This window comes from Streptomyces sp. NPDC048650, from assembly GCF_043199095.1.
GTDB lineage: Bacteria > Actinomycetota > Actinomycetes > Streptomycetales > Streptomycetaceae > Streptomyces.
In genome coordinates this window covers 1-162,576 of the sequence record NZ_JBICVM010000010.1, presented here as the reverse complement: position 1 = coordinate 162,576, position 162,576 = coordinate 1, and the positions used below count along the sequence as shown (strand labels likewise).

Below are 162,576 nucleotides of genomic sequence, written 5' to 3'. Positions count from 1 at the left end.
CGACGTTCGGGCTGTCACCGGACTGGCTGCTGGCGGATGGCGAACCGTTCGTGGATGGGCTCGTGCTGTCGCATCCGGAACAGTGGGAGCGGTTGCGCCGCACATGCCCTGAAGCGGAGAAGGCGGCCGTACTCGCCGGCGACCCCTGTTTCGACCGCATGCTGGCCGCCCGCCCGTACCGGGAGCGGTTCCAACGCGCTCTGGGGCTGCGCCGCGGACAGCGACTCATCGTGCTGAACTCCACCTGGAACCCGGAAGGTCTGTTCGGGAGCGGCGGTGACCAGGACGTCCTGCCAAGCTTGTTGCCTCGGCTCGCGGCCGAGCTGCCGGCCGACGATTACCGCCTCGCAGCCGTACTGCACCCGAACATTTGGTACGGACACGGCCCGGGCCAAATCCGCGTGTGGCTGGACCGAGCCCGCCGCAGTGGGCTCACCCTGATCGATCCTGTGCACGCCTGGCGCCAGGCCGTCCTGGCCGCGGACGTCGTCCTGGGAGATTTCGGGGCGGTCACCTACTACGCCGCGGCACTGGGCCGCCCCGTCCTCCTGGCGGCCACCGGGGAGGGGCGGCTCGACCCTGACGCACCGCTCACGGCGTTCGTCCGAGACGCTCCGCGGCTCGACCCGCAGGGCCCGTTGCGCGAACAGCTCGAAGGACTGCTGGCACGACACCGACCGCTCGCCGGGCCTGCCGAGTTCACCACCTCGGCCCCCGAAGCCTCGGCGAAGCTGCTGCGACGTCACTTCTACACGCTGATGGACCTTCCCGAGCCCGCGGCTCCCGCGCTGCTGGAGCCGCTGCCCTTGCCGCAGTACGACCCTCCGCGGCGTACCCATCCGCTGGATGTACGTGCCCGTGTTCGCGGCATCGACGTCGTGATCGAACGGTCCACGGGGCATCCGTACGACGCCGACGGTGAGGCGCACCGCGCTGTGCACGAGGACACCCGCGATCCGGGCGACCTGGCGACGGCGGACGTGATCTGGCGTGACGGCCCGCCGGATGATCCCCGCTTGGGTGGCCCGGCCGCGTGGACAGCGGAAACGCTCCAACGTCACCCGCACTGTTCCCTCGCCGCGTATGTCAGCGGGCCGGACCGGTGCACTGTGGCCGCCCGTGGCCACGGCGTCCTCCAGCTGTCGGCGGGCCCGGCGGCGGACGCCGACCCGGCGGTGTATGCGTCGGCACTGCACGCATGGTTGACGCACGGCGGCGCGGTACCGCCGGGCGGGACGACGCTCCGGGTGCACCTGGCCGGCAACGTGCACCCCATGGTGTGCACCAGGTGAATGGCTGCTACTCCACGCCTTCGCATCGCTGCCGGAGGCGAGCGAGGTACCCCAGGTGCGGAGTCGCTCCCTCGGGCACGAGCAGACGTTCGGCCTCGGCGATCCTGGCCAGCGCCGCGGCATCGTGGCCGGCGTCGTGCAGCGCCTCGGCGAGGTCGGTGAGGACGCGACCCTGGTTGTACGCCTCGCCCCGTTCCACGAAGAAGTCCAACGCCCTCTCCAGATGGACGAGGGATTCCTCCGATCGCTCCAGGCCACGAAGGGCGCGTCCCTGGTGGCGCTCGGCAAGGGCCAGGGCTCGTGGCAGGTCCGCCGCGCCGTCCTGCCCGGAGGAGATCCGCCGGTACAGGTGTTCCGCCTCGACGAACCGCTCGTAGGCCGCTCCGTACCGCCACTGGCTCAACAGCAGCAGCCCCAGCAGTTCCACAGACGACGCTTCGCCCCTCAGATGGCCCGCCGCCCGCTCGCCGGCGACGGCGAGGTGTGCCTCCTGGTCGGCTTCCTCCCAACGCCGCAGTTCGCCGAGGCAGTGACCGAGCTGGAAGTGGAGTGCGGCCGCCGTAGGGGACTCCGGGTCATGCTCATCGGCGCACCGGGCCGCGATCTGCAGAGCGGGCAGCACCTCGTCCCAGTACCCGGCCTTCAGCTGAAGCGGCCACAGTGCCCGGGCCAGCTTCGGCGCCGTACCGAGATGTCCGTACTCGTGGGCGACGGAGACCGCCCGGATCACATTCGCCGCGTCGGCCCGCAGGGCCCTCATGCCCGCAGCCTCATCGCGGTACGGCCGGTCGGCCGTCGGGGCGGGTTCGACCCGCCAGCTCAGCGGCAGGGCGGCATGTGCGGCGTGCAGTGCTCGGTTCAGCACACGGTCAAGTACTCGGGACACGGCCGCGGCGCACTCCGCGACTCCGTGCTCGGCACCCGCGGCGTCTGCCAGAAGGCGCCGTACCTCGGGGCGGAAGCGATATCGGCCGTCGTGCAGAGGCTCCACCAGCTCCGTGCGCGCCGCGTCAGCCAGCATGCGGTCGGCTTCCTCGGGCGCGACGCCGGCGGCGGCAGCGGCCAGGTCCGCATCGAACGCGGGCCAGCCGCCCACCGCGGTCAGCCGGCACAGCCTCGCCGTCTCCGGTCCGAGCCCACGGCACACAACCTGGGCCATGCCGTGCACCGGAGAGCGACCAGGAGGGTGATCCGCCGGATCCGGGAGTGCCGGTTCCTCGGTCAGCAGGCGCATCGCCGCCACCTTCAGGGCGAAGGCGTTGCCCGCGCAGTGGCCCAGGAGTGCCGACAGCTGCGGCTTGGCAAGAGTCACGTTCTCCGGCCCGGCGACCTTCCTCAGCATCTTCACCGCGTCCCGGTCCTTCAGCCGCGGTACGGCGATGCGCTCCGCCTCCACCGCAAAGGCCGGTCCGGACGCGATGACCAGGAGGAAGACCTCTGGGGTGGCGGGGATGAGATTGCGGACCTGTGCGACGGACGAGGCATGGTCAATCACCACCAGTGCCCTTCGGCCGGCTGTCAGCCGCCGGTACAGCGCTTCCCGCCCGGCCTCCGTGGGCGGGATCTTCTCCCGCTCGACCCCCATTTCCAGCAACAGGCGCAGCAGAACGGCCGACGGCCCGGGGCCGTTCTCGCCGGCTGCGTCGCGGAGATCGACGTAGAACTGTCCGTCCGGGTACCGGGCGAGCCGGCCGGCACCCCAGTACAGACCCACCGCAGTGGTTCCGATTCCGGGCGGCCCGTAGAGGAGGGCAACCCTTGGCCGTCCCTCTGCTGACCGGGCCGCCTCTCGTGTCAGCCGCTTCAGCACCTGTTGGCGATCGGTGAAGTTTCTGGTGGCAGGCGGTAGTCCCGACCCCAGGGGCAGCAGTACGGGTTCCGGCATGCTCCGCAGCAGCCGGACCCACTCGTCATTCTGCTGCCGGTCCTGGCCCAGCCGCGCATGCAGCTCCCGCGCCAGCACCTCCCACCCCATCGGGCCGGCCGGCGACGGAGTCTCACGTCCCAGTGTCCGCCGCACCAGAGCGCCCGTGGAGACAAGCACCTGCTTGCCCATCTCCCCCGCGGCACCATTTCCCACCGCGGTCAGGAATGCGGTGAGCGCCCCCACCGTCACGATCTCGAACACGCCGGCCCCTCCCCTGGTCCCGTGCTGCGGTCCCTGGCCGGACTGTATCCCCGCTGAAGAATCCCGGGAAAACAGTTCCTGACTTCGCTCGCGTTCCTGATGGCAATTCAGAAACCCGCTGTCGCCGGTTGGCAGTCCCGCCACGGAACCGAGGACCTCGTCATCACGCAGCCTGCATCGTGCGCACGCTGCTCTCTCTCGACGTGATGCGCGACCTGCTCGATGCCACCGACCGCATCGCCTCCGGCACCGATCTGCCCGCGAGCGAGCGGGAAACACTTCTGGAGCGGGTGCGCGGCTTCGAGGATGCGGTGCAGGAACGGGTGGCGGACCTGCGCACCCAGCTCGCACGGGGCGAGGAGTTCGCCGACACCGGCCAAGCGACTCACGCCACCCGCGGGCTCACTTCGCGCCCATGAGTTCGAGGACCTTGTTGGTGGCCTCGATGATCGGTGTGCCGAGCGTGCCTATGGTCGCGGCGATGCCCGCGACGGCGAGCAGGGCGCGGTGCCGCTCCTGCGGGGGGACGTCCGACTCGGCGCGGAGGGCCGGCAGCGCGCCGTCGAGGGCGTCGGCGCCGGCCGGCGGGACCTGGGCGCGCAGCTCCTGGGCCAGGGCGAGGAGCTCACGGAGAGCCTCCTGGACGGCCGGGGGCACCTCTTGGGCCGGAGTGACTCGCTTGTCGATGCCGACGTTGCCCGAGCCGCCGTGCATGGCGACGTGGTCGCCACTGCCGAAGTAGTAGTGCTGGTCTCCGCCGCTCATCAGCTCGCCATCCCTACGTTGCCGGTGCCGCCGTACATGTTGACGTTGTCCCCGAAGTAATAGTGCTTGGGGCTGATCGCGATGGTGTCCACCCGCACCTCGAACTCCGCCTTCGGGTTCTCGATCGCGTCGGCGATCTGCTGGGCGAGGCGCCTGAGTTGGTCCCGGTCGGGGCTGGTCACCACGGCGGTGGAGGGTCCGGACGTCTCGACGGCCAGGACGTAGTGCGACGGCGCGCCGAGTACTTTCAGCATCTCCACGAGGCAGTAGAGCAGCGCCGCAGCCGCGACGATCACGACGAGAGCGGTGAGCCCGGGGGAACCGCCGCTGTCGCTGCTTCCGAATCCGCCGGACGAATCGATCAGGCCGGCGAGCAGGCCGAGGAGCATCGTCGTCGCCCCGATGGTCAACAGCCGCTTCGCGAAGAGCAGGACGGCGTCCTTGCGCCGGGGGTGGATGGTGAGCGTGTACACCCGGGCGATGTTCTGGAGCGGGTAGTAGGCGTCACCGACCCAGAGCAGCCGTCTGCCGACCCGCAGGCTGACCCCGATGACCGGCTCCGCCGAGGCCGCCGGTGACACATCGGGATACGGGTCGGCGGTGGGTGGCGGGGCGGCCGGTGGCTGCGGCGGGGCGGCCGGTGGCTGCGGCGGGACGGCGGGCGGCGCGCCCTCGGGTGGGGATGAGGCGTCGTCGGACGTGTTCCACGCCTGTCCCGCCGGGTCTGCTGACGTCACGCGAGGTCCCCCTTGGTCGACCTTGTCGAGTGAACTCCATTCACCCGGTCGCGGACCCCTGGCGCAACCGCTTCTGTCAGGAAAGGCGTTACCGCAACCGGACGTTGAGGCTCCGTGGCAGGTGCTCCGCGGCAGGTACTCCGTGGGCGGTGCTCCATGGCAGGTGCTCCGCGGCATGGTGTCGCGCGACCGCGCACCCGGCACCGGGCCTTGCGGCGTCGGCCCGGCGCGCTGCCCTGCCGTTTTGTCACCGTTCCGCAACAGGCGTGAACCGCCCCGGCAGATGTCCCGTACAGCCCGGTGTGTGCGGCCCACCGGCCGCGGCGTTACGCAGCGAGGGAAGGAATCGACATGGCCGGCGGCAACATCCAGATCAGCCCGGACGAGATGCGGGAGGCGTCGACCTGGCTGCAGAACCAGAAGGAACTGATGCAGCAGAGCCTCCACGAGGCCAACACCAAGATGGACGAGATGGTCGAGGCCGCCTACGCCACCCCCGGCTCCGAGTCCAAGTTCCGCCCGTACTGGGAGGAGTACAAGAACGGGACCGAGAAGGCGATCGAGGGCCTGCAGGGCGTCAGCGAGTTCATCAAGCAGGTCGCCGACGCGTTCGTCGACACCGACGACCAGACGTCCGGCTCCATCGGCTGACGTGCCCCGCACCGTCCGGCCCCGCTCCTCCTGTGAGGGCGGGGCCGGACGCCGGAGCAGGAGAGGAGACGCCGATGGGCCGCATCAGCGTTCCTGTGCAGGACCTGAAGGACACGGTCAAGGAGCTCCAGAACATCGGGGATCTGATCGGGGACTCCGCAACGCTCTTCCATGCCGCGGGCGACCGGAAGGACTTCAAGAGCTTCGCCGGCGACAGCAAACTCGCGCACGCCCTCGACGAGTTCGACAAGGCGTGGGTGGCAGGTCACGAGCGGGTCCACGACAACGTGAAGAAATTCTCCGAGAACGTGGACGCGATCGCCGAGAACTTCACGAAGACGGACGAGGACAGCGTCAACGCGCTGGAGAAATCGAAGAAGGACGCGTGACAGGACACGTCGCGCGGAAGGGAAAGGCGTCATGACGCAACCGGTCACGGAGCGGCCCGGGGCCGCGCCCGCGGGCTACACGCTGAGGTTCCCCGACTCCTGGTGGCATCTCGACCTCGACCCGAGCACCCGGGACGCGTCGATCCGCCGCCGTGTCGAGGACCAGGTGAAGAAGGCCCCGCAGCTCTCCCGCGAGCAGGTGGACGGGCTGATCCGCAGTGCCCGGCGCACCGCCCGCGAGGCGCACGCGCAGGGCGCGCTGCGGGCGGCGGGGATGCTCAGGATCCTCCCCGCGGGCAGCGGCCCCCTGGTGCTCAGCGCCACGATGGTCGTGCTCCGGATCTCCGTTCCCGAGGATCAGTCGGAGGATCTGGCGGACCTCGTCGTCGCGGCCGCCATGCAGCTCGGCACCGAGGCGGAAGGCAGCGGACTGCCGCCCGGCGAGGTGGAGGTGGTGGAACTGCCCCAGGCCGGAGCGGCCGGGCGGATCACCAGGATCGAGGACGTGGACTACGGGGGCACGCGCGTCCCCACCGCGGTGCGGCACACCCTGATCCCGGTGCCGAACAGCCGCGACTATCTGGTGCTGGCCGGTTCCACTCCCAACGTCGATCTGGCGGACCAGTTCTACGAGGTCTTCGACGCGATCGCGGAGTCGTTGCGCTTCGATGACCCGCCCAGGCCGTCCGGCACAGCGGATCCGGCTGCGGGAGCGGCCGCCGAAGGCCCCATGGGCGAAGCAGACAAGGGAAAGTGAGGTCGCGGCCATGGCGCGTCCAGCGGTGTCCGACTGGGAATCGGTCTTCGGGTTCGAGGACGACCCGACTCCGGGCGATCCGGAAGTGCTCGGCGATCTCGCGCGCAGCTACCGTTCCGTAGCCGATAACGCGGGCGACGCCCTGCCCCTCGTCTCCGGCCTGGAGAACAAGCAGGTGGGCGAGGGCAAGACCATGGAGAAGCTCCGGGACAAGCTCGGCGACCTGGCCAATCAGGTGCGCAAGCTGCACAGCTCCTACGACCAGGCGGCCGGCGCCCTGGACACGTACGTGCACTCATTGCGTGATCAGCAGCGCAATGCCGACCACGCGCTGGAGAAGGGGCGCGAGGCCAAGGAACGGCTGGCGTCGGCCACCGAGGTGGTGCGCGCGGCCGGTGCCGACATCGGCCGGCTGGACGCGGTCACCCACCCGCCGGACGATCACGAGGCGCGGGCGAGCACCCGGCGCGCGCTGGACGAGGCCCACAGCAAGCAGTCCACGGCGCAGACACATGCCGATGACGCACAGGCGGATCTGGATGCGGCCCGGCTGCTCGCCGAGGATGCGCGGCAGGTGCGGGAGGAGGACGCCTCCACGGCGGCGCAGAAGCTCGACGATGCGCGGAGCGAGTCGGTCGAGGGCTACAGCCTGTGGGACAAGATCAAGAAGGCGTTGAGCACGGCCTTCGGCATCATCAGCGCGGTGCTGGGCGTCCTGGCGATGCTGGTGCCCGGCCTCCAGGGTCTGGGAATCGCCCTGATGATCGGCAGCATCGTGGCCGGCGCGGTGTCGCTGGGGATCAACCTGTCCATCATGGCGGAGACGGGCGAGTGGAACATACTCGACATCGTGCTCGGCGTCGTGGGCCTGGTCGGCGGCGGAGCCGCGGCCCTCAAGGGCCTCGGGGGAATCGGCTCGGTCCTCAAGGGGGTCAAGCCCACCTCGGTCAAGCCCACCTCGGTCAAGCCCGGCGACGGCCGCGTCGTCGCCCGGGATCCGAAAGAGCGTATCTGCGAGACCGACCCGGTCGACGTGGCCAGCGGTGAGATGCTGATGACGGAGACCGATCTGGCGCTGCCAGGCGTCCTGCCGCTGGCCCTCAGCCGCACGCACCTCTCCACCTACCGCTACGGCCAGTTCTTCGGCCCGTCCTGGGCCTCCCTCCTGGACGAGCGCCTCGAAATCGACGGCCGGGAGCGGGTGTGGTGGGCCCGCGAGGACGGCTCGATCCTGACCTACCCGCGCCTTCCCGCCGCCGGGTCCGACGAGGCGGTGTGGCCCGAGGAAGGCCCCCGCCTGCCGCTGACCTGCGCGGAAACCGGTACCGCTGGCGAGGTCGCCTACCTCGTCTCCGACCCTCGCACGGGCCTGGTCCGCGCCTTCACGGACCACCCCGACGACGACAGCGGCCTGTACTGGCTGAGCCGGTGGCACGACCGCAACGGCAACGAGGTCGGCGTCTCCCGGCTGGCGGACGGCACCCCGACCGAGCTGGTCCACTCCGGCGGCTACCGCGTCGGGGTCCACTGCACCGCCGGCCTGCTGACCCGGCTGACGCTCTCCACGCCCGAGGGCCCGGTCGAGGTCATGTCCTACAGCCATGACGCGGACGGCAACCTCACCCATGTGGTGAACTCGTCCGGCAAGGCGATGGTGCTCGGCTACGACGACCGGTCCCGCATCACCGCCTGGACGGACCGGAACGACTCCACCTACCGCTACGTCTACGACGACGACAACCGCGTCACGCAGACCATCGGCCCCGACGGCTACCTCTCCTCACACTGGACCTACGACCCCGAGGCGCGCCGGACCCACTACACCGACGCCTGCGGCGCCACGACCGTCTACCATCTCAACGAGCTGTACCAGGTCGTCGGCGTGACCGACCCCCTGGGCCACACCACCACCTCCGAGTGGGACCGCTACGACCACCTCCTGTCCCGCACCGACGCCCTCGGCCACACCACCCGCTTCGAGTACGACGAGCACCACAACCCCACCGTCGTGCACCTCCCGGACGGCAGCCGCACCACCACGGCGTACAACGGGCTGAACCTGCCGACCGAGGAGACGGGGCCCGACGGCAGCGTCTGGCGGCAGGAGTTCGACGAGAGGGGCAACCTGACCTGCCTCACCGCGGCCGACGGCACCACGCACCACCTGACCCGCCACCCCACCGGCGCGGTCGCCTCGGTCACCGACCCGGTGGGCGGAGTGGTCAGCTACGAGGCCGACGACGCGGGGCTGACCGTGGGCTTCGACAGCGGGCCCGGCGGCAGGGTGACGGCCGCGCGCGACGCGTTCGGCCGCCTCGTCACCCTCACCGATCCGCTGGGAGCGGTCGTCCGCGCCGAGTGGAGCGTCGAAGGCCGGCTGGTCAAGCACGTCGCGCCCGACGGGCGCAGCGCGGCGAGGACCTGGGACGGGGAGGGCAACTGCCTGACCGCCGTCGACCCTTCGGGCGCCGTCACCCGCTACGAGTACACCCACTTCGACCTGCTCAAGGCCCGTACCGGGCCCGACGGCGTGCGCTACGCCTTCGCCTACGACACCGAGCGGCGCGTCACCCAGGTCCGCAACCCGCAGGGTCTGACCTGGGACTACACCTACGACGCGGCGGGGCGCCTGACGAGCGAGTGCGACTTCGACGGCCGGGAGGTCACCTACACCCACGACGCGACGGGCCGGGTGGTCGCCCGCACCACGCCCCTGGGCGAGGAGATCACCTTCCGGTACGACTCCATGGGCGCGCTCCTGGCCAAGGACGCGGCGGGGACGCTCACGTCCTACGCCTACGACCCGTCCGGGGTGCTCGCCCGCATGACCTGCGGGGACTCGACGCTGGAGTTCGAGCGGGACGCCATGGGGCGGATTCTGGCCGAGACCGTGGACGGCCGCCGCACCGGCTTCACCTATGACGCCCTCGGCCGCCGCACCTCCCGCACCACCCCCACCGGCGCCGTCACCGAACTCACCTACGACGACCAGGGAAACCGCGACAGCCTCTCCGTGGACGGGCACCGGGTGACCTTCACCCACGACGTCCTCGGCCGCGAGCTGGCCCGCGCCTGGGGTGCCGAAGCCGCGCCAGTGGAGGCGACGACCGCCTGGGACCTGACCGGACGCCCCGTCACCCACGGTCTCGCCGCCGCGGGCCGGAGCCTGCGCGAGCGCACCTACACCTATCGTGCGGACGACCACCTCACGGCCGTCACGGACGCGGTGACGGGACTGAGCCGGCGGATGGAACTCGACCCGGCCGGGCGCCCGCTGACCGTCACCGCCGACGGCTGGACCGAGTCCTATGCCTACGACCAGGCGGGCAACCAGACGTCGGCGAGCTGGCCGGAGCAGGCCGGCCGCTCGGAGGCCCGCGGCGAGCGCACCTACGCGGGAACCCGCATCCAGGCCGCGGGCGCGGTGCGCTACGAGTACGACGCCGCGGGCCGCATGGTGCTCCGCCAGAAGCGCCGGCTGTCGCGCAAGCCCGACACCTGGCGCTACGCATGGGACGCCGAGGACCGCCTCACCTCCTGTGTGACGCCCGACGGCACCGTCTGGCGCTACACCTACGACCCGAGGAGCCGCCGCACCGCCAAGTCCCGTATGGCGCAGGACGGTTCGGTTGCCGAGGAGATCCGCTTCACCTGGGACGAGACCTGCCTCGCCGAACAGACCGACACCACCACCGGCGTCACCCTCACCTGGGAGTACGAGGACCACCGGCCCCTGACGCAGCTGGAGCGCAGGCCGCGGACGCAGGAGGAGTTCGACTCCCGCTTCTTCTCGATCGTCACCGACCTGGTCGGCACCCCCACCGAACTCGTCGACGAACAGGGCGGCATCGCGTGGCGCTCGCGCACCACCGTCTGGGGCACCACCAGCCGCAACCGCGACGCCACCGCCACCACCCCGCTCCGCTTCCCCGGCCAGTACCAGGACCCCGAAACCGGCCTCCACTACAACTACTTCCGCCATTACGACCCCGAGACCGGCCGCTACGTCTCGGCGGACCCGCTGGGTCTGGAACCGGCGCCGAACCCGGCCGCCTATGTCGACAATCCCCACAGTGCGTACGACCCGCTCGGCCTGGCGCCGAAGGACTGCGGGCACGAGGCGGAGGCGTACCTCCTCCGTTCCGACGGATCGATCAGGGATTACTACACCGTCAAGAGCCCAAACGCGGGTGAGGCGTCGACTCCCGAGGAACTCAGTGTCAACGGCTGGAACAAGCAGGCCGTCGTCCACACGGAAAACCGCATATCCCGCCGTTCCGGCGCCAGTACGGGCCCGAAATTCCAAATACCGAACGACCCGTATTTCAACACGCATCCGGTCACCCGGGGCGAAGCCGTTTTCATTCAAGGCACTTTGCCCCCGTGCAGCCGCTGTAAGGGCGCTATGAACCGCATGGTAAATGAGCTCGGAGTCAACGTCCGGTACGCTTGGCCGGAAGGGCAGACGACCAGGACCTGGGACGCTGGAAAGGGTGGATTGAAATCGAGGTAATTGCGCGCGCTGCAGGCGGTGTGGCCGACGAGGACTACGACACCCTCGAGGCGGGATTCTCCGAAGGAGCCGACGGTTCGGGGCTGGCGGTGATGTTCCAGCGCGAACTCTCCGCAGTGGCACCGTGGGAGGGCGATCCGGAAACCGATGATTACTTCTCCAACAGCTACTGCGTGACCCTCGGCTCCGGCGAGACGGTGTACGGAGAACTGGAGAAGGTCTCCTTCTCGGGAAATCGGGCGACTTTCCAATTCGCCGGCCATGCCGCCGAAATCCTCCGCACCGGGCGGCAGCTCGTCGTCGATTTCGAGGTGCCGGAAGCGGATCTGCGGCTGTTCAGGGAGGTACTCGAAGAGGTGGTGACATGGGGGGTTCCCAGCCAGGTCCCCCAACTGGACGTCATCGGGTGATCCCCCGATGACGTGAGGACACGCGTGAGGGCCCCGCCGAAACGTTCGGCGGGGCCCTCTGCGGTGTCCGGACGGCGAATCCGGTACGGGTGTCAGGCCCTCACGCCGGGGTGCCCGGCCCCGCAAGCACCGTCTCCGGGACCTGCACGGTACGCAGCACGCCGTCGCCCAGGTGCAGGATCGCCCGGCCCGGTCGGGTCGCGCCCAGCCGGCTGCGGGGCACCTTCACGCCGATCAGCTCACCGTCGCTCATGTTCTGCGGCTTCAGCAGCAGACCGCACCGGTTGCGGCGGGCCTCGGTGTGCCAGCCGGAGAAGCCGGAGGAGAGCCGGTCGGTCTGCCCGGCGATCACCAGGCCCCGGCCGGTCTCGGCACCGGACTTCGCGATCGGCGTGAGGACGGACTCGGCCTTCGACTTCAGCAGCAGGTCGGCGTCGTCCAGAATCACCACGGCCCCCTGCGGCGCGGCCGCCAGCGCCTGCTCCAGCGCGGCGGGGTCGATGTCGGACTCGTCGAAGACCGCGAGCACGCCGGGCCGTCCGGCGAGGTGGCGCAGCGGTGAGCGGGCGGGAGCTCCGACCACGACCGAAGTGCCGCCCGCGAGCAGCGCCACCGCCAGCGTCGACAGGACGGTGCTGCGTCCCGAGCGGGCGGGCCCGGCGACGAGGAACGTCGGGGTGACGGTGAAGTCCGGCCCCAGTGCGGTGAGTTCGTCACCGCCGACGCCGGCCAGCGCCCAGCGCGAGGAGCGCCTGCTCGGCACGAACCGGGCCGCCTCCTCGAAGGTGAGCCGGTCCGGCAGGGTGTCGACGCGGAACGGCCGGGTGGCGGCCGGCAGGTGAGCCGCCCGTTCACGGCAGTGCTCGGCGATCTGCTGGAGCGCCACGGCCTGCGCCTGGCCCTCCGGGTTGTCCGTGAGGAGCGCGATCTGCACCTCGGCCTTGTCGGCGGCGCGGAACGCGCGGCCCGGCGGGATCTCGTCGGGCACGTTCCGCTGGGTGATGCCGATCATGCCGTACTCGGACTTCTCGTTGAGCTTCAGCACGAGCTTGTCCTCGGTGGAGCCGTTGACGCGGCTGGAGAACAGCGCCCGGTCGCCGGTCATCACCAGGTGGATGCCGGCGCTCGCGCCGTCCCGCAGCAGGGTCAGCACGGAGTTCAGCAGGTTCCCGGAGTCGTACTCGCCGAGCTGCTTGTCGAAGACCTCCCACCGGTCGATGAACAGCAGGATGTGCGGCGGCCGTTCGGCCTCCGGCAGGGCGCGGCGGAGTTCGGGCAGGTCGGCGCTGCCGCGGGCGGCGAGCATCTCCTGCCGTCGGGTCAGCTCCTCCGTCAGGCGGGCGAGCAGCCGGGCCACACGGTCGGGCTGGGTGCGCTGGGTGACGGCACCGCAGTGCGGCAGCCCCTCCATGGCCAGCAGGGCGCCGTTGCCGCAGTCGATGCCGTACATGTGCAGCCGGTCCGGGGAATGGCTGTAGGCCAGCGTGCCGGCGAGCGTGCGCAGCGTCTGCGAACGGCCCTGCCGGGACGAGCCGATGATGTGCAGGTGGCTGAGGGTCGCCGGGTCGATCACCAGCGGGAGCCGGGCCTGCTGCGCGGGCAGGTCCACCACGCCGTACGCGACGGGCGGGAGGTCGTAGTCCGAGGCCGGGACCGGGGGCAGTTCGCCGGTGACCAGCCTTTCGGGCAGCGGCGGCAGCCAGGGGCTGTGCTGCGCGGGAATGCCCATCTCCCGGTCCGCACCGCGGATCGCCTCGACGAGCCCGGTGAGGTCCGTCTCCACCTCGGCGGGCGCGGCCGCGCGCCGCGGCCGCGCCAGCAGCGGCTCGCCGAGCCGCTCCCAGCCGACCGCCACCGCCCAGGGTGCCGGCAGCGAGGTCACCGCGGCGCCCGGCCGGCGGCCGCCGACCCGGCCGGACTGGAACGGCACGAGGGAGTTCTGGCCGAGGCGCACATAGGCGCGGCCGGGCGTGCCCTGCGAGATTCCGGCGGCCTCGGAGGAGTTGATGACGTCCTGGCTCTCGCCGGCGTCCGTCACCCGGAGCGCGATGCGCAGGTTGGTGTTGGCGCGGATCTCCGAGGAGACCACGCCGCTGGGGCGCTGCGTCGCCAGGATCAGGTGGATGCCGAGGCTGCGGCCCCGCTGCGCGATGTTGACCAGGCCCTTCACGAAGTCCGGCAGGTCGCGCACCATCGAGGCGAACTCGTCGATGACGATGAGCAGCCGGGGCATCGGGGTGTGGCCCGCGGGGTTCCGCTCCAGCAGGTCGACGTAGTCCTCGATGTCCTTGGCGCCGGCCGCGGCGAGGATGTGCTCGCGGCGGGTGAGCTCGGCAGTCAGCGACACCAGGGCCCGTTCGACGAGGTGGGCGTCGAGGTCGGTGACCATGCCGACGGTGTGCGGCAGGTTCACGCAGTCCTTGAACGCGGAGCCGCCCTTGTAGTCGACGAGGACGAACGTCATCGCGTCCGGACGGTTCGCCACCGCGAGCGAGGCGACCAGCGTCTGGAGGAGTTCGGACTTGCCGGAGCCGGTGGTGCCGGCGACCAGCCCGTGCGGGCCGTCGCGCTTCAGGTCCAGGAAGAACGGGCCGTCCAGGGAGACGCCGACGGCCGCCCGGGTCGAGCGGCCCCCGGCCGTCCAGCGCGCCCGGATGCCGGCGGCCTGCGGCGGGTCGAGGGCGAGGACGTCGAGCAGCCGCGCGGAGCCGGGGAGCACCGCGGCCTCCTCGTCGGCCCCGCCCGGGTCCCGCAGCGGGCCCATCGCGCGGGCCAGCGAGCGGCACCAGTCCGGGGACACCGCGTCGGGTCGGATGCCCCCGAGGGTGCCCCTCCCGGAGCGTCCCACCCGCACGGTTCCGCCGGGCTCCTCGGCGACGACCGCGTGGCACTCCTCGGGCAGCAGCCGCTCCTCGGCGTCCAGGCAGACGGCGCGGACGCCGACGGCCGGTCCGTCGCGCAGGATCTGGGCCACGCCGGGCAGCGAACGCAGCCTGCGGGCTCCGTCGAGGACGACGAGAACGTCGGGTCCGGCGGGCCGGCTCCGCCGGTCCTCCTGCCCGGCACGCTCGGCGATCAGCGCGGTCAGTTCGGCGACGCGGCGGGCGCAGGTCTCCGTGCCGTAGCCGATGCTGGCCGGGGTGTCGCCGGACTTCTTGCGCACGTGCGGCAGCCAGCGCAGCCAGGACCAGCCGTCCCGGCCCGGTTCGCCGGTCGTCAGCAGGTGGATCTGGAGGTCGCGGGGGCTGTGCAGGACGGCGGCCTGGGCGACCGCCCACCGTGCCACGGCACGTGCGGTCGGGCCCTCGCCGGCGATGCCCAGGACGTCGTGCTCGCGCAGCGGAACGGTCACCGGGACGTCGTACGCGGTCCACGGGTCCTGGCGGCGGTGTTCGTCCTTGGTCGGGTCGTGGAGCACCACGTCGGAGGGCAGGTCGGCGGTTCCGATGCGCAGTTCCAGGAAGTCGGCGTCCGAGGTGCGGCGTTCCCAGAGGCGGTGCCGGGGGCCGACGGCGGTCAGGACGACCTCGGCCGGGTCCGGGAAGCCACGGCGCCGGGCGGTGCGTTCGGCCGCCAGGGCCTCCCTCGCCTCGCCCTCGATGCGCCCCTTCTTCTCCTCGTAGGCGGCGACGGCGCCGGAGTGGGACTGGCGTCCGGTGCGCCGGCTCATCAGGTAGTTGCCGAGGACCGCGACCGGGGAGAGCAGCCCGAACAGCAGCATCGTCGGGCGGTGGAAGATCAGCGCCCCGGTCACTGCCATCACCAGCGGGACGGCCGCGGCGATCCACGGGAGCGGCCGGGCGGCGGGCGCCGCGGGCGGGGAGGGCAGGGTGAAGCGGGTGGCGTTCTCGGCCGGCCGCAGCCGCGGCGGCCTGTTGTAGTCCCAGCCGGTGCCGTCCTCCGACGGCTGCACGGCCGCGTCCGCCCGCTGCGGAAGGGCGAGTTCGAGCAGGACGCCGCCAGACCCGGGAAGAGCGAGCTGCGCGCCGGCCGGCCAGGCGGTGGCCTCGGCGAGGTCCTCGCGGTCCAGTTGCACGGTGCCGCCGTCCGGCGCGGACGCGTCGGGCGCCACACGGCAGCGCCCTCCGGGGCCCACCGTCAGGACGGCGAACGGACGGGCCGGTACGGCGCGCAGCACCTGCGCGGTCCCGTCGTGTGCCAGTCCGATCCGGTACTCGCCGATGTCGAGCCGGTGCACCGCGCCCGCCCCGGCCCCACCGACCGCACGGACCTCCACCAGCCCGTCCGGTTCGGCCGACGAGGTGGCCGCCGGGCGGCCCAGGCCCACGATGGCCGCGTGGTGCAGCGGCGAGTCCCGCAGCCGCATGTCCGCGGGCAGCAGACGGTCGCCGGTGTACAGGCCGAGGCCCTCCGGGGGCCGGTGGACCCCACCCGCCCCGGCCAACGCCTCCGCGACGGCGCCCAGGGGCGTGTCGGGGTCGGTGTCGAGGTGGACGTCGAACGCGTCACCGTTCCCCTCGACCACGGTCAACATCAACGACACGAAAACGTCCTCCAGCCGGCGTGAATACGGGGGCGCGGGAGCCGTACTCGGAGGCTTCCGTACCACTGACGGGACCTACGGAGCCCGCCCGCGGATGGTTCACCGACGGTTCGCGGACAGGCCGGTGAACCGTCCGCGGCCGCGCCCCGTACTGGCCTTCGGGAGCACGGCGTCGCGACAGTGCCGCGGTGCCGCCCCCGCTTTCGACCGTCCCGGCTCCGCCGCCGGGGCGTCCCGACAAGGAGTCAGAAGATGATCTGGTACGTCCTGGCCGCGGTGCTGGGGCTGGCGCTGATCGGGGCGGTGGCCGCGCTGATCGTCACCGAGCGGCGGCCCCGCCCGCCGAAGCCCGCCACCGCCTCGGCCGCCGTCGTGGGGCGGGAGGCGCTGGACGTGGTCAACGCGGGCCTGCGCCGGCTGACGGGCGAGTGCCTGCGCTCCGGCCGGTCGCTGCCCGACCTGTACGCCGTCGTCTACTCCGAGGAGCGGCTGGCACTGCTGCTGGCCGGCGCGGAGGAGACCGCCCCCGCGCCCTGGACCGCCGAGGCGGACGGCGAGCGCTGGACGGTCTCGCCCGACGACCTGCACCGCCCCGGTCCGGAGGGCGAACCGGCCCTGCCGTACGCGCTGACGGTGACGGTGGGGCTGGACGGCGCCGACCGGGTGCTGGTCGACCTCTCCCGGGCGGCGGGGCCCATCTCCGTGGCGGGCCCGGACGAGCAGGTGCGCAGCCTGGCGCGGGCCGTCGTCAGCGAGGCGCTCTCCAGCCCGGTGGGGGCGCTCGCCGAGGTCACCCTGGTGGGATCCCTGGCCGGCGACGGGCTCGTTGCCGGCGACATGCCGCGGACCTCGCGTCTGCACACCGCGGCCAGCCTGGAGGAGGCCTTCGCCAGGGCGGCTTCGGCGGGCTCGGGACAGCCGGAGCCCGGATCGTCCGACGTCACCCAGATCTTCCGGCTGATCGAGGGCAGCAGCCGGATCGCCGTTCAGGGCGAGGCGCCGCACCTGTTCCTCGTGGACGCCTCACAGCTCCCTCGGCGGGAAGGCGCGTTGGACGGTCTGCGGCGCGGGGACGCGCTGCTGGTGCTCGGCGACGCACCCGCGGGGTGGCGGTGGCGGGCCGGTGCGGACGGATCGCTCGACACCGGGCCCCTCGGCCTGGCGGTCACCCGGCACCTGGGGCGTTTCGCGTGAGGCTCATCCGGCCTCGCGGTCACGGCCGCCCGCCTGCAGCCCGCGGCTGTGCAGCGCCTCCCGCAGGGCGCGGGCGGCGTAGTACGTCCGCGACTTGACCGTGCCCGGCGGCACGCCCAGGACCCTGGCCGTCTGGTTGACGCTGCGTCCCAGGTAGTGCACGTGCAGCAGGACCTCCCGCTGCGGCGGCCGCAGGTCCCGCAGCGCCTCGATGAGCACCTGGGAGGTGAGGATGTGGTCCACGCCGTCGGACACCGGCAGGTGGGCGAGTTCCGGGTCGCCGGTCTCCGGTGGTCTGGCCTGGCGGGCCCGGTGACCGTCGATGACGAGGTTGCGCAGCACGGTGAACAGCCACGGCCGCACCGAATCCGCGGTCGGGTCGAGCTCCCCGGCGTGGCGCCAGGCGCGGATCGCGACCTCCTGGAGGACGTCCTCGGCGCGGTGCCAGTCGCCCTCCAGTCGCCGTGCGGCGAACTGCAGCAACGCGCTGCCGTGGAACTGGTAGAGGGCTCTGAGGAACTCCTCGGGGCGGGGTTCCTCGGCGTGGGGGCGGGATTCCTCGGCGTGGGGGCCAGGTTCCTCGATGTGGAGGCGAGGTTCCTCGATGTGCGGGCGGGGTATTCGGTCTTCGGTCGAAGCGCTGGCCGTCAAGGGCCTGTTCCTCTCCGGTCGTCTGTGGGGGAGACGGGTTCAACCGGCTGCGGGAGAGCCGGCGGACGCCGCCACGGGCGGTCGTACGCTCCGTGCGGCGTGTCCGCCCTGCTCGCGGCGGCGTTCGACAACGCGCCCCGGTACCACCGTCCTTCCGGCGGCCGCGGCGCATCGTCCGGGGGCGCCTTCCGGCAGGGCACGAAGTGCGGCCGGACCGTGCCCCGTTGCACGTCCCGGCCCGCTCGGTGCGCGGCCCCGCCGGCGGCGGCCGGCGCCCATCGTGGCGGGCGCCGGCGTCCGCCGTCACTCCGGTTCGTGGGAGGAGAGCGACTCCACCTCGCCGGGCGTCAGTTCCCGGTCGTAGACGTGCACATCGGCGATGTCGCCCTTCCAGTGGTCGGCCGCCTTCCCGCCGAACTTGCCGCGTCCGACCATCACAGCGCCGGTGGGCTTCACATTGCTGGCGGCCGCCCTGCTTCCCGCGAGCCGGCCGTCCACGTAGATCCGCATCCGGTGGTCCTTCTGGCGGTACGTGCCGGTGAGGTGGTACCAGCGGCCGGCCTGCGGCTGCACGGTCTTCTCCGCGACGGTACGGGCGCCGGTGAAACTGAACGCGAAGTTCTGGTCCTGGCCGGAGTACTGGAGGAAGAACGTGCTGGCCTGGTCGCCGTCCTGGGACAGGGCGGTGTGGAAGCCGTCCAGGTCCTCGGCGGTGAGTTGCACCCGTGCGGCGACCGAATAGTCCTCGCCGGCGGTGTCGATCCGGGTGCCGGTGTCCGCGAATCCGTTGGTGCCGTCCAGCCGCAGGGCACCGCCCTCGGGGCCGTCGGTCCACTGCGTGCCACCGTTGACGACGGCGTCGTGCTCACCGGCCTTCGCGGTACCGGACCGATGCAGGGGCCACCACCCGACGCCGCGCAGCGACTCGGCGCCGGCGCCCTGGCTCGGCGAGGCCGGTTTCGCCCCGTCCTGCCGCTCCCCGGACCCACCCGGCCCCTGGCCGCGCACCAGCTGGGTGACGACGAAGGCCAGTGCGACGGCCAGTACAGCGATAGCAGTGATGAGTGACCATCTGCGGGTCATGAAGCTCCCCGGGACGTGCGAGATAAACGTGTCACTGTAGATCACGTGTCCGATGCGACATTGGTTCGACCTACAACGGAATTGTGACAGGCCGGTGGGACAACGGGCGTGGGCGCCCCCCGAATGTCCGCCGTGCGCACGACCTGTGGCGACGCCCCGGTATGGGCGGTGGGACATTGGGACACCGGGGCGTTGGGATGTTTCGGCGCCGGCCGCAGCCGTCCGGGAACGCCGCGACAACCTGCCGGCACGAGGCCGCCGGGCACGACGCGCCGACTGCCGCGCCCAGTTGGCGGCCGCACGCCCTCACGTCGCCGTCCGGCGTGCCGTCACCTCACCTCGCGAGCAGCGGATTTCCGCGCCGTGACACACCGCGGGCGAGGGGGTACCGGTGCGCCATCGCTCCGCCGCCCCGGCCCGCCGCCGCCCTCCGTGCCGGAACGGCCGGGGTCGGCCGGTAGCGGCCGGGGTCGGCCGGGGTCGGTCGGTAGCGGCCGGGGTGCCGAGACCGGCACGCGATCACCGCCGCGCCCGGGGACGCGCTCACGACCCCGGCATGCCCGTCCGTGCCGTCGGCGCGCGGCACGATGCGACGGTCATGGCCGGCGTCGCGGGGTGACGCCTCCGAGCGGCGCACGGCCCGCCTCCACGAGCGCCTGGCCTCGTACGGGTTCGGTGGACCGGCGGCCGGAGTACCGTGAACACATCGCCTCAGCTACGCGGCTGCGACAGGGTCCGCCCCTCGACCGGCGTCCCGGCACTCCGTCGCCGCGATGAGCGCGACGCGGTTCTCCCCAGAGGTGGCAGTCATGGCATCACTGACCGAGCGGAAGGCGTACCGCGAGAAGATCATGCAGGCTCTGTACGACGCCACCGAAGGCAACCGCCTGCTGGGCGTCACGGGGGCCAGGTTGGCCCGGGATCTCGCGATCCCCGACGAGGACCTGGCGGCCGCCTGCACGTACCTGGTGGGCGAGGGCTTGATCACGGTCGACTGGACCGCGGGCAATACGCCGGCCATGGTCACGCTGACGCACCAAGGCATCCGGCGCATGGAGGCCGAGGAGGAAGCGGACGGTTGACGCCGTGCGTGGGACCGGGAGAGCGAGGAAGCCGCGCTCCGGGACCCGCCTTCGAGACGGCAGGTGGGAGCTGTTCACCGGTACGGAAGCACCGGCCCCCACCGACGGAGGCCGGCGGAACAACCCGTCCGGCCGTCAGTGCTTATCCTCCGCGACGGGTACCGGTGAACCATGGCCGGCACCTTCACCACCCGCACCGTCACCCTCACCACCGGCGCCACCGAGACCCTGCACGACCTGACGAACGCGTGCTCCGTGTTCCTCAGGGAGGCCGCTCATGGACGAAACGGACTGCTGAACGTCTTCACCCCCCACGCGACGTCCGGCCTGGCCATCATCGAGACCGGTGCGGGCAGTGACGACGACCTGCTGGCAGCCCTCCGCGACATTCTTCCCGCGGACGGCCGCCGGCAGGAGCGCCACGGTGGTCCGGGCCTCGGCGGTGCCCACCTGCTCCCGGCTCTCGTACCGCCGCACGCCACCTTGCCCGTGGTCGACGGCGAGCTGGAGCTGGGGACCTCGCAGTCCGTTGTGCTGGTGAACAGCAACCGCGACGGCTCCGAATGCCAAGTCCGGCTGACCTTCCTCGCCTGATCGTCGCCCGACCGTACGACCCACGCCTGTGCCGTGCACCCGCGTCGCTCCGGATCGGCCCGGCGGTCCTTACCAAGAGTAAGCTGGAGACACCGAGGGCACTCCGTACACAGCCTCCACGCTCGTGTCGCGTTCGGCGATTCACGACACCGGACCGGTTGTCGTCGGCCCGGGGCAAGGTCCGCGTCATGACCACGACCCTTCCGTACACGCCGGCGGTCGAGGACCGGACCTCGTCGCTGCCCCTGCGACTCCTGCTGGCGCCGGCCGGCTCCGCTCCGGCCCTGCTCGACGGGGCGTGGTGGCCCCGCTCCCGTGACCTCGCGGCGGAACTTCCCGCACTGACGGCCGTCCTCGACCCGCTGTGGGGGCGGATCACCCACGTCACGGTGAACCCCACACTCTGGCCGGTCATCCCACGAAAGGTGCCCGTCGAGGGGCATGTGGTGGGCGTCGGCTGGTTCGAGGGCGAGCAGGATCCCCACAAGTTGCTGCTGCTCTCCTACACCGTCGGCCGCTGGGATCTGCTGGTCATTCCCCCGGAGACCAGCCCGGCCACCGCCGCCCGACTCATGACCGAGGCCGCCGATCCGCTGGGCACCCTCACCGCGAGCGCCCTGATGGCCGCAGCGGAACAACGCCGGATCGCGGAGGAGATGGAATTCGCCCTGGTTTCGGTATGGGACTCCGAAGGCGGTCATGGAGCAGGCCCGCCGACCTCGCGTTTCCCCGTCCACGCGTAGGAAAGCCAGGCACCAGCGCGGGCCTCGCCACCTTCTCCCGGAACACGACACATCAGGTGAACCCGAAATCCCGCCACACAATCCCATGGTTCCGAGACTCGATAACCCTGCGCATTCTCTGCGCAGAAAGGGCACGCACTCGCCGCCGAGGCTCGCCGCAGAGCGCCGGCACCCCCCCTCGAGAGGCGAAATGTCCTTCGGGTGGGGCGATGGGCGGTCCCCGCACGCCGTGGCCACCGAAAGGCGTGTGAAGGAGTTGTCACCATCCGGTCGAACATTCCTCCTGCCGACATCACGCGATACCGGAACGTCTGCAGAAATTCCCGATGGGTCGGGGTGGCCGGGCCGCCCGCCGACATGGTTTGATCTCGCGTCAATCGGAGGTTGCACATCCGGTTCCGGCCGTCAGAGGATCGTCAAACCGGCAGGGTCAGCTTTCCGGCGGGTCGGCCGAGACCGCTCAGGATCACCACGAACGACGAAGGGAAGGGCCAGTCATGCGCAAGGACTCCATGCCCCGGAACGAGACTCTCGAGATCTCCGACGGCGACCTGGACAACGTCTCCGGCGGAATCCTCGGGACCGAGAACCTGGTGGGCGGAGCAGAATCCGCCCTGCCCACCCTGCCCGCTCTGGGCGGCTCGTTTGCGGGTGGCGTGAGCGCTCAGATAGGCCCCGTCTCCGGCCAGGCGGGCCTTTCCGGCGGCATCGGAAACTGACCCGGTATTCACCAGGGACACCCCTGGTCTGCATTCCTTGATTCTCACCCTACCGGTCCATCCGAATTCCCCTGGGGTGAGCGAACCGTGGGCCCCGGAGCTGCTGTCTCCGGGGCCCACGGCATTCCGCCGGCCGCGGTCGGAAAACCCGTGCAAGGAATGGCCACAGCCCGAGCGAGGCGCTGCGGCCGCTGCCGGACCCCGCTACCGCCCGTCGACTGCCGGTGGGCGCGCGACTCCAATGATCGACGGGGAAGCCGGGTGGGGCCGCCCGTTCGGCAGGAACGCGAAACGCCGTACGCGCGTCACAGCGAACCCGGCTTCCGTGACCGCGCGCTCCGTGTCCCGCGTGAGGTCGCAACCGCCGCCCAGCAGCCGCCACAGCGGGTTCAGCAACCGCTGCCGCCGGAAGGCACGGGGCTGCTGCGAGCGGACATGCTCGTAGAAGCGCAGCTCGCCGGTCGGCCTCAGCACCCGCGCGGCCTCCGCGAGCGCCCCGGGGACGTCGGCGATCGTGCACAGGACGAGGGACATCACGACCACATCGACGCCGGCGTCCTCGACCGGCAGCCGCTCGGCGCGGGCGGCCACCACCTCGACGGGTACGGCGACTTCGGCGGCCGCTCGTTCGGCGAGGGCGCGCAGCCTGGGCTCGGGTTCCGCCGCGAGGACCCGCTCCGCCTCCGGCGGATAGTGCCGGAAGTTCGCGCCCGTGCCCGCGCCGATCTCCACCACGCGGCCGCGGATCCCCCCGAGCAGCTCCCGCCGGTGCTCGAGCGAACCGTGCGCCTCCGCATAGGCGTTGATCCTCGGGTAGATGCGCGCGAACAGCGGATGCGAAACCGGCTTGGCCATGCCGTACTCCTCCAGAGCAAGCGTCCGTTACGGGACCGGTGCAGCATGTCCCGAGACACCGATCACCAACAGGACGGTGTCGCCGGAGCATTGCAGAAGAGACAGGCGGAAGGGCCTCCCTTCGGTGCCGCTCCGCCTCAAGGGGCCGCCGTCCCGGCGAGCCGTTCCGTGGGCAGGTTGCGGGTGAAGGCGAAGCTGACGAGGGTGATACCGGCGGCTGCGAGAATCGCGGCCTTGAGGCTGTTGAGCTGGGCCTGGGCGTAGGCGTCCACGACCTCGTCGGCCTCGGCCGGCGGCAGCGAGGCGCGCTTGGTCGCGGCGCGGATCTCGTCGGTGCTCACGAAGCTGACCCCCGCTTCCACGGCGATACCGGCCTGCTCGCGCACCTGGTCGGAGATCTTCGGGTTGTCGGCGATCTGGGTGTTGAACGCGGCGACCAGGGCGCCGATCAGGATGGATCCGATGAGGGCGGTGCCGAGGGAGGACCCGAGGTTCTGGGCGGTGTACTGCAGGCCGCCCACCTCGCTGCGTTCGGACTCCCCGACGCTGGACTGCGCGACGTTGCCCAGTTGCGAGGCGAGCAGCCCCATGCCGAGTCCCAGCACGGCCATCGCCAGGGCGAAGGACAGGTCGTCGATGCGGGGCTCGATGGTGGCGAGCAGCCACACGACGGCGACGAACAGCACCAGCAGGCCGGTCCGTACGACCGTGCGCGGACTCGCGAACCGGCCGAGGAAGGGGCCGCTCATGGCGGACACCAGCATGGTGATCGACACCGGCAGCAGCCGCAGACCGGTCTGGAACGCGTTGAAGCCCTGCACCACCTGGAGATAGAGGGGGATGGTGAAGAACAGGCCGAGCAGGATGAGGTTCTGGCTGAGCAGCATGCTCAGGCCGGAGCGCAGCGTTGGGATCGCGAACACGGAGAACCGCACCAGGGGATCCCGCCGCCGGCTCTCCTGATGGTGCTCCCAGGCCCGGAACAACCAGAGGACGACGGCACCCGCCGCGATGACGAACAGGGTGAGGGAGAAGCCGAAGACGGTGACGGGGGAGTTGCGGGGCTTCACCCATCCCCAGGAGCTGCTCTGCAGAACGCCCAGGACCACGATGGCCAGGCCGGCGGCGGAGAGCACGGCGCCCCAGGTGTCGAGCCGCGGCCGCGGCTCCGGCGGCGGGTGGTCCTCGACCCAGCGGATGAGGCAGAGCATGGCCGCCACCAGGACGACTTCGCCGGCGAAGACCAGCCGCCACGTCAGATACGTCGTCACCCAGCCGCCGAGCAGCGGGCCCACCGCGATGCCCGCCCCCGCCAGGCCGCCGATGACCCCGTAGGCCACGGCCCGGTCCCGGCCGGTGTAGGCGCAGGCGACGAGTGCGGCCAGGGCCGGGAGGACCAGCGCCGCGCCGAGTCCCTCGATCACCGACCAGCCGAGCGCCAGTGTCCACAGGGCGGGGGCCACGGCGGTGAGCGCGGACCCCGTGCCGTACACGACCAGTCCGATGGCGAACATGCGCCGGCGGCCGAACATGTCGCCGAGCTTTCCGCCGGTGATCATGAACGCGGCCATGACGAGGGTGTAGAGGGTGATGACGGCCTGGATCGCGGTCACCTCGGTGTCGAAGTCCTCGACCAGCTGACTGATCGAGACGTTCATCACCGAGGTGTCCAGCACCATCAGGAACTGAGCCGTGCCGAGGATGGCCAGAGGCCGCCAGCGCCCCACCGCGTGCACCTCCACAGGTTCCGACGGGCCGCACGGTGTGTGATCGGCCGTTACGCCGGCTCAGCATAGGCACGCAAAAGGTGCATTCATCCTCTTGTCCGCTGACACGTCGCACGTCACCCGGTCGGACGTGGACGCCCGGCTCCGGCGCCGGTCGGTCAGTGGAGTGCGGCCTTGAGGGCCACGATGATCAGGCCGAGGAGGAGGTTGACCGCGCCGGCGACCAGCACCAGATGACGCGGAGCACCGGCCCGGACGACCGCGGCACTCGCCCACCCCACCTGCTCGGCCGCGGCCACGCCGAGCCCCAGCCACGCCGCACCGTCCGACCCGAGCCCCAGCAGCGGACTCACCGCCACGGCCACGGCCGGCGGGACGGCCGCCTCCACGATCGGCCACTCGTCCCGACAGACCTGGCGGATCCCCTGCCGGCTCAGGGCCAGATGCACCAGCCGGTCCCCGACGAGACGGGCATAGACGTGCGCGGCCCAGAACACCACACCGGTGCCGAGCAGGAGCACCACGAGCTTGAGGATCGGGAAGGAACCGAGGGTGCCGGCCCCGGCCACCACGGAAGCGGCCAGCAACGATCCGTAGACGGCGCCGGCGTAGTTGGTCCTCCGGGCCGCGGTCGACGTGTGCCCCGTGGTGTCGTCGTGCTCGGGGTGCTGCTCTCCCACCGCTCCAGGATCGCCGGGATCGGCGGAGCGCGCAGGGCGACCCGGACGGGCCGAGCCCGCGGAGCAGGGGGCCGGACGGTCTACGACCGGGGCGGGAGCCGTTCCCCGGCGCCGGACGGGCCCGGGTGGGGCCGCGGCGTCAGGGCCGCGGGTCACGGTCCTTCCGGTCCGTTCGGCGGTCCTCGGCGACCGGGTGGGCCCGGCCGGTGCCGGTGTCGATGAGGATCTGCCCGACCCGGTCAGGGGTGCCCGCGCGGACGGCCCGGGACATCGCCTCCCGTGCCGCTCCGGGTGCCTCGTGCGGCGGGACCACCAGCAGGGCGAAGTGGTCCTGGTCGCCGCGGGTGATCAAAACGGTGTCGTCGCCCACCGGGAAGGAGTCGATGGGCACCGCCCGGCCGTCGACGACCACCCGGGCCGGCAGCTCGTCCCACGCCTCGGCGTCCAGCCCGAGGCGCGTGACCGGGCCGAGGAATTCGGTCAACGCACTGACCAGGCCGGGCAGTTCGGCGCCGATGTCACGAGAGCGCGGCCACCACGCTCCGTCGAGGACTCCGTCGAGGGACCGTGTCGTCTCCACCCTGAGGAGCGCCGTCCCGGCGTTCACGGACCGGTGCTGGTCCGCGTCGGGCGGCTCGGCGCCGAAGGGGATGTCGGATTCGGCCATGGTCTGTGCCGCCCGTCTGCGGGAGGCCCGATGCGCCGATCGTCTCGATGACCCGGCGGGCGGAAGCTGGCCGCCGGCCTCGTTCTCACCGTACTCCGCGGGCCCGTACCCACGGGCCCGTCCGCGTTCTCGCACCGCTTCGGAGGCCGTGTCCGGAGTAGGGTGAAAACACCGGGAGCACTTCGTACACCGGCTCTGGGCGGGTGTCGTTCCCGGCGAGTCACCACACCGGGACGCGCGCAGCGGCGCCCGGGGACGGGTCCTCGCGATGACCGAGACCGCCGGCGTTGTCACCGGCCGGGAGTGCGTCCGGACACCGGCCGCGCGCGGGGCGTGAGGATGGCGACCGCCCTCACCGTGGCCGCCCTCCTGGTGCTGATCACCGTGGTCGCGTATCTGATCGGTCTGCGCAACGCGCAGCATGCCGAGCGGGCCGCAGGGCCCCGACGCGAGGGGGCCGGGCCGGGAGAGGAGCGCCGGAGCGACGCAGGCCCGCCACCGCCCACGGGGCGCGCCCACGCCGGTCCGACCGCGTCACCGCCGGAGAGCCCCCGATGACCACCACGGGATCACCCGGAATCCGAGGCTCCGGCCGTCGCCGGAGCGGGCGCCGCGCGAGGCGCGCCGCCGCCCCCGACCGAGGAACGAACGGCAGTCATGGCGACACTGCACCAGCGGAAGCGCTACCGCGCAGAGATCATGAAATTGCTGTACGCCGCCGCCGAGGACACCCGGCCGGGTGCCACCGGGGCCCAACTGCGTGACGACCTCCACCTGCCTGAGCAGGATCTGGCTGCCGCCTGCACCTATCTGGTGGGTGAGGGACTGGTCGAGGTCGACTGGACGACACACCGCACGCCCGCCATGGTCACGCTGACGCACGAGGGCATCCGGCACATGGAGTCGGCCGAGGAGGCGGCGGAGGAACGGGAGCGGAACGGCTGACGCGCCGCCCCCCCGGGCGGCGCGACCGTGACCGTCCGGCCCGCGCGGTCGGCCGGAAACGCGAGCGTCAGAAGCGCAGGCCCGGCAGCTCGGTGGATTCCGGCGGGGTTTCGGCGGCGGTGACGCAGGTGAACCCCAGGCGGGTCAGCGCCCGGGTCATCTCGCCGGCCGTGAAGTCCCGGCGGTCCTGGCGTGTGATCACCGCGCCGACCTGCTTGACGGGGTAGGTGCGGCGGCCGATGGTCACACAGGGGCCGACGGCAGGCTCCGGCTTGACGCCCGACATCAGCTGCTCCACCTCACTCTTTTCGAAGTTGAAGGGGAAATGGGCGATAACGCATCGCATGGTGCCTCAACAGGGTCGAAGGGAGGACCGGCGCCTCCGGCCGGCGTCCGGAACAGTGCGGGAGTACGGGAACTCCCAGGGTGTACCAGGGGGCGTGCGGCACGCCAGACGCGTGCGGAGTAAGGCCGCCCGCGGGGTGCGCGGCGCGAACGGGCGGGACGTCATACGGCCGTGCCGCCGGGCGAACGGCCCGGGGACGAGTCGCCCCGCCGATGCGCCGTGGTGGCGGAGCCGCGGGCCCGGCCGGCTCCACCCCGCCGGCGGCGCGTGCCGGTGGCGCCCGGGGCGGCCTGCTGCGCGACGGGGGCGACGGGGATGCCCGACGGTGCGCGGGCCCCGGTGATGCGGCTCAGCTCCGCCTCGCCGGAGCGCACCGCGGTGGTCCGCGGGGTGATCCCGGCGTCCGCCATCAGACCGTCGACGGCGCGGCGCTGGTGCGAGAGCACGAGGGTGACGACGCTGCCGGACTCGCCGGCGCGTGCGGTGCGTCCGCCGCGGTGCAGATAGTCCTTGTGGTCGCCGGGCGGGTCCACGTTGACGACGAGATCGAGGTCGTCGATGTGAATGCCGCGGGCCGCCACGTTGGTGGCCACCAGGGCCGTGACGTGGCCTTCCTTGAACTGGGCCAGGGTGCGGTTGCGCTGCGGCTGGCTCTTCCCACCGTGCAGCGCGGCGGCGCACACCCCGCTCTTCAGCAGGTGGCGGGTGAGCCGGTCCACGGCGTGCTTGGTGTCCAGGAACATGATGACGCGGCCGTCGCGGGCGGCGATCGCGGTCGCCGTGGCCCGCTTGTCGGTGTCCGCGACGTGCAGGACGTGATGCTCCATCGTGGTCACCGCGCCCGCGGAGGGATCGACGGAGTGCACGACCGGATCGTGCAGATAGCGGCGGACCAGGACGTCGACGTTGCGGTCCAGCGTGGCCGAGAAGAGAAGTCGCTGGCCGTCGGCCGGTACCTGGTCGAGGAGTGCGGTGATCTGCGGCAGGAACCCCATGCCGGTCATCTGGTCGGCCTCGTCCAGGACGGTGATGCCGACGCCGTCCAGCCGGCAGTCGCCCCGGTCGATGAGGTCCTTCAGCCGGCCGGGGGTGGCCACCACGACCTCGGCCCCGGCACGCAGGGCGCCGGCCTGGCGACCGATCGGCAGACCGCCGACGACGGTGGCCAGCCGCAGCTCCAGGGCGCGGGCGTAGGGGGCGAGGGCGTCCGTCACCTGCTGGGCGAGCTCCCGGGTGGGGACGAGCACGACGGCCAGGGGCCGACGCGGCTCGGCACGCAGTCCGGCGGTACGGGCGAGCATGGCGAGTCCGAAGGCCAGGGTCTTGCCGGAGCCGGTGCGGCCCCGCCCCAGAACGTCCCGACCGGCCAGCGAGTTCGGCAGCGTCACCGCCTGGATCGGGAAGGGCACGGTCACGCCCTCGGCGACGAGCGCCGTCAGGAGCGGCCGGGGCATGGCCAGGTCGGCGAAGTCGACGACGGCAGGCAGCGACGGGGCCAGCGGCGCCGGTACGGTGCACTCCCCCTGGAGCGCGGCGGGGCGGGCCTTGCGGCCGGTCGCGGCGCGGGACGGCTGGGTGCGGTTCGCCGTCTTCGCACGGTCCCGGGCAGGCGTGCCGCCCTTGCCCCCGCGGAGCGGGCGGCCGTTCGTACGGGCTGCGCGACTCATGCCGCACCTTCCTCGGGAGCGACACACACGAGGAATCCTCGGCCCACCGGAGCGCACGGAGAACCGCCGGTACGGGTCGAACGAAATGTCACAAGTCCGGGTGCGGCAGGGTTTCCGGGGGGTGTACGTCGGAAATTCGCCGCACATTGAGCAGCCAGACGCATAGTGAACTCCGAAAGGCAAGCCTCGAAGCGGAAATCGAACGGCGGGATCCGAAATCCGCGAAGACGAATAACGATCACTGCGTGCGTGATCGCCGCCGCGGACGCCGGTTCTCCCGGCCACGCCCGGTGCGGCACTGCCGCGCGGGCGCACACACGAGCGCTGGGGCCCGCGCCCACGGCGCGGGCCCCAGCGTTGCGCGTTCAGCGTCAGGCGGGAACGATGTTCTCCGCCTGCGGGCCCTTCTGGCCCTGGGTGACGTCGAAGTTCACCTTCTGGCCCTCCTGCAGCTCACGGAAACCCTGGGCGGCGATGTTCGAGTAGTGGGCGAAGACGTCAGCGCCGCCACCGTCCTGCTCGATGAAGCCGAAACCCTTTTCCGAGTTGAACCACTTCACGGTGCCAGTAGCCATAATCAGATTCTCCTTCTGGGACTTCTTTTGGACCCGCACGGCGCGAGTCTCGCGTCGCCGCGATGATTGCCCCATCCGGAAAGATCCGGCCACACAAAACGCTCCCGCCGACGCTGGGCCGACCGAAGCGTTGAAGATTTTGGGAACCAAAACTGCAACTGAGATCGACAGTAACACGGCTCACACAACCCCGCACAGATTTTTTCCCGGCCGCCGGGCGGCGAGGAAACATCGTTGCCCCTGGAACCGAAATTTCTTCGATCACCGCGGTGGAATATTGATCGAAATCATCCGGCCGGGTGAACGCGGCCCGCCGGGAAATCGCCGGAGCCGGATGCGGACCGGTCCGCACCGCACATCCGGCGCGGGCGTCAGCCGGGCCCGCGCCGCCGCCGGGCGGGTGCCGTCATGGCCCAACTGCGGTTGCCGGGGCGCCACTTCGCCGTACCGGAGGTCACCGCAGGGAGCAGATCCCCGACGCCTGGAGCACGGCCTCCCGGCGCTCCTCACGGAGCCGGCCGTGGCCCGCTCCGGTCGGCGCCGGGCATCCGGAGCGGGCGCCGCCCCGGTCGTGCGCACCCTTCGCCGTCCGTGATCAACGGCACACGTACTGCCCGGTAACGTCGGCGCGCCGCACCCCTAGAGTGTGGGCCGGATGGCCGCCGCGGGATGCCCGCCGAAGGCCGCACCCCTCGATCCGACCAGGGAGACTGCATGCGCTCTCCGAAGGACTTCTTCCGCCCCTTGGCCGTCGGCGCGCCGACGCCGGTGCGGGAAGTACCGTTCCTGCCGTCCCGGATGATCCACTTCTTCGATCCGGGAAACGCGAAGATGGCGGCCAAGGTGCCGTCCATCGCCCCCACCGTCGACGTACTGCTGGGCAACCTGGAGGACGCGGTCGCCGCGGACCGCAAGGAAGCCGCCCGGTCCGGTCTGGTGGAGATCGCCAAGGCCACCGACTTCGGCGCCACCCAGCTGTGGACGCGGATCAACAGCCTCGACTCGCCGTGGGCGCTGGACGACCTGTTGACGCTGGTCACCGAGATCGGCGACAAGCTGGACGTGATCATGGTGCCGAAGGTGGAGGGCGCCGAGGACATCCACTACGTCGACCGGCTGCTCGCCCAGCTCGAGGCGAAGGCCGGCATCGGGCGCCCGATCCTGGTGCACGCCATCTTGGAGACCGCCTCCGGCGTCGCCAATGTGGAGGAGATCGCCGGTGCCGGCCCCCGGATGCAGGGCATCTCGCTCGGGCCCGCCGACCTGGCGGCGAGCCGCCGGATGAAGACCACCCGGGTCGGCGGCGGCCACCCCGGATATCTCGTCCGCGAGGACCCGCACGGCCCGGACGGCGGCGCGCCCCGGGCCACCTTCCAGCAGGACCTGTGGCACTACACGATCGCGCGCATGGTCGACGCCTGCGCGGCGCACGGGATCCTGCCGTACTACGGACCGTTCGGCGACATCAAGGACACCACCGCCTGCGAGGACCAGTTCCGCAACGCCTTCCTGCTCGGCTGTGTCGGCGCGTGGAGCCTGCACCCCGTACAGATCGGCATCGCCAAGAAGGTCTTCTCGCCCGCGCCCGACGATGTCGCCTGGGCCCGCCGGGTCATCGCGGCGATGGGCGACGGCACCGGTGCGGTGATGATCGACGGCAAGATGCAGGACGACGCCACCTACAAGCAGTGCCAGGTGGTCGCCGAGCTCGCGGACGCCCTCGCCGCCCGCGACACCGAACTGCGCGACGCCTACGCGGCGGCCGAACCCCGGCAGAACGAGGAGTAGATCCCATGTCCGACGCGACCCTGCGGCCGCGCCGCTCCGTGCTCTACATGCCCGGCGCCAACGAACGCGCCCTGGAGAAGGCCAAGTCGCTGCCCGCCGACGCGCTCATCCTCGACCTGGAGGACGCGGTCGCCCCCGACGCCAAGGCGGACGCCCGTGAGCGGGTCGCCGCCGCGGCGGCCTCGGGAGCGTACGGCTACCGGGAGCTGGCGATCCGGGTCAACGGGCCCGGCACCGCCTGGCACGACGACGACCTACGGGCCGCCGCCGCGGCCGGCCCGGACGCGATCGTCGTGCCCAAGGTGGAGTCCGCCGCGACCGTCCGGGAGGTCGAGCGGGCGCTGGAGGCGGCCGGCGCCCCGGACCGTACGGCGATCTGGGCGATGGTCGAGACACCGCGCGCGATGCTGGACGCCCGCGCGGTGGCCGGCGCGAGCGAGCGGCTCACCGTGCTGGTGATGGGCACCAACGACCTGGCGAAGGAGCTGCACGCCGAACACGTCCCCGGCCGGGCTCCGTTGCTGACCGGGCTGTCGCTGGCGCTGCTCGCGGCGCGCGAGTCCGGGAAGGCGATCCTGGACGGCGTCTACAACGACGTACGGGACGCGGCGGGCTTCGAGGCCGAGTGCGTGCAGGGGCGGCAGTTCGGCTTCGACGGCAAGACGCTCATCCACCCGTCGCAGGTCGCGCCGTGCAACGAGGTGTTCGCCCCCTCGGAGGCGGAGGTCGAGCGCGCCCGCAGGATCATCGACGCCTTCGATCTCGCCACCCGTGAGGGGCGCGGCGTCGTCACCGTCGACGGCCGGCTGATCGAGAACCTGCACGTCGAGGACGCCCGCCGGATCCTCGCCCTGTCCGCCGCGGTCGCCGGGCGCTGAGCCCGACCGCCGCATCCCGCCCGCTGAGCCGTGGTCCCGCGGGGCCACGGCTCAGCGGATCGCGCGGCCCGGGCCCCGCTCCGCGGGCCGGATGCGGGTCTTGAGCACCTGGGCGCCGACCGCGAGTGCGACGCCCAGGAACAGGACGTAGAAGACGCCGATCTTGTTCAGATCGTCGAGGAAGAACCAGACGCAGGCCAGGGCGGTGAACCAGAACGCCACCAGGGCGAATCCGCCCGCGCGTTCGTCGCGGTAGCCGGCGGCCAGGCACAGAGCGGCGACGATGCCCAGCAGCAGGGCGATGATGACGTACGGGGTGTCCCAGCCGACGTAGCCCCGGGCGAGTTCGGACCATGCCGCCACGGCCTCCGCCACCGGGCCCCAGGCCACCGCGCAGGCGAGCCGCGCCGACCACAGCAGGAGCACCGCACCGGCGGCGCCGGCGAGCAGCGCCACCCGGGTGAACTGGCCGACCTCGATCATGTCGGTACGGGAGATCACCAGGGACAGGAGGCAGCCGAGCAGCGCGACCGCCCCCTCGGCCGTCGGCTGGAACACCACCCGGCCCGGCCGCCGGCGCGCGGGTCGGGGCGCCTCGTCCGCCGCGGCGGGCGCCGCCGCGGCGGACGCACCGGGCACGGGATCGACGGTGGTGGGCGTCCGGACGGGGGTGGCCGGTGCGGCCGGCGCGGTCGGTGCGGTCCGGGAGGCGCCGTCGAGTGCCGCCTTCATCGCGGAGGCGTCCGCGAAGCGCTCCGTCCGGTCCTTGTGCAGCGCCGTGACGATCACCGCGTCCAAGGCGGGCGGCAGCTCGGGGCGGAGCTGCGAGGGCGGCACCGGCTGCCCGGCCAGATGCTGGTGCATGACGGAGAAGGGCGAGTCGCCGGTGTACGGCGGGCGGCCCGTCAGCAGCTCGTAGAGCAGACAGCCCACGGCGTAGAGGTCGGTGCGGTGGTCGGTCTCGTGTCCGTTGATCTGCTCGGGCGCCAGATAGGCGGGGGTGCCGACCGCCACGCCCGTCCCGGTGAGCCGGGTGGCCGCCTCGCTGAGCGCCTTGGCGATGCCGAAGTCGACGACCTTGACCTCGCCTGTGGCGGTGAGCATGACGTTGCCGGGCTTGATGTCGCGGTGCACGATCGCGTGCCGGTGGCTGTGCTCCAGCGCCGCCAGCACCTGGCCCGCGATGTCGACCGCCTGCGCCACCGGCAGGGCACCCTCGCGCAGTACCTGGCTGAGGGTCCGGCCCGCCACGAACTCCATCACCAGATAGGGCTCGGTGACGCCGCCCCCGTCGTCCTCCCCCACGTCGTGCACGGTGGCCACGCCGGGGTGGTTGAGCGCGGCGGCGGCGTGCGCCTCGCGCTGGAAGCGGGTGCGGAACTCGGGCTGGAGGGCCAGCTCGGCGGAGAGGGTCTTCACGGCGACGGTACGGCGCAGCCGGTGATCGACGGCCCGGTGGACCGTGCCCATACCGCCCTGCCCGAGCTGCTCCACCAGCTCGTAGCGCTCCCCCAATATTCTGTGCTCCACCGGATTCCTCCACGGACCGTCAACGCCAACACGCCGGAAGACGTACGGGAGCGCGGGCGGGTTCCGTCCTGCCCTGCCTGGTGGCGGGTGTGCGGCGAAGCGGGGCGGGGTGTGCGGCGGGGCATACGGGCGGGCGCGGTGCGCCGGCCCCGCGCAACGGGGCGGAAAAAAGTTCGCCGGCGCCCGCATCCATCGGCCCGTCTCGAGCGTCTCAACAGCAAGCGGCATTCTCATGTGCCTGCTCCGCTGGGGTATTTGGAGTATTCGATTGAATATCGGCATTAAGGGCATTCGTCGCGCTTCCGCGGTAGCCCTCACCGCAGGCGCCGTCCTCTCGGCCGGGGCATTCGCCGCTCCGGCGCAGGCCGCCACAGTCGCGGCCCCCACGATCACCGCCAAGGGCGGCTTCGTGATGAACAACGGGACCGGCAAGAGCCTTTTCACCAAGGCTGCGGACACCCGCCGTTCCACCGGCTCCACCACGAAGATCATGACGGCTCGGGTGGTGCTCGCGAAGAAGGGCCTCGACCTGGATTCCAAGGTCACTGTCCAGAAGGCGTACAGCGACTACATCGTCAACAACGACTGGGCCTCGTCGGCCAAGCTGATCGTCGGCGACAAGGTCACCGTCCGCCAGCTGCTGTACGGGCTGATGCTCCCGTCCGGCTGCGACGCGGCCTACGCGCTGGCCGACAAGTTCGGCAGCGGCTCCACCCGGGACGCACGCGTGAAGTCGTTCATCGGCCAGATGAACTCCACCGCCAAGAGCCTGGGCCTGAGCAACACGCACTTCGACTCGTTCGACGGCATCGGGAAGGGCTCGAACTACTCGACGCCGCGCGACCTGACGAAGCTCGCGAGCAGCGCGATGAAGTACTCCACGTTCCGTACGGTCGTGAAGACGAAATCGACGAAGCAGAAGGTCACCACCAAGAGCGGCGGATACCGCTACATGGAGTGGTCCAACACCAACAACCTGCTCAGCAGCTACTCCGGCACCATCGGCGTCAAGACCGGCTCGGGTCCGGAGGCCAAGTACTGCCTGGTCTTCGCGGCCACCCGTAGCGGCAAGACGGTCATCGGCACGGTCCTCGCCGACTCGTCGGTGGCCGCCCGCACGACGTCCGCGAAGAAGCTCATGGATTACGGGTTCAAGAAGTAACCCGGAGCGGTCTGGAACACACGAGGGGCCTGCCGGCGACCGTGGTCGCCGGCAGGCCCTTTCCCTTGCCGCGGAGTTCCGTCTGCGCCGCTCGGTCCGGATTCCGATCGGTGCACCATTCCGATCGGTCCGGATTCCGCTCAGTCCGCATTCCTCTCTGACGGTGGCAGGTGGGGGGCGGCCGTGGCGACACAGCCGAACGCGAAAGCGGCGACGGCACCGCCGATCCCCGTCCCCCAGCGCCAGACGCCCGAGAGGTCATAGGTCAGGAGTGCGGCGCAGGCGAGGAACAGCGCGGCGAGTGCGAAGCCGGCCGGGTGCACAAAAAGCGGCCAGGCGGAACGCGGATCCCACAGGCGGAGGGGACCGGAATCCCCCTTCCCCTCCCCGCCGGCCCTCTCCACGGAGACGCCCTCGGCCGCCAGCGGTTTCGCGTCGTCGACCTTGAGCATCCCGTGCATCACCCAGCCGTCGTCGGACACCAGCGCCGCCGACGTGCTGCTCGGGGAGAACAGGCGTCCGCCGGTGCCTCGCGGGGCGCCCCAGCAGAGCCACAGCCGCTGGTCGTTCAGGGAGTCGGGGAGCTGCCGCTCCGTGACGCCGATCAGGAAATGCGCGGTCCGGGAGGACTCGGTGACAAAGAGCAGGCACCGTTCCTTGGCCGAGTCTCGGCGCCAATAGCCGGGCCCCGTGCACCTGCCGCGTACGGCCATGTCGGCGCCGCCCAGCCGGGAGAAGGAGCGGAATCCATGGCGCAGGGAAAGGCCGGCCACGGAGAGGACGATTCCGCAGATCCAGGCAAAGGTGGTGATCCAGCGGCCGAAAGCCCCCATCGTGTCGCCCGCCAGGTCGTCGCCGAGGCTGCTCTCGTCCCCGGCGATGGCGCCCAGGTCGGGCCTCGTGGGGGCGTACAGGACGGCGACCTCGTCGCCGGGGCGCGGCCGGTCGGGGGAGGTCGGGTGCACGGTCGCGGTGACCGGCCCGCCCTTCCCTGGGGCGAGCCGCACGACCGCGGTCGAGGTGTAGTAGTCCTTGCCCTTGCTCGGATCGTGGAGCCGGACGTCGCTGACCTTCTCGACCCGGACGTGCGCGAACTCCGCTCCGGCGTCGGCGATCCGCTGCATGAGTTCCGGACGCTGGGGCTGCCCCATCACCAGCGCGGCGAGGGTCACCAGCGCCGTGCAGCAGCCGACGTACCACCCGAGGGTGCGCCACTGCAGCGCCCGGCGGGAGGGGAGCACGCGGGGCGGCGCGGCCGGATCCGGGGCGGGCGAACCTCCCCCCTCCGCGCCCCCGGAGAATTCGGCGATCGAGATCGTGCGGTACGGCCGCCGGCCCCCCGCCGCGCGCTGATACACGGCGATCACCGCGACGCAGGCCAGGGCGCACGCCAGGGCGATGAGCACGCCTCTCCGGCGCAGGTCCGGGTCTGAGCTGAAGAGCCACAGCGGGAGTACGGGCAGACCGGCCACCAGCCCCAGGGTCGCGCACCACGCCCCGGCCCGGCGGGGCCCCGCGCCCCCCCGCTGCCGGGTGGGCGCGGGGCTCGTCGCCGTAGGGTCAACCGAAGACATCGCGGACCTCGTCGGTCGCGGTCTCGTTGTGCCCCTTGCTGCCGCCCTTGGCGGCCGACTGCCCTTCCTTGGTGCTCTTGTCCACGTCTTCCCAGCCGTCCTTGCCTTCGTTGCCCGCAACACCTCCGGCAATGGGGACGACGGTGCCCCACGCGGTGTCCATGTTGGCTTCATGGTGCTCCGGCGTGTGCGGCTTCATCTTGATGTCCTGCACCAGCCTGGTCATTTCCCTGTCGAATCCCCGGGCCGCGCCGCCGACGCCGCCGGCCGCACCTCCGGTGACGGCAGTGATCGCGGTCTGGCGGAAGTCCATGGGCTTGTTCTTCACCTTGGCATCCAAGGCGTCTCCGCCGACTCCGCCGACCGCACCGCCGACCGCACCGCTGACGAAGTCCCCGGCGCCCAGGCGCGTGGCCAGCTTGCCCGCTCCCGCGCCGAGGGTCGCGCCGGCAACCCCACCCGCGAGGTTGGTCTCCCACTCCGGCCCCTTGCCGCTGAGGAGGCTGGTGGCCACTCCGCCGGCGGTACCGGTGGCCGTGTTCACGGCGAACCCCGATATGGCCTTCATGACCACCTCGACGACCTTGTGGAGGTCCTTGACCTGCCGGTAGAGGCGCGCGATCGTCTTCAGGAGCCGTCCCAGCTTGCCGGCCGCCTCGAGAGCCCTCTCCACCAACATCGCGACGCGTGCCGTGCCGGCCGCAGCAGAGACCCCCAGAGTGAGGAACGACATCCCGACGGAGACGCCGATGGAAATGCCGATCTCCAGATAGATGTCGTGGATCTCGGAATTTACCTCGCGAATGGCTTTCGCTGCCTTTTCGAGACCGTCGGCGGCTTCGTCGAAGTGCTCGGTCGTCTTTTCGGCGGCCGTTTTGCACTTGTGCCAGTGGTCCTGGAACGCCTCGGCGGCCGGGCCCCGCCAGGTGTGCCCCACCGTGCCCGTGACCTGCTTGTCCAACGCGCCGAAGAGGTGGTCCATTTCGGATTTGAGGTTACGCCACGCCTTGGCGGCCTCTTCCAGCTCGTCCGGACGGCCGCCCGGGTTGATGAGCTCGACCCCGAGTTCGACGATCTCCTCGGCCGCGGACTCGCCGCCGCTCATCACTTGCCCCCGTGAGTGTTGCCGAAGAGCGCGCCGACGCCCTCGTCATTGGTCTCCGTATTTTTGGTGACCTGCTTCAACGCCGCGCCGATGGCGTCGAGATGGGTGTAGATGGCCTTCATCGCGCTGGCGATGTCGGCGGAGTAGTCGATATACGCCGAGGTCACCTCCTCGGATTCGGTCAGGACACCGAAACCGTCGGTTATTGCCTCTTCCCCGGTTTCTGCCGTGAATTTCTTGAGATGCGACTCCAGATCATAGGAGTGCTGCTCAAAGCTCTTTGCCAGCTTCATCAGTTCGGCGTGATCTACATATGACTCTGCGTCAGCCACCTTGCGGTCCCTCCGTGTTGGCTATCGGCTTCGGTGTAACACCTCCACCACCCCTCACTCTAATCCCAGGACACGCCGACTTGCGCTTCTCATCAAGACGGTTCAACTCTCCTTCGGTCGGTTGCTCCTGACCGCCGGCCATCCATTCCACCGGGGCCCACCAATATCGGGCCGCAGTACATCTTCACGGTCAAAGAAGGGCATAGTGTAGGTAATGTTCGGCAAAGCGCAGTGGCCGTCGGAAGATGCTTCCCCTATGGCGGAAGCCCAGACGTCTACTCCCCGACCTCGATCAACGCCAGCGTGATGTTGTCCGGTCCGCCCGCTTCGATGGCCGCCTTCCACAGGCCGAACGCGGTCCTGCTGTTGTTGCCGTCGTGCTCCTGGAGAAGACCGTCGAGAACGTCCTCGGGCACCGCGTCGGTCAGGCCGTCGGTACAGGCCAGATAGCGGCCGGACGGGGACAGGGGAGTGGTGGTGATGTGCGGGATGACAGGGGTGAAGCGGGCGGCTCCGCCGAGGGACTGGGTGATCAGGGAGTTGGTGCGCCGGCCGGGTGGGAGCGGCGGGCTGTCGTCGACGCTCAGCTGGTGCAGACCGGCCCGGGTGACGTCGAAGACCCTGCTGTCGCCGACGTTGAAGCTGAGCAGGGAGTCCGGGAGGACGACGACGCCGGCGACGGTGGTGCCCATGGTGGTGAGGGCCGGGTCGCGGCCGGCGGCGGCATAGACCGCGTGGTTGCAGACGTTCAGGGCGTCCCGCAGCGCTTCCTCGGATTCCAGGGCCGCGCCGACGGTGGCGAGTTGCCGGACGGTGAGTTCGCTGGCCACCTCGCCGCCGGGCTGGCCGCCGATGCCGTCGGCGACCGCGACGACGAGCGGATGGCCGAGCGGGAAGACCAGGGTCTGCGGGTTCTCGGTGACCGTGCCGCACAGCGTCCAGGGGCCCGCCACCAGGCTGTCCTCGTTGTGGTCGCGGACCAGCCCGGTGTGGCTGAGGGCAGTCACCGTCGCGTACCGCATCACGGGGTCCCGCCGGCGAGCGTGTGCCGTCGCATCATCCGGGAGATGTCCTTGCCGGTGACGATGCCCACCAGATGCCCCGCGTCGACGACGAGAATGCGCATGCCGGTGCGCAGGCTGACCCGGTCCAGCGCCTCGGTCAGCAGATCGCCCGGCTCGGCGACGGCGCACTGGGAGAGCGGGACGGCCAGCTCGCGGACGCGCAGCGTGTCGCGGCTGGGCACCGGGACCGACGCCAGCCGGCGGATCTGCACGATGCCGCTGGGGCGCCCCTCGAAGTCGAGCAGCGGCAGCACGGAATGACCGGAGTGCACGGCGACCTCGTCGATGAAGTGCTGGGCGGTGAGCCAGTCGGCGCCGGTGGCGACGGGCGTCGTCATGGCGTCGGACACCCGTATGCCGCGCAGCGCGGTGTGCAGGGCGGCCTGCCAGCGCTCCGCACCGGCCACGACCATGACGAAGAGGCCGATGAAGACGAGCCAGAGGCCGACCGGCGCGCCGCGCAGGAGGACGACCCAGCCGCCGCCCGCCAGGAGCACTCCGGTCACCTGCCCGGCGCGGGTGGCGGCCAGATCGGCGCGCTCCCGGTCCCCGGTGCGCCACCACAGCAGCGCCTGCATCACCCGCCCGCCGTCCAGCGGCACGGCGGGCAGGAGGTTGAACAGTCCGAGGAAGAGGTTGGCCCAGCCGAGCCAGAGCAGGACGACGGCGGGGACGGCCGCCCAGCCGGAGACCGCGTGCAGCCCGATGCCCGCCCCCAGGGCGACGCCGCCGACGACCAGGCTGGTGAGCGGGCCGCCGGCCGCCACCAGGAAGGCCGCAGCGGCGGTCCCGGGACGCCCCATGCGGGTCACGCCGCCCAGCGCCCACAGCGTCACGTCCTCGACCGGGATCTTCCTCCGCCGGGCGATCGCGGCGTGGGCCGTCTCGTGCAGCACCAGGCTGCCCATGAAGAGCGCGGCCCCGACCACACCGGCGAGCGCGTAGACGGCGGACGAGCGTCCCGGGGTCCATACGGGCAGGGTCCGGCTGCCGAGTCCGTACGCGAAGAGGATCACCAGCAGCGGCACGCTCCAGTGCATCCGCAGCGGTATCCCGGCCACCCGTCCGAGACGGATCGAACCCTTCATCGGCGTCTCCCAGCACGCGCCCCGCACCACAATTGTCCCTCGCGAACCGTCCGACAGATACGCATATGCCCGTTTTGCCGGGACGGCTTTACGCTGGACGTACGTGCGGCGACGCGGGAGGTAGACCAATGAGCCGAAGCCACCACTTCCACCTCGACCAGGGAAGCCACTCGATCACCGTCAACGTCGGACCCAGCCGGGAGGGCGAGATAGAGCTGCTGGTCAACGGCAAGGTCGTCGCCTACCGAAAGGTGCACGGCCGGGGCATGAACGTGCTGAGCGGAGAACTGCCGGGCGAGCCGGTCCACCCGTTCCGGGTCCTGGTGCGCGAACCGCACCTCGTACCGTCCACTCCGCGGTGCACGCTGGAGCTGGACGGGGTGGAGCAGCCCATGCCGGAGCGCCTGGTGCTCTGAGCCGGGCGGGCCCCTCGGCGGTGCGGGCCCCTCGGCGGTGCGGGCTGCTCCAGGGGTGTCCGGTGGCCCGGTGGCCGGTGTCCGGTGGCCGGTGGCTCGATGTCCGGTGGCCCGGTGTCCGCCTAGAGCGGCTCCCCCGGTACCGCCGCGAAGGAATCCCGCAGCGCGGCGAGGACGGGGTCGCCGGTGTCGAGCCGGGTGTCGTCGACAGCCCCGATGGCCCGCACCCCGATGGTGGTGTTGGTCGCGAACGCCGCACGCATCTCCGGCAGTTCGGCGGCGGCGACGGGCGCGACGGTGTGGCCGTGCAGCTCCTGGAGCAGGCCCATGGTGACACCCGGCAGCACCTCGGCCCGGGGCCAGAGCACCTCACCGTCCGCGCGGACGAACCCCACGTTCCAGGTGGGCCCCTCGGAGACCGTCCCGTCCGGCCCCACGAACAGCGCATCGTCGAACCCGGCCAGCTGCGCCACCCGCCGCTGGTGCAGGGACCCGAACAGCCCGGTGTGCTTCACCCGCGCCACCTCCCGCTGATGGCGCACGGTGCGGACCCGCAGCGGGGGCGGTGGCAGGGCGCCCGCCGGCCGGACGGTCACCAGCACATGGGGATCGGCCCCGGCGGCCGGCCGGGCGATGTCCAGCCCGGGGTCGAGGACGGTGACCCGTACGACGCACGCCCCGGGCCGGTCGCCGACGGCCTCGCGCAGGTACCGGCGCACCAGGTCCGGGTCGAGCTCGGCACCGAACACCGTCCGGCAGTCGCCCACCAGCCGTGCCAGGTGCCGGGACAGACCGCGCGCCGTCCGGCCGTCCACGCGCATCGAAGTGAAGTGGCCGTAGTTGGTGAGCGCGAGGGCGCGCAGGGCGTCGGGGTCCGCGGGGTGTCCGTTCAAGAGCGCCATGGGGCGAGTCTGACACCCGGGCACGTCCGTCGACCCGGCCGGCGCTCCCTGACGCGCGGGCCGCCGTCGCCGCCGGCCGGTACCGGATCGTCGTACACAGAAAGTGGCAGGAGCAGAAGGGGAATTGCGTACCTGCGGACGATCCTGGGGCGCCGGGCCGGCGGGAGGCTGGTGTGCATCACCATCTCCGGCGCGACCACAGGGACGAGGAAATCATGAAGGGTATGGCGATCGGTGTTCTCCTGGCGATCATCGGCGTGATCGTCTGGCTGACGACGAAAGAGGTGGAAACACCGGTCGTCTCGCTCCACAAGGCCGGTCTGATCCTGGCGGTCGTGGGCGGCGCGGAGGCTCTCTTCGCCCTGGTGGGACTGGGAAGGAAGGCGCGCAGATAGCCGCTCCGGTGCGCCGGTCTCCCTCCCGCCCCTCTCCCCCTTCCTGCGCCCCGCGCCGGAGTCAGCAAAGGCCAGTGATGACATCGCCCCAACACCCCGATCTGCAGAAGAAGTTCATGTCCGAAGCGGTCCACCCGCCCGCCACGGACCGTTCTCGGCACACGGGTTCGGTGCGGGCCTCGGACGCCGAGCGCGAGGACATGGTGGAACGGCTCAGACAGGCCACCGCGGAAGGCCGGCTGACCCTGGAGGAGCTGTCCGAGCGCTGCGAGGTGGCCTATCTGGCCGGCACCCGGGCGGAGTTGGCGGAGGTGGGCGAGGGCCTGCCGGAACCGCCGGTGGCCCCCGCGCCCGACGGCTCGTCCGGCCGGCCCGTCTTCCGGGCACTGTTCGGCGACGTCACCCACCACGGGCCCGGGCTGGAGGACGGTCTGGAGGCGGTCGCGGTCTTCGGGGATGTGACCCTCGACCTGTGCACCTCGCCCGCGCCGTCGTCCGGCGAGCTCACCATCGTGGCCCGCGCACTCCTCGGCGATGTGCGTCTGCTGCTGCCCCAGGGCGTACGGGTCGAGGTCGACGGCAGCAGCGTCTTCGGCGACATCCGCGATCTGACCCGCCCACGCTCCGGCCCGGACACCGCCGCCGTCCGCATCCGTGTGACGGGCTCCGCCCTCATCGGCGACATCGTCCTCGCACACCCCGGCAGCGACCGCCGCTCGTACTGGCGCAAGTGGCTGGACGAACGCCGTGGGCCATCCGCCGAGGACGTCATCGGCCTGCCCTGATTCCGGCCCCGGGGCGGAGCCGTCCCACGCCGAAAAGCCGCCCACGCAACGGGGCGGCTGCAACAGCTGCTTCCACTTCGACTTCCTCGTCCACTGCGACCACAGCGACGGGTTCGACAACGGCAACGGGGTTCGACAACGGCAACGGCAACGGCAACGGCGACAGGAACGGCAGCAGGAACGAGGCGGGAGCGGCAACGGGCGGACCCGGGCTCCTTCGTCGTGTCCCTGCGCCACACGGACGTCGGCGTCTTCGCGCGGCGCGATGGTCACCGTCCCCTCGGCGCGGAGTCCTCACGCGCCCGTCCCGCCACAACGGCGGTGGGGTATCCCCTGCTCCTGGGGAGCGCGGGGGCTGACCGGTGCGCGCCGGTCAGACGGTGCAGGCGACGCGTTCCCGTCGGCGGGCCGCCGGGATGGCGGGGACCTCGGCGGTGTGAGCGGAGTGCAGTGCGGCCCCGGCGGCGACCATGGGCAGCGGCTCGGCACTGGCGGCGAGGCGGCTGCGGGAGGTGGGGGAGGCGCCGTGGGCCTCGGCACGGATGCGCTGCTTGATGGTCGGCGGCAGCAGCGGGCGGGCGAACGTCCGCTGGGCGTGGCCGCGTTGACCGTAGAGCGGCAGTGCCGGCGTGGCGGGCGTGGGTGGCAGCGAGGGCTCGGTACGCGGCCGGGCGATGGTGGGGGCCGCGGGGCGCGGGGTGCGGGCGTGCAGCACGGCCTCGCGGCGGGCCGCCGAGGCGTGGGCGGAGACGCCCAGGGAGGCGAGCAGCTTGCCGAGAACGGCGAGGCATACCGCCCAGAACTTCATGACCTTGGTCGCAGCCATGGCCCCTCACTTTCGGTCGGGATCCCCGGAGAGGTGTGGGTGGTCCACAGCCGTCGGAGATCTGTTGCGTTTTCTTATGATGAGTACGCAATGCGAGGATCCGAGGAGCGACGCCCGCGAGTCGGCGTTCTTCCGATGAACACCATCCGGATGGCGTAGCCGCTCCGACGGGCGAGGCCGGACGAAAGGCGGGCGAAGGGCCATAGGGCCTGGTCAACCGGCCGATTGCGGCCGCTTCCGGCGTGCCGGAGGGCACTGTCGGGATGCGGAGCGCGGTTCCTGGGCGTACGGCGATCGTCGAGGGCGGCACGCCGCACCAGGGGCCGGGAAGGGGTCAGCCGGGGAGCTCGTCCCCCGGGGCTTCCTGCGGGGCTTCCTGCAGGGCTTCCTGCGCCAGGGTGGTCATGGCGGCCACCGCCTCCGCCTCCGGTGTCTCCGGCGGGACGATCAGCAGGTCCCAGCGGCCGTGGCCGGCCGCGACCAGGCAGACGGTGTCCGGTCCCGGCCGGGTCGTCCTGGTCCGGCGCAGGCGGACGACGTGGCCCTCGACGAGGATCCGGGTGGGCAGGGCGGACCAGCGGGAGCCGTTCACCGTGGCGTGGGTGATGCGGGGCCAGTCGAAGGGCAACGCCTTGAGCAGCTCGGGGAGTTCGGCCAGCAGGTCGGTCGAATGGGGCCACCAGGCGCCGTCGACCCGGCGCAGGACGGGGCCGGGTGGCGCGATGGCCAACCGGGACACGGGCGGGGGCTGCGGATGCGCGTGGGAAGGAGGGGGCGCCGGGGGCGCGGAAGGGCGGGATGTCGGGTGCTCGTGTATGGGCCCGAGGGGGGCGGTGGTCATGGTGTGCTCCTGGCGGTGCACAGGGGGTGTGGTCCAGGTGGGACCCGGTCTCAGCCCGCGTCCAGGCGGCGGGCCGCGACCCGGTCGGGATCCGGCCAGCGCACGTCCCGCACCCAGCCGGCGCGTTCGAAGAGCCGGATGAGGGCGGCGGACAGGTCGACCTGTCCGCGGTCGACGCCGTGCCGGGCGCAGGTCGGGTCGGCGTGGTGCAGGTTGTGCCAGCTCTCGCCGAAGGAGAGCAGGGCCAGCGGCCAGAGGTTCGTCGCCCGGTCGTGGCGGCGGGTGCGGAACGGCCGCTCACCGATGAGATGGCACAGGGAGTTGACGCTCCAGGTGACGTGGTGCAGCAGCGCGATACGGATGAACCCCGCCCACAGCAGCGCGGTCAGGCCGGTGACCCAGGAGCCGCCGATGGCCCAGCCCAGCGCGAACGGCAGGCCGAGGGTGACCAGGCACAGGACGGGGAACGCCCGGTCGACGGCGCGGACGCCGCGGTCGGCCAGCAGGTCGGGCGCGTAGCGCTCGTGCGAGGTCGGGTCGTTGCCGAACAGCCAGCCGATGTGGGAGTGGACCAGGCCGCGCAGCTGTCCGCGCACGCTGGTGCCGTAGCGGTACGGCGAGTGCGGATCGCCGGGGCGGTCGGTGTAGGCGTGGTGGCGGCGGTGGGTGGCCACCCAGTCGATGACATCTCCCTGGAAGCTCAGCGAGCCGGCGATGGCCAGCGCGACGCGCAGTGCGGGCGTCGCGGTGTAGCTGCCGTGGGTGAGGCCGCGGTGGAAGCCGACGGTCACGCCCAGGCCGGAGACCGCGTAGAAGACGGCCAGGAGGACGAGGTCGAGGGGGCCCACCACTGCGCCCCACAGAAGGGGGACGGCGAGCGCGAGGCCGACGAAGGGGGCGACGACGATGATGCCGGTGATGGTGACGTACATCCGGCGGCCGTTGCCCGGCGGGGCGTCGGTGCCGCCGGTGGGGAACGGCGACTTCCCGTCGTACTCGGAGGGCGGCGGCGGGGTGGGGGGACGGGGCGTTGACGTCACCGACTGTCGCTCCTCCAGGGCGGGTCCCCGCGGCTGGGCGGCGGGGGCTCCGGTGGCGCGACGAGGGCCTCGTCCTGCGGCCGCTTCGGCATGCGGTGCAGGAACGGCGGGTGCAGGTCCGCGTGATGGTGGGTGGCCATCCGCCCCGCCTGCTGGGCATTGACCCGGGCGATCAGCAGCACGCCCAGCGCTATCAGCGCCAGCAGGACGACCACGGTCAACACAATCTGCATCGGTGCTCACCTCACTGGGGCAGTGGGGCCGGACACCCGCGCCGTGGCGCGATGGCCCCGTCGTCCCGTCGGTGGTTCCACGGTACCTGCACCACTCGCCTAAATCGCCCCATAACAGATATTTGCCTGCTTACGCGACAAGGGCCCCCTCACCCTTACTTCTACAACACTGTAGATTTTACTTCCGCATGACCGAATCCGCATGACCGAAGGAGCGAGAGATATGGCCCTGTGGGACCGCATCAAGGATTCCGCCCAGACGATGCAGACCCAGCTCGTCGCCAAGAAGAACGACCTCAAGAGCGGCGCCTTCCGGGACGCGAGCATGGCGATGTGCGCCCTGGTGGCGGCCGCGGACGGGACCGTCGACCCGTCGGAGCGCCGGCGCGTGGCCCAGCTCATCGCCACCAACGAGGTGCTGCAGAACTTCGCCGCGGACGACCTCCAGCGCCGCTTCGACGGCTACCTGGACAAGCTCACCGCCGACTTCGACTTCGGCAAGGTCGCGGTGATGCAGGAGATCGGCAAGGTGAAGAAGAAGCCCGTAGAGGCGCGGGCGGTCGTCCAGATCGGCATCGTCATCGGCGGTGCGGACGGCGACTTCGACAAGACCGAGCAGGGCGTGGTGCGCGAGGTGTGCTTCGCGCTGGACATCGCACCGGCGGAGTTCGATCTCTGAGCACCGCACGGGACGGGCGAGCGCGATGCCGCGCCCTCCCGTCCCGCGACCGGTGGCCGGTGGCCGATGGCCGATGGCCGATGGCCGATGGCCGTCAGCCGGTGACCGTCGGTCGTCGGCCGTCGCCTCAGACGTTCACACCGAAGTCGGCCGCGATGCCCGCCAGGCCGGAGGCGTACCCCTGGCCGACCGCGCGGAACTTCCACTCGGCGCCGTTGCGGTAGAGCTCGCCGAAGACCATCGCGGTCTCGGTCGAGGCGTCCTCGCTCAGGTCGTAGCGGGCCAGCTCGACACCGTCCGCCTGGTTGACGACGCGGATGAACGCGTTGCGGACCTGGCCGAAGCTCTGGCCGCGGCTCTCGGCGTCGTGGATGGAGACCGGGAAGACGATCTTCGTGATCTCGGCGGGCACGCCGGAGAGTGTGACGTTGACGGCCTCGTCGTCCCCCTCGCCCTCGCCGGTCAGGTTGTCGCCGGTGTGCTGCACCGAGCCCTCGGGGCTGGTGAGGTTGTTGTAGAAGACGAAGTGCGCGTCCGAGGCGACCTTGCCGGCCCCGGTGCACAGCAGGGCGCTGGCATCCAGGTCGTAGTCGGTGCCCGTCGTCGTCCGCACGTCCCAGCCGAGCCCGACCGTGACCGCGGTCAGTCCGGGCGCTTCCTTCGACAAAGAGACGTTGCCGCCCTTGGCCAGCGAGACTCCCATGTTTCCTCCAGGTGTTGCCTGCGTTCCGGGATCAGCAAAAAATCTACAGGAGTGTAGAAGTTCGACGCCGGGATCCGCGGCGCCGGACAACGGACCGGCGTGCGGCCACCCGGATGCGGCCACTCAGTAAGATGCCTCGACGTCCCGGCGGGCGGGACGACTGGCGCGAGGGAGGCGGCGGCATGGGCGGCGAGCCCTTCGGCAGGGCGCCGGACGACGACGGCGCCCCCGGCCGGGCGGCACCGGGGTCGGCAGACCTCGGCGGCTCCGGCCACGAGCGCGCCGGCCGCCGCGGTCAGGGGCAGCTGGAGGCCCAGGTGCTGGCGGCACTGCACCACGCGCCCGGGCCCGCCACCGCCGCCTGGGTCCAGGAGCGGCTCGGCGGCGACCTCGCGTACACGACCGTGATGACGATCCTGTCCCGGCTGCACGTCAAGGGCGCCGTCACCCGCGAGCGGGCCGGCCGCGCATACGCCTGGACCCCGGACGCCGACGAGGCCGGCCTCGCCGCGCTGCGGATGCGCCGCGTCCTGGACGGCGAACCGAACCGCGACGCCGTCCTCACCAGCTTCGTCTCGGCACTCTCCACGCACGACGAGCAGCTGCTGCGCGCCCTGCTCGACCGCGCCGAGGGCCCGGACCCGGCCGACGACCGGGGCGACGGCCCCTCGGACGAACCGCGCGGAGGCTGACCGGTGGGCGTCTTCGTGTTCCTGCCGCTCGTCCTTCCGCTCACCGCGCTGCCGATCGCCCGGCTCGCGGAGCAACACCTCCACCCGCGCAGCAGCACCCGCCTGCTCACCCTGCTCGCCGCCGTCCTCGGCCTGTGCAGCACCCTGTGCCTGGGGCTCCTGATGGTCGTCGGCACCGCCCAACTGCCCGGCAATCCGCTGCCCGACGGCTGGTCCGACCCGGAGGTGCGGGACGCGGTGCCCTGTGTCGAGGTGGCCGGCGCCGCCGCGATCCTGGCGTTGGCCGCCGCGCTCACCGCGGGCGGCGCCGCGCTGCGCCGGCACCGCCGGATCCGCGCCCGTACCCATCGAGCCCTGGACGTCCTGCCGGGCGGCTCGGACACCGCGGTCCTGCCGGACGATGAGCCCTACGCCTACGCCGTGCCCGGCACCCCCGGGCGACCGGGCCGACCCGGCAGGCCGGGCCGGATCGCGGTCTCCCGGGGCATGCTGCGCTGCCTGGACGACGACGAGCGGCGGGCCCTCTTCGCCCACGAGCGGGCGCATCTGAACTGCCGTCACCACCGCTACCTGCTCGCCGTACGACTGGCCGGCTGCGTCAACCCGCTGCTGCTCCCGCTGCGTTCGGCCGTCACCTTCAGCACCGAGCGCTGGGCGGACGAGGAGGCCGCGCAGGTGGTCGGCGACCGGCGGCTGACCGCCCGCGCGGTGGGCAAGGCGGCGCTGCTCTCACGCCCCGCGCCGGCACCGGAGCTGGCGCACTTCGCGGGGCCCGAACCGGGGCCGGTGCCGCGTCGGGTGGCGGCGCTGCTGGCGCCCGTGCCACCGGCCCGCAGCTGGCCGCCCGCGCTGACCCCGGCGGGCCTGGCCGCCCTCGTCGCGGCCGCGGGCACCGCCGCCTCCGCGCTCTCCGCGCTGAACGCCGCGGTAGCCCTGTTCGTCGTTCTCAAGGCGGCAACACCGCTGTGAGGGCACACTTGGCGCTGGCACCCCCCGGCCGGCCGCCCCGTGCTGTGATCCACCGCACACCGGCAGACTTCTCGATCATCTTCTACAGCCTTGTAGATACGGTCGGTAGGCTTGCGTCCCACGCAGACGCAACAGGCGCGGCCGGAGGGGGAGATGGCGACGAGGTGCGGACTCCTGACCTGGGACTACCCGCCTCCGGACGGGGAGGTGCGATGGGTCTATCAGCCCGTGGAGGTCCATCACCCCGACGGCAACTGGGAGTTGGGCCGTATCAGCGCCTGGTGGACGGACGGCGCGGGCCAGGTGTGGTGCCGGCTGCGCACCGTGCCCGGCAGCACGCCCCCTCGGTGGCTGCACTACGACCCGGAAGCCATCCGGCTGCTCCCCAGCGCCGGAATCTGACGGCCCGCGGCGCCCTGCCGCGCGCGGCCGTCCACGCCGTCCCCTCCTCCCGTACGAAGCATCTGAAGGACCAGAAGGGCCACCGGCGTGGATGACAGGCAGACCCAACAGCTGACGGGGATCCGACGGCCCGACGGCAGATCCGGCGCGACCGGATCCGACGACGCGGCCGCGCCCCGCCGCGCCGCGGGATCCCGGCGGAGCGGCAAGGGCGCCGGGCCCGCGGGCGGATCCGGCCGGTCGCCGCGCCGGCCCGGCAAGGTCCGGATGACCCGCCGCGGCCGGATCCTCAGCTGGACCGGCGGCGTGCTCGGCCTGCTGCTGCTCGGTACGGCCGGCGCCGGCGTCTGGATCTACGCCGATCTGGACGGCAACATCCACGGCGCGGACATCGGCATCGACGGCAAACGCCCCGTCAACCTCAGTCCCGGCTCCAAGAACATCCTGGTCGTCGGCTCCGACAGCCGCGCGGGCGCCAACGCCAAGTACGGCAAGGGCCTGACCACCATGCAGTCGGACACGCTGATGGTGCTGCACATCGCCGCCAACCGTAAATGGGCCACCGCGGTGTCCTTCCCCCGCGACTCCTGGGTGCAGATCCCCGCCTGCACCCGCGGCAACGGCACGAAGTCGGCCCCGCACCACTTCAAGATCAACGAAGCGTTCTCCATCGGCGGCGACAGCGGCGACATCAACAAGGCCGCCGCCTGCACCATCAAGACCGTCGAGCAGAACACCGGGCTGCGGATCGACAACTTCACCTCGGTCGACTTCCAGGGCTTCAAGGGCATGGTCAACGCCCTGGACGGCATAGAGGTCTGCCCCAAGCACGCCATCCATGACAAGAAGGCCCACCTCGACATGGAGGCCGGCTGCCAGACCGTACGGGACGAGAAGGCGCTCGGTTACGTCCGTACCCGCTACAGCGTCGGCGACGGCTCCGACCTCGGGCGGATCGGCCGACAGCAGGAGTTCATGAAGGCACTGGGCGAGAAGGCCCAGGAAAAGCTCACCAGTCCCGGCGCCCTCTACGACTTCCTGACCTCGGCCACCAAGTCCATCACCGCGGACAGGGAACTGGCGGGCCTCAAGCCCCTCTACAGCCTCGCCTCGACGGTCAAGGACATCCCCAGCGACCGGCTCACGTTCGTGACCGTCCCCAACTACTACCGCGAGGCCGACGTCCCCACCGACCACGCCAACGTGGTGTGGCAGTACCCGCAGGCGGCCGGCCTGTTCAGCGACATCGCCCACGACCGCGAGATCGGCGTCGCCGGGAAGAAGAAGCTCGCCGAGGCGGCCAAGAACCCGGTGACCGCGCACTCCGTACGCGTCCGCGTCCTCAACGGCACGGGCGTCTCCGGCCGGGCCGCCGCCGCCGCCGAACAGCTGCGCAAGCTCGGCTTCACGGTCACCGCGACCGGCAACGCACCCGCCGCCGACCGGACCACCGTCGGCTACCCGGCCGGCCTGCGCACCCAGGCCGAGGTCCTGGCCACCCGCCTGCCCGGCACCAAGGCGACGGAATCGTCCGGGGCAACGCCGGGCGAAGTGACGCTGACGGTGGGACCGGACTTCTCGCAGGTGCCCTAGGCGCAGATGATCGCCCCCGAGGAGGTCCTCAAGCGGGCGGGTGCCGTCGAGCAAGCCCTGAACACGTCTACGGGCAGGTGAAACGCCTCGCACGAGGCGCCCCCCGGCCGGGCGAGTCGGTGGAGACCGCAGCCCGGGCCCAGCACGAGGTCCGGGACATGCTCCGGGCCATGCGGACGGCCATGCGTCACGACCTCGGGGTGACGCCTGAAGCACCTCCGCAAGAGCCGTCCTGAGCCGCACCACCACCGACCGGACCGGCCGCCCGGCGCCGGTGGCCGGCCGGCCACCCCGCCAGCGCGCCCACCGCGATGCCCAGGGTGTTGTTCGCCCAGTCGGCCGGCTGGCACGACCGCACCGGATCGAGGGTCTGCACCAGCTCGACCAGCAGCCAGGTGCCCGACCCCGCGAGTGCCACCGCAACCGGCCGGCGCGAGACCAGCGTGCCCAGCAGGCCCAGCGGAATCCACAGCACCACTGTGGCACGTCATGCCATACAGGCACGAGATGCCGGAAGGAAAACTCCGTGAAGGCTCAGCTCCCGGCACCCGCTGCAGGCGCGCGCCCGTCAGGGACGCAGCCGCTCCACCGGCGCATCCGTGTGCACCTCGATGTCGTGCGCGGCCCGCTGCAGCAGCTGCCGGCCGAGGTCCGACAGCGCCCGCGCCGCCGACAGTTCGTCCCCGATGGCGGGCACGTCCTCGTCCGCGGGGTTGCGCCGGGCCTCCCCCTGGCCGACCATCTGCCCGCCTTCCTTGCCGTGCAGCCGGGCCTCGGCCCTGACCTCACTGCCGGATTCGGTGATGTTGATCTCCGCGTCCCACATCTTCTTCTCGGTCACCGGAAGCCTCCTCGTACGCGGGGCATCAGCGGGCGTGGCAGTTGTGGCTCCAGTGGCCCTTGACCCACACCTTCACCCAGTGGCCGTTGCCGTGATGGCCGTTGCCGTGATGGTCATTGCCGTGGTGGCCCCCGACCCAGTGCCGATCCCAGTGCCCCCCGATCCAGGTGCAGTGGGGGCGGTGGACCGTCGAGACGGTCGTGGCCGTGGTCGAGGGTGCGGGGGCGGCCGCGGCCGCGCCCGCCGTGCCGATCGCCGCGCCGCCGGCCAGCATGACGCCCGCTGCGGCCACGGCGAAGGAGCGCCTTACGCGTTGCGCTTGCATGGGCTCCACCTCATTCTGCCCGCGCGCCCCCGAGGAGGGTTCCCGCCGACCGAGGAGACCGGCCGCAGCGGCACCGTCTTCGCGTTGCCTGCCCTTCCAGGGTGAAACATTCCCTCGAATGGAGCAACGGGAGGAAGTTCCTCCCGCGGACCGGCCCCGGAACCGCCCCGGGCGCCGGCGGCCGACGCCCGGCGCCGACCCGATCCCCTCAGTCCTCGCCCTCCAGATCCCCCTCGGTCTCCAGGAACGCGTCCCGCAGCGCCGCCAGCGTCTCCGCGTCCGGCTTCTCCCACATACCGCGGGATTCGGCCTCCAGGAGCCGCTCGGCGATGCCGTGCAGGGCCCAGGGGTTGGCCTCCTGGAGGAAGGCGCGGTTCTCGGGGTCGAGGACGTAGGTCTGGGCGAGCTTGTCGTACATCCAGTCGGCGACCACGCCGGTGGTGGCGTCGTAGCCGAAGAGGTAGTCGACGGTGGCGGCCAGTTCGAAGGCGCCCTTGTAGCCGTGGCGGCGCATCGCCTCGATCCAGCGGGGATTGACCACGCGGGCGCGGAAGACCCGCGAGGTCTCCTCGACGAGGGAGCGGGTGCGTACCGTCTCGGGGCGGGTGGAGTCCCCGATGTACGCCTCGGGGGCCTTGCCCTTCAGCGCCTTGACGGTGGCGACCATGCCGCCGTGGTACTGGAAGTAGTCGTCCGAGTCGGCGATGTCGTGTTCGCGGGTGTCGGTGTTCTTGGCGGCCACCGCGATGCGCTTGTAGGCGGTCTCCATCTCGTCGCGGGCCGGGCGGCCCTCGAGGCCGCGGCCGTAGGCGTAGCCGCCCCAGACCGTGTAGACCTCCGCCAGGTCGGCGTCGGTGCGCCAGTCGCGGGAGTCGATCAGCTGGAGCAGACCCGCGCCGTACGTTCCCGGGCGGGAGCCGAAGATCCGGGTGGTGGCGCGGCGCTCGTCCCCGTGGGCGGCGAGGTCGGCCTGGGCGTGCGCCCGGACGAAGTTGTCGGCCGCGGGCTCGTCCAGGGCGGCGGCGAGCCGTACCGCATCGTCCAGGAGGCCGATGACGTGCGGGAACGCGTCACGGAAGAAACCGGAGATGCGCAGGGTGACGTCGATGCGGGGGCGGCCCAGCTCGTCGAGCGGGATGGGCTCCAGTCCGTTCACGCGGCGGGAGGCGTCGTCCCAGACCGGGCGGACGCCCAGGAGGGCCAGCGCTTCCGCGACGTCGTCGCCGCTGGTGCGCATCGCGCTCGTGCCCCACAGGGACAGGCCCACCGACTGCGGCCAGTCGCCGTTGTCGCCGCGGTAGCGCTCCAGGAGCGAGTCGGCAAGGGCCTGGCCGGTCTCCCAGGCGAGGCGGGAGGGGACGGCCTTGGGGTCGACGGAGTAGAAGTTGCGGCCCGTCGGCAGGACGTTGACCAGGCCGCGGAGCGGGGAGCCGGAAGGTCCGGCCGGGACGAAGCCGCCGTTCAGGGCGTGGACGGCATGGTCGATCTCGTCGGTGGTGGCGGACAGCCGGGGGACGACCTGCTGGGCGGCGAAGGTGAGGATGTCGGCGACCTGCCGGGAGTGGCCGGCGGCCACGGACGCCACCGCCGCCTCGTCCCAGTCGGCGTCCTCCATCGCCTGGACCAGAGCGCGCGCCGTCTCCTCGGCCTCGTCGGCCGTCGTACGGGTGGCCGCGGACTCGTCCAGGCCCAGCGCCTCGCGCAGACCGGGCAGGGCGGACGTGCCGCCCCAGATCTGGCGGGCGCGGAGGATGGCGAGCACGAGGTTGACCCGCGCCGCACCGGTCGGGGCACCGCCCAGGACGTGCAGACCGTCGCGGATCTGGGCGTCCTTGACCTCGCACAGCCAGCCGTCGACGTGCAGCAGGAAGTCGTCGAAGCCGTCGTCGTCCGGGCGGGCCTCCAGGCCCAGGTCGTGGTCGAGCTTCGCGGCCTGGATCAGGGTCCAGATCTGGGCGCGGATGGCGGGCAGCTTGGCCGGGTCCATGGCGGAGATCGCGGCGTACTCGTCCAGGAGCTGTTCCAGGCGCGCGATGTCGCCGTAGGACTCGGCGCGGGCCATCGGCGGGACGAGGTGGTCGACGAGCGTGGCGTGCACCCGGCGCTTGGCCTGGGTGCCCTCGCCGGGGTCGTTGACCAGGAACGGGTAGACGAGGGGAAGGTCCCCGAGGGCGGCGTCGGGGCCGCAGGCGGCGGAGAGTCCGGCGTTCTTGCCGGGCAGCCACTCCAGGTTGCCGTGCTTGCCCAGATGGACCATGGCGTCGGCCCCGAAGCCGCCGTCCTCCGCGGACGCCGCGATCCAGCGGTAGGCCGCCAAGTAGTGGTGCGAGGGCGGCAGATCGGGGTCGTGGTAGATCGCGATCGGGTTCTCGCCGAAGCCGCGCGGCGGCTGGATGAGGATGAGGAGGTTGCCGCGGCGCAGGGCGGCGAGGACGATGTCGCCCTCGGGGTTGCGGCTGCGGTCGACGAACATCTCGCCGGGCGGCGGGCCCCAGTGCTCCTCGACGGAGTCGCGCAGTTCCTGCGGCAGCGTGGCGTACCAGCGCCGGTAGTCGGCGGCCGGGATGCGGACCGGGTTGCGGGCCAGCTGCTCCTCGGTGAGCCACTCCTGGTCGTGGCCGCCGGCCTCGATGAGGGCGTAGATCAGCTCGTCGCCGTCGCCGGACACCAGGCCGGGGACCTCGTCGCTGCCGAAGTCGTAGCCGTCCGCCTGGAGGCGGCGCAGGAGGGCGACGGCGCTGGCCGGGGTGTCCAGGCCGACGGCGTTGCCGATCCGGGAGTGCTTGGTGGGGTACGCGGACAGGACCAGCGCCAGGCGCTTCTCGGCGGCCGGGATGTGGCGCAGCCGGGCATGGCGGACGGCGATACCGGCGACCCGGGCGGCGCGTTCGGGGTCGGCGACGTACACCGGCAGACCGTCCTCGTCGACCTCCTTGAAGGAGAACGGGACGGTGATCAGGCGCCCGTCGAACTCGGGGACCGCGATCTGCGAGGCGGCGTCCAGCGGGGACAGACCCTCGTCGTTCTCCTCCCAGGCGGCGCGGGAGCCGGTCAGGCACAGCGCCTGGAGGATCGGGACGTCCAGGGCGGCGAGGGCGCCGGCGTCCCACGACTCGTCGTCGCCGCCGGCCGATGCCTCGGCGGGCTTGGTGCCGCCCGCGGCGAGGACGGTGGTGACGATGGCGTCGGCGGAGCTCAGCGCGTCGATCAGCTCGGGCTCGGGGGCCCGGAGCGAGGCGACGAAGAGCGGCACGGGGCGCCCGCCCGCTTCCTCGATCTGCTCGCACAGAGCCCGTACGAAGCCGGTGTTGCCGCTCATGTGATGGGCGCGGTAGTAGAGCACGGCGACCGTCGGGCCGGTCACGTCCGTGCGCGCCTCGCGCTCCAGCGGGCCCCAGGAGGGGGCGGGGGCGGGCGGCTCGAAGCCGTGGCCGGTGAGCAGCACGGTGTCGGAGAGGAAGCGGGCCAGCTGGTCGAGGTTGGCCGGGCCGCCGTGCGCGAGGTAGGCGTGCGCCTCGGCCGCGATGCCGACCGGGACCGTGGACTGCTCCATGAGCTGGGCGTCGGGCGCCTGTTCACCGGTGAGGACGACCACCGGCCGGTGCTGGTCCTCGGCGAGCAGCAGGTCCAGGCCCTCCTGCCAGGCGCGGATGCCGCCCAGCAGGCGGACGACGACCAGGTCGGTGCCCTCCAGGAGCGCGGGCAGCTCCGCGAGGTCGAGGCGGGCGGGGTTGGCGAGCCGGTACGGCACCGGCCCGGTGGCAGCGCGGGCGCTGAGGAGGTCGGTGTCGGAGGTCGACAGCAGCAGAAGCATGCGAGCGCAGGCCTTCCTCGGGGTGTCCGCGCCCCGGGTGGTCGTAAGGACGGCGGGAGTTCCTGGCTCGCCCGGCGGTGGCCGGGTTCACAGTGGCGGGACCGCGCCGGATTCTCACCGGGCTTCCTCCCTCGGGCCCTGGGGCCCGGCGCCGTCGCTGGCGTCCGGTGGGTCAGCCGACCCACCGACCTGCATAGTAAAGGCTGATTCGCGGGCGGGGGAGAGCGCCTCCGCCACCGCCGCCGGCCGCGCCCGCCGCCCCGGATCCGGGGCGGTCCGACGTGGGTATGCTCGCCGCCATGCCGCCCTCCCCCTCGCCGCGCCCCCATGCGGCCGAACCCGCCGTACGGGACCGCGGTGACGCCTGCCCGGGCGCGCTGCGGCTGCACGTCGCGGCGGACGGCCGGCTGGCACGAGTACGGCTGCCCGCGGGCGATGTGACGGTACGTCAGGCAACGGCACTGGGCGACGCCGCCGACCGGCTCGGCGACGGCCACCTCTCCCTGACGTCCCGCGGGAACGTCGAGCTGCGCGGGCTGCCGGACGACTGCGGCACCCGGCTCGGCGACCTGCTCCGCGACGCCGGACTGCTCCCCTCCGAACGCCATGAGCGCATCCGCAACATCATCGCCTCCCCGCTCGCCGGACTCGACCTTCGGACCCCTCCTGACGTGCGGTTGTGGGCCCGGCAGCTGGATCGGCTGCTGTGCGCGAGCGCGTCGGCGACGGCGCTGTCCGGCCGGTTCCTGTTCGTCCTGGACGGCGGACGGGGCGATGTGGCCGGACTCGGCGGAGATGTGAGCTTGGTCGCAGCTGCGGACGCCGACGGTACGTCCGGGGCGCTGCTGCGCGTCGGGCAGGACCCGGCGGCGGTACGGGTCGCCGGGGCGGACGCGCCGCGGGCCGCACTGGCCGTGGCGGAGGCGTTCCTCGCGGCGGCCGAGGCGAGCGGGACGGGCGCCTGGCGGGTACGCGAACTGCCGGCCGGGCACGCGCTGACGGCGCGCGGGACGGTGGAGCACCTGCGGGCCGCCGGGATCGGGGCGACCTGTGTGGCCGCGCCGGACGGCACCGGGGCGACCCCGCACACGGAGCCCGACGCACCCGGGATCGTGCAGGGCCCCGACGGCCGGCACGCCCTCTCCGTCCTCGCCCCGCTCGGCCGCCTCACCGTCGCCCAGTGGCGCCTGCTGACCGCCACGGCCGCCGACGACGGCCGGGGCGAGCTCCGCCTCACCCCCTGGCGCGGCGTGATCGTCCCCGGTCTTGCGGCCGCGACCGCCGCCGAGCGGCTGCCCGCGCTGGCCGCCGCCGGGCTGGTCACCGACCCCGACTCCCCCTGGTACCGGATCGGCGCCTGCACCGGACTGCCCGGCTGCGCCAAGTCCCGTACCGATGTCCGGGCCGACGCCGTGTACGCCGTGACCGGCGGCACCGTCCCGCTGCCCGCCGAGGGCGGCACCGGCCTGCCCGTGTACTGGTCGGGGTGCGAGCGCCGCTGCGGCCATCCACAGGGCGGCCCCTGGATCGACGTCCTGGCCGACGCCACCGCCGAAGGCGGCTACCGGACCACGACCGTGCACCCCGCCACCACCCCACCGACCCCCGCAACTCCCACCACCCCGAGGGCGCAGTGACAGTGTTCGACTACGAGAAGGACGGCGCGGCGATCTACCGCCAGTCCTTTGCCACCATCCGCGCCGAGGCGGACCTCGCGGGCCTGCCCGCCGACGTCAGCCAGGTCGCGGTCCGGATGATCCACGCCTGCGGCATGGTCGACCTCGTACGCGATCTCGCCTTCACCCCCGACGTGGTGGCGCAGGCCCGCCGGGCGCTCCGGGCCGGCGCGCCGATCCTGTGCGACGCCAACATGGTGGCCAGCGGCGTGACCCGCAAGCGGCTGCCCGCCGACAACGACGTGCTGTGCACCCTCACCGACCCGTCCGTCCCGGACATGGCCGCCCGCCTGGGCACCACCCGCAGCGCGGCGGCCATGGAACTGTGGCGGGACCGTATGGAAGGCTCGGTCGTGGCGATCGGCAACGCGCCCACCTCCCTCTTCCGTCTCCTGGAGATGATCGAGGAAGGCGCCCCCAGGCCCGCCGCCGTCATCGGGATACCCGTCGGCTTCATCGGCGCGGCCGAGTCCAAGGACGCGCTGATCGCCCACCCGTCGAAGCTGGACCACATCGTGGTGCGCGGCCGGCGCGGCGGCAGCGCCATGACCGCGGCCGCGATCAACGCCCTGGCAAGCGAGGAAGAGTGAGCGTGAGCGAGCAGCAACTGCCCGGGACCACGGGCCGCCTGTACGGCGTGGGACTGGGCCCCGGCGACCCGTCGCTGATGACCGTACGAGCGGTACAGATCATCGCCGAGGCCGATGTGGTGGCGTACCACAGCGCCCGCCACGGACGGTCCATCGCCCGTGGCATCGCGGCCGAGCACCTCCGCCCCGACCACATCGAAGAGGCGCTGGTCTACCCGGTCACCACCGAGTCGACCGACCACCCCGGCGGCTACCGGGGCGCCCTGGACGAGTTCTACGAGGAGGCCGCGGCCCGGCTCGCCGTCCACCTGGACGCCGGCCGCACCGTCGCCGTCATCTCCGAGGGCGACCCGCTCTTCTACGGCTCCTACCAGCACATGCACAAGCGGCTGGCGCACCGCTACCCGACCGAGGTCATCCCCGGAGTCACCTCCGTCAGCGCCGCCGCGGCCCGGCTGGGCAAGCCCCTCGCCGAGGCCGACGAGGTCCTGACGATCCTGCCCGGCACCCTGCCGGAGGAGGAGCTGACCGCCCGCCTCGCCGCCACCGACGCCGCCGTCGTCATGAAGCTCGGCCGCACCTTCCCCACCGTCCGCCGTGCCATGGAGCGCTCGGGCCGGCTGCCGGAGGCGTGCTACGTCGAACGCGCCACCATGCCCGGCGAACGCACCGAGCGCCTGGACGCCATCGACTCCGACACCGTCCCGTACTTCTCGGTCGCCGTCGTGCCGAGCCGCATCGCCAACCCGCCCACGGCGGACGACCGGGCGCCGGGCACCGGTGACGCGGTGGCCGGTGACGCGGTGGCCGGTGACGTGGTCGTCGTCGGCACCGGCCCGGCGGGCCCCCTCTGGCTCACCCCCGAGTCCCGCGGCGCCCTCACCGCCGCCGACGACCTCGTCGGCTACACCACCTACCTCGACCGCGTCCCGCTGCGCCCCGGCCAACGCCGCCACGGCTCCGACAACAAGGTCGAGTCCGAACGCGCCGAACTCGCCCTGGACCTGGCCCGGCGCGGCCGGAAGGTGGCCGTGGTCTCCGGCGGCGACCCCGGCGTCTTCGCCATGGCCACCGCCGTCCTGGAGGTCGCCTCCCAGGACCCGTACCGCTCCGTCCCCGTACGCGTCCTGCCGGGCGTCACCGCCGCCAACGCCGCCGCCGCCCGCGCCGGCGCCCCGCTCGGCCACGACTACGCGGTCATCTCCCTCTCCGACCGCCTCAAGCCCTGGGAGGTCATCGCCGAACGCCTGCGCTCCGCGGTGGCCGCCGACCTCGTCCTCGCCCTCTACAACCCCGGCTCCCGCAGCCGCACCTGGCAGGTCGCCAAGGCCCGCGAACTCCTCCTGGAGCACCGCGCCCCCGACACCCCGGTCGTCCTCGGCCGCGACGTGGGCGGCCCCGAGGAATCCGTCCGCACCGTCCGCCTCGCCGACCTCGACCCGCTCCAGGTCGATATGCGCACCATCCTGCTCGTGGGCTCGTCCCAGACACAGGCGGTACGACGCGACGACGGGACCGACCGGGACGTGGTGTGGACGCCTCGGAGGTATCCGGAGGGGTGAGTTACGGGCGCGGCCCCTGCCCAAACGAGGCAGGGGCCGTCGGGCAGTTTTGCGGGCGCTACTTGGACCAGTAGGGATCGCGGACATTCGGTGTGGGCCCGACATCGCCGAGGCCATTAGGGAAATCCCCGTCGTCGATGTCACCGTGCCCCGGATACTCGACATCCGAAACTGTGGCACCAATGGTTATCAGGTCGCCATTCACATCGAACGTGAGGGACACACCTTCGGGTGTGCTGTATTCAAACGTTGGCACCTTGCGGCTCGCATTTTCAAGCTCATACCCCTTCGCCTTCCAATGCTTTTCGACAGCCTTGGCGAGCACTACGACCCTCGCCTTCGAAACCTTGGTCCGCACGTAACCGGTCCTGGCAACCACCCCCTCCCCGTTTGGCTCATTCGTAAACGAGTTGGCCCCTTCAGTGATGCGAGCCGGCCCATCGCTCTTCTTCAGGGGAGGGCCTACAGAAGCGAAGGTACCGGCCAGCTTGGCATCAATCTTCCGGACTGCTTCATTCACACCCATAGACGGTGCGGAGCAGCCGGTAAGAACGCCTGATGAGGTAAAGAGAGATGCAGTGGCGATCGTGAGGAACGCCCGCTTACTCTTCATCCTCAACGCTCCTCCTGGGCAGTAACCTGGTCCGCCCGGCCAGAAATAATCCTGCCCATGTTACGCAGCGATTCACTACGTTCATCGACCACTTTGCAGGACACGCAATACAGGCCCATCGGTGGACAAGGAGCGGTCCGCCGACGAGCCTGTGCGGGTACAGGGGCCGGCCTGTTCAGGCCGAGCGGGCGGAGTTGGGGTCTGCAACCAAGGCCGCTGGTCAAGCTCCGCTGACGAGCTCCGCCCGGCACAGCACGCAGCGGTCCTTGCCGTCCCACTCCTCCCACCCGAAGACCTCGGGCGCGAAGTGGCCGCCCTCCAGCTCCTGGCGGACGGCGACGCGGTAGGCCCAGACCGCTTCGAGGTAGGGGTGGTAGACGTCGTGGAAAGCGGGCGACGTCTGCCGGGCCCCCGCCGCGACGGCGCGCTGGAGCGCGCGCAGCCGCTCGAACATCTTCTGTCCAGCGCGGGCGATCTCGGGTGTCGCGTCGATGAAGAGGCGTTCGCGCACCTCGTGGAGGGCGGCCTCACCCAGGGCCGCACCGGCGGCGGCTCCGAGGTCCGCCTCGGCGTCCGGGTCCTGGGCGATCCGACGCAGCTTGGCGTGGCACACCCCGGCCGCGCCGATGAACTCGATGTACACCGCCCGCCGCCGCGCCTCGCTGCTGCGGTCGCTCTCCCGACGGTGCCGCAGGCGCTCGGCGAGCACCGTGCCGGAGATCGCGACGAACCCGCCGCTCACCGTCGCGAGGAGGGTCCCCCAGTCCATGCGTCCCCCTCAGCGGGTGGCTTTGACGGTGGCCGTGAACGCCGACCACGAGGCGGCCGGGATCCGCAGCGCCGGACCGGACGGGTTCTTGCTGTCACGGACGGGGACAACACCCGCCATGTCGTCGGCGACCTCGACGCAGTTGTTGTCTCCGCCATCGCTGTAGCTGCTCCTGCGCGACGCGGCTCCGGACAGGCTCGAGTGAGTCGTCATGGCCTGCGCTCCTCCGTCAACTGCCGCACGAACACCGTTGATTCACGCGGCGAGAGCGCCGCATCTCGAAGCCGATCGTAAGCCAGGCGATAACGCGCCACCTCCTCCGGCTCCTCCAGCAGGTCGCCTGATTTGTTGCCTCCAGGTGGGCGACAACACTCCCGTTCGCCATCCAAAGCAGTGACAGCGAGCCCTCGCTGATCCTCGGTACGTACTGATCACACGCACGGCCCGTCCGCTGTCGACCGCAGCGGGCGGGCCGTTCCGCATGCCGTCACAGCACGGTGGCCCGCAGCCAGTCGACCGCCGCCGCCGGATCCGCCACCTCTGCCACGCCCACCGGCACCGGCGGCCGGGTCACGACCACCACCGGCACCCCCGCCTCCCGCGCCGCCGTCAGCTTGGCGGCGGTGGCGGCCGCGCCGCTGTCCTTCGTCACCAGGACGTCGATGCGGTGCGTACGCAGCAGTTCCCGTTCGCCGTCCAGGGTGAACGGGCCGCGGTCGAGCAGGGCCTGCATCCGGGGCGGGTGCGGGGGCTCGGGAGCGTCGACCGAGCGGACGAGGAACCAGAGGTCGGTGAGGTGGGCGAAGTGGGCGAGGCCCATGCGGCCGGTGGTGAGGAAGATCCGGGAGCCGGGGAGAGTGGGGAGGACGGCGGCCGCTTCTTCGAGGGAGGCGACCGGGTGCCAGTCGTCGCCCGGACCGGGTACCCAGCCGGGCCGGCGGACGGCCAGCAGGGGAACATGGGCGGTGGCGGCCGCCTGGGCCGCGTGGTGACTGATCGTGCCGGCGAAAGGATGGGTGGCGTCGATGAGCGCGTCCACCTCGTGTTCGCACAGCCAGCGGGCGAGGCCCTCGGGGCCGCCGAACCCGCCGATGCGCACCTCCCCGGCCGGCAGCCGGGGCGCCGCGACCCGTCCGGCGAGCGAGGTCGTCACGTGCAACCCCGGCTCCGCCACCAGGGCGGACGCCAGGCGGCGGGCTTCCGTCGTACCGCCGAGGATCAGCACATGGCGGGCTGTGTCGTACATGGGATGTGGGTTCCTCCGTGGCTGAAGCGCAACCGCAGGGTACGGGCAAGGGCACCGGAGGACGTAGCGCCCAGCTCGCGCACACCGGGCTGCGGCACGGCTGGACGACCGGCGCCTGTGCGACGGCGGCGAGCACGGCCGCGTACACGGCCCTGCTCGGCGGCGACTTCCCGGACCCGGTGACGATCACGCTGCCGAAGGGGCAGACGCCGTCCTTCGCGCTCGCGGTGGAGGAGCGGGATCCGGACACCGGCAGCGCCATAGCGGGGGTGGTCAAGGACGCGGGCGACGACCCGGATGTGACCCACGGGGCGCTGATCCGGGCCAGCGTGCGGAGGCTGCCGACCGGCTCCGGCGTGGTGTTCAGGGCCGGGCCGGGCGTGGGCACGGTCACCCGGCCCGGCCTCCCCCTGGCGGTCGGCGAGCCCGCGATCAACCCCGTACCGCGGCAGATGATGCGGGAGCATCTGGCGGCGGTGGCCGAACGGCACGGCGGCACCGGGGCCGACGTCGAGGTCGAGATCTCGGTCGATCACGGGGAGGAGATCGCGCGCAGTACGTGGAATCCGCGGCTGGGCATCCTGGGCGGGCTGTCCATCCTGGGGACCACCGGGATCGTCGTGCCGTACTCGTGCTCGGCCTGGATCGACTCCATCCGGCGCGGGGTGGATGTGGCGCGTGCGGCGGGACGGCGGCATGTGGCGGGGTGTACGGGTTCGACGTCGGAGAAGACCGTGGTCGCCCTGCACCATCTGCCCGAGGACGCCCTGCTCGACATGGGGGACTTCGCGGGGGCGGTGCTGAAGTACATCCGGCGACATCCCGTCGACCGGCTCACGATCTGCGGCGGCTTCGCCAAGCTGTCCAAGCTGGCGGCCGGGCATCTGGACCTGCATTCGGCGCGGTCGCAGGTGGACAAGGGCTTTCTGGCCGCACTGGCCCGGCGGGGCGGCGCGGGGGAGCAGCTGGCCGGTGCCGTCGCGGCGGCCAACACCGGGCTGGCCGCGCTCCAGTTGTGCGATGCGGCGGGGGTGCCGCTGGGGGATCTGGTGGCGGCCACCGCCCGCGACGAGGCGCTGGCCGTGCTGCGCGGGGCGCCGGTGGACGTCGACGTCGTCTGTATCGACCGGGCGGGGATGGTCGTGGGGCGGGCGGAGCCGCGGGGGCCGGGGAGCTCCTGACCAGGGTCCTTCGCGAGTGACCAGGATTCTTCGCGAGGATCAGGGTTCTTCGTGAGGATCAGGGTTCTTCGTGAGGATCAGGGTTCTTCGTGAGGATCAGGCCGGGCTCGCGTGCCCCGATGGCTGATCCGGCGGTCTGCGCGTGCCGGACCGCGCGAGCCCGGCGTGATCCGAACGACCGGCCCTAGTTGCCGAGCCGGGCCGCGATGCCGTCGAGGACGCACTCCAGCCCCGCCTCGAACTGCCAGGCCGTGTCGTCCTTGCGCCCGGCCCCGAGGGCGTAGCGCCGGTAGGTCGGGTAGCGGCCGGTCTCCATCAGATAGGTCATCTGGGGCGCGAGGGCGCGATGCGTCTCCTCCCCGCCGGCCCAGCCGTTGTCCTCCATGTACTGGCGCAGCGCCACTTCGGACTGTGTCGCGCCGTGCACATAGGCGTTGACGGCGCGGAAGGCTGCCATCACCGTGTCGATGTCCGTGCCGTGGCCGTCGAGCGCGGCCAGCTGGCGTTCCGCGGCCGCCATCCGGTTCGGCGTCAGCACGAAGTGCGGTGTGGGCAGCTGGGCCAGCCAGGGGTGACGCAGCATCATGGCCCGGTGGCCCAGCGCGTAGGCGCGCAGGACGTCACGCCAGCCCGTCGCCTCGTCCGGGACGGCGAGTCGCGAGGTCGGATACGCGAGGTCGGATACGCGAGGTCGGATACGCGAGGTCGGATACGCGAGGTCGGATACGCGAGGTCGGATACGCGAGGTCGGATACGCGCTCAGGGCTTCTCGTTCGGCTCGGGCCGGGCTTCGGGCTCCGGCCCGCACTCCCCCTCGCCCCGGTCCCGCCCCGTCGAGTAGAGGTGGCTGTCGCGGAACTGCTCGGCCCCCAACGTGCGCCCCACCATGATCACGGCGGTCCGGACCACGCCCGCTTCCTTCACCTGGCCGGCGATGTCGGCGAGGGTGCCGCGCAGGACGAGCTCGTCGGGGCGGGAGGCCATCGCGACGACGGCGGCGGGGCAGTCGGCGCCGTAGTGCGGGAGCAGTTCGTCGACGACCCGGTCGACGTACATGGCGGCCAGGTGCAGGACCAGCAGCGCGCCGCTGCGGCCGAGGGTGGCCAGGTCCTCGCCCTCGGGCATGGGGGTGGCGCGCTGGGCGACCCGGGTGAGGATGACGGTCTGGCCGACGGTGGGAACGGTCAGTTCGCGCTTGAGGGCGGCGGCCGCCGCGGCGAACGCCGGGACGCCCGGCACCACTTCGTACGGCACACCGGCCGCGTCCAGCCGGCGCATCTGCTCGGCGACGGCGCTGAAGACGGACGGGTCGCCGGAGTGCAGCCGGGCGACGTCGTGGCCCTCCTCGTGGGCGCGGACCAGCTCGGCGGTGATCGTGTCGAGGTCCAGCCGCGCGGTGTCCACCAGCCGGGCGCCGGGCGGGCACTCGGCCAGCAGCTCGCGGGGCACCAGGCTGCCCGCGTACAGGCAGACGCCGCAGGAGGCGAGGGTGCGGGCGCCGCGCACGGTGATCAGGTCGGCGGCGCCGGGGCCCGCACCGATGAAGTGGACGGTCATGGCTGAGGGGTCTCCTGGTGTGGGGTGGGGCGGAGGGGCTTGACGGCCGCCCACTGGGTGACCGGCATCGCCTGCCGCCAGCCCGTGAAGCCGCCGACCGGGACGGCGTGCGCGACGGCGAGCCGGACGAGTTCGCCGCCGTGCCTGCGGTACCGCTCGGTGAGCTGCGCCTCGGACTCCAGCGTCACGGTGTTCGCGACGATCCGGCCGCCCGGCGGCAGCGCCTCCCAGCACGCGTCCAGCAGGCCGGGTGCGGTCAGCCCGCCGCCGATGAACACCGCGTCCGGCGTCGGCAGGCCCGCCAGCGCGGCGGGCGCCGGGCCCGTGACGACGCGCAGCGCGGGGACCCCGAGCGTGTGGGCGTTCCGGTCGATCCGCTCGGCCCGTACCGGATCGCGCTCCACGCTCACCGCGCGGCAGCTGCGGTGCGACCGCAGCCACTCGATGGCGATGGAGCCGGATCCGCCGCCGATGTCCCACAGGAGTTCGCCGGGCGCGGGGGCCAGTGCGGCGAGGGTGGCGGCGCGGACATGGCGTTTGGTCAGCTGGCCGTCGTGGGCGTAGGCGTCGTCGGGGAGGCCGGGGACGAGGGAGAGGCGGAGCGCGTCGGGCTCACGGACGCAGTCGAGCGCGATGACGTTGAGCGGGTCGCCGGGCGACGCCGGCTCCCAGGTGGCCGCGGTGCCCTCGACGGTCCGCTCCCGGTCACCGCCGAGCTGTTCGAGGACCCGCATACGGGTCGGGCCGAAGCCGCGTGCGCACAGCAGCGCCGCCACCTCGGCGGGGGTACCGGCGCCGGCGGAGAGCACCAGCAGCCGGCGCCCGTCGTACAGCGCGCCGGCCAGATTCCCGGCCGGCCGGCCGACGAGCGTGACGACCTCGGTCTCCTCCACCGGCCAGCCCAGGCGCGCGCAGGCGTACGAGACGGCGGAGGGATGCGGCAGCACCCGCAGCGGCGGCGCCCCGTCGCCCCGCACCTCGCCCAGGGTCCTGCCGATGCCGTAGAACATCGGGTCCCCACTGGCCAGCACACAGATCCGGCGCCCGGCGTGTCCGGCGAGCAGGCCGGGCACGGCGGGCCGCAACGGAGACGGCCACGGCACCCGTTCCCCCGCACACTCAGCGGGCAGCAGCGCCAGCTGCCGCGCCCCGCCGATCAGTACCTCGGCCTCTCGCAGGGCCTGTTGGGAGCCGGCCGGCAGACCGTCCCAGCCGTCGGCCCCGATGCCGACTACGGAGAGGGGTGGTGCGGGGCTCACTGCCGGTACCTCGGGGTTCGGGAGGGGACGGGACGGGAGCCGAACTCTACTGACCGGCGGGTAGCGACCGCCCGTCGGGGGAGCCGTGGCCCGGCCGGACCACCCGCCCTTATTGCATATACTTTGCAATTGCAGCCAAGGGAGAACAACTCGGCAGGGAGCGGAAGGAGCGGCTCAGTGAGCTCGCCGGTGGTGCTGGGGATCGAATCGTCCTGCGACGAGACGGGCGCCGGCCTGGTGCGCGACGGCCGGCTGCTCGGACAGGCTCTCGCGTCGAGCATGGCCGAGCACGCGCGGTTCGGCGGGGTGGTGCCGGAGGTCGCGGCGCGCGCCCATGTCCACTCCCTCACCCCGGTGGTACGGGCCGCGCTGGACGACGCGGGGCTGACGGCCGCCGATATCGGGGCGGTCGCGGTGACGACGGGGCCGGGGCTGTCCGGGGCGCTCCAGGTGGGGCTCGCGGGGGCCAAGGGGCTGGCGTATGCGCTGGGGGTGCCGCTGTACGGAGTGCACCACCTGGCCGGGCATGTCGCGGCCGACACCCTGGAGCACGGGCCGCTGCCCGACCCCTGCGTCGTCCTCATCGTGTCCGGCGGCCACACCTCCCTCCTCCTCGTACGCGATCTGGCGCGCGACCCGATCGTGCACCTCGGGGACACCCTCGACGACGCGGCGGGCGAGTGCTTCGACAAGGTCGCCCGCGTCTTCGGACTGCCGTATCCCGGCGGCCCGGCCATCGACCGGACAGCGCGCGCGGGGGATCCGCGCGCTGTCCCCTTTCCCCGCCCGCTGACCACGGGCGGGGAAAGGAACCCCTTCGCCTTCTCCTTCTCGGGCCTCAAGACGGCGGCGGCCCGCTGGGCCGAACACCACCACGCCGCCGGCCGCCCCCTCCCGCTCGCCGACGGCGCGGCCTCGCTGCAGGAGGCGGTGGCCGATGTCCTCACCCGTAAGGCGGTGGCCGCCTGCACCGGGCACGGTGTCGGCACGCTGGTCGTGGTGGGCGGGGTGGCCGCCAACTCCCGGGTGCGCTCCCTGGCCGAGGAGCGCTGCGCGGCGGCCGGCATCCGCCTGCGGGTCCCGCCGCTGCGGCTGTGCACCGACAACGGCGCGATGATCGCGGCGGTCGGCGACCTGCTGGTGCGCGCGGGGGCCGCACCGGCCCCGCTGGAGGTGTCCGTGGACCCTTCGGCGCCTTTGGAGTTCGCGGCGCTGCAGCCGGTGGCCGGCGGGCGGAGTCGGGTCGGGTAACGGAACGGTCCGGGTGGGGCGGTTGCCCCGTCATCGTTCGGTGCAGGTCCGGCGATCACGGGATGACCTGGGCGAATGGTGCCCCAACGACGGAGGTCGATACGGAAGTTGCCGGATCCGTCCGACCGGCTAAAGTGCCTGGACGATCTTCGATCATTCCTTCGTCGGTCGTAGCGCCGTACCCACAGCAGAACAACGCGGTACCCACGGCAGAGCGCACTGCCCACCGCAGAACATCGCCCAGCACACCGAGCCGTACCCGCCGTTTTCCGCACAGCCCCGCACAGATCCGTACAGCCCAGGACCCCGATCCCCCCGGGGGTTTCGCTCCCGCCGGTCGCCCCGACACAATGCACGACCCCGCACCGCCCGCAGCCGCCATCGCTCACGAGGACCTGTTTGATGTCAGCACGGATACCGTCCCGCCGTCAGGCAGCACGCGCGCCGTTGGGGTCGGCCCTACGTGCTCTGGCAGCCGTTCTCGTGGTGACCGGCGGACTGTGCGTGTGGGCCGTGCTGCTCGCACCGCAGTCCGCACGGACGCCGGTGGCCTGCGGCGGCGGGGCCGGCGCCGTGCTGCTGAGCGCCGCGGTGGCGACCGCCGTGTTCCAGGCTCGGCTGGTACGGCACTACCGCGCGCGGATCGGCGACATCAGGGCCGAGGCGGACCGGCTGGCCGATGAGACGCTCCCCGAGCTGGTCGTCCAGCTGCGGGACGGCGCCTCGGTGGACACCGCGCTCGATCGGACGGCCGCGCCCACGGCCGGTGCCCATCAGCGGATCCTGCGGACGCTGGCCGAGGAGGTCGGCCGCGGAGAGCGGATGCGGGCCGCCGCCATGTCCGCGTGCGCCAATGCCGCGGGCCGGGTGCAGGCGCTCGCCACCGGCATGCTCGCGGACCTGCGCGAGATGGAGGACCGGCACGGCGAGGAAGTGCTGGGCGACCTCATGAAGCTGGACCACACGACGGCCCAGGCGGGCCGGCTGGCGGACAGCATCGCCGTCCTGACCGGTGCCCGCTCCGGGCGGCGCTGGAACAAGCCGATCGCGATGGAGAGCATTCTGCGCGGCGCGATGGGACGGATCAGCGCCTACCGCCGTATCCGGCTGCACAACAGCAGCGAGGTGGCGATCGCCGGCCACGCGGCCGAGGGCATCATGCACGCGCTGGCCGAGATCATGGACAACGCGACGTCGTTCTCGCCGCCCCTGTCGCCGGTGCATGTGTATGTGGAAGAGGCGCAGGCCGGTGTGGTGGTCAGCGTGGAGGACAGCGGACTGGTGATGAGCGAGGCCGCGCTCCAGCGGGCCCAGCAGTCGGTGTCCGCGGCCACGCTGGACCTGATGTCGCTGTCCGGGACGCGGCTGGGACTCGCGGTGGTGGGCTGTCTGGCCCGCAAGCACGGACTGAACGTCTCCTTCCGGCCGTCCGCGCGCGGCGGCACCGGCGTGGTGGTGCTGATTCCGCAGCAGTTGGTGACCGAGGTGCGGCCGGTGGCCCGGCAGGCGGAGCAGCCGCCGATCGCCGACACGGTCGTGACGGCGCCGCGGACCGCGGTCCCCTCGCCGCGGCGCGCGCCCGAGGCCGAGCCGGCCCTTCCGGCCCAGCCCGCGGCCCAGCCCGTGGCCCCCGAGTCCGACGCTCCCGCCCCGCTTCCCCGGCGCAGCCGCCGCACCGCCGCCGGGCCCGAGGCCGAGCCCGCCCCTGAGCCCACGCCCGAGCCCGCTCCCGCCGCTCCCACCGAGTTCGGCGAGAGCGGCCTCCCCAAGCGGCGCCGCGGTCAGACCCTGGCCGCCGCCCCCATGGGTACGGGTCCGGTGCACGGCCGGGCACCCGTCGGCGAAAGCGCGCGGCCGGCCCGCTCCCGCGAGGAGTCGGCGGCCCGCTTCCGCGACTTCCGAAAGGCCGTCCAGGGCGCCTCCGCCCCGGACACCGCCGACGGCCCCCGTACCGACGCCGCCCCGGACACCCGTACCGGCGGTGCCCCCGCGTCACCCCCCGCACCCTCTCCAGCACGTCCGGAGGACGAGACCCGATGAACACCACCGACCACAGCCTCGATTGGATGCTGGAGAACCTCCTCCAGAAGACCCCGGGTGCCCGGCACGCGCTGGTCCTCTCCCGGGACGGGCTCAAGCTCTGCCACTCCAAGGACCTGACCGTCGATCAGGCCGACCAGCTGGCCGCCATCGCCTCCGGGATCCAGAGCCTGTCGCACGGCGCTTCCGTGGAGTTCGGGGACGGTACGGGCGGCGTACGGCAGGCGATGACGGAGTTCCACGGCGGTCTGCTGTTCATCGTGGAGGCGGGGAACGGCGCCCATCTGGCGCTGATCGCCGTCGAGGACGCCGACGTCGGCCTCATCGGCTTCAACATGAACGAGCTGGTGGAGCAGATCGGCGAGTATCTGCAGGCCGCACCGCGTGATGAGGACGGGGCCGGCACACCGGGGCAGTCCGCATGAAACGGCTCGGTCCTGACGATGATCCGGACCGGCTCTACACCGTGACCGGCGGCCGCAGCCGGTCCGCCGACGACCGGACGCTCGACCTCGTGACCCTCATCGTCAGCGAATGCGATCCGGCTCCGGGCATGCAGTCCGAGCATGCCCGGATCCTGTCCATGTGCCGCCGTCCGATGGCCGTCGTGGAGGTCTCGGCGGAGCTGCGGATGCCGGTGAGCGTGGTCCGGATCCTGCTGTCCGACCTGCTGGACGGCGGCCATGTCACCGCCCGGCATCCGCGCACTCCCGAGACCGCCCAACTCCCCGACGCCGACCTCCTGAAGGAGGTGCTCGATGCACTCCACCGCCTCTGAGACCGCGGCCGCGGCCGTAGCGGCCGGCACCGACGCCGACCACGTCCCGCTGCACGCCACCGCCGACAACGGACTGAAGATCGTCATCGTCGGCGGCTTCGGCGTGGGCAAGACCACCATGGTCCGCTCGGTGAGCGAGATCCGACCGCTCAACACCGAGGAGACGATGACGCGGGCGGGCGTCGGCGTCGACGATCCCACGGGGGTGGAGGGCAAGACGACCACCACCGTCGCCTTCGACTTCGGCCGGATCAGCATCAACGACAGCGCGGTGCTGTACCTGTTCGGCGCACCCGGCCAGGAGCGTTTCTGGTTCCTGTGGGACCGTCTGTTCGCCGGGACGCTGGGCGCGGTGGTGCTGGTGGACACCCGACGGCTGGACGACTCCTGGTACGCCATCGACCGACTCGAGGCGCACGGCATGCCGTTCATCGTCGCGCACAACGACTTCGGCGGCGACCAGCACACCCTGGAGCAGATCCGCGAGGCACTCGACCTCTCCCCCGAGGTGCCGCTGATCGCCTGCGACGCGCGCGACCGCGAGTCCAGCAAGGCGGTGCTGATCGCGCTGGTCGATCACCTCTACGCCCTGTCCGTCCAGGAGACCGCGGAGACCGCACGGTGAACGAGCAGCAGCGCCCCACGACCGGCGGCTGCCCCATGCGGGGCGCTACGGATGCCGTGCCGCTGTACGGCAGTGGTTTCAGCGGCGACCCGGCCGGCCTCTACCGCGCCATGCGCGCACAGCACGGCACGGTCGCACCGATCCTCCTCGACGGCGACATCCCCGGCTGGTTCGTGCTGGGCTACCGCGAGCTGCACCAGGTCACCAGCAACCCCGAGCTGTTCGCGCGCGACTCACGGCGCTGGCACGCCTGGGACCACATCCCCGAGGGCTGGCCGCTGATGCCGTTCGTCGGGTACCAGCCCTCGGTGATGTTCGCCGAGGGAGCCGAGCACCGCCGCCGGTCCGGGGCGATCAGCGATGCGCTCACTGCGATCGACCAGTTCGAGCTGCGGCAGATCTGCGAGCGGCTGGCGGACGGGCTGATCGACACGTTCGCCGGCTCCGGCGAGACGGACCTGATGATCCACTACGCGGCCCGCCTGCCGTTGCTGGTCATCGCGGAGCTGTTCGGCTTCCCTGGCACCGAGGTGTCCGAACTCGCCGCCGACATCGCCGCGTCGCTGAACGAGGACTCCGGCGCGATCGCGGCCCATCAACGGGTCGCGGCGCGGATGGCCCGGCTGGTCAAGGCCAAGCGGGGCCGGCCGGGCGCCGATGTGCCGTCCCGGCTGCTGGCACACCGGGCCGGGCTCACCGACGAGGAGGCCGTCATCGACCTGCTGGTGGTGATGTCCGCCGCCCAGCAGCCGACGGCCAACTGGATCGGCAACACCCTGCGACTGATGCTGACCGACGACCGTTTCGCCGTCAGCCTGTCGGGGGGCCGGCGCAGCGTCGGCCAAGCGCTCAACGAGGTGCTCTGGCACGACACCCCGACCCAGAACTTCATCGGCCGCTGGGCGGTGCGCGACACCCAGCTCGGCGGGCGCCGGATCCGTACCGGCGATCTGCTCGTCCTCGGGCTCGCCGCCGCCAACACCGACCCGCAGGTCCGCCCGGACTTCAGCGAGGCGGGCACCGACGGCAACCAGGCCCATATGTCCTTCAGTCACGGCGAACACGCCTGCCCCTACCCGGCACCGGAGATCGCCGAAGTGATCGCCAAGGCGGCGGTGGAGGTGCTGCTCGACCGGCTGCCGGACGTGGTGCTGGCGGTGCCGGCCGAGGATTTGGGGTGGCATTCCTCGCTGTGGATGCGCGGCCTGGTCGGACTGCCGGTCGAGTTCACCCCCGCGTACACGCCGATTCCGGCGATGGGCGCGCCGGGTACGGCGTTCGGCTGACGGGCGGGGTCTCGCAGGGCCCTTGACGAGTGGGTCGGCGTTTCACGTGAAACGCCGCCCGTTTCACGTGAAACCAGCGCTCGGTGTCGCGCGACCGTGCCGGGTCGAAGCCCTAGTCCGCGGGTGTGAACCGCACCGGCAGCGCATCCAGGCCCCGCGTGAACACCCCTTCCTCGCGCGGCTGCACACCCGGCGCCGGCACCATCTCCGGCAGCGCGTCCAGGAGTTGTGCCACGCCGACCTCCACCTCGGCCTTCGCCAGCAGCGCGCCGACGCAGAAGTGCCGGCCGAGGGCGAAGGAGAGATGGTCGGCGGCCGCCGAGAAGGCGGTGGTGGCCGATAGGTCGGTGCGGTGGATGTCGAAGGCGTTCGGGTCGGCGTAGCGCCGCTCGTCGCGGCCGGCCGCGCCGATCAGGCAGGTGACCGTCGAGCCCTTGGGCACCTCACCGCCGCCGATGATGACGTCCTCGGAGACCTGCCGCATGATCATGTGCACCGGCGGCGAGTACCGCAGGGTCTCCGCGAACGCCGACGCGATCAACGAGTGGTCCGCGCGCACCGCGGCCAGCTGCGCGGGGTGGCGCAGCAGGTTGTGCATCAGGCTGGAGATGGCCTTGTCGGTGGTCTCGCCACCGGCCGTCAGCAGCAGGCTGCAGAAGGCCTTGATGTCCTCGTCGCTCATCCGCGTGCCGTCGATCTCCGCGGCGCAGAGGGTGGAGAGCAGGTCGTCGCCGAGGTTGGCGCGGCGCTCCCGGATGATCGGCAGCAGGTACGCGGCGAACTCCTCCCGCGTGCGCAGTCCCGCCTCCGCGATGTCCGGGTCCTGTCCGAGGTTCCCCAGGAAGCCGATGATGGCGGTGTACCAGCGGTGAAAGCGCTCGTGGTCGCCCCGGTCCAGGCCCAGCATGTCGACGATGACGTTGACGGGGAAGCGGGTGGCGAACTCGGCCACCAGGTCGGCGCTGCCCGACTTCCGGAAGTTGTCGATGAGCCGGCGGGCGTTGCGCTCGATGACAGGCAGGAACGACTGCTCGAGGGTGTTGCCGCGGAAGGCCGGCGCGACGAGCGCCCGGCGGACCGCGTGCTCGCGCCCGCTCATCTGGAGGATGGTGCGGCCGTGCACCGGCTCCAGCTGCCAGTCGTAGTTGTCCGTGGTGAACACCGGGTCCTTGAAGGCCCGTTCGACGTCCTCGTACCGCGAGATGATGTAGCTCTGGGTCGCCTCGTGGCGGAGCAGCGGGAAGTCGTCACGCAGGACGCGGTAGGCGGAGTAGGGGTCCGCGGCGAATTCCGGCGACAGGATGTCCGGAGCTTCTCGGTTCACGGGTACGACTCTCCTCAGTAGGTGTATAGGCAGGGATCACGGCACCGCGGTCCGCCCCACACCAAGATCGTCTCTAGGGCCCGCCGTTATCAAGAGGCGGGCGCATATCGACACTCCGTCTCCGCACCCCGGGCCACTTCGGACACCTGCTCGGCCACACCGTCCTGACCAGGCACGATACGCCGTTCGACGGTAATGACAACGGTCACCGGTGCAGCCTTTGGATCTTTCGACGAAGTGCGGTTTGCTTCGCAGCAAGGACCCAGGAAGGAGCGCGCCGATGACCGAGCACGCCCAGCACCACGGGCACGGCCACAGCCCTGCGCACGGCACCGCGCACGGCCACTCGCACGGCGTCTCCCCGGACGCCGACCGCCGCTGGCTGCGCGCCGCGCTCGTCCTGCTCACCGCCTATATGGCGGTCGAGGTCGTCATCGGGGTCCTGGCCCGGTCGCTGGCGCTGATCTCGGACGCCGCGCACATGCTCACCGACGCGGTCTCCATCGTCCTGGCCCTGATCGCGATGCGGCTGGCCGCCAGGCCCGCACGCGGCGGCTTCACGTACGGCCTCAAGCGCGCCGAGATCCTCTCCGCCCAGGCCAACGGCATCACCCTGCTGCTGCTGTCCGCCTGGCTCGGCTACGAAGCCGTCGGGCGGCTGATCTCGCCTCCCGCGGTCCGGGGCGGGACGGTGCTGGTCACCGCGCTGGCCGGCATCGTCGTCAACCTCGTCTGCACCTGGCTCCTGTCCCGGGCCAACCGCTCCAGCCTGAACATCGAGGGCGCCTACCAGCACATCCTCACCGACCTGTTCGGCTTCGTCGCGACCGCCGTCTCCGGCCTGATCGTGCTCACCACGGGCTTCGCGCGGGCCGACGCGATCGCCTCGCTCGTCGTCGTCGCGCTGATGCTGAAGGCCGGTACGGGCCTGGTCCGCGAGTCCGGCCGGATCTTCATGGAGGCGGCGCCGGCCGGCGTCGACCCGGACGCGCTGGGCGACCATCTGGTCGGCGCCGAGGAAGTGGTCGAGATCCACGATCTGCACGTCTGGCAGATCACCTCCGGCCAGCCGGCCCTCTCCGCACACATCCTGGTGGCCCCGGGCGGCGACTGCCACAAGGTCCGCCGCCGCCTCCAGGAACTCCTCAGCACGGCATACGGCATCACCCACGCCACCCTCCAGGTCGACCACGTGGGCGAGGAGCCCGCCGGCCCCGACGTCCTGACCCTCGACCCCGGCCCGGCGCTGGCGCCCGGCGACCACTGTGAGGGCTCCCACGGCCCGGTCCACCGGCCGGGCCCGCACCGCCACTAGCGGCCCGACCGGCCCCGTCGACTTGACGAGTCATTTGCCCTCACATTGCCTCTCGGCCCGTTGCCTCCCTGTACACCCACGCTGGGTACAGTGCAGCAAAAGCAATCGCCCCGTTTTCGCAAAGACTTGGTATGGGTTGGTCACGGGGTGAGTACGGCCACGGGGAGGACGAATGGGCACGGGGTACGACGTCGAGAGCACCGCTCTGCGGCGCTATGCGAATGCGGCGGACCAAGCGGCGGACCAGGTCGAGAAGATCCGCAACCGGGTGGGCCATCTCCGGCTTTCCAGCGGGGTGTTCGGCATGCTGGCGGAATCCGACAGCCTCAAGGCGGACTACGACAAGCAGTCCGAGGAGGCGGTGGACGACCTCCATGACGTCAAGGAATCGCTCAACACCGTCGCCGACGGCATGCGCCTGACAGCCGAGGCCTACGACAACAACGAGGAGGACCAGGTCCAGTCCTTCGGCGGTGGTCCGGCATGAGCGCCGCCCTCGAACGCATCGGCTTCGACGTCGACTGGAGCAACCCGCTGGCCGGGGCCCTCGACTCCGTCATCCGTGGTGCCATCAAGGACCTGGGGCTCGACGAGTACCTCGAAAAGGTCAGCGGCGACAACGAGAAGCTGGCCGAGACCGCCCGGGAATGGCGGGCCGCCGCCCGCGACATGCAGGGCGTCGTGGACGATCTGCAGGCCGAACGCAGGACGCTGCAGAGCTCGTGGACCGGTGCGGCCTCCGAGGCCTTCGGCGGAACCATGACCGAGTTCGAGAAGGCCCTCAAGGGCGAGGCCGAGGACATGATCACGGTCGCCGAACTCCTCGAAACGGCCGCGGAGTCATGCACCGAGGCCGAGAACACGATGATCGAGCTGATCACCGAGATCGTCGAGGCCCTGCTGGTCGCCGCCGCGACGGCCGCCATCGTCGCGGTCCTGACGGCGGGTGTCGGCGCCGCGATCGGGCCGCTCATCGGGGCCGCGGGGGCGGCGCACCGCGCGATGAAGGCCGTCCGCATCACGGCCAAGCTGGCCGACAAACTGAAGGACCTCGCCGACCGCATGCGGGCGCTGCAGAAACTGCGGCGGGCGCGGATCAGGGCCAAGGCGCTGTGGCGGAACAAGAACGCCCGCAAGAAGCTGAAGACAGGCGTCAAGCAGGTCGTCAAGCGGGCCGCGGGCGCCAAGATGGTGGGTGCCGCCGCGGACGCCGCGCCGCTGGCGAACAGTGTGATCGAACACCACACCGGCGTCGACGTCGGCGAGAAGGTCCACCATGCGGCCAACACGGCTGAAGGCGTGCTCCACGACGCCACCGGCCTCAAAGCCGTCCACCTCGGCGACCGGACCTGGGACGTCGAGCACCAGGAGTCGGGCTCCTCCGGCCCGCAGACCGAGCAGCAGAAGCAGTACGCCGATCGGCCCGACCCCAAGAGCTTCGACGAGCGTCTGGCGGAGGCCGCGCCGCGGTCGAAGCCGGTACGGGAGGTCTTCGGATGAGTATTCGGGTCGCCCTGGGGAGGGTGCCGTACAAGGAGGCACGGGAGCGGGCGGCGACGGCGCTACCGGCCGGTGAGCGGCTGGTGCAGAGTGAGGTCGTCCTGCCCGGCCGCAAGCTGCCGAAGCCGTGGCGCTGGAACCGCCCCCGCGTCCTGGCGGGCCACCGTCTCCCGGGCGACCGCTGGGAAGGCGCCAAACGGGCCTTCTGGAGCATCTTCCGGATCCTGGACGCCCTGCTCGAGCCGATTCCGGACCTCTTCGGTGCACGGCGCCGGAAGGGCAAGCCGCTCAAGGGCGGCTGGGACAGCCTGGCGGGCGGGCTGGCCACCGCTCTGTGGCCCCGCGTCCCGACCACGGACGCGCTGCCGGTGCTGCAACTGACCGACCGCCGACTGCACCTCAGCTACGTCCAGCGGGGCCGCCGCCGCGGCGAGCTCGGCGGCACCGAGCCGGGCTGGAGCGTCGCCGCCGACCGGGTGGCCTGGGTCCGGCACCGTACCGACATCGACGCCGACACCTTCGAGTTCGGCTTCACCGACGGGTCCTGGGCGCGGGTGGAACTCCGCAGCCAACACGCCGTGTCCTTCACGGAGTGCTTTCCACGGCACGGCGGCGCCTGAGCGTGCTGTCGCGGCGTCGGGCCCGGCGCCGCGACAGCACACCTCGGTCCTCCCTCGAGGCGTCCTCCCGCTCGTCCACCGCGACGCCCCGGAAGGCCTACCCGGTCACTCGTTGGCACCGCCCCGGCTCGCGCCCGCCGTCCGGCCGTTCTTGCCTGGGTATCCGGCCTTGGTCCCGCCCGTCAGGAAGGAGCGGACGCGATGTCAGCGAGCGCACCCGTACGCCTCCGCGGTCGGGTGGCGGAGACGGTACAGCTGCCCGAACGGCACCGGCGGCGGCCGGGCCGCGCGCTGGGAGCGTGCGCGCTGCTGCTCCTCGGCACGCTGCTGCTGCCGCTGAGCCTGGCCACCACATGGGCGCGCAGCGAACTCACCGACACCGACCGGTACGTGGCCACCGTCGCGCCGCTCGCCGCGAACCGGGCCGTCCAGGACGCCATCGTCGACGACGTCACCAATGGGGTGATGGCCCACGTACATCTCGACGGCCTCCTGAAGGCCATCCCCCGTGCCGAACGGGCCGCGCTGCTCAAGCGCTTCACCCGCGGCCTACGCGAATTCGTCGACAAGCAGGTGCGCCAGGTCGTCACCGGCCGCGCCTTCCCCGAGGTGTGGACCGGTGTCCACCGCACCGCCCACCAGGCGCTGGACGGCAGCCTCACCGCCTCCGGCGACGCCCCGGTGACCCTCGACCTCACCCCGGTCATCGACCGCGTCCGGCAGCAGCTCGCCGGCAACGGCCTGGGGATCGACATCGCCCACCGCATCCCCCGGATGGGCGCCGAGGTCGTCCTGCTGCGCTCCCCCGACGTGCCCCGCGCCCGCCTCGCCTACCGGGCCGTGCTCACCGCCGCGCCCGTGCTCCCGTCCGCCGCCGCGGTCTGCCTGCTGGCCGGTCTGCTGCTCACCCGCCGCCGACGGCGGGCCCTGATCTGCGCGGCGGCGGGCTGTGCCGCCACGGCCGCGCTGCTCGCCGCGGCTCTCGCGCTGCTCCGTGCCCGCGCCCTGGAGGGGCTCCCGCCCTTCGTTCCGCACGCCGCCGCATCCGCCTACGCGGATGCCCTCACCGGCTCGCTGCGGGACGGCGTCTGGCTCGCCGTCGGCGTCTCCCTGCTCACGGCCGCGGTGGCCGCCGTGGGACCACCGGCGGTGCGCGCCGTGCGGGTGGCCCAAGGGCGGGCGAAGGCCGCGTCTAGGCTGTCGACATGACCTGTCAGTGGTGCCAAGGCACCGGCTACACCGCCCGGGCGCTGCCCTACGCGTCCGGCGTGGACCCGTTCCGGGGGCCGGTCGAGACCGTGCACCGCGCAGGCGAATGCCGGCACTGCCGGGGGACCGGGGCGTACGACGCACGCCGGGATCCCACGCTGGAGCGCTGGCGCGACGAGGAACGGCCGGACGCGTCGTAGCCGTCCGGCCGTCGTTCCCGGAAGGCTCAGGTCGCGATCACGGTCTTGCCCTGTGCCCGGCCGGTGCGGCTCGCCGCGATGGCGTCGGGAGCCTCTTCCAGGGGGACTTCGCGGCCGACGAGGACGGTCAGCCGGCCCGCGTCGATCTGGCCGGCGAGGATGTCGAGGAGCTGGGGTGAGGGCCGGTTGACGAAGTTGAAGCCGCGGAGGTTGTGCTCGGTCAGCACGTCCGCGTCGGCCGAGCCGATGAGCGAGACGGCTGTGCCGCCGTCCCGTACGGTCCGGGTCAGCCCGACGAACTCATCGGGACCGCTGGTCATGTCGATCAGTACGTCGACGCCGTCCGGGTGGGCCGCGAGGACCTGGTCCGCGACCGGGCCGGCGGTGTGGTCGAAGGTCTCGGCGGCGCCCAGGTTGCGCATCAGCTCGGCCATGGCGGGGCGCGCGGTGACCAGTACCTCGGCGCCGCGGCCGGCCGCCAGCTGGGTGGCGAAGGTGCCGACCCCGCCGGTGGCGCCGACGATCAGGACCCGGCGGCCCTCGCTGACCCGGGTCTCCTCGACGAGGTTGTACGCGGTCGTCCCGGCCGTCGGCACGGCGGCGGACGTCGCGTAGGTGACGCTGCGGGCGGCCGGAGCGATCGCCTGCTCGTCGGCGACCGCGATCTCGCAGTAGGAGCCGCCGCCCCGGTCCGGTCGCTGGAACTGGCCGAACACCGCGTCCCCGGCGGTGAATCGCCGCACCCCGGTCCCCACCGCCAGCACCTCGCCCGCCCCGTCCGTCCCCATAACCAGCGGGAAGACGGCCGGGACGGCCGGGCCGAACATGCCGTCGGCGAGCTTCCAGTCGTACGGGTTGAGTCCGGCGGCGGCCATCCGTACCAGGACCTCGCCCGGCCCTGGCTCGGGCTGTGGCAGCTCCACGAGCTGTGGCTGTTCACCGAATGCGCTGACTGCTACGGCTCTCATGTGGCGTTCCCTTCCACCCTTCCGACCGGAGGCCGGAGTGGATCGTAAGCACGCCGGTGGGGCCGGATGCGGCAGGAGAAGAGGCGGTGTTCCCGAAGCAACTCGTATGGCCTTTGGTTTCGGGGGGATCCGGCGCCCGTTCGACGGTCCTCCGGCCGCCGGGGCTCTGGGGTGACACCGGCTCGTTCGGCCGCGAGGCCGCTACGGATGGCGCCGCCGCCTTCACCGCTCCGCCTTCACCGCTCCGCCTTCACGCCTGTTGCCGACGGGCCGCCGGTGCGCACGGCCTGCTCCGGCACCACCCCACACTTCCCTTTCCCTGACCGATTCTTGGGTCGCCGGCCGCGGGTGTTCGCCCCGGCGGCAGGCGCTCCTCGGGTACATATGTCGCCATGCGCGTGCTGGTGGTGGAGGACGAGGAATTCCTCGCGGACATGATCGCCGTGGGCCTGCGTCGGGACGCGATCGCGGCCGATGTCGCCCGCGACGGCCTCGCGGCTCTGGGAAAGCTGCGGCTGGGGGCGTACGACGTGCTCGTCCTGGGCCACGATCTGCCCGGCCTGTCCGGTGACGAGGTCTGTCGCCGTGTGGTGAGCCAGGGACTGCTGACCCGGGTGCTGATGCTGACCGTCTCCGACACGGCACACGACCGGGCCGACGCCCCGGCGTCCGATGCCGACGACTACCTGACCAAGCCCTTCAGCCACGACGAACTCCTCGCCCGCGTGCTGGCCCTCGGCCGGCGCGTGCGCCCCGCCCTACCGCCGGTCATCGAGTGGGCCGGTGTCGGCGTCGACACCGTGCGCCGGCACGCCGTCCGCGACGGGCGTCCGCTGCCGCTGTCCCGGAACGAGTTCGCGGTCCTGGAGGTGCTGCTGCGCGCCGACGGTGCGGTGGTCAGCGACGACGACCTGATCGAGGAGGTCTGGGAGGAACACACCAGCTACCGCACCAACGCCGTGCGGGTCACCCTCAGCACGCTCCGCGCCAAACTGGGCGAGCCACCGGTGATCGAGACCGTGCCGGGCGACGGGTACCGAATGGGCGACGGCCGGCAGGCGTCCGCGGAGCCGGGTGGGGGCGAGGACCGACGGACGGAACACGGCCGGTGAGCCGTTCCCGGCCCGCCTGCCGTGACCATCCGCCCGTCCTCGGCTCCCGACTTCCCACCGCCGGGACCCGATTGCCCGCATGACGGGACCCCGGCGTGCGGGCGGGATTCAATGGCCAGATGATCCGGTTCGACTCCGTCACCAAGCGCTACCCGGACGGCACCACCGCCGTCGACGGCCTCTCCTTCGAGGTCGGCGAGGGCGAGCTGGTCACCCTCGTCGGCCCGTCCGGCTGCGGCAAGACGACGACCATGATGATGGTCAACCGGCTCATCGACCCCACCCACGGGACGATCCACGTCGAGGGCTCGGACATCTCCGGGGTCGACCCGGTCAAGCTCCGCCGCCGCATCGGCTACGTCATCCAACAGATCGGCCTCTTCCCGCATCGCACCGTCCTCGACAACACCGCGACCGTGCCCTTCCTGACCGGCTGGAAAAAGGCCAGGGCACGCGAGCGGGCCGCCGAGCTCCTCGACATGGTCGGCCTGGACCCCGCCGTCTACGGCGACCGCTACCCCGACCAGCTCTCCGGCGGCCAGCGTCAGCGCGTCGGCGTGGCCCGTGCGCTGGCGGCGGACCCACCCGTCCTGCTCATGGACGAGCCGTTCGGCGCCGTCGACCCGGTCGTCCGCGAACGGCTCCAGAAGGAGTTCCTGCGTCTACAGGCCACCATGCACAAGACGGTGCTCCTGGTCACCCACGACATCGAGGAGGCCATCCGGCTCGGCGACCGCATCGCGGTCTACGGAGCGGGCCGCATCGAGCAGTACGACACCCCGGCCAGCGTCCTCGGCGCGCCCGCCTCCTCCTATGTCGCCGAATTCGTCGGTACCGACCGGGCGTTGAAGCAGCTCTCGGTCACCGGCATCGACCGTGACGACCTGGAGCGCCCCCCGTTCGCCCGCCTCGGCGAACCCGCCTCGGAGGCCGCCGCCCGGCTGCGCTCCGAGGGCGCCCGCTGGGCGGTGGTCCTCGATGAGGACGGCGAGTTGCACGGCTGGGTGGGCACGGAGGAACTGGCGGGCGCGACCGGCCGGGTCTCCGACCACGCCCGGCGCATGGAGGCCTGGGTAGCGGTCACCGGCACCCTCAAGGCGGCCTTCAGCGAGATGCTCAAGCACGACGCGGGGTGGATCGCGGTCCTCGACGGGCACCGCTTCCTCGGCGTCCTCACCCCGACGACCCTGCACGAAGCACTGCGCCGCACCATCGACTCGGACGAGCGGGGCGTTCCGCGGGAGCGCGCCGAGGTGGACTCGGTGCCGACGGAGTCACCGGGCGAAGGGCCTGGGCGAAAGGGCCGGGCGAAGTGAGAGCGGGCGCGGATGAGAGCGGGGAAGCGGCTCTACGGTGTTTCACGTGAAACGCCCACGGTCGGCTGTTTCACGTGAAACAGCCGCGTACGACCCGCCGCATGCGAACGAACCACCGCCCCTTCTCCGTTCCTTCTCCGTTCCTTCTCCGGTTCGTTCGATCCCTTCGGCTACCTCGGCCACCTCGGCTACCTCGGCTACTTCGGTAACAGCCTTTTGGACACCAGGTAGTGGTGTGCCACGTCGGCGGGCAGCCGCCGCCAGCTGTCCACCTGCTCGTTGAGCCGGGCCAGGTCGGCGGTGGTGAGGACCTTGTTGAGGCGGTTGAGTGCGGTGGCGACCCGCGCGCTGCCGGCGCGGGAGCGGTTGACCAGCGGGATCACGTTGTCGGCGTTCTGCAGCTTCTTGTCGTCGGCCAGCAGCACCAGGCCGAACTGGCCGAGGGTGGCGTCGGTACTGGTGGTCAGCACCATCTGGTCCCGACCGTTCTGCACGGCCTGCTTGGCGGGGGTGGTGCCGACGCCCTTCGGGTCCACGGCGGTGGTGTCGATGCCGTACGTCTTCCGCAGCCCCGGTGCGCAGAACGGCCGCTGGACACATTCGTCCCCCGCCGCCAGCCGCACCGGCAGCCGGGCCCGGCCCAGATCGCTGAGGGTCTTGAGGTGGTGCCTGGCGGCGTACGAGGCGCTCACCGCGAAGGCGTTCTGGTCGACGGCCCGCCCCGGCGGGAGCGCAGTCAGGCCACGGGGGGTGGTCAGCCTGCGCAGTGCGGCCATGGTGGCGACGGGATCGGGGGAGGCGACCGGGGCGGCCTTGGGCCCGTGGTCCTTGGCGTTGAGCCAGTCGGCGAGGGTGGCGGCGTACTCCGGGACGACGTCGATCTGGCCGTTCTCCAGGGCCGGTTCGTACAACTCGCGGTTGCCGACGGTGAGGACGTCGGCGCGGTACCCGGCGTGGCCGAGGAGCGCGGCGTACATCTGGGCGAGCAGCTCACTCTCGGTGAAGCCGGCCGAGCCGATGGAGAGATGGCTGCTGTCCCCGGGCGAGGCGGTGATCGCGCTGCGCTTCTCCAGGGAGGGGCCGCCGGCGCAGCCGGCAAGGACGGCCGCCAGGACGACCGCCAGGACGACGACCAAGGCGGTACGCGCGCCCGCCGGGCCGGTACCGGCACCCCTCACCGGATCCGCCCCCGCATCCACGCCGGCGCGAACCGCTGGCCCAGTTCGAACGCCGCCTCCATCAGCAGCGCGAACACGGCGACGATCACCGCCCCGGCGACGACCTGCGGGGTGCTGGCGAGGTTGAAGCCGGCGGTGATGATCCGGCCCAGGCCGCCGCCGCCCACCAGCGCGGCGAGCGTGGCGGTGGCCACCAACTGCACGGCGGCGATCCGGATACCGGTCACGACCAGCGGAAACGCCAGGGGCACCTCGACCCGCCAGACCAGTTGCGCCCCGGTCATCCCCATGCCCCGGGCCGCCCGCACCACGTTCTGGTCGACCTCGCGCATCCCCACGTACGCGTTGGTCAGCAGCGGCGGAATGGCAAACAGCACCAGCGCGATGACGGTCGGCCACTCCCCGTACCGTCCGATGGGGGTGAGCAGGAGCAGTACCAGGACGGCGAACGTGGGGATGGCGCGGCCGATGTTGGCGAGGTTGACGGCCAGCGCGCCGCCGCGCCCGAGGTGGCCGAGCGTCAGCGCGACGGGCAGCGCGATCAGCATGCTGAGGGCCAGGCAGACGAAGGTCAGGACGAGGTGCTGCTCCAGCCGGTGCCAGACGCCGTTCTCGCCCGACCAGTTGGCTGCGGTGGTCAGCCAGGACCAGACGGCGGAGAGGGTGTTCACGTCCGCCGTCCGGATGCCGTCAGCAGCCGTTTGACGCCCGCCGCGCGGGGGCGCGGGCGCGCCCTGCGCCCGGCCCGCCGCCAGGGTGTGAGCAGCCGTTCCACGCCGAGCAGCAGCAGGTCGAAGACGACCGCGATGATCACGCACAGTACGGACGCGGTGAGCACCTGGGCCTTGAAGAACGAGTTCATCCCGGCGTAGATGAGGTTGCCCAGCCCGCCGTACCCGACGATCGCCCCGACGGTGGTCAGCGCGACCGCGGAGACGGTGGCGATCCGCAGCCCGGCCATCGCGGCGGGGAGCGCCAGCGGCAGTTCCACGGTCAGCAGTTGCCGCATCGGCCCGTACCCCATCCCGCGGGCTGCCTCTTTGGCCTCGGCCGGGACGCCGTCCAGCCCGGCCAGGATGTTCCGTACGAGCAGGGTGAGCGAGTAGAGGGCGAGGCCGACCACGACGAGGGTCGCGGACAGCCCGTAGAACGGCAGCAGCAGGGAGAACATCGCCAGCGACGGGATCGTGTAGATCACCGTGGTGATGCCGAGCACCGGCCCGAGTGTCCAGCGCCGGCGCCGGGCCAGCAGTGCCAACGGGACCGCGATCAGCACTCCGAGTGCCACCGAGATCACCGTCAGCTGGACGTGCTGGGCGGTCGCGTCGAGGAGGATCTGCCGACGGGTGCTCAGGTACTCGCCGCAGATCCAGTCGTTACGGGCCAGGCAGTCGTCCGGCGGCGGTGCGGTCACGGTACGAGTCCATCGCGGCGCGGGCGGGGTGTCGCGTCCACCTGCGCCGAACGGGTCCCGCCGCACTCTCCCCTCTCCGCACGCCGCGTACACATCACGTGTAGACACCTCGCGTACACACCTCATCTATACACCACATGAATACACACTATGTATAGTTCCTGGAGTCCGTTCGACCACTGGTCGGCGCGACGGGACACATCCCGCCGTGCCGCGCTGCGCCCTGCCCGAAAACGCAGGTCAAAGCCGTAGGAACAGGTCGCGGACGCCCGTACACCACCCGCGTCCGAAAGAGCCCCGCATGCCGAAGCAGATGTCCGCGGCCCGTCGCAAGTCCATAGCCGGGCTGCTGGCGGCCACCTCTCTGGTCCTGGCCCTCAGCAGCTGCGCCACCTATGACGTCACCGCGCCGGCCGACGCCCGCGACGACGCCGCCTCGGCCACGGACGCGAAGAACGGTGACGGGGCGAAGAGCGATGACGGGGCGAAGAACGGTGACGGGGCGAAGAGCGGTGACGCCGCCGGGCGGGCCGACGTCGACTGCCGCAAGGCCAAGTGCGTGGCCCTCACCTTCGACGCCGGCCCCAGCGAGAACACCAACCGCCTGCTGGACATCCTCAAGAAGGAGAAGGCGCACGCGACCTTCTTCATGCTCGGCAAGAACCACGTCGCCGAGCGCCCCGCCGAGGTCAAGCGGATCGACGCCGAGGGCCACGAACTGGCCAACCACACCTGGTCGCACAAGATCCTCACCGACATCGAGCCGGCCGAGGCGAAGCGGGAGCTCTCCCGGGTCCAGGACGCGGTCAAGAAGATCACCGGCAAGTCGCCCCGGCTGATGCGTCCGCCGCAGGGCCGGACCGACGAGGACGTCTCGCAGGTCAGCAAGGAACTCGGCCTGGCCCAGGTGCTGTGGAGCGTGACCGCCAAGGACTACCAGACCAACGACTCCAGCCTGATCACCAAGCGGGTGCTGGAGCAGACCGAGCGCGACGGCATCATCCTGCTGCACGACATCTACAAGGGCACCGTGCCGGCCGTCCCCGGCATCCTCAAGGAGCTGAAGAAGCGCGGCTACACCGTCGTCACGGTCTCCCAGCTGCTGTCACCGGCGAAGCCGGAGCCCGGCATGGTGTACCGCCCGTAGCCCGCCACGGCTCACCCGCCGGGCCCCGCGCACCCTCAACTGCTCTTCGCGCCCGGTGGGTCGACTCCGGTCACCCGCCGCACGGTGGACAGCCGATGCCACCAGTGCCGGCGCCGCGGGTGGACCGCCCGGCCGAGCCGGCGCCCCAGCAGCAGATAGCCGAGCAGCGCACCGGCGCAGTTGAGGATCACGTCGTCGATGTCGAACGCCCGGCCGGTGATCAGCGCCCCCTGCACCAGCTCCACCAACAGCATCAGCAACGCGGTCGCCACCCCCACCCGCACCAGCCCGCGGGCGCGCGGCGCCAGCACCGGCCAGAGCACGCCGAACGGCACGCCCAGCACCACGTTGCCGCCGAGCTGCTTGGCCGCGTCGGCCACGTTCGCGTGGCCGAGGTAGTCCCGGATCGACGCACCGGGACGGAGATTGGGGTGGGTCAGCGGTACCGAGGCCGCCGACGGGGTCAGTGTGATCCGCGCCAGCGCCACCGCGAACGCCACCATCGCGGCGAATGCCAGCATCAGCAGCAGGATCCGGACGGCCAGCGGAGCGCGCGCCGCATCCGGCGACCACTCCTCGTCGGCCGGTCGCGTACGCACCATGAGAGCTCTCCCGAGTCGGCGGACCGGGCGGTGTGCCCGAGGACACGTCGGTTACCCCCCGCCGCCCGGTTCATGTACCGCCCTGGTGGGGCCCGCGACCGCCCTCATGGGGCCCACCGCCGCTGCCGGCGGCCGCGCCATCGCGCGGCATCACCCCGGAATGCGGCAGGGGCGCCGGAAACCCCGGCGCCCCTGCCCTGATACTGCGCGGATCGCACTACGTGGATCGGACCATGTGGACCGCACTGCGCGGATCGAACTGCGCGGATCGAACTGCGCGGATCGGACTACGTGGATCAGCCCCGCGACCGCTCCGCCTCCACGCGCTTGCGCTCGGCCGCACCTGGCGACGCGGCGGGGGTGTTCGACGGCCCCGCACCCTTCCCCGGGACCTGCGCCGGACCGGCACCCGGCTTGCGCGGCGGAACCGCCTCGGTGTCCTGCGGGAACGTCAGTTGCTGGCTCTGCCACTCCAGGGCCGGCACCACCTCGCGCCGCCAGGTGGCGAACTGGTGGCTGCCGCGCGGCAGGATGATCGAGTCCACCGACATCGGCGACTTCGCCGCGTGGATGAACTTCATCGTGTCGTCGTAGTCCGGCTCGCCCTTCCGGCTACTGGCCACCAGGGCCGAGATCTGCGGCGCGGGCAGGTGCTTCAGCCGCCACAGCAGATCGTGCTCCCGCTCCCGCTTCGCACCTTCGATACCGGCGCCGAAGAGGCTGCCGGTGGTGAGGTCGTCCTTGATCGCGTAGTCGCCGGAGAGCGAGACCGCCGAGGTGTAGACGTGGGGATTGCGCATGGCCAGCTGGAGCGAGCACGTACCGCCGGAGGAGTAGCCGAACGCGCCCCAGGCACTGGGGTCGCGGCCGACCCGGTACGCCGACTTCATCGCATCCGGCAGGTCCTTGGTGAAGAACGTCTCGGCCTGCGGACCGCCCGGTACGTCCACGCACTCGGTGTCCCGCGGCGGTGCGATGGTCGGGCGGACCATCACGATGATGGTCGGCTGCATCCGGCCCTGCGCGATCAGTCGACCCGCGTTCTGCGGCACCTGGAGGTGCTGCGCGAGGTTCATGATCCCGCCGGGGTAGCCGCTGATGACGACCATGACGGGGAACCGCTGGCGGCGGAACTGCTGCTGGAAGTACTGCGGTGGCAGGTAGACGAAGCCCGGGTTGATGGCCCGCGTCCGGCGGCCGATGATCCGTACGGACTCGACCTTGCCCACCTTCTCGGCGGGGCCCTTGGGCAGCCCGGTCACCCGGTCGAGGCCCTGGGCGCCGGCCGGCTGGACCAGGCCGCCCTTGATGTTGCCGACCGAGGTGTACTGCCCGCCGTTCTTGCTCACCGACACCGGGGCCTGCTCGTTGTTGCCCAGCAGCTCGTCCCAGCTGCCGTAGAACTCGAAGCTCGAATTCACCGCGAGAGCGAGCGCACAGACGATCGACACCTGGGTGACCGCGATGGCGCCGAGCCTGCCCAGGACGGACCGCACTCCGCTCCGCGACAGCCGGGGCCAGAGCCACACCGTGGCGGCCACGCAGGCCAAGGCCAGCACGACCACCATGTATTCGAGCGACTGACTGGTCAGCCCCATGCGCCCACATCTCCCGTCACCCTTGAAAGGGTTCTTGCCTACGTACCGGCCGCCTAGAGGCACAACGGGCGGCTCGGGACAATGGTCACCGCAGAAGACGGGCACACCTGCCTATCGGATACCTGAGCGACCCACTTCTTACCTCCCTCTTGCTGAACCGTTTCCGGGGCGTGATGTGCGGACGGCATCAAACGGACGGCCCGGGTGCCCTCCCCGGACGGTAGCCCCAGCACCCTCCCCGGACGGTCGCTCCGACCTCACCTCCTCGACGTCACCGCCTCGACGTCACCTCCTCGACGTCACCTCGCCGCCTCGCCGCCTCGCCGCCTCGCTTCCGCTCCCGCTCCCGCTCCCGCTCCCGGTTCCGGTTCCGGTTCCGCTTCCGGTTCCGGTTCCGCTTCCGCTTCCGCTTCCGCTCGATCGCCCCGCCAGACCCCGCACTCCCCGTCCGGGCCTGGCGACCGTCAGTTCCAACCGAGCCGTCAGATCCAAGCGAAGCATCAGGAACGTAACGCCAGAACCGCCAGAACCGTCAGGAACATCAGGAACATCGGGAACGTCAGGAACTGTCCGACACCACCCCGGCGTTCGCCCGGCGTTCGCTCGTCGTCGCCCACCCAGGAGAATCCGTCACGACTGCCCAGGGCATTACCGTCCGTCCAAATCCATGGATTTCTGCGGGCATCGAACCTGATGTTGTCCGGACGCGAAATCGGAGCGACCTGATTTATCGGTAAACCACCGACATGCGGGACCGGCCACGCCCGCCCGCCGCAGGCGGGGAACCGGCGTCGGCCACGACACCGGGCCGCTCTCCACCGCACTACGGGCATGCCGTCATTGCGACAACCCAATTCGCCCGTCCGGACATTGGCGTGCCACCGCCCCGGCGAAATATCGGCGGGCCCCACACAATCGGATCACACCATCGAATGACGACATTCCGCGCACGCCGCAACCTCTGATCACCGCGTCACCGCGTAACCACTGCACGACTGCACCGCTGCACGGCTGCTGCACGACCACCGCGTGATCACTGCGGCCCGCGCGCTACCGAACGCCGGGACAGTGCACCGGCGATGACATCCCCGACAAATACGCCGCCGCCCCCCATTGAGCGTCCCGTGAAATCGTTCATCGCCGCAGCGATACCCGAGCGATACCCACTCCTCGTGGCCGAAGCGCACGTGAACTCCCCATGAATCCCGTACCGATAGGATTCCGCGTGGTCCGGTACGAGCGGTCACGACCCTTCCGTACGCAGGATCAATGGCCGGCCAACCCTCTCCACACCCCCGGATCGCCCGCCACACAAGGCGCGGGGTCCCACGGTGAGGCCGGTGCAGGCCGCTACGCTTACGTATCCGTCCTGGTCAGGGACATGTCTGTGCTTCACGGACATTCGCCGCACTCACCACACGCAAGAGAGGTTCGCCGATGGGCATTCGGAGTCTGCTGCGCAACGCTTTCGGTCGCTCCAAGGCGGCCCGTGAAGAATCCGGCGCGGCACCGGGCGGCGCCGATACGGCGCCGGAATCGGCAACCATCCCGGTGGCCCGCGAGGAATCCACCCCAACGCCCGCACCGGAGGCCGAGGTCCCCGCCGCCCGGACGGCACCTGGCGAGAACCCGACCACGGCCACGCTCCCCGCCCAGAGCAGCCCGGTGGACCGGGACGGGGCCACGGCAGCCGGCGCGGTGCGGGGAGAGACCTCGGAGGCGGCGAAGGCCACCGAGGCTGCGAAGGCCGAGAAGGCGGAGAAGGCCACGGCAGCCGAGGGCGCCGGAAGTGACCAGGCCGGTGCAAGCGGTGAGGCCACCGCGACAGCCGATGAGGCCGTGACGGACGAGGCCCCCGCGGCGGACGCCAAGGCTTCGGCCGAGACCGCCGCGACCGCCGAGACCAGCGAGACCCTCGGCACGGCGGAGGCGGGCGAAACCCCCGACAGCCTCTCCGACCTCGTCAGCCAGGCCTTCGACAACCCCGCCCCGAAGCCGGCCGCCGCGCCGGAGGCGGAGGCGGCGACGGAGGCCACCCCGGAGCCGGCACCTGCGACCGAGTCCGCGGACTCCACGTCGGAGGCCACGGACGCCACGCCCGAGACTGCGGCGGCCACGCCCAAGGCCGAGGCCAAGGACGACGAGGACGAGGTCACGACCGACGCTAAGACCGAGCCCGTTGACGAGCCCGTTGGCGTGCCCGAGGCGGCGACGACCCCCGAGGCGACCACCGACCCCCAGGTCGAAGCCCGGCCCGAGCCCGAGCCCAAGCCGCAGCCGGCCCCGGAACCGCAGCCGGAGGCGGCAGCCGCCCCCGAGCAGGCAGCCGCCCCCGAGCCGAAGGCCCCGGCACAGGACGAGAAGCCCGAGGCAGCGGCCCCGGCGGAGGCCCCGGCGGAGACCAACGCGGAGCCGGCCCCCGCAGCGACAGCGGCACCCGCCTTCTCCCTCGCCAAGGTGGAGAGCACCGCACCGGGCCTCGTCAGCCTCTACAAGTCCGCCGCCGGCACCCTGGCCAAGCACAATCTGGCCACCCAGCGCGCCGCCGTCTATCTGGTCCTCGACCGGTCCGGCTCGATGCGCAACTACTACAAGGACGGCACGGTCCAGAACCTCGCCGAACAGGCCCTCGGCCTCTCCGCCAACCTGGACGACGACGGCACCGTCCCCGTCATCTTCTTCTCCACCGACATCGACGGCACCGCCGACATCGACCTGGCCAACTACGAGGGCCGCATCGAGGAGTTGCACGCCGGTCTCGGCCACATGGGCCGGACGAACTACCACTGGGCCATCAACGCCGTGGTCGAGCACTACAAGAAGTCCGGCAGCACCGCCCCGGCATTCGTCATCTTCCAGACCGACGGCGCCCCGACCTCCAAGCCGGCCGCCGAAAAGGCCCTGTGCGAGGCGGCCGGACTCCCCATCTTCTGGCAGTTCGTCGGCTTCGGCGACCCGGACGCCAAGGGCTTCGACTTCCTGCGCAAGCTCGACGACCTGGCCGTCCCGGAAAAGCGCGTCATCGACAACGCCGGCTTCTTCCACGCCGGCCGCGACCCCCGCAGTCTCTCCGCCGACGCGCTCTACCAGCAGCTGATGGTCGAGTTCCCCGAGTGGCTCACCGAGGCCCGCGCCGCCGGCGTCCTCAAGGACAACTGACCGGCAGCCACCCCCGCACGACCAACTCACCGGCCGCGGCCGGGCCTTAGCGGGCCCGCGCCGCGGCCGGTGGCGTTTCCCGCCCACTCCGGCCATTAATTGAATGAAAAAGAACAACGAGGCCGGTTTTACCGATGGCGTGTTCGACTCGCGCTTGCCGCGCCGCATGTCATGGTGGTGTCAACGAACGAAAGGCAGGGGGCGGGAGGTTGTGCGGCCACGAGTGGTTCCTGAATCGCAAGCATTCTTGACGTAGAGGCAGCACCGAAATCTCGCCCCCAGCCGTCTCAAGGGAAGACTCGACAGTCGGGGCCAGAGGGTGGAGGACCACTTCTCCCTCACCTTCGATGTCCACACATGGTCCGCCGCGTCGACGCGCTCCGGGAATCCGGATCGCTCCCACAGGAGTTCGGAAAGATCTCCGCACCGTGACCCGACATCGGACGGAGGGCGTCTCGACTTTCCCCGTGCGAGGACGGCACCGGCGTATCAGCCGGCTACGGGTCAACGCATGGAGGTGCCGACGACTCGGGCAGCTGCGAGCAGTACAGGACCGACAAGCGGGGCAGGTGACAGATGCACCGGGCCCGGCATTCGATGAGATGAGGAGAATTCAGGGTGAACGGGGTGGGGACTCCTTGGATACCGGCCACGGACGTCGAGCAGGGGCTGTTGGAGGCCCGCTCCCGTGGGGATTGGTCGGCCTATTTTGATGTACTGGCCGGCACGCATGTCTTTTTGGCGGACGGGCGGCGCGAGGTCGACGCAGGCTACGGCGAATCAAGCGTTGGTGCGGAATGGTGGAATCCGGCGATCGGGCAGTGGTGCCTGACCGTCGTGACGGAGGGCATGCTGCCCGTGCCGAGTGCCGAGGTCGTCTTCCACAGCCCGCATCTGCATCAGCTCGGAGAATGGCTGGCCTTGGAAGGCTGGTGGCTCGCAGTCAATCCGGGGACGCCCTGCGAGGGGTATTTCCCGCCGAACCCGCAACTGTGGCGTACGCACATGGACCGCGTGAAGACGCCGGATCAGACGAAGCGACTGCGGGCCATCCGTACGGGGCCGACACATGGCCCAGTGGCCCAGGGGCTGGCTTGCGGTGTGCAGCTGTGCATCAACAACGGGTTCCCGTGGAACATGGTCAATTGGCACGGCGCGGGATACAGGGGCGAGCGGAAATCGCTCAAGGAGTGGTGGGGGATCGAGGACCGGGCGGGCTGGCTGGCGCAGCAGGAGGCGTTGCTCAGTCCTGAGGTGAGCAATTCCTATTGGGAGTTCGTGCTCATGGTGCGGCAGGGGGTCGCGCGAGCGTCCGGGCGCCCGATGGTGGATGCCATGACCTGGCGGTCCGCCACGCAGCAGGTACTGCAGGCGGAGGGGAAGAGCAACAAGGACATCAAGAAGGCCGACGGGATCATCGGAAAGATCCTGCGGTACGAGGCGCGCTTCCGGGCCGACGGGATTCTGGCGGAGGACCAGTGCGTATCGTCGGTGCGGGCCTGGTATTTGGGGCGGGCCTCGAACATGGCGCGGTGGGGATTGGGCGCGCGGTTCTGCGAGATGGGGGAGACGGAACAAAGGCTCGTCCGGACTGCGGAGTTGAGCAGGGCGGCGTACGACTCCTGGGCCGACTTCGGGCTGGGGTTCATCCTCGGCCGCTGCCTGCACTTCGACAAGGAACGGTTCGGGAGTTGGTTCACCGAGATGGTGGACGTGTACCGGACACTCATGTCGGATCCGGGCAGCCCATGGCTCAACATTCCTTGGTACGGGGACCGTCCCGGCGACGTACCCGGAATGATGGCGGCCGGTCACTGAACCGCACCGGCCACTTCCCCCGGCCTCGAATTGCCAACTCCCTGCCGATGAGTGGTAATCGGCGATTGCCCATCGGTAGGTGGCGGAGATTCTTCGCGGAATTCCGCAGCCTGATCCTCACCGCACACACAGCACACTGCGCACCACACACCGCACCCCGCGCTGTCGCGCCGACCCACAGGAATCGATATGTCTGATGTCAGTGGCCCCTACGGGGCGCCGCCGCCCGGCTCTCCCTCTCCGGGCGGCCCCGGGGCGCCCGGCCACCCCGCGCCCCAGGGGGCCTATCCGCCCCCGCCGCCCCCGCCGGGATACGGCCCCCCGCCCCAGCAGCCGTATCCGGGGCCTGCGCCCCAGCAGGGTTACGGCGTCCCGTCCCAGCAGGGTTACGGCATCTCGACACAGCAGGGTTACGGCATCCCGCCCCAGCAGCCCCCGTACGGCTACGGCGGTCCCATGGGGCCGCCGCCCCCGCCCAAGAACAGCACCGGCAAGGTGCTGGGCATCATCGCCGCCGTCGCCGCGGTGGTGGTCGTCGGTTCGGCAGTCTTCACAGCGGCCTTCGGGGGCGGCGGAAGTGGAGGGGGAAGCGGGAGCGGGAGCTCGGACGCGTCGGATGCCGGGCCCAAGGACAAGGTCGTCATTCCGCAGTCGGTGAACGGCGGGAAGTACAGGCTCGACCAGGACATCAGCGAGAAGGCCGACTCCCAGGTGCCGGATCAGGGGGCGAACGGCGACCGGGTCAAGACCGTGGGCGGGCAGTACAGCGGCGGCATGAAATCGGTGGTCCTGGTCGGGATGTACGGAACGATCAATGACCCGCAGTCCACCATCGACCACACGATCCGTGGCATGAAGGACGCCGGTGCCGAGCCGGGCGTCGCGGAAGCGAAGATCACCCCGACCGGCGCCAAGGAGCCGCTGACCTGCGGAGTAGTGGTGAAGACGCAGGCTGGGCACCGTATTCCGGTGGTGTTCTGTGTGTGGGCGGACCACAGCACGTCGGGCAACATCGCGCGGACGGATGCGGCGCATCTCGACGCCGATCCGGAGTCGCTGGACGTCACGGCCTTCGCCGCCGAGGCCGCGAAGATCCGGGACGAGGTGCGGAAGCCGGTCGGCTGAGGCGCGGAAGGCGTCCGGCCGGGCAAACGGGGAAGGCGACGGCGCCGCCCCGAGAGCAACCGCCGGACGCCCCCGGCCCCCGACCCCCGACCCCCGGCCCCCGGCCCCCGACCCCCGACCCCCGACCCCCGCACAGCAGGCGAGCCCCCGCACCTTTCCCTAGGCTGATGGGGTGATATGCCCCGCTTCGCCCGACGCTCTCATCGGTGGGTGCGCGACCGGGGCAGCCGTACCAGCCGAGTGAGGCGGGCCCGATGAGTGACGCCAGCCGAGAGGGAGGCCCAGCGACGCCCCCCGGCGCCCGCACACCGAGCTGGGCGGCCCCGCCCGACCCCCGTCGCTGGTGGGCCTTGGTGGTGATCGCCATCGCGCAGCTGATGGTGGTGCTGGACGCGACGATCGTGAACATCGCACTGCCGTCGGCGCAGCGGGATCTGGGGATCTCGGACGCCAACCGGCAGTGGGTGATCACCGCGTACACGCTTGCGTTCGGCGGGTTGCTGCTGCTGGGTGGGCGGATCGCGGATCTGGTCGGGCGGAAGCGGACGTTCATGATCGGGCTGGTCGGGTTCGCGGTGGCGTCCGGGCTGGGCGGGGCGGCGCAGGGGCCGGGGCTGCTGTTCGGGGCGCGGGCGCTGCAGGGGGCGTTCGGGGCGCTGCTCGCACCGTCGGCGTTGTCGCTGCTCACGACGACTTTCACGATCGGGAAGGAGCGGAGCAAGGCGTTCGGGATCTACGGGGCCATCGCCGGCGGCGGCGCGGCCATCGGGCTGATCGCGGGCGGCCTGCTGACCGAGTACCTGGACTGGCGCTGGTGCCTGTACGTGAATGTCCCGGTGGCCGTGATCGCGCTGGTCGGCGCGATGATCTTCCTGCACGACCGGCCCGATCGTGGCGGCGCCCGGCTGGACGTCCCCGGCGTGCTGCTGGGGTGCGGCGGGCTCGTCGCGATCGTCTACGGGTGCAGCGAGGCGCAGCCGCGGGGCTGGGGTGACGGGCGGGTCATCGGGCTGCTGGTGGGCGGCGTGGTGCTGCTGGCGCTCTTCGCGTGGTGGCAGACGAGGGCCCGCTATCCGCTGCTGCCGCTGCACATCGTGCGCGACCGGAACCGGGCCGGCGCGTTTTCGACCATGGCGCTGGCGGTCATCGCACTGTTCGGACTGTTCCTGTTCCTGACCTATTACCTGCAGACCGTGCTCGGATATTCGCCGGTCAAGACGGGGATGGCGTTCCTGCCGATGACGGCGGCGATCGTCATCGGCTCGACGCAGATATCGGCCCGGCTGCTGCACCACCTCGCACCCCGCCTGCTGATGGTGCCGGGCGCGCTGCTCGCCGCCGTGGGGATGTATCTGCTGACGTATCTGACCGCCCGGCCCGCGTACGTCTCGCACGTGCTGCCCGCCGAACTGCTGGTCGGCCTCGGAATGGGGCTGATCTTCATGCCGGTGATGGCGACGGCCACGTCCGGGGTGGCACCGCGGGACTCCGGAGTCACGTCGGCGACCGTCAACACCGCACAGCAGGTGGGCGGTTCGATCGGCACCGCGCTGCTGAACACGATCGCGACGTCGACGAGCGCGACGTACATCGCGTCCCATCTCGCGGAAGCGGCGCGGCGGACCGGGGGACAGGGGCTGACGCCCGCGCTGCGGAACGGGATCGTGAAGGACGGGGTGGTGGACGGCTTCACGGTGGCCATCGGCGTGGGCTCGGTGATCATGTTGCTGGCCGCCGTCGTGGCCGGGCTCATGATCAATGTCCGGGCCCCGAAGCACGCCGCCCCGACCCTCGCCCCGCGCACGTCCGACGACGCCCGTCGCTGAGCCCCCCGCACCAGTCACCCCAGCGCCCTCCGGCCCCGCCACGCACGGCCGCGCCCACCCTCCCGGCGCGCCGCAGGGGCCGGCGGAAGCATGAGGGCGGCCGCACCCCGCCCCGGAAAAGCCCGCGCAGGGCCCCACCCCCCGTCCAGTACGATATTGACGTTCCGTAAAGCAAATCATCACTCACCGTAGCGACTTGGGAGCAGCCGGCAATGGCTCGACACCTCATCACCAGCGCCCTTCCGTATATCAACGGGATCAAGCACCTGGGCAACATGGTGGGGTCCATGCTCCCGGCCGATGTGTATGCGCGCTATATGCGGCAGCGCGGGCACGACGTGCTCTACATCTGCGCGACGGACGAGCACGGCACCCCGGCCGAACTGGCGGCCAAGGCCGCGGGGCAGTCGGTCGACGCGTTCTGTGCGGAGCAGCACGACAAGCAGAAGGCGATCTACGACGGCTTCGCCCTGGAATTCGACTACTTCGGCCGGAGTTCGTCGCCGGAGAACGTCGAACTGACGCAGCGCTTCGCACGAAAGCTCCACGAGAACGGCTTCATCGAGGAACGCGCCATCCGGCAGGTCTACTCGAACGCCGACGAGCGCTTCCTCCCGGACCGCTACATCGTCGGCACGTGCCCGCACTGCGGCTACGACAAGGCGCGCGGCGACCAGTGCGAGAACTGCACCCGGGTGCTGGACCCGACCGACCTGATCGACGCGCGGTCGGCGATCAGCGGCAGCGGCGACCTGGAGGTGCGCGAGACCAAGCACCTCTTCCTGCTCCAGTCGAAGCTCCAGCACGAGGTCGAGAAGTGGATCGACGACAGCAGCGCGGACTGGCCGACGCTGGCGTCCTCGATCGCCCGTAAGTGGCTGACCGAGGGCCTCCAGGACCGAGCGATCACCCGTGACCTGGACTGGGGCGTTCCGGTCCCCGCCGATGTGTGGCCCGAGCTGGCGGCCGAGGGCAAGGTCTTCTACGTCTGGTTCGACGCGCCGATCGAGTACATCGGGTCGACCAAGGAGTGGGCGGACCAGGCGCCCGAGGAGCGCGACTGGAAGTCGTGGTGGTACGAGGCCGATGACGTCCGGTACACGGAGTTCATGGCCAAGGACAACGTGCCGTTCCACAGCGTCATGTTCCCGGCGACACAGCTCGGCACCCGCGAGCCCTGGAAGAAGGTCGACTTCCTCAAGGCCTTCAACTGGCTGAACTACTACGGCGGGAAGTTCTCCACGTCGCAGCAGCGCGGCATCTTCACGGACGCGGCGCTGGAGCTGCTGCCGGCCGACTACTGGCGCTACTTCCTGATCGCCAACGCCCCCGAGTCGGACGACACGTCCTTCACCTGGGAGCTGTTCTCCTCGTCGGTCAACAAGGACCTGGCGGACACGCTCGGCAACTTCGTCAACCGGGTGCTGTCCTTCTCGCGCAAGCGCTTCGGGGACGAGGTGCCGGCGGGCGCCGAGGCCGGGGCCGCCGAGCAGAAGCTGGGCGAGGAGATCGCCGCCCTGCTGACGGAGTACGAGGGCCACATGGAGGTCCTGCAGTTCCGTAAGGCGGCCGCCTCGCTGCGCGCCCTGTGGAGCGCGGGCAACTCCTACCTCGAGGAGAAGGCCCCCTGGCTGGAGATCAAGACCGACAAGGACGCGGCGGCACTGACGCTGCGCACGGCGATGAATCTGATCCACCTGTACGCGATCGTCTCCGAGCCGTTCATCCCGTCGTCGGCGAAGGCCATGCGGAGCGCGTTCGCCCTGGAGAACGACACCGCCGTGTGGGTCTCCCCGGACGAGGCGAAGGCGCTGGCGTCGGTGCCGGCCGGGACGCCGTTCACGGTGCCGCCGGTCCTGTTCGCCAAGATCACCGAAGACGACCTGGAGTCGTATCGCGAGCGGTTCGGCGGCGACGAGGCGTAAGCCGTCCGCAGCAGGTGAGGACGCCCCCGTGCCGGATGCCGGCCCGGGGGCGTCCGGCGTCCGCCCGGGCGCGTCCGGCGTCCGCCGCCATGCGCTGCGGACACGGCTGGGGCCCGGAACCGAAACGGTTCCGGGCCCCAGCCGCCGTACGGCCGGCGTTACTTGAGCGGCTGCTTGCGGATGCTGAGGTGCAGCTCCTTCAGCCGCGCCTCCTCGACCTCCGACGGCGCGCCCATGAGCAGGTCCTGGGCGTTGCCATTGAGGGGGAAGGCGATGGTCTCGCGGATGTTGGGCTCGTCGGCCAGCAGCATGACGATGCGGTCGACGCCGGGGGCGATGCCGCCGTGCGGCGGGGCGCCGAACTTGAAGGCGCGGAGCATGCCGCCGAACTCGGCCTCCACCGTCTCCTTGTCGTAGCCGGCGATCTCGAAGGCCTTGTACATGACCTCGGGCTCGTGGTTACGGATCGCGCCGGAGGACAGCTCGGTGCCGTTGCAGACGATGTCGTACTGCCAGGCCAGGATGTCCAGCGGGTCCTTGGTCTCCAGCGCCTCCAGGCCGCCCTGCGGCATGGAGAACGGGTTGTGGGAGAACTCGATCTTGCCGGTGTCCTCGTCCTTCTCGAACATCGGGAAGTCGACGATCCAGCAGAAGCGGAACTCGTCCTCGACGAAGTGGCCGGCGCGCTTGGCGGCCTCGACGCGGACCGCGCCCATGATCTTGGAGACCTCGTCGAACTCACCCGCGCCGAAGAAGACGGCGTGGCCGGGCTTGAGGTCCAGGGCGTCGGTCAACGACTTGACGTCGTCCTCGGTGAGGAACTTGGCGATCGGGCCGCTCAGCACCGTCTTGCCGGCGTCCTCGCCGACGCGGACCCAGGCCAGGCCCTTCGCGCCCTGCTGGACCGCGAAGTCACCCATCTGGTCGAAGAACTTCCGCGGCTGGTCGCCGGTGTCCGGCACGGCCAGGGCGCGTACGTGCTTGCCCGCGAAGGCCTTGAAGCCGGAGCCCGCGAAGACCTCGGAGACATCCACCAGCTCCAGCTCGGCGCGCAGGTCCGGCTTGTCGGAGCCGTACTTGAGCATCGTCTCGCGGAAGGGGATGCGCGGGAACGGGGAGGTGACCGTGCGGCCGTTGCCGAACTCGGTGAACAGCTCGGTCATCAGCTTCTCGACGGGCTGGAAGACGTCCTCCTGCTCGACGAAGCTCATCTCGACGTCGAGCTGGTAGAACTCGCCGGGCGAGCGGTCGGCGCGGGCGTCCTCGTCGCGGAAGCAGGGCGCGATCTGGAAGTAGCGGTCGAAGCCGGCGATCATCAGCAGCTGCTTGAACTGCTGCGGGGCCTGCGGCAGGGCGTAGAACTTGCCGGCGTGCAGGCGCGAGGGGACCAGGAAGTCGCGCGCGCCCTCGGGGGAGGTGGCGGACAGGATCGGCGTCGCCATCTCGTTGAAGCCGAGGGCCACCATCTTGTGGCGGATGGCCGAGATGACGGCCGTGCGCAGCATGATGTTGCGGTGCATGCGCTCGCGGCGCAGGTCGAGGAAGCGGTACTCGAGGCGCTTCTCCTCGTTGACGCCGTCGTCGGCGTTGATCGTGAAGGGGATCTGCTCGGCGGCGCCCAGCACCTCGACCTCGGAGACCTCGATCTCGATCTCGCCGGTCGGCAGGTCGGGGTTGACGTTGTCCGCACCGCGCGCGCTGACCCTGCCGTCGATCCGGACGACGGTCTCCTTGGTCAGGGAGCCGAGGGCCTCGTTGGCGGGGGTGCCGGGGCGGGCCACGAGCTGCACGAGACCGTAGTGGTCGCGGAGATCGATGAAGAGGATGCCACCCAGGTCACGTCGATTGTGCAGCCAGCCGCTGAGGCGGACGTCGGTGTCGACGTCCGCGGCCCGGAGCTCGCCGCAGTTATGGGACCGGTACCGATGCATCGCTCATCCAAGTCGTCGCGATCGAGGTGGGGAGTTGTGGGAGAGAACCGACCACAAGGCGGAAACCGAAAGGCTCGTTCGCCTGGTCGCTCACCCCGTGGATCACCCGAAGGGCCACCCCAGGATTGACATAACCGCTCCAGGTTACCGTCCCTGGTCCCGGCCCTTCATTGACATATACGCATCACCGTCACGCCGGAGGGAAACCCGTCCGCGCGGCCGGCGCGACTGTCGTCTCCGGCTCGCTGGTCGAGCCCCGGGAAACCCACCTAAAGTGAGGCAATGCGCACCGAGGAACTCCTGGCCGCCCTCGCGACCGGCCTGTGGCGCTGGGACAGCGCATCGGGGCAGGTGTCCCTCGATGCCGAAGCGGCCCGACTGCTCGGGCTGCCCGAGGCGTCGGCGGAGCTCAGCGAGGCCGCCGTACGGTCCCGGTTTCATCCCGTCGACTTCGCCGAGATCAACGGGGTGGTGCAGCTCGCCGTCGCTGAGGAGACGGTCGCCGAGGCCCGGCTGCGCATCGTGAACGAGCGGGGCCGGGTACTGCGGATCGTGCGCTCCCGTTCCCGTCCGCGGCTGGTGAACGGCGGCTTCGAGCTGGTCGGCACGTTGCAGGAGGTGCCGGAGCCGCAGCCGGGCACGTCCGCGGCCCACACGCCGATCACCGGCGACTGGCGGCGCTCGCGCGAGGCGTTCCTGCTGGACGCGGGGCGGGCCCTGGCCGAGGCACGGTCCACCGCCGAGGTGCTGCGGGTCGCGGCCGGGCTGTCGATGCCCGGGTTCATGCCGGACGGTCTGGCGGTCTTCGGCATCGAGGGCGACCGGGTCTCGGTGATCGGGCATCACGGCCACGAGCCCGGCGATGAGGCGCCCTTCCTCGACATGCCGCTGACCACCGACTATCCGGCCGTCGAGGTCATCCGTACCGGTCGGGCGGTCTATCTCCCCACCCCCGAGGCCTACCGCCGTCGCTACCCCACCACCTGGCCTCTCGCCGCCCCCTTCGCGCGCACCTCGTGGGCGTTCCTGCCGCTGGTGAACGCCGGCCGGACGATCGGCGCATGGATGGCGGGCTTCGCGCAGCCGGTCACCTTCTCACCGGACGAGCGCTCGGTGCTCACCACCGTTGCCCGGATGCTGGCCCAGGCGCTGGCGCGGGCGGGGGTGCAGGAGTCGCAGCAGGAGCTGGCGCTGGGGATGCAGCGCAGCATGATGCCGACGGTCCAGCCGGACATCCCCGGCATGTCGGTGGCCGCGCGGTACGTCCCGACCGGGGGCGGCCTGGAGGTCGGCGGCGACTGGTACGACATGATCCCGCTGCCGTCGGGCCGGACCGCGCTGGTCATCGGGGACGTCCAGGGACACGACGTACGGGCCGCGGGCCTGATGGGACAGCTGCGGATCGCCTTGCGCGCCTACGCCTCCGAGGGCCACCACCCGGACGCGGTGCTCTCCCGCGCCTCCCGCTTTCTGGCCGGGATCAATGAGACGGAGGCCCGCGGCCAGGCACCGGACCAGCGCTTCGCGACCTGCCTGTACATCGAGGTGGACCCGGCGACCGGGCTGCTGGACATCGCGCGGGCCGGCCATCCCGATCCCGCGGTCCGGCTGAGCGACGGCACGCTACTGGTCCGCCCGACCGTGGGCGGGCTGCCGCTGGGCATCGATCCGGACACCGACTACCCCACGACCCGGTTCGTCCTGGAGCCCGGCGAGACGATGCTGGTGTGCACGGACGGGCTGATCGAGACCGGCGGCCACGACCTGGAGACCGGCTGGGCGCGGCTGCGCGACATCATCGAGGAGTACGACGACGGGACGGGCCCCGAGGGCCTGGAAAGGCTCGCCGACGCGCTCGTCCAGGCCGTGCACGGCCCGTCCTCGCACCACACCACCGGGCCCCTGGTCGACCGGCGCGAGGACGACATCGCCGTGCTGCTGCTGTACCGCGAGGGCGGCAGCTGCGGCGTGGGCGCCGGCTCCCCGCCGGCCCAGCAGCCCGTACGGCGCACCGTGCTGTCCGTGGCACAGGCCGAACCGCAGCGGATCGCGGAGGCCCGCGCCCAGATCCGGGACGTGCTGCACGACTGGGCCGATCCGGACCAGGTGGACTCGGCCGTGCTGATGGTCTCCGAGATGGTCACCAACGTCCTGCTGCACACCGACGGCGATGCGCTGCTGGTCGCCGAGATCTCCGGCAGCAGGGGCGGCCGTCGTCTGCGCGTCGACGTCGCCGACGGCAGCGACGAGCTCCCGCACCGCCGCAGCCCCGGCGAACTGGCGTCGTCGGGGCGCGGTCTGGTGCTGCTGGAACTGCTGGCCGGTGCGTGGGGGGTGGACCCGCGCGGGGACGGCAAGTCGACGTGGTTCGAGCTCTACGAGGCGGCGGGAGGATCCGGCGTCGCGCCGGTCGGTCCGGCAGGAGCCGGGTCGTCGGAGCCGGGGGAATCGGGGTCGGGTGAGCCGGGGCCCTGCGGCCCGTCCATGCCGGAGCCCGCCGTGTAGTGCAGGCGCAGCTCGTGGACCACGCCGCAGACGGCGGCGGTCAGCGGTACGGACAGCAGCATGCCGAGGATCCCGGCGACGCTCGCGCCCGCGGTGATCGCGAGGATCACGGTCGCCGGGTGCATCTGGACCGTGCGGCTCTGGATCATCGGCTGCAGGACATGGCCCTCGAGGACCTGGACGGCCAGGACGACGCCGAGCGCCCAGAGCGCGATCACAAAGCCGCGGTCCGCGAACGCCACCAAGATCGCCACCGTGCCGGAGATGAAGGCGCCGAGGTAGGGGATGTACGCGCCGACGAAGACCAGCGCACCCAGGCCGAAGGCGCCCGGCACCTTCAGGATCAGCAGTCCGACGGTGATGCAGATGGCGTCGATCAGCGCGATGAACGTGGTGCCGCGCATAAAGCCTTCGATGGACTGGAAGCCACGGCGGGCCATCCGCTCCAGCTGGGGCCCCGTGGAGCCGGGAGACCAGTCGTGCAGCGCCCGGACGGCCTTGTCCGAGTCGCGCAGGAAGAAGAACGTCAGCAGCAGGGCGAGCACCGCGGCGGCGATGGCCTGGCCCACCACGCTGACGCCGGCCAGCAGCCCGGATGCCGCGGCGCCCCCGAACTTGCCGGCCAGGCTCTTGGCGTTGGCGGTGAGGTCGCCGAGCGACGTGCCGGCCTTGCCGAAGTGCTGGGAGAGGTCCTTGGCGGCCTGCCTGAGCGAGGAGATGATCTGGTCCCCGCTGTCGACCAGGGCGCTGACCACGATGTAGCCCGCACCGCCGACCACGATCAGCAGGACGGCGCAGGTCAGCCCGGCCGCCAGCGAGCGGTTGAGCTTCATCTGCACCAGTCGCCGGTAGAGCGGGCCGAGCAGACCGGTGCCCAGCAGCGCCAGCAGGACGGGCGTCACCGCCGCGCTCAGTTCGACGCACAGCCAGATGCCGACGGCCAGCACGGCCGTGAGCAGCAGCCCCACTACGCACCAGGCCCCGGCACGGCGGGCCGCGAGGGGCAGCAGGGGCCGTTCCGTCAGCGGGCGGCCGTTCGGGCCTTGATCCGAGTCGTTTCGCACCGGGACAGTCCACCACGCCCGGGGGGCCGGAGGCGGGGCCCGAAACGGCAGGGGCGGTGTTTCACGTGAAACACCGCCCCTGCCCGTCTTCCTGGCGCTGCATCAGTGCGCGTCGGCGGGTACCGTCCCGAGTCGCCCCGCCTGGAAGTCCTCGAAGGCCTGGGCAAGTTCGGCGTGCGTGTTCATCACGAACGGGCCGTAGTGCATCATCGGCTCGCGGATCGGCAGCCCGCCCAGCAGCACGACCTCGAAGTTCGGGCTGCGCGACTCCTGGGCCTCGTCCGCCCGGATCGTGAGGGAGTCTCCGTCGGCGCCGAACACCACTGCCTGGCCCATCCGGAAGGGACGACCTTCGGAACCGGCCGTACCGCGCCCGGCCAGGCCGTACGCCAGCGCGTTGAAGTCCGCGCGCCACGGCAGCGTCACCTCGGCACCCGGATTCACCGTCACATGCATCATCGTGATCGGCGTATGCGTGGCGCCCGGGCCCTGGTGGCCGTCGAGGTCACCGGCGATCAGCCGCAGCAGCGCGCCGCCGTCGGACGAGGTCAGCAGCTTGACCTGGCCGCCGCCGATGTCCTGGTAGCGGGGCGCCATCATCTTGTCGCTCTTGGGCAGGTTGACCCAGAGCTGAAGACCGTGGAAGAGCCCGCCGCTCGTGACAAGGGACTCCGGCGGCGCCTCGATGTGCAGCAGCCCGGAACCGGCCGTCATCCACTGGGTGTCGCCGTCGTTGATCACGCCGCCGCCACCGTGCGAGTCGCGGTGCACGAAGGTGCCGTCGATCAGATACGTGACGGTCTCGAAGCCGCGGTGCGGGTGCCAGGGCGTGCCCTTGGGCTCTCCGGGCGCGTACTCCACCTCGCCCATCTGATCCATCATGATGAACGGATCGAGGTGCTTGTAGTCGATGCCGGCGAACGCCCGGCGCACCGGGAAACCCTCGCCCTCGAATCCGCTCGGAGCGGTCGCGACGGCCAGCACGGGACGGGCGCGCGCATCGACGGGTGCCGCCACGCGCGGCAGGGTCAGCGGATTCTCTACGGTCACAGCGGGCATGACGGCCTCCTCGGTCGTTCAGCACTCAACTTAGTTGAATCCTTAACAACTGGCAAGGCATGCGCCATTCCCTATCGGTATGACGTCACGATCTCCGCAGGTCAGGGCGTATCCGGCGAGGACGAGACCGCCGGATTCCCATACGACAGCCGGTCAGCCGTACATCCGCCGCATCGCGAAGTCCACCATCTGCTCCACGGCCTTCGCGTCGAAGACCATCCGGTGATCGCCCTCCATGTCGAGGACGAAGCCGTAGCCGGTGGGCAGCAGATCGAGCACCTCGGCGCCGGTGATCACGAAGTACTTGGACTCCTTGCCCGCGTACCGCCGCAGCTCCTTGAGCGAGGAGAACATCGGGATCACCGGCTGCTGAGTGTTGTGCAGCGCCAGGAAGCCGGGGTTGTCACCGCGCGGGCAGTAGATCTTGGACGTGGAGAAGATGCCCTGGAAGTCCTCGGCCGACATCGAGCCGGTCGTGAAGGCGCGCACCGCGTCGGCGAGGGAGGGCGGGGACGGCTCCGGATAGAGCGGCTGCTCGCCGTAGCCCCCGGAGGGCGGTTGCTGCGGCGGGGGCGGCGGCGCACCGTACTGCTGCTGCCCGCCCGCGTTCTGGTCGTAGCCGTACATGCGCCACAGCGTACTGATTCGGCGTTTCTCCGGGGGACGCTCGTCACAGATGGGTGGTTAGGGGTTGCTTCTTATTACCGACGGGTAGCATCATCGTGGCTACTAGCCGGTATTGCGTATCGAGGTCCCTGCCTCGTTCCGAGGTCGCTTCCTCGTATCGAGGTCCTCCCGAACACTTACGGAGCCGTACCCATGGGGCACTACAAGTCGAATCTCCGCGACATCGAGTTCAACCTCTTCGAGGTGCTCGGCCGTGACAGCGTGTACGGCACCGGACCGTTCGCGGAGATGGATGTCGACACCGCCAAGAGCGTGCTGTCCGAGATCGCCCGGCTGTCCGAGAACGAGCTGGCCGATTCGTACGCCGACGCCGACCGGAACCCGCCGGTCTTCGACCCCGACACCAACACCGCACCGGTGCCGGACACCTTCAAGAAGAGCTACCAGGCGTACATGGACGCCGAGTGGTGGCGCCTGGGCATCCCGGAGGAGCTCGGCGGCACCACCGCGCCCCGCTCCCTGCTCTGGGGCTTCGCCGAGACCATCCTGGGCGCGAACCCGGCCGTATGGATGTACGCCTCCGGCCCGGCCTTCGCGGGCGTGCTCTTCGACGAGGGCACCGAGCAGCAGAAGCACATCGCCAAGATCGCGGTGGACAAGGGCTGGGGCTCCACGATGGTGCTGACCGAGCCCGACGCGGGCTCGGACGTCGGCGCCGGCCGCACCAAGGCCGTCAAGCAGGACGACGGCTCCTGGCACATCGAGGGCGTGAAGCGCTTCATCACGTCCGGCGAGCACGACATGTCGGACAACATCCTTCACTACGTCCTCGCCCGCCCCGAGGGCGCCGGCCCGGGCACCAAGGGCCTGTCGCTCTTCCTCGTCCCGAAGTACGAGTTCGACTTCGAGACCGGCGAGCTGGGCGAGCGCAACGGCGTCTACGCGACCAACGTCGAGCACAAGATGGGCCTCAAGGCCTCCAACACCTGCGAGATGACCTTCGGCGACCGGCACCCCGCCAAGGGCTGGCTGATCGGCGAGAAGCACGACGGCATCCGCCAGATGTTCATGATCATCGAGTTCGCGCGCATGATGGTCGGCACGAAGGCCATCGCGACCCTGTCGACCGGCTACCTCAACGCCCTGGAGTACGCCAAGGAGCGCGTGCAGGGCCCCGACCTGGCCGCCTTCACCGACAAGGCCGCGCCGCGCGTCACCATCACCCACCACCCCGACGTGCGCCGCTCGCTGATGACGCAGAAGGCGTACGCCGAGGGCATGCGCGCCCTGGTGCTCTACACCGCCACGGTCCAGGACGAGATCATCGTCAAGGAGGCCGCCGGCGAGGACGCCTCCGCCGAGACCGCGCTGAACGACCTGCTCCTGCCGATCGTCAAGGGCTACGGCTCGGAGAAGTCCTACGAGCAGCTGGCCCAGTCGCTGCAGACCTTCGGTGGCTCCGGCTACCTCCAGGAGTACCCGATCGAGCAGTACATCCGGGACTCCAAGATCGACACCCTCTACGAGGGCACCACCGCCATCCAGGGCCAGGACTTCTTCTTCCGGAAGATCGTCCGCAACCAGGGTGCGGCGCTGTCCCAGCTGTCCGAGGCCATCAAGAAGTTCCTGGCCGACGGCGTCGGCGGCGAGGGCCTGGAGGGCGCCCGCGGCGAGCTGGCCAAGGCCGCCGCCGACCTGGAGGCGATCGTCGGTGTGATGCTGACCGACCTCGCCGCCACCGAGAAGGACGTCAAGTCCATCTACAAGGTCGGCCTCAACACCACCCGCCTGCTGCTGGCTTCCGGCGACGTCGTCATCGGCTACCTCCTCCTCAAGGGCGCCGCGGTGGCCCAGGAGAAGCTGGCGACCGCCTCCACCAAGGACAAGGCGTTCTACGAGGGCAAGATCGCGGCCGCGAAGTTCTTCGCGCACAACGTCCTGCCGGGCCTCACCGTCCAGCGTTCGCTCGCCGAGTCCACCGACCAGTCCCTGATGGAGCTGGACGAGGCCGCGTTCTAAGACCTTCCGGTCGCCTCCGGCGCCCGTTCTCACAGGTCTCTCAGAAACGGCGTCCAGAATGATGACGACGCCCGCCTCCCTTCCCCCGGGGAGGCGGGCGTCATCACGTCCGGCGCCGGAATCGCACCTTCCGTCCGGCGGCTCGATGTAGATCGCACACATCATGGCCGGAAGGGAGCGGCATCACGCCCCGAGCGCACCGGGAAAGGGGGGTTCGGCTCCTTATGCTGAAGTCATGAGCAACTCCTCCCGCCCGTCTCCCGCCGCCCCTCCAGCGAGCGCTTCGCGCACTCCCTCTCCTTTCGACCACGGCCACACCGACGACCTGATGTCCTTCCTCGCGGCCAGTCCGTCGCCCTACCACGCAGTGGCCAACGCGGCGGAGCGGCTGGAGAAGGCCGGATTCCGGCAGGTCGCGGAGACGGACGCATGGGACGGGGAGAGTGGCGGGAAGTACGTACTGCGCGGCGGCGCGATCATCGCCTGGTACGTGCCCGAAGGAGCGAGCGCGGCCACTCCGTACCGGATTGTGGGGGCTCACACCGACTCTCCCAATCTCCGGGTGAAGCCGATTCCCGACACCGGCGCACGCGGCTGGCGACAGGTGGCCGTCGAGGTGTACGGCGGCACGCTGCTCAACACCTGGCTCGACCGCGACCTGGGGCTCAGCGGCCGGGTGACCCTGCGCGACGGCAGCCACCGGCTGGTCAACGTCGACCGGGCGCTGCTGCGCGTACCGCAGCTGGCCGTGCATCTCGACCGGACGGTGAACGCCGACGGGCTCAAGCTCGACAAGCAGCGGCACATGACGCCGATCTGGGGCCTGGGCGAGGTCGCGGAGGGCGACCTGATCGCGTTCGTCGAGGAGGAGACCGGCCTTGCGGCGGGCGAGGTGCGGGGCTGGGACCTGATGGTGCACAGCATCGAGCCACCCGCCTATCTCGGCCGCGACGAGGAGCTGGTCGCCGGCCCGCGGATGGACAACCTCCTCTCGGTGCACGCCGGTACGGCCGCACTGACCGCCGCGGCGGCCGCCGGGAGCGCGCTGACCACCATCCCGGTGCTGGCCGCCTTCGACCACGAGGAGAACGGCAGCCAGTCCGACACCGGTGCCGACGGCCCGCTGCTCGGCACGGTGCTCGAGCGTTCGGTGTTCGCCCGCGGCGGCTCGTACGAGGACCGCGCGCGGGCCTTCGCCGGCACCATCTGCCTGTCGTCGGACACCGGCCACGCCGTCCACCCCAACTACAGTGAACGACACGAGCCAGGGCATCACCCGATGCCCAACGGCGGCCCGATCCTCAAGGTCAACGTCAACCAGCGGTACGCCACCGACGGCAGCGGCCGCGCGGTGTTCGCGGCGGCCTGCGAACGGGCAGAGGTGCCGTGGCAGTCCTTTGTGTCGAACAACTCGATGCCGTGCGGCACGACGATCGGCCCGATCACGGCCGCTCGGCACGGCATCACGACGGTCGACATAGGCGTCGCGATCCTCTCCATGCACTCGGCACGTGAGCTGTGCGGCGCCAAGGACCCGTATCTGCTGGCGAACGCCCTGACGGCCTTCCTGGAGGGCTGAGTTGGAATTCTCACTGCTGGGCCCGATCGCCGTCACGACCGGCGCCGGAGAGCTACCGCTCGGGCCCGCCAAACGGCGCAGTGTGCTGGCGCTGCTGCTGTTGCAGCCCAACACCACCGTCCCCCTGGAGCAGTTGATCGATTCGCTGTGGGAGGACGAGCCGCCCGAACACGCCCGCACGGTCGTCCAGGGGCATGTCTCACGGCTGCGTGCGACGCTCGCCGAAGGCGGGGCGGACGCCTACGGCATCGAGCTGAACACCCACGGGTCGGCCTATCTGCTGCACCTGCCGGAAGAGCTGATCGACGCCCACCGGTTCGGGGAGCTGGTGACGCTGGCCCGTCCGGAGGCGGCGCCGGCCGATGCCGTGCCGCTGCTGCGTGAAGCACTGGGGCTGTGGCGCGGCCCGGCGCTGACCGGCACGGTCACCAGCCCGCCGTTCGCGGCCGCCGCGCACGCCCTGGAGGAGCGCCGGCTCACGGCCGTCGAGGCGCTGGCGCGGGCCCACGGCGCGCTCGGCGAGGAAGAACAGGCCGCGGCCATCCTCTACTCCGCGGCCGTCAACCATCCCCTGCGGGAAGGGCTGATCGCCGCGCTGATGCGGGCGCTGTTCCGGGCCGGTCGGCAGTCCGACGCGCTGGAGTGGTTCCACCGCACCCGGCGGCTGCTCAACGAAGAGCTGGGAGTCGATCCCGGTGAGCGGCTGAGCGGGGCCTACGAAGAGATTCTGCGCGCGGAGCGGGAACAGGCCCCCGCCGCGAAGAAGGCCACACCGGCACGGGGCGGTGCCGCGGCTCAGCAGCCGACCGCCGGCCGGGCGCCTTCCGGGGCCGGTGCGGGGCGGGTGCCCGAGCAAGGCGGCGCCTCGGCCCCTGCCCGGGACGGCGCCGGGCGCGCGGCGCCGCGGCTGCTGCCCCGGCCGCCCGCCCGCTTCCTCGGGCGGGAGCAGCAACTCGCCTCGCTCACCGACGTGCTGACGGACCACACGACGGGGGAGAGCCCGTTGGCCGTGGTCACGGGTCCGGCCGGTGTCGGCAAGACCGCCTGCGCCGTGCAGTGGGCGCATCTGCACGCCGCGTCCTTCCCGGACGGCCAGCTCTTCGCCGACCTGCGCGGCTTCGGCGAGGGCGGCGAAGCTCCGGCCGCCGAGATCCTGCGTGACTTCCTGCTCGCGCTCGGCACGCCGCCGGAGCGGGTGCCCGGCTCGGCCCAGGCCGCCTCGGCGCTGTTCCGGTCGCTGGTCGCCGAGCGCCGGCTGCTGGTCGTCCTGGACAACGCCAGCAGCTCGGCACAGGTGCGCCCGCTGCTGCCCGGCGGTCCGCACTGTGCCACAGTCGTCACCAGCCGCAGCCGTCTCGACGGGCTGGTGGCCACGGACTGCGCCCGGCCGGTCGGTATCCAGGTGCTGGGCCACGAGGAGGGCGCGGCGCTGCTGGGTGCCATGCTCGGCCCCGAGCGGGTCGCCGAGGACCCGGCCGCCGCCCGGGAACTGGTGGATCTGTGCGACGGGCTGCCGCTGGCGCTGCGGGCCGCCGCCGCCCAGCTCACCGCCCGGCCGCGCTGGCGGCTGGCCCGGCTGGCCGCGGCGCTGCGCGACGAACAGCGGCGGCTGGCCCTGCTGTCGGCGGAGGACACCGGTATCGCGGCGGCGCTGCGGATGTCGGTGGCCCGGCTGTCCGCGGACGACGCCCGGCTGCTCAGCGCGCTCGCCAAGGGTGCGGACGGGCATCTGAACGCCCTGGCGGCGGCGGCACTCGCGGGATACGACCCGGAGCGCACCCAGGACGGGCTGGACCGGCTGGCGGAGATGCATCTGGTGGACGAAGAGGCCACCGACGTCTACACGATCAGCACGCTCACCCAGCTGTTCGCGCGCGACGAGCGGGACGGTCGCGGCGGGAAGGACGGCGGCGGCGCCACCTGAGCGGCCCGCGGAGGGCGTTAGGCGGGCGTTAGCGGAACAGCAGCGGTGGTCGGCAGTGTGGTGGACAGACCACCGCCGGACCGACGAGGGACGGCCGGTGGGGGCCCGGCCGTTCCCGGCCGGGCCGCCGACAGGGGGAGTACCGGAATGCCACGCAGCGACGCCGTCCTCCGCCCCCGTACCGCCCGCCGCCGTACGCTGCGGGCCACCGCAGCCGGGATGACCGCGGCCGCCGCGCTCACCCTCGTCGGCTGCGGCAGCCAGGACGACGCCGATGCTCTCAGGACGCGGCCGGCCAAGCCGTTCCGCCCGGTGTCCCTGGTCGCCGAGGGCACCGTGGCCGGCCACGGCGGCAGCGGGGCCCCGCGGGAGTCCCGCGCCCGGTACGCCGCCTGTGACGCATCGCGGCTGCGCATCGTGGCGAAGCCGCCCACCCGGTCGAGGCATCGCCTGCTGCTGGTGGCCACCAACACCTCCGGCGCCGTCTGCGGCCTCTACGCCGCCCCGCACCTACGGTTCGACGACGCGCGGGCCGCGCTCGCCGGCCTCCCGGGCAGCAGGCCGCGGGCGATGGTCGCGCTCGCCCCTGGCGCGTCCGGATACGCAGCCGTGCTGACCTCCACCGCGGACGGCGCCGGAAGCGACGGCCGCACGGCCGTCGCACTGCGCGTCCGCGTCGCCGGCCGGGACGGCAGGGGCGCCACCGGCGGTACCGCACAGGTGCCGCTGCCGACAGGCCCGGTGCGCCTCGACGGCAGCGCCCGGGTGACGTACTGGCAGCCGGATCCGGGCGGCGCAGCGGCCTGGTAGGCCGCACGCACTCCCCCATGAACCAGGGCGCCCGCAATCCCCCAGCGGGCGCCCTTCCTCGTGCCTCCGCCCGTCGGCGTGCGGCGAACGGTGTCCCGTCATGTCCCGGCGGCACCCGCAGGATGTCCCGCCCGTGGCGTTTTCCGGCACGTCTTCGCAGGTCCACGGCTTGCACATGGTCGAGACGTCCCACGGGACAGGATCCACCGGGCAGCCGCCCCGCGGCGGAACACGATGGTTGCCGTCGCCGCGACCAGACCATCCGGCGGCATACCGAAGGCCGACCGGCCATCTGGCCAACCGGCCGTTCACGGAGGGGAACCGGTATGTACGAGCACCAGCACGGGAACACGCACCCGGCGAACGGCGCAAGTCCGGGGGATGCCGGCGAGAACGGCGTCGAACCGGCGGGCGCGCGCTCCCCGTTCCGCAGGACGATGCTGCGTCGGGTGGTGCCCGCGGTCGCCGCGGCGGGCATCGGCATCGGCGCATTCGCCGGATTCGCCCATGGCAGCGAGGCCGGAGCCGCCGCGACCGGAAACACCGCGGCGCCGACGAAGCTCTCCCGCGACACCGCCCCCCGGGCCGCCGGCGCCTCGGCGATCACGGCGCGAGCCGCCGGCGCCGGGTCCGCACGGCAGGCCGCGGCCGCCGACTTTCCCACCTGGGGTACGCGATGGGTGGTCCATGCGACCGCCGACACCAACTCCCCCTCGGTCGGGATGATCAACAAGTCCGCGGCGGGGCAGGACCGGATCACCGCGGACTACCAGGTCGATACCGGCCGCAAGGTGTGTGAGGGCAGCGCCTGCTCGACGTTCATGGCGCACATCACCGGCCCGGTCAGCGGGTTCCTCAGCGTGGTCGCGGTGGACATCCCGCAGGACCGGCTGCCCGGGGTACCGGTACAGGGCAGCCCGCAGCCTCCGCTGCCCGGCGGCACCCGCCAGGAGGCCCTCAACCGCGCCGCGACCTGGCTGACCGCCAACGGCGGTGCCCAGGTCCCGTACAGCCAGGCCAAGGTCTGGAAGGACGGCTACCGCCAGGACTGCTCCGGGTATGCGTCGATGGCGCTCGGGCTGCCGACGCCGGGCACCAACACCGTGGGGCTGGCGACCAACCGCGGTATCACCCGTCCCCTTTCGGTCGGCGAGCTGAAGCCCGGTGACCTGCTGATCGACGCCTCCGGCGACAACAACACCCGGCATGTGGTGATCTTCGAGAAGTGGAACAACGACGCACACTCGTCGTACACCGCCTACGAGCAGCGTGGTGGGCACGGCACCGACCACCGCAGCCTGACGTACGGACTGCCCGGCGGTGACGCGGAGTTCAAGCCGTACCGGCCGGTGAAGTTCGGCGACTGAGTCCGCTGCGGGCGGTGGTGTTTCACGGAGAACATCAGGCTGTTTCACGTGAAACGTCACCAACTCATCCGGGTCCGGTCCGGATCGCGTAACGAGGGGTACTTCCGCCACAGGGGAGCGGAAGTACCCCTCGCACGCGCATGTCCGTTGTGCTGAAATGCCAGATGTGCCTGGCAATCAGAACCAGCCCGCAAACGTCCGCCGCAAGCCATTAGCCCCTCTGCCCGACGAACTCACCGGACCGGTAAGGGACTTCGTCTGTGCACTGCGCCGCATGCACGGCGAACTGGGCTACAGCCTCAAGGACATAGAGGGCCGGCTGCCCGCCAGCCGCTCCTCCCTCTCGCGTTACCTGCGAGGCCAGAGCCTGCCGGACGAACGGCTGCTGGTGCAGTGGTGCAAGCTCTCGTTCACCGGCGAGGACCGACTGCCCGCCCTGGTCGAGCTGCTGCACCGGGCACTCGAGGCAGCGGACACCCCACCCTTGCCCTCGCCGGCCCCGGAGACCGGAGGCGATACCGGGGCGGGGGAGACGAGCGCCGAAGAGCCGGCAAGCCGGCGACGGCTGCCACTGGTGCTCGCGGTGGTGGGCACGGTCGCGGTGCTGGCCGCCGCCGCGTTCGCCGTGCCCGCGCTGACCGGTTCCGGAGCGGACGGCCCCCAGGGCACGGCGGCGGGCACCGGCTCCGCCCGGATCACCGTCCACAATGTCGAGCGGGACTGCCAGCGCAGCCGCGGTGCGAACTGCGCACTCGGGCTGGCCCGCGACCCGTATGTGCCCTACCACCGGTCGAACGTCGTCGGCCATGTCTGGCACGGCGATGTGCTGCACGCACGCTGCCGCATCGCCAACGGCATCACGGTCACGGACGAGGCGGGCGGCCACAGCAGTATGTGGTTCCAGGTCGATCATGACGGCAAACAGGTCTGGATGCCCGGCATCCGGATCCGCCCGGAACAGCTGGAGAACAGCGGTTTGCCCGCCTGCCCGGACTGACTCTCACAAGCCACCCGAACCTCGCCCAGCCCCTCCGATTCCCGTCTGAACCGGACGGATACGCCGCCATGCACCGGCCGTGGCGGCGCGACCGAACCTCGCTATCGTGGCGGTGCCATGACAGACATGACGCACTGATCCGCAGTGACTTCCAGGGGGACCCGCCCATGACCGCACGCCGCTCCCGCCGATCCGCCGCGTATGCCGCGCTGGCCCTCGGCCTCGCCGGTTCGCTCGCGCTGACCGGCTGCAACAGCCACTCTTCCAAGAAGTCGAAGAAGCACTCCTACTCGTCGTCCTCGAAGAGCAAGAAGCGCAGGATCATCGGCGGTACCGGCGCAGCGGCGGGAGCGGGCGCCGCGGCGAGCCGCACACGCCCGTGCACGGTCCCTCCGGGCTCGTTCAAGCTCACCGCGGCCGGCGCGTCGGGGCCGAGCCATGTGATCGTGCGGTACCACAACATTCGCAGCGCCTCCTGCTACCTCTACAACGCCCCGATGCTGTTCTTCCCCGACTCCAAGAAGGAGGAAGGGTACGACCGCACCAAGCCCCTGGGGTTCTACGAGGGCGGACCGGGATTCCTGAACGGCCACCGGATCGAGGTCAAGGGCGACGGCTACGCCTACGCGAGCGTCCCGACCAAGACCGCGTCGGACAAGGGCACCCGGCAGAGCATGATGTACCTGGGAGCCATGGCCCCCTCACAGATCAAGGTGCGCTCGACGGCCACGCCCCGCCGCTTCGGCCAGTACAAGAGCATGTGGCCGTCCCTCGGCAAGACCGCCAAGGTCAGCGACTGGTACCTGGACCAGCACACGGCCGAGACGCAGTCCGACACCGCACTGTCCGACAAGTGACCCGCGCTCGCAGATGACGTGAGCAACGCCGCGGCGCCGGTTTCACGTGAAACCGGCGCCGCGGCGGGCCGGGCTCCCCAAACGACAGGCCCTAGCCCTCCGCGTCCAGCCCGGCAAGGACCAACGCCAGCCTGGGCGCCCCGCCGTCGACGATCCGTACCGGCACGCCCCAGTCCTGCTGGTGCACATGGCAGGCGGGGTACTCGATCGCCGGGTCGTCGTCGCAGGACGCCGCCATGGCCGAGACATGCAGCACGCCCTCGGTCACGCCGTCCGCGAGGATGAGGTCCCGCCCGAGGTCGGTGTCCGGGCCCGCGCCGTCCGCGAGGAGTTCCGGCGGGGTGGCGCTGACCAGCAGCCGCGTCGAGGGACCGTAGCGGGTGTCGAGCTTCTGACCCGCAGGCGCCTGGAAGACCACGTCCAGCCGCAGCCTGCCCGGGGCCACCTCGGTGGCCGCGCGCTGCGTGCGGTGTGCCACCGATTCGACGCGTACCGCCTCCTCGGGGAGCCGCAGCCGGGTCAGGCGGTGCCGCGCGGACTCCACCACCACGATGTCGTCCTCGGCCAGCACCGCCGCCGAGGGCTCCCGCAGGTCCGTCGCCAGCGTCGTCACCTCGCCGCTCGCCGGGTCGAAACGGCGCAGCGCGTGGTTGTAGGTGTCCGCGATGGCCACCGAGCCGTCGGGCAGCGCCGTGACACCCAGCGGATGCTGCAGCAGCGCCTGGTCGGCGGCGCCGTCGCGGTGCCCGAAATCGAAGAGCCCGGTGCCGACGGCCGTACGGACCTCGTAGCCGTCGCCCTCGTCCGCGCGCTGCACCCAGCGCACGGCGCTGGTCTCCGAGTCCGCGATCCACAGCCGGTCGCCCGCAGCGGCGAGGCCGGACGGCTGGGCGAACCAGGCCTCGGTCGCCGGGCCGTCCACCAACCCCTCATTGGTGGTGCCGGCCGCGACCTGGACCGTGCCGGCGGCCGGGTCGTACGTCCACAGCTGGTGCACACCGGCCATCGCGATCCACAGCCGGTCCTGCCACCAGGCGATGTCCCACGGCGAGGAGAGATCCACCTCGCGGGCCGGCCCCGAGACGGGCGAACCCTGCCACCACTGCCGGCCGGTACCCGCCACCGTCTCCAGCGTGCCGGCCTCGGGGTCGAAAACCCGGATGGCGTGGTTGACGGTGTCCGCAACGGCCACCTTGCCGTCGGGGAGCAGCGCCAGGCCCTGCGGCTCGTTGAAGGAGTCCGCGTCCAGCCCGCGCTCGCCGCTACCGATCCGGCGCAGCACCTGCTCGCCGTCCGCCGCCAGCTCCACGAGCTGGTTCCGGGTGGTGTCCGAGACGAGGAAGCCGCCTGAGGGCAGCCGTACCGCCTTGCCCGGGAACCGCAGATCGGTGGCGACCGGCTCGGGCGGTACGTAGGGGCCGTCGCCGCGGCGCAGCGTGCCCTTCGCGCCGTGCTCGGCCACCAGCTCCTCGACGAGCCTTTCGATGGCGTGTGCGTGGCCCTCGCCCGCGTGCTGGGCGACGACATAGCCCTCCGGGTCGATGACGACGAGGGTGGGCCAGGCGCGCACGGCGTACTGCTTCCAGGTGGCGAGCTCGGGGTCGTCGAGGACCGGGTGCTCGACGCCGTAGCGCTCGACGGCGTCCACGACCGCCTGGTGCTCGGCCTCATGGACGAACTTGGGGGAGTGCACGCCGATGATCACGACGGTGTCGCGGTGGCGCTCCTCCAGCTCGCGCAGCTCGTCCAGGACGTGCAGGCAGTTCACACAGCAAAACGTCCAGAAATCTAGCACTACGCAGCGACCTCGAAGATCGGCAAGCGTCAGGTTCTTCCCGCCCGTGTTGAGCCATCCGCCCTTCCCAACGAGCTCGGGGGCGCGGACGCGGGCACGGTGGCGGGCCGTCGGCTGTTCCTGGTTGCTCATGTGTCCAGGATGCACGGGCCGGCTGAGGACAGCGGACCGGGGCATGGCAGAGCCCCGCCTATGCGCCATGGGACAGCGCACGGACGGGGCCCGCCAATCAGTGCTGGACTTGTGCGGGAGCGTCCTGGGCTCGCAGCTCAGCCAGCCGCCTTTGGTACAGGGGTTCGGCCACATGTGCCGCCCGTGCCGGAGACGGGGCCGCTTCCTCAATGAGGTGTTGGGCGATGGCCTTGAGATGCGCCGACCACGCCAACACGTGATGCTGAGCGCTCCGACCGCATTCCTGGGGCTCGCCTGGCAGACACAGGGGGAGGTCCGGACTCAGCTTGTTCGCGGCGTGCCGCACGTACCGGGCGATGGTGAGCCACTGCTCCTCGGACCGCTGAACGCCCCCCTGTCCCTCCTGAAACCACCTGCCGAAGTCGTCCCCGTGATCGTCCATTTGTGCGCTCCTGCGGATCTCTGGGTTACGCGGGTGCGGCGATCGTAGCCGTCTCCGCCGACGTGCCCGCCTCCTTCGGGTCACAGTGCCCGACCGACGGCGCACACGGTCCGCACGGCCCGCACATAGGCAGGAATTGCGGAGGTGTGCACGACTGTGCGCCTTCCCCATGTACCGCCGTGATATCGGCTAATACCTTGGCCATCTGCGCACCGCCCCAGATTTCGGAAAGCGGCGAATCCAGCACGTTGCCGATGTTCAGAAACCGTCCCAGCACGCACGGCCATACGTCACCGTTCGGCCCAATAGCGCACTTCTCATGGGCACAGTGCCCGCACAGATCCGCGATGATCGGCGCAGCGCCCTTACTCGCCCGCCCGAATGCCCGCGTACGGTCTCCGCCGACCTGGCCCACACCGATGGCTTGAAGATCCCGCAGCGCCTCTTGAACACGCTGTTCTTTCTGCACGGCGACGACTCCACCCCGCACGGGGATCTTCAGACTGAGCGCCTTCTGAACGTTATTCCGGGTGCGCTTGTGTGAGCCCCGGAGGTTGGTCACCTTGTCGTGTTCCTGCGCCGCATCGGAGTAGTACGACGTAGCGAGTTTGACGCCACAGCCCGTGAAGGTCTCCCACATCTCATCCCGAATGTAGGTCATGTTCGAGAACACTTCGATGGAGAGCCCCGACCCATGCGCGTGCCGGATCAGCTCGGGGAGGTTCGGGTACAGGGTCGGTTCCCCGCCGATGAACTGGACGTCACGCGCGCCCATGTCGGCGAGCTGGTCAATGGTGTGCTTCCAGTTGTCCACGGTCATGGTGCCGTGCGTTCCCTTGGGGGACGAGTCCGCATAGCAGTGTTCGCAGGATTCGTTACAGAATCCTGTTACCTCCAGCCATGCGAAATTCAGGCGACTTTTGGCAGTGCGCATTCCGAGACTCCTTACGACTGATGGTTTACGGTGCCCGTCCTTGCGGGGGTTCCGAATACTGCGGGGGCGAGATTCGAATACGTCCAGCAGGTACGGAGATTAAGCGGGCTTTCTGCCCCGTTGGCTCTGAGCGTGGAGTTTGGCTATGGCTCGTAGCTGTTGCTGCTCGTACTCGGTAGCCGGTCGCACAGAGACCCAGGGTGACCGCCACGACATGCCCGTTGGGCGAGTGAGACAGATCAACGGCCCTTGGAAGTCAGCGACCGTCGCGGGCATTCCGTAGTTCTGGTCATAAACCACGCTGCCGACTTTCAGCCCGTGCGGGTTCAGGTTCGCGCTCACCTCAGAGCCCCCACCGGGTACGGGCGTTCGCCTCACCTACGGCAGCGCTGAGCGCGTCCGACTGAGCGGCGGGGCTCAGGTGATCCGGGTCGGCCTCCCACTCCTTGCCCCCGTTCAAGGGGCGGAGCTGGTAGCGGGGCCCCACGTGCCCCATGACTCGCCCCACGCGCCCCGTGCGGGTGTCCTTGGCTGTCTCGCCCGGCTCCCAGTGCTGCGGGTGCTCATGGGCCGTCTCAGCAGCGCTCACGCCGGGCCACCGCCCTTTCTCTCCGCCGACTCGTCTCAGTGGAGCCCTCAGCGTCTGCGTGTTCGCGATCTCGGGCTAGCGGCCCCGCGTCGGCCAACTGTCGGCCAGACTTGCCACATGGGGAGCTGCATCGGGGCCAACATCCGGCGTGAGCGCGAGCGGCACGGGTGGAGTCAGGCACGCCTAGCGCTGGAGGTCTGCCGGGCTGCTGGCGTCCAGGGCGAACCCGTCGGCCGCCAAGAGGTCAGCCGGTGGGAGACGGGGAAGCGCACGCCGCGCGAATGGCTGCCGTTCCTCGCTGCCGCCCTTGGGGTGCCCGTGGAGGCGCTCACGGCGCCGCAGACGACCGCTGAGCCGCCTCCACCGACCCTGGCCGACTACCTGCCCGAGGGTGACCCGCTGTCCCCTCTCAGCGCCCGTGAGGGCCGCCGGGTCGGCATGGGTCAGGTGGACGACTTACAACAGCGCGTGCACGGCCTACGGCTGGCTGACGACGTGCTAGCCGGGGGCGACCTCATCCGACCCGCGCTGCGGGAACTGCGGTCTGCGGTCCGCCTCTACCGCGAGGGCGCACACACAGGTGACGTTGGCCGTCAGCTCCTCCGCCAGATTGGCGAGCTGGCACAGATCGCCGGATGGATTGCCAGCGATGCCGGACAGCACGCCGAGGCGGAACAGATCTACCGGCTAGGCATCAGCGCAGCGAGGCAGGCTGAGGACCACACCCTTGCCGGGAACCTCGCCGGGTCGTTGGCCTACCAAATGACCAACACTGGCAGGGAAGTTGAGGGCCTACAGCTTGCCCGCGCGGCACTCGACGGGGCGGGGCCGGACGCACCCCCGAAAGCCCGCGCGCTGTACATCGATCGGGTGGCTTGGGCCCATACGAAAGCGGGGGGTTCTGAGAGCGCACAGCGCTCTATGCGCGCCCTCGGCGAAGCCAGTGAGGCACTGGCCAAGGACAGCGCGGGAACCGAGTCTCCGGCATGGCTCTACTGGGTGGACGCTGGCGAACTCCAGGTCATGGAATCGCGTGTCTACACCGAGCTGCGCCGACCTCTCCGCGCCGTTCCTCTGCTACGCGATGTGCTTAGCCGGTACGACGCGACGCACACGCGGGAAATGGCGCTCTATCTCTCATGGCTGGCCGTGGCCTACGCCGACGCGAACGAACCCGAGGAAGCGGCAGCCACAGCGGAACGGGTCATCAGCCTGTCGGCCGACATTGCCAGCGAGCGGACAGCGGAACGAGTCCGGGTGGTACTGGCCCATCTCTCTGCGTATGCCGACGTTCCCGAGGTTCGGGCGGTCCTCGACAGCGCAGAAGCCTGAGAATCGCCCTTGGCACCTCGGGGGCCCGACGCTGGGTCGGCACCCCTCAGCCGGCGGATGACCGCCTTTCGTTCGGAGGTGCCCCAAGAACGCAGAACGCCCCCGACGACCACCCAGCACGGGCAGCCATCGGGGGCTTCAAATCGGATCAGGTCACTCAGCCTCGGCAAGCGCCCGGTAGAGCGTCGCCCGAGACACCCCAACCGCCTTGGCCACCGCCGTGACGCTCTCCCCCTTGGCCCGGCGCGCCTTGGCGGCAGCGAGCTTGTCAGCGTCCATGACGGTCGGCCGTCCGCCCGTACGGCCCTGAGCCTTGGCGGCTTCCAACCCGGCGCGTGTCCGGTCCTTGATCAGGGAGCGCTCAAACTCCGCCATGGCGCCGACCACTTGCAGCATGAGGCGCCCGTCCGGCGTGTTCGGGTCGATGCTCGCCAGCGCGCCCGTCAGCACCTTGAACCCGATCCCACGCGCTGCCAAGCCGTCCACCATGGTCACAAGGTCAATCAGCGAGCGGGCGAAGCGATCCAACTTCCACACGCACAGCGTGTCGCCGGGACGCAGGTAGTCCAGCGCGGCGGCAAGCTCCGGACGGTCCGTGTTCTTCCCGCTGGCCTTGTCCGTGAAGATCCGGGCGCAACCCGCCTCGTTCAGCGCGTCGTGCTGCAACTGGGCTTCCTGATCGTCGGTGGAGACTCGGGCGTAACCGATGAGGTGTCCGGTGGTCGTGTTCATGACGAGACTGTCTCATAACTCGTCTCACAACATCAAGAGATCCAGGGAAGTTCTGAGACGGGTTTTGAACGCGAATCCGACGCCACGGGGATGCCAGCGGGCGCGTCTCACAAACCATCGATTCTGAGACGCAGGTTCGGCGTCACCCGGCGTGACCGACCATCCGCGCCCTGCCCCGATGCGATGCAGAAGAACTGCATCTCCGTAGTACTTCCTATGTGGATCTCCCAAGGAAGTAGGTCGGAGATGCAGTTCTTCTGCATCAGCTCCCGGGGAGTTTGGAGACCTTCAAACCCGTAGCGCCTCTGAGCGGCTATACGCCAGCGGTCTCGAGATCGCGTGGCAGGGGTCCCCCCCCGGCCAGCTATCAGTCGCCCGCTGGCGGTGACGAATGACGGAACGGATGCACATCCAGGTATCCCTATAAGGGTTCTATAGGGATACCTGAAAGTGGGAAAGAATCGTCACTCGTCACTTCTTGCTGGTCAGAGCCTTGCGCGGGGCAGGTCTGTCGTCAGGCTTCGTCACCCGCTCTGCTGGCGCCGGGCTGACAGAGCGCCATTGACGGCCCTCAGGCGCGCGAACGGCCCGCCCCTCCGGAGAGGAACGGGCCTATGACCGCTGGGGTCTGGGTGTCAGGCGGATGCGGGCTTCTTCTCGGCCCACTCGATGTCCATGCGCTTGTCGGGGTCGAACCGCTGTCCCTGGTAGTCAGCACGGGTCACGGTCACGCGGTCGATAGCCAGGCTGAGCAGCCCACGACGTGTGTCGTCATCCGCTGTCTTCCACGCCTCCCCCAGTTCGTAGCCGTCCAGAAGAATGCCGATGTTCGCGCGGGGGACAGGCAGCTCCGCCAGCCTCTGTTGAAGCCCAAGGAGTCGGTTCCGCAACTTGCCCGCGATCCGGTCGTAGCGCTCCGGACCGTTGGAGTCGCTGAACTCCCCCCGGACGTACCTGGCTTCTTCGAGGTCCGAGAGCTGGCCCTCAGTGTCCGCAATCTCCGTCTCGATCGTGTCGCGCTGGGCGAACGCTTCCGGGTCCTCCCTGTGCATCCAGCGGTCCGCTATGGCTTCGAGCGTCGGATGTCCCGGCTCCAGGGCAGGGATGCGGGTCAGGAATCGCTGAGTGACCTCGAACTCGATACGGGAGGCCAGCACACGGGCGCCGGGGCAGGAGTGGCCCAGCCGGACTCCCTGGCAGACATAGGAATTGCCGGAGAAGCTCATCCGTACGCCGCACCCCTCGACGCCGCAGAACAGGAGACCGGTCAGCAGGTGGGACGGGTCGCGGCGCGGAAGCTTCTCCCCGCCCTTCCCGTAGCGCGTGCGCGATTCGATGAGCTGGAGGATCTTGCCTCGCTCGCCGACCGTGATGATCCCCTCGCCGACCCTGACGGTCTCCCGTGTCTCCGGGTCTCGGTATGGCCGGACCACGCCCGTGTACTTCCACTCTCCTCGGGTGTCGTCCCATACCTTCTCGGTCTCGGGCAGCAGCCCGGCGAAAGCGGGGCTCCTGAGCAACTGGGAGAGGGTGTTGACCTGCCAGAGTCCGCCACGGGGCCCAGGGATCTCGTGTTCGTTCAGAAGCCGGGCGATCTTGACGAGCGGCACGCCCGCCAGGGCGTCATCCGCGATGAGCCGCGCGTAGACACCCGTCTCAGGATCGGGCGCGAGCTGCCCCGTCGGCTGGTCGATCATCAGCCCGTACGGAGGTTGCCCGCCGATCCAGCGGCCTTGGCCCCGGAGATACTGCTTCGCGTGGCCGACGCGTTCACCGAGTGTCTTGGACTCGGCACGGGCCAACTCTGACAGCGTGGCCATGATCAGGCGGGCGTTCGGCTTGCTGGAGTCCAAGCCATCCACGACGGAGATCAGCCGGCCGCCCGCCTTGTCGAGCTGGTCCAGCAGTAGCCCGATCTCCCCCATGCCCTTACGGGACAGGCGGTCCAGTTTCCAGACGATCAGCGTTCCGACCACGCCCGCCGCCAAGGCAGCCTTGGCGGCATCGAACCCCTTGCGGGTGACGTGCTTGTATCCGGACCGTCCACGGTCGATGTGTACCTGTCGTATGGTCAGGCCGTTCTTCTTGGCCCACTCCTCACAGTCGTGCTGTTGGCGCTCAATCGCTGTCTTCCCGTCCCTGTCTAGCGACAGTCGGAGGTAGAGATCAGCAAACGCGTGGTGGTGCACGTCCCCTCCCGGAAGTTCCTCACAGTGTGCAGGACTTCCAGAAATCGAGGATGACAATGCGTCCTCGCAGGTCAGAGAGGGTGAGTTCATTTTTGCCGGTGTTGAGCCAGCCGCCCTTGCCGATCAGCTCGGGGGCCCGGACCCGCGTACGTGAAGCCATGTGCACATTCAACGTCACCCCGGTGCATACGCATTCCGCAGGGGCACCGGGGAACACCTCAGCCATGGCGCACTCACCCGGGGAACGGTCCCCGTCCCCCCGTAAGTACCTCGTACGCGACCGGATCCTCGGCATCGGCGACGACTACTGGATCGAGGACGATCACGGGCGGCACGCCTACCTCGTCGACGGGAAGGCGCTACGGCTGCGGGAGACCTTCGAGCTGAAGGACCTGCAGGGCCGGGTGCTGATCACCATCCGCAAGAAGGTGCTGGCCCTGCGCGACACGATGACCGTCGAGCGTGACGACCAGCCGCTGGCCACCATCCGTCGCAAGCGGCTCTCGCTGCTGCGCAACCACTACCGCGTGGAGCTGGTGGACGGCACCGAGCTGGACGTCAGCGGCAAGATCCTGGACCGGGAGTTCGCGGTCGAGTACGACGGGGAGCTGCTGGCCGAGATCTCGCGGCGCTGGCTGACCGTGCGGGACACCTACGGGGTCAACGTCGTACGGGAGGACGTGGACCCGGCGCTGCTGATCGCCGTCGCGGTCTGTGTGATCCGGCTGGCGGAGCGGGAGCGCGGCGACGACTGACGGGCTCGCCGTGCCGCGCCGGCCGCGACAACGCCTCCTGCGCCGGGAATTGGGGCTTCCGACGGGGCGGCGCGGATCTGCCGCGAGGAGGCGCGCACGGTACCACCGGCCGGGCTTTCGAACCGGGCGGTCATCGAACATCAGCCTACGATGGTCATCCGAAAGCACTGCCGGGGTGCCCGTGCGCAGCGTAACTTGACTGCACAGACAGCAGCCCGCGTACGAACCGTCCGAGGGGTCCCGTGACCGTCCATCCCAGCCTTCAGTCCTCCATCGATGCCTGGACGCACTCCATAGAAGCGATAGCCGAGCTGGTGACGCCGCTCGTCGAAGGCGAGTGGAGCAGGGCGACGGACCTCCCAGGGTGGTCCGTTCGCGATGTCGTCTCGCATGTGATCGGCCTGGAATGCGAGATGCTCGGCGACCCCCGGCCGATCCACACACTGCCGCGCGACCTCTACCACGTACGCAGCGAGTCGGCCCGCCGCATGGAGGTGCAGGTCGACGTCCGCCGGCACCACACCGCGCCGGAGATGCTCAGCGAGCTGGAATACACCGTCATCCGCCGCTCCCGGCAGCTGCGCAACGAAACCCGTGAGCCGGATGCCGTGGTGCGCAGCCCGCTCGGCGAGGACCGTCCGCTGGACCTCGTGCTGCAGTTGCGGGCCTTCGACGTATGGGCGCACGAGCAGGACCTGCGCCGGGCGCTCGGCAAGCCCGGCAATCTCGACTCCCCCGGCGCCCATGTGACACGCGATCTGCTGCTGAAGACGCTGCCCGGCACGGTCGCCAAGAAGGCCCAGGCGCCCGCCGATTCGGCCGTGGTCTTCGATATCAGCGGCCCGCTGGAGTTCATGCGTACGGTGCGGGTGGACGCGGAGGGCAACGGCACGATCAACGGCAGTGTTTCGCTCGGCCCGACCGTGACACTCGCCATGGACTGGGACGCCTTCCACCGGCTGGCCTGCGGACGTGTCCGCCCCGCGGCCGTCGCCGAGCAGATCAAGGTCGACGGCGATCAGGAGCTGGCCTCGGCGATCCTGGACAACTTCGCCATCACGCCGTAGGGGGCACCGGCGCCGAGCGGCGCCCCGGCCGGGAGACGGCAACTCAGGACGGGGCGTCCGCACGCCGCGGCGGCACAGGCTACGGGGGCGCGGTTCGCGGGTGGCCGACGGCGGGCGCGAAGCGGAGTACCACTGCCGCCGTACCGCTACGTGGTGGCTGGACGGCAAGTCGGCAATGAGCCGTTTCACGTGAAACGGTCTGTTCCGCCTGCGCCTTCGGGGCTGTGCGATGGATACCGGACGGGGTCGGGCCCGCGGACGTCCCCTTCCCCGCCCCCTCAGAACATCGCGCGGCTCCGGGCCTCAGGCAGGGACATGGACCGCCTCGACCCGACTGACGACCAGCCGCTCCCGTTCGCGGCGGGCCGCGCGACGCCGCAGGCGCAGGATCTGCGAGACGCCCAACGCCTCCAGGACGAAGATCGAGGTGAACGCGATCCGGTAGTTGTCACCGGTCGCATCGAGCAGTACCCCGATGGCCAGCAGAGTGGTCATCGAGGCCGTGAAGCCGCCCATGTTGACGATGCCGGAGGCGGTGCCCTGGCGCTCCGGCGGGTTGGCCGGCCGGGCGAAGTCGAAGCCGATCATCGAGGCGGGGCCGCAGGCACCCATCACCAGACAGAGCACGACCAGCAGCCCCATCGGCGCATGCTCGTCCGGCCAGGTCAGGGTGATCGCCCACAGCAGGGCGGTGGCCGCGACGGTGCCCAGGGCCAGTGGCGCACGGGCCGCGTGGTGGCGGGCGATGACCTGACCGTAGATCAGACCGACGGCCATGTTGGAGAGCACGACGAGGGTGAGGAGTTCACCGGCGGTGCCACGGGAGAGGCCCTGTGCCTCGACGAGAAACGGCAGGCCCCACAGCAGCAGGAAGACCATCGCGGGGAACTGGGTGGTGAAGTGCACCCACATCCCCAACTGCGTGCCGGGTTCGCGCCAGGCGTCCGTGATCTGCCGGCGCACGAACGCCGCGCCGGTGTGCCCGGCGGGCGCGGGCGGCGGTTCGTAGCCCTTGGGGTGGTCCTTGAGGAAGAGCAGGAGCAGGGCCAGGACGACCAGGCCGCCCACCGCGCTGGACGCGAAGGTCGGGGTCCAGCCGAAGCTGTGCAGGAAACGGGCCAGGACGAGGGTGGAGATCAGGTTGCCCGCCATCCCGACCAGCGCCGCGATCTGGGCGACCATCGGCCCCCGGCGGGCCGGGAACCAGCGGGAGCCGAGGCGCAGCACGCTGATGAAGGTCATCGCGTCGCCGCAGCCGAGCAGGGCCCGCGACCCGAGCGCCATGCCGTACGACGCGGAGAGCGCAAAGCCGAACTGGCCGGCGGTGTAGAGCACCACGCCGATGGTCAGCACCTTCTTGGCCCCGAGCCGGTCGACCAGGAGGCCGACGGGTATCTGCATGCCCGCGTACACCAGCAGCTGCAGAATCGAGAAGGTGGACAGCGCCGATGCGTTGATGTGGAAGCGCTCGGCGGCATCCAGGCCGGCCACGCCCAGGCTCGTGCGGTAGGTGATCGCGACGAAGTAGACCGCGACACCGATGCCCCACACCGCCATGGCCCGGCGGCCGCCGGGCGGGTCCGAGGGCAGCAGCCGGGGGGTGCCGCCGCCCGGGACGGGGGCGCCGGTGCCTCCCCCGCTCATCGCACCTCTCCCTGCGCGAGGTTGCGGACCCAGCTGACGTGCCGGTGCACGGCGTCGGTCGCCGCGTCCGGGTCGCCGTCCCGCAGCGCCCGGAGGATCTCGGCGTGCTCGGCGATGTTCTTGGCGATCCGGTCCGGGTGCGCGTGCATGACAGCGACGCCCATCCGCAGCTGGCGGTCGCGAAGCTGCTCGTAGAGCCGGTCCAGGATCTGGTTGCCGGCGCTGCGCACGATGGCGGCGTGGAAGCACCGGTCGGCGACCGAGACGGCGGCCAGGTCGCCGGCCGCGGCCTGCTGCCGCATCGTCTCCAGCAACCCGCTCAGCTCGTCGATCAGTGCCTCACCGGCGGGTACGGCCTTGGCGGCCGCGTGCTTCTCCACCAGCAGCCGGGTCTCGACGACGTCGGCGATCTCCTGCGCGGAGACCGGCAGCACCAGCGCGCCCTTCTTCGGGTAGAGCTTGATCAGCCCTTCGGCCTCCAGCCGCAGCAGCGCTTCCCGCACCGGTGTCCGCGACACCCCCACGGCCTCGGCAAGCTCGCCCTCGGTGAGCAGCATGCCGCCCTCGTAGTGACGCTGCAGGACGGCATCCTTGATGTGCGCGTAGACCCGCTCGGCCGCCGGGGGCTGCTTCGCGGGAGCGGGTCCGGTGTCTGGGGCAGGGGCGGCGGAAGGGGACGCAGATGGCATGCGCACAGGATAGATACAACAGGTATGCATCCGATACCGCATTCCACGATGCGGACAAGGTGAGGGTTATTTGTGCTGGTCGAGGCGCCTATGCCCCGTAATGCGCCCGGCCGCTCAGGCTGCCATCAGCCCCTGCGCGACCAGTCGGTCCACGACCTGGGAGTGGGCGGGCGCGCACCGCTCGCGCGCCTCTTGCCGGTCGAACCAGGCGTACTCGGCGATCTCCCGGCCCGGCTCGGGAGCGATGTCGTGCGGGCCACCGGTGAAGCAGGTCATGTGCAGACGGCGGCCGTTCCTTCCGTGTGCGACGTCATGCACGACGAACGCCTCCGACAGCCGTGCCGCGGGGACGACCAGTCCGAGCTCCTCGGACAGCTCCCGCGACAGCGCCTGGCGTGCGGTCTCTCCGGGCTCGTACTTGCCGCCCGGGAGGTAGAACGTGGCATTGCCCCGTGTCCGTACACTCAGCAACCTGCCCGCGCGCAGATGCAGCCACGACACCGACTTCAGGGGCGCCTCCCGCTCCAGCGCGAGCAGCGGATGGCCGGTCTCCTCGTCCGTCCGGCGCGCCCGCTCCACGAATCCCAGATGCGCGGAGAAACGGCGGGCGCGCGCGTTCTCCTCGAAGACCTCCAGCGTCAGCGCACCGTGCAGCGCCGCCGCGTGCTCCACCAACTCCGTCCCGACGCCGTGGGCTTGGGCCTCGGGGTCGACGAACAGCCCGCCGATCTCGACCCCCGTACCGTGCTTGCCGGCGAGGAGCCCGAGCAGCCCCACGATGCCGCCCGCACGCTCGGCGACCCAGTTCTCCGCCTGAACGAGATACCTCTCGCGCAGGATGCGCGCCCGCTCGCCCTCGCCCTCCCCTTCGATGAACGGGTGCGCCTGGCGCACGGCCCGGGACCACACGCCGGTCACCGCCTCCCGGTCGGCCGGCCGGTAACGCCTGATGATCACATCGCTGCCCATCCTGCCGACCGTAAACAGAGCGCCGGGCGCCGGCAAATGCTTTACCGGTGCCCGGCGCTGCGCCGAAAGAAAGACCCAAGGCTGACACGGAGTCCCACTCAAGACTGACGCGAGTCCGTACCTGACGCGTACGAACCAGCCCCGATTCCATGGGTGAATGGAGGCACGGAGCCGGGACGGCTCCGCCACTCAAGGGGAGTTGACCATGCAGCCCAGGACGAACGCCGGCCGCCGGACGCGGAAGACCGTCGTGGTGGCACTGATCGTCGCCGCCGTCTGGGCGGGCACCACACTGGCCCGCAGCGCCGCGCACGCCGACCCGGACAGCCCGACCGGACCGGTGGCCCATCTCAGCCGGGCGGTGAACCTCATCAGAGGCTGATCCGCGGAGGCACAAACGGTCAGGGGCGGCGTTTCACGTGAAACACCGCCCCTGCTGACGTGAAATCCGTCCCGTCGGATCAGCCCCAGGTGATCAGCCGCTTGGGGTGCTCCAGGATCGCCGCGATGTCCGCGAGCAGCTTGGAGCCCAATTCACCGTCGATCAGGCGGTGGTCGAAGGAGAGCGCGAGGGTGGTGACCTGGCGCGCCTTGACCTTGCCCTTGTGGACCCAGGGCTGGAGCTTGACCGCGCCGAAGGCGAGAATCGCGGACTCCCCCGGGTTGAGGATCGGCGTACCGGTGTCCACGCCGAAGACGCCGACGTTGGTGATGGTGACCGTGCCGCCGGACATCGCCGCCGGGGAGGTCTTGCCCTCACGGGCGGTGGCGACCAGCTCACCCAGTTCCTCGGCGAGCCGGGGGAGTGTCTTGACGCCCGCGTCCTTGATGTTCGGGACGATCAGCCCGCGCGGAGTGGCCGCCGCAATGCCGAGGTTGACGTAGTCCTTGTAGACGATCTCCTGATTCGCCTCGTCCCAGGCCGCATTGACCTCGGGATGACGCTTGATGGCGACCAGGAACGCCTTGGCGACGAGCAGTAGCGGATTGACGCGCAGCCCGGCCATGTCCGGGTCCTGCTTCAGCTCCTGGACGAGCTTCATCGTGCGGGTCACGTCGACGGTGATGAACTCCGTGACGTGGGGCGCGGTGAAGGCCGAGTTGACCATCGCCTGAGCGGTGGCCTTGCGTACGCCCTTGACCGGTACCCGGCGCTCGCGGGCGCCGGTGTCGACCACGCCGGCCTCTGCCGGGGCGGCAGCCTCGGGCTCCGGCGAAGGCGCCACGGACGGTGCCGGGGCGGCGGCCGCGTGGACGTCCTCGCGGGTGATGATGCCGTCCGGGCCGGTCGGAGCGATGGTCGCCAGGTCGATGCCGAGGTCCTTGGCGAGCTTGCGTACCGGCGGCTTGGCCAACGGACGGCCGGCGGGCACGGCGGGGGCCGGGGCGACCGGCGCCGGGGCCACCGGAGCGACCACGGCACGGCCGTTCAGCTCGGCCTGCAGCCCGGCATGCATCGGCTCCGGCTGCGCCGGAACCCCCGGCTGTGCCTTACGGGCCCGGCGCTTGGTCGAGGAAGGGGCAGCGCCGTAGCCGACGAGCACGGCCTGCCGGCCCTTCGGCTCCGGCTCCTCCTCGGCGGGCGCGGCGGGCGCGTCCGCCGCGGCGGCGGGCTCAGCGGGCCCGGCTCCGGGGTCGGTGTCGACGGAGATGATGGCGGTGCCGACATCGACGGTGACGCCCTCGTCGAAGTGCAGGGCATGCACCACTCCGTCGAACGGACTGGGCAGTTCGACGGCGGCCTTGGCGGTCTCGACCTCACAGATGACCTGGCCGTCGGTGACGGTGTCGCCCGGCTGGACGTACCACTTGAGGATCTCGGCCTCGGTGAGCCCCTCGCCCACGTCGGGCATCTTGAACTCGCGGAGGCGCTGGGCGCCTGCGGTGCTTGCAGTCATGGTCACGAACTCTCCTCAAACCCCTCAGTACGCCAGCGCGCGGTCAACGGCGTCGAGCACCCGGTCCAGTCCCGGAAGGTACTCGTCCTCCAGCCGGGACGGCGGATACGGGGCGTGGAAGCCGCCGACCCGCAGGACCGGGGCCTCCAGATGGTAGAAGCAGCGCTCGGTGATCCGAGCGGCGAGCTCCGCACCCGTGCCGAGGAAGACCGGGGCCTCGTGGACCACGACCAGCCGGCCGGTCTTCTCCACCGACGCCTGCACAGTGTCGAAGTCGATCGGGGAGATCGAGCGCAGGTCGACGACCTCGACCGACTTGCCCTCCTCGGCCGCGACCTTGGCCACGTCCAGAGCGACCTTCACCATCGGGCCGTACGCGGCGAGCGTGAGGTCGGTGCCGGTACGGCTGACCCGGGCCTTGTGCAGGGGATCGGGGATCGACTCGGTGTCCAGCCGCGACTTGTCGTGGTAGCGGCGCTTGGGCTCGAAGTAGATGACCGGGTCGTCGCCCGCGATGGCCTGCTGAAGCATCCAGTAGGCGTCGGAGGAGTTCGACGGGGTGACGACCTTGAGGCCCGCGACGTGCGCGAACAGCGCCTCGGGGGACTCGGAGTGGTGCTCGACCGCGCCGATACCGCCCGCGTAGGGAATACGGATGACGACCGGCACCTTGACCTTGCCCAGCGCGCGGGCGTGCATCTTGGCGAGCTGGGTGACGATCTGGTCGTAGGCGGGGAAGACGAAGCCGTCGAACTGGATCTCGGCGACCGGGCGGTAGCCCCGCAGGGCCAGGCCGATCGCGGTGCCGATGATGCCGGACTCGGCGAGCGGGGTGTCGATCACCCGGTCCTCGCCGAAGTCCTTCTGCAGCCCGTCGGTGACCCGGAAGACGCCGCCGAGCTTGCCGACGTCCTCACCCATGACGACGACCTTGGGGTCGGCCTCCATGGAGGTCCGCAGCGACGCGTTGATCGCCTTGGCGATGGTGATCTTCTCGTGGACTGCCATGGTCAGTTCCCCTCCGCGACGGCATCGGCGTCGGCGAACGACGCCTGGTACGCGGCGAACTGCGCGCGCTCCTCATCGACGAGCGCGTGCCCGTCGGCATAGACGTTCTCGAAAATCGCCAGGTGATCGGGGTCCGGCATGGCGCGTACGACGTCGCGGACCCGCTTGCCCAGTGCGTCGCTCTCCTCGTCGATCGAGGCGAGGTACGCGTCGTCGACGAGGCCCTCCGACTCCAGGTAGGTCCGCAGCCGCAGGATCGGGTCCTTGGCTTCCCAGGCCAGCGTCTCCTCGTCGGCCCGGTACTTCGTCGGGTCGTCGGAGGTGGTGTGCGCGCCCATGCGGTAGGTGAACGCCTCGATCAGCATGGGGCCCTGGCCGGTGCGCGCCCGCTCCAGCGCCGCCTTGGTCACCGCCAGACAGGCCAGCACGTCGTTGCCGTCCACCCGTACGCCCGGGAAGCCGTAACCGCGGGCGCGCTGGTAGAGCGGGACCCGGGTCTGCTTCTCGGTGGGCTCGGAGATCGCCCACTGGTTGTTCTGGCAGAAGAACACGACCGGGGCGTTGTAGACCGCGGAGAAGGTGAAGGACTCGGCGACGTCACCCTGGCTGGAGGCGCCGTCACCGAAGTACGCGATGACCGCGGAGTCCGCGCCGTCCTTCTGCACACCCATCGCGTAACCGGTCGCGTGCAGCGTCTGCGAGCCGATGACGATGGTGTAGAGGTGGAAGTTGTTGCTGTTGGGGTCCCAGCCGCCGTGGTTGACACCGCGGAACATGCCCAGCAGGTTCGTCGGGTCGACGCCGCGGCACCAGGCCACGCCGTGCTCGCGGTAGGTCGGGAAGACGTAGTCGTCGTCGCGCAGCGCGCGGCCGGAGCCGATCTGGGCGGCCTCCTGGCCCAGCAGCGAGGCCCACAGACCCAGTTCGCCCTGACGCTGGAGGGTGGTCGCTTCGGCGTCGAACCGCCGCGTGAGGACCATGTCGCGGTAGAGCCCGCGCAGCTCCTCGGCGGTCAGGTCGATCGCGTACTCCGGGTGCTCGACCCGCTTCCCTTCCGGGGTCAGCAGTTGTACGAGCTGGTCCTGCTCCGCCTCGTCAGGCCGGCCGGTGGCCCTGGCCTCGGTCGCCTTCTTTGCCGGCGACGCTTTCTTGGCGGCGGTGCGCTTGCTGCCGGCGCGGGTGGTCTTCCGCTGGGCAGTGCCTTCCACGGTCACGTGCTGCTCCTCCGTCTGTCCGGCCCCCGGGGTCCGCCGGTGGCCGTTTTGCGGCTCACCCGGTATCCGATACGGCGCACGGGGTGTGTGCGAACGCGGCCGGATCCGGGTGGAACAAAGCGTCCCGGACAGTGGCCTGCTTCTTTGCACGTTACCCAGTGCCAAAGCCTAAGTGGAAACGGCGCTGACCTGCGATTTTGCTTGGATTTCCAAGTAAATCGCGAAAGCTGGGAACAACTCCTGGTCACAGCGTTGCAGGCCGCCGGGACAACGGCACGTTATATCGGCGACACGGAGCACGGGAAGAGTTTGGTGTGTGAGACTGAGACCGTGCGCGAAGACGGAAAAATCACGGTTTTCCTGCTCGATGACCATGAAGTTGTCCGGCGGGGCGTCCACGAAATGCTCTCGGTCGAAGAGGACATCGAGGTCGTCGGCGAGGCGGGTACCGCCGCGGACGCCCTGGTCAGGATCCCTGCGACCCGCCCCGACGTCGCGGTGCTGGACGTCCGACTGCCGGACGGCAGCGGCGTCGAGGTCTGCCGGGAGATCCGCTCCCAGGACGAAAAGATCCATTGCCTGATGCTCACCTCGTTCGCGGACGACGAAGCCCTCTTCGACGCGATCATGGCCGGCGCCTCCGGATATGTGCTCAAGGCCATCCGGGGCGGTGAACTGCTCTCGGCGGTACGCGATGTGGCGGCCGGAAAATCGCTGCTCGACCCGGTGGCCACGGCTCGGGTCCTGGAACGGCTGCGGGACGGCAACGCCCCGAAGGGCGACGACCGCCTGGCGAATCTCACCGACCAGGAACGCCGGATCCTCGATCTGATCGGCGAGGGTCTGACCAACCGAGCCATCGGGGAACGACTCCATCTCGCCGAGAAAACGATCAAGAATTACGTCTCCAGCCTGCTCTCCAAGCTCGGCATGGAACGCCGTTCCCAGGCCGCCGCATATGTTGCACGAATCCAGGCGGAGAAATCCTGAAACTGCCTCTCACCAGGCACGGAGCTGCGGAGAACACAGCTGTCCCGATTCCGGGCCGGGACCTTGGTCCCGGCTTTTCGGGGCCGCCGTCCCTACTGGAGAACGGTGCGTACGGGCATTGTGAAGTCATGCCCTGCGACGATTACCGCGCGATCGAGCTGCTGAGCCGGACCCCGTACGGCCGGGTGTCGGCCAGCCGGCGCGCGCTGCCGTTCACCACGGTGACCCGGCATCTCATCATCGACGGGAAGCTGATCCTCAGGCTGCACCGCGGCTACGACTACCACCAGGCGCTCGACGGCAGCGTCGTCGCCTACGAGGCCGACAACGTCAACAGCGGCGAGTGCGACACCTGGTCCGTGCAGTTCATCGGGACCGCTCGCGCCTTCCGCCCCGCCCTCGCCGAGCGGGCGCTCTTCGGCCGCACCCCCCGGCTCGCCGACGGCGTGCCCTTCGACCCGGTCTTCCTCCGCATCGAGCCGGAGTTCGTGGCCCTGCACCACCTGACGGACGTGCCGGTCCTCCAGTACGCGCAGAACGTGGGACGCCCGGCCCCACCAGCGACTTCCACCCCGCGCACGCTGCGTGAGGCCTTCCGATGAGCCCGCTCCGCCCCCTCTAGTTGATCTACCATCTGGCGCGTGCTGCGCTCATCTGTAGCCCGGACGGCGGCGACGCCCGACGGGCACTCCCTCGGGTCCCTGCTGCGCCGCTACGAAGGCGCCGGGGAGCCCCTGTCGTGCGAACCCGTCGCCGAAGGCCTGCTCAACCACGGCTACTTCCTGGCCACCACACACGGCCGCTACTTCCTCAAGCACCACCTCGACGGCGACCTCGGTGCCATCACCCGCCAGCACCGCGCCACCGGACGGCTCGCCGACCTCGGCCTGCCCGTCGCCCCACCGGTCCCCGCTGCCGACGGCCGCACGGTCGCCGTCCAGGACGGCCGCTGCTACGCCCTGCACCCCTGGGTCGAGGGACGGCACCTGAGCGGTGCCACGCTGAGCCGCGGCCAGTCCCGCCGGCTCGGCGCGCTCCTCGGGCTGATGCACACCTCCCTGGACCGGGTCATGACGGCCGACCCGCACCCACCTCGGCCCGCGTATCCAGCCGACTCCGCCGATCCCGCCCACACCTTCGAGCTGATCGACGAGCTCCTCGCCCTGGCCCGCCGGGCCCGCCCGCGGACCAGCTTCGACGAGCTCGCCGAGCACCGTCTGCTGGAACGCCGGGCCCTGCTGAAGCGGCTGGCCCACCGCCGACCGGCGGCCGGCGCCGCACCCGCGGCGGGCTGGGTGCACGGCGACTTCCATCCGCTCAACGTGCTCTACCGCGGCGGGGAACCGGCCGCGATCGTGGACTGGGACCGGCTGGGCGTCCAGCCCCGCGCCGAGGAGGTGGTACGGGCCGCCGCGATCTTCTTCGTACGCCCCTGCGGCACCCTCGACCTGGCCAAGGTCGCGGCGTACGCCGGTGCCTACCGCAGCGCCTGCGGAGCCGGAGCCGACGAACTGGCAGCCGCCGTGTACCGGGTGTGGTGGGAGCGGCTGAACGACTTCTGGATGCTCACCTGGCGCTACCGGCTGGGCGACCCGCGCACCGATCCGCAATTTCCCGCGGCGTCCGCGCTCGCCGTCTGGTGGACCCGCGAGTACGCGGCGGTACAGGACGCGTTCGCCGGTTGTTCCACGTGAAACAGCGGGGCCGCTCCAGGAGTTCTGGAGCGGCCCTGCTGTTGTGACATTCGGTCGGTGGATCAGCCGCCGTTGAGGCCGGCCGTCGCGCCGCTGTCCGCGCCTGCCGAGGTACCGGCCGTCGCCCCACCGTCGGCGGTACCGCCGTCATCGGTCCCTCCGTCGGCCGTACCCCCGTCGGCGGTGCCACCGTCGGTCGTACCGCCGTCCGTAGTGCCGCCGTCACTGGTGTCGGTGGGCGCTGGGGACGACGGAGCGTCGGACGTCGGCGCCTCCGAGGTCGGCGGCTCGGACGTCGACGGAGTGCTGGGCTCCTCGCTCGGCGGCGGGGAGTACGTGTTGGAGTTGCCGCCCGTGGTGCCGGGCTGGGTCTCCGGAGTGCTCGGCTCCTCCGACGGCGGCTCGCTGGTCTTGTCGTGCGAGGACACCGACGGTGACGGCGTCGTCGGGGCGTCCTGCCCACCGCCCCCCGAGGTGTTCCGCAACGCGAAGGCCACACCCACCGCGATGGCGATCACCGCGAGCGCCGCGATCAGCCAGACCTTGCCGCGCCCGCTCTTGCCCGATCGGTGGCCACCGTCGAAACCGCCGTCGTCGTCCCGCCCGCCGGGCAGGATCGGCTGCGCCGTGGTGCGACCGGCATCCGGATGCGGCAGCGCGGTGGTGGCCGCACTCCCCATGGCCGGGGTGCTGCCGCCCTCGTGCATCGCGACCGGGCCGGTGCTCCAGGTGCCGGTGTGACCGCCCTGCTCGTGCAGCATCTGCAGCGAGTACTGGACCAGGCCGCGCATCTCCTCCGCGGTCTGGAAGCGGTCGTCCGGGTCCTTGGCCAGCGAACGCATCACCAGGCCGTCGAGCTCCGGCGGTACCGCCTCGGCCACCTCGGAAGGCGGCACCGGCATGTCCTGGACATGCTGGTAGACGACCGACAGCGGGGTCTCACCGGTGAACGGCGGCCGCAGCGCGAGGAGTTCGTACAGCAGACAGCCGGTGGCGTACAGGTCGGAGCGGGTGTCGACGGTCTTGCCGAGCGCCTGCTCCGGGGAGAGGTACTGCGGGGTGCCCATGACCATGCCGGTCTGGGTCATCGTGGACTGCGCGCCGTGCAGGGCACGGGCGATACCGAAGTCCATGACCTTCACGGCGCCGCTGTGCGTGATGATCACGTTTGCGGGCTTGATGTCGCGGTGCACGATGCCGTGCTGATGGCTGTAGGCCAGCGCCTCCAGCACCCCGGAGACGATGATCAGCGCCTGGTCCGGCGGCGGGGCGTCGGCGTTGAGCAGCAGATCACGGATGGTGTGGCCTTCGACCAGCTCCATCACGATGTACGGCACGGTGTTGCCGGCGACGAAGTCCTCGCCGGAGTCGTAGACGGCCACAACGGCGTGGTGGTTCAGTCCGGCCACGGACTGCGCCTCACGCGTGAAACGGGCCTTGGACACCGGGTCCTCGGCAAGATCGGAACGCAGCAGCTTCACGGCGACGGTGCGGCCCAGCCGTACGTCCTCGGCCGCGAACACCTCCGCCATACCGCCGCGGCCGAGCCGGCGCGTGAGCCGGTAGCGGCCATCGCCGACCAGCCCTCCATTGCCCCACATCTCCGGTGTATCGGGGAAATTGGAGCCGGTGGCCTCAGGATCGGACGGGCCCTGGGGGCTCTGCGTCGGTGCCATCGGTCCTCGCCGTCGAATCGATCCGCATTGAAAGCGGTAAGGTCTCGGTCTTCGCTACAGCACGCTACAGGTTCGACGACCCCCACCGGTCCGTCGTGGACCGGCCATCAAACCGCCCGCATGCCAGTAGGGGCAAGTTCACCTGGGGTAATCGAGGGCACAAAAGACCTCCCACCCGTGACCGGATCTTGCGCATCTGGTCACGGAACGGGCACACGGCTTGACGTGTCCGGGCCCTGCGGCAGACTTGGCTGCGGAATTCCAGAATTTGATCGCGATACGTACGGGCTTTGCGCCCAGGGGGAAGCGGAACCATGAGCCAGGACGGCGCTCAAGGCCAATTCGAGGGCCGTTCGGTCGGCGGGGGACGTTACCAGCTTCGTGATCTTCTCGGCGCGGGCGGAATGGCGTCCGTACACCTCGCGTACGACAGCGTGCTGGACCGCGAGGTCGCGATCAAGACACTGCACACCGAGCTCGGTCGTGAGCAGGCGTTCCGCGAACGCTTCCGCCGCGAGGCCCAGGCCGTGGCGAAGCTCACGCACACCAATATCGTCTCGGTCTTCGACTCCGGCGAGGACGAGCTCGACGGCGGCATGGTGCCGTACATCATCATGGAGTACGTCTCCGGGCAGCCGCTGCGCTCGGAGCTCGACAACGACATCGCCCAGCACGGCGCGATGCCGACCGAGAAGGCGCTGAAGATCACCGCCGATGTGCTCGCCGCGCTCGAGGCGAGCCATGAGATGGGCCTGGTCCACCGGGACATCAAGCCGGGCAACGTCATGATGACCAAGCGCAACGTCGTCAAGGTCATGGACTTCGGTATCGCCCGTGCCATGCAGTCCGGCGTGACGTCCATGACGCAGACCGGCATGGTCGTCGGCACCCCGCAGTACCTGTCGCCCGAGCAGGCGCTGGGCCGCGGCGTCGACGCCCGCTCCGACCTCTATTCCGTCGGCATCATGCTCTTCGAGCTGCTGACCGGACAGCTGCCCTTCGACGCGGACTCCCCGCTGGCCATCGCCTACGCCCATGTCCAGGAAGAGCCGCCGGTTCCGTCGAGCATCAACCGCTCGGTGCCGCCGGCGGTGGACGCCCTGGTGGCCCGGGCGCTGAAGAAGAACCCCAATGAGCGGTTCCCGACCGCCGAGGCGATGCAGGACGAGTGCCTGCGCATCGCCGGATCCGCACAGTCCGGGTCGACGCCGCTGATCATCAGCGAGGGTCCCCGGGCGCGGTCCAGCGGCTCGTCCGTCTCCTCCGCGGTGTTCCCCACCGCGAGCGGCAATCCGCACACCCCGGCGCCGCCGAGCGTGCAGCAGCCGTACCAGCCGCCGCAGGCGGCCTTCGGTCCCTCGACGCCGCCGCCGGTGAACAGCCCCTACCCGACACCGGTGCCGGCGCCGCCTCCCGCGCCTTTCAACAACGGTGGCTTCCAGACCCCGCCGGCCTTCACCCCGCCGCCCGTGACCACCACGATGCCGCCGGGTGGCCCCGGGGCCCGGAAGAGCAACACTGCGGTGATCGTCGTCTCGGCGATCGTCGGCGTCGTCGTGGTCACCGCGATCGCGATCGGCATCGGGCTGAGCGCCGGCGGATCCAGCGATGTCAACGGCGGCGACGACCCGACGTCCTCCTACACGCCGTACTCCTACTCGGCGTCCCCTTCGCCGAGCCCCACCGTCCGGCCCGAGAACAAATACGCCACGATCGAGCTGTCCAGGTGCACCAGCCCGAACAAGTCCTACAGCGATCCGAAAAAGATCAGTCTCCCGTCGTTCCTGTACAAGAACCTGGACTCCGTGAAGGAGTGCATGGACGCGGCGCACTGGAAGTACAAGGTCACGATGAAGGACGGTCCCGTCTGGGGTAAGGACACCGTCCTGGAGCAGTCGCCGACGGGCTACACCGATTGGGACCCCGACAGCGGTGACGCGATACAGCTGACCGTCTCTACCGGACGGGATGCCAGCTGACCTGGCCATGCACAGACAGGAGGGGCGGCACACAGCGCGTGTGCCGCCCCTCCTGGCATGCTCGCGAGTCCTAGAGGTACGGGCCCGAGCGGGCGCCGCCGTGGCCGAGCGGGTCCTCGTCCCCATCTGCCGAGACTCCCGGCGGCAACGCGCGGCGCATCGACTCCAGCTGGGCACGGGCCGCCATCTGCTGGGCGAACAGCGCGGTCTGAATGCCGTGGAACAGCCCCTCCAGCCAGCCCACCAACTGGGCCTGGGCAATGCGCAGTTCCGCATCCGTCGGCACCGATTCGTCGGTGAAGGGCAGGGAGAGCCTCTCCAGCTCCTCCACCAGCTCGGGCGCCAGCCCGTCCTCCAGCTCCTTGACGGAGCTGGAGTGGATCTCCTTGAGGCGGACCCGGCTCGCCTCGTCCAGCGGGGCGGCCTTCACCTCTTCCAGCAGCTGCTTGATCATGCTGCCGATGCGCATGACCTTCGCAGGCTGTTCGACCATGTCCGTCACAGGGACCTCGCGGGACTCTTCACCGTTTTCCCCGCTGCCGGAGCCGGCGCTGCCGAGCGCCATGCCGTCCGGGCCGACAACCAGGACGTGCGGGTTCTCCTGCGACCGTTCGTTCATCGGCATATCCATGCTGCCATTGTCGCGTACCCCCTCTACGCCGGGGCGCCCGCCGTGCCTGTTCTGCGGTTACGGCTCGCTCGGCGGCGGCCCGGGCGTCGGAGGTGGGGCCGACCACTGAGGTGTGCGGGCGACGCTGGGGCGGCGGGCGCCCGGCGGGGCGCCGGTTTCACGTGAAACAGCGGGTTCCGGTGAGTTGTCGGCTTCACGGTGACTTCTCACCGCCGCTCATTGCGTGTTTCACGTGAAACAGGCATCAGCGGCGGCGCAGCCGCAGGCCCAAGAAAGCCAGGCCGAGGCCGGTCAGCGCCAGGCCGGCGCCCATCGGGAGGACCCGTTCGACCGGCGCCGTCGGGCCCTCCAGGGCGTAGGGGTTCGCGGAGGCAACCGGGTCGGCGTCGGTGTCGTCCGCTGGGGTGTGGTGCTGATTCCTGGGCTTGGCAGGCGGCTGCAGCGGCTTGTACGGGTGCCGGCCGAGCCGACCTGCGACGTCGGATCGCGGAGAGGGCGCGGGCTTCGCCGGGGCGGACCGGGAAGGCGCGGGTGGCGGGGTGGCGGGCGCCGCGCCCTTCGGGCGCCGCGCACCGTCGGGTCGGCTCTCGGGGGCGTTGGTCGCGGGGTCCTCGGGCGCCGGGGCATCGTCGGAGACATCCGCGTCGGCGTCGGCAGCGGCGTCCGAGTCCGCGTCGGCGTCCGGCTCCGTCGAGGAGTCCGGCGAGTCCGGGTCGGACCGGTACTGCCGGTCGTGCCAGGGGAGGTACTCGGACGGATCGTCCGGGTAGTGCGGCACCTCGTCCGGGATGTCGGCGAGGAAGTCCCGCAGGTCGGGAAAGTCCGGGGAATCCAGGTCGGTGGGCGGCCGCGGTGCCCCCGGCAGATCCTCCAGCAGCTCCGGGCGGCCGGGGTGTCCCCGGCCTTCGCCCGCACGGATTCCGGCCAGCGATGGATCCTCCGCGTAGCTGTCGGGCAGCGTGTGCCGATGTACGAGGTGAGGCGGGAGGTCGAATCGGGTGATTCGCAGCTCCGCGGCCGTCGCGGTGGTGGTCGCCAAGGAGACGGGCAGAGCGGCGGCGGCCACCAGCAGACCGGTGGTAATGCGCGAACGGAAACCTGGAGCCACAGCCGTGCCCCTCCCGTGCCGAGCCGTCGAGTGACTTGTCCAGGGTCACATGTGATTACTTTCACGACATCTTGGACAAGTCGACCGGGTTACGTGTCGCCGGCGGGAGAGGCAGCGGCGGCAGGGCTCCGGGGTGTCGGCGTCCACGGAGCCCGCCGGCCGCTTTTGGCAGGTCAGACCGTCAGTACGACCTTTCCGACATGGGCGCTCGCGTCCACCACACGATGTGCCTCGGCGGCGTCCGCCATCGGGATGGCGCGGTCCACGATCGGCCGCACCTGGCCGTTGGAGATCAGCGGCCAGACATGTTCGCGCACGGCGGCGACAATGGCCGCCTTCTCGCTCAGCGGACGGGCCCGCAGACCGGTGGCGGTGATCGCGGCACGCTTGGCGAGCAGGGCGGCGAGATTCAGTTCCGCCTTCACCCCGCCCTGCATCCCGATGATCGCCAGCCGCCCGCTGACGGCCAGCGCCTTGACGTTCTTCTGGAGGTACTTCGCTCCGATGATGTCGAGGATGACGTCCGCGCCCTGCCCGTCGGTGGCCTTGCGGAGCTCCTGGACGAAGTCCTGCTCGCGGTAGTCGATGAGGATGTCCGCACCGAGCTCCGCACAGCGCGCCAGCTTCTCGGGACCACCCGCGGTGACCGCGACCCGCGCACCGACCGCCTTGGCCAGCTGGATCGCCATCGTGCCGATCCCGCTGGCGCCGCCGTGGACCAACAGCGTCTCGCCGGGCCGCAGGTGCGCGATCATGAAGACGTTCGACCAGACGGTGCACGCCACCTCGGGCAGCGCGGCGGCCGTCATCAGGTCGAGACCGGGCGGCACGGGCAGCACCTGCCCGGCGGGAACGACGACCTTCTCGGCGTATCCGCCGCCTGCCAGCAGTGCGCACACCTCGTCGCCGATGGCCCAGCCGTGCACCCCGGGTCCGAGCGCGGCAATCCGGCCGGAGCACTCCAGACCGGGGTACGGCGAGGAGCCGGGCGGCGGGTCGTAGAAGCCCTGCCGCTGCAGCAGGTCCGCACGGTTCACGGCGCTGGCGACGACCTCGATGAGGACCTCGCCCTCGGCGGGCTGCGGATCGGGGACTTCCGCCCAGACAAGTGCTTCGGGGCCACCGGGCTCCGGGATAGTGATCGCTCGCATGGGCGCGAGGCTACTCGCCGTACGGACGAGGGGCGACGGGGCGGGGTCCGTCGGCGACCCGCGGATGTCGGCCCGTCAGCCCGCGAGGCGGGCCCGGCTACCGGTCCGGCCGGTGCTCGTCCGCCCTGCGCATCGGGGCGACACCGCTTCCCGGCAGCGTCGGACCGCGCGGGCGGGACGGCTTGCCCGGGATATCCGGGTCCTCCGTCGCGGCCGCGCGGACGATCGTGATCAACCGGTCCGCGGACTGCAGCGGGCTGGCCGCCGGATCGTCGTAAGCGAGCAACCGGTGACCGCGCAGCACCGAAACGACCAGGTCACCGGTCTCCCGTACGGACTTGCCGACCTCGGCCTTCACCACCGGCCGCTCGACCAGATCCAGCCCGCTGCCCTGCTGGATGAGGTCCTCCATCACGGCGCCCGCACTGGGGCTGTGCACCGAGAGCCCCAGCAGCCGACCGGCCGCGCTCGCCGAGGTGATGACGGCGTCGGCACCCGACTGCCGCAGCAGCGGAGCGTTCTCCTCCTCCCGCACCGCCGCGACGATATTGGCCCGCTTGTTCAGCTGACGTGCGGTCAACGACACCAGGACCGCGGTGTCGTCGCGCTGGGTGGCGATCACGATCTGGTGCGCCCGCTGGATCTCGGCACGGATGAGCACATCGCTGCGGGTCGCGTCGCCGACGACCCCCGCGAACCCCTCGGCCACCGCCGCCTCGATCACCTTGACGCTCGGGTCGACGATGACGATGCGTTCGCGGCTCAGGCCCGTCGCGCAGAGGGTCTGGACTGCGGAACGGCCCTTGGTTCCGTAGCCGACGATGACGGTGTGGTCGCGCAAGGCGGTTCTCCAGCGTTTCAGTTGCCACTGCTCACGGGTGCGCTCGGTCAGCACCTCCAGTGTCGTGCCGACCAGGATGATCAGGAACAGCACCCGCAGCGGCGTGATGAGCAGGATGTTCAGCAGCCGCGCGCTGTCGCCGTACGGCACGATGTCGCCGTAGCCGGTGGTGGAGAGCGTCACGGTCGCGTAGTAGACACAATCGAGGAGGTCCACCGAGCCGTTGGCGTTGTCGTGGTACTCCGCTCGGTCGATCCACACGATGAAGACCGTCGCGATCAGCACCAGCAGCGCCATCAGCAGCCGCCGGGCGACCTGCCGCAACGGCGCCTTGGCGGTGCGACGCGGCAGCATCACGCGGTGCGAACGGTCCTCGGGCACGTCGCGTGCGGCGGCGTCGGAGGACGGAAGCTTCACTCGGTGCCTCCGGCGGGGCCGTACGGGGCTGTGGTTGCGGCCGGTGACCACTCCGCCGACCAGGGAAGTTCGAGAACTTCGACCTCGGTGCCACGATCCCCGCCACCGGGCGGGACGACGGCCACCGCATCGGCGGCGGCGATCCCGCGCAGCATCGCGGGGCCGTGAAAGTGCAGCGGCTCGGCCATCAATCCGTACCGCTCGTCGTCCCGGTAGGTCACCGGCACCAGCCGGGTGTCCCGCGGATGCCCGTGCGCCGACGACCACAGCGGCGCACGGTACGTGGCCGGGGCGCGCCGCGCGGACAGCGTCCGCAGCAGCGGCTCGGCGAGGGTGAGCAGCCCGGAGACGGCGGCGAGGGGGTTGCCGGGGAGCCCGACGAGGTGGCGGTGCGGGGTGATCCGGGCGAGCAGCATGGGGTGCCCGGGGCGTACCTCCACACCGTCCACCAGCACCTCGGACCCCAGACGGCGCAGCGTGGGGTGCACATGGTCGACCGGGCCCGCCGCCGTGCCGCCTGTGGTGAGGACGACGTCCGCCCGGGACGAGGCGATCGCCTCGTAGAGGGTGTCGGGGTCATCGGCGAGATGGCGGGGCGGGGCCGCGTCGGCGCCCAGCTCGTGCAGCCAGGGGCCGAGCATCGGGCCGAGCGCGTCGCGGATCCGGCCGCCGTGCGGCCGGCCGTGCCGCAGCAACTCGTCACCCAGGACCAGCACTTCGACCTGCGGGCGAGGACAGGTGGTCAGCTCGTCGTAGCCGGCGGCCGCGGCCAGCCCGAGGACCGCGGGTGTCACCACGGCGCCGGACGGCAGCAGTTGGTCTCCGCGGCGGCACTCCTGGCCACGCGGGCGGATGTCCTGCCCCGGCGACACGGTCCGCAGCGCATACAGCCGGGTGCGGCCGCCGCTCCGCTCCCGGACCTCTCCGTGTTCGCTGCGCAGCACGGCCGTGGCACCGGCCGGCACCCGGGCCCCGGTGGCGATGGCGATCGCGTGACCGTCGGGCAGCGGCCCGGCGGCGGCGTGACCGGCGAGGATGCCGGGATGCGGGCCGGTGGCACCGCCGGCCGGAGCGAGGTCCCAGGGCCCGGGGCCGGACACCGCCCAGCCGTCCATCGCCGAGGTGTCGAAGGGCGGCAGATCGGTGAGGGCGCCGAGCGGCGCGGCGAGGGGGCGGCCGAGCGACTCGCCCAGGGTCGCCGTCTCCGCCGGGAGCGGGCCGGGCGCGGCGCGGCGGGCGATGTCGCGGGCGGTGTGCCAGGGGATGGCCGGCGCGGGGCCGGGCGCCGGGGTGGCGGGGCCGGATCGGGAGGAGGAGTCGATGGCGGGACCGGCGGAGGGTGTGCCGCCGGCGGAGGGTACGCCGCCGGCGCCGGACACCGGATCCAGATCCAGATCCGGGGCCGAAGCCGGGCCCGGTCCCCGGGCGCCGCCCGGTCCGTGTGCGCCGTCCGCGGAGTCTCCCCGCGCGCCGCCCGGCCCGTGCGCATCGAACAGCCCGTGCGCGTCGTACAGCCCGGGTACGCCGTACGAATCGCCTGCGCGGTGCGCCCGTCCCGTGCCGTACGGCTCGCTCGCGGCAGCGTGTCGGGCGGCTGCCGTCGCGCTGCCGTTGGCCACTGCGAGCGCGGCGTCCAGCGCGGCGTCGAACTCCCCCTCCGTCATTCCGCAGGCTTCGCTTCGCCGCGCGCGGCGCCGTCGGCGCCGTCCTCGCCTTCCGCGGCCCATCGGTTGGCCAGCGCGGCGGCGCGGCGGGCGAGCTCGGTGACGTCGCCGCCCTGGCGGCCCGCCGCGTAGCCGATCAGAAAGGTCGTCAGCGGGGCGGCGGGGCGGGCCACGCCGTGTGCCGCGTCCCGGGCGAGGTCGAGCAGCACCGCGGTGTCGACATCGAGCTCGATGCCCAGCTCGGCCTTGACTGTCGTGATCCATTCGTCCAACACGTTGCCATGCTCCCTGATACGAGCACGTGCCGCGCCGATGTCTTCCCAGGTGTCGCAGTCGAAGGACGCCGTGGAGGTGGTGTCCGGGACTCTCCGGAGCGTCAGACGGGACAGCAGGGCACGCAGCGGAAGTCCGCTCAGGGTGCCGTGTTCGGCGCGCAACAGGGCCAGTTCGCGGCGCAGCGGCTCGGTCCGATAGGCGGCGACCAGCGGCTGGTCGCGGCCGTCGGCGTCGCTCAGCAGGGCGCCGTCCCGGGGCGCACCTCCCTCCGTCGTGCCGGCCGCCGCCGTGCGCAGGCTGCGTACGGCACCGGGCGTCAGGAACGGCAGATCGGCGGAGAGGACGAGGACCGTGGGGGCGGTGGTGTGCCGCAGCCCGGCATCCAGCGCGGCGAGCGGGCCGCCGCCGGGCGGGTCCTCCCGCGCGCGGACGACGGGCCGGCCGGCCGGGCGCCGAGGCCCGACGACGACGGTCCTCGCCGCGTCCGCGCAGGCGGCGAGCACCCGGTCCAGCAGGGGGCGGCCGCCGACGGACAGGGCGGGTTTGTCCGCCCCGCCCAGCCGCCGGGCCGCGCCGCCGGCCAGCACGATGGCGTCGTAGTCGGTGTGGTCGCTCACCCCTTGAGTATCGCCATGGGCACCGCTTTCACACAGGCGCCCCAGGCGTCAACGATGTCGCGGCCGTCACAGGGTGCGCAGCAGCAGTGCCGGTTGCTCCACGCAGTCGGCGACGAACCGCAGGAAGCCGCCGGCGGTACCGCCGTCGCACACCCGGTGGTCGAAGGTGAACGACAGCTGGACCACCTGCCGGACGGCGAGTTCGCCGTCGTGCACCCAGGGCTTGGCGGCTATCCGGCCGACGCCGAGCATCGCGGCCTCGGGGTGGTTGATGATCGGCGTGGAGCCGTCGACACCGAAGACACCGTAGTTGTTGAGGGTGAAGGTGCCATGGGTCAGTTCGGCCGGCGACAGGCCGCCGGACCGGGCGGTTTCGGTGAGCCGGGCCATCTCGGCGGACAGCCCCTCGACGGTACGGGCGTGCGCGTCGCGCACCACGGGGACGACCAGGCCGCGGTCGGTCTGGGCCGCGAAGCCGAGGTGTACGGCGGGCAGCCGGACGATCTCCCGGGTGGTGGTGTCGACGGTGGAGTTGAGCTCGGGGAACCGTGCCAGCGCGGCTGTGCAGATCCGGGCCAGCAGCGCGAGCAGGGACACCTTGGGGGCGCCGGGGGCGTTCATCGCCCGGCGGGCGGCGAGGAGTTCGGTGGCGTCGGCGTCGACCCAGCACGTGGCGTCCGGGATCTCGTGCCGACTGCGGCTGAACTTCTCGGCGGCGGCGCCCCGCATGCCCTTCAGCGGGATGCGCTCGGCGCCCGGTGCGGCGCCGGAGACGGGCCCGGCCGCGACAGCCGCCGTCGCGGCGGACGCCACTGTGGCCGGCTCCCGCTCACGCAGTGCCCGCTCGACGTCCGACCGCAGAATCAGCCCGTCCCGCCCGGATCCGGTCAGCTCCCGCAGGTCCAGGTCGTTCTCCCGCGCCATCCGGCGCACCAGCGGCGAGATAACGGCCACCGTGCGGGTGTCGGGAGCGGCAGCCGTGGGGGCGGCCGCGGCCGGCACCGGGGCCGGGGGCGCCTCGGGCGGACTCTGCGTACCCGTGGCGGGGCCCGCTCCGGGCCGGATCCGGCGCCGCCGGGCCGCGGCGGCGCTCGTGCCGTACCCGACCAGGACGTTTCCCGAAGCGGCCGCATCCTGCGGGCCCGTGGTCACGGCGCCGGAGGCGTTCGTGGCCGGGGCGGCGCCCGGTGTGCCGTTGACCGTCATGTCATCCGGCGCGGCACCGACCGCCACCGTCACCAGCGGCGCCCCCACCGGGACCTCGGCCCCTTCCTCGCCGAGGCGGGCGGTGACCACACCGCCGTACGGGCAGGGCACCTCCACCATCGCCTTGGCCGTCTCCACCTCGACCACCGGTTGGTCGACGGCCACCACCTGGCCGACCTCGACCAGCCACTGCACGATCGTCGCCTCGGTCAGGCCCTCGCCCAGGTCGGGCAGGGTGAACTCACGGACCACGGCCATCACTCACCACGTCCCTCGGTCCAGTCCGACTCCCACTGGAGGCGGGCGACGGTGTCCAGGATCCGGTCCACACCCGGCAGGTGGTGCCGCTCCACCATCGGCGGCGGATACGGGATGTCGAAGCCGGCCACCCGCAGCACCGGCGCCTCCAGGTGGTGGAAGCAGCGCTCGGTGACCCGGGCGGCGATCTCACCGCCGGGGCCGCCGAATCCGGCCGACTCATGGACGACCACGGCGCGTCCGGTACGCCGTACCGATGCGCAGACCGCCTCGTCGTCGAACGGCATCAGCGAGCGCAGATCGAGGACCTCCAGGTCCCAGCCCTCCGCGCGGGCGGCCTCGGCGGCCTCCAGGCAGACCGGCAGCGACGGGCCGTAGGTGATCAGGGTGGCGCTCTCGCCGCGCCGGCGGATCTCGGCGCGACCTATCGGGGCGACCGTCGTGGGGGCGTCGGGCGACCAGTCGTCGTCCTTGGACCAGTACAGCCGCTTCGGCTCCAGGAAGACGACCGGGTCGTCGGAGGCGATGGCGGCGCGCAGCAGCCCGTAGGCGTCCGCGACGGTCGCCGGGGTGACGACCTGCAGGCCGGGGGTGGCCAGGTAGTAGGCCTCGGAGGAGTCGCTGTGGTGCTCCACGCCGCCGATCCCGCCGCCGTAGGGGATCCGGATGGTCAGCGGCATCGGCAGGGCGCCCCGAGTGCGGTTGCGCATCCGGGCGACATGGCTGACCAGCTGCTCGAACGCCGGGTAGGCGAAGGCGTCGAACTGCATCTCCACGACCGGTCGCAGCCCGTACATGGCCATGCCGACGGCGGTCCCGAGGATGCCGGCCTCGGCGAGCGGGGTGTCGCTGCAGCGGTCCTCGCCGAACTCCTTGGCCAGGCCGTCGGTGACCCGGAAGACGCCGCCCAGGGTGCCGACGTCCTCGCCCATGAGATGGACCGACGGGTCGTCGGCCATGGCGTCGTGCAGCGCACGGGTCAGCGCCTGCGCCATGGTGGCGGGCTTGCGGGCGGCCGCGGTGGTCGTCATGGCCTGGCCTCCTCGGCCGGATTCTCCTCGGCGTCCAGCTCGGCGCGCAACTGCGCCGCCTGGTCGCGCAGTTGGCTGGTCTGTTCGGCATAGACATGGGTGAACAGGTCCATCGGGTCGAGCACCGGGTCCTCGTTCATACGCTCCCGCAGATCGGCCGCCAGCTGCTCGGCGCCCTCCCGGGTGGCGCCGGTGAATTCCTCGGTGAGCAGCTCGCGGGCGGCCAGTTCGCGTTCCAGAAGGGCTATCGGGTCGTGCGCCCGCCATGCCTCGACCTCGGCGTCGGTGCGGTAGCGGGTGGCGTCGTCGGCGTTGGTGTGGGCCTCGATGCGGTAGGTGACGGCCTCGATCAGGGTGGGCCCGCCGCCCCGGCGGGCCCGTCCCACGGCCTCGGTGACGACCTCGTGCAGCGCGGGCGCGTCGTTGCCGTCCACCAGGCGGCCCGGCATGCCGTAGCCGACGGCCTTGTGGGCCAGGGAGGGGGCCGCCGACTGCTTGGCGAGCGGCACGGAGATCGCGAAGCCGTTGTTCTGTACGAGGAAGACCACCGGCGCCTGCCAGACCGCCGCGAAGTTCAGGGCCTCGTGGAAGTCGCCCTCGCTGGTGCCGCCGTCGCCCACCATCGCCAACGCCACCACGTCGTCGCCCTTGAGGCGGGCGGCGTGCGCCAGGCCCACGGCGTGCGGGAGCTGAGTGGCCAGCGGCGTGCACAGGGGGGCGATGCGGTGCTCGCGCGGGTCGTACCCGGTGTGCCGGTCGCCGCGCAGCAGGGTCAGCGCCTGGACGGGGTCGAGCCCACGGGCCACGGCGGCAAGGGTGTCGCGGTAACTGGGGAAGAGCCAGTCGCGGTCCTCCAGGGCGAGCGCGGCGGCGACCTGGCAGGCCTCCTGTCCGGCGGAGGAGGGGTAGACCGCCAGCCGCCCCTGTCGGGTCAGGGCCGTGGCCTGGGCGTTGTAGCGCCGGCCGCGCACCAGCTGGGCGTAGAGCCGCTTGAGGAGGCCGGAGTCCAGCCCGCGGGCGGCGTCCGTCCCCAGCAGGCGGTACGGCTGGGGATCGGGCAGGAGGGGCGCGGGATCGACGCGCGGCCGCCAGTCGGGCGGCGGGCCGGGCAGGCCGCTCTTGTTCCTGCTGCTGCCGGACTGCTCCAGGACCGTCATGACGAGCACCTCCTCGAATCGAAGGGGCGGCGCGAGGCGCCTGATGGGGTGGTGGCGGGCGACTCAATGGGCAGGATGAAACCGGTCGGGGCGGGTGCGCCCTTCCCTACCGATTGTTCGGTCGCCAAGGCATTTTGGCTACAGGCGGACTCAGCCTGTGGACAAACGGTTCTCCACAGCTTCAGATGAATGCAGGACGTCCACAACGGGGAGGCGGGAGCATATGCGGGACGAACAGATGGCCAATCCGGGCCCACGGCCGCCGTCCGCGTCCGCCCCGCCGGTGCCGCCCGCACGCCCGCTGGACACCGTCGACCGCTCCATCCTGCGCATGCTGCGCACCGACGGCCGGGCATCGGTACGCTCCGTCGCCGAACAGGTCCACGTCTCACGCGCCAACGCCTACGCCCGGATCAACCGGCTGATCGACGACGGCGTCATACGCGGCTTCAGCGCCCTCATAGACCAGGAACGCGCAGGTCAAGGCGCCTCTGCGTACATCACGCTGAAGATCGTGCAGAACTCCTGGCGGACGGTGCGCACCCAGCTCAAGGCGCTCCCCGGGGCCTCCCACATCGCGCTGGTCAGCGGCGATTTCGACGTGCTGCTGCTCGTCCACACCAAGGACAACCGGGAACTGCGCGAGCTGGTCCTCACCCGCATCCAGTCGATCCCGGAGGTACTCAGCACCCGCACCCTGCTGGTCTTCGAGGAGACGGAGCTGGGGCCGGAGGAGGAGTAGCCCGAGCCGCGGGCCGGCACACGGGTCACGGCCCACGCCCGGCACACGAGCCACTGCCGACACACGGGCCACTGTCGGCACATGGCCATCGACCGCCCGGAGCCTCCCGGGCCGCATGGGCCGCATGGGCCGCTGCCGTCCCTCAGCTCTTGCGCAGTCCCGCAAACGCCGTGCGCACCACGGCCTCGGCCACCTCGTCCCGGCTCGCCGCGCCGCCGCGCCCCGGCCGGTACCACTCCACAAGCGAGTTGATCATGCCGAACAGCAGCCGGGTGGCCAGCCGGATGTCCGCGTCGTCGCGCAGATCGCCGTCGGCGGCCGCCTGCTTGAGCAGGTCGGCGACCTCGTGGTCGAACTCCCGACGGCGCTCCATCGCCCACCGCTCGGTGTCGGTGTTCCCGCGCACCCGCAACAGCAACGTCACATAGGGCAGTTCGTCCATCAGCACCTCGGCCTCCCGCCGGGTGACGTACTCCAGCCGTTCGATCGCCCGGCCCTCGACGGCGCCCGGCTCCTCCAGGACGCCGAACAGCCCGTCGAGGGCGCGGCTTATCGCCCGGTGGAGCAGTTCTTCCTTGCTGCGGACGTGGTGATAGATCGAGGACTTGGAGATGCCGGCCGCCTTGGAGAGGTGCTCCATGGAGGTGCCGTCATATCCGCGCTCGATGAACACCTCGACGGCGACCGCGAGCAGCGAATCGGGCGTATAGGTGTCGCGCTTGGCCATGGTCATGATTAGAGCACCTGTCCCTCCAGGTCCGCACGGCGCCTGAGGGCCCACGACGGTGCGTAGCGGCCACCGGCATTGTGGTGGTACATCGCGTCCAGTAGCTCCCACACCCACCGGGCCCCGAGCCGCGCGACCCACTCCATGGGGCCACCGGGGTAATTCACGCCCAGGCGCATCGCGGTGTCGATGTCCTGCGCCGTCGCCACCTCGCGCGCCGCCGCGTCCACGGCGAAGTCGACGATCATCGCGACCGTACGGGCGACGATCATCCCCGGCACGTCCTGGATGACGCTGACCTGCTTGCCGAGAGCCTGGAAGAGCCCGACCGCCTCCGCGAGGTCCGCCTCGCGCACGCCCTCGGGGGCGGCCAGTGCGATCCGGGTCGCCGCCCGGTAGTCGAGTGAGAGATCGAACCGGATGCAGTCGCCGTGTACCGGGCTCGTCGCCGGGCCGCCGTCGGTCAGCGCGAGGCGGACCCCGCCGGGCAGCCGCAGGAAACCACCCGGCTCCCCCGACACCGGGGCCCGGTTGATCTTGATGCCCGCCTCCCCGATCAGCCCGCCCAGCACCGCCGCGGGCGCGGGCAGTTCACCGTGCAGGCCAACGGCCTCCGGGGCGGGGCACGGGGCGGCCGTCCGGGGCTCGGGGTGCCGCGCCCCCTCGGCGTAGTCGAACCAGCCGCGCCCGGACTTACGGCCGTGCAGCCCGGACTCCACCAGGCGCCGCTGCGCCAGCGAGGGCGTGAATTTCGGGTCCTGGAAGAAGGACGTCCACACCGAGTGGGTGACCGCCTCGTTCACGTCCTGCCCGATGAGGTCGGTCAGTTCGAACGGACCCATCCGGAAGCCGGTGCCCTCACGCAGGACGGCGTCGATGGTGGCGGGGTCGGCCACCCGTTCCTCGTAGACGCGCAGGGCCTCGGCGTAGAAGGGGCGGGCGATGCGGTTGACGATGAACCCGGGGGTGTCCGCGCAGCGCACCGGGGTCTTGCCCCAGGCGACGGCGGTGTCGTAGGCGGTGCGGGCCGCCGTCTCGTCGGTGGCGAAGCCGCTGATGACCTCGACCAGGGGCAGCAGGGGGGCGGGGTTGAAGAAGTGCAGGCCCACGCAGCGGCCGGGGCTGCGCAGCGGGCCCGCGACGGCGGTCACCGCCAGCGAGGAGGTGTTGGTGGCCAGCAGGCAGTCCGCCGCCACGACGTCCTCCAGGGCGGTGAACAGCTCCTGTTTGGCGGGGAGTTGCTCGAGGATGGCCTCGATCACCAGCTCGGCGTCGGCCAGCTCGCCAAGGGCGGCGGCGGGGGAGATGCGGTCACGGGCCGCGTCCCGCTGCTGCGGTGTGATCCGGCCCTTTTCGACGAGCCTGTCGAGGCGCCGCACGACGGCCGCGGCGGCCTGGCCGGCCCGCTCCGGCACCGCGTCGTAGAGCCGTACACGGTGCCCGGCGACCAGCGCCACCTGCGCGATCCCCTGCCCCATGGTGCCGGTGCCCACTACTGCCACGGTGCTGCCGGACCCGATTGCCGTCATGGCGATTGCCCCTTCCCGACCCGAGTTGTCCACAGGCATGCCGGACCCTCTTGCCCCGACCGATCGTTCGGTTACCCTAACTCCGTTGGCACATTCACTCCCAGTCCTTGGTTCCGATCCGCCGGTCCCGGTTCTGGTCCTCCAGTCCGTGGTTCCGGCCCCACCGCCTCATCCGCTCTCCGCCCGGCTCGACGAGGAGTTGGTCATCGATGGCCGCCGAAATGACCCCAGCACAGCTGATCGAGAAGCACCGCCCCACCCTCGACCAGACGCTCGAGACGATCCGTACCCGCGCTTACTGGTCGCCGCACGCTGAGCACCCCAAGGCGTACGGCGAGACGGGTGCGGCCGACGGCCTGGCCGCGTTCGAGGCGCTGCGCGGCAAGCGCTTCGAGCTGGCCCAGCCCGGCACGGACGACTGGGTGGGCGAGGAGGTATCCCCCTACGGGCCGGAGTTGGGCATCAGCTATCCGCACCCGGACGTGGACGTACTGCTCCCGGCCATGCGCGCCGCGATCCCCGCCTGGCGGGACGCGGGCCCCGAGGCACGGGCGGCGGTGTGTCTGGAGATCCTGGCCCGGATCAGCGCACGTACCCACGAGTTCGCGCAGGCCGTGATGCACACCAGCGGACAGGCCTTCATGATGGCGTTCCAGGCGGGTGGACCGCACGCCCAGGACCGCGGTCTGGAGGCGGTGGCCTACGCATACGCCGAGCAGGTCCGCACCCCGGGAGAGGCGTCCTGGTCCAAGCCGCAGGGCAAGCGCGACCCGCTGGAGCTGACCAAGTCCTTCACCGCCGTGCCGCGTGGTGTCGCCCTGATGATCGGCTGCAACACCTTCCCGACCTGGAACGGCTATCCGGGCCTGTTCGCCTCGCTGGCGACCGGAAACCCGGTGCTGGTCAAGCCGCACCCGCGGGCCGTGCTGCCGCTGGCGCTGACGGTCAAGGTGGCGCGCGACGTGCTGGAGGAGGCCGGTTTCCCGGCCGATCTGGTGTGCCTGGCCGTGGACAGGCCGGGCGAGGGGCTGGCCAAGACGCTGGCGGTGCGCCCCGAGGTCCGCATCATCGACTACACCGGCTCGACCGCCTTCGGCGACTGGCTGGAGACGCACGCCCGGCAGGCGCAGGTCTTCACGGAGAAGGCCGGCGTCAACACCGTCGTCATCGACTCCACCGACGACTACAAGGGCATGCTCGCCAACCTGGCCTTCTCACTGTCCCTCTACAGCGGCCAGATGTGCACCACCCCGCAGAATCTGCTGATCCCGCGGGGCGGCATCACCACGGACGCCGGACCGAAGTCGTACGACGAGGTGGTCGGCGATCTCGCGGGCGCGGTCAGCGGTCTGCTGGGCGATGACGCGCGGGCCAACGCCCTGCTGGGCGCGATCGTCAATCCGCAGGTCGCGGAGCGCATCGAGGCCGCGTCCGGGCTCGGCGAGGTGGCGCTGGCCTCCCGCGAGGTGGCCCACCCCGACTTCCCGGACGCCACGGTCCGGACCCCGGTGATGGTCAAGCTGGACGGCGCCAAGCCGGACTCCGACGCGGCGTATCTCTCGGAGTGCTTCGGCCCGGTGTCGTTCGCGGTGGCCGTGGACTCGGCGGCCGACGCGGTCGAGCTGCTGCGGCGCACCGTGCGGGACAAGGGCGCCATGACGGTCGGCGCGTACACCACCGACGCCGAGGTGGAGCGCCTGGTCCAGGACGCCTGCCTGGAGGAGTGCGCTCAGCTGTCGCTCAACCTCACCGGTGGCGTGTATGTGAACCAGACGGCGGCGTTCTCCGACTTCCACGGCTCCGGCGGCAACCCCGCGGCCAACGCGGCGCTGTGTGACGGCGCGTTCGTGGCGAACCGCTTCCGTACGGTGGAGGTGCGCCGCCCGGCGTAAGGCCGTCAGAGGGCCTCGATGCGGGCGTGGCGGCCGATCCAGGAGTGCATGGCGATGGCGGCCGCGGCGCCCGCGTTGATCGAGCGGGTCGAGCCGAACTGCGCGATGGAGCAGACCAGGGAGGCGTGCCGGCGTGCCTCCTCGGTCAGCCCCGGCCCTTCCTGGCCGAAGAGCAGCACACAACGGCGCGGCAGCTCGGTCGTCTCCAGGGGCACGGCACCGGGGAGGTTGTCGATCCCGATGATCGGCAGCTCCTGGGCGGCCGCCCAGGCGGTGAGGTCCGCGGTGTCCGGGTGGTGGCGGACATGCTGGTAGCGGTCGGTGACCATGGCGCCGCGACGGTTCCAGCGGCGCTGCCCGACGATGTGGATCTCCTTCGCCAGGAACGCGTTGGCGGTCCGTACGACCGAGCCGATGTTGAAGTCGTGGCCCCAGTTCTCGACGGCCACATGAAAGTCGTGGCGGCGGGTGTCGAGGTCGGCGACGATCGCCTCACGTGTCCAGTAGCGGTAGTGGTCGACGACATTGCGCCGGTCGCCGTGCTCGAGCAGCTCGGGGTCGTAGCGGGCATCGCGCGGCCAGGGCCGAGGGTGCGGGCCGACGCCGACCTTGGGGCCGAAGCCCTCGTCGTACTGGAGGGGCTCCGCGCCCGGGGCGGTGGTCTCGCCGTCCGGGGCGGTGGTCTCGCCGTCCAGGGCGGTTTTCTCGCTGCTCACCCCACGAGGGTATGGCCACCGCCCTCGCTGTGGGTACGGGCGTCCGGGTCGCCGTCTCCGGGGCGGGGTGCGCCGCCACGGGTGAGCAGGCGCTTGCGCAGGTCCGACAGCCGGGCGGAGAGCCAGGTCAGGAAGTTCGTGGGCAGGAAGACCGCATCCGCGGCGATCATCGCGAGGGAGAAGAACGGCAGCCCGAGCAGGACCGCGATGGACAGGTGCTCGCAGATCATCGCGACGAGCAGCACGTTCTTCAGCCGGCGGTTGAAGAGGGTGAAGGGGAAGGCCACCTGCACGATGACCGTCCCGTAGGTGAGCAGCATGACCATCAGGCCGCTGCTGCCGAGCAGCTGGGACAGGCCCGGCCAGGGGGAGAAGTAGTCCAGGTGCATCGGGTAGAAGACCGCGGTGCCGTCCTGCCAGCGCGATCCCTGGATCTTGTACCAGCCGGCGGTGGCGTAGATCAGACAGACCTCGACCATGATCACCAGCACGGCGCCGTTGTGTGCGAGTCTGGCGAGGGCGTCCAGTACGGTGCGCGGCTCCCCCGGCGCGTACCGCCGCGCCGCCCACCACAAGCCGTGCACCGCCCACAGGCCCCACAGCGTCAGGCTCCAGCCGATGTGCGGGAAGGGGCCGTCGCCGAACCACGTGAGGCCGTAACTGCCGCGCAGCTGGGCGACGGCGAGCGCGAGGCCGAGGACACCCCACAGGACGATGCCGGTCAGGTCGCGGTCCGCCCGCGCGGGGGCGGAGGCCTCACCGTCGGCGGCTGCCCGTGCGGCGCGGCGGGCGTCCAGGGACCACACCTGGCCGCAGCGGGTCAGGACGAGATACATCGACATCAGGTGGATGACGTTGTCGCCGCCGTCGCCCAGGAAAATGCTGCGGTTCTGCAGCGAGAGCACGCCGACCATGAAGAGGACCGACATGGTGCGGGTGCGCCAGCCGAGCAGCAGCAGGGCACTGGAGACGATGGCCAGCAGGTAGACGCACTCGAACCAGCCGTTGCTGCCGGACCAGGGCAGTATGGAGAAGGCATGGTTGGCGTCCAGGAGCCGGCGTGCCATGTCCAGGCTGAAGGGGCTGCCGGGGCCGTAGAGGGCGTGGCGGTGCGGCCATTCGCGCAGCAGGAACAGCAGCCAGGTCGCGGAGAAGCCGATCCGGATCACGGCGGTCTGATACGGGGCCATCGCCCGGCTGGTGACCTGTACGAAGCCGCGGCCGATGGCGCGCTCGATGCGGGTCTCCTCCAGAGGAGGCTCCGGCTGGTGGGGCTGCTGCGTCGTGGGGGACGTGCGGGTTTCGGCGGGCAACTGCTGCGGCGTCGGTGACGTCACTGGTTCTCGGCCCCCTCGGGCAGGTCTGCTGCGGTGACCTGCCACCAGGGCAGCACGCGGTACATGGGTTTGTCGCTGATCTTTTCCGTGTTCCACGGCGGCGGGCTGACGGCGGTCGTCTCCGAGCGCACCTGGATCCGCTCGACCCGTCCGCTCGCACCCCACTCCGCGCCCATACGGTGCATGACGATGCGCCGGACATAGCGCTCGGAGAGCTCACCGCGGACCCCGACGGGGCTGTTCTGCGCGGTGTGCGAGTTGAGGAAGAACTCCCAGCCGCGGCGCAGCATGTTCTGCTGGGTGTGGCTGGGCAGCGGGTTGTGGAGGATGTCGCGTCCGTCGCGGGCCGTCAGGTCGATCCAGCCGGTGGTCCGCGGGGTGCCGTTCGCGCCGCGCAGCCGGGCACGGACCTGGACGTCGATGTTCTGCTGCAGCGGATTGGGCGCGAACAGCTTCCAGTTCTGTTCGTACTCGGGGTAGACGTAGTCGCTGATCAGGTCGCCCTGCTGTTTGCTGAGCGTGTTCTGCGGCGCGACATGCAGGAACATCATGGCGAGATGGATCGCGACGATCACGGCGCCGGCGCAGGCCGCCACACCTATGACGATCCGCGAGGGCAGCGAGAGCGCGGCCAGTGACCGCTTTTCGTCCCCGTATGACTGCATCCACGCCCCGTTCCCAGAATCCAGTCGGCTGACACTCCACCGACCCCGCCACGGAACGGTACCTAGGCGGCAGCACCCGGCACACCCTCCCCCGAGTTTTCTCAGGGTTGACACCCGCGGTCCACCCACTCACCATTGAACCGAACGATCGGTCGGTCGGGAGCGAGGGGGCACCACATGACGACGATCGCGCCGGAAGAATCGGCACTCGAAGCCGCCTTCGACGCCACCGTGGCCGCGGACGAACGCATCGAACCGCGCGACTGGATGCCGGACGCCTACCGCTCATCCCTGGTACGCCAAATAGCGCAGCACGCCCACTCCGAGATCATCGGCATGCAGCCGGAAGCCAACTGGATCACCCGCGCGCCGTCGCTGCGCCGCAAAGCGATCCTCATGGCGAAGGTCCAGGACGAAGCCGGCCACGGCCTCTACCTCTACAGCGCCGCCGAAACCCTCGGCACCGGCCGAGACGAGCTCCTCGACAAGCTGCACTCCGGCCGCCAGAAGTACTCCTCGATCTTCAACTACCCGACGCTCACCTGGGCCGACGTCGGCGCCATCGGCTGGCTGGTGGACGGCGCGGCAATCACCAACCAGGTCCCGCTGTGCCGCTGCTCCTACGGCCCCTACGCCCGCGCCATGGTCCGCGTCTGCAAGGAGGAGTCCTTCCACCAGCGCCAGGGGTACGAACTCCTGCTGGCCCTCAGCCGCGGCACCGAAGCACAGCACGCCATGGCACAGGACGCCGTGAACCGCTGGTGGTGGCCCTCGCTCATGATGTTCGGCCCGCCGGACGACGAGTCGGCGCACTCCGCCCAGTCGATGGCCTGGAAGATCAAACGGCACTCCAACGACGAGCTGCGCCAGCGCTTCGTCGACATCTGCGTCCCACAGGCCGACGCCCTCGGGCTGGCCCTCCCCGACCCGGACCTGACGTGGAACGACGAACGCGGCCACTGGGACTTCGGCCCGATCGACTGGGCCGAGTTCCGCGAGGTCCTCAAAGGCAACGGCCCCTGCAACGACGAGCGGATCAGCCGCCGGCGCCGAGCCCACGAGGACGGCGCCTGGGTACGCGAGGCAGCCGCCGCACACGCGGTCAAGCACGGGAAGGCCGACCGATGACGACACCCCCCACCGACCACACCCCCGCAGCCGCTCCACCCGGCGAATGGCCCCTGTGGGAGGTCTTCGTCCGCAGCCGCCGCGGCCTGTCCCACACCCACGCCGGCAGCCTGCACGCCCCGGACGCCACCATGGCGCTGCGCAACGCCCGCGACCTGTACACCCGCCGCTCGGAGGGCGTCTCCCTCTGGGTGGTGCCCTCCGCCCAGATCACCGCCTCCTCACCGGACGAGAAGGACGCCTTCTTCGAACCGGCCGGCGACAAGCCCTACCGCCACCCGACCTTCTACGAAATCCCGGACGGGGTGCAGCACCTTTGACGAACCTCACCCTCGCCCCGGCCCTCGCCCTCGGGGACGACGCCCTGATCCTCTCCCACCGACTGGGCGAGTGGGCCGGCAACGCCCCCGTCCTGGAAGAGGAAGTCGCACTCGCCAATATCGCCCTGGACCTGCTCGGCCAGGCCCGCATCCTGCTCTCCCTGGCGGGCAACGAGGACGAACTGGCCTACCTCCGCGAGGAGCGAGACTTCCGCAACCTCCAGCTCGTCGAGCAGCCCAACGGCGACTTCGCCCACACCATCGCCCGCCAGCTCTACTTCTCCACCTACCAGCAGCTGCTGTTCGACCACCTCGCCGGCGGCGACAGTGCCCTGGCGCCCCTCGCCGCAAAAGCCGTCAAGGAGATCGCCTACCACCGCGACCACGCCGAACAGTGGACGCTGCGGCTGGGTGACGGCACCGAGGAAAGCCACACCCGCATGCAGCGCGGCCTGGACGCCCTGTGGCGCTTCACGGGCGAGCTCTTCGAACCGGTCGAAGGACTGGACGCGCCCGCGCCCGACCTCGAAGCCGCATGGACGGCACGCATCACCGCCCTCCTGGAGCGGGCCACCCTCGGCGTTCCGCAGGGCCCGCAGAGCGGCGCCTGGACCGCGGGAGCGGGACGCCAGGGCCTGCACACCGAACCATTCGGACGGATGCTCGCCGAGATGCAGCATCTGCACCGCAGCCACCCGGGGGCGACATGGTGACCACCAGCACCCGCGAAGAGGAACTCCTGGCCCTGGCCGGCTCCGTTCCCGACCCCGAGCTGCCGGTGCTCACCCTCGCCGAGCTCGGTGTGGTGCGCGGCGTACGCCTGACCTCCCCGGACCGCGTCGAGGTACAGCTCACCCCCACCTACACCGGCTGCCCCGCCATCGAGGCGATGGCCGCCGACATCGAGCAGATACTCCACGAGCACGGCGTACCCCAGGTCGACGTCCGAACGGTCCTCAGCCCGCCCTGGACCACGGACGCCATCACCCCAGAAGGCCGCCGCAAGCTCGCCGCATTCGGCATCGCACCACCACGCCCCACCGGGCCGGCCGGCGGACCGGTCACCGTCGACCTGACCATCCGCTGCCCCCACTGCGGATCCACCGACACCACCCTGCTCAGCCGGTTCTCCTCCACGGCATGCAAGGCCCTGCGCCGCTGCGAGTCCTGCCTCGAACCCTTCGACCACTTCAAGGAGTTGTGATGTTCCACCCGCTCCAGGTCCGGGAGATCGAGCGCCTCACGGACGACGCGGTGGCCGTCACCTTCACGGTTCCGCCCGAGCTGCGCGAGACGTTCCGGCACACCCCCGGGCAGCACATCGCGCTGCGCCGGTCGGTCGACGGCCAGGAAATCCGGCGTACCTACTCCATCTGCGCCCCGGCCACCGACGCCCCCAGCCTGCGGGTGGGCATCCGCCTGGTCCAGGACGGCGCGTTCTCCACCTACGCCCTCAAGGAGCTGGCGGCCGGCGACACCGTCGAGGTGATGGCTCCGGCCGGCCGGTTCACCCTCGCACCGCGCCCCGGCCACTTCGTGGGCATCGTCGGCGGCAGCGGCATCACCCCCGTGCTGTCCATCGTCGCCACCCTGCTGGCCCGGCAGCCCGACGCCCGCTTCTGCCTGATCCGCAGCGACCGCACGGCGGCCTCCACGATGTTCCTGGAGGAGGTCGCCGACCTCAAGGACCGCTATCCGCAGCGCTTCCAGCTGATCCAGACCCTCTCGCGCGAGGAACAGCAGGCCGGCCTGCCGTCCGGCCGACTGGACGAAGAGCGACTGCGTTCACTGCTGCCCGCGCTGCTGACCGTCGGATCCGTCGACGGCTGGTTCCTGTGCGGCCCCTTCGGCCTGGTCCAGGGCGCCGAGCGGGCACTGCGCTCCCTGAGCGTCCCCCGCAGCCGCATCCACGAAGAGATCTTCCACGTCGAGAACGGCACCACGGCGCCGACCCCCGCAACCGCGGCCCCCGCACACAGCACGGTCACCGCCACCCTCGACGGACGCTCCGGCAACTGGCCGGTGCACGACGGCGAATCACTGCTGGAGGCGGTGCTGCGCAACCGCGCGGACGCGCCGTACGCCTGCAAGGGCGGGGTGTGCGGGACCTGCCGGGCATTCCTGGTGTCCGGCGAGATACGCATGGACCGCAACTTCGCGCTGGAGGAGGAAGAGGTCGACGCCGGCTATGTGCTGGCCTGCCAGTCCCATCCGGTCACGGAGAAGGTCGAGCTGGACTTCGACCGCTGACCCCGGATCCACCGGCGCGCCCGCACATTCCCCTCCCCGGGCCATTCCCAATTCCTGCAACCTGTTCTACCTTGACGCTCCGTCAGGTCAGCGCGCCGCGCGGAAGGACAGACCAGTGGACTTCACCTTCACCGAGGAGCAGCACGCCGCCGTCGAAGCGGCCCGGGCCGTCTTCTCCGGGGTCACGCCCGACAGCGTGCCCAGCCCGGCGCTCACCCCCGCAGCCGTGGCCGACGACTTCGACCGCGCGCTCTGGCAACAACTCGCCGAAACCGACCTGCTGAGCCTGCTCATCTCCCCCGAACACGACGGTGCGGGCCTCGACCCGATCGCTCTCTGCCTCGTACTGCGCGAAGCGGCCAAGACACTCGCCCGCGTACCCCTGCTCGAATCCAGCGCCGCCGCGCACACCCTCCAGACGTACGCGACGAGCGAGCTGCGCACCGAGGTACTGCCGTCGATCGCCACCGGCGCCCTCGTCGTGACGGTCGCCTCCAGCGGCCGAACCGGCCACGACCCCGCCGAACTCGCCGTCACCGCCCACCGGGACGGCACCGACTGGATACTCGACGGCACCCAGACCGCCGTCCCCTGGGCCCAGACGGCCGACCGGATCCTGCTCCCCGCCCACACCCACGACGGCGACAGCGTCCTCGCCCTCGTCCCCCGCACCCGCCCCGGCCTCACCCTCGACGACCAGATCTCCACGAACGGAGAGCGCTACGCCGAGGTCCGGCTGGATTCCGTACGGATCGGCGCCAGGGAAACGATCACCGCCCCCGGCGCCTGGGAGACACTGCGCAACGTCCTGACCATCGGCACCTGCGCACTCGCCCTGGGCCTCGGCGAACGCGTCCTCGCCATGACCAGCGACTACACCGGAAAACGCGAACAGTTCGGCTTCCCCGTGGCCACCTTCCAAGCGGTCGCCGTACAGACCGCCGACCGCTTCATCGATCTGCGCGCCATGGAAGCCACCCTCTGGCAGGCCGCCTGGCGTATCACCACCGGCACCTCCGGCGCGCTGCCGCCCGCGGGAGATGTCGCAGTCGCCAAGATCTGGGCCGCCGACGGCGTGCGTCGGATCGTCCAGACCGCCCAACACCTGCACGGCGGCTTCGGCGCCGACACCGACTACTCCCTGCACCGCTACCACGCCTGGGCCAAACAGCTGGAGCTCGCCCTGGGCCCGGCCGCCGCCCACGAGGAGACGCTCGGTGATCTCCTCGCCGCGCATCCACTGAGCTAGCGGAAAGCGCTCACCGGGAGGATCCGGGGGAAGTGGGCCCACGAAGGCGGGGCCCGCGGGGGAGAGACGTGAGCTGGGCGGCTGCGGACGGCCTCAGGACCACCGACCTCGCGGCAACCGGCTCAGACGACCGTCCCAGGGCCGCCCTTGCCATCCGAGACGGGGCGGCCGGTGGCCTCCCACGCCTGCATGCCGCCCGCGACGTTCACCGCGTCGACGCCCTGCTGGATCAAATACTGCGCCACCTGAGCCGATCGTCCGCCGACCCGGCACAGCACATACACCTTGCCGTCCTCGGGCGCCGCCTCGGTGAGCTCGCCGTAACGGGCGACGAATTCGCTCATCGGGATGTGCAGTGCACCCTGAGCGTGACCGGCCTCCCACTCGTCGTCCTCACGCACATCCAGGAGGAAGTCCTCGGACGAGAGAGCGTCGACAGTGACCGTGGGCACAGAAGCAAATTGCATGCTCTCGACGCTACCCGACCAGCTGCGCGAGATATGCCTCGCGTTCTGCCACATCGGCCAGCAGCTTCTCGGCGATCTCGTCCAGCAACGCGTCCGGGTCCTGCGGCGCCATCTTGATCATCGCGCCGATCGCGCTCTCCTCCAGCTCCGCCGCAACGGCGGCCAGCAGTTCCTTGCGCTGAGCCAGCCACTCCAGCCGGGCATAGAGCTCCTCGCTCTCGCTCAGCCGCTCCTCGGCCGGCGCGGGGCCGGACTCCCACTCCTGCGCCAGCGCCCTCAGCGCCGCCTCGTCACCCCGCCCGTACGCAGCGTTGACCCGCGCGATGAACTCGTCCCGCCGGGTCCGCTCCGCCTCGTCACGTGCCAGGTCCGGGTGGGCCCTACGCACCAGGTCGCGGTAGACCTTGCGGGTCTCCTCGCTGGGCCGCACCTTCTGCGGCGGCTGCACCGGCTGCTCGGTGAGCATCGCCTGCGCCTCCGGATACAACCCATCCGCTCCCATCCACCCGTGGAACAGCTCTTCCACGTTCGGCATGGGCAGGACCGACGCCCGCACCTCCTTGGCCTTACGGATGTCCTCGGGGTCGCCGCTGCGCGCCGCCACCGCCTCCGCGATCTGCGCGTCCAGCTCGTCCAACCGCGCGTACATGGGGCCGAGCCGCTGGTGATGCAGCCGGGAGAAGTTCTCCACCTCCACCCGGAAGGTCTCCACCGCGATCTCGAACTCGATCAGCGCCCGCTCGGCCGCCTCCACAGCCTTCGCCAGACGCCGCGTCCCCTCGTCCTGAGCCGCCTGGTCGCCCTGAGCTGAGGCATGGGGGTCCGAGGCATGGGTGTCCGAGGCCTGCGGGTCGGCCGGGGGCTCCGTGGCCTGCGGGTCGGCCGGAGGCTCCGGTGCCTGCGAGGCAGCCGGGGCTCCCGGTTCTTCCAGAACGTCGGTGGCGTCCGAAGCGCCTGGTGCGTCCACCACGCCTGAGGAGCCTGCCGCTTCCACAGCGTCCGGTCGGGCCTGGCCGTCCTGCGCGTTCTCCGCGTGCGAGTTCGTCACCCGGTCAGCGTACGGCCCTCGGAGACGCGGGCGCCGTCGACGGGGCGGGGGGAGAGGGGGGAGGAGGGGAGGGGAGGGGAGGGGAGGGGAGGGGAGGGGAGGGGAGGGGAGGGCGGATGGCTAGCGCCTTCGTGCCCGTGCCCCCCGCCCCCCCCCCCCCCCCCCCCCCCCCCCCCCCCCCCCCCCCCCCCCCCCCCCCCCCCCCCCCCCCCCCCCCCCCCCCCCCCCCCCCCCCCCCCCCC

Annotated in this window: 149 protein-coding genes, 1 pseudogene and 1 riboswitch; of the genes and pseudogenes, 73 read left to right on the top strand and 77 right to left on the bottom strand. The window is 71.2% G+C overall.

What is annotated here, in order from left to right; genetic code table 11:
- The coding region (locus ACGFML_RS26730; protein WP_393547808.1) for a hypothetical protein at positions 1-1,292 on the top strand (1,292 nt) is incomplete at its 5' end.
- 7 nt (positions 1,293-1,299) lie between these two features.
- Here the strand turns inward: ACGFML_RS26730 and ACGFML_RS26725 are convergent.
- Positions 1,300-3,420, bottom strand: coding sequence for an ATP-binding protein (locus ACGFML_RS26725; protein ID WP_393547806.1), 2,121 nt, complete (start codon positions 3,418-3,420; stop codon positions 1,300-1,302).
- A 179-nt stretch (positions 3,421-3,599) separates the two neighbouring features.
- Between ACGFML_RS26725 and ACGFML_RS26720 the strand changes: the two genes are divergently transcribed.
- Positions 3,600-3,839, top strand: coding sequence for a hypothetical protein (locus tag ACGFML_RS26720; RefSeq protein ID WP_393547804.1), 240 nt, complete (start codon positions 3,600-3,602; stop codon positions 3,837-3,839).
- Here ACGFML_RS26720 and ACGFML_RS26715 read toward each other — a convergent pair.
- Positions 3,823-4,185 (bottom strand): hypothetical protein, encoded by a 363-nt coding sequence (locus ACGFML_RS26715; RefSeq protein WP_393547802.1) that lies wholly within the window; start codon positions 4,183-4,185, stop codon positions 3,823-3,825. The genes ACGFML_RS26720 and ACGFML_RS26715 overlap by 17 nt on opposite strands.
- Positions 4,185-4,922, bottom strand: a complete 738-nt coding sequence (locus ACGFML_RS26710) for a DUF6232 family protein (protein WP_393547800.1) — start codon at positions 4,920-4,922, stop codon at positions 4,185-4,187. The genes ACGFML_RS26715 and ACGFML_RS26710 overlap by 1 nt, the downstream gene beginning before the upstream one ends.
- A gap of 351 nt (positions 4,923-5,273) precedes the next feature.
- Here ACGFML_RS26710 and ACGFML_RS26705 point away from each other — a divergent pair, with 351 nt between their 5' ends.
- The 5 genes from ACGFML_RS26705 to ACGFML_RS26685 all read left to right on the top strand — a co-directional run bounded on the left by ACGFML_RS26705 (position 5,274) and on the right by ACGFML_RS26685 (position 11,642).
- Positions 5,274-5,573 carry a WXG100 family type VII secretion target gene (locus tag ACGFML_RS26705; protein ID WP_129250606.1) on the top strand — a complete coding sequence of 100 codons (300 nt, stop codon included), beginning with the start codon at positions 5,274-5,276 and terminating at the stop codon, positions 5,571-5,573.
- A gap of 74 nt (positions 5,574-5,647) precedes the next feature.
- A complete protein-coding gene (locus ACGFML_RS26700) occupies positions 5,648-5,962 on the top strand; it encodes a hypothetical protein (protein ID WP_393547798.1) in 315 nt (104 codons plus the stop codon).
- Positions 5,963-5,993: 31 nt separating this feature from the next.
- Positions 5,994-6,719 (top strand): hypothetical protein, encoded by a 726-nt coding sequence (locus tag ACGFML_RS26695; protein WP_393547796.1) that lies wholly within the window; start codon positions 5,994-5,996, stop codon positions 6,717-6,719.
- Between the two features lie 10 nt (positions 6,720-6,729).
- Positions 6,730-11,232 carry a DUF6531 domain-containing protein gene (locus tag ACGFML_RS26690; protein WP_393547794.1) on the top strand — a complete coding sequence of 1,501 codons (4,503 nt, stop codon included), beginning with the start codon at positions 6,730-6,732 and terminating at the stop codon, positions 11,230-11,232.
- A 20-nt stretch (positions 11,233-11,252) separates the two neighbouring features.
- Positions 11,253-11,642, top strand: a complete 390-nt coding sequence (locus ACGFML_RS26685) for a hypothetical protein (protein ID WP_393547792.1) — start codon at positions 11,253-11,255, stop codon at positions 11,640-11,642.
- 100 nt (positions 11,643-11,742) lie between these two features.
- On the opposite strand, the gene ACGFML_RS26680 is transcribed toward ACGFML_RS26685, so the two are convergent.
- On the bottom strand, positions 11,743-16,137 hold the full coding sequence (locus tag ACGFML_RS26680; RefSeq protein ID WP_393547998.1) for an FtsK/SpoIIIE domain-containing protein: 4,395 nt from the start codon (positions 16,135-16,137) through the stop codon (positions 11,743-11,745).
- Positions 16,138-16,398: 261 nt separating this feature from the next.
- Here ACGFML_RS26680 and ACGFML_RS26675 point away from each other — a divergent pair, with 261 nt between their 5' ends.
- Positions 16,399-17,340 carry a hypothetical protein gene (locus tag ACGFML_RS26675; RefSeq protein ID WP_393547790.1) on the top strand — a complete coding sequence of 314 codons (942 nt, stop codon included), beginning with the start codon at positions 16,399-16,401 and terminating at the stop codon, positions 17,338-17,340.
- A gap of 3 nt (positions 17,341-17,343) precedes the next feature.
- Here ACGFML_RS26675 and ACGFML_RS26670 read toward each other — a convergent pair whose 3' ends face one another.
- Positions 17,344-17,991, bottom strand: a complete 648-nt coding sequence (locus ACGFML_RS26670; protein WP_393547788.1) for a sigma-70 family RNA polymerase sigma factor — start codon at positions 17,989-17,991, stop codon at positions 17,344-17,346.
- A gap of 303 nt (positions 17,992-18,294) precedes the next feature.
- On the bottom strand, positions 18,295-19,074 hold the full coding sequence (locus tag ACGFML_RS26665) for a LamG domain-containing protein (protein WP_393547786.1): 780 nt from the start codon (positions 19,072-19,074) through the stop codon (positions 18,295-18,297).
- A gap of 809 nt (positions 19,075-19,883) precedes the next feature.
- Here ACGFML_RS26665 and ACGFML_RS26660 point away from each other — a divergent pair.
- From ACGFML_RS26660 to ACGFML_RS26645, 4 genes are all read left to right on the top strand, one after another.
- Positions 19,884-20,156 carry a hypothetical protein gene (locus ACGFML_RS26660; protein ID WP_393547784.1) on the top strand — a complete coding sequence of 91 codons (273 nt, stop codon included), beginning with the start codon at positions 19,884-19,886 and terminating at the stop codon, positions 20,154-20,156.
- A 171-nt stretch (positions 20,157-20,327) separates the two neighbouring features.
- Complete coding sequence (locus ACGFML_RS26655; RefSeq protein WP_393547782.1) at positions 20,328-20,750, top strand: YjbQ family protein; 423 nt, start codon at positions 20,328-20,330, stop codon at positions 20,748-20,750.
- 188 nt (positions 20,751-20,938) lie between these two features.
- Positions 20,939-21,493, top strand: a complete 555-nt coding sequence (locus tag ACGFML_RS26650) for a DUF5994 family protein (RefSeq protein WP_393547780.1) — start codon at positions 20,939-20,941, stop codon at positions 21,491-21,493.
- Positions 21,494-21,990: 497 nt separating this feature from the next.
- Positions 21,991-22,212, top strand: a complete 222-nt coding sequence (locus ACGFML_RS26645) for a type A2 lantipeptide (RefSeq protein WP_393547778.1) — start codon at positions 21,991-21,993, stop codon at positions 22,210-22,212.
- 204 nt (positions 22,213-22,416) lie between these two features.
- Here the strand turns inward: ACGFML_RS26645 and ACGFML_RS26640 are convergent, their stop codons facing one another.
- From ACGFML_RS26640 to ACGFML_RS26625, 4 genes are all read right to left on the bottom strand, one after another.
- On the bottom strand, positions 22,417-23,067 hold the full coding sequence (locus ACGFML_RS26640) for a class I SAM-dependent methyltransferase (RefSeq protein WP_393547776.1): 651 nt from the start codon (positions 23,065-23,067) through the stop codon (positions 22,417-22,419).
- A 137-nt stretch (positions 23,068-23,204) separates the two neighbouring features.
- Positions 23,205-24,794 (bottom strand): MFS transporter, encoded by a 1,590-nt coding sequence (locus tag ACGFML_RS26635; protein WP_393547774.1) that lies wholly within the window; start codon positions 24,792-24,794, stop codon positions 23,205-23,207.
- A 158-nt stretch (positions 24,795-24,952) separates the two neighbouring features.
- Positions 24,953-25,474 (bottom strand): hypothetical protein, encoded by a 522-nt coding sequence (locus tag ACGFML_RS26630; RefSeq protein WP_393547772.1) that lies wholly within the window; start codon positions 25,472-25,474, stop codon positions 24,953-24,955.
- Between the two features lie 139 nt (positions 25,475-25,613).
- Complete coding sequence (locus ACGFML_RS26625) at positions 25,614-26,141, bottom strand: DUF5994 family protein (RefSeq protein WP_393547771.1); 528 nt, start codon at positions 26,139-26,141, stop codon at positions 25,614-25,616.
- Between the two features lie 339 nt (positions 26,142-26,480).
- On the opposite strand from ACGFML_RS26625, the gene ACGFML_RS26620 reads away from it, so the two are divergent.
- Positions 26,481-26,699 carry a hypothetical protein gene (locus ACGFML_RS26620; RefSeq protein WP_393547769.1) on the top strand — a complete coding sequence of 73 codons (219 nt, stop codon included), beginning with the start codon at positions 26,481-26,483 and terminating at the stop codon, positions 26,697-26,699.
- 99 nt (positions 26,700-26,798) lie between these two features.
- A complete protein-coding gene (locus tag ACGFML_RS26615; protein ID WP_393547767.1) occupies positions 26,799-27,086 on the top strand; it encodes a hypothetical protein in 288 nt (95 codons plus the stop codon).
- A 67-nt stretch (positions 27,087-27,153) separates the two neighbouring features.
- Here ACGFML_RS26615 and ACGFML_RS26610 read toward each other — a convergent pair whose 3' ends face one another.
- From ACGFML_RS26610 to ACGFML_RS26600, 3 genes are all read right to left on the bottom strand, one after another.
- Positions 27,154-27,432 carry an SCO5918 family protein gene (locus ACGFML_RS26610; protein ID WP_393547765.1) on the bottom strand — a complete coding sequence of 93 codons (279 nt, stop codon included), beginning with the start codon at positions 27,430-27,432 and terminating at the stop codon, positions 27,154-27,156.
- 161 nt (positions 27,433-27,593) lie between these two features.
- Positions 27,594-29,099, bottom strand: coding sequence for a DEAD/DEAH box helicase (locus tag ACGFML_RS26605; RefSeq protein WP_393547763.1), 1,506 nt, complete (start codon positions 29,097-29,099; stop codon positions 27,594-27,596).
- 371 nt (positions 29,100-29,470) lie between these two features.
- Complete coding sequence (locus tag ACGFML_RS26600) at positions 29,471-29,674, bottom strand: cold-shock protein (RefSeq protein WP_362145186.1); 204 nt, start codon at positions 29,672-29,674, stop codon at positions 29,471-29,473.
- A 714-nt stretch (positions 29,675-30,388) separates the two neighbouring features.
- Here ACGFML_RS26600 and ACGFML_RS26595 point away from each other — a divergent pair.
- On the top strand, positions 30,389-31,462 hold the full coding sequence (locus ACGFML_RS26595; protein WP_393547761.1) for an HpcH/HpaI aldolase/citrate lyase family protein: 1,074 nt from the start codon (positions 30,389-30,391) through the stop codon (positions 31,460-31,462).
- Between the two features lie 5 nt (positions 31,463-31,467).
- Positions 31,468-32,340, top strand: a complete 873-nt coding sequence (locus ACGFML_RS26590; RefSeq protein ID WP_393547759.1) for an HpcH/HpaI aldolase/citrate lyase family protein — start codon at positions 31,468-31,470, stop codon at positions 32,338-32,340.
- A gap of 51 nt (positions 32,341-32,391) precedes the next feature.
- Here ACGFML_RS26590 and ACGFML_RS26585 read toward each other — a convergent pair whose 3' ends face one another.
- Complete coding sequence (locus tag ACGFML_RS26585; RefSeq protein ID WP_393547757.1) at positions 32,392-33,870, bottom strand: protein kinase; 1,479 nt, start codon at positions 33,868-33,870, stop codon at positions 32,392-32,394.
- Between the two features lie 268 nt (positions 33,871-34,138).
- Here ACGFML_RS26585 and ACGFML_RS26580 point away from each other — a divergent pair, with 268 nt between their 5' ends.
- A complete protein-coding gene (locus tag ACGFML_RS26580; RefSeq protein WP_393547755.1) occupies positions 34,139-35,032 on the top strand; it encodes a D-alanyl-D-alanine carboxypeptidase family protein in 894 nt (297 codons plus the stop codon).
- Positions 35,033-35,172: 140 nt separating this feature from the next.
- Here the strand turns inward: ACGFML_RS26580 and ACGFML_RS26575 are convergent, their stop codons facing one another.
- The 5 genes from ACGFML_RS26575 to ACGFML_RS26555 all read right to left on the bottom strand — a co-directional run bounded on the left by ACGFML_RS26575 (position 35,173) and on the right by ACGFML_RS26555 (position 40,195).
- Positions 35,173-36,504, bottom strand: a complete 1,332-nt coding sequence (locus ACGFML_RS26575; RefSeq protein ID WP_393547753.1) for a hypothetical protein — start codon at positions 36,502-36,504, stop codon at positions 35,173-35,175.
- Positions 36,505-36,592: 88 nt separating this feature from the next.
- Positions 36,593-37,711: a WXG100 family type VII secretion target gene (locus tag ACGFML_RS26570; protein ID WP_393547751.1), complete on the bottom strand. Its 1,119-nt coding sequence runs from the start codon at positions 37,709-37,711 to the stop codon at positions 36,593-36,595.
- Positions 37,711-38,043 carry a hypothetical protein gene (locus ACGFML_RS26565; RefSeq protein ID WP_393547749.1) on the bottom strand — a complete coding sequence of 111 codons (333 nt, stop codon included), beginning with the start codon at positions 38,041-38,043 and terminating at the stop codon, positions 37,711-37,713. Before ACGFML_RS26565 ends, ACGFML_RS26570 begins: the two co-directional genes overlap by 1 nt.
- A 275-nt stretch (positions 38,044-38,318) precedes the next feature.
- Positions 38,319-39,065, bottom strand: a complete 747-nt coding sequence (locus ACGFML_RS26560) for a PP2C family protein-serine/threonine phosphatase (protein ID WP_393547747.1) — start codon at positions 39,063-39,065, stop codon at positions 38,319-38,321.
- Complete coding sequence (locus tag ACGFML_RS26555; RefSeq protein ID WP_393547745.1) at positions 39,065-40,195, bottom strand: site-2 protease family protein; 1,131 nt, start codon at positions 40,193-40,195, stop codon at positions 39,065-39,067. The genes ACGFML_RS26560 and ACGFML_RS26555 overlap by 1 nt, the downstream gene beginning before the upstream one ends.
- Before the next feature lie 128 nt (positions 40,196-40,323).
- Between ACGFML_RS26555 and ACGFML_RS26550 the strand changes: the two genes are divergently transcribed.
- Entirely contained in the window at positions 40,324-40,611 is a 288-nt protein-coding gene (locus tag ACGFML_RS26550) for a hypothetical protein (protein ID WP_393547743.1), read from the top strand.
- 122 nt (positions 40,612-40,733) lie between these two features.
- Here the strand turns inward: ACGFML_RS26550 and ACGFML_RS26545 are convergent, their stop codons facing one another.
- Entirely contained in the window at positions 40,734-41,513 is a 780-nt protein-coding gene (locus tag ACGFML_RS26545; protein WP_393547741.1) for an aminotransferase class IV, read from the bottom strand.
- Between the two features lie 224 nt (positions 41,514-41,737).
- Between ACGFML_RS26545 and ACGFML_RS26540 the strand changes: the two genes are divergently transcribed.
- Positions 41,738-41,908, top strand: coding sequence for a DUF5708 family protein (locus tag ACGFML_RS26540; protein ID WP_393547739.1), 171 nt, complete (start codon positions 41,738-41,740; stop codon positions 41,906-41,908).
- A gap of 77 nt (positions 41,909-41,985) precedes the next feature.
- Positions 41,986-42,693, top strand: a complete 708-nt coding sequence (locus tag ACGFML_RS26535; protein WP_393547737.1) for a DUF1707 domain-containing protein — start codon at positions 41,986-41,988, stop codon at positions 42,691-42,693.
- A gap of 373 nt (positions 42,694-43,066) precedes the next feature.
- Here the strand turns inward: ACGFML_RS26535 and ACGFML_RS26530 are convergent, their stop codons facing one another.
- From ACGFML_RS26530 to ACGFML_RS26515, 4 genes are all read right to left on the bottom strand, one after another.
- A complete protein-coding gene (locus ACGFML_RS26530; RefSeq protein WP_393547735.1) occupies positions 43,067-43,519 on the bottom strand; it encodes a DUF6344 domain-containing protein in 453 nt (150 codons plus the stop codon).
- A 334-nt stretch (positions 43,520-43,853) separates the two neighbouring features.
- Positions 43,854-44,258: a DUF5994 family protein gene (locus tag ACGFML_RS26525; RefSeq protein ID WP_393547733.1), complete on the bottom strand. Its 405-nt coding sequence runs from the start codon at positions 44,256-44,258 to the stop codon at positions 43,854-43,856.
- A gap of 152 nt (positions 44,259-44,410) precedes the next feature.
- On the bottom strand, positions 44,411-45,400 hold the full coding sequence (locus ACGFML_RS26520; protein ID WP_393547731.1) for an acyl-CoA desaturase: 990 nt from the start codon (positions 45,398-45,400) through the stop codon (positions 44,411-44,413).
- Positions 45,397-45,633 (bottom strand): hypothetical protein, encoded by a 237-nt coding sequence (locus ACGFML_RS26515; RefSeq protein WP_393547729.1) that lies wholly within the window; start codon positions 45,631-45,633, stop codon positions 45,397-45,399. Before ACGFML_RS26515 ends, ACGFML_RS26520 begins: the two co-directional genes overlap by 4 nt.
- A gap of 223 nt (positions 45,634-45,856) precedes the next feature.
- Between ACGFML_RS26515 and ACGFML_RS26510 the strand changes: the two genes are divergently transcribed.
- On the top strand, positions 45,857-46,312 hold the full coding sequence (locus ACGFML_RS26510) for a tellurite resistance TerB family protein (protein ID WP_393547727.1): 456 nt from the start codon (positions 45,857-45,859) through the stop codon (positions 46,310-46,312).
- A gap of 127 nt (positions 46,313-46,439) precedes the next feature.
- Here ACGFML_RS26510 and ACGFML_RS26505 read toward each other — a convergent pair whose 3' ends face one another.
- Positions 46,440-47,015 (bottom strand): TerD family protein, encoded by a 576-nt coding sequence (locus ACGFML_RS26505; protein ID WP_393547725.1) that lies wholly within the window; start codon positions 47,013-47,015, stop codon positions 46,440-46,442.
- Positions 47,016-47,197: 182 nt separating this feature from the next.
- Here ACGFML_RS26505 and ACGFML_RS26500 point away from each other — a divergent pair, with 182 nt between their 5' ends.
- From ACGFML_RS26500 to ACGFML_RS26485, 4 genes are all read left to right on the top strand, one after another.
- Positions 47,198-47,707 carry a BlaI/MecI/CopY family transcriptional regulator gene (locus ACGFML_RS26500; protein ID WP_393547996.1) on the top strand — a complete coding sequence of 170 codons (510 nt, stop codon included), beginning with the start codon at positions 47,198-47,200 and terminating at the stop codon, positions 47,705-47,707.
- A gap of 3 nt (positions 47,708-47,710) precedes the next feature.
- Entirely contained in the window at positions 47,711-48,676 is a 966-nt protein-coding gene (locus tag ACGFML_RS26495) for a M56 family metallopeptidase (RefSeq protein ID WP_393547724.1), read from the top strand.
- A 153-nt stretch (positions 48,677-48,829) separates the two neighbouring features.
- A complete protein-coding gene (locus tag ACGFML_RS26490) occupies positions 48,830-49,078 on the top strand; it encodes a hypothetical protein (protein ID WP_393547723.1) in 249 nt (82 codons plus the stop codon).
- Positions 49,079-49,345: 267 nt separating this feature from the next.
- A complete protein-coding gene (locus ACGFML_RS26485; protein WP_393547994.1) occupies positions 49,346-50,671 on the top strand; it encodes an LCP family protein in 1,326 nt (441 codons plus the stop codon).
- Positions 50,672-50,858: 187 nt separating this feature from the next.
- On the opposite strand, the gene ACGFML_RS26480 is transcribed toward ACGFML_RS26485, so the two are convergent.
- The 4 genes from ACGFML_RS26480 to cobN form a co-directional block, all read right to left on the bottom strand.
- Positions 50,859-51,149: a VanZ family protein gene (locus ACGFML_RS26480; RefSeq protein ID WP_393547721.1), complete on the bottom strand. Its 291-nt coding sequence runs from the start codon at positions 51,147-51,149 to the stop codon at positions 50,859-50,861.
- A gap of 90 nt (positions 51,150-51,239) precedes the next feature.
- Positions 51,240-51,512: a DUF1876 domain-containing protein gene (locus ACGFML_RS26475; protein WP_393547719.1), complete on the bottom strand. Its 273-nt coding sequence runs from the start codon at positions 51,510-51,512 to the stop codon at positions 51,240-51,242.
- A 25-nt stretch (positions 51,513-51,537) separates the two neighbouring features.
- Positions 51,538-51,837 (bottom strand): hypothetical protein, encoded by a 300-nt coding sequence (locus ACGFML_RS26470; protein ID WP_393547717.1) that lies wholly within the window; start codon positions 51,835-51,837, stop codon positions 51,538-51,540.
- Positions 51,838-52,045: 208 nt separating this feature from the next.
- Positions 52,046-55,651 (bottom strand): cobaltochelatase subunit CobN, encoded by a 3,606-nt coding sequence (cobN, locus tag ACGFML_RS26465; RefSeq protein WP_393547716.1) that lies wholly within the window; start codon positions 55,649-55,651, stop codon positions 52,046-52,048.
- A gap of 56 nt (positions 55,652-55,707) precedes the next feature.
- Positions 55,708-55,780, bottom strand: a riboswitch (cobalamin riboswitch).
- A 170-nt stretch (positions 55,781-55,950) separates the two neighbouring features.
- Here cobN and cobG point away from each other — a divergent pair.
- Genes cobG through ACGFML_RS26450 form a run of 3 tightly spaced genes read left to right on the top strand, consistent with a single transcriptional unit; the run spans position 55,951 to position 59,479 of the window.
- Entirely contained in the window at positions 55,951-57,288 is a 1,338-nt protein-coding gene (gene cobG / locus ACGFML_RS26460; RefSeq protein WP_393547715.1) for a precorrin-3B synthase, read from the top strand.
- Positions 57,285-57,917, top strand: coding sequence for a precorrin-8X methylmutase (locus tag ACGFML_RS26455; RefSeq protein ID WP_393547713.1), 633 nt, complete (start codon positions 57,285-57,287; stop codon positions 57,915-57,917). The genes cobG and ACGFML_RS26455 overlap by 4 nt, the downstream gene beginning before the upstream one ends.
- Positions 57,914-59,479: a precorrin-2 C(20)-methyltransferase gene (locus tag ACGFML_RS26450; RefSeq protein ID WP_393547711.1), complete on the top strand. Its 1,566-nt coding sequence runs from the start codon at positions 57,914-57,916 to the stop codon at positions 59,477-59,479. The genes ACGFML_RS26455 and ACGFML_RS26450 overlap by 4 nt, the downstream gene beginning before the upstream one ends.
- Before the next feature lie 58 nt (positions 59,480-59,537).
- Here ACGFML_RS26450 and ACGFML_RS26445 read toward each other — a convergent pair whose 3' ends face one another.
- From ACGFML_RS26445 to ACGFML_RS26425, 5 genes are all read right to left on the bottom strand, one after another.
- Positions 59,538-60,092 (bottom strand): hypothetical protein, encoded by a 555-nt coding sequence (locus tag ACGFML_RS26445; RefSeq protein ID WP_393547709.1) that lies wholly within the window; start codon positions 60,090-60,092, stop codon positions 59,538-59,540.
- 220 nt (positions 60,093-60,312) lie between these two features.
- On the bottom strand, positions 60,313-60,861 hold the full coding sequence (locus ACGFML_RS26440; protein WP_393547707.1) for a CchlQ: 549 nt from the start codon (positions 60,859-60,861) through the stop codon (positions 60,313-60,315).
- 9 nt (positions 60,862-60,870) lie between these two features.
- Complete coding sequence (locus tag ACGFML_RS26435; RefSeq protein ID WP_393547705.1) at positions 60,871-61,074, bottom strand: DUF397 domain-containing protein; 204 nt, start codon at positions 61,072-61,074, stop codon at positions 60,871-60,873.
- Complete coding sequence (locus tag ACGFML_RS26430) at positions 61,071-61,175, bottom strand: hypothetical protein (RefSeq protein WP_393547704.1); 105 nt, start codon at positions 61,173-61,175, stop codon at positions 61,071-61,073. The genes ACGFML_RS26435 and ACGFML_RS26430 overlap by 4 nt, the downstream gene beginning before the upstream one ends.
- A gap of 173 nt (positions 61,176-61,348) precedes the next feature.
- On the bottom strand, positions 61,349-62,107 hold the full coding sequence (locus ACGFML_RS26425; protein WP_393547702.1) for a cobalt-precorrin-6A reductase: 759 nt from the start codon (positions 62,105-62,107) through the stop codon (positions 61,349-61,351).
- Between the two features lie 17 nt (positions 62,108-62,124).
- On the opposite strand from ACGFML_RS26425, the gene ACGFML_RS26420 reads away from it, so the two are divergent.
- Positions 62,125-63,288, top strand: a complete 1,164-nt coding sequence (locus ACGFML_RS26420; RefSeq protein WP_393547700.1) for a cobalt-precorrin-5B (C(1))-methyltransferase — start codon at positions 62,125-62,127, stop codon at positions 63,286-63,288.
- A gap of 184 nt (positions 63,289-63,472) precedes the next feature.
- Here the strand turns inward: ACGFML_RS26420 and ACGFML_RS26415 are convergent, their stop codons facing one another.
- From ACGFML_RS26415 to cbiE, 3 genes are read right to left on the bottom strand one after another with little or no spacing between them, the layout of a single operon-like run.
- Positions 63,473-64,096 carry a TetR/AcrR family transcriptional regulator C-terminal domain-containing protein gene (locus ACGFML_RS26415; protein ID WP_393547698.1) on the bottom strand — a complete coding sequence of 208 codons (624 nt, stop codon included), beginning with the start codon at positions 64,094-64,096 and terminating at the stop codon, positions 63,473-63,475.
- On the bottom strand, positions 64,048-64,845 hold the full coding sequence (gene cobM / locus ACGFML_RS26410; RefSeq protein ID WP_393547696.1) for a precorrin-4 C(11)-methyltransferase: 798 nt from the start codon (positions 64,843-64,845) through the stop codon (positions 64,048-64,050). The genes ACGFML_RS26415 and cobM overlap by 49 nt, the downstream gene beginning before the upstream one ends.
- Positions 64,842-66,104: a precorrin-6y C5,15-methyltransferase (decarboxylating) subunit CbiE gene (gene cbiE, locus ACGFML_RS26405; RefSeq protein ID WP_393547694.1), complete on the bottom strand. Its 1,263-nt coding sequence runs from the start codon at positions 66,102-66,104 to the stop codon at positions 64,842-64,844. Before cbiE ends, cobM begins: the two co-directional genes overlap by 4 nt.
- Before the next feature lie 177 nt (positions 66,105-66,281).
- Between cbiE and tsaD the strand changes: the two genes are divergently transcribed.
- The 6 genes from tsaD (at position 66,282) to ACGFML_RS26375 (ending at position 72,084) form a co-directional block, all read left to right on the top strand.
- Entirely contained in the window at positions 66,282-67,355 is a 1,074-nt protein-coding gene (gene tsaD / locus ACGFML_RS26400; protein ID WP_393547692.1) for a tRNA (adenosine(37)-N6)-threonylcarbamoyltransferase complex transferase subunit TsaD, read from the top strand.
- Positions 67,356-67,757: 402 nt separating this feature from the next.
- Positions 67,758-69,395, top strand: a complete 1,638-nt coding sequence (locus ACGFML_RS26395) for an ATP-binding protein (RefSeq protein ID WP_393547690.1) — start codon at positions 67,758-67,760, stop codon at positions 69,393-69,395.
- Positions 69,392-69,820 (top strand): roadblock/LC7 domain-containing protein, encoded by a 429-nt coding sequence (locus tag ACGFML_RS26390; RefSeq protein ID WP_393547688.1) that lies wholly within the window; start codon positions 69,392-69,394, stop codon positions 69,818-69,820. The genes ACGFML_RS26395 and ACGFML_RS26390 overlap by 4 nt, the downstream gene beginning before the upstream one ends.
- The gene (locus tag ACGFML_RS26385) at positions 69,817-70,173 is read left to right on the top strand and encodes a DUF742 domain-containing protein (RefSeq protein ID WP_393547687.1); all 357 of its coding nucleotides are present in this window, start codon (positions 69,817-69,819) and stop codon (positions 70,171-70,173) included. Before ACGFML_RS26390 ends, ACGFML_RS26385 begins: the two co-directional genes overlap by 4 nt.
- A complete protein-coding gene (locus tag ACGFML_RS26380; RefSeq protein ID WP_393547685.1) occupies positions 70,154-70,798 on the top strand; it encodes an ATP/GTP-binding protein in 645 nt (214 codons plus the stop codon). The genes ACGFML_RS26385 and ACGFML_RS26380 overlap by 20 nt, the downstream gene beginning before the upstream one ends.
- A 35-nt stretch (positions 70,799-70,833) precedes the next feature.
- Positions 70,834-72,084, top strand: a complete 1,251-nt coding sequence (locus tag ACGFML_RS26375; RefSeq protein ID WP_393547992.1) for a cytochrome P450 — start codon at positions 70,834-70,836, stop codon at positions 72,082-72,084.
- Positions 72,085-72,196: 112 nt separating this feature from the next.
- On the opposite strand, the gene ACGFML_RS26370 is transcribed toward ACGFML_RS26375, so the two are convergent.
- Positions 72,197-73,408 carry a cytochrome P450 gene (locus ACGFML_RS26370; RefSeq protein WP_393547683.1) on the bottom strand — a complete coding sequence of 404 codons (1,212 nt, stop codon included), beginning with the start codon at positions 73,406-73,408 and terminating at the stop codon, positions 72,197-72,199.
- Positions 73,409-73,688: 280 nt separating this feature from the next.
- Here ACGFML_RS26370 and ACGFML_RS26365 point away from each other — a divergent pair, with 280 nt between their 5' ends.
- From ACGFML_RS26365 to ACGFML_RS26340, 6 genes are all read left to right on the top strand, one after another.
- Complete coding sequence (locus ACGFML_RS26365; protein ID WP_393547681.1) at positions 73,689-74,723, top strand: cation diffusion facilitator family transporter; 1,035 nt, start codon at positions 73,689-73,691, stop codon at positions 74,721-74,723.
- Between the two features lie 172 nt (positions 74,724-74,895).
- On the top strand, positions 74,896-75,210 hold the full coding sequence (locus ACGFML_RS26360) for a DUF2563 family protein (RefSeq protein ID WP_393547679.1): 315 nt from the start codon (positions 74,896-74,898) through the stop codon (positions 75,208-75,210).
- Complete coding sequence (locus ACGFML_RS26355) at positions 75,207-76,223, top strand: WXG100 family type VII secretion target (protein WP_393547677.1); 1,017 nt, start codon at positions 75,207-75,209, stop codon at positions 76,221-76,223. The genes ACGFML_RS26360 and ACGFML_RS26355 overlap by 4 nt, the downstream gene beginning before the upstream one ends.
- Positions 76,220-76,843, top strand: a complete 624-nt coding sequence (locus ACGFML_RS26350; protein ID WP_393547676.1) for a hypothetical protein — start codon at positions 76,220-76,222, stop codon at positions 76,841-76,843. Before ACGFML_RS26355 ends, ACGFML_RS26350 begins: the two co-directional genes overlap by 4 nt.
- Positions 76,844-77,044: 201 nt before the next feature.
- Positions 77,045-78,052: a hypothetical protein gene (locus ACGFML_RS26345; RefSeq protein WP_393547674.1), complete on the top strand. Its 1,008-nt coding sequence runs from the start codon at positions 77,045-77,047 to the stop codon at positions 78,050-78,052.
- Positions 78,049-78,252: a hypothetical protein gene (locus ACGFML_RS26340; RefSeq protein ID WP_393547672.1), complete on the top strand. Its 204-nt coding sequence runs from the start codon at positions 78,049-78,051 to the stop codon at positions 78,250-78,252. The genes ACGFML_RS26345 and ACGFML_RS26340 overlap by 4 nt, the downstream gene beginning before the upstream one ends.
- 26 nt (positions 78,253-78,278) lie before the next feature.
- Here ACGFML_RS26340 and ACGFML_RS26335 read toward each other — a convergent pair whose 3' ends face one another.
- On the bottom strand, positions 78,279-79,220 hold the full coding sequence (locus ACGFML_RS26335) for an NADP-dependent oxidoreductase (RefSeq protein WP_393547670.1): 942 nt from the start codon (positions 79,218-79,220) through the stop codon (positions 78,279-78,281).
- Between the two features lie 392 nt (positions 79,221-79,612).
- On the opposite strand from ACGFML_RS26335, the gene ACGFML_RS26330 reads away from it, so the two are divergent.
- Positions 79,613-80,332 carry a response regulator transcription factor gene (locus tag ACGFML_RS26330; RefSeq protein ID WP_393547669.1) on the top strand — a complete coding sequence of 240 codons (720 nt, stop codon included), beginning with the start codon at positions 79,613-79,615 and terminating at the stop codon, positions 80,330-80,332.
- A 119-nt stretch (positions 80,333-80,451) separates the two neighbouring features.
- Entirely contained in the window at positions 80,452-81,648 is a 1,197-nt protein-coding gene (locus ACGFML_RS26325) for a betaine/proline/choline family ABC transporter ATP-binding protein (RefSeq protein ID WP_393547667.1), read from the top strand.
- Between the two features lie 197 nt (positions 81,649-81,845).
- Here ACGFML_RS26325 and ACGFML_RS26320 read toward each other — a convergent pair whose 3' ends face one another.
- Genes ACGFML_RS26320 through ACGFML_RS26310 form a run of 3 tightly spaced genes read right to left on the bottom strand, consistent with a single transcriptional unit; the run spans position 81,846 to position 84,240 of the window.
- Complete coding sequence (locus ACGFML_RS26320; protein ID WP_393547665.1) at positions 81,846-82,826, bottom strand: ABC transporter substrate-binding protein; 981 nt, start codon at positions 82,824-82,826, stop codon at positions 81,846-81,848.
- A complete protein-coding gene (locus tag ACGFML_RS26315; RefSeq protein WP_393547664.1) occupies positions 82,823-83,497 on the bottom strand; it encodes an ABC transporter permease in 675 nt (224 codons plus the stop codon). The genes ACGFML_RS26320 and ACGFML_RS26315 overlap by 4 nt, the downstream gene beginning before the upstream one ends.
- Positions 83,494-84,240, bottom strand: coding sequence for an ABC transporter permease (locus ACGFML_RS26310; protein WP_393547663.1), 747 nt, complete (start codon positions 84,238-84,240; stop codon positions 83,494-83,496). Before ACGFML_RS26310 ends, ACGFML_RS26315 begins: the two co-directional genes overlap by 4 nt.
- A 301-nt stretch (positions 84,241-84,541) precedes the next feature.
- Here ACGFML_RS26310 and ACGFML_RS26305 point away from each other — a divergent pair, with 301 nt between their 5' ends.
- Positions 84,542-85,387, top strand: a complete 846-nt coding sequence (locus ACGFML_RS26305) for a polysaccharide deacetylase family protein (RefSeq protein WP_393547661.1) — start codon at positions 84,542-84,544, stop codon at positions 85,385-85,387.
- Between the two features lie 35 nt (positions 85,388-85,422).
- On the opposite strand, the gene ACGFML_RS26300 is transcribed toward ACGFML_RS26305, so the two are convergent.
- Both ACGFML_RS26300 and ACGFML_RS26295 read right to left on the bottom strand, forming a co-directional pair.
- On the bottom strand, positions 85,423-85,989 hold the full coding sequence (locus ACGFML_RS26300) for a VanZ family protein (protein ID WP_393547659.1): 567 nt from the start codon (positions 85,987-85,989) through the stop codon (positions 85,423-85,425).
- Positions 85,990-86,285: 296 nt separating this feature from the next.
- On the bottom strand, positions 86,286-87,587 hold the full coding sequence (locus tag ACGFML_RS26295) for an alpha/beta hydrolase (protein ID WP_393547658.1): 1,302 nt from the start codon (positions 87,585-87,587) through the stop codon (positions 86,286-86,288).
- Between the two features lie 1,437 nt (positions 87,588-89,024).
- Here ACGFML_RS26295 and ACGFML_RS26290 point away from each other — a divergent pair.
- From ACGFML_RS26290 to metG, 5 genes are all read left to right on the top strand, one after another.
- Positions 89,025-90,746, top strand: a complete 1,722-nt coding sequence (locus ACGFML_RS26290; RefSeq protein ID WP_393547655.1) for a VWA domain-containing protein — start codon at positions 89,025-89,027, stop codon at positions 90,744-90,746.
- A 618-nt stretch (positions 90,747-91,364) separates the two neighbouring features.
- A complete protein-coding gene (locus tag ACGFML_RS26285; RefSeq protein ID WP_393547653.1) occupies positions 91,365-92,564 on the top strand; it encodes a DUF1266 domain-containing protein in 1,200 nt (399 codons plus the stop codon).
- A 189-nt stretch (positions 92,565-92,753) separates the two neighbouring features.
- On the top strand, positions 92,754-93,689 hold the full coding sequence (locus ACGFML_RS26280; RefSeq protein WP_393547651.1) for a hypothetical protein: 936 nt from the start codon (positions 92,754-92,756) through the stop codon (positions 93,687-93,689).
- Between the two features lie 254 nt (positions 93,690-93,943).
- Positions 93,944-95,515 carry an MFS transporter gene (locus ACGFML_RS26275; protein WP_393547650.1) on the top strand — a complete coding sequence of 524 codons (1,572 nt, stop codon included), beginning with the start codon at positions 93,944-93,946 and terminating at the stop codon, positions 95,513-95,515.
- A 212-nt stretch (positions 95,516-95,727) separates the two neighbouring features.
- Positions 95,728-97,440 (top strand): methionine--tRNA ligase, encoded by a 1,713-nt coding sequence (gene metG / locus ACGFML_RS26270; protein ID WP_393547648.1) that lies wholly within the window; start codon positions 95,728-95,730, stop codon positions 97,438-97,440.
- 158 nt (positions 97,441-97,598) lie between these two features.
- Here the strand turns inward: metG and aspS are convergent, their stop codons facing one another.
- Positions 97,599-99,371, bottom strand: a complete 1,773-nt coding sequence (gene aspS / locus ACGFML_RS26265) for an aspartate--tRNA ligase (protein ID WP_393547646.1) — start codon at positions 99,369-99,371, stop codon at positions 97,599-97,601.
- A gap of 282 nt (positions 99,372-99,653) precedes the next feature.
- Here aspS and ACGFML_RS26260 point away from each other — a divergent pair, with 282 nt between their 5' ends.
- The gene (locus ACGFML_RS26260) at positions 99,654-101,876 is read left to right on the top strand and encodes a SpoIIE family protein phosphatase (RefSeq protein ID WP_393547644.1); all 2,223 of its coding nucleotides are present in this window, start codon (positions 99,654-99,656) and stop codon (positions 101,874-101,876) included.
- Here ACGFML_RS26260 and ACGFML_RS26255 read toward each other — a convergent pair.
- From ACGFML_RS26255 to ACGFML_RS26245, 3 genes and pseudogenes are all read right to left on the bottom strand, one after another.
- A pseudogene (locus tag ACGFML_RS26255) lies at positions 101,807-102,940 on the bottom strand (AI-2E family transporter); the annotation flags it as partial. The gene ACGFML_RS26260 and the pseudogene ACGFML_RS26255 overlap by 70 nt on opposite strands.
- Positions 102,941-103,042: 102 nt before the next feature.
- The gene (locus ACGFML_RS26250) at positions 103,043-103,999 is read right to left on the bottom strand and encodes a pirin family protein (RefSeq protein WP_393547642.1); all 957 of its coding nucleotides are present in this window, start codon (positions 103,997-103,999) and stop codon (positions 103,043-103,045) included.
- Between the two features lie 153 nt (positions 104,000-104,152).
- Positions 104,153-104,626 (bottom strand): SseB family protein, encoded by a 474-nt coding sequence (locus ACGFML_RS26245; RefSeq protein WP_393547640.1) that lies wholly within the window; start codon positions 104,624-104,626, stop codon positions 104,153-104,155.
- A 192-nt stretch (positions 104,627-104,818) separates the two neighbouring features.
- On the opposite strand from ACGFML_RS26245, the gene ACGFML_RS26240 reads away from it, so the two are divergent.
- The 7 genes from ACGFML_RS26240 (at position 104,819) to ACGFML_RS26210 (ending at position 114,179) form a co-directional block, all read left to right on the top strand.
- Positions 104,819-106,645, top strand: a complete 1,827-nt coding sequence (locus ACGFML_RS26240) for an acyl-CoA dehydrogenase (RefSeq protein ID WP_393547638.1) — start codon at positions 104,819-104,821, stop codon at positions 106,643-106,645.
- A gap of 235 nt (positions 106,646-106,880) precedes the next feature.
- Entirely contained in the window at positions 106,881-108,224 is a 1,344-nt protein-coding gene (locus tag ACGFML_RS26235; RefSeq protein WP_393547636.1) for a M18 family aminopeptidase, read from the top strand.
- Position 108,225: 1 nt separating this feature from the next.
- Positions 108,226-110,148 carry a BTAD domain-containing putative transcriptional regulator gene (locus ACGFML_RS26230; RefSeq protein WP_393547634.1) on the top strand — a complete coding sequence of 641 codons (1,923 nt, stop codon included), beginning with the start codon at positions 108,226-108,228 and terminating at the stop codon, positions 110,146-110,148.
- A gap of 147 nt (positions 110,149-110,295) precedes the next feature.
- Positions 110,296-110,958, top strand: a complete 663-nt coding sequence (locus ACGFML_RS26225; RefSeq protein WP_393547633.1) for a DUF4232 domain-containing protein — start codon at positions 110,296-110,298, stop codon at positions 110,956-110,958.
- Positions 110,959-111,284: 326 nt separating this feature from the next.
- Positions 111,285-112,325: a hypothetical protein gene (locus ACGFML_RS26220; RefSeq protein WP_393547631.1), complete on the top strand. Its 1,041-nt coding sequence runs from the start codon at positions 111,285-111,287 to the stop codon at positions 112,323-112,325.
- A 274-nt stretch (positions 112,326-112,599) separates the two neighbouring features.
- On the top strand, positions 112,600-113,322 hold the full coding sequence (locus ACGFML_RS26215) for a helix-turn-helix domain-containing protein (protein ID WP_393547629.1): 723 nt from the start codon (positions 112,600-112,602) through the stop codon (positions 113,320-113,322).
- A 167-nt stretch (positions 113,323-113,489) separates the two neighbouring features.
- Positions 113,490-114,179, top strand: a complete 690-nt coding sequence (locus ACGFML_RS26210; RefSeq protein WP_393547628.1) for a hypothetical protein — start codon at positions 113,490-113,492, stop codon at positions 114,177-114,179.
- Positions 114,180-114,270: 91 nt separating this feature from the next.
- On the opposite strand, the gene ACGFML_RS26205 is transcribed toward ACGFML_RS26210, so the two are convergent.
- The 3 genes from ACGFML_RS26205 to ACGFML_RS26195 form a co-directional block, all read right to left on the bottom strand.
- Positions 114,271-116,106, bottom strand: coding sequence for an NHL domain-containing thioredoxin family protein (locus ACGFML_RS26205; RefSeq protein ID WP_393547626.1), 1,836 nt, complete (start codon positions 116,104-116,106; stop codon positions 114,271-114,273).
- 467 nt (positions 116,107-116,573) lie between these two features.
- Positions 116,574-117,482 carry a radical SAM protein gene (locus ACGFML_RS26200; protein WP_393547624.1) on the bottom strand — a complete coding sequence of 303 codons (909 nt, stop codon included), beginning with the start codon at positions 117,480-117,482 and terminating at the stop codon, positions 116,574-116,576.
- 343 nt (positions 117,483-117,825) lie between these two features.
- Positions 117,826-118,071, bottom strand: coding sequence for a hypothetical protein (locus ACGFML_RS26195; protein WP_393547622.1), 246 nt, complete (start codon positions 118,069-118,071; stop codon positions 117,826-117,828).
- 117 nt (positions 118,072-118,188) lie between these two features.
- Here ACGFML_RS26195 and ACGFML_RS26190 point away from each other — a divergent pair, with 117 nt between their 5' ends.
- Positions 118,189-119,403: a helix-turn-helix transcriptional regulator gene (locus ACGFML_RS26190; RefSeq protein ID WP_393547620.1), complete on the top strand. Its 1,215-nt coding sequence runs from the start codon at positions 118,189-118,191 to the stop codon at positions 119,401-119,403.
- A gap of 153 nt (positions 119,404-119,556) precedes the next feature.
- Here ACGFML_RS26190 and ACGFML_RS26185 read toward each other — a convergent pair whose 3' ends face one another.
- The 3 genes from ACGFML_RS26185 to ACGFML_RS26175 all read right to left on the bottom strand — a co-directional run bounded on the left by ACGFML_RS26185 (position 119,557) and on the right by ACGFML_RS26175 (position 122,484).
- Entirely contained in the window at positions 119,557-120,135 is a 579-nt protein-coding gene (locus tag ACGFML_RS26185) for a recombinase family protein (RefSeq protein WP_393547618.1), read from the bottom strand.
- Positions 120,136-120,770: 635 nt separating this feature from the next.
- On the bottom strand, positions 120,771-122,324 hold the full coding sequence (locus ACGFML_RS26180; RefSeq protein ID WP_393547616.1) for a recombinase family protein: 1,554 nt from the start codon (positions 122,322-122,324) through the stop codon (positions 120,771-120,773).
- 19 nt (positions 122,325-122,343) lie between these two features.
- Positions 122,344-122,484, bottom strand: a complete 141-nt coding sequence (locus ACGFML_RS26175) for a hypothetical protein (protein WP_393548010.1) — start codon at positions 122,482-122,484, stop codon at positions 122,344-122,346.
- 64 nt (positions 122,485-122,548) lie between these two features.
- On the opposite strand from ACGFML_RS26175, the gene ACGFML_RS26170 reads away from it, so the two are divergent.
- Positions 122,549-123,079, top strand: coding sequence for an LURP-one-related/scramblase family protein (locus ACGFML_RS26170; protein WP_393547614.1), 531 nt, complete (start codon positions 122,549-122,551; stop codon positions 123,077-123,079).
- A gap of 242 nt (positions 123,080-123,321) precedes the next feature.
- Entirely contained in the window at positions 123,322-124,146 is an 825-nt protein-coding gene (locus ACGFML_RS26165; protein ID WP_393547612.1) for a maleylpyruvate isomerase family mycothiol-dependent enzyme, read from the top strand.
- A gap of 303 nt (positions 124,147-124,449) precedes the next feature.
- Here ACGFML_RS26165 and ACGFML_RS26160 read toward each other — a convergent pair whose 3' ends face one another.
- The 3 genes from ACGFML_RS26160 to ACGFML_RS26150 all read right to left on the bottom strand — a co-directional run bounded on the left by ACGFML_RS26160 (position 124,450) and on the right by ACGFML_RS26150 (position 127,448).
- Positions 124,450-125,790, bottom strand: coding sequence for a nitrate/nitrite transporter (locus tag ACGFML_RS26160; RefSeq protein WP_393547611.1), 1,341 nt, complete (start codon positions 125,788-125,790; stop codon positions 124,450-124,452).
- Positions 125,787-126,479 carry a GntR family transcriptional regulator gene (locus ACGFML_RS26155; RefSeq protein ID WP_393547609.1) on the bottom strand — a complete coding sequence of 231 codons (693 nt, stop codon included), beginning with the start codon at positions 126,477-126,479 and terminating at the stop codon, positions 125,787-125,789. The genes ACGFML_RS26160 and ACGFML_RS26155 overlap by 4 nt, the downstream gene beginning before the upstream one ends.
- A gap of 114 nt (positions 126,480-126,593) precedes the next feature.
- Positions 126,594-127,448 carry a GNAT family N-acetyltransferase gene (locus tag ACGFML_RS26150; protein WP_393547607.1) on the bottom strand — a complete coding sequence of 285 codons (855 nt, stop codon included), beginning with the start codon at positions 127,446-127,448 and terminating at the stop codon, positions 126,594-126,596.
- Between the two features lie 205 nt (positions 127,449-127,653).
- Here ACGFML_RS26150 and ACGFML_RS26145 point away from each other — a divergent pair, with 205 nt between their 5' ends.
- Positions 127,654-127,830, top strand: a complete 177-nt coding sequence (locus tag ACGFML_RS26145; protein WP_393547605.1) for a hypothetical protein — start codon at positions 127,654-127,656, stop codon at positions 127,828-127,830.
- A 79-nt stretch (positions 127,831-127,909) separates the two neighbouring features.
- Here the strand turns inward: ACGFML_RS26145 and ACGFML_RS26140 are convergent, their stop codons facing one another.
- Genes ACGFML_RS26140 through pdhA (ACGFML_RS26130) form a run of 3 tightly spaced genes read right to left on the bottom strand, consistent with a single transcriptional unit; the run spans position 127,910 to position 131,568 of the window.
- The gene (locus ACGFML_RS26140) at positions 127,910-129,346 is read right to left on the bottom strand and encodes a dihydrolipoamide acetyltransferase family protein (protein WP_393547603.1); all 1,437 of its coding nucleotides are present in this window, start codon (positions 129,344-129,346) and stop codon (positions 127,910-127,912) included.
- A 24-nt stretch (positions 129,347-129,370) separates the two neighbouring features.
- Entirely contained in the window at positions 129,371-130,354 is a 984-nt protein-coding gene (locus ACGFML_RS26135) for an alpha-ketoacid dehydrogenase subunit beta (RefSeq protein ID WP_393547601.1), read from the bottom strand.
- 2 nt (positions 130,355-130,356) lie between these two features.
- A complete protein-coding gene (gene pdhA / locus ACGFML_RS26130) occupies positions 130,357-131,568 on the bottom strand; it encodes a pyruvate dehydrogenase (acetyl-transferring) E1 component subunit alpha (protein WP_393547599.1) in 1,212 nt (403 codons plus the stop codon).
- Between the two features lie 330 nt (positions 131,569-131,898).
- Here pdhA (ACGFML_RS26130) and ACGFML_RS26125 point away from each other — a divergent pair, with 330 nt between their 5' ends.
- The 3 genes from ACGFML_RS26125 to ACGFML_RS26115 all read left to right on the top strand — a co-directional run bounded on the left by ACGFML_RS26125 (position 131,899) and on the right by ACGFML_RS26115 (position 134,252).
- On the top strand, positions 131,899-132,558 hold the full coding sequence (locus ACGFML_RS26125) for a response regulator (RefSeq protein WP_393547597.1): 660 nt from the start codon (positions 131,899-131,901) through the stop codon (positions 132,556-132,558).
- Between the two features lie 128 nt (positions 132,559-132,686).
- On the top strand, positions 132,687-133,160 hold the full coding sequence (locus tag ACGFML_RS26120; protein WP_393547595.1) for a pyridoxamine 5'-phosphate oxidase family protein: 474 nt from the start codon (positions 132,687-132,689) through the stop codon (positions 133,158-133,160).
- Between the two features lie 39 nt (positions 133,161-133,199).
- Entirely contained in the window at positions 133,200-134,252 is a 1,053-nt protein-coding gene (locus ACGFML_RS26115) for a phosphotransferase (RefSeq protein WP_393547593.1), read from the top strand.
- Between the two features lie 62 nt (positions 134,253-134,314).
- On the opposite strand, the gene ACGFML_RS26110 is transcribed toward ACGFML_RS26115, so the two are convergent.
- Positions 134,315-135,928 (bottom strand): protein kinase, encoded by a 1,614-nt coding sequence (locus tag ACGFML_RS26110; protein ID WP_393547591.1) that lies wholly within the window; start codon positions 135,926-135,928, stop codon positions 134,315-134,317.
- Positions 135,929-136,242: 314 nt separating this feature from the next.
- Here ACGFML_RS26110 and ACGFML_RS26105 point away from each other — a divergent pair, with 314 nt between their 5' ends.
- Positions 136,243-137,907, top strand: a complete 1,665-nt coding sequence (locus tag ACGFML_RS26105; RefSeq protein WP_393547589.1) for a protein kinase — start codon at positions 136,243-136,245, stop codon at positions 137,905-137,907.
- 70 nt (positions 137,908-137,977) lie between these two features.
- Here the strand turns inward: ACGFML_RS26105 and ACGFML_RS26100 are convergent, their stop codons facing one another.
- From ACGFML_RS26100 to pdhA (ACGFML_RS26060), 9 genes are all read right to left on the bottom strand, one after another.
- Entirely contained in the window at positions 137,978-138,538 is a 561-nt protein-coding gene (locus ACGFML_RS26100; protein WP_393547587.1) for a bacterial proteasome activator family protein, read from the bottom strand.
- Between the two features lie 244 nt (positions 138,539-138,782).
- The gene (locus tag ACGFML_RS26095) at positions 138,783-139,646 is read right to left on the bottom strand and encodes a hypothetical protein (RefSeq protein ID WP_393547585.1); all 864 of its coding nucleotides are present in this window, start codon (positions 139,644-139,646) and stop codon (positions 138,783-138,785) included.
- 173 nt (positions 139,647-139,819) lie between these two features.
- The gene (locus tag ACGFML_RS26090; RefSeq protein WP_393547583.1) at positions 139,820-140,797 is read right to left on the bottom strand and encodes an NAD(P)H-quinone oxidoreductase; all 978 of its coding nucleotides are present in this window, start codon (positions 140,795-140,797) and stop codon (positions 139,820-139,822) included.
- A 97-nt stretch (positions 140,798-140,894) separates the two neighbouring features.
- A complete protein-coding gene (locus ACGFML_RS26085; RefSeq protein WP_393547581.1) occupies positions 140,895-142,055 on the bottom strand; it encodes a potassium channel family protein in 1,161 nt (386 codons plus the stop codon).
- Positions 142,052-143,719: a molybdopterin molybdotransferase MoeA gene (locus tag ACGFML_RS26080; RefSeq protein WP_393547579.1), complete on the bottom strand. Its 1,668-nt coding sequence runs from the start codon at positions 143,717-143,719 to the stop codon at positions 142,052-142,054. Before ACGFML_RS26080 ends, ACGFML_RS26085 begins: the two co-directional genes overlap by 4 nt.
- The gene (locus ACGFML_RS26075) at positions 143,716-144,612 is read right to left on the bottom strand and encodes an NTP transferase domain-containing protein (RefSeq protein ID WP_393547577.1); all 897 of its coding nucleotides are present in this window, start codon (positions 144,610-144,612) and stop codon (positions 143,716-143,718) included. The genes ACGFML_RS26080 and ACGFML_RS26075 overlap by 4 nt, the downstream gene beginning before the upstream one ends.
- Positions 144,613-144,678: 66 nt before the next feature.
- A complete protein-coding gene (locus ACGFML_RS26070) occupies positions 144,679-146,076 on the bottom strand; it encodes a dihydrolipoamide acetyltransferase family protein (protein ID WP_393547575.1) in 1,398 nt (465 codons plus the stop codon).
- The gene (locus ACGFML_RS26065) at positions 146,076-147,107 is read right to left on the bottom strand and encodes an alpha-ketoacid dehydrogenase subunit beta (protein ID WP_393547573.1); all 1,032 of its coding nucleotides are present in this window, start codon (positions 147,105-147,107) and stop codon (positions 146,076-146,078) included. Before ACGFML_RS26065 ends, ACGFML_RS26070 begins: the two co-directional genes overlap by 1 nt.
- Positions 147,104-148,264 carry a pyruvate dehydrogenase (acetyl-transferring) E1 component subunit alpha gene (gene pdhA, locus ACGFML_RS26060; protein ID WP_393547571.1) on the bottom strand — a complete coding sequence of 387 codons (1,161 nt, stop codon included), beginning with the start codon at positions 148,262-148,264 and terminating at the stop codon, positions 147,104-147,106. The genes ACGFML_RS26065 and pdhA (ACGFML_RS26060) overlap by 4 nt, the downstream gene beginning before the upstream one ends.
- A gap of 223 nt (positions 148,265-148,487) precedes the next feature.
- Between pdhA (ACGFML_RS26060) and ACGFML_RS26055 the strand changes: the two genes are divergently transcribed.
- Positions 148,488-149,006, top strand: coding sequence for an Lrp/AsnC family transcriptional regulator (locus ACGFML_RS26055; RefSeq protein WP_393547569.1), 519 nt, complete (start codon positions 148,488-148,490; stop codon positions 149,004-149,006).
- A 142-nt stretch (positions 149,007-149,148) separates the two neighbouring features.
- Here the strand turns inward: ACGFML_RS26055 and ACGFML_RS26050 are convergent, their stop codons facing one another.
- A complete protein-coding gene (locus ACGFML_RS26050) occupies positions 149,149-149,739 on the bottom strand; it encodes a TetR/AcrR family transcriptional regulator (protein WP_393547567.1) in 591 nt (196 codons plus the stop codon).
- 2 nt (positions 149,740-149,741) lie between these two features.
- Positions 149,742-151,262, bottom strand: coding sequence for a 3-hydroxyacyl-CoA dehydrogenase (locus tag ACGFML_RS26045; RefSeq protein ID WP_393547565.1), 1,521 nt, complete (start codon positions 151,260-151,262; stop codon positions 149,742-149,744).
- 209 nt (positions 151,263-151,471) lie between these two features.
- On the opposite strand from ACGFML_RS26045, the gene paaN reads away from it, so the two are divergent.
- Positions 151,472-153,154 (top strand): phenylacetic acid degradation protein PaaN, encoded by a 1,683-nt coding sequence (gene paaN / locus ACGFML_RS26040; protein ID WP_393547563.1) that lies wholly within the window; start codon positions 151,472-151,474, stop codon positions 153,152-153,154.
- A gap of 5 nt (positions 153,155-153,159) precedes the next feature.
- On the opposite strand, the gene ACGFML_RS26035 is transcribed toward paaN, so the two are convergent.
- Genes ACGFML_RS26035 through ACGFML_RS26025 form a run of 3 tightly spaced genes read right to left on the bottom strand, consistent with a single transcriptional unit; the run spans position 153,160 to position 155,872 of the window.
- Positions 153,160-153,849, bottom strand: a complete 690-nt coding sequence (locus tag ACGFML_RS26035) for a TrmH family RNA methyltransferase (protein ID WP_393547990.1) — start codon at positions 153,847-153,849, stop codon at positions 153,160-153,162.
- 17 nt (positions 153,850-153,866) lie between these two features.
- A complete protein-coding gene (locus ACGFML_RS26030; protein WP_393547561.1) occupies positions 153,867-155,207 on the bottom strand; it encodes an HTTM domain-containing protein in 1,341 nt (446 codons plus the stop codon).
- Positions 155,204-155,872, bottom strand: coding sequence for a DUF5819 family protein (locus tag ACGFML_RS26025; RefSeq protein WP_393547559.1), 669 nt, complete (start codon positions 155,870-155,872; stop codon positions 155,204-155,206). The genes ACGFML_RS26030 and ACGFML_RS26025 overlap by 4 nt, the downstream gene beginning before the upstream one ends.
- 177 nt (positions 155,873-156,049) lie before the next feature.
- Between ACGFML_RS26025 and paaA the strand changes: the two genes are divergently transcribed.
- From paaA to ACGFML_RS25995, 6 genes are all read left to right on the top strand, one after another.
- Complete coding sequence (gene paaA / locus ACGFML_RS26020) at positions 156,050-157,000, top strand: 1,2-phenylacetyl-CoA epoxidase subunit PaaA (RefSeq protein WP_393547557.1); 951 nt, start codon at positions 156,050-156,052, stop codon at positions 156,998-157,000.
- Positions 156,997-157,320 (top strand): 1,2-phenylacetyl-CoA epoxidase subunit PaaB, encoded by a 324-nt coding sequence (gene paaB, locus ACGFML_RS26015; protein ID WP_393547555.1) that lies wholly within the window; start codon positions 156,997-156,999, stop codon positions 157,318-157,320. The genes paaA and paaB overlap by 4 nt, the downstream gene beginning before the upstream one ends.
- Positions 157,317-158,033: a 1,2-phenylacetyl-CoA epoxidase subunit PaaC gene (gene paaC / locus ACGFML_RS26010; RefSeq protein ID WP_393547553.1), complete on the top strand. Its 717-nt coding sequence runs from the start codon at positions 157,317-157,319 to the stop codon at positions 158,031-158,033. The genes paaB and paaC overlap by 4 nt, the downstream gene beginning before the upstream one ends.
- Positions 158,027-158,524, top strand: coding sequence for a 1,2-phenylacetyl-CoA epoxidase subunit PaaD (gene paaD, locus ACGFML_RS26005; protein WP_393547551.1), 498 nt, complete (start codon positions 158,027-158,029; stop codon positions 158,522-158,524). The genes paaC and paaD overlap by 7 nt, the downstream gene beginning before the upstream one ends.
- On the top strand, positions 158,524-159,570 hold the full coding sequence (paaE, locus tag ACGFML_RS26000) for a 1,2-phenylacetyl-CoA epoxidase subunit PaaE (RefSeq protein WP_393547549.1): 1,047 nt from the start codon (positions 158,524-158,526) through the stop codon (positions 159,568-159,570). Before paaD ends, paaE begins: the two co-directional genes overlap by 1 nt.
- Positions 159,571-159,685: 115 nt before the next feature.
- Complete coding sequence (locus ACGFML_RS25995) at positions 159,686-160,819, top strand: acyl-CoA dehydrogenase family protein (protein WP_393547547.1); 1,134 nt, start codon at positions 159,686-159,688, stop codon at positions 160,817-160,819.
- A 122-nt stretch (positions 160,820-160,941) separates the two neighbouring features.
- Here the strand turns inward: ACGFML_RS25995 and ACGFML_RS25990 are convergent, their stop codons facing one another.
- Entirely contained in the window at positions 160,942-161,271 is a 330-nt protein-coding gene (locus tag ACGFML_RS25990; RefSeq protein ID WP_393547988.1) for a rhodanese-like domain-containing protein, read from the bottom strand.
- A 25-nt stretch (positions 161,272-161,296) separates the two neighbouring features.
- Complete coding sequence (locus tag ACGFML_RS25985) at positions 161,297-162,334, bottom strand: hypothetical protein (protein ID WP_393547545.1); 1,038 nt, start codon at positions 162,332-162,334, stop codon at positions 161,297-161,299.
- Between the last annotated feature and the right edge of the window lie 242 nt (positions 162,335-162,576).

Excerpts from the sequence above, each read along its gene's own strand:
- ACGFML_RS26715 (WP_393547802.1), bottom strand. The coding sequence starts at position 4,185 with ATGAGCGGCGGAGACCAGCACTACTACTTCGGCAGTGGCGACCACGTC.
- ACGFML_RS26705 (WP_129250606.1), top strand. The coding sequence starts at position 5,274 with ATGGCCGGCGGCAACATCCAGATCAGCCCGGACGAGATGCGGGAGGCG.
- ACGFML_RS26700 (WP_393547798.1), top strand. The coding sequence starts at position 5,648 with ATGGGCCGCATCAGCGTTCCTGTGCAGGACCTGAAGGACACGGTCAAG.
- ACGFML_RS26695 (WP_393547796.1), top strand. The coding sequence starts at position 5,994 with ATGACGCAACCGGTCACGGAGCGGCCCGGGGCCGCGCCCGCGGGCTAC.
- ACGFML_RS26690 (WP_393547794.1), top strand. The coding sequence starts at position 6,730 with ATGGCGCGTCCAGCGGTGTCCGACTGGGAATCGGTCTTCGGGTTCGAG.
- ACGFML_RS26680 (WP_393547998.1), bottom strand. The coding sequence starts at position 16,137 with ATGTTGACCGTGGTCGAGGGGAACGGTGACGCGTTCGACGTCCACCTC.
- ACGFML_RS26675 (WP_393547790.1), top strand. The coding sequence starts at position 16,399 with ATGATCTGGTACGTCCTGGCCGCGGTGCTGGGGCTGGCGCTGATCGGG.
- ACGFML_RS26665 (WP_393547786.1), bottom strand. The coding sequence starts at position 19,074 with ATGACCCGCAGATGGTCACTCATCACTGCTATCGCTGTACTGGCCGTC.
- ACGFML_RS26660 (WP_393547784.1), top strand. The coding sequence starts at position 19,884 with ATGGCATCACTGACCGAGCGGAAGGCGTACCGCGAGAAGATCATGCAG.
- ACGFML_RS26655 (WP_393547782.1), top strand. The coding sequence starts at position 20,328 with ATGGCCGGCACCTTCACCACCCGCACCGTCACCCTCACCACCGGCGCC.
- ACGFML_RS26650 (WP_393547780.1), top strand. The coding sequence starts at position 20,939 with ATGACCACGACCCTTCCGTACACGCCGGCGGTCGAGGACCGGACCTCG.
- ACGFML_RS26645 (WP_393547778.1), top strand. The coding sequence starts at position 21,991 with ATGCGCAAGGACTCCATGCCCCGGAACGAGACTCTCGAGATCTCCGAC.
- ACGFML_RS26640 (WP_393547776.1), bottom strand. The coding sequence starts at position 23,067 with ATGGCCAAGCCGGTTTCGCATCCGCTGTTCGCGCGCATCTACCCGAGG.
- ACGFML_RS26625 (WP_393547771.1), bottom strand. The coding sequence starts at position 26,141 with ATGGCCGAATCCGACATCCCCTTCGGCGCCGAGCCGCCCGACGCGGAC.
- ACGFML_RS26620 (WP_393547769.1), top strand. The coding sequence starts at position 26,481 with ATGGCGACCGCCCTCACCGTGGCCGCCCTCCTGGTGCTGATCACCGTG.
- ACGFML_RS26615 (WP_393547767.1), top strand. The coding sequence starts at position 26,799 with ATGGCGACACTGCACCAGCGGAAGCGCTACCGCGCAGAGATCATGAAA.
- ACGFML_RS26610 (WP_393547765.1), bottom strand. The coding sequence starts at position 27,432 with ATGCGATGCGTTATCGCCCATTTCCCCTTCAACTTCGAAAAGAGTGAG.
- ACGFML_RS26605 (WP_393547763.1), bottom strand. The coding sequence starts at position 29,099 with ATGAGTCGCGCAGCCCGTACGAACGGCCGCCCGCTCCGCGGGGGCAAG.
- ACGFML_RS26600 (WP_362145186.1), bottom strand. The coding sequence starts at position 29,674 with ATGGCTACTGGCACCGTGAAGTGGTTCAACTCGGAAAAGGGTTTCGGC.
- ACGFML_RS26595 (WP_393547761.1), top strand. The coding sequence starts at position 30,389 with ATGCGCTCTCCGAAGGACTTCTTCCGCCCCTTGGCCGTCGGCGCGCCG.
- ACGFML_RS26590 (WP_393547759.1), top strand. The coding sequence starts at position 31,468 with ATGTCCGACGCGACCCTGCGGCCGCGCCGCTCCGTGCTCTACATGCCC.
- ACGFML_RS26570 (WP_393547751.1), bottom strand. The coding sequence starts at position 37,711 with ATGAGCGGCGGCGAGTCCGCGGCCGAGGAGATCGTCGAACTCGGGGTC.
- ACGFML_RS26560 (WP_393547747.1), bottom strand. The coding sequence starts at position 39,065 with ATGCGGTACGCGACGGTGACTGCCCTCAGCCACACCGGGCTGGTCCGC.
- ACGFML_RS26555 (WP_393547745.1), bottom strand. The coding sequence starts at position 40,195 with ATGAAGGGTTCGATCCGTCTCGGACGGGTGGCCGGGATACCGCTGCGG.
- ACGFML_RS26550 (WP_393547743.1), top strand. The coding sequence starts at position 40,324 with ATGAGCCGAAGCCACCACTTCCACCTCGACCAGGGAAGCCACTCGATC.
- ACGFML_RS26545 (WP_393547741.1), bottom strand. The coding sequence starts at position 41,513 with ATGGCGCTCTTGAACGGACACCCCGCGGACCCCGACGCCCTGCGCGCC.
- ACGFML_RS26540 (WP_393547739.1), top strand. The coding sequence starts at position 41,738 with ATGGCGATCGGTGTTCTCCTGGCGATCATCGGCGTGATCGTCTGGCTG.
- ACGFML_RS26535 (WP_393547737.1), top strand. The coding sequence starts at position 41,986 with ATGACATCGCCCCAACACCCCGATCTGCAGAAGAAGTTCATGTCCGAA.
- ACGFML_RS26530 (WP_393547735.1), bottom strand. The coding sequence starts at position 43,519 with ATGGCTGCGACCAAGGTCATGAAGTTCTGGGCGGTATGCCTCGCCGTT.
- ACGFML_RS26515 (WP_393547729.1), bottom strand. The coding sequence starts at position 45,633 with ATGCAGATTGTGTTGACCGTGGTCGTCCTGCTGGCGCTGATAGCGCTG.
- ACGFML_RS26510 (WP_393547727.1), top strand. The coding sequence starts at position 45,857 with ATGGCCCTGTGGGACCGCATCAAGGATTCCGCCCAGACGATGCAGACC.
- ACGFML_RS26505 (WP_393547725.1), bottom strand. The coding sequence starts at position 47,015 with ATGGGAGTCTCGCTGGCCAAGGGCGGCAACGTCTCTTTGTCGAAGGAA.
- ACGFML_RS26500 (WP_393547996.1), top strand. The coding sequence starts at position 47,198 with ATGGGCGGCGAGCCCTTCGGCAGGGCGCCGGACGACGACGGCGCCCCC.
- ACGFML_RS26490 (WP_393547723.1), top strand. The coding sequence starts at position 48,830 with ATGGCGACGAGGTGCGGACTCCTGACCTGGGACTACCCGCCTCCGGAC.
- ACGFML_RS26485 (WP_393547994.1), top strand. The coding sequence starts at position 49,346 with ATGACCCGCCGCGGCCGGATCCTCAGCTGGACCGGCGGCGTGCTCGGC.
- ACGFML_RS26470 (WP_393547717.1), bottom strand. The coding sequence starts at position 51,837 with ATGCAAGCGCAACGCGTAAGGCGCTCCTTCGCCGTGGCCGCAGCGGGC.
- cobN (WP_393547716.1), bottom strand. The coding sequence starts at position 55,651 with ATGCTTCTGCTGCTGTCGACCTCCGACACCGACCTCCTCAGCGCCCGC.
- cobG (WP_393547715.1), top strand. The coding sequence starts at position 55,951 with ATGCCGCCCTCCCCCTCGCCGCGCCCCCATGCGGCCGAACCCGCCGTA.
- ACGFML_RS26445 (WP_393547709.1), bottom strand. The coding sequence starts at position 60,092 with ATGAAGAGTAAGCGGGCGTTCCTCACGATCGCCACTGCATCTCTCTTT.
- ACGFML_RS26440 (WP_393547707.1), bottom strand. The coding sequence starts at position 60,861 with ATGGACTGGGGGACCCTCCTCGCGACGGTGAGCGGCGGGTTCGTCGCG.
- ACGFML_RS26435 (WP_393547705.1), bottom strand. The coding sequence starts at position 61,074 with ATGACGACTCACTCGAGCCTGTCCGGAGCCGCGTCGCGCAGGAGCAGC.
- ACGFML_RS26425 (WP_393547702.1), bottom strand. The coding sequence starts at position 62,107 with ATGTACGACACAGCCCGCCATGTGCTGATCCTCGGCGGTACGACGGAA.
- cobM (WP_393547696.1), bottom strand. The coding sequence starts at position 64,845 with ATGACCGTCCACTTCATCGGTGCGGGCCCCGGCGCCGCCGACCTGATC.
- ACGFML_RS26395 (WP_393547690.1), top strand. The coding sequence starts at position 67,758 with ATGTCAGCACGGATACCGTCCCGCCGTCAGGCAGCACGCGCGCCGTTG.
- ACGFML_RS26390 (WP_393547688.1), top strand. The coding sequence starts at position 69,392 with ATGAACACCACCGACCACAGCCTCGATTGGATGCTGGAGAACCTCCTC.
- ACGFML_RS26385 (WP_393547687.1), top strand. The coding sequence starts at position 69,817 with ATGAAACGGCTCGGTCCTGACGATGATCCGGACCGGCTCTACACCGTG.
- ACGFML_RS26380 (WP_393547685.1), top strand. The coding sequence starts at position 70,154 with ATGCACTCCACCGCCTCTGAGACCGCGGCCGCGGCCGTAGCGGCCGGC.
- ACGFML_RS26375 (WP_393547992.1), top strand. The coding sequence starts at position 70,834 with ATGCGGGGCGCTACGGATGCCGTGCCGCTGTACGGCAGTGGTTTCAGC.
- ACGFML_RS26365 (WP_393547681.1), top strand. The coding sequence starts at position 73,689 with ATGACCGAGCACGCCCAGCACCACGGGCACGGCCACAGCCCTGCGCAC.
- ACGFML_RS26360 (WP_393547679.1), top strand. The coding sequence starts at position 74,896 with ATGGGCACGGGGTACGACGTCGAGAGCACCGCTCTGCGGCGCTATGCG.
- ACGFML_RS26355 (WP_393547677.1), top strand. The coding sequence starts at position 75,207 with ATGAGCGCCGCCCTCGAACGCATCGGCTTCGACGTCGACTGGAGCAAC.
- ACGFML_RS26350 (WP_393547676.1), top strand. The coding sequence starts at position 76,220 with ATGAGTATTCGGGTCGCCCTGGGGAGGGTGCCGTACAAGGAGGCACGG.
- ACGFML_RS26345 (WP_393547674.1), top strand. The coding sequence starts at position 77,045 with ATGTCAGCGAGCGCACCCGTACGCCTCCGCGGTCGGGTGGCGGAGACG.
- ACGFML_RS26340 (WP_393547672.1), top strand. The coding sequence starts at position 78,049 with ATGACCTGTCAGTGGTGCCAAGGCACCGGCTACACCGCCCGGGCGCTG.
- ACGFML_RS26335 (WP_393547670.1), bottom strand. The coding sequence starts at position 79,220 with ATGAGAGCCGTAGCAGTCAGCGCATTCGGTGAACAGCCACAGCTCGTG.
- ACGFML_RS26330 (WP_393547669.1), top strand. The coding sequence starts at position 79,613 with ATGCGCGTGCTGGTGGTGGAGGACGAGGAATTCCTCGCGGACATGATC.
- ACGFML_RS26325 (WP_393547667.1), top strand. The coding sequence starts at position 80,452 with ATGATCCGGTTCGACTCCGTCACCAAGCGCTACCCGGACGGCACCACC.
- ACGFML_RS26305 (WP_393547661.1), top strand. The coding sequence starts at position 84,542 with ATGCCGAAGCAGATGTCCGCGGCCCGTCGCAAGTCCATAGCCGGGCTG.
- ACGFML_RS26300 (WP_393547659.1), bottom strand. The coding sequence starts at position 85,989 with ATGGTGCGTACGCGACCGGCCGACGAGGAGTGGTCGCCGGATGCGGCG.
- ACGFML_RS26295 (WP_393547658.1), bottom strand. The coding sequence starts at position 87,587 with ATGGGGCTGACCAGTCAGTCGCTCGAATACATGGTGGTCGTGCTGGCC.
- ACGFML_RS26290 (WP_393547655.1), top strand. The coding sequence starts at position 89,025 with ATGGGCATTCGGAGTCTGCTGCGCAACGCTTTCGGTCGCTCCAAGGCG.
- ACGFML_RS26280 (WP_393547651.1), top strand. The coding sequence starts at position 92,754 with ATGTCTGATGTCAGTGGCCCCTACGGGGCGCCGCCGCCCGGCTCTCCC.
- ACGFML_RS26275 (WP_393547650.1), top strand. The coding sequence starts at position 93,944 with ATGAGTGACGCCAGCCGAGAGGGAGGCCCAGCGACGCCCCCCGGCGCC.
- metG (WP_393547648.1), top strand. The coding sequence starts at position 95,728 with ATGGCTCGACACCTCATCACCAGCGCCCTTCCGTATATCAACGGGATC.
- aspS (WP_393547646.1), bottom strand. The coding sequence starts at position 99,371 with ATGCATCGGTACCGGTCCCATAACTGCGGCGAGCTCCGGGCCGCGGAC.
- ACGFML_RS26260 (WP_393547644.1), top strand. The coding sequence starts at position 99,654 with ATGCGCACCGAGGAACTCCTGGCCGCCCTCGCGACCGGCCTGTGGCGC.
- ACGFML_RS26250 (WP_393547642.1), bottom strand. The coding sequence starts at position 103,999 with ATGCCCGCTGTGACCGTAGAGAATCCGCTGACCCTGCCGCGCGTGGCG.
- ACGFML_RS26245 (WP_393547640.1), bottom strand. The coding sequence starts at position 104,626 with ATGTACGGCTACGACCAGAACGCGGGCGGGCAGCAGCAGTACGGTGCG.
- ACGFML_RS26240 (WP_393547638.1), top strand. The coding sequence starts at position 104,819 with ATGGGGCACTACAAGTCGAATCTCCGCGACATCGAGTTCAACCTCTTC.
- ACGFML_RS26235 (WP_393547636.1), top strand. The coding sequence starts at position 106,881 with ATGAGCAACTCCTCCCGCCCGTCTCCCGCCGCCCCTCCAGCGAGCGCT.
- ACGFML_RS26225 (WP_393547633.1), top strand. The coding sequence starts at position 110,296 with ATGCCACGCAGCGACGCCGTCCTCCGCCCCCGTACCGCCCGCCGCCGT.
- ACGFML_RS26220 (WP_393547631.1), top strand. The coding sequence starts at position 111,285 with ATGTACGAGCACCAGCACGGGAACACGCACCCGGCGAACGGCGCAAGT.
- ACGFML_RS26215 (WP_393547629.1), top strand. The coding sequence starts at position 112,600 with ATGCACGGCGAACTGGGCTACAGCCTCAAGGACATAGAGGGCCGGCTG.
- ACGFML_RS26210 (WP_393547628.1), top strand. The coding sequence starts at position 113,490 with ATGACCGCACGCCGCTCCCGCCGATCCGCCGCGTATGCCGCGCTGGCC.
- ACGFML_RS26205 (WP_393547626.1), bottom strand. The coding sequence starts at position 116,106 with ATGAGCAACCAGGAACAGCCGACGGCCCGCCACCGTGCCCGCGTCCGC.
- ACGFML_RS26200 (WP_393547624.1), bottom strand. The coding sequence starts at position 117,482 with ATGCGCACTGCCAAAAGTCGCCTGAATTTCGCATGGCTGGAGGTAACA.
- ACGFML_RS26190 (WP_393547620.1), top strand. The coding sequence starts at position 118,189 with ATGGGGAGCTGCATCGGGGCCAACATCCGGCGTGAGCGCGAGCGGCAC.
- ACGFML_RS26185 (WP_393547618.1), bottom strand. The coding sequence starts at position 120,135 with ATGAACACGACCACCGGACACCTCATCGGTTACGCCCGAGTCTCCACC.
- ACGFML_RS26175 (WP_393548010.1), bottom strand. The coding sequence starts at position 122,484 with ATGGCTTCACGTACGCGGGTCCGGGCCCCCGAGCTGATCGGCAAGGGC.
- ACGFML_RS26170 (WP_393547614.1), top strand. The coding sequence starts at position 122,549 with ATGGCGCACTCACCCGGGGAACGGTCCCCGTCCCCCCGTAAGTACCTC.
- ACGFML_RS26160 (WP_393547611.1), bottom strand. The coding sequence starts at position 125,790 with ATGAGCGGGGGAGGCACCGGCGCCCCCGTCCCGGGCGGCGGCACCCCC.
- ACGFML_RS26155 (WP_393547609.1), bottom strand. The coding sequence starts at position 126,479 with ATGCCATCTGCGTCCCCTTCCGCCGCCCCTGCCCCAGACACCGGACCC.
- ACGFML_RS26150 (WP_393547607.1), bottom strand. The coding sequence starts at position 127,448 with ATGGGCAGCGATGTGATCATCAGGCGTTACCGGCCGGCCGACCGGGAG.
- ACGFML_RS26145 (WP_393547605.1), top strand. The coding sequence starts at position 127,654 with ATGCAGCCCAGGACGAACGCCGGCCGCCGGACGCGGAAGACCGTCGTG.
- ACGFML_RS26140 (WP_393547603.1), bottom strand. The coding sequence starts at position 129,346 with ATGACTGCAAGCACCGCAGGCGCCCAGCGCCTCCGCGAGTTCAAGATG.
- ACGFML_RS26135 (WP_393547601.1), bottom strand. The coding sequence starts at position 130,354 with ATGGCAGTCCACGAGAAGATCACCATCGCCAAGGCGATCAACGCGTCG.
- ACGFML_RS26120 (WP_393547595.1), top strand. The coding sequence starts at position 132,687 with ATGCCCTGCGACGATTACCGCGCGATCGAGCTGCTGAGCCGGACCCCG.
- ACGFML_RS26110 (WP_393547591.1), bottom strand. The coding sequence starts at position 135,928 with ATGGCACCGACGCAGAGCCCCCAGGGCCCGTCCGATCCTGAGGCCACC.
- ACGFML_RS26105 (WP_393547589.1), top strand. The coding sequence starts at position 136,243 with ATGAGCCAGGACGGCGCTCAAGGCCAATTCGAGGGCCGTTCGGTCGGC.
- ACGFML_RS26100 (WP_393547587.1), bottom strand. The coding sequence starts at position 138,538 with ATGGATATGCCGATGAACGAACGGTCGCAGGAGAACCCGCACGTCCTG.
- ACGFML_RS26090 (WP_393547583.1), bottom strand. The coding sequence starts at position 140,797 with ATGCGAGCGATCACTATCCCGGAGCCCGGTGGCCCCGAAGCACTTGTC.
- ACGFML_RS26080 (WP_393547579.1), bottom strand. The coding sequence starts at position 143,719 with ATGACGGAGGGGGAGTTCGACGCCGCGCTGGACGCCGCGCTCGCAGTG.
- ACGFML_RS26070 (WP_393547575.1), bottom strand. The coding sequence starts at position 146,076 with ATGGCCGTGGTCCGTGAGTTCACCCTGCCCGACCTGGGCGAGGGCCTG.
- ACGFML_RS26065 (WP_393547573.1), bottom strand. The coding sequence starts at position 147,107 with ATGACGACCACCGCGGCCGCCCGCAAGCCCGCCACCATGGCGCAGGCG.
- pdhA (WP_393547571.1), bottom strand. The coding sequence starts at position 148,264 with ATGACGGTCCTGGAGCAGTCCGGCAGCAGCAGGAACAAGAGCGGCCTG.
- ACGFML_RS26055 (WP_393547569.1), top strand. The coding sequence starts at position 148,488 with ATGCGGGACGAACAGATGGCCAATCCGGGCCCACGGCCGCCGTCCGCG.
- ACGFML_RS26050 (WP_393547567.1), bottom strand. The coding sequence starts at position 149,739 with ATGACCATGGCCAAGCGCGACACCTATACGCCCGATTCGCTGCTCGCG.
- ACGFML_RS26045 (WP_393547565.1), bottom strand. The coding sequence starts at position 151,262 with ATGACGGCAATCGGGTCCGGCAGCACCGTGGCAGTAGTGGGCACCGGC.
- paaN (WP_393547563.1), top strand. The coding sequence starts at position 151,472 with ATGGCCGCCGAAATGACCCCAGCACAGCTGATCGAGAAGCACCGCCCC.
- ACGFML_RS26025 (WP_393547559.1), bottom strand. The coding sequence starts at position 155,872 with ATGCAGTCATACGGGGACGAAAAGCGGTCACTGGCCGCGCTCTCGCTG.
- paaA (WP_393547557.1), top strand. The coding sequence starts at position 156,050 with ATGACGACGATCGCGCCGGAAGAATCGGCACTCGAAGCCGCCTTCGAC.
- paaB (WP_393547555.1), top strand. The coding sequence starts at position 156,997 with ATGACGACACCCCCCACCGACCACACCCCCGCAGCCGCTCCACCCGGC.
- paaD (WP_393547551.1), top strand. The coding sequence starts at position 158,027 with ATGGTGACCACCAGCACCCGCGAAGAGGAACTCCTGGCCCTGGCCGGC.
- paaE (WP_393547549.1), top strand. The coding sequence starts at position 158,524 with ATGTTCCACCCGCTCCAGGTCCGGGAGATCGAGCGCCTCACGGACGAC.